At 71.7% G+C, this 230,686-nt stretch carries 198 protein-coding genes, 1 tRNA gene, 3 rRNA genes, 3 pseudogenes and 1 riboswitch (2 of these 206 running past the window's edge); of the genes and pseudogenes, 57 read left to right on the top strand and 148 right to left on the bottom strand.

The window, feature by feature from the left end; genetic code table 11:
* The 4 genes from JOE35_RS10240 to JOE35_RS10255 form a co-directional block, all read right to left on the bottom strand.
* Positions 1–529, bottom strand: partial view of an NUDIX domain-containing protein gene (locus JOE35_RS10240; protein WP_209560986.1) — the 5' portion only. 368 nt of this gene lie to the left of the window's left edge; only the first 529 of its 897 coding nucleotides appear in the window; it begins with the start codon at positions 527–529; the stop codon falls past the left edge of the window.
* On the bottom strand, positions 526–813 hold the full coding sequence (locus JOE35_RS10245) for a hypothetical protein (RefSeq protein ID WP_209560987.1): 288 nt from the start codon (positions 811–813) through the stop codon (positions 526–528). The genes JOE35_RS10240 and JOE35_RS10245 overlap by 4 nt, the downstream gene beginning before the upstream one ends.
* 171 nt (positions 814–984) lie before the next feature.
* Positions 985–1,371: a VOC family protein gene (locus JOE35_RS10250; RefSeq protein ID WP_209560988.1), complete on the bottom strand. Its 387-nt coding sequence runs from the start codon at positions 1,369–1,371 to the stop codon at positions 985–987.
* Between the two features lie 90 nt (positions 1,372–1,461).
* Positions 1,462–2,415, bottom strand: coding sequence for a DnaJ domain-containing protein (locus JOE35_RS10255; protein WP_209560989.1), 954 nt, complete (start codon positions 2,413–2,415; stop codon positions 1,462–1,464).
* 108 nt (positions 2,416–2,523) lie between these two features.
* On the opposite strand from JOE35_RS10255, the gene JOE35_RS10260 reads away from it, so the two are divergent.
* Positions 2,524–3,669 (top strand): glycerol dehydrogenase, encoded by a 1,146-nt coding sequence (locus JOE35_RS10260; protein WP_209560990.1) that lies wholly within the window; start codon positions 2,524–2,526, stop codon positions 3,667–3,669.
* Positions 3,670–3,775: 106 nt separating this feature from the next.
* On the opposite strand, the gene JOE35_RS10265 is transcribed toward JOE35_RS10260, so the two are convergent.
* Positions 3,776–4,198, bottom strand: coding sequence for a PGPGW domain-containing protein (locus tag JOE35_RS10265; RefSeq protein ID WP_209560991.1), 423 nt, complete (start codon positions 4,196–4,198; stop codon positions 3,776–3,778).
* A 176-nt stretch (positions 4,199–4,374) separates the two neighbouring features.
* Between JOE35_RS10265 and JOE35_RS10270 the strand changes: the two genes are divergently transcribed.
* Positions 4,375–5,250, top strand: a complete 876-nt coding sequence (locus JOE35_RS10270; protein ID WP_209560992.1) for an aldo/keto reductase — start codon at positions 4,375–4,377, stop codon at positions 5,248–5,250.
* A 79-nt stretch (positions 5,251–5,329) separates the two neighbouring features.
* On the opposite strand, the gene JOE35_RS10275 is transcribed toward JOE35_RS10270, so the two are convergent.
* The gene (locus JOE35_RS10275; protein ID WP_209560993.1) at positions 5,330–5,836 is read right to left on the bottom strand and encodes a hypothetical protein; all 507 of its coding nucleotides are present in this window, start codon (positions 5,834–5,836) and stop codon (positions 5,330–5,332) included.
* Positions 5,837–5,986: 150 nt separating this feature from the next.
* Here JOE35_RS10275 and JOE35_RS10280 point away from each other — a divergent pair, with 150 nt between their 5' ends.
* From JOE35_RS10280 to manD, 3 genes are read left to right on the top strand one after another with little or no spacing between them, the layout of a single operon-like run.
* Complete coding sequence (locus tag JOE35_RS10280) at positions 5,987–6,841, top strand: aldo/keto reductase (protein WP_209560994.1); 855 nt, start codon at positions 5,987–5,989, stop codon at positions 6,839–6,841.
* A 1-nt stretch (position 6,842) separates the two neighbouring features.
* Positions 6,843–7,709, top strand: coding sequence for an EI24 domain-containing protein (locus JOE35_RS10285; protein ID WP_209560995.1), 867 nt, complete (start codon positions 6,843–6,845; stop codon positions 7,707–7,709).
* Complete coding sequence (manD, locus tag JOE35_RS10290; protein ID WP_209560996.1) at positions 7,669–8,907, top strand: D-mannonate dehydratase ManD; 1,239 nt, start codon at positions 7,669–7,671, stop codon at positions 8,905–8,907. The genes JOE35_RS10285 and manD overlap by 41 nt, the downstream gene beginning before the upstream one ends.
* A gap of 57 nt (positions 8,908–8,964) precedes the next feature.
* On the opposite strand, the gene JOE35_RS10295 is transcribed toward manD, so the two are convergent.
* From JOE35_RS10295 to JOE35_RS10325, 7 genes are all read right to left on the bottom strand, one after another.
* Positions 8,965–9,447, bottom strand: a complete 483-nt coding sequence (locus tag JOE35_RS10295; RefSeq protein ID WP_209560997.1) for a VOC family protein — start codon at positions 9,445–9,447, stop codon at positions 8,965–8,967.
* A 150-nt stretch (positions 9,448–9,597) separates the two neighbouring features.
* Complete coding sequence (locus JOE35_RS10300; protein WP_209560998.1) at positions 9,598–11,064, bottom strand: NCS2 family permease; 1,467 nt, start codon at positions 11,062–11,064, stop codon at positions 9,598–9,600.
* Between the two features lie 59 nt (positions 11,065–11,123).
* The gene (locus JOE35_RS10305) at positions 11,124–12,710 is read right to left on the bottom strand and encodes a biotin carboxylase N-terminal domain-containing protein (protein ID WP_209560999.1); all 1,587 of its coding nucleotides are present in this window, start codon (positions 12,708–12,710) and stop codon (positions 11,124–11,126) included.
* Positions 12,707–14,473, bottom strand: coding sequence for a 5-oxoprolinase subunit PxpB (gene pxpB, locus JOE35_RS10310; protein WP_307803033.1), 1,767 nt, complete (start codon positions 14,471–14,473; stop codon positions 12,707–12,709). The genes JOE35_RS10305 and pxpB overlap by 4 nt, the downstream gene beginning before the upstream one ends.
* Complete coding sequence (locus tag JOE35_RS10315) at positions 14,470–15,309, bottom strand: LamB/YcsF family protein (RefSeq protein ID WP_209561000.1); 840 nt, start codon at positions 15,307–15,309, stop codon at positions 14,470–14,472. Before JOE35_RS10315 ends, pxpB begins: the two co-directional genes overlap by 4 nt.
* A 130-nt stretch (positions 15,310–15,439) precedes the next feature.
* The gene (locus JOE35_RS10320) at positions 15,440–15,871 is read right to left on the bottom strand and encodes a hypothetical protein (RefSeq protein ID WP_245186092.1); all 432 of its coding nucleotides are present in this window, start codon (positions 15,869–15,871) and stop codon (positions 15,440–15,442) included.
* Between the two features lie 194 nt (positions 15,872–16,065).
* Entirely contained in the window at positions 16,066–16,923 is an 858-nt protein-coding gene (locus tag JOE35_RS10325) for a LysR substrate-binding domain-containing protein (RefSeq protein WP_209561001.1), read from the bottom strand.
* Between the two features lie 197 nt (positions 16,924–17,120).
* Between JOE35_RS10325 and JOE35_RS10330 the strand changes: the two genes are divergently transcribed.
* Entirely contained in the window at positions 17,121–18,479 is a 1,359-nt protein-coding gene (locus JOE35_RS10330; protein WP_209561002.1) for an MFS transporter, read from the top strand.
* Between the two features lie 79 nt (positions 18,480–18,558).
* On the opposite strand, the gene JOE35_RS10335 is transcribed toward JOE35_RS10330, so the two are convergent.
* Positions 18,559–18,960: a hypothetical protein gene (locus JOE35_RS10335; RefSeq protein ID WP_209561003.1), complete on the bottom strand. Its 402-nt coding sequence runs from the start codon at positions 18,958–18,960 to the stop codon at positions 18,559–18,561.
* Positions 18,961–19,188: 228 nt separating this feature from the next.
* Between JOE35_RS10335 and JOE35_RS10340 the strand changes: the two genes are divergently transcribed.
* Together JOE35_RS10340 and JOE35_RS10345 are read left to right on the top strand one after the other, a co-directional pair.
* On the top strand, positions 19,189–20,241 hold the full coding sequence (locus JOE35_RS10340) for an LLM class flavin-dependent oxidoreductase (protein WP_209561004.1): 1,053 nt from the start codon (positions 19,189–19,191) through the stop codon (positions 20,239–20,241).
* A gap of 74 nt (positions 20,242–20,315) precedes the next feature.
* Entirely contained in the window at positions 20,316–21,290 is a 975-nt protein-coding gene (locus JOE35_RS10345) for an acetylxylan esterase (protein ID WP_209561005.1), read from the top strand.
* 373 nt (positions 21,291–21,663) lie between these two features.
* On the opposite strand, the gene JOE35_RS10350 is transcribed toward JOE35_RS10345, so the two are convergent.
* The 3 genes from JOE35_RS10350 to JOE35_RS10360 all read right to left on the bottom strand — a co-directional run bounded on the left by JOE35_RS10350 (position 21,664) and on the right by JOE35_RS10360 (position 24,852).
* Positions 21,664–22,536, bottom strand: a complete 873-nt coding sequence (locus tag JOE35_RS10350) for a hypothetical protein (protein ID WP_209561006.1) — start codon at positions 22,534–22,536, stop codon at positions 21,664–21,666.
* A 91-nt stretch (positions 22,537–22,627) separates the two neighbouring features.
* On the bottom strand, positions 22,628–23,287 hold the full coding sequence (locus JOE35_RS16125) for a response regulator transcription factor (protein ID WP_209561007.1): 660 nt from the start codon (positions 23,285–23,287) through the stop codon (positions 22,628–22,630).
* A complete protein-coding gene (locus JOE35_RS10360; RefSeq protein WP_209561008.1) occupies positions 23,284–24,852 on the bottom strand; it encodes a sensor histidine kinase in 1,569 nt (522 codons plus the stop codon). The genes JOE35_RS16125 and JOE35_RS10360 overlap by 4 nt, the downstream gene beginning before the upstream one ends.
* 66 nt (positions 24,853–24,918) lie before the next feature.
* Between JOE35_RS10360 and JOE35_RS10365 the strand changes: the two genes are divergently transcribed.
* Together JOE35_RS10365 and JOE35_RS10370 are read left to right on the top strand one after the other, a co-directional pair.
* On the top strand, positions 24,919–25,947 hold the full coding sequence (locus JOE35_RS10365) for an NADPH:quinone reductase (protein ID WP_209561009.1): 1,029 nt from the start codon (positions 24,919–24,921) through the stop codon (positions 25,945–25,947).
* 44 nt (positions 25,948–25,991) lie between these two features.
* On the top strand, positions 25,992–27,044 hold the full coding sequence (locus JOE35_RS10370) for an MBL fold metallo-hydrolase (RefSeq protein ID WP_209561010.1): 1,053 nt from the start codon (positions 25,992–25,994) through the stop codon (positions 27,042–27,044).
* A 79-nt stretch (positions 27,045–27,123) separates the two neighbouring features.
* Here the strand turns inward: JOE35_RS10370 and JOE35_RS10375 are convergent, their stop codons facing one another.
* Positions 27,124–27,465, bottom strand: coding sequence for a type II toxin-antitoxin system PemK/MazF family toxin (locus JOE35_RS10375; RefSeq protein WP_209561011.1), 342 nt, complete (start codon positions 27,463–27,465; stop codon positions 27,124–27,126).
* Positions 27,466–27,469: 4 nt separating this feature from the next.
* On the bottom strand, positions 27,470–27,724 hold the full coding sequence (locus tag JOE35_RS10380) for a ribbon-helix-helix protein, CopG family (RefSeq protein ID WP_209561012.1): 255 nt from the start codon (positions 27,722–27,724) through the stop codon (positions 27,470–27,472).
* A 60-nt stretch (positions 27,725–27,784) separates the two neighbouring features.
* Here JOE35_RS10380 and JOE35_RS10385 point away from each other — a divergent pair, with 60 nt between their 5' ends.
* Entirely contained in the window at positions 27,785–28,897 is a 1,113-nt protein-coding gene (locus tag JOE35_RS10385) for an ATP-dependent DNA ligase (protein ID WP_280869878.1), read from the top strand.
* Positions 28,898–28,997: 100 nt separating this feature from the next.
* Here the strand turns inward: JOE35_RS10385 and ligD are convergent, their stop codons facing one another.
* A complete protein-coding gene (gene ligD, locus JOE35_RS10390) occupies positions 28,998–30,008 on the bottom strand; it encodes a non-homologous end-joining DNA ligase (protein ID WP_209561013.1) in 1,011 nt (336 codons plus the stop codon).
* Positions 30,009–30,083: 75 nt separating this feature from the next.
* Between ligD and JOE35_RS10395 the strand changes: the two genes are divergently transcribed.
* From JOE35_RS10395 to JOE35_RS10415, 5 genes are all read left to right on the top strand, one after another.
* Positions 30,084–31,304 carry a glycosyltransferase gene (locus JOE35_RS10395; protein ID WP_307803034.1) on the top strand — a complete coding sequence of 407 codons (1,221 nt, stop codon included), beginning with the start codon at positions 30,084–30,086 and terminating at the stop codon, positions 31,302–31,304.
* A gap of 101 nt (positions 31,305–31,405) precedes the next feature.
* Positions 31,406–31,885, top strand: coding sequence for a heme-degrading domain-containing protein (locus JOE35_RS10400; protein ID WP_209561014.1), 480 nt, complete (start codon positions 31,406–31,408; stop codon positions 31,883–31,885).
* A 97-nt stretch (positions 31,886–31,982) separates the two neighbouring features.
* Positions 31,983–32,489 (top strand): hypothetical protein, encoded by a 507-nt coding sequence (locus tag JOE35_RS10405; protein WP_209561015.1) that lies wholly within the window; start codon positions 31,983–31,985, stop codon positions 32,487–32,489.
* Positions 32,490–32,708: 219 nt separating this feature from the next.
* Complete coding sequence (locus tag JOE35_RS10410; protein ID WP_245186591.1) at positions 32,709–34,166, top strand: APC family permease; 1,458 nt, start codon at positions 32,709–32,711, stop codon at positions 34,164–34,166.
* Positions 34,167–34,318: 152 nt separating this feature from the next.
* Positions 34,319–34,924 carry a hypothetical protein gene (locus JOE35_RS10415; protein WP_209561017.1) on the top strand — a complete coding sequence of 202 codons (606 nt, stop codon included), beginning with the start codon at positions 34,319–34,321 and terminating at the stop codon, positions 34,922–34,924.
* A 7-nt stretch (positions 34,925–34,931) separates the two neighbouring features.
* On the opposite strand, the gene JOE35_RS10420 is transcribed toward JOE35_RS10415, so the two are convergent.
* Entirely contained in the window at positions 34,932–35,426 is a 495-nt protein-coding gene (locus JOE35_RS10420) for a DUF427 domain-containing protein (RefSeq protein ID WP_209561018.1), read from the bottom strand.
* A gap of 66 nt (positions 35,427–35,492) precedes the next feature.
* On the opposite strand from JOE35_RS10420, the gene JOE35_RS10425 reads away from it, so the two are divergent.
* Positions 35,493–35,960 (top strand): DIP1984 family protein, encoded by a 468-nt coding sequence (locus tag JOE35_RS10425; protein ID WP_209561019.1) that lies wholly within the window; start codon positions 35,493–35,495, stop codon positions 35,958–35,960.
* Between the two features lie 237 nt (positions 35,961–36,197).
* On the opposite strand, the gene JOE35_RS10430 is transcribed toward JOE35_RS10425, so the two are convergent.
* From JOE35_RS10430 to JOE35_RS10445, 4 genes are all read right to left on the bottom strand, one after another.
* On the bottom strand, positions 36,198–36,830 hold the full coding sequence (locus tag JOE35_RS10430; protein WP_209561020.1) for a YkoF family thiamine/hydroxymethylpyrimidine-binding protein: 633 nt from the start codon (positions 36,828–36,830) through the stop codon (positions 36,198–36,200).
* Between the two features lie 29 nt (positions 36,831–36,859).
* A riboswitch (TPP riboswitch) is annotated at positions 36,860–36,969 on the bottom strand.
* A 137-nt stretch (positions 36,970–37,106) separates the two neighbouring features.
* Complete coding sequence (locus JOE35_RS10435; protein WP_209561021.1) at positions 37,107–38,561, bottom strand: hypothetical protein; 1,455 nt, start codon at positions 38,559–38,561, stop codon at positions 37,107–37,109.
* Positions 38,558–39,772 carry an OmpA family protein gene (locus JOE35_RS10440; RefSeq protein ID WP_209561022.1) on the bottom strand — a complete coding sequence of 405 codons (1,215 nt, stop codon included), beginning with the start codon at positions 39,770–39,772 and terminating at the stop codon, positions 38,558–38,560. Before JOE35_RS10440 ends, JOE35_RS10435 begins: the two co-directional genes overlap by 4 nt.
* 337 nt (positions 39,773–40,109) lie before the next feature.
* Positions 40,110–40,799 (bottom strand): helix-turn-helix domain-containing protein, encoded by a 690-nt coding sequence (locus JOE35_RS10445; protein ID WP_209561023.1) that lies wholly within the window; start codon positions 40,797–40,799, stop codon positions 40,110–40,112.
* 81 nt (positions 40,800–40,880) lie between these two features.
* Between JOE35_RS10445 and JOE35_RS10450 the strand changes: the two genes are divergently transcribed.
* On the top strand, positions 40,881–42,719 hold the full coding sequence (locus JOE35_RS10450; RefSeq protein WP_209561024.1) for an SAM-dependent methyltransferase: 1,839 nt from the start codon (positions 40,881–40,883) through the stop codon (positions 42,717–42,719).
* Positions 42,720–42,863: 144 nt separating this feature from the next.
* On the opposite strand, the gene JOE35_RS10455 is transcribed toward JOE35_RS10450, so the two are convergent.
* From JOE35_RS10455 to JOE35_RS10475, 5 genes are all read right to left on the bottom strand, one after another.
* The gene (locus tag JOE35_RS10455; RefSeq protein WP_209561025.1) at positions 42,864–43,313 is read right to left on the bottom strand and encodes a MauE/DoxX family redox-associated membrane protein; all 450 of its coding nucleotides are present in this window, start codon (positions 43,311–43,313) and stop codon (positions 42,864–42,866) included.
* A gap of 91 nt (positions 43,314–43,404) precedes the next feature.
* Positions 43,405–46,593 carry a glycoside hydrolase family 2 TIM barrel-domain containing protein gene (locus JOE35_RS10460; RefSeq protein ID WP_307803035.1) on the bottom strand — a complete coding sequence of 1,063 codons (3,189 nt, stop codon included), beginning with the start codon at positions 46,591–46,593 and terminating at the stop codon, positions 43,405–43,407.
* Entirely contained in the window at positions 46,590–47,585 is a 996-nt protein-coding gene (locus JOE35_RS10465; RefSeq protein WP_209561026.1) for a carbohydrate ABC transporter permease, read from the bottom strand. Before JOE35_RS10465 ends, JOE35_RS10460 begins: the two co-directional genes overlap by 4 nt.
* Positions 47,582–48,574 (bottom strand): sugar ABC transporter permease, encoded by a 993-nt coding sequence (locus JOE35_RS10470; protein ID WP_307803036.1) that lies wholly within the window; start codon positions 48,572–48,574, stop codon positions 47,582–47,584. The genes JOE35_RS10465 and JOE35_RS10470 overlap by 4 nt, the downstream gene beginning before the upstream one ends.
* The gene (locus JOE35_RS10475; protein ID WP_209561027.1) at positions 48,571–49,911 is read right to left on the bottom strand and encodes an ABC transporter substrate-binding protein; all 1,341 of its coding nucleotides are present in this window, start codon (positions 49,909–49,911) and stop codon (positions 48,571–48,573) included. Before JOE35_RS10475 ends, JOE35_RS10470 begins: the two co-directional genes overlap by 4 nt.
* 120 nt (positions 49,912–50,031) lie before the next feature.
* On the opposite strand from JOE35_RS10475, the gene JOE35_RS10480 reads away from it, so the two are divergent.
* Entirely contained in the window at positions 50,032–50,772 is a 741-nt protein-coding gene (locus JOE35_RS10480; protein WP_209561028.1) for a TetR/AcrR family transcriptional regulator, read from the top strand.
* A gap of 135 nt (positions 50,773–50,907) precedes the next feature.
* On the opposite strand, the gene JOE35_RS10485 is transcribed toward JOE35_RS10480, so the two are convergent.
* The 6 genes from JOE35_RS10485 to gabT form a co-directional block, all read right to left on the bottom strand.
* A complete protein-coding gene (locus JOE35_RS10485) occupies positions 50,908–52,461 on the bottom strand; it encodes an APC family permease (RefSeq protein WP_209561029.1) in 1,554 nt (517 codons plus the stop codon).
* Positions 52,458–53,393, bottom strand: a complete 936-nt coding sequence (locus JOE35_RS16130; protein WP_209561030.1) for a universal stress protein — start codon at positions 53,391–53,393, stop codon at positions 52,458–52,460. Before JOE35_RS16130 ends, JOE35_RS10485 begins: the two co-directional genes overlap by 4 nt.
* A 5-nt stretch (positions 53,394–53,398) precedes the next feature.
* On the bottom strand, positions 53,399–54,814 hold the full coding sequence (locus tag JOE35_RS10495; RefSeq protein ID WP_209561031.1) for an NAD(P)/FAD-dependent oxidoreductase: 1,416 nt from the start codon (positions 54,812–54,814) through the stop codon (positions 53,399–53,401).
* A 107-nt stretch (positions 54,815–54,921) separates the two neighbouring features.
* On the bottom strand, positions 54,922–56,364 hold the full coding sequence (locus JOE35_RS10500) for an aminobutyraldehyde dehydrogenase (protein WP_209561032.1): 1,443 nt from the start codon (positions 56,362–56,364) through the stop codon (positions 54,922–54,924).
* A gap of 90 nt (positions 56,365–56,454) precedes the next feature.
* Positions 56,455–57,972, bottom strand: a complete 1,518-nt coding sequence (locus tag JOE35_RS10505; RefSeq protein ID WP_209561033.1) for an NAD-dependent succinate-semialdehyde dehydrogenase — start codon at positions 57,970–57,972, stop codon at positions 56,455–56,457.
* On the bottom strand, positions 57,972–59,327 hold the full coding sequence (gene gabT / locus JOE35_RS10510) for a 4-aminobutyrate--2-oxoglutarate transaminase (RefSeq protein WP_209561034.1): 1,356 nt from the start codon (positions 59,325–59,327) through the stop codon (positions 57,972–57,974). Before gabT ends, JOE35_RS10505 begins: the two co-directional genes overlap by 1 nt.
* Before the next feature lie 121 nt (positions 59,328–59,448).
* Between gabT and JOE35_RS10515 the strand changes: the two genes are divergently transcribed.
* Together JOE35_RS10515 and JOE35_RS10520 are read left to right on the top strand one after the other, a co-directional pair.
* Positions 59,449–61,044 carry a PucR family transcriptional regulator gene (locus tag JOE35_RS10515; protein ID WP_209561035.1) on the top strand — a complete coding sequence of 532 codons (1,596 nt, stop codon included), beginning with the start codon at positions 59,449–59,451 and terminating at the stop codon, positions 61,042–61,044.
* A gap of 25 nt (positions 61,045–61,069) precedes the next feature.
* Positions 61,070–63,244 (top strand): ATP-dependent DNA helicase RecQ, encoded by a 2,175-nt coding sequence (locus JOE35_RS10520; protein WP_209561036.1) that lies wholly within the window; start codon positions 61,070–61,072, stop codon positions 63,242–63,244.
* Positions 63,245–63,261: 17 nt separating this feature from the next.
* On the opposite strand, the gene JOE35_RS10525 is transcribed toward JOE35_RS10520, so the two are convergent.
* Positions 63,262–64,887 carry a molybdopterin-dependent oxidoreductase gene (locus JOE35_RS10525; RefSeq protein WP_307803038.1) on the bottom strand — a complete coding sequence of 542 codons (1,626 nt, stop codon included), beginning with the start codon at positions 64,885–64,887 and terminating at the stop codon, positions 63,262–63,264.
* A gap of 70 nt (positions 64,888–64,957) precedes the next feature.
* Positions 64,958–65,242: a hypothetical protein gene (locus tag JOE35_RS10530; protein WP_123545431.1), complete on the bottom strand. Its 285-nt coding sequence runs from the start codon at positions 65,240–65,242 to the stop codon at positions 64,958–64,960.
* A gap of 217 nt (positions 65,243–65,459) precedes the next feature.
* On the opposite strand from JOE35_RS10530, the gene JOE35_RS10535 reads away from it, so the two are divergent.
* Positions 65,460–65,816: a hypothetical protein gene (locus JOE35_RS10535; protein ID WP_209561037.1), complete on the top strand. Its 357-nt coding sequence runs from the start codon at positions 65,460–65,462 to the stop codon at positions 65,814–65,816.
* A 94-nt stretch (positions 65,817–65,910) separates the two neighbouring features.
* Here the strand turns inward: JOE35_RS10535 and JOE35_RS10540 are convergent, their stop codons facing one another.
* Both JOE35_RS10540 and JOE35_RS10545 read right to left on the bottom strand, forming a co-directional pair.
* The gene (locus JOE35_RS10540) at positions 65,911–68,418 is read right to left on the bottom strand and encodes a glycoside hydrolase family 65 protein (protein ID WP_209561038.1); all 2,508 of its coding nucleotides are present in this window, start codon (positions 68,416–68,418) and stop codon (positions 65,911–65,913) included.
* The gene (locus tag JOE35_RS10545) at positions 68,415–69,242 is read right to left on the bottom strand and encodes an HAD family phosphatase (protein WP_209561039.1); all 828 of its coding nucleotides are present in this window, start codon (positions 69,240–69,242) and stop codon (positions 68,415–68,417) included. Before JOE35_RS10545 ends, JOE35_RS10540 begins: the two co-directional genes overlap by 4 nt.
* Before the next feature lie 195 nt (positions 69,243–69,437).
* On the opposite strand from JOE35_RS10545, the gene JOE35_RS10550 reads away from it, so the two are divergent.
* On the top strand, positions 69,438–73,034 hold the full coding sequence (locus JOE35_RS10550) for a DEAD/DEAH box helicase (protein ID WP_209561040.1): 3,597 nt from the start codon (positions 69,438–69,440) through the stop codon (positions 73,032–73,034).
* Between the two features lie 254 nt (positions 73,035–73,288).
* Positions 73,289–73,684: a hypothetical protein gene (locus JOE35_RS10555; RefSeq protein ID WP_209561041.1), complete on the top strand. Its 396-nt coding sequence runs from the start codon at positions 73,289–73,291 to the stop codon at positions 73,682–73,684.
* Positions 73,685–73,874: 190 nt separating this feature from the next.
* On the opposite strand, the gene JOE35_RS10560 is transcribed toward JOE35_RS10555, so the two are convergent.
* The gene (locus tag JOE35_RS10560) at positions 73,875–74,996 is read right to left on the bottom strand and encodes an SDR family oxidoreductase (protein ID WP_209561042.1); all 1,122 of its coding nucleotides are present in this window, start codon (positions 74,994–74,996) and stop codon (positions 73,875–73,877) included.
* Between the two features lie 122 nt (positions 74,997–75,118).
* On the opposite strand from JOE35_RS10560, the gene JOE35_RS10565 reads away from it, so the two are divergent.
* From JOE35_RS10565 to JOE35_RS10575, 3 genes are read left to right on the top strand one after another with little or no spacing between them, the layout of a single operon-like run.
* Positions 75,119–75,802 carry a DUF1851 domain-containing protein gene (locus tag JOE35_RS10565; protein ID WP_209561043.1) on the top strand — a complete coding sequence of 228 codons (684 nt, stop codon included), beginning with the start codon at positions 75,119–75,121 and terminating at the stop codon, positions 75,800–75,802.
* 10 nt (positions 75,803–75,812) lie between these two features.
* The gene (locus JOE35_RS10570; RefSeq protein ID WP_245186093.1) at positions 75,813–77,555 is read left to right on the top strand and encodes a threonine/serine exporter ThrE family protein; all 1,743 of its coding nucleotides are present in this window, start codon (positions 75,813–75,815) and stop codon (positions 77,553–77,555) included.
* 31 nt (positions 77,556–77,586) lie between these two features.
* Positions 77,587–79,383: a DEAD/DEAH box helicase gene (locus JOE35_RS10575; RefSeq protein ID WP_209561044.1), complete on the top strand. Its 1,797-nt coding sequence runs from the start codon at positions 77,587–77,589 to the stop codon at positions 79,381–79,383.
* Between the two features lie 167 nt (positions 79,384–79,550).
* On the opposite strand, the gene JOE35_RS10580 is transcribed toward JOE35_RS10575, so the two are convergent.
* Complete coding sequence (locus tag JOE35_RS10580; RefSeq protein ID WP_209561045.1) at positions 79,551–79,904, bottom strand: hypothetical protein; 354 nt, start codon at positions 79,902–79,904, stop codon at positions 79,551–79,553.
* A 190-nt stretch (positions 79,905–80,094) separates the two neighbouring features.
* Here JOE35_RS10580 and JOE35_RS10585 point away from each other — a divergent pair, with 190 nt between their 5' ends.
* From JOE35_RS10585 to JOE35_RS10600, 4 genes are all read left to right on the top strand, one after another.
* Positions 80,095–81,006 carry a hypothetical protein gene (locus tag JOE35_RS10585; RefSeq protein ID WP_209561046.1) on the top strand — a complete coding sequence of 304 codons (912 nt, stop codon included), beginning with the start codon at positions 80,095–80,097 and terminating at the stop codon, positions 81,004–81,006.
* A gap of 111 nt (positions 81,007–81,117) precedes the next feature.
* Positions 81,118–81,474, top strand: coding sequence for a hypothetical protein (locus tag JOE35_RS10590; protein ID WP_209561047.1), 357 nt, complete (start codon positions 81,118–81,120; stop codon positions 81,472–81,474).
* Positions 81,475–81,553: 79 nt separating this feature from the next.
* Complete coding sequence (locus JOE35_RS10595) at positions 81,554–81,901, top strand: hypothetical protein (RefSeq protein ID WP_209561048.1); 348 nt, start codon at positions 81,554–81,556, stop codon at positions 81,899–81,901.
* Between the two features lie 116 nt (positions 81,902–82,017).
* Entirely contained in the window at positions 82,018–82,494 is a 477-nt protein-coding gene (locus JOE35_RS10600; RefSeq protein ID WP_209561049.1) for a very short patch repair endonuclease, read from the top strand.
* 75 nt (positions 82,495–82,569) lie between these two features.
* On the opposite strand, the gene JOE35_RS10605 is transcribed toward JOE35_RS10600, so the two are convergent.
* On the bottom strand, positions 82,570–83,424 hold the full coding sequence (locus JOE35_RS10605; protein ID WP_209561050.1) for a nuclease-related domain-containing protein: 855 nt from the start codon (positions 83,422–83,424) through the stop codon (positions 82,570–82,572).
* A gap of 145 nt (positions 83,425–83,569) precedes the next feature.
* A complete protein-coding gene (locus JOE35_RS10610; protein ID WP_307803039.1) occupies positions 83,570–87,007 on the bottom strand; it encodes a TM0106 family RecB-like putative nuclease in 3,438 nt (1,145 codons plus the stop codon).
* A gap of 458 nt (positions 87,008–87,465) precedes the next feature.
* Here JOE35_RS10610 and JOE35_RS10615 point away from each other — a divergent pair, with 458 nt between their 5' ends.
* Genes JOE35_RS10615 through JOE35_RS10625 form a run of 3 tightly spaced genes read left to right on the top strand, consistent with a single transcriptional unit; the run spans position 87,466 to position 93,580 of the window.
* Positions 87,466–89,070, top strand: a complete 1,605-nt coding sequence (locus tag JOE35_RS10615; protein WP_209561051.1) for a DUF3375 family protein — start codon at positions 87,466–87,468, stop codon at positions 89,068–89,070.
* The gene (locus tag JOE35_RS10620) at positions 89,067–89,918 is read left to right on the top strand and encodes a DUF4194 domain-containing protein (protein ID WP_209561052.1); all 852 of its coding nucleotides are present in this window, start codon (positions 89,067–89,069) and stop codon (positions 89,916–89,918) included. The genes JOE35_RS10615 and JOE35_RS10620 overlap by 4 nt, the downstream gene beginning before the upstream one ends.
* Positions 89,915–93,580, top strand: a complete 3,666-nt coding sequence (locus tag JOE35_RS10625) for an ATP-binding protein (RefSeq protein ID WP_209561053.1) — start codon at positions 89,915–89,917, stop codon at positions 93,578–93,580. The genes JOE35_RS10620 and JOE35_RS10625 overlap by 4 nt, the downstream gene beginning before the upstream one ends.
* A gap of 568 nt (positions 93,581–94,148) precedes the next feature.
* On the opposite strand, the gene JOE35_RS10630 is transcribed toward JOE35_RS10625, so the two are convergent.
* From JOE35_RS10630 to JOE35_RS10650, 5 genes are read right to left on the bottom strand one after another with little or no spacing between them, the layout of a single operon-like run.
* Positions 94,149–95,060 (bottom strand): citryl-CoA lyase, encoded by a 912-nt coding sequence (locus tag JOE35_RS10630; protein WP_307803040.1) that lies wholly within the window; start codon positions 95,058–95,060, stop codon positions 94,149–94,151.
* The gene (locus tag JOE35_RS10635; RefSeq protein WP_307803136.1) at positions 95,057–96,307 is read right to left on the bottom strand and encodes a CoA transferase; all 1,251 of its coding nucleotides are present in this window, start codon (positions 96,305–96,307) and stop codon (positions 95,057–95,059) included. The genes JOE35_RS10630 and JOE35_RS10635 overlap by 4 nt, the downstream gene beginning before the upstream one ends.
* 26 nt (positions 96,308–96,333) lie before the next feature.
* Entirely contained in the window at positions 96,334–97,899 is a 1,566-nt protein-coding gene (locus JOE35_RS10640; RefSeq protein ID WP_209561055.1) for a tripartite tricarboxylate transporter permease, read from the bottom strand.
* Positions 97,899–98,498 carry a tripartite tricarboxylate transporter TctB family protein gene (locus JOE35_RS10645; protein ID WP_209561056.1) on the bottom strand — a complete coding sequence of 200 codons (600 nt, stop codon included), beginning with the start codon at positions 98,496–98,498 and terminating at the stop codon, positions 97,899–97,901. The genes JOE35_RS10640 and JOE35_RS10645 overlap by 1 nt, the downstream gene beginning before the upstream one ends.
* A complete protein-coding gene (locus JOE35_RS10650) occupies positions 98,495–99,496 on the bottom strand; it encodes a tripartite tricarboxylate transporter substrate-binding protein (protein ID WP_307803041.1) in 1,002 nt (333 codons plus the stop codon). The genes JOE35_RS10645 and JOE35_RS10650 overlap by 4 nt, the downstream gene beginning before the upstream one ends.
* A 140-nt stretch (positions 99,497–99,636) precedes the next feature.
* Here JOE35_RS10650 and JOE35_RS10655 point away from each other — a divergent pair, with 140 nt between their 5' ends.
* The 3 genes from JOE35_RS10655 to JOE35_RS10665 are packed head-to-tail and all read left to right on the top strand — an operon-like array spanning position 99,637 to position 102,161.
* Positions 99,637–100,473 carry an IclR family transcriptional regulator gene (locus JOE35_RS10655; RefSeq protein WP_209561058.1) on the top strand — a complete coding sequence of 279 codons (837 nt, stop codon included), beginning with the start codon at positions 99,637–99,639 and terminating at the stop codon, positions 100,471–100,473.
* A 58-nt stretch (positions 100,474–100,531) separates the two neighbouring features.
* Complete coding sequence (locus JOE35_RS10660) at positions 100,532–101,182, top strand: RraA family protein (RefSeq protein ID WP_209561059.1); 651 nt, start codon at positions 100,532–100,534, stop codon at positions 101,180–101,182.
* 4 nt (positions 101,183–101,186) lie between these two features.
* On the top strand, positions 101,187–102,161 hold the full coding sequence (locus tag JOE35_RS10665) for an NAD(P)-dependent oxidoreductase (RefSeq protein ID WP_209561060.1): 975 nt from the start codon (positions 101,187–101,189) through the stop codon (positions 102,159–102,161).
* Positions 102,162–102,233: 72 nt separating this feature from the next.
* On the opposite strand, the gene JOE35_RS10670 is transcribed toward JOE35_RS10665, so the two are convergent.
* From JOE35_RS10670 to JOE35_RS10680, 3 genes are all read right to left on the bottom strand, one after another.
* Positions 102,234–102,953, bottom strand: coding sequence for a small multidrug efflux protein (locus JOE35_RS10670; RefSeq protein WP_209561061.1), 720 nt, complete (start codon positions 102,951–102,953; stop codon positions 102,234–102,236).
* Between the two features lie 76 nt (positions 102,954–103,029).
* Positions 103,030–103,761: a GPP34 family phosphoprotein gene (locus tag JOE35_RS10675; protein ID WP_209561062.1), complete on the bottom strand. Its 732-nt coding sequence runs from the start codon at positions 103,759–103,761 to the stop codon at positions 103,030–103,032.
* Entirely contained in the window at positions 103,758–104,618 is an 861-nt protein-coding gene (locus tag JOE35_RS10680) for a MerR family transcriptional regulator (RefSeq protein WP_209561063.1), read from the bottom strand. The genes JOE35_RS10675 and JOE35_RS10680 overlap by 4 nt, the downstream gene beginning before the upstream one ends.
* A gap of 233 nt (positions 104,619–104,851) precedes the next feature.
* Between JOE35_RS10680 and JOE35_RS10685 the strand changes: the two genes are divergently transcribed.
* The gene (locus JOE35_RS10685) at positions 104,852–107,383 is read left to right on the top strand and encodes an FN3 domain-containing metallophosphoesterase family protein (protein WP_209561064.1); all 2,532 of its coding nucleotides are present in this window, start codon (positions 104,852–104,854) and stop codon (positions 107,381–107,383) included.
* A gap of 157 nt (positions 107,384–107,540) precedes the next feature.
* Here JOE35_RS10685 and JOE35_RS16135 read toward each other — a convergent pair whose 3' ends face one another.
* The 7 genes from JOE35_RS16135 to JOE35_RS10720 all read right to left on the bottom strand — a co-directional run bounded on the left by JOE35_RS16135 (position 107,541) and on the right by JOE35_RS10720 (position 117,529).
* Positions 107,541–108,254 (bottom strand): TetR family transcriptional regulator C-terminal domain-containing protein, encoded by a 714-nt coding sequence (locus JOE35_RS16135; protein ID WP_307803042.1) that lies wholly within the window; start codon positions 108,252–108,254, stop codon positions 107,541–107,543.
* Positions 108,251–110,386 carry a CocE/NonD family hydrolase gene (locus JOE35_RS10695; protein ID WP_307803043.1) on the bottom strand — a complete coding sequence of 712 codons (2,136 nt, stop codon included), beginning with the start codon at positions 110,384–110,386 and terminating at the stop codon, positions 108,251–108,253. The genes JOE35_RS16135 and JOE35_RS10695 overlap by 4 nt, the downstream gene beginning before the upstream one ends.
* 292 nt (positions 110,387–110,678) lie before the next feature.
* Entirely contained in the window at positions 110,679–112,868 is a 2,190-nt protein-coding gene (locus JOE35_RS15650; protein ID WP_245186094.1) for an ABC transporter ATP-binding protein, read from the bottom strand.
* A complete protein-coding gene (locus JOE35_RS10705; protein ID WP_243833307.1) occupies positions 112,868–113,752 on the bottom strand; it encodes an ABC transporter permease in 885 nt (294 codons plus the stop codon). The genes JOE35_RS15650 and JOE35_RS10705 overlap by 1 nt, the downstream gene beginning before the upstream one ends.
* Before the next feature lie 116 nt (positions 113,753–113,868).
* The gene (locus tag JOE35_RS10710) at positions 113,869–114,924 is read right to left on the bottom strand and encodes an ABC transporter permease (RefSeq protein ID WP_209561065.1); all 1,056 of its coding nucleotides are present in this window, start codon (positions 114,922–114,924) and stop codon (positions 113,869–113,871) included.
* Positions 114,921–116,525 (bottom strand): ABC transporter substrate-binding protein, encoded by a 1,605-nt coding sequence (locus JOE35_RS10715; protein WP_209561066.1) that lies wholly within the window; start codon positions 116,523–116,525, stop codon positions 114,921–114,923. The genes JOE35_RS10710 and JOE35_RS10715 overlap by 4 nt, the downstream gene beginning before the upstream one ends.
* A 428-nt stretch (positions 116,526–116,953) precedes the next feature.
* Positions 116,954–117,529, bottom strand: a complete 576-nt coding sequence (locus JOE35_RS10720) for a hypothetical protein (protein ID WP_209561067.1) — start codon at positions 117,527–117,529, stop codon at positions 116,954–116,956.
* Positions 117,530–117,866: 337 nt separating this feature from the next.
* Here JOE35_RS10720 and JOE35_RS10725 point away from each other — a divergent pair, with 337 nt between their 5' ends.
* Complete coding sequence (locus tag JOE35_RS10725) at positions 117,867–118,961, top strand: type I restriction endonuclease (protein ID WP_209561068.1); 1,095 nt, start codon at positions 117,867–117,869, stop codon at positions 118,959–118,961.
* Between the two features lie 81 nt (positions 118,962–119,042).
* Here JOE35_RS10725 and JOE35_RS10730 read toward each other — a convergent pair whose 3' ends face one another.
* The 8 genes and pseudogenes from JOE35_RS10730 to JOE35_RS10765 all read right to left on the bottom strand — a co-directional run bounded on the left by JOE35_RS10730 (position 119,043) and on the right by JOE35_RS10765 (position 129,147).
* Positions 119,043–120,680, bottom strand: coding sequence for a DUF726 domain-containing protein (locus JOE35_RS10730; RefSeq protein WP_209561069.1), 1,638 nt, complete (start codon positions 120,678–120,680; stop codon positions 119,043–119,045).
* 1,261 nt (positions 120,681–121,941) lie between these two features.
* Positions 121,942–122,190: pseudogene (locus JOE35_RS16140) on the bottom strand (restriction endonuclease); the annotation flags it as partial.
* A 332-nt stretch (positions 122,191–122,522) separates the two neighbouring features.
* Positions 122,523–122,663, bottom strand: a pseudogene (locus tag JOE35_RS15660) (winged helix-turn-helix domain-containing protein); the annotation flags it as partial.
* Positions 122,664–123,048: 385 nt separating this feature from the next.
* A complete protein-coding gene (locus JOE35_RS10740) occupies positions 123,049–124,197 on the bottom strand; it encodes a DUF262 domain-containing protein (protein WP_209561070.1) in 1,149 nt (382 codons plus the stop codon).
* Positions 124,194–125,249: an adenine-specific methyltransferase EcoRI family protein gene (locus tag JOE35_RS10745; protein ID WP_209561071.1), complete on the bottom strand. Its 1,056-nt coding sequence runs from the start codon at positions 125,247–125,249 to the stop codon at positions 124,194–124,196. The genes JOE35_RS10740 and JOE35_RS10745 overlap by 4 nt, the downstream gene beginning before the upstream one ends.
* A gap of 779 nt (positions 125,250–126,028) precedes the next feature.
* Entirely contained in the window at positions 126,029–126,247 is a 219-nt protein-coding gene (locus JOE35_RS16225; RefSeq protein WP_209561072.1) for a KTSC domain-containing protein, read from the bottom strand.
* Between the two features lie 250 nt (positions 126,248–126,497).
* Positions 126,498–128,585: an ATP-dependent endonuclease gene (locus JOE35_RS10760; protein ID WP_209561073.1), complete on the bottom strand. Its 2,088-nt coding sequence runs from the start codon at positions 128,583–128,585 to the stop codon at positions 126,498–126,500.
* A gap of 485 nt (positions 128,586–129,070) precedes the next feature.
* Positions 129,071–129,147, bottom strand: a tRNA-Pro gene (locus JOE35_RS10765).
* Positions 129,148–129,355: 208 nt separating this feature from the next.
* Here JOE35_RS10765 and JOE35_RS10770 point away from each other — a divergent pair.
* The 3 genes from JOE35_RS10770 (at position 129,356) to JOE35_RS10780 (ending at position 132,317) form a co-directional block, all read left to right on the top strand.
* The gene (locus JOE35_RS10770) at positions 129,356–130,285 is read left to right on the top strand and encodes an ABC transporter ATP-binding protein (RefSeq protein WP_209561074.1); all 930 of its coding nucleotides are present in this window, start codon (positions 129,356–129,358) and stop codon (positions 130,283–130,285) included.
* A gap of 65 nt (positions 130,286–130,350) precedes the next feature.
* Positions 130,351–131,418: an aliphatic sulfonate ABC transporter substrate-binding protein gene (locus JOE35_RS10775; RefSeq protein WP_209561075.1), complete on the top strand. Its 1,068-nt coding sequence runs from the start codon at positions 130,351–130,353 to the stop codon at positions 131,416–131,418.
* Positions 131,415–132,317: an ABC transporter permease gene (locus JOE35_RS10780; protein ID WP_209561076.1), complete on the top strand. Its 903-nt coding sequence runs from the start codon at positions 131,415–131,417 to the stop codon at positions 132,315–132,317. Before JOE35_RS10775 ends, JOE35_RS10780 begins: the two co-directional genes overlap by 4 nt.
* Positions 132,318–132,490: 173 nt before the next feature.
* Here JOE35_RS10780 and JOE35_RS10785 read toward each other — a convergent pair whose 3' ends face one another.
* From JOE35_RS10785 to JOE35_RS10795, 3 genes are all read right to left on the bottom strand, one after another.
* On the bottom strand, positions 132,491–133,411 hold the full coding sequence (locus tag JOE35_RS10785; protein ID WP_245186095.1) for a glycine betaine ABC transporter substrate-binding protein: 921 nt from the start codon (positions 133,409–133,411) through the stop codon (positions 132,491–132,493).
* A gap of 174 nt (positions 133,412–133,585) precedes the next feature.
* Positions 133,586–133,735, bottom strand: a complete 150-nt coding sequence (locus JOE35_RS10790) for a hypothetical protein (protein ID WP_209561077.1) — start codon at positions 133,733–133,735, stop codon at positions 133,586–133,588.
* A gap of 273 nt (positions 133,736–134,008) precedes the next feature.
* Entirely contained in the window at positions 134,009–135,211 is a 1,203-nt protein-coding gene (locus JOE35_RS10795) for an MFS transporter (RefSeq protein WP_209561078.1), read from the bottom strand.
* Positions 135,212–135,265: 54 nt separating this feature from the next.
* On the opposite strand from JOE35_RS10795, the gene JOE35_RS10800 reads away from it, so the two are divergent.
* A complete protein-coding gene (locus JOE35_RS10800; RefSeq protein ID WP_209561079.1) occupies positions 135,266–135,718 on the top strand; it encodes a helix-turn-helix domain-containing protein in 453 nt (150 codons plus the stop codon).
* A gap of 227 nt (positions 135,719–135,945) precedes the next feature.
* On the opposite strand, the gene JOE35_RS10805 is transcribed toward JOE35_RS10800, so the two are convergent.
* The 43 genes and pseudogenes from JOE35_RS10805 to infC form a co-directional block, all read right to left on the bottom strand.
* Positions 135,946–136,524 (bottom strand): hypothetical protein, encoded by a 579-nt coding sequence (locus tag JOE35_RS10805; protein ID WP_307803044.1) that lies wholly within the window; start codon positions 136,522–136,524, stop codon positions 135,946–135,948.
* A gap of 56 nt (positions 136,525–136,580) precedes the next feature.
* Positions 136,581–137,039: a hypothetical protein gene (locus JOE35_RS10810; protein WP_209561080.1), complete on the bottom strand. Its 459-nt coding sequence runs from the start codon at positions 137,037–137,039 to the stop codon at positions 136,581–136,583.
* A gap of 62 nt (positions 137,040–137,101) precedes the next feature.
* Entirely contained in the window at positions 137,102–138,886 is a 1,785-nt protein-coding gene (locus JOE35_RS10815; protein ID WP_209561081.1) for a hypothetical protein, read from the bottom strand.
* Between the two features lie 41 nt (positions 138,887–138,927).
* Positions 138,928–139,239 (bottom strand): hypothetical protein, encoded by a 312-nt coding sequence (locus JOE35_RS10820; protein WP_209561082.1) that lies wholly within the window; start codon positions 139,237–139,239, stop codon positions 138,928–138,930.
* A gap of 144 nt (positions 139,240–139,383) precedes the next feature.
* On the bottom strand, positions 139,384–140,892 hold the full coding sequence (der, locus tag JOE35_RS10825) for a ribosome biogenesis GTPase Der (RefSeq protein ID WP_209561083.1): 1,509 nt from the start codon (positions 140,890–140,892) through the stop codon (positions 139,384–139,386).
* Between the two features lie 8 nt (positions 140,893–140,900).
* Positions 140,901–141,695, bottom strand: a complete 795-nt coding sequence (gene cmk, locus JOE35_RS10830; protein WP_209561084.1) for a (d)CMP kinase — start codon at positions 141,693–141,695, stop codon at positions 140,901–140,903.
* Positions 141,692–142,804, bottom strand: coding sequence for a prephenate dehydrogenase (locus JOE35_RS10835; protein WP_209562012.1), 1,113 nt, complete (start codon positions 142,802–142,804; stop codon positions 141,692–141,694). Before JOE35_RS10835 ends, cmk begins: the two co-directional genes overlap by 4 nt.
* A 1,547-nt stretch (positions 142,805–144,351) precedes the next feature.
* Positions 144,352–145,134: pseudogene (locus tag JOE35_RS10840) on the bottom strand (pseudouridine synthase); the annotation flags it as partial.
* Complete coding sequence (gene scpB / locus JOE35_RS10845) at positions 145,124–145,729, bottom strand: SMC-Scp complex subunit ScpB (RefSeq protein WP_209561085.1); 606 nt, start codon at positions 145,727–145,729, stop codon at positions 145,124–145,126. The pseudogene JOE35_RS10840 and the gene scpB, both read right to left, overlap by 11 nt.
* Entirely contained in the window at positions 145,719–146,576 is an 858-nt protein-coding gene (locus JOE35_RS10850) for a segregation/condensation protein A (RefSeq protein ID WP_209561086.1), read from the bottom strand. The genes scpB and JOE35_RS10850 overlap by 11 nt, the downstream gene beginning before the upstream one ends.
* Positions 146,560–147,459 (bottom strand): ParA family protein, encoded by a 900-nt coding sequence (locus tag JOE35_RS10855; RefSeq protein WP_123545324.1) that lies wholly within the window; start codon positions 147,457–147,459, stop codon positions 146,560–146,562. Before JOE35_RS10855 ends, JOE35_RS10850 begins: the two co-directional genes overlap by 17 nt.
* Before the next feature lie 94 nt (positions 147,460–147,553).
* Positions 147,554–148,477, bottom strand: coding sequence for a site-specific tyrosine recombinase XerD (xerD, locus tag JOE35_RS10860; protein ID WP_209561087.1), 924 nt, complete (start codon positions 148,475–148,477; stop codon positions 147,554–147,556).
* Between the two features lie 34 nt (positions 148,478–148,511).
* Entirely contained in the window at positions 148,512–149,084 is a 573-nt protein-coding gene (locus JOE35_RS10865; protein ID WP_307803045.1) for an NUDIX hydrolase, read from the bottom strand.
* Positions 149,085–149,087: 3 nt separating this feature from the next.
* A complete protein-coding gene (locus JOE35_RS10870) occupies positions 149,088–150,767 on the bottom strand; it encodes a CTP synthase (protein ID WP_307803139.1) in 1,680 nt (559 codons plus the stop codon).
* Positions 150,768–150,952: 185 nt separating this feature from the next.
* Positions 150,953–152,662 (bottom strand): DNA repair protein RecN, encoded by a 1,710-nt coding sequence (recN, locus tag JOE35_RS10875; RefSeq protein ID WP_209561088.1) that lies wholly within the window; start codon positions 152,660–152,662, stop codon positions 150,953–150,955.
* Positions 152,659–153,624 carry an NAD kinase gene (locus JOE35_RS10880; protein ID WP_209561089.1) on the bottom strand — a complete coding sequence of 322 codons (966 nt, stop codon included), beginning with the start codon at positions 153,622–153,624 and terminating at the stop codon, positions 152,659–152,661. The genes recN and JOE35_RS10880 overlap by 4 nt, the downstream gene beginning before the upstream one ends.
* Complete coding sequence (locus JOE35_RS10885; protein WP_209562015.1) at positions 153,588–154,433, bottom strand: TlyA family RNA methyltransferase; 846 nt, start codon at positions 154,431–154,433, stop codon at positions 153,588–153,590. Before JOE35_RS10885 ends, JOE35_RS10880 begins: the two co-directional genes overlap by 37 nt.
* Before the next feature lie 8 nt (positions 154,434–154,441).
* Complete coding sequence (locus tag JOE35_RS10890) at positions 154,442–154,654, bottom strand: hypothetical protein (protein ID WP_209561090.1); 213 nt, start codon at positions 154,652–154,654, stop codon at positions 154,442–154,444.
* Positions 154,655–154,667: 13 nt separating this feature from the next.
* Positions 154,668–155,723, bottom strand: coding sequence for an HAD-IIA family hydrolase (locus JOE35_RS10895; RefSeq protein ID WP_209562016.1), 1,056 nt, complete (start codon positions 155,721–155,723; stop codon positions 154,668–154,670).
* Positions 155,665–156,486 (bottom strand): hypothetical protein, encoded by an 822-nt coding sequence (locus JOE35_RS10900; RefSeq protein ID WP_307803047.1) that lies wholly within the window; start codon positions 156,484–156,486, stop codon positions 155,665–155,667. The genes JOE35_RS10895 and JOE35_RS10900 overlap by 59 nt, the downstream gene beginning before the upstream one ends.
* A 625-nt stretch (positions 156,487–157,111) precedes the next feature.
* Positions 157,112–157,228: ribosomal RNA gene (gene rrf / locus JOE35_RS10905) — 5S ribosomal RNA — on the bottom strand.
* 227 nt (positions 157,229–157,455) lie between these two features.
* Positions 157,456–160,579, bottom strand: a 23S ribosomal RNA gene (locus JOE35_RS10910).
* A gap of 474 nt (positions 160,580–161,053) precedes the next feature.
* Positions 161,054–162,575, bottom strand: a 16S ribosomal RNA gene (locus JOE35_RS10915).
* The 16S, 23S and 5S rRNA genes sit together here, the layout of an rRNA operon.
* 717 nt (positions 162,576–163,292) lie before the next feature.
* Positions 163,293–164,603, bottom strand: coding sequence for a tyrosine--tRNA ligase (tyrS, locus tag JOE35_RS10920; RefSeq protein WP_209561092.1), 1,311 nt, complete (start codon positions 164,601–164,603; stop codon positions 163,293–163,295).
* 12 nt (positions 164,604–164,615) lie between these two features.
* On the bottom strand, positions 164,616–165,221 hold the full coding sequence (locus JOE35_RS10925) for a DNA-3-methyladenine glycosylase (RefSeq protein WP_209561093.1): 606 nt from the start codon (positions 165,219–165,221) through the stop codon (positions 164,616–164,618).
* 5 nt (positions 165,222–165,226) lie between these two features.
* Entirely contained in the window at positions 165,227–165,361 is a 135-nt protein-coding gene (locus JOE35_RS15885; protein ID WP_280869914.1) for a hypothetical protein, read from the bottom strand.
* Positions 165,358–166,809: an argininosuccinate lyase gene (gene argH, locus JOE35_RS10930; RefSeq protein ID WP_209561094.1), complete on the bottom strand. Its 1,452-nt coding sequence runs from the start codon at positions 166,807–166,809 to the stop codon at positions 165,358–165,360. The genes JOE35_RS15885 and argH overlap by 4 nt, the downstream gene beginning before the upstream one ends.
* Positions 166,809–168,008: an argininosuccinate synthase gene (locus JOE35_RS10935; RefSeq protein ID WP_133738692.1), complete on the bottom strand. Its 1,200-nt coding sequence runs from the start codon at positions 168,006–168,008 to the stop codon at positions 166,809–166,811. Before JOE35_RS10935 ends, argH begins: the two co-directional genes overlap by 1 nt.
* Positions 168,009–168,116: 108 nt before the next feature.
* Positions 168,117–169,037, bottom strand: coding sequence for an ornithine carbamoyltransferase (gene argF / locus JOE35_RS10940; protein ID WP_209561095.1), 921 nt, complete (start codon positions 169,035–169,037; stop codon positions 168,117–168,119).
* Complete coding sequence (locus JOE35_RS10945; protein WP_307803048.1) at positions 169,034–170,251, bottom strand: acetylornithine transaminase; 1,218 nt, start codon at positions 170,249–170,251, stop codon at positions 169,034–169,036. Before JOE35_RS10945 ends, argF begins: the two co-directional genes overlap by 4 nt.
* Complete coding sequence (argB, locus tag JOE35_RS10950) at positions 170,248–171,246, bottom strand: acetylglutamate kinase (protein ID WP_209561096.1); 999 nt, start codon at positions 171,244–171,246, stop codon at positions 170,248–170,250. Before argB ends, JOE35_RS10945 begins: the two co-directional genes overlap by 4 nt.
* Positions 171,246–172,403 (bottom strand): bifunctional glutamate N-acetyltransferase/amino-acid acetyltransferase ArgJ, encoded by a 1,158-nt coding sequence (gene argJ, locus JOE35_RS10955; RefSeq protein ID WP_209561097.1) that lies wholly within the window; start codon positions 172,401–172,403, stop codon positions 171,246–171,248. The genes argB and argJ overlap by 1 nt, the downstream gene beginning before the upstream one ends.
* On the bottom strand, positions 172,400–173,449 hold the full coding sequence (argC, locus tag JOE35_RS10960; protein ID WP_209561098.1) for an N-acetyl-gamma-glutamyl-phosphate reductase: 1,050 nt from the start codon (positions 173,447–173,449) through the stop codon (positions 172,400–172,402). The genes argJ and argC overlap by 4 nt, the downstream gene beginning before the upstream one ends.
* A gap of 57 nt (positions 173,450–173,506) precedes the next feature.
* Positions 173,507–176,011, bottom strand: a complete 2,505-nt coding sequence (gene pheT / locus JOE35_RS10965; RefSeq protein ID WP_209561099.1) for a phenylalanine--tRNA ligase subunit beta — start codon at positions 176,009–176,011, stop codon at positions 173,507–173,509.
* Entirely contained in the window at positions 176,011–177,051 is a 1,041-nt protein-coding gene (pheS, locus tag JOE35_RS10970) for a phenylalanine--tRNA ligase subunit alpha (RefSeq protein ID WP_209561100.1), read from the bottom strand. Before pheS ends, pheT begins: the two co-directional genes overlap by 1 nt.
* A gap of 115 nt (positions 177,052–177,166) precedes the next feature.
* On the bottom strand, positions 177,167–178,111 hold the full coding sequence (locus JOE35_RS10975; RefSeq protein ID WP_209561101.1) for an amino acid ABC transporter permease: 945 nt from the start codon (positions 178,109–178,111) through the stop codon (positions 177,167–177,169).
* Complete coding sequence (locus JOE35_RS10980; protein ID WP_209562018.1) at positions 178,108–178,773, bottom strand: amino acid ABC transporter permease; 666 nt, start codon at positions 178,771–178,773, stop codon at positions 178,108–178,110. Before JOE35_RS10980 ends, JOE35_RS10975 begins: the two co-directional genes overlap by 4 nt.
* A gap of 103 nt (positions 178,774–178,876) precedes the next feature.
* Positions 178,877–179,755, bottom strand: a complete 879-nt coding sequence (locus JOE35_RS10985) for a glutamate ABC transporter substrate-binding protein (RefSeq protein WP_209561102.1) — start codon at positions 179,753–179,755, stop codon at positions 178,877–178,879.
* A gap of 118 nt (positions 179,756–179,873) precedes the next feature.
* Complete coding sequence (locus JOE35_RS10990) at positions 179,874–180,611, bottom strand: amino acid ABC transporter ATP-binding protein (protein WP_209561103.1); 738 nt, start codon at positions 180,609–180,611, stop codon at positions 179,874–179,876.
* Between the two features lie 82 nt (positions 180,612–180,693).
* Positions 180,694–181,506, bottom strand: a complete 813-nt coding sequence (locus tag JOE35_RS10995; RefSeq protein ID WP_209562019.1) for an RNA methyltransferase — start codon at positions 181,504–181,506, stop codon at positions 180,694–180,696.
* A gap of 117 nt (positions 181,507–181,623) precedes the next feature.
* Entirely contained in the window at positions 181,624–182,016 is a 393-nt protein-coding gene (gene rplT / locus JOE35_RS11000) for a 50S ribosomal protein L20 (RefSeq protein WP_209561104.1), read from the bottom strand.
* A 30-nt stretch (positions 182,017–182,046) separates the two neighbouring features.
* A complete protein-coding gene (gene rpmI / locus JOE35_RS11005; protein ID WP_123548715.1) occupies positions 182,047–182,241 on the bottom strand; it encodes a 50S ribosomal protein L35 in 195 nt (64 codons plus the stop codon).
* A 3-nt stretch (positions 182,242–182,244) separates the two neighbouring features.
* A complete protein-coding gene (gene infC / locus JOE35_RS11010; RefSeq protein WP_123548744.1) occupies positions 182,245–182,871 on the bottom strand; it encodes a translation initiation factor IF-3 in 627 nt (208 codons plus the stop codon).
* Between the two features lie 351 nt (positions 182,872–183,222).
* Here infC and JOE35_RS11015 point away from each other — a divergent pair, with 351 nt between their 5' ends.
* Positions 183,223–183,561 carry a DUF1844 domain-containing protein gene (locus JOE35_RS11015; protein WP_123548743.1) on the top strand — a complete coding sequence of 113 codons (339 nt, stop codon included), beginning with the start codon at positions 183,223–183,225 and terminating at the stop codon, positions 183,559–183,561.
* Between the two features lie 40 nt (positions 183,562–183,601).
* Here JOE35_RS11015 and JOE35_RS11020 read toward each other — a convergent pair whose 3' ends face one another.
* The 6 genes from JOE35_RS11020 to JOE35_RS11045 form a co-directional block, all read right to left on the bottom strand.
* Positions 183,602–184,387: an SseB family protein gene (locus JOE35_RS11020; protein ID WP_209561105.1), complete on the bottom strand. Its 786-nt coding sequence runs from the start codon at positions 184,385–184,387 to the stop codon at positions 183,602–183,604.
* Positions 184,384–185,133, bottom strand: a complete 750-nt coding sequence (gene priA, locus JOE35_RS11025) for a bifunctional 1-(5-phosphoribosyl)-5-((5-phosphoribosylamino)methylideneamino)imidazole-4-carboxamide isomerase/phosphoribosylanthranilate isomerase PriA (RefSeq protein WP_123548713.1) — start codon at positions 185,131–185,133, stop codon at positions 184,384–184,386. Before priA ends, JOE35_RS11020 begins: the two co-directional genes overlap by 4 nt.
* Before the next feature lie 75 nt (positions 185,134–185,208).
* Positions 185,209–185,844: an imidazole glycerol phosphate synthase subunit HisH gene (gene hisH / locus JOE35_RS11030; protein ID WP_209561106.1), complete on the bottom strand. Its 636-nt coding sequence runs from the start codon at positions 185,842–185,844 to the stop codon at positions 185,209–185,211.
* The gene (gene hisB / locus JOE35_RS11035) at positions 185,841–186,455 is read right to left on the bottom strand and encodes an imidazoleglycerol-phosphate dehydratase HisB (RefSeq protein WP_209561107.1); all 615 of its coding nucleotides are present in this window, start codon (positions 186,453–186,455) and stop codon (positions 185,841–185,843) included. Before hisB ends, hisH begins: the two co-directional genes overlap by 4 nt.
* Positions 186,452–187,537: a histidinol-phosphate transaminase gene (locus JOE35_RS11040; RefSeq protein WP_209561108.1), complete on the bottom strand. Its 1,086-nt coding sequence runs from the start codon at positions 187,535–187,537 to the stop codon at positions 186,452–186,454. The genes hisB and JOE35_RS11040 overlap by 4 nt, the downstream gene beginning before the upstream one ends.
* 103 nt (positions 187,538–187,640) lie before the next feature.
* On the bottom strand, positions 187,641–188,036 hold the full coding sequence (locus tag JOE35_RS11045) for a LysM peptidoglycan-binding domain-containing protein (RefSeq protein ID WP_245186097.1): 396 nt from the start codon (positions 188,034–188,036) through the stop codon (positions 187,641–187,643).
* Positions 188,037–188,288: 252 nt separating this feature from the next.
* Here JOE35_RS11045 and lexA point away from each other — a divergent pair, with 252 nt between their 5' ends.
* Positions 188,289–188,975: a transcriptional repressor LexA gene (gene lexA, locus JOE35_RS11050; protein WP_209561109.1), complete on the top strand. Its 687-nt coding sequence runs from the start codon at positions 188,289–188,291 to the stop codon at positions 188,973–188,975.
* A 75-nt stretch (positions 188,976–189,050) separates the two neighbouring features.
* Here lexA and hflX read toward each other — a convergent pair whose 3' ends face one another.
* Positions 189,051–190,604, bottom strand: a complete 1,554-nt coding sequence (hflX, locus tag JOE35_RS11055) for a GTPase HflX (protein ID WP_209561110.1) — start codon at positions 190,602–190,604, stop codon at positions 189,051–189,053.
* Between the two features lie 81 nt (positions 190,605–190,685).
* On the opposite strand from hflX, the gene JOE35_RS11060 reads away from it, so the two are divergent.
* Positions 190,686–191,297, top strand: coding sequence for a class I SAM-dependent methyltransferase (locus tag JOE35_RS11060; RefSeq protein WP_209561111.1), 612 nt, complete (start codon positions 190,686–190,688; stop codon positions 191,295–191,297).
* Here JOE35_RS11060 and dapF read toward each other — a convergent pair.
* From dapF to thyX, 15 genes are all read right to left on the bottom strand, one after another.
* Positions 191,294–192,172 (bottom strand): diaminopimelate epimerase, encoded by an 879-nt coding sequence (dapF, locus tag JOE35_RS11065; RefSeq protein WP_209561112.1) that lies wholly within the window; start codon positions 192,170–192,172, stop codon positions 191,294–191,296. The two genes, JOE35_RS11060 and dapF, sit on opposite strands and share 4 nt — an antisense overlap.
* The gene (gene miaA, locus JOE35_RS11070) at positions 192,169–193,110 is read right to left on the bottom strand and encodes a tRNA (adenosine(37)-N6)-dimethylallyltransferase MiaA (protein ID WP_209561113.1); all 942 of its coding nucleotides are present in this window, start codon (positions 193,108–193,110) and stop codon (positions 192,169–192,171) included. The genes dapF and miaA overlap by 4 nt, the downstream gene beginning before the upstream one ends.
* Positions 193,111–193,134: 24 nt before the next feature.
* Positions 193,135–193,953 carry a regulatory protein RecX gene (locus JOE35_RS11075; RefSeq protein ID WP_209561114.1) on the bottom strand — a complete coding sequence of 273 codons (819 nt, stop codon included), beginning with the start codon at positions 193,951–193,953 and terminating at the stop codon, positions 193,135–193,137.
* Positions 193,950–195,011, bottom strand: coding sequence for a recombinase RecA (gene recA, locus JOE35_RS11080; RefSeq protein WP_123548702.1), 1,062 nt, complete (start codon positions 195,009–195,011; stop codon positions 193,950–193,952). Before recA ends, JOE35_RS11075 begins: the two co-directional genes overlap by 4 nt.
* Before the next feature lie 292 nt (positions 195,012–195,303).
* Positions 195,304–195,528, bottom strand: coding sequence for a DUF3046 domain-containing protein (locus JOE35_RS11085; RefSeq protein WP_209561115.1), 225 nt, complete (start codon positions 195,526–195,528; stop codon positions 195,304–195,306).
* Positions 195,529–195,619: 91 nt separating this feature from the next.
* On the bottom strand, positions 195,620–195,928 hold the full coding sequence (locus JOE35_RS11090) for a helix-turn-helix domain-containing protein (protein WP_123548700.1): 309 nt from the start codon (positions 195,926–195,928) through the stop codon (positions 195,620–195,622).
* A gap of 146 nt (positions 195,929–196,074) precedes the next feature.
* Positions 196,075–196,566, bottom strand: coding sequence for a CinA family protein (locus tag JOE35_RS11095; protein ID WP_209561116.1), 492 nt, complete (start codon positions 196,564–196,566; stop codon positions 196,075–196,077).
* The gene (pgsA, locus tag JOE35_RS11100) at positions 196,563–197,204 is read right to left on the bottom strand and encodes a CDP-diacylglycerol--glycerol-3-phosphate 3-phosphatidyltransferase (RefSeq protein WP_209561117.1); all 642 of its coding nucleotides are present in this window, start codon (positions 197,202–197,204) and stop codon (positions 196,563–196,565) included. Before pgsA ends, JOE35_RS11095 begins: the two co-directional genes overlap by 4 nt.
* Before the next feature lies 1 nt (position 197,205).
* Positions 197,206–200,130 carry a DNA translocase FtsK gene (locus JOE35_RS11105; protein ID WP_209561118.1) on the bottom strand — a complete coding sequence of 975 codons (2,925 nt, stop codon included), beginning with the start codon at positions 200,128–200,130 and terminating at the stop codon, positions 197,206–197,208.
* Positions 200,131–200,277: 147 nt separating this feature from the next.
* Entirely contained in the window at positions 200,278–201,507 is a 1,230-nt protein-coding gene (locus JOE35_RS11110) for an ABC transporter permease (RefSeq protein WP_209561119.1), read from the bottom strand.
* A complete protein-coding gene (locus JOE35_RS11115) occupies positions 201,504–202,307 on the bottom strand; it encodes an ABC transporter ATP-binding protein (protein WP_209561120.1) in 804 nt (267 codons plus the stop codon). The genes JOE35_RS11110 and JOE35_RS11115 overlap by 4 nt, the downstream gene beginning before the upstream one ends.
* Positions 202,307–203,329, bottom strand: a complete 1,023-nt coding sequence (locus tag JOE35_RS11120; protein WP_209561121.1) for a biotin/lipoyl-binding protein — start codon at positions 203,327–203,329, stop codon at positions 202,307–202,309. Before JOE35_RS11120 ends, JOE35_RS11115 begins: the two co-directional genes overlap by 1 nt.
* Before the next feature lie 122 nt (positions 203,330–203,451).
* The gene (locus JOE35_RS11125; RefSeq protein ID WP_209562021.1) at positions 203,452–205,128 is read right to left on the bottom strand and encodes a ribonuclease J; all 1,677 of its coding nucleotides are present in this window, start codon (positions 205,126–205,128) and stop codon (positions 203,452–203,454) included.
* A gap of 109 nt (positions 205,129–205,237) precedes the next feature.
* Positions 205,238–206,215, bottom strand: a complete 978-nt coding sequence (dapA, locus tag JOE35_RS11130; RefSeq protein WP_146906286.1) for a 4-hydroxy-tetrahydrodipicolinate synthase — start codon at positions 206,213–206,215, stop codon at positions 205,238–205,240.
* A gap of 71 nt (positions 206,216–206,286) precedes the next feature.
* Entirely contained in the window at positions 206,287–207,069 is a 783-nt protein-coding gene (gene thyX / locus JOE35_RS11135; protein WP_307803049.1) for an FAD-dependent thymidylate synthase, read from the bottom strand.
* 129 nt (positions 207,070–207,198) lie between these two features.
* On the opposite strand from thyX, the gene JOE35_RS11140 reads away from it, so the two are divergent.
* Positions 207,199–208,104, top strand: coding sequence for a TIGR01777 family oxidoreductase (locus JOE35_RS11140; protein WP_209561122.1), 906 nt, complete (start codon positions 207,199–207,201; stop codon positions 208,102–208,104).
* Here the strand turns inward: JOE35_RS11140 and JOE35_RS11145 are convergent.
* Both JOE35_RS11145 and dapB read right to left on the bottom strand, forming a co-directional pair.
* Positions 208,101–208,541: a tetratricopeptide repeat protein gene (locus tag JOE35_RS11145; RefSeq protein WP_209561123.1), complete on the bottom strand. Its 441-nt coding sequence runs from the start codon at positions 208,539–208,541 to the stop codon at positions 208,101–208,103. The two genes, JOE35_RS11140 and JOE35_RS11145, sit on opposite strands and share 4 nt — an antisense overlap.
* The gene (dapB, locus tag JOE35_RS11150) at positions 208,541–209,272 is read right to left on the bottom strand and encodes a 4-hydroxy-tetrahydrodipicolinate reductase (protein WP_209561124.1); all 732 of its coding nucleotides are present in this window, start codon (positions 209,270–209,272) and stop codon (positions 208,541–208,543) included. Before dapB ends, JOE35_RS11145 begins: the two co-directional genes overlap by 1 nt.
* 64 nt (positions 209,273–209,336) lie before the next feature.
* On the opposite strand from dapB, the gene JOE35_RS11155 reads away from it, so the two are divergent.
* Positions 209,337–209,834, top strand: coding sequence for a GNAT family N-acetyltransferase (locus tag JOE35_RS11155; protein WP_209561125.1), 498 nt, complete (start codon positions 209,337–209,339; stop codon positions 209,832–209,834).
* Here the strand turns inward: JOE35_RS11155 and JOE35_RS11160 are convergent.
* Both JOE35_RS11160 and JOE35_RS11165 read right to left on the bottom strand, forming a co-directional pair.
* Positions 209,831–210,433 (bottom strand): histidine phosphatase family protein, encoded by a 603-nt coding sequence (locus tag JOE35_RS11160; protein ID WP_123548739.1) that lies wholly within the window; start codon positions 210,431–210,433, stop codon positions 209,831–209,833. The genes JOE35_RS11155 and JOE35_RS11160 overlap by 4 nt on opposite strands.
* Positions 210,434–210,447: 14 nt before the next feature.
* Complete coding sequence (locus JOE35_RS11165; RefSeq protein WP_209561126.1) at positions 210,448–211,806, bottom strand: pitrilysin family protein; 1,359 nt, start codon at positions 211,804–211,806, stop codon at positions 210,448–210,450.
* Positions 211,807–212,046: 240 nt separating this feature from the next.
* Between JOE35_RS11165 and JOE35_RS11170 the strand changes: the two genes are divergently transcribed.
* Positions 212,047–212,661, top strand: coding sequence for a TetR/AcrR family transcriptional regulator (locus tag JOE35_RS11170; RefSeq protein WP_209561127.1), 615 nt, complete (start codon positions 212,047–212,049; stop codon positions 212,659–212,661).
* Between the two features lie 58 nt (positions 212,662–212,719).
* Here the strand turns inward: JOE35_RS11170 and JOE35_RS11175 are convergent, their stop codons facing one another.
* Entirely contained in the window at positions 212,720–213,763 is a 1,044-nt protein-coding gene (locus tag JOE35_RS11175) for an aldo/keto reductase (protein ID WP_307803050.1), read from the bottom strand.
* A gap of 297 nt (positions 213,764–214,060) precedes the next feature.
* The gene (locus JOE35_RS11180) at positions 214,061–216,334 is read right to left on the bottom strand and encodes a polyribonucleotide nucleotidyltransferase (protein ID WP_209561128.1); all 2,274 of its coding nucleotides are present in this window, start codon (positions 216,332–216,334) and stop codon (positions 214,061–214,063) included.
* Positions 216,335–216,674: 340 nt separating this feature from the next.
* On the opposite strand from JOE35_RS11180, the gene JOE35_RS11185 reads away from it, so the two are divergent.
* Positions 216,675–217,946 (top strand): hypothetical protein, encoded by a 1,272-nt coding sequence (locus JOE35_RS11185; protein WP_209561129.1) that lies wholly within the window; start codon positions 216,675–216,677, stop codon positions 217,944–217,946.
* Positions 217,947–218,064: 118 nt separating this feature from the next.
* Here JOE35_RS11185 and rpsO read toward each other — a convergent pair whose 3' ends face one another.
* A complete protein-coding gene (gene rpsO, locus JOE35_RS11190) occupies positions 218,065–218,334 on the bottom strand; it encodes a 30S ribosomal protein S15 (RefSeq protein WP_209561130.1) in 270 nt (89 codons plus the stop codon).
* Positions 218,335–218,426: 92 nt separating this feature from the next.
* A complete protein-coding gene (locus JOE35_RS11195) occupies positions 218,427–218,882 on the bottom strand; it encodes a VanZ family protein (RefSeq protein WP_209561131.1) in 456 nt (151 codons plus the stop codon).
* 119 nt (positions 218,883–219,001) lie between these two features.
* Here JOE35_RS11195 and JOE35_RS11200 point away from each other — a divergent pair, with 119 nt between their 5' ends.
* The gene (locus JOE35_RS11200; protein WP_209561132.1) at positions 219,002–219,745 is read left to right on the top strand and encodes a M50 family metallopeptidase; all 744 of its coding nucleotides are present in this window, start codon (positions 219,002–219,004) and stop codon (positions 219,743–219,745) included.
* 14 nt (positions 219,746–219,759) lie between these two features.
* On the opposite strand, the gene JOE35_RS11205 is transcribed toward JOE35_RS11200, so the two are convergent.
* Complete coding sequence (locus tag JOE35_RS11205; protein ID WP_209561133.1) at positions 219,760–220,299, bottom strand: adenine phosphoribosyltransferase; 540 nt, start codon at positions 220,297–220,299, stop codon at positions 219,760–219,762.
* A 139-nt stretch (positions 220,300–220,438) separates the two neighbouring features.
* Here JOE35_RS11205 and JOE35_RS11210 point away from each other — a divergent pair, with 139 nt between their 5' ends.
* The 4 genes from JOE35_RS11210 (at position 220,439) to JOE35_RS11225 (ending at position 223,536) form a co-directional block, all read left to right on the top strand.
* A complete protein-coding gene (locus tag JOE35_RS11210) occupies positions 220,439–221,482 on the top strand; it encodes a M4 family metallopeptidase (RefSeq protein WP_209561134.1) in 1,044 nt (347 codons plus the stop codon).
* Positions 221,483–221,581: 99 nt separating this feature from the next.
* The gene (locus JOE35_RS11215) at positions 221,582–221,923 is read left to right on the top strand and encodes a protealysin inhibitor emfourin (RefSeq protein ID WP_209561135.1); all 342 of its coding nucleotides are present in this window, start codon (positions 221,582–221,584) and stop codon (positions 221,921–221,923) included.
* Positions 221,924–221,927: 4 nt separating this feature from the next.
* A complete protein-coding gene (locus tag JOE35_RS11220; RefSeq protein WP_209561136.1) occupies positions 221,928–222,527 on the top strand; it encodes a hypothetical protein in 600 nt (199 codons plus the stop codon).
* A 232-nt stretch (positions 222,528–222,759) separates the two neighbouring features.
* Positions 222,760–223,536: a DinB family protein gene (locus JOE35_RS11225; RefSeq protein ID WP_307803051.1), complete on the top strand. Its 777-nt coding sequence runs from the start codon at positions 222,760–222,762 to the stop codon at positions 223,534–223,536.
* A gap of 75 nt (positions 223,537–223,611) precedes the next feature.
* Here the strand turns inward: JOE35_RS11225 and JOE35_RS11230 are convergent, their stop codons facing one another.
* From JOE35_RS11230 to JOE35_RS11240, 3 genes are all read right to left on the bottom strand, one after another.
* Positions 223,612–225,894, bottom strand: coding sequence for a UvrD-helicase domain-containing protein (locus tag JOE35_RS11230; RefSeq protein WP_209562025.1), 2,283 nt, complete (start codon positions 225,892–225,894; stop codon positions 223,612–223,614).
* A gap of 154 nt (positions 225,895–226,048) precedes the next feature.
* Positions 226,049–226,879: an aldo/keto reductase gene (locus tag JOE35_RS11235; protein WP_209561137.1), complete on the bottom strand. Its 831-nt coding sequence runs from the start codon at positions 226,877–226,879 to the stop codon at positions 226,049–226,051.
* Complete coding sequence (locus JOE35_RS11240) at positions 226,879–227,253, bottom strand: FKBP-type peptidyl-prolyl cis-trans isomerase (protein WP_209561138.1); 375 nt, start codon at positions 227,251–227,253, stop codon at positions 226,879–226,881. The genes JOE35_RS11235 and JOE35_RS11240 overlap by 1 nt, the downstream gene beginning before the upstream one ends.
* Before the next feature lie 99 nt (positions 227,254–227,352).
* Between JOE35_RS11240 and JOE35_RS11245 the strand changes: the two genes are divergently transcribed.
* A complete protein-coding gene (locus JOE35_RS11245) occupies positions 227,353–228,684 on the top strand; it encodes an MFS transporter (RefSeq protein ID WP_209561139.1) in 1,332 nt (443 codons plus the stop codon).
* A 24-nt stretch (positions 228,685–228,708) separates the two neighbouring features.
* Here the strand turns inward: JOE35_RS11245 and JOE35_RS11250 are convergent, their stop codons facing one another.
* Positions 228,709–230,097 carry a PrsW family intramembrane metalloprotease gene (locus JOE35_RS11250; protein WP_209561140.1) on the bottom strand — a complete coding sequence of 463 codons (1,389 nt, stop codon included), beginning with the start codon at positions 230,095–230,097 and terminating at the stop codon, positions 228,709–228,711.
* 133 nt (positions 230,098–230,230) lie between these two features.
* Between JOE35_RS11250 and JOE35_RS11255 the strand changes: the two genes are divergently transcribed.
* A protein-coding gene (locus tag JOE35_RS11255; RefSeq protein ID WP_209561141.1) for a YihY/virulence factor BrkB family protein crosses the window boundary here: on the top strand, positions 230,231–230,686 show its beginning. The gene runs 726 nt beyond the window's last position; the window shows 456 of its 1,182 coding nt (coding positions 1–456); it begins with the start codon at positions 230,231–230,233; its stop codon lies beyond the right edge, outside the window.

Raw genomic sequence — 230,686 nt, forward strand, 5'->3', positions numbered from 1 at the left:
CTGCGCGGTCGCGCCACCAGCCGTCGGGCCGGGACCCCACGACGTTCGCCGCGTCGACGACGAGGTGCACGTCGTCGTCGAGCTGGGCCCGGAGGCCGGGCCACGAAGCCGCCAGGCCCGGGTGCAGCGGCAGGACGTCGAGCTCGGCGCGCGGCACCCAGCGCAGCTCGAGGCTCTCGGCGTCGGAGATGACAGGGTCGAAGGCGCGCGTGACGGCCGCGACGACGGTCGTGTACGACCAGAAGCCGAGGTCGAGGACCGACTGGGAGCGGAGGCGGAGCGCGTCGGCCGGGACGGCGGCCTCCTCGCCGGCCTCGCGAAGCGCGCCCGCGACGGCTGTCTCGTCGAAGTCGCGGGCGCCGCCCGGCAGGCCCCAGGTGCCGCCGAAGTGGCTCCACTCGACGCGGTGCTGCAGGAGGACGCGGTCGTCGGCGTCGACGGCCAGGAGGCCGGCGGCACCGTTCCGGCCCCAGAAACGGCGGCCGTCGGGGCCCTCGACCCAGCCGTCGGCGGGTCCGTGGACGGTCACGACTGCTGGGACAGGACGACGAGGCCCGCCACGGTGCCGAGGACGGCGAAGGCGCCGAGCACCAGGCCGACGATCGCGAGGACGAGACCCGAGCGCAGGGGGCCGCGGGCCCGCAGTGCGCGGCTGCGCCGGATGCCGAGCACGCCGTAGACGAGGGCGCCGAGGGAGAACACCACGTTGAGCGCGGGGATCGGCACCGCGAAGGCGAGCACGCCGGCCGCGACGGACAGGAACGCCGCGATCGGTCGGTCGGAGGCGGGGCGGGGGTCGGCGTCGCGCGTCATCGCTGGTGCTCCTCGGTTCGGTGGCCCCAGGTTACCGGCCCCCGCTCCGAGGACGACCTGACACCCAACCGGCCGGCCGGGGACTCCGAACGAGGACAGGGGGCTGGCCCGGAACCCGATGTCGGGTCAGCCCTCCACTCGTGCTGCCGCCGTCTCGGTTCCCCCCTGCAGTCACTGCTGCTGGACGGAGAAGACGTTTCCTGCGGGGTCGTGGAACCAGGCGATGTCCGGGCCGTGGCCCGAGGCGCGACCCCGGACGACCTGGTCCTCGCCGGCCCAGGGCCCACCGGGGTCGGGGCTCAGCCCGCGCTCGGCCAGGTCGGCGAGGGCGACGTCGAGGTCGTCGACGACGAGGTTCAGGACGGTGAACCCGGCCGGGCGGTGGTCGTCCTTGCCGTACACCAGGACGTTCGCGGCGCTGCCGGGCAGCTGGAGCTGCAGCATGCTGCCGTCCATCAGGGGCGTGACGGCGAGCCCGAGCACCTCGCCCCAGAACTCGGCCGCAGCCGGGACGTCGTCGACGCTGAAGCCGCTGTAGGCACTGACGGGCTCGAACACGGGGCCTCCTCGATCGGGTCACCAGTGTGCTCCACGGGGCGTGCCGCAGGGAAGGGCCCACCGGGCTCCTGCGGCCGTCCGGCGATCGGCTCAGACGAAGCGGACGGTCTGCTGGAGGCGCTCCCGGATCTCGAAGACGTCGGAGAGCGCCGTCCGGTCGCCGAGCTCGGGACCGTGCCGCAGCACCTGGGCGAGCAGCGACCTCCGGAGCACCCAGGTGCTCCCCCGTCGCCCGCGCCCGACCTGCTCGAGCGCCGTGGGCAGGTCGTCGTCGGGGACGACGACCAGCTGGTGGGTGAACGACACCCGGGTCTCCCGCCGGACGGCGCGGGCCTGCCTCGTCACGTCGCGGACCGGCTGCTCGTCGAGGGGGATGCCCGGGCCGACCAGGTCGCCCTTGGACACCGTCACCTCGCTCCCCCAGTCGGACGACTGCACGGCGAACAGGCCGGAGGGGCCGAGCACGATGTGGTCGAGCTTGCCGTCGGCGCCGGCGTCGACGTCGCTCCAGATGGTAAAGCCGATGCCGAGCCCGGTCACGATCGCGACCGTCGCCTCCTCGGCCAGGGCGTCGGCGAGCACGTGCCGGATCTCCGGGGGCGCGCTCCGCACGAGCGCCTCGTCGTAGGGGTCGTCGAGGGGCACGCCGCGGCCGACCCACTCGCGCATCAGCGACAGGTAGCGCTCGCGGTTGGCGCCGCCGGGGTGGCCGTGCACCCGCGCTCTCGGCCGGGAGTCGGTGCGCTGCGGGTCGCGGGGCGGCGGGGCCCAGCTGGGGGCAGGCGTGGCGGACGAGGAGGCGGAGCCCGCGGGGCCGGACGCCGTCGACGACGGGCGGCGACGGTCGTACGCGGCCCGCGCCTCCGGCGTGCCGACCAGCTCCCAGGCGAGCTGCAGGTCGCGGAACGCCGACGCGCTGCCGCCGAGGTCGGGGTGCGTCTCGCGGGCGAGGCGGCGGTAGGCCCGTCGCAGGTCGTCGTCGGAGGCCGTGGAGGGGACGCCGAGCACCTCGTAGGCGGTCGCGGAGGCAGGACTGGGCGTCACCCCGCCACGATATCGGGCCGGGGCTGGGCTTCTCGTCGACGTCCACCGGACGCGGAGGCGCCCCGCCTACCGTGCACGCCACACGTCCCCCACGAGAGGAAGCACCGCATGCCCGTTCCCGTCCGCACCGTCATGAGCCCCGCCCGCTACGTCCAGGGCAAGGACGCGATCATCCGCCTCGCCGAGTTCGTCGCCCCGATCGGCAGCCGGCCCCTCGTCGTCTCCGACGACGTCGTCTGGGGCCTCGTCGAGGAGGCGGTGGGGACGAGCTTCGCCGCCGAGTCGCTGCGGGTCGAACGGGTGCCGTTCGGCAAGTTCGCGACGCCCGCCGCGATCGACGAGCTGGCGGAGTCGATCCGGTCGTCGGACGCCGACGTCGTCGTGGCCATCGGCGGCGGCAGCGCCATCGACGCGGCGAAGGCCGCCGGACACGCCACCGGCATCCGCTGGGTCAGCGTGCCGACCGTCGCCTCGACCGACGCGCCCACCTCGGCCCTGGCCGTCGTCTACACGGACGAGGGCGAGTTCATCGAGTACCGGTTCTTCCCGCGGAACCCCGACCTGGTGCTGATCGACACTCAGCTCGTCGCGAACGCGCCCGTGCAGTTCCTGGTGGCCGGCATCGGCGACGCGCTGGCCACCTGGATCGAGGCGCGCGCCTCGGCGAAGGCCGCCGCCACCACGATGGCCGGCGGACTCGCGACCCAGGCGGGCACCGCCCTGGCAGAGCTGTCGTGGCGAATCATCCACGAGAACGCCCTCTCGGCCCTCGACGCGGTGCGCGACGGCATCGTCACGCCCGCGCTCGAGTCGCTCGTCGAGGCGAACACCCTGCTGTCAGGACTCGGCTTCGAGTCGGGCGGCCTCGCCGCAGCGCACGCGATCCACAACGGGCTCACCGCCGCACCCCAGACGCACGGCCTGACCCACGGCCAGAAGGTCAACATCGGCTCGCTGACCCAGCTCGTGCTCGAGGGTGCGCCCCGGGCCGAGATCGAGGACTTCGTCGAGTTCACCACCCTCGTGGGGCTGCCGAACACGCTCACCGAGATCGGCCTCAGCACCGACGACACCGAGGAGCTCGAGGCGGTGGCCGCGGCCGCCACCGTCGAGTCGGAGACCATCCACTCGATGCCGTTCCCGGTGACCGCCGCCGACGTGGTCGCCGCACTCACCTCGATCGAGCGCCTGTCACGGTCGATCCGGGCCGCCAAGGGGCTCCCCGAGCCGGTGAAGTACGAGGCCTCGCACTAGCCACCACGCCTCGGCGTCGGCGACACGACGGAGGGCCCGTCCACGATCGTGGACGGGCCCTCCGTCGTTCTCGAGCTCTCGTGCCCGAGCTGACGTACCCGAGCTGTCAGGCCCGAGCTGCGGCGCGGCTCACTCGCCAGGCCCTCCACCGCAGCCGGAGGCGGTGGGCGAGTCGACGGACGGCCTGCGTGACGCGGTGGGCCGCCGGGAACTCGGTGCCGAGCACGGCGACCCCGACGAAGACGATGAGCCAGCCGGGGCCGGGCAGCGGCACGAGCACCAGCCCGACCGCGATGACGACGACGCCGGCCAGTGCCACGCCGACCTTGTAGGCCACGCGGAGGCGGGGATGGCCGTCGAGCTTCTCGCGCCCGGCACGCCAGCGGGCGCGAACCCTGGCCGTGCGGCCGAGCCCCCGGTCGGACGCACCCGGAGTCGTCGCGTCGCCACGCGTCTCGTCGCTGCGAGCCACGTCGTCGTGCGGGCCGGCGGCGGACCGGGAAGTGGCCACGGCGGTCTCGGAGGTCATGCCGAGAACGTAGGCCGCCCGCCTGGCAGACCCCGCCGTGGCGCCTGCCAGGCACCTGGACATCGCCCGTTCCTGTGAGACGCGAGGCCGGGCGGGCGTACCCAGGACCGAGGGTCCCCGCGAGCGGGGGCCGACACGAGCACGAGCGCCGCACCGCTGCGGCACGAGGAGGACCCATGAAGACGAGGACCATCGGAGACGTCACCGTGAGCGCGATCGGCCTGGGCGGCATGCCCCTGTCGATCGAGGGCCGGCCCGACGAGAAGCAGGCCGTCGCCACGATCCACGCCGCGCTGGAGCAGGGCATCACCCTGATCGACACCGCCGACGCGTACCACCAGCCCGGCACCCACGAGGTCGGCCACAACGAGTCGTTGATCGCCAGGGCGCTGGACAGCTTCCACGGCGACACCTCGGACGTGCTCGTCGCGACGAAGGGCGGCCACCTCCGACCCGAGGCAGGCGCCTGGGCCCAGAACGGCGACCCGGCCTACCTGAAGGAGGCGGCGCGCGCGTCCGCACAGCGCCTCGGCGTCGAGACCATCGGCCTGTACCAGTTCCACCGGCCCGACCCGGCCGTCCCCTACGCCGACTCGGTGGGCGCCCTGGCGGAGCTGCTCGACGAGGGCGTCATCCGCATGGCCGGCATCTCGAACGCCACCGTCGACCAGATCCGCGAGGCGAACGACGTCCTCGACGGTCGGCTGGTCTCGGTGCAGAACCAGTACTCCCCCGCGTTCCGCTCGAGCGTCGACGAGCTCGTGCTCTGCGACGAGATGGGGATCGCCTTCTTGCCGTGGAGCCCGCTCGGCGGCATCACCAACGCGGCCGACCTCGGCACGAAGCACGCCGTCTTCGCCGAGATCGCGAACGCCCGCCGCATCTCGCCTCAGGTGCTCACGCTCGCGTGGGAGCTGCACGCGTCCGAGCTGGTCATCCCCATCCCCGGGTCGACTCGCCCGCAGACGATCATGAACTCGGCCACCGCGGCGACGATCAAGCTGTCAGCCGACGAGGTGCAGAGGCTCGACGCGGCCGCAGACGCCGCGTGACCTGACTGCCTCACGGGCCTGCGGGCCTGCGGACCTGCGGGCCTGCGGGCCTGCGGGCCTGCGGGCCTGCGGGCGACGGTCAGTGGTACGGATTCCGCATCGGGATCAGCTGCGGTCCGTCGCCCGGCATGTCGAACCCGCCGGGCAGGTCCGTCGCCGTGACCTGTCCCGGCAACCGGGGTGCCGGGTCGAAGCCGCCCGGAGTGCGGCGCACCTGGCCGCGCAGCCTCAGCGGCCCGCGTCGGAGCCTCTCGTCGAGGCCCCTGGCCCACGTCGCGACCGCCAGGTCGTCGAGCGGCGTCTCGCCCTCGCGCTGCCAGACGAGCACGACCGAGCTGGCCCGGACGTCGCTCGCCTGGTCGCGGACGACCCGCTCGAGGGAGGCGACGTCCCGTCCGTACGGCAGCCGGGGCAGGCCCCTCAACCGGATCAGGCTCGCGCAGGGGTACTCGCCCCGGTCGAAGAACGCGACGTAGGCGAGGTCCTCGTCGCAGGGCTCGTCGCAGACGACGCTCGCCCACTGGGCGAGGGCTGACTCGGACGAGCTGACGGGCAGGGGCGGGACGGTGCGGTCTGTGGTGGTCATGGGACCACCGTGCCGGAACGGTCGTCGCGTCTCGACCCGCGCCTCCTCGACTGTGGACCGTGCCTCGAGGCACCGGTCGTGGGGAGGGAACACCCCGTGGGCCCTGGGGAGGACCGGCCGCGGACAGGAGCTCCCGGGCACACTGGGGCCATGGCCGCTCACGACGCCCCGCACGTCACGTTCCCCGACGGACGCACCGTTCCCGCCCTCGGGCTCGGCACCTGGGAGCTCGGCGACGACCCGCGCCGCCGGGACGCCGAGCTGGCAGCCCTCCGCGAGGGGCTCGACCTCGGCATGACCCTGGTCGACACGGCCGAGATGTACGGCCACGGCGCGTCGGAGCAGCTCGTCGGCGAGGCGATCGCCGGTCGTCGCGACGAGGTGTTCCTGGTGAGCAAGGTGCTGCCCTCGAACGCCAGCCGCCGGGGCACGGTCGAGGCATGCCACGCCAGCCTGCAGCGCCTCGGCACCGACAGGCTCGACCTCTACCTGCTGCACTGGCGCGGCGGCCACCCGCTCGAGGACACGGTAGAGGCCATGGAGGCGCTGGTCGCCGAGGGCGCGATCGGCGGCTGGGGCGTCAGCAACTTCGACGTCGACGACCTCGACGACCTCGCCAGGGCGACCGTCGGCTCGTCGTCGCCCCAGACGGACCAGGTGCTCTACAACCTCGCCCGCCGGGGGCCGGAGCACGACCTGCTGCCGCGGCTGCGCGAGACCGGGACGCCGCTGATGGCGTACTCGCCGGTCGACCACGGCGAGCTCCTCGACCACCCGGTCGTCGCCTCCGTCGCTGCAGACCTCGGCGTGACGCCCGCCCAGCTGGCGATCGCGTGGGTGCTGCGGCTCGCGCCCGACGTGCTGCTCGCCGTCAAGGCAGGCAGCGTCGACCACGTGCGCGAGGACGCCGCCGCCCTGGCCGTCGACATCGACGACCAGGCCTTCGTGCAGCTCGAGCGCGCGTTCCCGGCCCCGACGGGTCCCGTGCCGCTCGAGGTCCGCTGACGTGTCGGCGCTGCGCGAGTTCGGCTCGGGCGTGGCGGTGCTCGGCCGCGGGCTCCGCCTCTGGGGCACGTCGCCCCGGCTCATGCTGCTCGGCGCCGTGCCCGCGCTGATCGTCGGCGCCGTCTTCGTGACCCTGCTCGTGGTGGTGAACGGGCAGGCCGACGACCTGGCCGTCCTGGCGACGCCCTTCGCCGACGGCTGGCCCGAGTGGGGCCGCGTGCTCGTCCGGGTCGGCGTCGGCGCGGCGGTCGCGTTGCTGGCCGTCCTGCTCGCCGTGGTCACCTTCACCGCCGTCACGCTGCTCGTCGGCGACCCGTTCTACGAGCGCATCTGGCGCCAGGTCGAGCAGCGCGAGGGCGACGCGCCGGCCGACGTCGACGAGGGGTTCTGGCGCGGCGTGCTGCGGAGCGTCGGCGACTCGGTGCGTCTGCTGCTCGCCACCGCGGCGGTCGGCGTCTGCCTGTTCGTCGGCGGCTTCGTGCCGGTCGTCGGGCAGACCCTCGTGCCCGTGCTCGGGGCCCTCACGGGCGGCTGGTTCCTCGCGGTCGAGCTGACCGGGTTCGCCCTCGACGCCCGTGGTCGGTCGCTGCGGCAGCGACGAGCAGCCCTCGCGGCGAACCGCTGGCGGACGCTCGGCTTCGGCACGGCGACCTGGCTGTCGTTCTTCGTGCCCCTCGGGGCCGTCGTCGTGATGCCCGCCGCGGTCGCGGGCGCCACCCTGCTGGCGCGCGACGCCGCCCGCGAGCAGGACGCGCTGGCGTGCGGCGTCCAGGTGCGACAGGGTGGTGAGGAGGCATCGCCGCCACCATCCAGTCGAAGGAGACCGAATGAAGATCGACAAGGCCGAGGTGATCGTCACCAGCCCTGACCGCAACTTCGTCACGCTGAAGCTCACCACCGACGAGGGGGTCACCGGTCTCGGCGACGCCACCCTGAACGGCCGCGAGCTCGCCGTCGTCGCCTACCTCAGCGAGCACGTGGTGCCGCTGCTGATCGGCCGTGACCCCGGCCGCATCGAGGACACCTGGCAGTTCCTCTACCGCAGCGCCTACTGGCGCCGCGGCCCCGTCACCATGGCCGCGATCGCCGCCGTCGACGTCGCGCTCTGGGACATCAAGGCCAAGGTCGCCGGCATGCCGCTCTACCAGCTGCTCGGCGGCGCCTCCCGCACCGGCCTGCTCACCTACGGGCACGCCTCAGGCAAGGACCTGGACGAGCTCTTCGACAGCGTGCGCGACCACCAGGAGCAGGGCTACGAGGCCATCCGCGTGCAGACCGGCGTGCCAGGGCTGAAGTCGATCTACGGCATCGCCTCGAACGCCACCTTCGACGCCAACACCGGCGTGCGGTACGACCACGAGCCCGCCCAGCGCGGCGCCCTGCCGAACGAGGAGGACTGGGACACCCGCTCGTACCTGCGGCACGTCCCGACCGTCTTCGAGGCCGTCCGCAACGAGTTCGGGCCCGAGATCCCGCTGCTGCACGACGGCCACCACCGCATGACGCCGATCCAGGCGGCCTCGCTCGGCAAGAGCCTCGAGCCCTACGACCTGTTCTGGCTCGAGGACGTCACCCCGGCCGAGAACCCCGAGGCGCTGCGGCTCGTCCGCCAGCACACGACGACGCCGCTGGCGATCGGCGAGATCTTCAACACCGTCTGGGACTACCAGCAGATCATCCAGGAGCAGCTGATCGACTACGTCCGGAGTGCCGTCACCCACACCGGCGGGATCACGCACCTCCGCAAGGTGCTCGACTACGCGGCGCAGTACCAGATCAAGTCGGGCATGCACGGCCCGACCGACATCTCGCCAGTCGGCATGGCGGCCGCGATGCACCTCGGGCTCGCGATCCACAACTTCGGGATCCAGGAGTACATGAAGCACGGCGAGAAGACCGACTCCGTCTTCAGGCAGAGCTTCACCTTCGTCGACGGCATGCTGCACCCCGGCGACCAGCCGGGCATCGGCGTCGAGCTCGACGTCGACGAGGCCGGGAAGTACCCCTACGAGCAGGCGTACCTGCCCTACAACCGCCTAGCGGACGGGACGGTCCACGACTGGTGAGCCATCCCCCGCTGGTGAGCCGTCCCCCGCTGGTGAGCTGAGGAGGCGGCAGTCACGTCAGTCGCCGCGGTAGGCGGCCTCGAGGTCGGCCACGACCAGGCGGCTCATGCCCATCATGGCCTCCATGGCGCGGGAGGCGCCGGCCGGGTCGGGCCCGCCGACCGTCCGCTGCATCGCGCTCGGCACGACCTGCCACCAGAAGCCCCAACGGTCGCGGACCCAGCCGCACCGCCCCTCCTGGCCGCCGTCGGACGCGAGAGCGTCCCAGATCCGGTCGAGCCCCTCCTGGTCGTCGACCGGCACGGAGAGCGAGACGGCCTCGTTGGGGACGAACCCGGGGCCGCCGTTGAGCCCCTGGAAGCTCTGCCCGTCGAGGTCGAACTCGACGACGAGCGCCTGCCCCGCCATGGCGGGGTCGGGGAAGTCGTCGGGGTAGCGGGACACGTGGCTGATGTGGGAGACGGGGAACAGCGAGACGTAGAACGTCGCGGCCGCCTCGGCCTCGCCGTCGAACCACAGGACTGGGGTGATGCGGGGCACGGGGCGCCTCCTCGGCTCGGTCGCGCCGACGACGGTGTCGGTGCGTGCCGCAGACGCTATCGCGCTCCGTGCTCGTCCCGCACCCCGAAGTGGACGATGCACCCCGACGTGTCGGGGTGCATCGTCCACTTCGGGGTGTCGCGGGGCAAGTCAGCCGATCAGGGTCTCGATCGGGCCGCGGACGAAGTACACGAGGAACCCGACCGCGACGATCCAGAGCAGCGGGCTGATCTCGCGCGCCTTGCCCGAGAACGCGCGGACGATCACCCAGGTGACGAAGCCGACGCCGATGCCGTTGGCGATCGAGTAGGACAGCGGCATCACGATGATCGTGAGGAACACGGGCAGGGCGACGCTGAAGTCGGTCCAGTCGATGTCCTTGATCTGGGAGACCATCAGCGCGCCCACGATGACGAGCGCCGCGGCGGCGACCTCGAGCGGAACGACCTGGGTCAGCGGCGTGAAGAACATCGCGAGGATGAAGAGCACGCCGGTGACCACCGAGGCGAAGCCGGTGCGGGCGCCCTCGCCGATGCCCGACGCCGACTCGACGAAGACGGTGTTCGACGACGAGCTCGTCGCGCCGCCGGCCACCGCGCCGATGCCCTCGACGACGAGCGCCGACTTCAGGCGGGGGAACGTGCCGTCGGGCGCGGCGACGTCGGCGGCCTTCGCGAGGCCGGTCATCGTGCCCATGGCGTCGAAGAAGTTGGTGAAGACGAGCGTGAAGACGAGCATGACGGCCGACAGCCAGCCGATGCGGGCGAAGGCGCCGAGGCTGACGTCGCCGATCAGCGACAGGTCGGGCAGCGCGACGATCTGCGTCGGCAGCACGGGCGCGTTGAGGTTCCAGTCGTCGAGGTTCTGGCCGTTCGAGGTCGGCACCTGGAAGATCGCCTGCAGCACGATCGCGATGATCGTCGAGGCGACGATGCCGATGAAGATCGCGCCGCGGACGCGGCGGGCCATCAGCACGCCGATCACGACCAGGCCGATCACGAACGTGATGGTCGGCAGGGTGCTGATCGACCCGCCGTCGCCGAGCTGGACGGGCGGCGAGGCATTGCCGCTCGTGCGGACGAAGCCGGAGTCGACGAGGCCGATGAACGCGATGAACAGGCCGATGCCGACCGTGATCGCGGTCTTGAGGGCCGCGGGCACGGCGCTGAAGATCATGCTGCGGAGGCCCGTCACGGCGAGGATGGTGATGACGAGGCCGTTGATCACGACGAGGCCCATCGCCTCGGGCCAGGTCACGTCCTGCACGACCGTGACCGCCAGGAACGAGTTGATGCCGAGGCCCGCCGCGAAGGCGAACGGGAGGCGCGCGACGGTGCCGAAGAGGATCGTCATGACGCCGGCGGTGAGGGCCGTGACCGCGCCGACCTGGCTGTTCTGCAGCCAGCCGCCGAGCACGTCCTTCGCGGCCTGGTCCTCGCTGAAGCCGCCGAGGATCAGCGGGTTGAGGATCACGATGTAGGCCATCGTCACGAAGGTGACGACGCCGCCGCGGACCTCGCGGGCCCAGCTCGAGCCGCGGCCGCTGATCTCGAAGTAGCGGTCGAGGGCACCGGCCACGCCGGGGCGGCGGGCGTCGGTGGACACGGGGGTGGTCATGAGGGCTCCCGAGGAGTAGGGCGGCGAGGAGGGCGCGCGACTCTGGGCGCACTCTCAGCCTACGACGCCGGGGAGCCCCGGTCGGCCCGTCCGGCGACATCCGACTCGACCGCCGCGGCGGCGATGCCGGCGACGAGGGCGTCCGCGCCGAGCGTGCTGCTGCCGGGCGAGCCGGGAGCCCGGCCGTCGACGTCGGCGAGCGGCAGGACGAGGGGGACGCGGTGCCCGTCGACGACGACCCAGGTGCGGAGGGTCTCCGGGCCGGCCGACGCCTCCGGCGTGGCGGTCGCCAGCTCGTCGAGCCACTCGCACTCGGTCTCGATCCAGCGGGTGTGCACGGACGGCACGTCCTCGTCGGTGAAGGCCGGGTCGTCGACGATGAGGCGGTGGAAGCGCGCCGTCGTCGCGGGCCCCTCGACGACGAGGCCGTCCAGGGCTCGCCGCGCGCGGCTGAGGGCCGAGGCGCGGTCGCGGCCCGTCACGACGACCGTGAGGAGGAGCGAGTCGCGGCCTGCGGGCACGTCCGAGCCCGCGACCACGCCGGAGTCGACCCGCACGCCGGGGCCGCCCGGCAGCTCGAGACGGGTCACGGGGGCAGGCGCGGGCAGGAAGCCGCGACCGGCGTCCTCGGCCGTGACGCGGAACGAGATCGTGTGGCCGCGGCTCTCGGGCACCGCCGCGAGGTCGAGCCCGTGGCCCCCGGCGACCAGCAGCTGCTGCCGCACGAGGTCGACTCCCGTGGCCTGCTCGGTGGCGACGTGCTCGAGCGGCAGGGCGGTGCCCACCTCGAGGAACGAGACCTGTCCGGCCCTCGACACGAGGAACTCGACGGTGCCGGCGCCGCGGTACGAGACGGCCGAGCCGAGCGCGACCGAGGTGGACGTGACGACCTCGAGCTGCTCGTCGGTCAGGTGCGGCGCCGGTGCCTCGCCGACGAGCTTCTGATGACGACGCTGCACCGAGCACTCGCGGGTGCCGACGACGACGACCCGTCCCTCGCCGTCGCCGAGCAGCTGCGCCTCGACGTGCCGCGGCCGGTCGAGGTACTGCTCGACGAAGACCTCGCCTCGGCCGAAGACGGCGGCCGACTCGCGGACGGCGGAGTCGAGGAGGTCGGCGACCTCGTCGAGGCGCCGCGCGACGCGCAGGCCCAGGCCGCCGCCTCCGTGTGCTGCCTTCAGCGCGATCGGCAGGCCGTGCCGCTGCGCGAACGCTACCGCCTCGTCCGCCGACGCGATCGGCTCGGAGGTGCCGACCACCAGGGGCGCGCCGACCGAGTCGGCGAGGGCCCTGGCCGACACCTTGTCGCCGAGCAGCTCCATCGTCTCGGGGTCGGGTCCGACCCAGGTGAGGCCGGCGGCGAGCACCCGACGCGCGAACTCGGCGTTCTCGCTGAGCGGGCCGCAGCCGGGGTGCACCGCGTCGGCGCCGCTCCGCTCGGCGACGTCGAGCAGCGCCTGCATGTCGCGGTACGCGTCGGTGCCGGGCAGCTCGTCGAGGGCCCAGGCCTCGTCGGCGGCCCTGACGTGCAGCGCGTCCACGTCGTCGGGCGCGAAGACCGCGACGGAGGGCAGGTCGAGGTCGGCGGCGGCTCGGGCGACGCGCACCGCGACGAGGCCGCGCTCGGCGATGAGCAGCTTCCTCACTGCTCGACCCCTCGCTCGTCCGCGGCGCGCTCGTCGACCCGCGCGTCGCGACGGCCGCCGCGACGCCCCGCCCCGAGGTCCGGCCCCGGCACGACGCGGAACCGCACGCTCGCCCCGACGGGCACCTGCGCGGCACGGTCGAGCTGGTCGCCGACGACGCACGCGACGACGGGGTAGCCGCCCGTGACCGGGTGGTCGGCCATGAAGAGCACCGGCTGGCCGTCGGGCGGGACCTGCAGGGCACCCGAGACGGTCGCCTCGCTCGGCAGCTCGTGCGCGACGGCCCGCTCGAGCGGGTGCTCGCCCTCGAGGCGGAGCCCGATCCGGTTGGACTGCGCCGTGACCGTGAACCGCTGCCCCGTGAGGCGCTCGAGGGCCTCGGCGGTGAACCAGTCGTCACGTGGGCCGAGCACGACGTCGAGCAGGGTCACCTCGTCCGGCGCGGAGACCGAGCGCTGGGCGTCGTGTGCCGCCGCGGCGACGCTCTCGGACCAGGCCCGGCCGACGCCGAGCTCGTCGCCCGCGACCAGTCGCCCGGGACCGATCCGCGCGAGCACGTCTCCCGACGCGCTGTCGAGCACGCTCTCGGCCTCCCAGCCGCCGCGGACGGCGAGGTACGAGTAGACGCCACGAGGAGGCGCGCCCACGACGAGCACCTCGCCGTCGTCGAGCGCGAACGCGGCCCCCGGGACGGCGTGGCGGACGCCGCCCGGGCCGTGCACCGTCAGCGGCACGGGCGCTCCGGCCACGGCGAGCACGAGATCGCCGCGGGCCGTGGCCTCCAGCCCGCCGTAGGCCAGCTCGAGCGCGGCCGAGCCCGTCGCCGCGCCGACGAGCCGGTTGGCCTCGCGGAGCGCGCGGTGGTCCATCGCACCGGAGCGGGAGACGCCGAGGCCGGAGCGTCCGGGCCGCCCCAGGTCCTCGAGGATGCTGAAGGGCCCGGGGGCCGTGACGACGAGCGCGCGGTCAGGGAGAGGGCGCTCGGCGAGCTCGAGATCGGGCTCGTGCTCGGGCTCGAGCTCGGCGGCCGCGGGTTGCGGGCTCGCCGCCCCCTCGGCTGCGGTGGTCCCGCGCTGCTGGCTCGCCGCCTCCTCGGCTGCGGCCGCACCTGTCGTGACGTCGACGAACCGGACGCGCATGCCCGGCTGCAGCAGGGCCGGGACGCGTTCGGCGAGGTCCCAGAGGGCGACGTCGGTGTGGCCGAGCAGCTGCCAGCCGCCGGGGCTCTCGCGCGGGTAGACCCCCGTGAACTCCCCCGCCATGGCGACCGCGCCGGCAGGGACCGAGGTGCGGGGCGTCGCGCGGCGAGGGACGGCGAGGGCCGGATCGCCGCCGGTGAGGTAGGCGAAGCCGGGCGCGAAGCCGGTGAAGGCGACGGTGTACGTGGCCCCGGCATGGCGATCGACGACCTCGTCGACGCTGAGGCCGCTGAGCCGGGCGACATCGGCCAGGTCCTCGCCGTCGTAGCGGACGGGGATCTCGACGAGCCGGCCCTCGGTCGCGGCGTCGCGCGACGTCGGCAGCGACCTGAGGACGCTCATCAGGGAGGCGATGGGCAGCAGCGTGGGGAGGAACCGCACCGCGACGCTCCGGGCGGCCGGCACGACGTCGAGGATGCCCGCCACGGGCTGTGCGAGCAGGGCGCCGAACAGGGCGAGCGACTCGTCGAGGCCGTCGGTCTCGATCAACACGCCGTCCGTGCCGAGCGGCAGCACCCGCAGGTGCGCCAGCGCGGCGCCGAGATCGACCTCGTGCCCGGTCACCGAGTGGTCGCCCCGGGGGCGTGGGGCGTCGCGGGCGCGGGGACGGTGCTCGCCGCCTGCGGGACGGTGACGAACGGGCGCAGGTCGACCCGCGCCTCCTCGAGGGCGCTGCGCACCCCGACGGCGATCGCGACGGCGTCCGGGCTGTCACCGTGCACGCAGACCGTGTCGGCCCGCAGCTCGACGACGGTGCCGTCGACCGCGCGGACCGTGCCCGTCTCGACGAGCTGGAGGACGCGGTCACGGATCTCGCCTGCGTCGTGCAGCACCGCCCCCGGGCGACTGCGGGGCACGAGCGCGCCGGTCGCGTCGTAGGCGCGGTCGGCGAAGGCCTCGGCGACGACGTGCAGGCCCTCGCGCTCGGCACGCCGCAGGAAGGCGGAGCCGGCGAGGCCGACGACGGGCAGGGACGGGTCGACCCGCAGCACGGCCTCGATCACGGCGCCGGCGTGGACCGTGCCGCGGCCGTCGGCGTCCGCGACGACCGAGTAGAGGGCGCCGTGCGGCTTCAGGTAGCGGACGGAGGCGCCGACCGCCCTGGACAGTCCGGTCAACGCGCCGACCTGCCAGACGACGTCGGCGACGAGCTCGTCGTGCGAGGCCTCGACGTAGCGGCGGCCGAAGCCCACCAGGTCGCGGTACGAGACGTGGGCCCCGACGACGACCCCACGACGGTGCGCCGCGTCGACCACGCGCAGGAGGCCGGCCGGGTCGCCCGCGTGGAACCCGCAGGCGACGTTCGCGCTCGTGACGACGTCGAGCAGGGCGTCGTCGTCGCCGAGCGTCCAGCGGCCGAAGCCCTCTCCGAGGTCGGCGTTGAGGTCGATCGTGGTCATGCGGCGCCTCCCCTCGGCGGTCGTCGTGCGGTGCTCGTGCGGTGCTCGTGCGGTGCTCGGCTCGCGGGCCGATCGTCCACGGTACCGGGCCTGGGCGGGGAGGACGCCGGTCAGGAGGCGCGGACGCCGGTCAGGAGGCGCGACGCACGGCCAGCGCACTCGCCACGAGCGGCACCTGGAGCGGCAGCCGCACGACGGTGACGACCCGGCGGGCAGTCCCGGCGCGGCTGCTGCGGAGCGACCGCCGCGCCATCGACACGTTGGCGGGGAACACCGCGACGAAGAGGGCGGCCGCGAGGGCGCCTCCCGCCCGTCGCGTCGTCGTCGAGAGCAGGGCGCCCGCGACGACGACCTCGGCGACGCCGGAGCTCGTCGTCCAGAGGCGCGCCGGGCCGGGCATGCTGCGCGGCACGACCGCGTCGTAGGCGCTCGGGCGCACGAGGTGCAGGACGCCCGAGACGCCGCAGGCGGCCGCGAGCAGCAGGGCGGTGCGGCGGGCGGAGGCGGTGCGCGTGCGGGTGGTGCCGGTGCGGCGGGCGAGGCGGGTGCGTCGGGTGCTCATGCGGTCCATCCTGCTCGCCCGCGCCTCCTCGACGGGTCTGCCCTGGCCGAGGGCGGGTCAGATCGGTCGAGGGCGGGTCCAGGCCGACCCGCCCTCGGCGCCGTTGACCCGCCCTCGAGGATGTGCCGACGGGCGCGAGGAGTCGAAGGCGACGTGCGCGACCGAGGCGGAGGCGGAGGCGGCGGCGGCGGCGGTCAGACGGCGCGGCGGACGCCCCGGCTCATGATCGCCGAGGTCAGCGCCTCGACCGGCTCGCGCGGCGCGGCCGGGTTCGCGACCAGCACGTAGTCGACGTCGCCGAGGGCCGGCAGAGAGAAGCGGTCGCTGACCTTGACGAGGTCGGTGGGGATCAGCGAGAAGGGGAACACGGCGACGCCCATGCCCGCCCGCACGGCTGCGAGGACTCCGTTCACGTCGCGCGTGTTGCAGGTGATGCGCCAGGTGCGCCCGCTCGCCTCGAGCGCGGCGATGGCGAGCTGCCGGCTGAGGCTCGGCGCCTGGTAGGCGATCAGCGGCACGGGCCGGCCCGGCTCGACCTGCAGCTTCTCCTGGCCGATCCAGACCATCGTGTCGCCGGCGACCCGACGGCCCTCGTCGGACTCGCCCGCCGTCTGCTTCACGAAGATCAGGTCGAGGTGGCCGGAGGCGAGCCGGCGTCGCAGGGGACCGCTCTGGTTCACGGTCAGCTCGAGGTCGACGTCGGGGTGCAGCTGCCGGAAGTGCCGCAGGATGCGGGGCAGCTGCGTGATCGCAAGGTCGTCCGCGGCCCCGAAGCGCAGGCGGCCGCGCATCGCCGAGCCGCTGAACCAGCTCTCGGCTGCCGAGTGCGCGGCGAGGATCGTGCGGGCGAACCCGGCCATCGCGTCGCCGTTGTCGGTCAGGCGCACGTCGCGGGTGTCGCGGACCACGAGGGTGCGACCGGCCGCCTTCTCGAGCCGGCTCACGTGCTGGCTGACGGTCGGCTGGCTGATCCCGAGACGGAGGCCCGCGGCCGTGAAGCTGCGGGTCTCGGCGACGGCCAGGAACGTCGTCAGCAGGGCAGGGTCGAACACGGCGGGCCTCCTCGTGGTGAGTCGTCAGCTGTCATTCGATGATCGCATGGCAGTGATTGACACCATAGGGGGTCCGAATGACGTCGACCGCGTTACCGTCGAGGGACGAGGAGGCGCGGCTCACCACCGCAGGGCCCCTCGGCTCCTCCCCCGGCGGCAGCGACCGCCCCGGGCCGCCCACCAGCGCAGGAACACCGATGTCCTCACCGTCCACCGCCAGCACTCCCGTCGTCGACCCCGCCGCCTCCTTCCCCGCCACCGCACCGCTGCCCGTCGCGACGCAGCGCCCGCCGTGGCGGCACACCTTCATCGCGCTCAGCGTGCCGAACTTCCGGCTCTGGACCGTCGGCAACTTCGTCGCCATGACCGCGGGCTGGATGCAGCGCATCGCGCAGGACTGGCTCGTGCTCGAGCTGACCGGCAGCGCGACGGCCGTCGGCGTCACGGTGGCGATGCAGTTCGCGCCCATGCTCTTCTTCGGCCTGCTCGGAGGAGTGCTCGTCGACCGGTTCTCGAAGCGGGCGCTGATGGTCGTGACGCAGAGCGTCTTCGCGGTGCTGAGCATCGGGCTGGCCGTGCTGACGCTGACCGGCGTCGTCGAGGCCTGGCACGTCTTCGCCATCGCCTTCGCGACCGGCCTGGTGACCGTGATCGACAACCCGGCACGCCAGGTGATCGTGAGCGAGCTCGTCGGACAGCGCCACCTCCGGAACGCCATCAGCGTCAACTCGAGCGTGTTCCAGCTCGGCGGCATGATCGGCCCTGCCGTCAGCGGAGTCCTGCTGCTCGCGGTCGGCGCCGGGTGGGCCTTCGCCGTGAACGGCGTCGCCTGCCTGCTGGTGGTCGGCATGCTCGGCCTGCTCCGCACCTCCCAGATGACCCGCACCGCACCGGCTCCCCGGTCGCGCGGCCAGCTGCGCGAGGGCCTCGCGTACGCCAGGGCGAAGCCGACCATCCTCGTGCCGGTCGTGCTCGTCGCCTCGTACGCGGTGTTCGGCCTGACGATGCCGGTGCTGCTCGCGTCGTACGCCGACGAGGTCTTCGACGTGGGCGCCGGCGGCTACGGGCTGTTCAACTCGATGATCGCGGTCGGTGCGCTGACCGGGGCCCTGCTCTCGACCCGTCGGGCCACGATCAGGCTTCGAACGCTCGTCGTGGGGCTGCTCGTGACCGGCCTGCTGCAGGCCGGCGCCGGAGTCGTCGGCGGCGCCGCCGGGGTCGTGCCCTTCGCGCTCGTGCTCGTCTCGGTCGGGCTCGCGTCGCTGTTGTTCCTCACGTCGGCGAACCAGCTGGTGCAGCTGTCGAGCAACATCGGGATCCGCGGCCGCGTCATGTCGTTGTACGTGCTCGTGCTGCTCGGCGGGCAGGCTGTCGGGGGCCCGCTGATGGGCGTCGTCGTGGAGGCGCTCGGCACGCCGACCGCCATGGTGATCTCGGGCGGGGTGCCGGCGGTCGTCGCGGGCGTCACGGCGCTCGTGCTCGCGCGGCGGGGTCAGCTCACGCTGCAGATGCGCGTGCGGCGGCACCTGCCCGTCGTCGAGATCGCGGCGCGCTAGGCAGTCCCGACGGGCCCGGGGCGGGGCTCGCAGCTGGCTCGCAGCGGCGCCCAGGCGGTGCTCGCGGCGGGCTCGCTGGTCAGACGGCGGCGCTGCGACCGGGTGAGCCGAATCGGATCGACACGTCCACCCGCCAGGCCTTGGGCTCGCCCGCGACGTGGGTCGTGCCGACGAAGCGCAGGCGCTCCCCCGCCGCGAGGCTGAGCTGGCCGTGCACGTCGAGCGACTCGCCGAGCCAGAACGAGATCTCGTGCTCGTCGAGCAGGTCGTCGTCCACCGTGACGCCGAAGGTGGCGCCGTCGAACTTGAGGGGCAGGTCGCGGAACTCGAGCCGCGGGGCGTCGTCCGACCAGTCGACCACCTCGGGCACCCGGGCGGCGACGATCGTCGCGTCGACGACTCCGTCCGCACCCATGGTCACCGAGGAGGCGCGCAGGTCGACCCCGAGGTCGTCGCCGTCGATCCGGAAGCGGTTCTCCACGGGACCCACGCTAGCGGCGCCTCCTCGTCCCGTCACCTGTGATCTCTGCGGCCGCCGCTGCCGCTGCCGTTCGGTCGAGGGCGGGTCGACGTCGTCGAGGGCGGGTCCGCGACGACCCGCCCTCGGTGCAGGCGACCCGCCCTCGACGATCCACGGGTGCGGCGAGAAGCGTGCGCGGTCGGAGCGCAGGGCGGAATGCGGGAGGCGGTGCATGCGTTGGCATCGAACATGACGAAGCGCATCGGGTTCCTCTCGTTCGGCCACTACCAGGACGTGCCCGGCTCCCGCACGCCGACAGCCAGGGAGGCGCTGGTCCAGTCGATCGAGCTGGCGGTCGCCGCCGAGGAGATCGGCATCGACAGCGCCTCCGTGCGCGTGCACCACTTCGCGAAGCAGCTGGCGAGCCCGTTCCCGCTGCTGGCTGCCATGGCCGCGCGCACGAGCCGGATCGAGCTCGGCACCGGCATCATCGACATGCGCTACGAGAACCCGCTCTCGATGGCCGAGCAGGCCGCGGCCGCTGACCTGATCAGCGCCGGCCGACTGCAGCTCGGCGTGAGCCGGGGATCGCCCGAGACGTCGCTCCGCGGGTACGAGGCGTTCGGCCACGTGCCGGAGGACGGCGAGACCGACGCCGACATGGCCCGCCGCCACACCGACCTGTTCCGTCGAGCGATCGACGGCGACGCCGTCGCGCAGAGCGACCCGCGGATGACCGGCTGGTCGAGCCCGCTGTCGATCGAGCCGCGGTCGCCGGGTCTCGGCGAGCGCATCTGGTGGGGCTCCGGCACCCGGGCGACCGCGCAGTGGACGGGCGAGCAGGGCATGAACCTGATGAGCAGCACCCTGCTCACCGAGGACACCGGTGTGCCTTTCGACGAGCTGCAGGCCGAGCAGATCGCGGTGTTCCGCGCGGCGTGGGCCGCCGCCGGCCACGCTCGCGAGCCGCGCGTCGCCGTGAGCCGCAGCGTGATCCCGATCACGACCGACGAGGACGTCCGGTACTTCGGCGTCCGCGCCCAGGCCGACTCGCAGGACCAGGTCGGCATGCTCGACGGCGTCCAGTCGCGCTTCGGCAAGAGCTACGTCGGCGAGCCCGACGTCATCGCCCGCCAGCTCGCCGACGACGCAGCCGTTCAGGCGGCCGACACCGTGCACCTCACGGTGCCGAACCAGCTCGGCGTCGACTACAACGCACGGCTGCTGCGGACCGTGGCCGAGCACGTCGCCCCGGCGATCGGCTGGGTGCCCGCGTTCGGGCGGGCGACCACCGCCTCCTGAGGCAGGCCGCGCCTCCTGAGGCAGGCCGCGCCTCCTCGTCCCGTCGCCGCCCGGCGGCCTGTAGACATGTCTGCATGAACACGGACCTCGACGAGGCGGCCCTCCGCACGTACCGCAGCACCCAGACCGAGCCCGACGACTTCGACGACTTCTGGCGTCGGACCCTCGCCGAGGCACGCGAGCACGACCTCGACGTCCAGGCAGAGCACGTGGACACGGGCCTCACGACGATCGACGTGCTCGACGTGTCGTTCCGCGGGGCCGACGGTCAGCGCGTGCGCGCGTGGCTCCGGATGCCGGCCGGTGCCGCGGCCTCGGGCGAGCTGCTGCCGACCGTGGTCGAGTTCGTGGGCTACGGCGGCGGTCGCGGGCACGCGCAGCAGAACCTGTTCTGGGCCTCGGCCGGCTTCGCGCACCTGCAGATGGACACGCGCGGCCAGGGCTCCCTCTGGAGCACCGGCGACACCGCCGACTCCGCGGGCTCCGGCCCGGCCGCCGACGGAGTCATGACCCGCGGGATCGACAGCCCCGAGAGCTACTACTACCGCCGCGTGTACACGGACGGGGTGCGCGCCGTCGAGGCAGCCAGGTCGCTCGACGTCGTCGACGCCGACCGCGTGGCCGTGCTGGGCACCAGCCAAGGAGGCGGCATCACCCTGGCCGTCGCCGGTCTCGTCGAGGGGCTGGTCGCGGCGGTGCCTCGCGTGCCGTTCCTCTGCGACTTCCGCCGCGCCTCCGTCATCACCGACAGCGACCCGTACAAGCAGATCGGCCGGTACCTCGCGGTGCACCGGCATCGTTCCGAGCAGGTGCACGAGGTGCTGTCGTACTTCGACGGGGTGAACTTCGCCCGGCGCGCGACCGCCCCCGCGCTGTTCTCGACGGCGCTGATGGACGCGACCTGCCCGCCGTCGACGGTGTTCGGCGCGTTCGAGGCGTACGCGGGCGAGAAGCAGATCACCGTGTGGCCGTACAACGGGCACGAGGGCGGCGGGGTCGAGGACGACCTCGAGGCGCTCGCGATGCTGCGCGGGGCGTTCGGGCTGTAGTCGCGGAGTCGGCGGGTCGCAGTCACTCGCGGCGGGTCGTTGCTGCTCACGGCGGGTCGTTGTCGCTCACGGCGGGTCGTTGCTGCGTGCGGCGGGTACCCGTGGCCGACGGCGGGTGGGCGCTGACCCGCCGCGGGCTACAGCAACCCGCCGACACGCCCTGGCACGGCGCGGAGCCGCCGAACAGCGTTGCCAGGTGCGGCGGGTCGTTGTTGCATGCGGCGGGTTCCCGTGCCCGACGGCGGGTGGGCGCTGACCCGCCGCGGGCTACAGCAACCCGCCGAGATGGCCTGAGACAACGCGGAGGGGCCGAGCAGCATCGCGCTGCTCGGCCCCTCTCGGTACGGCGACCCGTCGGTCGCGGCGGCTGGGCTCAGCCGATCGGTGTCGGGTTCGTCGGCAGCGGCGGCACCGGCAGCGAGCCGCGGATCTGGTTCTGGGCCTGGCACTGGCTCGTGCAGTTGGTCGCTCCGGCGCTGAGCTCGATCGCGTCCTCGCCGAGGACGCCGCCGAGTCGGCCGCCCGACTGGACGATCCACTTCGTGACGGTGCCGGTCTGCAGGGTCTTCGTCGCGACCTGGGGGCTGTCCTTGCCGAGCAGCATCTGGTGCGCTCCGGCGCCCGAGGTGACGGGGTCGACGCCGTCGCCGAAGTTGACCTTGCCCGTGTACTGGTTGACGAAGTAGAACAGGCCGGCGCCGAGGGTGTGGGTGAACTCGACGGGGGCGCCGAACTCCGACTCCATCTGGAAGATGCCGCCCTGCGCACCGTCCTTCGCCTGGATCTTGAACTTCCCGCCCGCGGTGCTGAACAGGACGACGAGGGTGTCGTCCTTGACCTCGAGGCTCTTGATCGTCGCTCCGGCGAGCTGGGCCGGCGTGAGGGTCGGCACCTTCGAGGCGAACACGACGGTCGGCTTCGTCACCATCCGCTGCGTGTCCGGCGCGCCGGTCAGCGTGTAGTCGTAGACGCCCAGGGTCGCGACGTCGATGTCGAAGCCGTTGTTCACCCCGCGCACCGCGATGCGGCCGGCGGGGACGATCCCGCCGACCTTGACGCTCTTGCCGGGCGCAGGGTCGTAGGTCGTGCTGCCGATCGTGACGCGGTAGTCGCCGCCCGCGCTGGTCTTGCCGGAGGCGCTGGCCGGGCCGGCCGAGAGGGCCAGCGACCCGGCGACGACCGCCGCGACGAGCACCGCCGCGCGGAGCTGACGGGCCGTGCGGCCGAGAGGTGTGGTGGTGGTCATGGCGGGCTCCTCGTGGAGGGTGGACGGCCCGTCCCCCGGGCCTGCGACCACTCTCGCCGGGGCCGCCGCACGGCACCATCGGACCTTGGTACTAGTACCCGTTGTCCCTCGCCCACAGGGCGGCGCTCGTGCGGTCGGCGACGCCGATCCGGCGGAAGACGCTGCCGACGTGCGCCTTGACCGTGCGCTCGCTGATGCCGAGCGCGGTGCCGATCTGCTTGTTCGCGAGGCCGCGTGCGACGAGGCGGAGCACCTCCGCCTCGCGGCCGGAGACCAGCGGAGCCTGGCCGGGCACCTCGATCGCCGCCGCCCTGTCCGGCCCCGGCGTCTGCGGTGCCGACCTGTCCGGCAGCAGCGCCCTCGCCGCGCGCGGGTCGAGCGGCGCGCCGCCCTCGGCGGCGGCCCGGACCCCGGCCACGACCGTCGCGGGCTCCGCGTCCTTGAGCAGGTACCCGACGGCCCCCGCCGCCAGCGCCTCCCTGACCGAGGAGGCGTCGGGCACGGACGTGAGCACCACCACGTGCACGCTCGGGTCAGCCGCGACGATGCGGCGCGTCGCCTCGACGCCGCCGATGCCGGGCATCGAGAGGTCCATGAGGACGACGTCCGGCCGGTGCAGGGCGGCCGCGGCGACTCCTCGCTCGCCGTCCGCCGCCTCCTCGACCACCACGATCCCCTCGGCCTGGTCGACGAGCGACCGGAGTCCCTGCCGCACCAGCGGGTGGTCGTCGACCACGACGACGCGGATCACGAGGCGTCCCCGCTGCCGCGGACGGCCGACGCCGGCAGGGTGAGGCGCCACCGCGTGCCCTGGCCGGGCGCGGTCTGCAGGTCGAGACCCGCGCCTCCTGCGCTCGCGACGTCGGCGAGCACCCGCAGGCCGAAGTGGTCGGGCTCGGGGCGGGTCAGCAGCTCCGGGTCGAACCCCGCGCCGTCGTCGGCGATCGTCACGACCACGCCGCCCTCGGCAGGACGGACCGCGGCGACCGACACGACGGAGGCGCGGGCGTGGGCCACGACGTTCGCCAGGCACTCCTGAACCACCCGGAACACGAGCCGCTGGCCCGCGTCGTCGAGGGCCGCGAGCGCGTCGGCGGACTCGGACTCGGCGTCGGACTCGGCGTCGAGCACGACGGCGACGCCGCGCGACCGCACGCCCGCCGCGAGGTCGTCGAGGGCCGGGCCGATGCCCGCCCGGGCGAGGTTCGGCGGGTAGATGTCGACGAGCAGCGACCGCAGGCCGCCGATGCTGCCGCGCAGAGCTCCCGCCACCCGGTCGAGCCCGTCGGCCGTGGTGTCGTCGCCTCGCGACCGGGCCGACCCGGACTCGGCCGAGACGGCGAGCGAGGCGCCCACGAGGTCCTGCACCACGCCGTCGTGGAGGGCCCCGGCGATGCGCCGTCGCTCGTCGGCGCTCGCGTCGAGGGCGCGTTCGAGCAGTGCCTCGCGCTGGACCCTTGCCCGGTCGAGGGCCAGCAGCAGCTGCCGCAGCACCGGCAGCAACAGCAGCACGACGAGCACGATGCTGCCGATCGTGATGCCCGCGAACCCGGCGAACAGCTGGCCGCTGCGCTGCAGCACCTCGTCGTAACGGAAGTAGACCTCGAAGAGCAACGTCTGCCCACCCGGCGTCTCGACGGCCCGGTAGGCCTCGAGCAGCTTGCCCTGGTCGCGCTCGAACTCGTTCTCGGGCGCGGTCAGGTCGCTGACCTCGGCCTCGACGCCGCTGCCGCCGTCGCCGCTGCCGCCGTCGCCGCTGCCGCTGCCGCCGTCGCCGCTGCCGCCGTCGCCGCTGCCGCTGCCGCCGTCGCCGCTGCCGCTGCCGGCGCTGCCGCCGTCGCTCGCTGCGTCACCGGCGGCGAGCGCCGCGAGGTCGTCCTCGTCGAGGGTGAAGCGGCGGTCGATCAGCGCGGGCTCGTCCGACCAGACGACGCGGCCCGTGTCGTCCCAGATCTTGACGCGGACGATGCTCGAGCTGAGGACGTGGTCGCGGACCTCGTCGTCCATCGCGCGCCGCGCCTCCTCGTCCCCGTCGACGAGCGCGTCGGTGAGGGCCGGCTCGACGATCGCGTCGGCGATGCGGTCGGCCCGGTCGGCGGCGTCGCGGACCGACTCGGCCTCGGCGAGGCTGCGGGCGGCGATCAGGGCGGCGACCGCGACGGCCACGATGACGAGCACGGAGACGACGGCGACCCACGCGACGACACCGGCAGGGCGAGGGTCTGCGGCGGAGGCGGGCGTGCGGTCGGCGGGACGGGCGACGGCGGTCCAGCGCGGGACGGCGCCGCTGCCGCCCTCCCCCCGAGGTGTGCTCATCTGCACATCTTCGCCGATCTGCGTCGCCGCGGAACACGCGCCGCGGCCGCGTCGTTGACTGGGGGCATGAAGTCGATCACCTACACCGAGACCGGTCCGTCGTCCGTCCTGCACCTCGTCGAGCGCGAGGTGCCCGAGCCGGGGGCAGGCGAGGTGCGCGTGCGCGTCGTCGCCTCGGGCGTCAACCCGACCGACTGGAAGTCGCGCACGGGCGAGACGAGCGGCGGCGACGTGCCGTTCCCCGCCATCGTGCCGAACCAGGACGGCGCGGGCGTCGTGGACGCCGTCGGCGAGGGCGTGGACGACCTCGCGGTCGGCGACCGGGTCTGGTCGTTCATCTCGGCGAACGGGCACGCCACCGGCACCGCGCAGGAGTACACGGTGCTGCCGCGCGGTCGCGTCGTCGCCCTGCCAGAAGGAGCCTCGTTCGACCTGGGCGCGAGCCTCGGCGTGCCGGCCATGACAGCGCACCGGGCGCTGACCGTGCACGAGGACGGCCCCTCGCGGCTCTCCCCCGGCGCGCTCGAGGGCGTGACCGTGCTCGTCTCGGGCGGCGCGGGAGCCGTCGGCCACGCCGCGATCCAGCTCGCCGCCTGGGCTGGCGCCACGGTGATCACGACCATCTCGAGCGACGAGAAGGCCGCACTCGCCCGCGCCGCCGGTGCGCACCACGTCGTCGACTACAAGGAGCAGGACGCCGCCGCCGAGATCCGCCGCATCGCGCCCGACGGCGTGCAGATCGTCGTCGAGGTGTCGATCCGGCAGAACGCGGAGCTGGTCGCGGCGGTCGTCTCGACCCGCGCCTCCGTCGCGATCTACGCCAACGACGGCGGCGACACGGTCGAGCTGCCCCTCCGCGCCAACATGGGCACCAACACCCGGTACCAGTTCGTGCTGCTCTACACCGTGGGCGAGGAGGCGCTGCAGGCGGCCGCCGAGGACGTCACCGCGGCCGTCCGCGACGGCGCCCTGCCGGTCGGCGAGGAGGCGGGGCTGCCGCTGCACCGCTACTCGCTCGAGCAGACCGCCGCGGCCCACGACGCCGTCCAGGGCGGGGTCACGGGCAAGGTGCTGATCGACGTCGCGCAGGGCTGAGGCCGGGTCGGGGCAGGGCTGGAGGGGCGGGCTAGGCTCGGCGGGTGCCTGCCGCCGCTCCCGCTCCGCTCAGTCCCGTGCAGGCCGAGGCATGGCGCACGGGGACGCTGCCGCCGCTCGAGGAGGTCCGCCACGGCGTGTGGTCGCTGACCTCGCCCGCCGCCTCCTCGGTCGCCGACTTCTCGTACGGCTACCTCGTCGAGGGCTCGGACGGGGCGCTCACCCTGATCGATCCGGGCTGGCCGTCGCCCGACGCCGTCGACCGGCTCGAGGCAGCCCTGCACGAGATCGACCACGCGCTGGCCGACGTCTCGCTGATCGTCGCGACGCACCTGCACGTCGACCACCTCGGGGCAGCCGACGCCGTCCGCCGGGCCACGGGCGCCCGCCTCGCGATGCACCCTGCCGAGCAGCGTGCGCTCGCGAGCCGTGCCGACGACGCGGTCGCGGCGGATGCGGACCTCGATCGCTGGGGCGTGCCGGCCGAGGCGAAGGAGGCGTTGGTCGCCTCGTGGGGCTCGGGGCGCCTCCTCGTCGACGTGGCGCCCGACCTGCTGCTCGACGACGGCGACGAGCTGCCGGTCGCGGGGCGGCGCCTGCGGGCGGTGCACACGCCCGGCCACACGTCAGGGCACCTGTGCCTGGTCGAGCCCGAGCAGCGGCTGATCTTCACGGGCGACCACGTGCTGCCGACGATCAACCCGGGGATCGGCCTCGGCGGACGCACCGCCGCGAACCCGCTCGACGACGTGCTCGCGTCGTTGGCCCGGGTCGTCGAACTCGACCGGCCGGGCGCCGACGCGCTCGAGGTCTGCCCGGGTCATGAGTACCGGTTCGTGGGGCTGACCGAGCGGGCGGAGGCGCTGATCGCCCACCGCGAGGAGCGCACCCGCGACGCGGTGTCCGCCCTCGACGAGCTGCTCGGCGCACCCCGCCGCGGCGCCGCGGCTGCGCCGTCGGTGTGGCAGGTGGCCGAGCACATGACGGGCTGGCGCGGAGGACTGCGGTCGATGACCGGCCTGCCGCTCGCCTCGGCCCTGGCGCAGACCGAGTGGCACCTGCGTGCTGCGGGCCGCGCCGACGACCTCGCGAGCTGACCCGCGGCCGCGCAGCCGTCGCGCCGCCCGGCCGCCCCGCGACCGTGCGCGACACTGCACCGGGTGACGACGAGTCGGCTCAGACGGCGAGGACCAGCCGCAGCCCCGCCGAGACTTCGTCGACGAGGTACGACGGCAGCACGCCGAGGGGCTCGCTGAGCGCGGCCTCGTCGACCGTGGCGAGCTGGGTGACGTTCACGATGCTGTCCTTCGTCAGCCCGGAGGCCCGCGCGGGGACGAACACGTTGCCTGGGTACTCGGCGACCGCCGTGTTCGAGGTCAGGGCGACGACCACCACCGTCGCGAGGGCGCTGCGGGTGAAGGCGTCAGCCTGGACGACGACGACGGGCCGTCGCCCCGCAGGTGCACTGCCCTCGGGTGAGCCGAGGTCGATCCAGCAGACGGCACCTCGGGTCAGCACGACCTCACCACTCGTCGTCGGAGAGCGACGCGAGCGAGCGGGCCGCACCCGCGGCGAACTGTGCGGCCTCGGCCCGCGCGGACGGCCCCGCCGCCTCGACCGCGAGGTCGAGCCGCGCGGTGATCTCGACCGAGTCGAGCTCGACGAGCCACCGCTCGGCGGCCATCGTGTAGAACTGCGACCTGTTGACGCCGAGCTCTCGAGCTCGTCGATCGACGCGGTCGAACGTGTCGTCGGGAACGGAGATGGCTGCCTTCATGCCTCGAGTATGACAGGGTATGACCGGTCCGGCCAGGGGGCGCGCGAGCAGACTCGGTCCATGACGCCGCCACCCTCCACGAGCTCGTCCGCCGATGCCGCAGCACCTGCCGCTGCCGTGCCCACCGCCGCCGACCCCGTCGCGCCGATGCTCGCGAAGGCGGTCGCCGCCGTTCCCGACGCGGACAGCGTCGAGGGCGGCCTCTCGTACGAGCCGAAGTGGGACGGCTTCCGCGGCCTCGTCTACTGGGACGGCGACCAGCTCGAGATCGGCAGCCGCGGCTCGAAGCCGCTGACGCGGTACTTCCCCGAGCTCGTCCAGGCCCTCGCCGAGCGGCTGCCCGGACCGTGCGTGCTCGACGGCGAGATCGTCCTGCGCCGGGGCGACCACGGTGGCGAGCGCCTCGACTGGGACGCCCTGTCGCAGCGCATCCACCCGGCCGCCTCGCGTGTGGCGAAGCTCGCGGTCGAGACCCCCGCCTCCTTCGTGGCGTTCGACCTGCTGGCCGAGGGCGACCAGAGCCTGCTCGACCGGCCCTTCGGCGAGCGCCGTGCCGCGCTCGAGCGCCTGCTCGACGGGGCGACGGCTCCCCTGCACCTCAGCCGCACGACCACCGACGCCGACGTGGCGCGCCGGTGGCTCGTCGAGTTCGAGGGCGCAGGGCTCGACGGCGTGGTGGCCAAGCCGCTCGCCGCCTCCTACGCGCCCGGCAAGCGGACCCTGCTGAAGATCAAGCACCACCGCACGGCCGACTGCGTGCTGCTCGGCTACCGGGTGCACAAGAGCGGGCAGGGCGTGGGGTCGCTCCTGCTGGGGCTGTACGACTCCGAGGGCGAGCTGCGGAACGTGGGAGGCGCCTCCGCGTTCTCCGACGCCCGTCGCCTCGAGCTCGTCGACGAGCTCGCCGAGCTGGTGCGGCACGACGACGACGGAGGCGTCACGCACGCCGAGACGGACCGCAGCCGGTTCTCGTCGGGCAAGGACGTCTCGTACGTGCCGCTACGCCCCGAGCGCGTGGTGGAGGTGCGCTACGACCAGATGGAGGGCAAGCGGTTCCGGCACACCGTGCAGGTGCAGCGCTGGCGGGACGACCGCGAGGCCGCGTCGTGCGGCTTCGACCAGCTCGAGGTGCCGGCGGCGTACGACCTCGGCGAGGTGCTCGTCCGCCCCTGAGGGTGCCGAGGGCGGGTCGCCTGCGTCGAGGGCGGGTCGCCGCGGACCCGCCCTCGACGACGGCGACCCGCCCTCGACGGACCGGCCGGCGGCGCGCCTCCTACGGCTGCTTCTTGGCGCGACTCGGCTGGACGCGGGGCGGCTCGCCCGGCATCTTCGGGAAGTCGGGCGGGAACGGCAGCTCGCCGAGCCCTGCCTCGACGTCGCGGTCCCACCACGAGAGCAGCACGTCGACGGTGCCGGGCTCGTCGTGCATGCGCTCCCAGGGGTCGCCCGTCGTCGTCAGGCGGTCGGGCACGGTGAGGACGGTGAAGGCCGAGGGGTCGACCCCGTCGAGCTCGCTCCAGTCGAGGGGCGTCGACACGGAGGCGCCCGCCAGCGCCCGGGGAGACCAGGCACCCGCCATGGTGCGGTCCCGGTTCGCCTGGTTGTAGTCGACGAAGATCCGCTGACCGCGCTCCTCCTTCCACCAGTTCGTGGTGACCGTCTCGGGCAGGCGACGCTCGAGCTCGCGGGCGGCCGCGATCACCGCGTGACGCACGTCGAGGAACTCGCGGGTCGGCTCGATCGGGGCGAAGACGTGGAGGCCGCGGTTGCCGCTCGTCTTGACGAACGCGGTGAGCCCGGCGTCGGCGAGCACCCGCCGGAGCTCGTGCGCGACCGGCACCGCGTCCGACACGTCGGTCCCTGGCTGCGGGTCGAGGTCGATGCGGAGCTGGTCGGGCAGGTCGCTGGCGTCGGCCCGGGACGCCCACGGGTGGAACACCACCGTGTTCATCTGCGCGGCCCAGACGGCGGCGGCCGGCTCGTCGATCACGAGCTGCGGGTGCGACCGACCGCTGGGGTAGGTCACCTCGACGCTGCGGACGTAGTCCGGGGCGCCCTTCGGCGGGTTCTTCGAGAAGTAGTCGTCGCCGTCGACCCCGGCAGGGAACCGCTGCAGCGACACCGGCCGCCCGCCGTTCGCCAGGACGAACGCGTCGCCGACGGCCGTCAAGTATCGGGCGAGGTCGAGCTTCGTGATCCCCAGGTCGGGCCAGAGCACCCGGCCGGGACTCGAGATCCGCACCTCGCGGTCGCCCACCTGCAGCATCGTCGCCTCGCTCGCCATGCCTCACCGTATGCCCGGGGGCGCGCGGTGGGCCGGGGCGCGGAGGCTGCAGGCCACGGCGAGTACGCTCGGGCAGTGACCTCACCCCTCCGCATCGCGCTCGTCTCGCTCCACACCTCGCCGGGGGCCGAGCCGGGCTCGGGCGACGTCGGGGGCATGAACGTCGTCGTGCGCAACCAAGCTGAGGCGCTCGGCGCCGCAGGCCACGAGGTCGAGATCCTGACGCGGCGGTCCTCCGCCGACGAGCCCGACGCCGTCGAGCTCGCGCCAGGCGTCGTGCTGCGGTTCCTCACCGCAGGGCCGGTCGAGGCCGTCCCCAAGGGGCGGCACGAGGAGTTCGTCGACGAGTTCCGCGACCGTCTCTCCGAGCTCGGCCCGTGGGACGTCATCCACTCGCACCACTGGTTCAGCGGCGTCGCCGCCCTGCCGGTCGCACGGCAGCTCGGCATCCCCCACGTGCAGAGCTTCCACTCCATCGCCGCCGCGGACAGCACGCCCCTGTCGCACGGCGAGCGCGCCGAGTCGCCCGGCAGGCTGGCCGGCGAGGCGATGCTCGCCCGCGAGTCCGACTCGGTCGTGGCGATCAGCCACGCCGAGGCCGAGACCGTCACGAGCCGGCTCGGCGGCGACCCGGCCAGGGTCGCGATCGTGCTCCCTGGCGTGGACGCCGAGCTGTTCCGCCCGCTCGCCGCAGATGAGACGGCCCCGCACCCCACCGTCGTCGTCGCCGGCCGGCTGGAGCCGCTCAAGGGGCCCGACCTCGCCATCGAGGCCGTGGCCGCGGTGCCCGCCGAGCTGCGACCCGAGCTGGTCATCGCAGGGGGCGCCTCCACCGAGTTCGTCGGCTACGAGCGCGACCTCGCCGCACTCGCCGGCCGCTCGGGGCTGGACGTGCGGTTCCTCGGACCGCAGACCAGGGCCGGGCTCTCGACCCTGCTCCGCGAGGCGCGGCTCGTGCTCGTCCCGTCGCACTCCGAGACGTACGGGCTGATCGCCCTCGAGGCCGCCGCCAGCGGGGTCCCGGTGGTCGCCGCCTCCTCTGGGGGCCTCCGCGAGTCCGTCGTCGACGGCGTGACCGGCGTGGTGCTCGACTCGCGCGACCCTGCCGTCTGGGGCGAGACGGTGACCCGCCTGCTCGGGGACGGCGAGCTGTGGGGGCGGCTGGCACGCGCCTCCCGCGAGCGTGCCCTCGAGCACCCGTGGTCGCTGTCGGCCGCCGAGCTGTCCGACGTCTACTGCCGGCTCGTGGGCAGCGACCCGTGCCGGGCGCTCTCCGCGGCGGGCGGGCGCCGCTGAGCCTTCCTCTGGTGCGGGGCGTGCTCGTCTCGTCCCCAGCGCCCGCGTCTAGGCTCGACCGGGGCGACGACGCCCGCACGACCTGACCCTCCGGAGGCACCATGACCGACGACACGCTGCTGCGCACCCTCGCCGAGCAGGAGGAGCGCCTCACCTTCCGCAGGTTCACCACGGACACGGCCCTCGACCTCGGCGCCCACGTGCTCGCCGGTGCTCGTGGGCGCGGCCTGCCCGTCACGATCGCCGTGCTCAAGGGCCGTCAGCGGGTGTTCCACGCGGCGCTGCCCGGCACCTCCCTCGACAACGACGAGTGGCTCGACCGCAAGGCGCGCGTCGTCGAGCGCTACGGCAAGAGCTCGTGGCGGGTCGGCGAGCAGTTCCGCGTGGACGGCTCGACGTTCGACGAGAAGTCCCGCCTCGACACCGCCCTCTACGCCGCGCACGGCGGCGTGTTCCCCGTGATCGTCCGCGGCGTCGGCATGGTCGGCTCGGTCGGCGTCTCCGGACTGCCCCAGGCCGACGACCACGCGCTCGTCGTCGAGCTCGTCGAGGACTTCCTCGACCACGGCTACGACAGCTGACCCGCACGACGGCCCAGAGCACGACGGCCCAGAGCACGACCCGCACGACCAGCACGACACGACGCAGCTGCGAGTGAGCCAGCCCCGAGGAGGCGCGGTGACCGACGACGAGGCCGTCACGGCCGCCGCCTCCCTCGCGCAGCTCCTGCGCGACACCGCCGCTGAGCTCGACGCCCGGCACGCTCGCGACGAGGCGCTCGCCACGGTGAAGGCGTCGCGGAAGCTGTTGCTCGTGCACACCGCGGCCTCGATGCAGCCCGCCGGGCGGGCCTGGCGACTCGGGGTCCTGCTGCTCGGCCGCGGCGGAGAGGCCTGGGCCACCGGCCGGATCACCCGCGCCACCGAGCCGAAGAAGGAGCAGGGCCTCTCGGCATCGGTCGAGGAACGACGCGACGCCCGCCGCGCCGCATCCAAGAAGTTCACCGAGGGCGAGGTCGTCAACTTCGAGCACGTCCCGCTGCCGCTCGACGCCGACTCGCTGCGCAGCGGGGCGTCGGACCCGCTCGTGCTGCGCGACGGGGTCGTGCACGTGCGCTGGGGCCGCGGCCCCGACGAGGTGCGCGAGCTGCGCGCCTACCTGGCCGACCGGTCCGAGTTCGTCTAGCCCGCCTCCTCGGCTCGGTCATTGCACGCTCTGCAACTTCTGCACAGGCGCGTGACCCCGGCGGCGCGGCGGAGCAGGATGGGCCGTCAACCGGACCCGTGCAGCACCGATGCGCCCCAGGAGGCCCTCGTGTCGACGACCACCACACCTCCCGACCAGCCCGCCGCCGCCTCCGGGGCCGCCCCGGGCACCGGCCACGACGGGGAGGAGAAGACCGAGCTGAAGCGGGTCATCGGCCCGAAGCTGCTGCTGCTCTTCATCGTCGGCGACATCCTCGGCACGGGCGTCTACGCGCTGACCGGCCAGGTCGCCGCCGAGGTCGGCGGGGCCGCCTGGCTGCCGTTCCTCATCGCGTTCGGCGTGGCGCTCGTGACCGCGTTCTCGTACCTCGAGCTCGTCACGAAGTACCCGCAGACCGCCGGCGCCGCCCTCTACGTGCACAAGGCGTTCGGCGTGCACTTCGTGACGTTCCTCGTCTGCTTCGTGGTGATGTGCTCGGGGATCACCAGCGCCTCCACCGCCTCCCGGGCCTTCGCGGCGAACCTCGCGGTCGGCGTCGGGCTCGAGCTGCCGAACATCGCCGTGATGGGCATCGCGATGGGCTTCATGCTGCTGGTGATGCTCGTCAACTTCCGCGGCGTCAGCGAGAGCGTCAAGGCCAACGTCGTGCTGACGCTGGTCGAGCTGTCCGGCCTCGTGATGGTCATCATGATCGGCTTCTGGGCCATCGCGGGCGGCGACGCCGACCTGTCGCGCGTCACGATCTTCGAGACACCCGGCGACAAGTCGCTGCTGCTCAGCGTGAGCACGGCGACCTCGCTCGCCTTCTTCGCGATGGTCGGCTTCGAGGACAGCGTCAACATGGCCGAGGAGACCAAGGACCCGAGCCGCATCTTCCCGCGCACCATGCTCACGGGCCTCGGCATCACCGCCGTCGTCTACGTGCTCGTCTCGATCTGCGCCGTCGCCGTCGTGCCCATCGGCGAGCTCGCCGACAACGAGACCCCGCTCGTCACGGTGGTGAACACGGCTGCTCCCGGGTTCCCGATCGGGCAGCTGCTGCCGTTCATCTCGATGTTCGCCGTCGCCAACAGTGCGCTGATCAACATGATGATGGCGAGCCGGCTGCTCTACGGCATGAGCAAGCAGGGCGTGCTGCCCGGGTTCCTGTCGAGGGTGCACCGCACCCGCCAGACCCCGTGGGCCTCGATCGTCTTCACCACCGCGCTCTCGCTGCTGCTGATCGGCTACGTGTCGCTCAGCCCTGAGTCGCCCGTCGTCGCCGTGCTCGGCGGCACGACGTCGCTTCTGCTGCTCGTCGTGTTCGCGATCGTCAACGTGACGGTGCTCGTGCTGCGCCGTGACGACGTGGGTCGACACCACTTCAAGGCCGGACGTGTGCTGCCCGTCGTCGGCGTCGTCGCGTGCCTGTGGCTCGTGCTGCCGTTCTCGTCCGGCCGCGGCGGCGAGCAGTACCAGATCGCGGGCATCCTGCTGGCGATCGGCGTCGTGCTGTGGGTCGTCACGATGATCTCGCGGCGCGGGCGCGGGCGCGGGCGCGGCGACCGCGGAGCCGACGGCGCGCGCGGCGGGGCGCACGGCGACCGAGCCGAGGAGGCGCAGGTCGGGTCGATCGGTGGGGCCGACGACGCCGAGGCGGTGCCGCCCGTCCGCTGACGCGAGGGGTCCCGTGTCGCGCCGACCGCCTCCTCGAGGCGTGTCGCCGTCGGCCGGCCGCAGGGGCGGCGTGTCGGGATCGTCCAGGCCGGGGCCCTATCCTCGGTCGGGTCCGTCCCCGTCCGCCCTCGTCACCGCCCCGGGAGCTCGCCGTGCGCCGTCTCGTGATCGCTGCCTCCGTCGTGTTCTGCGGCGGGGTCGTCGCCCTCGTCGTGGCGCTCGTGATGGTCGTGGCGTCGCTGGCCGGCGGCCCCTCCGGGTCGGACGAGCCGTCCGAGCCGGTCGCGGTCGGCGTCACCTGCCCCGACGTCGAGCCCGTCGTGGTCGGCACGATCAGCGTCCCGGCAGGCCCGATCGCGGGCTACTGCCAGGACCGGCTGGTCAACGCCGCCTGGATCATGGAGGCCGCCAAGGCCCAGGGCATCGGCACCCACACCCAGGCGATCGGCGTGATGACCGCGATGGGCGAGTCGAGCCTCCGCAACATCGACCACGGCGACGAGGTCGGCCCGGACAGCCGCGGGCTGTTCCAGCAGCGCGACAACGGCCAGTGGGGCACCTACGAGCAGCGCATGGACCCTTACACGGCCGCGACGAGCTTCTTCACCAAGCTGGTGCGCATCCCCGGCTGGAAGAAGCTCACGCCGACCCAGGCGGCCCACGCCGTCCAGGTCAACGCGGACCCCGACCACTACACGAAGTGGTTCGCCGACGCCGAGACGGTCGTCGCGGCCCTGACGGCGAGCCCGGCGCCGTAGCTCAGCGTCACCAGCCGAGGGTGCCCGGGGCGCCCTTGAACGGACCGACGACGCGCGACGTGATCCAGCCGCCGTAGAAGTCGCCGTCCTGCGCCTGGACGACCTCGCCGTCGACCTCGCACGAGTCGAACCGGCTCGGGTACAGCGCGACGTGGTCGGCGAGCATCTCGTAGCCGGGCCACGGGCTCGGGTAGGTCCAGGCCGCCGAGGAGGCGGTGGTCCCGCCGCCCCGGACGTCCAGGTACCGGGCCGTCCCCTTGAACTCGCACATGCTGCGGCCCTCGCCGGGCGCGAGCGCGCCCTCGACGAAGGCGTCGCGGGGCAGGTACCAGACCGGCGGGTGGCTCGTCTCGAGCACGCGCCAGGCGTTCGTGGTCTCGGCGACGACCTCGCCGCCGAGCCGGACGACGACGCGCTCGGGGCGCGCCTCGACGCGGGGCGGCCTCGGGTAGTCCCAGACGGATTCCTGGCCGGGCCCCGGCTCGATGCGCTTCGCTCTCATGGCGCCATCCTGCTCCCGGCGGCTGAGGGGCGGCACGACGACGGCGGTGCCTGGCAGGATGGCGGCATGAAGCTCGCCGAGGCACTCATGACCCGCGCCGACCTGCAGCGACGGATCGCGCAGGCGCAGGAACGGATCCGCCAGAACGCCCGCTACCAGGAGGGCGAGGAGCCCGCAGAGGACGCCGCCGCCCTCGTCGACGAGGTGTCGCAGTCGCTCGACCGCCTCGAGGAGCTGGTGGTCGCGGTCAACCTGACCAACGCCTCCGTGCTGCTCGCCGACGGACGCACCATGACCGCCGCGCTGGCCAGGCGTGAGACGCTCCGAGCCCGGCACAGCCTGCTGTCGAGCGCGGCCGACGCGGCCCAGGGCGGCGGCGGAGGCGGGTTCCGGCAGCTGCGCAGCGAGCTCCGCCAGTTCGCCGCCCTGCCCGTCGCCGAGCTGCGCCGCCGGGCCGACGACACGGCCCGCGAGCTGCGCGAGCTCGACGTCGAGATCCAGCGCACCAACTGGGAGGCGGACCTCACCACCTGAGACCACGAACCACCGCGCACGGAGAGTCGGTAGACGCCTCCCGGAGCGAGCACGAGCCGTGGCCGGCGGTCATCCCGGCCCCTGTCGGCGCGAGGGCAGCGCCATCGCCGCATGATGCAGCCCTGCACGCCGCACAGGTGACGTCTCACCGACGACGTCTCATCACCGTGTGCTGGCCGGGCGACGTCGAGGGCGGGACTGGGGACCTCTCCGCGCGGGGCGGTCAGCTGCGCCAGGTCATCGCGCCGCCGCCGACGGGCTCGAGATCGACAGCGTCACGTGGCTCGTGACGTGCTGGACGGTGCGTCCGACGAGGACCCACCCCGCGGCCGCGGTCGCGATCACGTCCGCGACGTCGCCCTCGAGGCGGGTGACGAAGTGCTGCGACCCGCGGAAGGTGCCGTTGCGTCGTGCCAGGTCGACGGCGGCCTCGATGTCGCGCATGTGGTCGGGCTCGACGCCGTCGCGGACCGAGTCGACGAGCGGGTAGAGGGCCCACTCGGCCGTGGCGTGGACGCCCGTCGGGTCGGCGGTCGGCAGCTCGGCCCGCCGCGGGCCGGCACCTCCCGGGAGCTCGCAGACGACCTCGCCGGGGCAGCCCCGGGAGAAGTGCAGCACCGCGGCTACGTGGGCGCCGCTGCGTCCGGCCGCGGCGACCAGCTCGGACGACCAGCGGACGAGCGCCTGTTCGTCGCCAGAGACGAAGGTGCTGACGTCGCCCGTCTCGACGACGACGTCGTCCGCGTCTGGTGCAGCGAGGGCCGACGTGATGACGTCGACGTGGTCGTCTCGCATGACGGACAAGGTGATGCGGGCGCCGACTCCGAACTCGGCCGAGCCGAGCGACGGGCGGGGTGTGGTGGATGACATGACGCGCCTTCTGTTCTGTGGACAGGGCACGGGTGTGAGCGATGACTCCCTTCGCGGGCATGATCCCGATCAGGTCGACGGTCGGAGCGTGGAGAAGCTCCCTCTCAGCCCGGCTCACCGGACTCCCGTGTTCGGTCACGAACCTAGCGGACCGTCCTCCGCCTCCTCAGTCCGGATCCGGGCTCGAGGGCGGGTCGTCGATGTCGAGGGCGGGTCCCGTACGACCCGCCCTCGGGCGCGCTGACCTGCCCTCGAGCCGGAAGGACGGGGCTCGCGTCAGTCGGCGAGGTCCGTGACTCGCGGCGCGCGGATCTGGCCGAGTGCCTCGTCGAGGCCGCCGCGGGCCGGGCGGACGGCCGGCAGGGCCGCCCCTACGTGCACCGTGCCGGCGAGCGACCGCGTGTAGCGGAGGGTGCGGGTGCTCGGGCCGCGGTTCGCCCGGCGGTCGCCGGTCTGCTCGATCCGGGCGGCGGCACGCTCGGCCCGCGCTGACAGGACGGCGACGCGGCGCTCGAGCCGGTCGAGCTCGAGGTGCAGCTTCGTGTCGCGTCGGTGCGCCTTCCGCAGGTGCTTCCCGAGGTGAAGGAGGCGGTCGGTCGCGCTCGTGCCGTCCCGCAGCTCCGTGCGGTAGATCAGGTGCCCGATCCCGGCCATGACGACGCCGATGGCGACGCCCAGCAGCAGTGCGAGCGGCAGGGGCGCACCGGAGACGAGAGCGTCGTCGACGATCCGCACGCCGATCAGGACGCCCGGCAGCACGGTCAGCACGTGCACGAAGACGAGCTGCAGCCGCAGCTGGACGGCGCCGTCGGGCACGACGACCTCGCCGGAGTCGTCCTTGTGGGCGCGGTGCGCGTGCCCGAAGTGGTGCAGCGCGTAGGCGACGCCGAGCGTGAAGAGCAGCGCGAAGACGATCGACGTCGTGAACGCGATCGGGTCGGTCGCGGGCATGAACACGTCGACGTTGAGCACACGCGACATGAAGTACGCGAACAGGGCGAAGTCGGCGAGCACGAAGAACAGCAGGAGGCGCTTGCGGGTCCGCGACTCGGTGCGGTGCTTCTCGGAGCCGGAGTCGAGCGACTCCTCGATCGCGATCGACAGCCGGTCGGCGGTCACGCGGGCCTGGTCGCGGGTCACCGTGCGGCCGGTCGTGTCGACGATCGGCTCGTCGCCCGAGCGCTCGAGGCGCCGGAGCACCTCGCGGTGCCGGGAGCTGAGGGCGGTGAGTCGCCGAGCCGCGGGGTCGAGCACCTGCCGCGTGCGGCGGGCCAGCCACCTCTCGGCCGCGACCTCGGTGCGGAGCCGGAGCGCCGCCTCCAGCGGGGTGTGCTCGTCGGTGCCCTCCGGCAGGTCGGCGCGCAGGCGCTCGTCGTGCAGGCGCGGGGCGGTCGCGACGTGCCGTGCCGGGATCGGTCCGACGCCGATCAGCGACAGGGCGAGGTCGCCGCCGGGGAGCTTCTCGACGGCGCGGGGGCGAGGGGCCGTGCCGGCCGGGCGGGGTGCGAGGAGCGCCGTCTCGTCCGGCGTCGGTGCGGCTGCGGCGGGTCGGCGCTCGAGTCGGCCAGTCGTGCCGGCGTCGGACGCCGCGAGGGGCCAGCCGTCGAGGGGCTGCGTGGCCTGCGCGTCGGGCCAGCCGTCGAGGCGCTCGGTGACCTGCGCGTCCCGCCAGCCGTCGAGGCGCTCGGTCACCTGGTCGTCGGGACGGGAGTCGGGGCGGGTGTCGGTCATGACGCGGTGTCCTCACTGCGGAAGGTGATCTCGACGCGGCGGTTCTGCGCCGCGAGCTGGTCGTCGAAGACGCCGCCCGGCAGGTCGTCGACGACGGGGTCGGCGTCTCCCCGACCGACGACGTCGCCGAGCGTGCCGCCCGGGGCGCCGAGGCGCACGAGCGCGTCGTGCACGGCCTGCGCCCGGTCGAGGCTGAGCTGTTCGCCGTCGACGACCCCGGCGCGGGTGTCGGCGGCGTGCCCGACGACGTCGGCCGCGACGCCCGACGGGCAGCGACCGAGCTCGTCGGCCACGCCCTGCAGGGCGGCGTCGGCGGTCGAGCCGAGCTCGGCGGAGTCGCCGCCGAAGAGCACGGCAGCAGACAGCACGAGCGGGGCGGTGCACGGCGTCGCGTCGCTCGTCACGGGCACGACGGGCACCGTCGAGGAGGCGACGGGCGCCTCCTGGGACGCGCCCGCTCCCCCGTCGGTGCAGCTCGTCGCCCCGGCGGCGTCGCAGATCGCGAGCCAGAGCTCGGACAGCCGGCTCGTGGACGAGATCGACGGTGCGGGCTGCGAGCCCGCGGTGCGGCCGAGTCCGACGAAGGTGACGGCGTGCCCGCTCAGGTCGGGCAGGGCGCCCTGGTCGGCGAGCGTCGAGGCGACCGCGGCCGGGTCGAACGACCAGCCGAGCTGGCGCAGGTCGAGGGGGTCGGCGGTCTGCACGCCGCTCGACACGACGACGATCGAGCCGCCGTCGTGCAGGGCGGCCGCGGAGGCGAGCACGGACAGCAGGTCGAGGCCCTCGTCCCCTGCCGTGAGGCCGGACACGTCGGAGCCGAGCTCGTCCAGCGCGTCGGCGACCGCCGCCTCCCGCTTGTCGGGGACCTGCTGCACCCGGTCGGCCGTGAGCATCGGCGTGAGGTCGTGGGCCGAGGCGGAGGACGCGCCCTGGACGACGACGTCGACGCTGCCCTCGGCGGGCTGGTGCGCCGCGAGGGCGTGGGCGGAGACGGCGTCGGCCGCCCCAGCGCCGAGGGAGGGCAGCGGCTCGGCGGAGGTGGCCGTGAAGCCGAGGACGAGCGGCTCCGGCGACTCGAGGGAGCAGCCGGCGAGGGCCGTGAGGGCGACGGCTGCGGCGGCCGTGGCGGCGACTGCGCGGAGGGCGGCGCGGCGCGGGCGGCTCGCGGGCGACGCGGACGCGGACGCGGACGCGGAGGGTCGTGGGGTCATGGAGGGTCCTCTGGATCGCGCGGGGCAGGCCCGCTCGGGGACGACGAGCGTCCGGACCTCGAGCGTAGGAACGGCGTCCGCTCCGCCGCAGCCTGCCCAGGGATGACCGGGACCCTCCTCGGGGATGAACCGCGCTCCTCCTCAGGTCGCGGCCGCCGCCTCCTCGGCTCGCCCCTGCCCGCCGTCGCACTCGAGTTGCCCCGAACGGCTGTCCGCGCGGCCGCCGACCGACATTTCCGGGCAAGCCGTCCGGGAGCCCGCCGTCTCGGCGACGGGCGGGGCGGACGGGCGCGGGCGGCGGGCGGGGCGGCCGGGCGCGGGCGGCGGGCGGGGCAGGTCAGGCGCCGAGGCGGCCGGGCGGCGCGGCACGGACGTGCATGCGCTCGCCCTGGCGGCCGAACAGGCTGAGGAACTCGACGGCTCCGGGACCGACCCGTCCGAACCAGTGCGGCGTGCGCGTGTCGAACTCGGCCGCCTCCCCCGCGGGCAGCACGAGGTCGTGCTCGCCGAGCACGAGCCGGAGCCGTCCGCGCAGCACGTAGAGCCACTCGTAGCCCTCGTGCACCCGAGGGTCCGGCTCGCCGGTCGGCACGTCCGCCTCGATGAGGTGCTTGAACGCCTGCAGGCCTCCCCCGCCCCGCGAGAGCGGCACGATCGTCTGTCCGTACATCGTCACCGGTCGGAGGTGGATGCGCGGGTCGCCGGTCTCGGGCGCCCCGACGAGCTCGTCGAGCGGCACGCCGTGGGCGCGGGCGAGCGGCAGCAGCAGCTCGAGCGCCGGACGCCGCCGGCCCGACTCGAGCCGCGACAGGGTGCTCACCGAGATGCCGGTCGTCTCGGCGAGCTGGGCGAGGGTGCGGCCGCTCGTCGCCCGCAGCGCGCGCAGCCGCGGGCCGACCGCCGCGAGCACGTCGTCGGTCGAGGCGTCCGCGGCGCCCTCGGCGCCGACGCCGGTGCCGGTGCCGGTGCCGGTGCCGGTGCCGGTGCCGGACGACGCACCGTACGGACGGGGATGATCGTGTGCCATGCCGCGATCTTGCCACACCAGCAACAGAGCTTGCAGATCGAGGAGGTGCGGGTCGAGCATGATCTCAGGAGGTCACCCACCATGACGAACGCCCCGCAGTCCCCGCTCGATCCGTCCGCCGCCGCTCTCGCGACCACGCCCACGCCCGTGCCCGTGCCCGCGCCTGCGCCTGCGCCCACAGGCACCTACGACGTGGTCGTCGTCGGGGGCGGCGCCGCCGGCCTCAGCGCCGGCCTCACCCTCGCCCGCGCGCGCCGTCGCGTGCTGGTCGTCGACGCCGGCGAGCCCCGCAACGCTCCCGCGGCCGGCGTGCACGGCTTCCTCACCCGCGACGGAATCGTCCCTCGCGAGCTCACCCGGCTCGGCCGCGCCGAGGTCGAGCAGGTCGGCGGCGAGGTCGTCGACGGGACCGTCACGCGACTCGAGCGGGCGGGCGGCGGGCCTGCCGACGTGTCGGCCGGTGCCGGCACGTCGGCCACGGGGGCGAGCGCAGGAGGCGCCTCCTCGTTCACCGTCTCGCTCACGACGGAGGGCGGTGACGAGCGCGTCGTCCGGGCCCGGCGGGTCGTCGTGACGACCGGTCTCACCGACGAGCTGCCCGAGGTGGACGGCCTCGCCGAGCGCTGGGGCCGTGACGTCGTGCACTGCCCGTACTGCCACGGCTGGGAGATCCGCGACCGCGTGATCGGCGTGCTCGGCACGACCCCGTTCGCGGTGCACCAGGCGCTGATGTTCCGGCAGTGGAGCGACCGCGTGACCCTCTTCGTGCACGAGGCGCCCGAGCCCGCCGACGACGAGTGGGAGCAGCTGGCCGCACGCGGGATCCAGGTCGTGACGGGCCGCGTCCGGTCGCTGCGGCTCGAGGGCGACGCGCTGACCGGCGTCTTGGTCGACGGCGCACCGGTCGTGCCGGTCGACGCGCTCGCCGTCGCCGCCGCGGTCCGCCCGAACGGCGACCTGCTCGAGCCGCTCGGCCTCGTCCACGAGCCGCACCCGATGGGGCTCGGGACCGTCATCGCGTCCGACCCGCTGACCGGGGCGACGACCGCGCCCGGGCTGTACCTGGCCGGCAACGTCGCCGACGCGCGGATGCAGGTGGTCACGGCTGCCGCCTCCGGCGTGGGGGTCGCGGTCGCCGTCAACATGAGCCTCATCACCGAGGACACCGACCTCGCCGTGGCGGAGCGACGCCGCCCGTTCGGCGTCCGAGCCGAGGCGGAGAACACGACCAGGGTGCTCGGCGACCGCCGGCACGGACTCGGGCACGAGCACGGCGACGGACAGTCCACTGCGGAGGAGTGGGGCCGCGACTACTGGGAGGACCGCTACGCGGCCCCCGGCCTGCAGTGGAGCGGTCGGCCGAACCCCGTCCTCGTCGACGAGGTCTCAGCACTCACGCCGGGCCGTGTGCTCGACGTCGGCAGCGGCGAGGGCGGCGACGCCATCTGGCTCGCGGGCCGCGGCTGGCAGGTGACCGCGATCGACATCGCGCAGTCTGCCCTCGACAAGGCGGCGGCACGAGCGGCCGAGGTGGACGAGGAGGCGGCGGCCCGGATCACCTGGGAGCAGCACGACCTCGCCGAGTGGGCTCCCGCACCGAGGTCGGTCGACCTCGTGTCGTCGCAGTTCATGCACCTCGCCGACCCGGTGCGCGCCGCGCTGTTCCGGTCGCTGGCGGAGGCGGTGGCTCCCGGCGGGACCCTGCTCGTCGTCGGGCACGACCTGTCCGACCTGACCGCAGGGGCCGGTCGGCACGGCAAGGAGGTGCTGATGTTCACGATCGACGACGTGCTCGCGGCGATCCCCGATGCCGACTGGACGATCGAGGTGGCCGAGTCGCGTGCGCGGCAGGTCTCCGCGACGTCGGGCGGCACCACCACGGTGCGCGACGTGGTCGTCAAGGCGACCCGCGCCTCCTAGTCCGCTGCCCCGCCGCCTCCGGCCCCGCAAATGCCGACCGCGAGCCCGCTCCGAGCACCACAACACGCGGATTCCCCGGTATTGGAGGCCTCGCGGTCGGCATTTGCTCGGGAGGAGCGGCGGCGGGGCGGGAGACGCTCGGGGTCAGCGGTGGCGGCGCAGGCGGTCGAGCACGACGCGGCGGTCACGCCAGGCGCCCGTCGACCAGAGAGCGACGAAGACCAGCAGCGGCTGGAACGGGAGGCGCAGCCAGCGCTTCGCGTCGGTGTCGAGCCCGAAGGCGCTGGTGCGGGTCACGAGCTGCGAGATGTTGCCCGGGAAGATCGCGACGAAGAACGCGGCCACCACGAGGCCGACGGCGACGCGCCAGCGGCCGAGCGCGATCAGCGAGCTGCCGAGCGCGATCTCGACGACGCCAGAGGCGAGCACGACCGCGTCGTCGTCGAGCGGCAGCCACTCGGGCACCTGCGCCTGGAAGTCGTCCCGCGCGAAGGTGAGGTGGCTGGCACCGGCGAACACCAGGACGGCCCCCAGCAGGAGGCGGGCGACGGTCCGCGGGACGGACGTGGGACGGACTCGGCTGCGCTTCGACATCCGACCAGTCTGCTCCTGCCGCGGGCGCCGAGTGGTCCGTTCCGGTCGTTCCGTGCTGCACGGATGACCAGAACTGACCACTCGGCACGCGCTAGCCGAGCGCGGTGAGCCGCAGCCGCATCGACCGCGTCGACGGCCGCAGCACGTGCGGCGCCGACACGTCGGGCCCGCAGGCCCGCGAGCCGAGCCCGTTCTGCGCCGCGTCGAGCCACAGGTAGGTGCGGTCCGGCTCGGGCAGCTCGTGCGGGTGGCGGGCGGCGTCGACCTGCTGTGCGGTGTGGCGGCGCAGCGTGAAGCCGGGCAGGCGTCCGAGCTCGTCGCCGACGGCGTCGACGCGGAGCCAGTCGCGGCCGTCGGCGCCGGTCAGGTCGAGGCTCCGCAGGTCGCTGCGGTGGCCGCTCTCCTGCGGGCGGGCGTACTCGACGACGAGGTCGTCGACGGACGACGTGTACCGGCCGACGACCGCGGCGTGCCGGCTGTCCGGGTACGACTCGTGCGGGCCAGTGCCGAACCACGACGCCGTCGCGACGTCGGTCGGCAGGTCGAGGCGCACGCCGACCCGCGGCCAGGAGGTGTCCCAGCCGGCGGTCGGCACGAGGTCGAGCGCCAGCCAGAGCTCGCCGCCCTCGAGCGACCAGCGCTCGTCGACGGTCACGGCCTGGCGGGCGTCCGCGGCGGCCCAGCGGGTGCGGACGTGCACCTGCGAGTCCGTCGCCGTGACCTGCTCGACGCGCGGCGTCATCCGGTCGAGCCCGAGCCGCAGCCAGGTCGTCTCGGCGCTCGGCAGCTCCGCCAGCAGGTACTGGTCGGCGCGGTGCCGGTCGCGCATCACGTCGACGTCGCGGTCGCGCGGCACCCAGCCACGCCCCTGGTCGTTGTCGGTCGGCGCACGCCAGAGCTCGAGCCGCGGCCCGTCCACGGGACGACCGGCCAGCGAGACGAGACGGCCGTCGACGAACGTCGCCGGCCCGAGGTCCAGCCGACCCGAGGAGGCGCCCGCCAGCCGGTCGCCGGCCGCACCGGGCACGCCGGGTCGCAGTGTCGACGGCGCGCGCCGCACCGCTGCGGCAGGCGTGAGGTCCAGCTGCGCGGTCGCGACCACGTGTCCGGCGGGCGCCCACTCGGCGTCCGCCGCGGTCACGACCCGCACCGTCGCCCAGGTCTCGCCCGACGACGCGACGGGCAGGCCGGGGACGGCCAGGACGACCGTCTCCCCCGCTGCCAGGGCGTCGTCGCCGACGCCGGCGACGGGGAGGTCGGCGACCAGCGCCTCCTCGCCGTCGTGCTCGACCGTGAGCCGGATCACCACGTCGGAGGCGTCGGCCGAGTGCCGCAGGTTAGCCACGGTCACGAGAGCCTCGGCACCCTCGTCGTCCGTCTCGCCCGCGGCCAGCGACACGCGGATCGGCGCGACGACCTGCGCCCACTCGTGCAGGCCGGGCGACGGGGTGTCGTCGCTGAGGACCATCCCGTCCATCACGAAGTTGGAGTCGTGCACGACCTCGCCGAAGTCGCCCCCGTAGGCGAAGAACTCGGTGCCGTCGGCGGTGCGGTGCCGCAGGCCGTGGTCGCGCCACTCCCAGACGAAGCCGCCGTGCAGCCGCGGGAACTCGTCGACCAGCGCCTCGTACTCGTCGATCGCGCCCGGGCCGTTGCCCATGGCGTGCACGTACTCGCAGAGCAGGAACGGCTTCGAGCGCTGGCGCGCCGCCTCGGCGGGCGTGCAGCCGAGCAGCTGCACCGACGCGTCGCCGCTGCCGATCGCGCGCGTCTCGTCGACGAACGAGTACATCCGCGAGTAGACGTCGGTGTAGGCGCCCGTGTAGTCGCCCTCGTAGTGCACGGGGCGGCCGGTGTCGCGGGCGTGCGTCCACGCGGCCATCGCGGCGAGGTTGCGGCCGGTGCCGGCCTCGTTGCCGAGCGACCACATCACGATCGACGGGTGGTTCTTGTCGCGCTCGACGGTGCGGACCATCCGGTCGACGTAGGCGTCGTGCCAGGCGGCGTCGTCGCTGGGGTTCTCGGTCCAGGCGTCGCGCTCGAAGCCGTGCGTCTCGAGGTCGCACTCGAGCACGACCCAGAAGCCGAGCTCGTCGGCCAGGTCGAGGAGGCGCGGGTGCGGCGGGTAGTGCGACGTGCGGATCGCGTTCACGTTGAACTGCTTCATCTGCAGCAGGTCGCGGCGCGCCCACTCCTCGTCGAAGACGCGGCCGCGGTCGGGGTGGGTCTCGTGCCGGTTGACGCCGTGGAACACCACGCGGCGGCCGTTGACCGTGAACAGGTCGCCGTCGATCCGCACGGTGCGGAAGCCCAGCCGGAGGCTGACGACCTCGGCGCCGAGCGCGCTCGACACCGTGGCGTCGTAGAGCCGGGGCGTCTCGGCCGACCACGGCTCGACGCCCTCGGGCAGCTCGACCGGCGCCACGTCAGCGGCGCTGGCCCAGGTGACGTCGACGCCGAGCTCGGGCACCGCCAGGGTGACCGGGAACGCGTCGGGGCCGGCCGTGACCTCGGGGACGATCGTCGCGCCTCCTTCGGTCTCGCCTGCGGTGCCGTGCCAGGAGGTGCGCAGCCAGACGTCGTCGAGGCCGCCGACCGGGCGGGCCTGCAGGGTGACGCTGCGGAAGATGCCGGGCAGCCACCACTGGTCCTGGTCCTCGACGTAGCTCGAGGCCGACCACTGGTGCACGCGCACGGCGATGACGTTCTCGCCCGGGCGGACGGCGTCGGTGACGTCGAGCTCCTGCGCGAGGCGGCTGCCGACGCCGACGCCGACGTGCACGCCGTTGACCCAGACCGCGTAGCGCGACTCGACGCCGTCGAAGCGCAGCAGCACGCGCTCGGCGCCGTCGAACGAGGCCGGCAGGTCGAAGCGGCGGCGGTGGTCGCCGGTGGGGTTCGCGTCGGGCACGAAGGGCGGCTCGGTCGGGAACGGGAACTGCACGTTCGTGTAGATCGGAGCGCCCCGCTCGCCGTCGCCGGTCAGCACCCAGTGCGACGGCACGGCGATCGACTGCCACGACGAGTCGTCGAGGTCGGGGTCGCCGACGCCGTCGACGGGCTCGCCCGCGGGCAGCACGCCGCGGCCGCCTGGGGTGCCGGGCGCGCCGGGCAGCAGGCGGAACGCCCACTCGCCGTCGAGCGACAGGGTCGGGGCGTCGGTGTGCAGCCACGACCGCGCGGGGCTGCGGCGCCCGGTGCCAGGGCCGGTGTCGGCGAGGTAGTCCACGGGCGCAGGGGCCGTCGAGGAGGCGGTGGAGGAGGAGGCGGGGGTCGTCACTTGACGGATCCTTCCGTGAGGCCGCCGCGCCAGAAGCGCTGGAGGACGACCATGGCGATGACCAGCGGGATGATCGACAGCAGCACGCCGCCGGTCGTCAGCTGGTAGAACTCGGGCAGTCGGTCGGTCTGGCTGAGCCAGTTGTTGAGGCCGAGCGTGACGGGGAACTTGTCGACGTCGCTCAGCATGACCAGCGGCAGGAAGTAGTTGTTCCAGATGCCGACGAGCTGGAACAGGAACACCGTGACGAGCGCGGGCGTCAGGATTCGCAGCCCCAGGGTGTGGAAGATGCGCAGCTCGCTCGCGCCGTCGAGGCGGGCGGCCTCCATCAGCGAGGTGTCGACGGTGGCCTGGGCGTAGATCCGGCAGAGGAACAGGCCGAACGGCGACACCAGCGACGGCAGCAGGACGCTCCAGTAGGTGTTCGCGAGGCCCATCTGGCTGAACAGCAGGAAGAGGGGCAGAGCCGTCGCGGTCCCGGGCACCAGCACGCCGCCGAGGATCGTGCCGAACACCGCGTTGCGCCCGCGGAACTCGTACTTGGCGAGGGCGTAGCCGCCGGCCGCGGCGAAGTACGTCGCGATCAGGGCGCCGACGCCGGCGTAGAGCACCGAGTTGCCGAGCCAGCGCAGGAAGATGCCGTCGCCGTAGGTGAGGACCTGGCCGAGGTTGTCCCAGAGCGCGAAGTTCGGCGCGAACCAGAAGCCGAAGGTGCCGAAGAGGTCGCCGGTGGTCTTCGTCGCGGCCACCACGACCCAGTAGACCGGGATCAGGAAGTACAGCGCGACGACGACCAGCACGGCCGTGACGATGATGGTGGAGGCGCGGCTGCGGCCCGCGGACCGGTCAGGGCCGCTGCTCGCCGAGCGGCGGGCGGCGGCACGGCCCTCGCCGCGCCTCCTGCCCTGACCTGCCGTGACGATGGACTCGGTGTCGGTGGGCTGCTCGGCGATCGAGGCGCTCGTCGCGGCGCCCGAGGCACGGGGGCTCATGCGGACTTCCTGTTCGTGATGGTGAGGAACACGATCGACAGCGTGAACGCGACGAGCGCGATCAGCACGGACTGCGCCGCGGCGACGTTGTAGTCGTTGTAGGCGAACGCCGTCGTGTAGGCGCTGAGGTTCGGCGTGTACTGGCTGTCGATGGCCGGCGCGACGCGCTGCAGCACCTGGGCCTCGGCGAACAGCTGCAGGGTGCCGATGATCGAGAAGACGGCGGTGAGCAGCAGGGCCGGACGGATCAGCGGCAGCTGGATGCTCGTCGCGACCCGCAGGGCGGACGCCCCGTCGACCTTCGCGGCCTCGTACAGCTCGACCGGGATCGACTTCAGCTGGGCGATGATGATCAGCATGTTGTAGCCGGTGTAGCTCCACGTGACGATGTTGGCGATCGACCAGAGCACCGTGTTCGCGCCCAGGAAGTCGGGCGAGACGCCGAACACCTCGGCCACGTCGATGATCGGGCTGAGGCCCGGCACGTAGAGGAACGACCAGAGGATGGTCGCGATGACGCCGGGCACGCCGTACGGCAGGAAGTACGCGGCGCGGAAGACGCCGGGCCACTTGGCCGACGCCGACTCGAGCAGCAGCGCGAGCACGGTGCAGAGGATCAGCATCACCGGCACCTGGACGATGCCGAAGAGGAACATCCGGCCGATCGAGGCGACGAAGTTCGGGTCGCCGATCACCTGCGCGTAGTTGTCGAACCCGGCGAACTGGGTGACGACCCCGGCCTCGCCGAAGAGGCCGCCGCGGGTCACCTTCGTGAAGCTCGAGACGAGCGCCATGAGGATCGGGACGATGAAGGTGAGGAGGAACAGCGCGAGGAACGGGAAGAGCAGCACCCACGGGGCGCGCTTCACGGCGCCGGACGACGCGCCCCTCCTGCGGGAGGCGTCGCCGCCTCCTTCGCGACCTCGGCCGGGCGCCGTGGCGTCCGTCGCGGCGGCCGTCTCGGGGCGGGTCTCCATGCCGGCGCTCACGCGCTCGCCTTGCGGATCGAGAGGCCCTTGTTCTGCATCACCGAGATGATGTCCTTCTCCGCCTGCGCGACGGCGTCGACGAGAGTGCCGCCGGAGGCCTTGCCGCGGAAGCCGTCGCTGAGGATGTTGAACGACTGCTGCGTGACGGGCCACCAGCTCCAGTCCTGGTTCTGGCTGGACTCCTTCGTGGCGGGCACGAACACCTCCTGGTTGTAGTTCTGGCCGCTGAAGAAGGCGCTCGGCTTCTCGCGGAGCGTGCCGACGACGTCCACGGCGGGCGACCAGCCGATGCCGCAGAACTCGATCAGGGCGTTGACGCCCTCGGGGGTGGTGGTCATCCAGACGGCGAACTCGAGCGCCTCCTGCGGGTGCTGGCTGTTGGCGAGGATCGCGGCGGTCGAGCCGCCGAGGAAGCTCGAGGCGTAGCCCGTGCCCTCCCACGTCGGCATGGGCGCGACGCGCCACTTGCCCTCGGCGCCGCTGACGCCCTGGATGAGGGCGTCGCCCCACGAGCCGGTCACGACGGAGGCGATCTTCCCGTCAGCCGCAGCCGAGAACCAGGCCGGGGTGTAGGCGCCGTAGGCGGTGGTGACGATGCCGTCGTCGATGGCCGTGTCGAAGAACGCCGCGACCTTGAGGGTGGCGTCGTCGGTCATGTCGATGACCCAGCCGTCCTCCTCCGCGGTGAACCAGGAGGCGCCGGCCTGCGTGGCGTAGGCGGCGAACAGCGAGGCATCCGCGAGGGGGAACGAGTCCATCAGCACGCCGGCGCCCTTCAGCTCGGTGCCGACGGCGGCCCACTCGTCCCAGGTCGCGGGCACGGCCGCGCCGACCTGGTCGAAGACGGCCGGCTGGTAGAACATGCCCATCGGGCCGCTGTCCTGCGGCACGGCGTAGATGCCGCCCGTGTAGCTGACCTGGTTCCAGAGGGTGGGGTCGTAGAGGTCCTGGTACTGCTCGGCGCCGTAGCGCTTGAGGTCGACGACGCCGTTCGCGAGGAGGAACTCGGGCAGCGAGCGCATCTCGACCTGGGCGATGTCCGGCCCGGCCCCCGCGGCGAGCGCCGAGTAGAGCTTCTGGTATCCGCCCGCGTTGCCGCCGGGGATGAACACGGTCTCGACCTGGACGCGGTCCTGGCTCTTGTTGTACAGGTCGGTGACCTGGTCGAGGCCCTTGAGCCAGGCCCAGTACTCGAGCCGGACCTTGCCTGCGGCCGGCGGGATGGTCGGCAGGGTGTTGACCGAGGTCGTGCCGGGCGTGGCGCAGCCGGCGAGGACGGCGGCGGCGGACGCGCCGAGGCCGAGGCTCAGCAGCTGCCGACGACTGAGAGGACTCATCAGGACTCACTTCGTTGTGGACGGGACGAGATCGACCGTAACACGCGTTTTCGAGTGGTCGCTCGAAATTGACCCCGAGATCGACGCCCAGGAGGCGCGGGTCGTCGTAGGCTCCCGGTCATGACCGAAGGCGCTCCCGTGACGACCCGTGGCCGAGGCGCCCGCGGCGGCCGCGGCGGCCCTCGCGGCCCCTACGCGAAGTCCGCCGAGCGGCGGTCGGCCATCGTCGAGGCCGCGTTCGAGGTGTTCACCGCCCACGGCTACCAGGGCGGGTCGCTGCAGCGCGTGGCCGACAAGGTGGGCATGAGCCAGACGAGCCTGCTGCACTACTTCCCGTCGAAGAGCGACCTGCTGCTCGAGGTGCTGCGGCGTCGCGACCAGATGTCGAGCGGCGAGTTCGTGCGCGGCGAGGGCGTCCAGCTCGCCGGCGACGTCGAGCGGCAGGCCCGGTACAACGAGGGCGTGCCCGGGCTGATCGGCCTCTACACCGTGCTGTCGGGCGAGGCGGTGACCGAGGGGAACCCGGGTCGCGAGTACGTCACCCAGCGGCTCGCCGACCTGCGTCAGGACTACGCGGCGGACTTCCGCGCCCTGGCCGAGGTCGGCCGGCTGCGCGAGGGCGTCGACCCCGACCGGGCGGCCGCCGGGCTGGTCGGCCTGTGGGACGGCGTGCAGCTGCAGTGGCTGCTCGCCCCGGACGAGGTCGACGTGCCGCGGCTGCTGCGCGACTACCTCGACCTCGTGATCCTGCCTGCGACTGCCGACGGGCAGGAGGCGCAGGCCGTCCCCGAGGACTCGCCCGCGCCTCCTTCGGCCGAGCCTGCGACGCCTGCGGCCGAGCCCGCGCCTCCTGCGGCCTGAACGCCTGTCGAGGGCGGGTCAACGCGGTCGAGGGCGGGTCGTGAACCACCCGCCCTCGACGCAGTCGACCCGCCCTCGACCTATCCGAGCCTGCGGGCGGGCGGGGCGGCCGCGCGGGTCACTCGGGGAGTCGAGTCACTCGGGGAGTGCGGCCTGGCCCTCGCGCTCGTCGCCGGCGACTCCGGCTCGGAGGCCCTCCCCGCGGAAGAACGCGGGGCGCAGCCGGGCGTTGACCAGCATCACCACGACGCCGCCCACCAGGATCGTGACGCCGAGCAGGAACACCAGGCCGACCCCGCCGATCTGCGATCCGCTGCCGTAGTCGGGGTCCATGCTGTCGATCAGCGTCGTGACGAAGAGCACGGCGAGGATGAGCCCGCCGACTCCGGGAGCGATGATCTGGAAGAACAGGTTGCGCGCCCCGGTGCGCCACTGGCGCCGGAAGTACCAGACGCAGGCGAAGGCCGTGAGCCCGTAGTAGAAGCAGATCATCATGCCGAGCGTCGTGATCGTGTCCCAGAGCACGTCCTCGCTGATGAAGCGCATCACCGCGTAGAAGACGCTCGCGACGACGGCGGAGGCGAGGGTCGCGTACCCGGGCGTGAAGAAGCGCGGCGAGACGCGGGCGAACTTCGGCGACAGCGCGCCGTAGTGCCCCATGGCGAGCAGGGTGCGGGCGGGCGAGACGAAGGTCGACTGCAGGGAGGCGGCGGAGCTGCTCAGCACCGCCAGCGACATCAGGATGGCGAGCGGCCCGAGCACCGGCCCGGCGAGCGCCGAGAACGCGTTGCCCTGGATGTCGGGGTTGCCGAGCCCGACGCCCTCGTCGCCGAGGCCGGCGAAGGTCATGGAGGCGAGCGAGACGAGCAGGTACACCAGCACGATGATGACGACGGTGAGGGTGGCGGCGCGGCCGGGCGTCGTCCGCGAGCCGCTGGTCTCCTCGGACATCGTCAGCGTGACGTCCCAGCCCCAGAAGATGAAGATCGACAGCGACAGCCCCGCCGCGAAGGCCGAGAAGGTCGGCACGGTCAGCGGGTTGAACCAGTCGAGCGAGATCGCGGTGGCGTCGAACGCCGAGCCGCCGCCGACCCGGACGAAGGCGACGATCGCGAAGCCGACCAGCACGAGCAGCTGGAACCCGACGAGCCAGTACTGCACCTTCTGGGTGGTCTGCATGTCGCGGTACGAGATCACGGTCGCCCCGGCCATGAAGGCCAGACAGGTCACGACGTTGATCAGCGGGTTCGTCGCCAGGTCGGCGATCGACGGATCGGAGAACAGCTGCCCGAGCAGCAGGTAGAAGAAGTCGACCGCGATGCCCGCGAGGTTGCTCAGCACCACGATGGTAGCCACCACCAGCCCCCAGCCGGCCATCCAGCCGACCCACGGGCCGAAGGCGCGGACGCCCCAGGTGAAGGAGGTGCCGCTGTCGGGCATCGCGCTGTTCAGCTCGCGGTAGCCGAACGCGACGAGGAGCATCGGGATGAACCCGACCAGGAAGATGGCGGGCAGGTGCGTGCCGACCTGGGCGATGGTCGGGCCGAGCGCCCCGGTCAGCGTGTAGGCGGGCGCGATGCACGAGATGCCGATGACGACGGCGCCGATCAGGCCGACGCTGCCGGCACTCAGGCCCTTCGACGACAGGGTCTGGTCGGCGGCGACGCCGGACTTCTTGAGGATGCTCACGGGGTGGTCCCTTCGGGGTGGACGCCGCCCGGGGCGACGCCGGTCCAGGTCGTGCGGGCATCGTGGTCACGAGGAACCACCACGAGGGGGACGGGGACGCCGCGCACGATCTTCGCGGCGACGCTCCCGAGGAACAGCCGGCGTGGCTGGGCCAGGCGACTCGACCCGACGAGGGCGAGCTCGTCGTCGCTCCAGGTGAGGGCGTCGATCGCGTCGGCGATCCTCGGGCCGGGGGCGATCTCGACCGTGACGTCGAGGTCGGCGGGCACGCCGTCCAGCGCGATGTCGCGCATCCGCTCGGCGTGCTCGCGGGCCTCGTCGTGCAGCGCCCGCTCGCGCTCGTCGCGGTCGCGGCGCTCGCCGTCGCCGAGGGAGTCGAGGGTGACCAGCGAGACGAGCCGCAGCGGGACGCGGGCGGCGGCGGCCGTGGCGACCGCCGTGTCGACGACGGCACGGGCGCCGGCCCTGGTGCCGACCGCCGCCGTCACGCTGCCGAAGCTGCGGACGCCGCGCTCGGCGAACCCGGCGGGCGCGATCGCGACGGGCACGGGGGCCGAGTGCACCAGCACTCCCCCGACGCTGCCGAGGTGAAGCCGGCCGAACGTGCCCTCCTTGCCCGCGCCGATCACGATCGCGTCGGCCTCGAGGTCGGCGGCGGCCGCCACCAGGCCCTCGGCGAACGTCTCGGCCCTGACCAGGTGCGTCGTGGACGTGACGCCGGCCGGGATCTCGGCCGCCGCCTCCTGCAGCCAGCCCTCGGCGAGGTCGTCGAGGTGCCGCTCGTAGCTGGGGGCGGTGGGGACGAGGGAGGCGCGGCCCTGGTCGTGCAGGACCATCACGAGGTCGAGGCGCACGCCGAGCGTGTGCGCGAGGGCCGTGCCGAGGGCCAGGGCGTCGTGCCCCGCGGGGGTGTCCAGGTACCCGACGACCACGCTCCTCACGAGACGGCCGCTCCGGTGTCGGCGTGCTCGGTGTGCTCGGCGTGCTCGACGCCGGCGTCGCGCTCCGCGAGGATCTCGGCGGCGACGTCGTGGCCGACGCGGATGGCGCCGTCGACGTGCTGGAACCCCTCCGCGGCGATGTCGCTCGACGAGAACCGGATCGGGCCCACCGGCACGCGCTGGTCGTGGCCCCAGCGCGACAGGCCGCCGAGGTCGAAGCTCGTCGCGTAAGCGCCGCCCGTCCACTCGTCGCTGGCCCAGTCGCTCTCGAAGTAGACGACCGGCTCGAGCGCCTGCTCGCCGTAGTACGACGCGAGCGACGCGAGGATCGCCGTGCGCCGCTCGTCGGCGGGCAGGGCGAGGAGGCGGTCGGCCTTCTCGTCGCTCACGAACCCCACGAGGGTGCCGCGCGGGTCGTCGTAGTTCGAGTTGTCGTACGCCTCGTGCACCACCTGGTAGGGGCTGAAGGCCGTGCCGGAGAGGCCGGCGTCGCGCCAGAACGGCGTCTCGTAGACGGCGTGCACCTTGATCACGAGCCCGAGCGAGACGTGCTGGTGCCACTGCTGACGGAGCGCGGGCAGCGCCGGGAGGTACTCGATCCGCGAGTAGAGGTTCGGCGGCACGGCGACCACGGCCCAGCGGGCAGCGACCCTCAGCTCGGGCGTCGACGCGACGACGCCGTCGGCCGACCACTCGAGCGTCTCGACGGGCTGGCCGAGCCGCACGGCGTCGCCGAGCTGCTCCGCGAGCGTCAGCGGCACCCGCTGCAGGCCGCCCACGACGCGCTTGTCGAGGATGAAGTCGGCGTCGACGAGGTTGCTGAAGCTGCCGGCGCTCGACGCCATCTGCAGCGCCTGGAGGAGCGAGAACGAGTGGGCGGGCTTCGTGAGCATCGCGTCGGCGATGAAGAGCGCGATGTTGGCCCGCGCCTCCGCGTCGTCGCTCTGCTGCTCGAGCCAGGCCGAGAACGAGACGTGGTCGAGCTCGGCGGCCCGCGGGTGCTCCCAGGGGGCGGCCACGTCGGTCTCGGCCACGAGCTCGTCCATCACGACGATGAGCCGCTCGATCTCGGCCTGCGTGTGCTCGGACGCGGGGAAGATGTCGCCGGTGAAGCGCGACGCCGTGCCGTCGGCCGAGACGTAGACGCTCTCGCCGTCACGCCAGCGCGAGTAGGTCTCGAGGCCGAGCTCGCCGAGCGTGGCGATCAGGGCCGTCTGGTCGGGCGACACCCACTGGCCGCCGAGCTCGAGCATCGCCCCGTCGATCGTCTCGGTGCGGAGCCGGCCGCCGACGCGGTCGCGGGCCTCGAGCACGATCACGTCGAGGCCCGCCGCGCGCAGGTCGGCGGCCGCGGTCAGGCCGCTGGCCCCCGCGCCGATGACGACGACGTCGCAGGTGGTGGTGTCGGTCATGGGGTGGTCTCCGTCGCTGGTGCGGGCACCGGGTGGGGTGCGTCGAGGGTGGGTGCGGGTCGAGTGGGGTCGGGGCTGTGCTGGTCGAGCAGCGTCGCCGGGGCAGGTCAGGACGAGGCGCGCGGCGAGGCGTGCGCGCTCATGACGTGCTTGACCCTGGTGTAGTCCTCGAGGCCGTAGGCGCTGAGGTCCTTGCCGTAGCCGGAGCGCTTGAAGCCGCCGTGCGGCATCTCGGCGGCGAGCGGGATGTGCGTGTTGATCCAGACGCAGCCGAAGTCGAGGTCGCGGGCGAAGCGCTCTGCCGTGGTGTGGCTGTCGGTCCAGACGCTCGAGGCCAGGGCGTAGGGGACGCCGTTGGCCAGCTCGAGCGCCTCGTCCGCCGTGCGGAACGACTGCACGGTGAGCACCGGGCCGAACACCTCGGCCTGTACGACGTCGTCGTCCTGACGCACGCCCGTGACGATCGTCGGCGCGAAGTGGAAGCCGGTCTCGCCGACCCGGTGCCCGCCGGTCGCCACGGTCGCATGCGCGGGCAGGGAGTCGACGACCGCCTGCACGGCGGCGAAGTGCCGCGCGTTGTTGAGGGGGCCGTAGGAGGCGCCCTCCCCGGCGTCGGGACCGGTCGTCGTCGCCTCCGCGGCACGGACCAGGGCGGCGACCAGGTCGTCGTGGAGCGACTCGTGCACGATGACGCGGGTGACCGCGGTGCAGTCCTGGCCCGCGTTGAAGAAGGCCGCCTCCGCGATCTGCGGCGCCACGACGTCGACGTCGACGTCGGGGAACACGACGGCGGGCGCCTTGCCGCCGAGCTCGAGGTGCACCCGGGCCACGCGGTCGGCGGCCGAGGTCGCGACGGCGACTCCGGCGCGCACCGAGCCCGTGATGGCGACCAGCCCGGGCACGGGGTGCTCGACGAGGGCCTGGCCGGTGCTCGCGTCGCCGAGGACGACGTTGAACACGCCGTCGGGCAGGACGCCCTTCGTCAGCGAGGCGAGCACGAGGGTCGACTCGGGCGTCGTGTCGCTGGGCTTCAGCACGATCGTGTTGCCGGCGGCGAGGGCAGGCGCGATCTTCCAGATCGCCATCATCAGCGGGTAGTTCCACGGCGTGACCTGCGCGACGACGCCGATCGGCTCGCGCCGCACCGACGAGGTGAGCCCGTCGAGGTACTCCCCCGAGGCGATGCCGTCGAGCCGACGGGCGGCGCCGGCGAAGAAGCGCACCTGGTCGGCGCCGACGGCGACCTCCTCCGCGGCGATGATCGCCTTCGGCTGCCCCGTGTCCCGGTGCTGCGCCTCCACCAGCTCGTCGCTGTGCGCGTCGAGGGCGTCGGCGAGCGCGAGCAGCGCGGCCTGGCGCACGGACGGCGTGCTGCGGCTCCAGCCGGGGAAGGCCCTGGCCGCGGCCTGGACCGCAGCGTCGACGTCGGCCGCGTCGCTCACGGGCGAGACCGCGACGACCTGCTCGGTGACCGGCGAGACCACGTCGATCGTCGCGGTGCCGTGTGCGTCGACGGAGCGGCCGTCGACGAAGTTCTGCAGGGTCGCCATGGTGTCCTCTCGGTGGTGCTCGGTGCTGGTGCCGTGGTGCTGGTGCCGTGGTGCTCGGGGCCGTGCGGGTCGCGTCGCGTCGCGTCGCGCTCAGCCGTCGGGCTGCAGCGCGTAGGTGGTGTCGAGGTACTCGTGGATGCCCTCGCTGCCGCCCTCGCGCCCGAGGCCGGAGTGCCCGACCCCGCCGAACGGGGCCGCGGCGTTCGAGACCAAGCCGGTGTTGACGCCCAGCATGCCGGTGCGGAGGCGTCCGAGCATGCGTCGTCCACAGGCCAGGTCGGTCGTGAACAGGTAGGCGACGAGGCCGTAGGGGGTGTCGTTGGCGAGCCGGACGGCGTCGTCCTCGTCGCGGAAGGTGGTGACGGCGGCGACCGGGCCGAAGATCTCCTGGTGCATCAGGTCGGCGTCGCGGGGCACCCCGGCGAGCACGGTCGGGGCGAAGAACGAGCCGGGGCCGTCGACCGCCGAGCCGCCGGTGACGAGGCGGGCGCCCCGGGCCACGGCGTCGGCGACGAGCCGCTCGCAGGTCACGACGGCACGGTCGTCGATCAGCGGGCCGAGCGTCGTCCCGTCGGCGGTGCCGGGCCCGACGACGAGCGCCTCGACGCGCTCGGCGAGCAGGCGCGTGAACTCGGCCGCCACCTCCTCGTGCACCAGGAGGCGGTTCGCCGCCGTGCAGGCCTGCCCGCCGTTGCGGAACTTCGCCAGCATCGCCCCGTCGACGGCGGCGTCGAGATCGGCGTCGGCCATCACGACGAAGGGGGCGTTGCCGCCGAGCTCCATCGAGGTGCGCAGCACGTTCTCCGCCGCCTGCGCGATCAGCACCCGGCCGACGGCGGTCGAGCCGGTGAACGAGAGCTTCCGGAGGCGCGGGTCGGCGAGCAGGGGCCCGGTCACCCCGGCCGCGTCGGTCGTCGTGACCACGGTGACGACGCCGTCGGGGACGCCGACCTCGCGCAGCAGCTCGACGAACGCGATCGTCGTGAGCGGCGTCAGCTCCGCGGGCTTGACGACCACCGTGCAGCCGGCCGCGAGCGCCGGTGCGATCTTGCGGGTGGCCATCGCCAGCGGGAAGTTCCACGGGGTCACGAGGTAGCTCGGCCCCACGGGCCGGTGGGTCACGATCATGGTGCCGGTGCCCTCGGGGACGGGACCGTACCGGCCCTGGACGCGCACCGCCTCCTCGGAGAACCAGCGGAGGAACTCGCCCCCGTAGGCGACCTCGCCCCGCGCCTCGGCGAGCGGCTTGCCCATCTCGAGCGACATGAGCAGGGCGAACGACTCGCGTCGCTCGACGAGCAGGTCGAAGGCCCGGCGCAGCAGCTCGCCGCGGACGCGGGGAGGCGTGGCCGCCCACTCGTCGGCGGCGTCGACCGCGCGGTCGAGGGCCCGGAGCGCGTCCGCGGGGCCCTGGTCGGCGACGACCGCGAGGACCTCGCCCGTGGCCGGGTCGCGCACAGGGAAGGTCGGGACGCCGTCGAGGGCCGACGCCGCGGCGGCGTCGCTGTCGTCTCCTGCGGCGGCGAGCGCCACGACGTGAGAGGGGAACGCAGGCAGCGCTGCGGCGTCAGGCCGCGCCGCCCGCGTGACCGTGGACACGTCGGTCATCAGGCGGACCCGAGCGCGGCCGCGACGACGTCGAGGCCGTCGTGCAGCAGCGCGTCGTCGATGGCGAGCGGCGGGAGGAACCGGATCACGTTGCCGAAGGTGCCGCAGGTGAGCACGATGACGCCCTCGGCGTGGCAGGCGGCGGCGACCCGGCCGGTGAGCGCGGCGTCGGGCTCGCCGGTGATCGGGTCGACGAGCTCGATCGCGATCATCGCGCCACGGCCGCGGACGTCGCCGATGCGAGGGTCGCCCTGCTGCAGCTCGTGCAGGCGGCCGAGCAGCAGGTCGCCGATGGCAGCCGCACGCTCGATCAGCCCGTCGTGCTCGAACGACTCGATGGCGGCGAGCGCGGCGGCGCAGGCGATCGGGTTGCCGCCGTAGGTGCCGCCGAGGCCGCCGACGTGGGGCGCGTCCATGATCTCGGCCCGCCCGGTGACCGCCGAGAGCGGCAGGCCGCCCGCGATGCCCTTGGCGGTGACGACGAGGTCGGGCACGATGCCCTCGTGCTCGCTGGCGAACATGCGGCCGGTCCGGGCGAAGCCCGTCTGCACCTCGTCGGCGATGAACACGACGTCGTTCTCGCGGCACCAGGCGACGATGGCGGGAAGGAACCCGGGCGCCGGCACGATGAAGCCGCCCTCGCCCTGGATCGGCTCGATCACGACGGCGGCGAGGTTCGCGGCGCCGACCTGCTTCTCGATCTGCGAGATGGCGCGCGCCGCGGCCTGCGGCCCGTCGAGCCCGGCGTCCCGGTACGGGTACGACAGCGGGGCTCGGTAGATCTCGGGGGCGAACGGCCCGAAGCCGCTCTTGTACGGCATCGACTTGGCGGTGAGCGCCATCGTCAGGTTGGTGCGGCCGTGGTAGGCGTGGTCGAAGGCCACGACGGCCGACTTGCGCGTGTACGAGCGGGCGATCTTGACGGCGTTCTCGACCGCCTCCGCGCCGGTGTTGAACAGGGCCGAGCGCTTGTCGTGGTCGCCGGGCGTCAGCCGGTTGAGCGCCTCGCAGACCTCGACGTAGCCGTCGTAGGCCGTGATCATGAAGCAGGAGTGCGTGAAGCGCTGGACCTGCTCGACGACCGCCTCCACCACGCCGGGGGCCGAGTTGCCTACGCCCGTCACCGCGATGCCCGAGCCGAGGTCGATCAGGGTGTTGCCGTCGACGTCGACGAGGACGCCCCCGCCGGCCGCCTCCGTGAAGACGGGCAGCGAGACGCCGACGCCCGCGGCGACCGCGCCGCGCTTGCGCTCCATCAGCTCGCGGCTGCGCGGGCCGGGCACCTCGGTGACGAGACGGCGACGCTGCTCGAGGCCGGGGCCTCCGCGCGGGGTGGTGACTGTGGTGCTCGACATGCAGGCGCTCCTTCGACGTTGCGGCGACTCTAGGGAGCCGGGGCGCGCCTCCTCGACCGACGTTTCGTCGCGTCTCTCGTGCTTCTCTGCCAGATCGGCAGGCCGGTGCTAGGTTCGGCGCGTGCGCCCCACAGTCAGAGCCCTCGTCCGCCAGGCGCCCCTCGGCCTGCGCCTCCTCGACCCGACGACTCGCACCGACGAGCCGCTCTCGTGGGTGCACAGCTCGGACCTGGTCGACCCGTCGCCCTTCGTCGCCTCCTCGACCATGCTGCTGACGACCGGCAGCCAGTTCGGCGCCGACGCGTCGCAGGGCGACTACGACGCCTGGGTCGGCCGGGTCGTCGGCGCGGGCGTCGTCGCGCTCGGCTTCGGCGCCGGCGTGCACCGCCCTCAGACTCCCGTCGAGCTCGTGCTCGCCGCCTCCGCCCACGGGGTGCCCGTCGTCGAGGTGCCCTGGCGCACGCCCTTCATCGCCGTCGCCCGGTGGGCGGCCGACCAGCTGGCCGAGGAGGCGCGCGAACGGGACCGCTGGACGCTGCGGGCCCAGCGCGCGGTCTCGGTGGCGGCCATCGGCGACGGCGGGCTCGGCGCCGTGCTGCGGGTGCTCGGCGAGCAGCTCGGCGGGTCGGTCGTGCTGCACGGGACGGAGGTGTCGGTCGGGCAGGAGGCGTCGGTCGGGTCGGGCGTGCCGCTCGGCTCGGACGCGGCGGTCGATCGGGGGCCGGTCGAGGCCGAGGTGGCGCGGCTCGTCCGTCGCGGCGCTCGGGCGGGCAGCACGGTGACCGTGCCCGGCGCCGTCGTGTCCCTGCAGACCCTCGGACGGCGGGACGGGCTCCGCGGCGTCCTCGCGGTCCGCACCCCCGGCGAGCTCGACACGGCCGCCCGTGCCGTCCTCACCAGCGTGGTCGCCCTCGCCGAGGTCACCCTCGAGCGCGACGTCGCCCGGCTGCGTGGGCAGCGCGAGCTCTGGCGACAGGTGTGGTCGCTGCTGGTGGCCGGGCAGGTCGAGGTGGCACGGGCCATCACGCGGTCGGTCGGTGTCGGCATCGCGGCGGGACCGGTGGTCGTCGCCCTCGCCGCGCCTCCTCGTGACTCGCCCGACCGCGCGACCGAGGCGGTCGAGCGGCTCGCCGCGGGCCGGCCCGACGTCTTCGTCGCCCTCGTCGACGGGCGTCTCGCCGTGCTCGCCGGCGACGGCGCCGTCGACCTGGTGGCGCTCGCCGCAGCCCACGGCCTGCGGATCGGCGTCTCCGACGTCACCGACCTCGACCACCTCGCCGGCGCCGCCGCCCAGGCCGGGCGCGCGCTGGCCGTCGCGACCTCGTCAGGCTCCGCGGCGCCACAGGCAGCCGAGGAGGCGGTGGTCACCTGGGCGAGCCTCGCCGCCGGCGGCCTCGTGGCCGCGCTCTGGTCGGAGGGAGCCGCCGAGCTCGCGTCCGCCCGCCTCGGGCCCGTGCTCGCCCTGCCCGACGGCGACGAGCTGCTCGCCTGCTGCCGCCGGTGGCTCGAGCACAACGGAGCCTGGGACCCGGCCGCCCGGAGTCTCGGCCTGCACCGGCACAGCCTCCGCGCCAGGGTCGACAAGGTGGAGGCCGCGCTGGGGCTGCCGCTCGACGGCTTCGCCGGGCGGGCCGAGCTGTGGGCGCTGCTGCAGGCCGCGGGCGCAGGGGCGGGGGCGGGCGGGACCGTCGCAGGAGGCGACTCCGGACCTCGCTGACGGTGGCCCGTGACAGCATGGCCCGATGACGACGAGCAGCAGCACGGCCAGCACCGCGACCGAGACCGACGCCCCCGTCGCCGCTGACGCGACGGACGTCGACGCCGAGGCGCTCGAGCTGCTGCGGGCCCTGACGGGTCGTGACGACGCCGTGTTCCACGACGGCCAGCTCGAGGCGATCCGCGCCCTCGTCGCCGACCGTCGACGTGCCCTCGTCGTGCAGCGCACCGGCTGGGGCAAGTCGGCCGTGTACTTCATCGCGACCCTGCTGCTGCGGCGCAGGGGCGGCGGTCCGACACTGCTGGTCTCGCCGCTCCTCGCCCTGATGCGCGACCAGGTCGCCGCCGCGAGCCGCGCCGGCGTCCGGGCGGTCGCCGTCAACTCCGCGAACGCGCACGAGTGGTCCGACGTGCAGCAGGCCCTCGCCGCCGACGAGGTCGACGTGCTGCTGGTCTCGCCCGAGCGCCTCAACAACCCGCGGTTCCGTGACGAGCAGCTGCCGGTGCTGGTGGCCCGGCTCGGCATGCTCGTCGTCGACGAGGCGCACTGCATCAGCGACTGGGGCCACGACTTCCGGCCCGACTACCGGCGGCTCGCCGACCTCATCCGCACCCTGCCGACGACGGTGCCCGTGCTGGCCACGACGGCGACCGCGAACGAGCGGGTCGTCGCCGACGTCGAGGAGCAGCTGACGGCGGGGCCGGACGACCAGGTGCTGACGATCCGCGGCTCGCTGGCCCGCGCCTCCCTGCGCCTCGGCGTGCTGACGCTGCCGACGTCGCGCGACCGGCTGGGCTGGCTGCTCAGCCACCTCGACGACCTGCCGGGCAGCGGCATCATCTACACGCTCACCGTCTCCGCGGCCGACGACACGGCCCGGCTGCTGCACGAGGCAGGGCACGCGGTGCGCTCGTACTCGGGCCGCACCGACAACGAAGAACGCGAGGCGCTCGAGGGCCAGCTCAAGCGGAACGAGCTCAAGGCGCTCGTCGCCACCAGCGCCCTCGGCATGGGCTTCGACAAGCCCGACCTCGGCTTCGTCGTGCACCTCGGGGCACCGTCGTCGCCCGTCGCCTACTACCAGCAGATCGGCCGTGCGGGGCGAGCGACCGACAACGCCGACGTGCTGCTGCTGCCCGGCACGGAGGACGCCGAGATCTGGCAGTACTTCGCCACCGCCTCCATGCCGTCCGAGGCGCGGGCCTCGGCTGTCCTGGCCGAGCTCGGCGAGACGCCGCTCTCGACGCCGGCGCTCGAGGCCAGGGTCGACGTGAAGCGCTCGCCGCTCGAGCTGATGCTCAAGGTGCTCGACGTCGACGGCGCCGTCTCGCGCGTGCAGGGCGGCTGGGTCAGCACCGGCGAGCCCTGGGTCTACGACGCCGAGCGCTACGGGCGCATCGGCGAGGCTCGGGTCGCCGAGCAGCAGTCGATGATCGCCTACGAGTGGGCGACGACCTGCCGCATGCAGATGCTCCAGCTCGACCTCGACGACCCCGCAGCGGCTCCGTGCGGCCGGTGCGACATCTGTGCCGGCGCCTGGTACCCGAGCGAGATCGGCGGCGAGGCCGCCGCGTCGGCCTCCACCTCGCTCGACCGGGTGGGAGTCGAGATCGAGCCGCGGGCCCAGTGGCCCACGGGCGCCGACCGGGCCGGCGTGCCTGCCAAGGGCAAGATCGCCGAGGGCGAGCGCGTCGAGACCGGCCGCGCCCTGGCCCGCCTCACCGACCTCGGCTGGGGCACGACGCTGCGGCAGGTCTTCGCGGCCGGCGCGGAGGACGCGCCGCTGACCAAGGCGCTGCTCGACGGCGTGGTCCGGGTGCTCAAGGAGTGGCCGTGGGCCGAGCGTCCCGTGGGCGTCGTGGCGATGCCGTCGGCGTCACGCCCCCAGCTCGTCGGCTCGCTCGCCGAGGCCATCAGCACCGTCGGGCGCCTGCCGCTGCTCGGGTCGCTGACGCCGACCCGCCCCTCGGCAGGGCGAGGCAGCGGAGGAGGCGGCAACAGCGTCTACCGGCTCGCCGACGTCTGGCAGGCGGTCGAGGTCGGGCCCGAGCTGGCGGCCGCGCTGGCGCAGGTGTCCGGGCCCGTGCTGCTCGTCGACGACCTGGTCGACAGCCGGTGGACGATGACGACCGCCGGGCGCGAGCTGCGCCGCGCGGGCGCGTCGGCCGTGCTGCCGTTCTCGCTGGGCGTCGTCGGCTGACGAGCCGGCGGGCGGGCTCAGCGCACCGACACCGCGTGCTCGTCCCAGCCCTCGGCGCCGTTGGGTGCGGGCGGCAGCTCGGTCTCCGACTGCACGGTCCCGTCCGCGCTCGTCGCCCGCACGCGCAGGGTGTGCCCACCGGACGATGCCGACCACCGGTAGATCCACTGCACCCAGGTGTCGGGCGAGATCGACTCGGCGAGCTCGGCCTCGTCCCACGCGCCTCCGTCGACCTGCACCTCGACGCGTGCGACGCCGGTGTGCGGGTGCCAGGCGACCCCGGCGACGGCGACCGTCCCAGCGTCGACGGTCGTGCCCGCGGCGGGGACGTCGATGCGCGACTCGAGCTTCACGGGGCCGAGGGCGTCCCAGCCGCGCGGGGTCCAGTAGCCCTCGGCGTCGGCGAAGCGGGTCACCTCGAGCTCGGTCACCCACTTCGTCGCCGAGACGTAGCCGAAGAGGCCCGGCACGACGAGGCGGGCGGGGAACCCGTGCTCCTGGGGCAGGGGCTCGCCGTTCATGCCGATCGCGAGCAGCGCCTCCGTGTCGTCGTCCAGGAGCACGTCCAGGGGCGTGCCCGCGGTGAAGCCGTCGATGCTGCGCGAGAGCACCATGTCGGCGCCGGCCTGCGGTCGCGCCCGCGCCAGCAGGTCACGAAGCGGGTAGCCGAGCCAGAGGGCGGTGCCGATCAGCGTGCCGCCGACCTCGTTCGAGACGCAGCTGAGCGTGGCCGTGTGCTCGACGAGCGGCAGGGCGAGCACGTCCTCGAACGTGAGCACCACCTCCTCGTCGACGAGGCCGTGGATCCGGAGCGACCAGTCGGCCGGGTCGATGCCGGGCACCCGCAGGGCGGTGTCGATTCGGTAGAACTCGTCGTTCGGCGTGATGTACGACGTGAGGCCGTCGACGTCGAGGGAGGCACCGGCGGGCACCGCCTCCTCGGCGGTCGCCGCGGCCGGCAGACGAAGCGCGGCACGCAGCTGCGACACGTTCGCGCGCGTCGCGTTCCAGGCCCGGGCGCCCGTCCCGACGACGACCGAGGCCGCACCGGCGAGGCCCGCGAGGAGCACGAAGCTGCGGCGCTCGAGGCCGGGTCCGCGGAGGGGCGGCGAGGGCACCGAGGCCTCGGACCAGCCGGTGCGGGTCGTCGCCCGCCAGCGGGAGAGCCGACGGATCAGCGTCGTGAGCAGCAGCAGGGCGACGAGGGTGCCGACGGCCGTGGGCACGCCGTTGATGCTCGTCGAGTCGGCGCGGGTCAGCACGGCGATCATCGCGAGCACTCCCCCGAGCCCGAAGACGACCTTGCCGGCCGGGGGCCGACGCAGCTCGGCGATGCCCGCGCCGGCGGTGATGACGGCCAGCAGCACGCCCATCAGGGTGAACAGCGCGATCTTGTCGCCGGTGCCGAAGAGGGCGACCATCGTGTCCTTGGCCACGGGAGGCGCCAGGTCGATCACGGCGGAGCCGACCGCGTAGAGCGGGCTGCCGCCGGGGCCGGTCACGACGGCGGCGAGCTCGGCCGAGGCGAGGAACGCCGCAGCCGACACGACACCGGCGACCGCAGCCCAGCCCGAGGAGGCACGGGTCGTCATGCCCTCGGCCTCTCGGCTCGAGGCTGCGGGTGACTCGAGGCGCACGGACATGCCGTCAGGCTAGGCGGCGCCGCTCGGGATCCGCTGGGGCCGAGCGCGGCAGACCCGCACCGGCCGTCGTCTACTCGTCGTCGTCGACGAGGCTCTCCATCAGCTCGACGATGAACGCGACGGACGACTCGGACCCGGCGGCCGGCTCGACGTCGTCGTCCGCGTCGACGACCAGCAGCGGGATGCCGGGGCCGATCACGAGCTGCGCCATGTGGGCCACGCCGCCGAGCCGCGCCGCGACCGGGACGCGGAAGGTGCGGTCGTCATCGCTGAACTCCATGGCGGCGGCGAGCAGGACCTCGGCCAGCTCGTCAGTCACGATCAGTTCCTGGCCTGCGTAGAACAGCGTCTTCATGCCTGCCACCCTACGGGCGGCCCCCGACGCCGCTCGCGCGCCCAGCGCCTCCTGCGGGCTGTCCGCTTCGAGGGCGGGTCGTTCTCCTCGAGGGCGGGTCCGCGGCTACCCGCCCTCGACCACTTCGACCCGCCCACGAGCAGATGGAGGCGGCGGCGCGGCAGGCAAGCGACCAGGAGGCGGCGGCCCGGCGGGCGCGTGCCGTAGCCTCGGGCGCATGGCAGAGAAGCGAGCACCCCAGGTCGAGACCGGCGACGCGGACGTGACCCGCGCCTCCTTGGAGCTGTCGCTGCCGGTGTCGCTGCTGCCCGGCGTCGTCCGCCGCGCGGTGCAGTCGACGCCGGCGTTCTCGTTCACGTCGGCCGACGAGCAGGGCGCGCGCCTGATCCGCCGCTCGGCGACGGCGAGCGACGCGGACACGGTCCACCTCGTCTTCGAGGAGGCGGGCGCGGGCAGCCGCGTCTCCGGCGAGGTGCACGCGCCGGCCGGCACGATCGGCGTCAGCGTCAAGAAGCGCGACGCGGACACGATCGCCCTGTTCGACGCGATCGCGTCGGCGGCCGGCCCCTTCTAGCCGAGGGCGTCGCGCACCTCCGAGCACGAAGGCGGCCGACGCCTCCGAGGAGGTGCCGACCGCCTTCCGCAGGACGCCGGGTGCAGGGCGCCGGCTAGGCCGACGCCTCGTCCTCCTCGTACCGGTCGATGCTGATCGTCGGGATCGACGCGGTGATGACGGAGCCGTCGGCGCGCACGAGACCACGGAGGTCGCTCGTCGTCGGCACCTTCGTCGTGATGCGGGGCCCCTGGTCATCGAGCGCGACGCGCACGGGGCGATCGCTCGGCACCTTGACGGTCTCGCCGCGGACGCTGACCGTGAGGCCCTCGCCGTCCTCGATCGTGAAGACGATCTCGTCGGCGGCGAGGTCGACACGGAGGCGGCTGCCCTTGACGGTGAGGCGGAACGTGAGCTCCTCCCAGTCGGCGGGCAGGCGCGGGTCGAAGCTGACGCCGCCGAGGTAGTCGCGCATGCCGCCGTAGCCGTTGACCAGGGCGCTCCAGATGCCGCCGGCCGACGCGACGTGCACGCCGTCCGAGGTGTTGCGGTGCAGGTCGGCGAGGTCGACGTAGAGCGACGACAGGAAGTACTGCATCGACAGCTGGTGGTGGCCCACCTCGGCCGCGATGATCGACTGCACGACGCCGGAGAGGGTCGAGTCTCCTGTCGTGAGCGCGTCGTAGTACTCGAAGTCGCGGAGCTTCTGCTCGGCGGTGAACTCGTCGCCCTGGAGGAACAGCGCGAGCACGACGTCGGCCTGCTTCAGCACCTGGAACCGGTAGATCACCAGCGGGTGGTAGTGCAGCAGCAGCGGTCGCTTGTTGGCGGGCGTGGCGTCGAGGTCCCACAGCTCCTTGTCGAGGAACTGCGCATCTTGCGGGTGGATGCCGCGGTGCTCGTCGTAGGGGATCTCCATCGCCTCGGCCGCGAGCCGCCAACCGGTGACCTCCTCCTCGCCGAGCCCCAGACGGGCGACCATCCGCTCGTACGCGACCGGCGACTCGTCCTCGAGCCTCGCGACGTAGCGGACCGCGGCGCGGAGGTTCGCCCGCGCCATGACGTTCGTGTACAGGTTGTCGTCGACGACCGTCGTGTACTCGTCGGGGCCCGTGACGCCGTCGATGTGGAACCGCTGGTCGCCGTTCGAGCGCCAGAAACCGAGGTCGGCCCAGAGCCGCGCCGTCTCGACGAGGATGTCGACGCCGCCGCGCTCCATGAAGTCGAGGTCGCCGGTGGCCTGCACGTACTGGCTGAGGGCGTGGCTGATGTCGGCGTCGATGTGGTACTGCGCCGTGCCGGCCGCGTAGTAGGCGGACGACTCGAGCCCGTTGATGGTGCGCCACGGGAACAGCGCGCCGCGCTGGTTCAGCTCGACGGCCCGGTCGCGGGCCGCGTCGAGCATGCCGAGGCGGAAGCGCAGGGCGTTCCGCGCCACGTTCGGCGCCGTGTAGGTGAGGAACGGGAGCACGTAGATCTCGGTGTCCCAGAAGTAGTGCCCGCCGTAGCCGGACCCCGTGACCCCCTTGGCCGCGATGCCCTGGCCGTCGGTGCGGGCCGTGGCCTGCGCGAGCTGGAAGAGGTTCCAGCGGACGGCCTGCTGGATCTCGGGCTGGCCGCCCACGACGACGTCGGTACGGGCCCAGTAGTCGTCGAGCCAGGCGCGCTGCTTGTCGAACATGGCCTGCGGCGGCTCTTCCGCCGCGCGGTCGAGGGTGCGGTCGCAACGGTCGGCGAGCTCGCGCGGCGGCACGCCGCGGCTCGTGTGGTAGGTCACCGTCTTGATCATCTTCACGGCCACGCCCGCCTTGGCGCGCACCCGGTAGACGTGCTTCGACAGGTCGTCGTCGATCGACGACGACTCGTCCCACTCGTTCTCGGTCTCCATCACGTGGTCGGCGCCGACCGCGATGGTCATGCCCGAGTTGGTCGTGCGGTAGCCGAGCACCGCGCGGGCGCCGCCGTTGCGGGCCAGCACCGGCTGGAGCACCCTGTCCTCGAAGGCCTCGGCGCGGCGCGGGTCGAAGGCGTCGGCCGCCGCGCGCATGCCGGCGTGGTACTCGTCGCCCATGTCCTGCCGGTTGAGGATCTGGCTCGAGATGAGCAGCGACGCGTCGGCGTCGAGCACCGTGACCTCGTACTCGATGATCGCCAGGTGGCGGTCCTCGAGGCTGACGAGGCGACGGCTGGTGACGAGCACGCGCTTGCCCGACGGGGTCCGCCACTCGACCTCGCGGCTGAGCACGCCGTCCTGGAAGTCGAGACGACGGCAGTGCCGCAGGATGTCGGCCTCGAACAGCACGAAGGGCTCGTCGTCGACGTAGAGCCGGATCACCTTCGCGTCGGGCACGTTCACGATCGTCTGGCCGACGCGGGCGAAGCCGAACGCCTCCTCGGCGTGGCGGATCGGCCACGTCTCGTGGAACCCGTTCACGTAGGTGCCGAACGAGTGGCCGCCGCGGCCCTCGTCGGGGTTGCCCCGGAGGCCGAGGTAGCCGTTGCCGAGAGCGAAGATCGTCTCGGTGACGCCCTCGTCGCCCTGGTTGTACTCGTCCTCGACGAGCGCCCACTCGTCGACGGGGAACCGGCTGCGGTCGAGCGGGTCGGAGGTGATGTGGTTCACGGCTGGGCCTCTGCGGTCTCGGTGCTGGTCGTGTCGGTGGTGCTGCTGGCCGGGTCGGGCGTCGAGGAGGCGCGGGCCGAGCCGAGCTCGGCGACCACCTCCTGCAGGTCGTCGACGACCACGTCGGCGCCGGAGCGGAGCAGGGCGTCGCGGCCGGTGCCGCGGTCGACCCCGAGCACGAGGCCGAACGACCCGGCGCGGCCGGCCTCGACCCCGCTCGTCGCGTCCTCGACGACGACGCAGTCGGCGGCCGTGAGGCCGAGTCGGCGCGCGCCCTCGAGGTAGGTGTCGGGTGCGGGCTTGCCGGCGATGCCCTCGGCGGCGGCCACCGCGCCGTCGACGATCACGTCGAAGCGGTCGCGCAGCCCGGCGGCCACGAGCACGGGCACGGCGTTGCGCGAGCTCGACACGACGGCGACCTTCACGCCGAGCGCGATCGCCTGGTCGAGGAACTCGACGCTGCCCGGGTAGGGCTCGACGCCGTTCTCGTCGAGCTCTGCCGCGAAGACGGCGTTCTTGCGGTTGCCGAGGCCGCGCACGGTCTCGGCGTCGGCGCTGTCGTCGTCCGTGCCCTCGGGCAGCTCGACCCCGCGCGCGGCGAGCATCGCGCGGACGCCGTCGTACCGGGGGCGGCCGTCGACGTGCTCGAAGTAGTCGGCGTCCGTGTACGGGTCCAACCCGTGCGCGTCGAAGTAGTCGTTGAACAGTCGGGACCAGGCGCGCATGTGCACCTCGGCCGTCGGCGTCAGGACGCCGTCGAGGTCGAAGAGGAGCGCGTCGAGCTCGCCGAGGCGGGACGCGTCGCGCGGGAGGGTGGAGGCCATGCACTCGTCCTTCGAGAGGGGTGTCGGTCAGAGGCGTTCGGAGCGCCCCGGGGCGTCGACGGCCCGTGGTGCGAGACAAGTGTGGCACCCGCAGGAGGTCGGCGGGAACGAGGTGCACAGCGCGCCGTCGACCCGGCGGAGGACGACGTCCTCGAGCACGGCAGCGATGTCGGCGGCACCTGACAGCATGGGCACATGAACGCGTCCCAGGAGTCCGGTGCACCCGCGCCCCTGGTCGACGCCGTCGACGTCATCCGGCTCGTCGGCCCGCGCGCTTTCTCCCGCGCGAAAGAATACGCACGTGACGACCACGTCCTCTCCTCCTCGTGGGACGGCGAGGGCCAGGTGCTCTCCGCCGAGGTGCAGGGCAGTGTCGCGGCTCCGTACCGGTGCAGCGTCGTCCTCGCGCCGGGCCGTGGCGAGCACGGCCGCCCCACGAGCAGCGAGTGCAGCTGCCCGCTGGGCGGGGACTGCAAGCACGTCGCCGCCGCCTTGCTCGCCAACAACGCACGGGTGCTGTCCCCGGGCGCGGGGCTGGTGCGCACTGCCTCGACCGCAGGAGGCGCGGGCTGGGCGGCCGGGGGCGCCGGCGACGACGAGACGGTCGCCTCCTCCGGTCCCACCTCCGGTGCTGGCGCCGCGGGTGCCGGTGCCTCCGCCGACTGGCGCTCCCGCCTGTCGCAGCTCACCGACCCTCCGCGGCTCGCTGACTCCCGGACGACCCGGATGGGGCTGCTCTTCGAGCGCCGGCCTCGTGCACGGCTGTCGCGCAGCCGCTGGGACGCGCCGTCGCCCGCGCCGCTCGTCGACGCGCGCGACCGCGCCACGGGCGGGCTGAGCACGGGCGGGCTGGGCAACAGCGGGCTGGGCGGGGGCGGGCTGGTGACGGGGGCCTCCCTCGGCGGACCGGCGGGCGCCTCCTGGCGTCTCGGGGTGCGACCGGTCAGCCTCAGCCGCACGGGCAACTGGGTGCGGGGCGACCTCACCTGGACGTCTCTGCCCTACCAGATGAACCGCCTGCAGATCGCGCCTGACGTGCACGCCTGGTTCGGCCAGTTCGCCGCCCTGCACCGCTCCGTGCACGCCGCCTACGTGCCCGGCGAGAGCGACTGGCTGATGCTCGACGACTTCTCCAGCCCGCTTCTCTGGCCCCTGCTCGCGGAGGCCGACCGGCTCGGGATCGCCCTGGTCACCGGCAAGCGGAGCACCGACGTCACGGTCGCCGCCAGCGCGCGGGTGGCCGTCGACGCGCGTCGCGACGACGACGGGGGCCTCGTCCTCGCGGCAGGAGTGACCGTCGACGGCGTGCTGCGCACGGGCGACGAGACCGGCACCGTGGCCGACCACGGCGTGTACCTCGTGGCGCCCGACCCTGTCCTGTCGATCGTCCTCGCGCCGACCACCGCGCCGATCGGGGACGAGCAGCGACGGCTGCTGACGTCCGCGCGCGAGCTCGTCGTGCCCGCGGGCGACGCCGACGAGTTCCTGCGCGACTTCTACCCCACGCTGCAGCAGACGGTCGCCGTGACCAGCAGCGACGACTCGGTCGTCTTCCCCGAGGTGCTGCCGCCGCAGCTCGTGCTGACGGCGACGTTCGGCAGGGGCGACAGCCTGGCGCTCGGCTGGCACTGGGACGTCGCGGGCCGGGTGGTGCCGTTCGGCTCCGCGGCACCGGCACCCGGGGTCGTCGTGCCCGACGTCGAGTCGTGGGGCGTCCCGGCCCGCGGGACGACGCTGCGCGGGGTCGCCGCCGCGGAGTTCACGCACGCCCGCCTGCCCGACCTCGAGGGGCGGCGCGACGTCCGCGTCGACGTCGTCGGCGAGCGTCCCGACTACCGCGAGCTCACCGAGGCGCCGCACCTGACCGTCACGACGATCGAGACCGACAAGCGCGACTGGTTCGACCTCGGCGTCCTGGTCACGATCGAGGGCAGGACCGTGCCGTTCGTCCCGCTCCTCACCGCCCTGGCGAAGCGGCAGCGCAAGATGCTGCTCGTCGACAAGTCGTACCTCTCGCTGACCCACCCGGCCTTCGACGAGCTCAAGCGGCTGATCGACGAGGCGACCTCGCTCGACGAGTGGGAGGTCGAGACTCCCCGCATCAGCCGGTACCAGGCGGGGCTCTGGGCCGAGTTCGACGATCTCGCCGACGCGACCGTGCAGGCCGAGAGCTGGCGACGGACGGTGGGCGGGCTGCTCGCGCTGGCCGACGCGGCCGATGCGGCGGCCGACGCGTCAGGTGGTGAGGAGCACGGCGATCGCGGGGCCGCCGCGGCCGTGGCCGCCGCCGCGTCCTCGGCGCCGGTCCCCGCCTCCTTGACGGCGACCCTGCGGCCGTACCAGCTCGAGGGGTTCCGCTGGCTGGCGTTCCTGTACGAGCACGGCCTCGGAGGAGTCCTCGCCGACGACATGGGGCTCGGCAAGACGCTGCAGACGCTCGCGCTGTTCGCGCACGTCCGCGAACAGCAGGGTCGCGAGGCCCAGGCGGCGGACGCCCGCTCTCGCGACGTCGGATCACCCGAGTCCGATCCTGCCGACGCCGCACCCCCGCGTGCCCCGTTCCTGGTGGTCGCCCCCACCTCCGTGGTCTCGGGCTGGGCGTCCGAGGCTGCTCGTTTCACGCCGGGGCTGCGCGTGCGCACGATCACCGAGACCGAGGCGAAGAGCCGAGGCAGTCTGCAGGAGGCGGTGGCCGAGGCCGACGTGGTGGTCACCTCCTATGCGCTGTTCCGTCTCGACTTCGCGGAGTACTCGGCGCACTCGTGGGCCGCACTGGTGCTCGACGAGGCCCAGTACGTGAAGAACCCGCAGTCGCAGGCGCACCGGTTCGCCGTCGACCTGGACGTGCCGGTCACGATCGCCATCACGGGCACGCCGCTCGAGAACGGCCTGATGGACCTCTGGGCGCTCTTCCGCATCGTCGCGCCCGGCATGCTGTCGACGAGCGTCCGGTTCTCGGACGACTGGCTGAAGCCCATCGCGACGGGTGAGCGACCGGAGCTGCTGCAGGCGCTGCGACGCCGGATCCGGCCGCTGATGCTGAGGCGCACCAAGGAGCTCGTGGCGCCCGAGCTGCCCGAGAAGCAGGAGCAGGTGCTCCGCGTCGACCTGGCGCCGGCGCACCGGGAGCTCTACGACGCGTTCCTGCAGCGGGAGCGCCTCAAGCTGCTCGACCTGATCGACGACCTCGACCGCAACCGGTTCATCGTGTTCCGGTCGCTCACCCTGCTGCGGATGCTCGCGCTCGACGCCGTGCTGATCGACCCGGCGTACGACGACGTGCCCTCGGCGAAGCTCGACCAGCTGCTCGACGAGATCGACGACGTCGTCGCGGGCGGGCATCGCGCGCTCGTGTTCAGCCAGTTCACGTCGTTCCTCTCGCGCGTGGCCGACCGGCTCGCCCAGCGCGGCCTCGCACACGAGTACCTCGACGGGTCGACGAGGCGACGGGCCGAGGTGATCGAGCGGTTCCGCTCGGGTGAGTCGCCGGTGTTCCTCATCAGCCTGAAGGCCGGCGGGGTCGGCCTCAACCTGACCGAGGCCGACTACGTCTTCGTGCTCGACCCGTGGTGGAACCCCGCCGCCGAGTCGCAGGCGGTCGACCGTGCCCACCGCATCGGCCAGACGAAGCGCGTGATGGTCTACCGGATGATCGCGAACGACACCATCGAGGAGAAGGTCCTCGCGCTCAGCCGCAAGAAAGCCGCCCTCTTCGACGCGGTCGTCGACGACGACGCGGTCTTCAGCTCGTCGCTCACCGCGGACGACATCCGCGGCCTGCTCGACGCCTGACGCGGCAGCGGCAGCGGCAGCGGCAGCGGGCTGTGCCTCTCCCTGTCCTGGCCCGTGATTCGAGAGTGATCGGCCCTCGCAGGGCGCCTCTTGCCCGTAGATCGGCCCGGATCCGACAGATCTCTCTCGCTTTGCCGGCGGACCCCCGTGGATCACTCTCGAATGACGGGAGAGGAGAGCGGCAGACCCGGGCGAGGCCGTGCTGCCTCCGAGCTGCCTGACGATCGCTCGCGAGTGCGGCGTACGGTCGCCGCATGGACGAGACGACACCGACCGACCGCACGCCCGAGCGCGACGCCGCTGAGCTGGCGCTCGCGATCGTCTCCCAGGCGGCCGCCATCACGCAGGGCGACGACGAGGCGCTCGACGCCAGCGACGACAACCTGCGCGAGGTCATCGCCGAGCAGGCCGACGAGCCGCTGACCGAGCAGCAGGAGGCGGTCGTCTCGACCCTAGGAGCGGCCGGAGGCAGCCTCGCGGCCGGCCTCAGCGCCGCCCTCGCGGAGGCACGCGGCGTCGACGCCACGGTGGTCCTCGGCGCGACGGCCCAGTCGATCCTCGCCCACGCGGACGACGTGCCCCTCGCGGAGGGCGCCCCCCGCGCCGACGAGGCGGGCGACGGTCCGGCCGACGACCCGCGCCTCCCCTAGCTAGGGACCCGCGCCTCCTCGACTCAGCCCCGCCTTCCGCGGATGCCGACCATCGGGGTCACATCAGCCTCCCAACACCCGCAGAAGCCACTGTTGCGGACCATTCGGTCGGCATCTGCAGTCCCGCAGCACGTCAGCTGGCCTGGGCCGGTGTGACGTCCGGGGAGCTGGCGGGCGGGGCGCGACAGCCCTACGGCACCAGGCGTGCGGCGCGGTACCGGTCGAACAACTCGGTGAACGCCCGCTCCGTGCGGCGGAAGCCGACGAAACCGGCCTCGCGGCTCTTGCCCATGTCGGTGACGACCTCCATCTCGCGGCCGAGGTCGGCGTCGGTGTGCCACCACGAGGCGACGCGGGCGAGATCGGGCTCGACGAGTCCGTGGCGAACGGCGAGCGCGGCCCAGTCGTCCTCGCAGCCGGCCATCTGCTCCTCGAACGGCTGCGGCGCGCCCGACGGCCCGGCGACCAGGGCAGGGTCGACGCCGAGGTGCGCGGCGAGGCGCGGCCACATCCAGCGCCAGCGGAACACGTCGCCGTTGACGACGTTGAACGGCTCGTCCGCGCCGGCGGGGTCGGTCGACGCCCAGACCATGTGGTCCGCGAGCAGGCCCGCGTCGGTCATGTCAGTGAGCGAGTTCCACTGCGTCTCGCTCCCCGGGAACACGAACGGCAGCCCGTGCTCGCGGCTCAGCGCAGCAGCCGCGGCGATGGTGAGGCCCATGTTCATGGCGTTGCCGACGGCGTAGCCGATCACGGTGTGCGAGCGGTGCACCGACCAGGTGAAGCCCTGGCGCTCCGCGGCGGCGAAGACCTCGTCCTCCTGGGCGTAGTAGAAGTTCGGGGTGTCGAGGCGGGGCTCCTCCTCGTGGAAGGGCGTGTCGGGCATCTCCCCCGCGGCGTAGGCCTCGAACGGGCCGAGGTAGTGCTTGAGGCCGGTCACCAGGGCGACGTGCTGCACCGGCGCGTGCGCGAGGGCGGCGAGGAGGTCTCGCACCATGCCCGCGTTGACGGCGATGTTCTCGGCCTCGGTCTCCTGACGCGACCAGGCCGTGAAGAAGACGTGGGTGGGGCGTTCGCCGGCCAGCGCCTCCTGCAGGCTCTCGGCGCTGCGCAGGTCGGCGGCGATGCCGCGGACGCCAGGGGCCGAGGAGGCGCGGCGCGACAACGCGAGGACGTCCCAGCCGTCCGCCGTCAGGCGCTCGACGAGGGCGGTCCCGGTGATGCCGCTCGCGCCGACCACGAGCGCGGTGCGCGGGGCGGCGGAGGTGGCGGTGGTCGAGGGGTCGAGGGTGGTGTTGTCGGCAGAGCTCATCCGTGGTGCAACCGACGCGGCGGCGGAGCATTCCCGAGCTGCGGGCTCGCGCCTCCTCGGCCCGACGAGTGAGTTCTCGTCAGCTCTCGACGGGCGGGCCAGGTCGCCCTAGGCTCACGCGAATGAGGAACCCGTTCCGGCGCTCGACGACGAGCCCGCAGGACACCGTGCTCGCACCCGAGAGCGCGCCCCCCACCCTGCCCGGGCTGGCGTCCGTGCCGGCGCCGGCGCCGGAGTCCCCCGTCGAGCCCGCGGTCGCGCCCCGGCCCGAGCCGGCGACCGAGCCCCAGTCCGGCTCCCCCGGCTACCACCTCCTGCCGTCGCCCCGTCCCGTCGCCGACCTGCCCGGCTGGGTGGGCCTGCACCGCTCGTACACCGACGTCGTCGGCTACTCGCACCTCGGCCACGTGTTCCTCCACGACAGCCGCGAGGGCACCTTCGGGGTGCTGCACCCCTTCCGCGACGCCTTCAAGGACTACGGCCGCTTCGACTCGCTCGAGCACTTCGACGCGATGGTCCTGTCCGACGAGGGCTTCGACGAGTTCGTGCTGCGCCGTCCGCACCTCGACGAGGTCGCCCGGCGCACGGGCCCCCTCGGCCCCGACCAGGTCTACGTGCCCGTGCCGTACCCGTTCCTCGGCGGCGACGAGTCACCAGGGAGCTACGACCGCGGCGACGTGTGGACGTTCCTCCGGATCGTCCCGCAGATGTTCGCCCGACAACGGGCGCAGGAGGCGGAGGCCGAGTCCGCCGGGGACGCGCCGGTCGACGAGGGGCGCAGCGACTCGCAGGGCGCCCCTGCCTAGACTCGTCCCGATGTCCGAACGCCCCGCCTCCGACCGACCTGCCGACGACGACGGGACGCCGACCCGGGCGGGCACGCCCGGCTTCGCCGACGGCCCGCGGGCCTACGATCCCCCGCCGCGCAGGCCGGCTGCCCCCGAGGCGTCCGCCCAGGCACCTGCCACCCCCGAGACCGCGAGGCCGGAGGTGCCGGGCACCTCCCGGAGCGCGTCCGCACCCTGGATCCCCACCTACAAGACGCCGCCGAGGGCACCGGCCAGGGCACCCGCGAAGGGCGCGCCCAAGCCGCCCGCGGCGCAGCGTCCTCCCCGAGTCCGCCGCCGCCGGGTCGACGCACAGGAGATGCGCGACGTCCGTGCCCGCCTGCGCGGCACCATCTACGAGGGCACGACGCCGGCCCACGGCCACCTCGGCGACCTCTACTCCCCGCGCCAGATCGTCGACTTCTGCCTCGACCTGGGCGAGGTGATGCTCGCGTCGGGCGCCGACGTCCGCACCGTCGAGGTCGCGATCGTCGCGGTCGGCACGAAGTGGAACCTCGCGCCGCTCGAGCTCGACATCACGGGCACGGCGATCACGCTGCAGTACACGCCCGTCGAGGGGCCGCCGCTCGTGAAGATGCGCGTCGTCGCGGCCGAGGGCAGCGACCTGCACCGTCTCTCGCTCGTCTACCAGATCGTCGACGAGCTGCTGCACGACGAGCAGGACATGACGAGCGCCGTCGAGGGACTCGTGACCGTGCTGCGCTCTCCCCCGCGCTGGCCGACCTGGGTCACCGACGCGGCCATGGGCCTCTTCGGCGTCTCCGTCTCGCTGCAGGCCGGCGGCTCGCTGGCCGGCGCCGCCGGGGCGTTCGTCCTCATGGTCGGCGCGATGGTGCTCGGCCGCTGGCTCACCCGCAAGGGGATCCCGAACTTCTTCATCGTCGCCCTGCAGTCGGCGAGCGTCGCCGCCGTGGGGTCGCTCGCGATCTGGGCCGGCGCGGTCGGGGCCGGCAGCGCCGCCGCCATGGTGGCCGCCGTGGTGGTGCTGATCCTGCCCCACGTGACGATCGTCACCTGGGCGCAGGACGCCATCTCGGGCTTCCGCGCGATGGCCCTGTCGAGGGCGCTGATCATCGCCCTGATCGTGGCCGGGATCGCGGTGGGCATCCCCGGCGGGCTGGCCCTCACCTCCGGCCTGTCGATCGAGGTCGACCCGACCGACATCACGCTGCGGACCCTGCCCATCTGGCTCCTCCTCGTCACGACGTTCTTCGCCGCGTCGGCCACCGCCGTCACGCAGGGGGCCAACGCCCGCGTCGTGCCCGTCGCGATCGGCGTCGCGCTCGTCGGGACGGTCACGCTGTGGTGCCTAAAGCAGCTCGAGGTGCCGCTGCTCGGCGCGACGTTCCTGGTCGCGACCCTGCTCGGGGCGCTCAGCACCGTCATCGCCGCCCGGCTGCGGGTGTCGGCGACGGCGATCGCCGTGCCCGCGTTCTGCGGCTCGCTGCTGCCGTCGCTGGCCGTCGCCTCGGCCCTGCTGAACGTCATGGCGGGCACGGGCGGCGCCGCCCTCGACGTGGTCGGCTCCGTCTCGACGACGCTCGCGATCGGGGCCGGCCTGGTGCTCGGCAGCCTGCTGGCGACCCCGGGGGCCCGACGCTCGCTGCGACGCCGCGTGAAGCGCGTCGTGGTGCAGTCCGAGCGCCTCGACACGTCGCCGATCAGCATCGTCGGCCCGGCCCCCAGCGACCCGCCCGCGCCGCGCGGCTGACGAAGCCCCCGCAGTCCTCTACCCTGGGAGGATGAGCGACACCACCGAGAACGACACGATCGACGCCGATGCACCCGAGATCGGTCCGACGTTCTCGGACCTGGGCCTGAGCGACCAGGTGCTCAAGGCGATCAAGGAGATCGGCTACGAGACCCCCTCCGCCATCCAGGCGGCCACCATCCCCACCCTGCTCGGCGGTCGCGACGTCGTCGGCCTGGCCCAGACCGGCACCGGCAAGACGGCGGCCTTCGCGCTGCCGATCCTGTCCCGCCTCGACGTCTCGGCCAAGAAGCCGCAGGCCCTCGTCCTCTCGCCGACGCGCGAGCTGGCCCTGCAGGTCTGCGAGGCGTTCGAGCAGTTCGCCAGCGGCATGCGCGGCGTCCACGTCCTGCCCGTCTACGGCGGCCAGGCCTACGGCGTCCAGCTGAGCGCGCTGCGCCGCGGCGTCCACGTCGTCGTCGGCACGCCCGGCCGCATCATGGACCACCTGGCGAAGGGCACCCTCGACCTCAGCGAGCTCAAGTACCTCGTGCTCGACGAGGCCGACGAGATGCTCAAGATGGGCTTCGCCGAAGACGTCGAGACGATCCTCGCCGACACCCCCGACGACAAGCAGGTCGCGCTCTTCTCCGCGACGATGCCGCCCCAGATCCGCCGCATCTCGAAGCAGTACCTGAACGACGCCGAAGAGATCACCGTCAAGGCGAAGACCACCACCTCCGTCAACACCTCGCAGCGCTACCTGATGGTGTCGTACCCGCAGAAGGTCGACGCCCTGACCCGCATCCTCGAGGTCGAGGCCTTCGAGGGCATGATCATCTTCGTCCGCACGAAGAGCGAGACCGAGACGCTCGCCGAGAAGCTGCGCGCCCGCGGCTACACGGCCGCCGCGATCAGCGGCGACGTGGCCCAGGCCCAGCGCGAGCGCACGGTCGGCCAGCTCAAGAGCGGCAAGCTCGACATCCTCGTCGCGACCGACGTCGCCGCCCGCGGCCTCGACGTCGACCGCATCACGCACGTCGTCAACTACGACCTGCCGATCGACACCGAGTCGTACGTGCACCGCATCGGCCGCACGGGTCGTGCCGGCCGCAGCGGCGCGGCGATCAGCTTCGTCACGCCGCGTGAGCGCCGCCTCCTCGGCGCCATCGAGAAGGCGACGCGCCAGCCGCTCACGCAGATGCAGCTGCCCACCCTCGAGGACGTGAACGTCACGCGCCTCGCGCGCTTCGACGACCAGATCACGGAGGCGCTCAACCAGGAGGCGCGGATCAGCGCGTTCCGCGACATCATCGGCCACTACGTCGAGCACCACGACGTGCCGGAGGCCGACGTCGCCGCCGCCCTCGCCGTCGTCGCCCAGGGCGAGACGCCCCTGCTGCTCGACCCTGCCGACGAGCGTCCTGCGCGTCGTGACGACCGTCCTGCTCGCGACGACCGCGGCTCGGGCTCCGGCTCCCGTGACGACCGCGGCGGGCGTTCCGACCGCGGCGATCGTCCCGAGCGCGGACCCCGCACCTCCAAGCCGATGACCGCCTACCGCATCGAGGTCGGCCGCCGTCAGCGCGTCGAGCCCCGTCAGATCGTCGGCGCGCTCGCCAACGAGGGCGGTCTCAGCCGGGACGACTTCGGAGCGATCCAGATCCGCCCCGACTTCTCCATCGTCGAGCTCGCCTCGGACATCAGCCGCGACATGCTCGATCGCCTGTCCGACACGCGCATCAGCGGCACGCTGATCGAGATCAAGCCCGACCGTCGCAGCGGCGGCGCGCCCCGTCGCGACGCCGACCGCGGCGGCGACAAGTTCGACCGCAAGCCCCGCCACTAGGCGCGGGCGCCGCGGCTGCGGCTGCGTGAAACAAGCGTAGAGGGACAGAACACCTTCGGGCCCGAGGGCGTTCTGTCCCTTTCGGTGTACATCTGCCCGCGTCTACGAGCGCAGCAGGCGAGGCGCCCCGTGGGCACGAGCGCAGGAGGCGCGGCGCAGGCCGGGCGCTACGCGGCGCGCTGCCGGCGCGCGCGCACCTGGCGCCGCACGAACTGGATCACGGCGAGCACCACCATCGCCGGCACGAGCACCGACAGCAGCCCGCTGAGGCCGTTCTCGAGCATGCCGAGCGACACCATGTCGTCGGTGACCTGGCGGGCGCCGACGAGCAGCGCGACGCCGAGCAGGGCCGTGACGAGCGAGAGCACGGCGGCGAGCCCGAAGACCCGGAGGCCGTCGCCGCGCACGATCTGGATGAGCCCGTCGAGCAGGAAAGACCCGATCAGCGGCAGGGCGACCGCGAGCAGCAGCACTCCCACGATCATCAGCAGCAGGCCCATGAGGCCGGTGGCGTCGAACACACGACCCCCTCTCGTCGGAGCGACCCTAGCGACGTCGTCTGGGCGACCCCTGCCGTCCAGCCGTGAGCGAGCCCGGCGACCGCGATCCGCACCTCCTCGTGTCGTCGGCCCGAAAGGGGGCTGCCGCCCGGATGCCCGTCATCGATAGGAAAGAGGGGCGCGGGCGCGAACGCCGCGCAGGGGAGCTGACATGCCACTGGGGGGCCCGGGACCACGCGACTGGTCGCCGTCGAGCTCGGACGAGCCGGTCGTCGTGCGCCGCCCGCCGCAGTGGGCATCGACGCCCGCGACGAGCCTGGCCGCGACGACACGAGGAGGCGGCTGGTCGCTGCCGAGGAGGCGCTCGTCAGCCCTCGGGCTGGCGACGATCTCGTTCCTGACGGGCGTCCTCGCGCTGGGCGTCATGCTGCTGCAGCCTGCGAACGACCAGACGACCCACGGGTTCTTCCTGTCGACGGCCGGCGTCACGGCGATCGTGACGGGCGCGCAGGCGCTGCGGCGGGGACGGTACGGCACCGTCCTGCCGCGGTTCCTCGCGCGTGCCGGCATCCTGCTGGGCGGTCTCGGGTCGGCCGCAGTGGCCTGGACGCTCGTCGCGTTCCTGGTGCTGCCCCTCGGCGTGACCCTCCCTGCCCTGCCGACGAGCCTAGCGACGTGGCTCCCGGCGTCGGGGGCGTCGTTCTTCGGCCCTGCTCCGCTCGGCGCGCTCTCGGGCGGCGCGCTGCCGGTCGAGGGAGGAGCGGCCGAGGGCGCCGTCGCACCCGACGGCCTGGAGGTGCTCCCCGCCCAGCCGCTCGCCCCGACGACCGCGGAGGACGAGACCCTTGAGCTGACCCGGGCCGCGGGCACGCTGGCGTACGTCCTCAGCCAGGCCAGGCCCGCCGGCTCCCCGTGGCCGAACCACCTCCTCCTCACGACCTCGCCGGGGCCCGTCGGGGTGTCGTCGCCGGACGGCGCACCGCTCGTGACCCTGCCTGCCGGCACGCAGCTCGTCTACTCGGTCAGCTCGGACCGGACCGTGTTCGCCGTCGACCTGGTCGGGGGCGGCTTCGGGCGCACCGTCCACTACGACTCGGCTGCGGGGGTGGTCACGGCGGGCTGAGGACCGGGCCGACGACGTCGACGAGGTCCGGCAGGAGAGAATGGTGACGCGACGCTCGTCGTGCTCGATCGTTCGACCGCCCCGCCCCGCCCCGATCCCGTGAGGACCGCCGTGACCACCCAGCCCGAGGGCGTGCCTGCCCTGTTCGGCATCGTCCAGCTCGCCCTGACGCTCGGGGCCGTGGTGCCGCTCGCCGTGGCTGTGCTGGCCGTCGTGCTCTTCGTGCCGAGGCAGAGGAGGCGCGCCACGGCGGACGACGCCCGCCGCCTGCACGACCTGGCTCGCGTCGCCCTGCTCGGCTCGGGCCTCGCGACCGCGGCGCTGGTCATCGGCCGGCTCGTGACGTCGGCGTCGGGCGGTGCCTCGTTCGTGTCGGGGGTGTCGTCGCCGCTGCTGGTGGTCGCGGTGCTGACCATGGTCGTCTCCGGGGTGCTCTTCTTCGTGGTGGCGCCCAAGCCGCAGGACTGAGGTCTGCCACTCGGCCCCTGGGCTGAGACCGGGGCCGCCTGCCGTCGGGCGATCCGACCGGTCTGTATCGTTGCACGGCATGGAATCACCGCCGCTGCTGCCGCCGTCCGCGCCGAGGCGCCGTCGTCGGAGGGTCGCCCGGTCCGTCGCCGTGCTCGGCGGCCTGGTGGGCGTGACCGCGGCGATCCTGCTCGTGAGCGTGCCGTGGGCGGGACAGGGCCCGATCGTCGCCGCGTGGGCGCTGGCGGTGACGGTGCCGACGGCAGGCGTGATCGGGGCCGTCGCGGCGGTGACGACGGTGCTCCCCTCCGGCGAGCCGTCCGAGCACGAGGCCGTCGACGTCGCCTTGCTGGTCGTCGACGTCGCGATCGTCGTGCTCCTGCTGCCGGCCGTCTGGCTGGTCGGCGTCCTGCTCGGCGGCCCGTGACTTCCGCGATGCCAGAGACGACGTGAAAGCGACAAGACGACCCGATCTTTCCCCTCGCTTTGTCGGATTCGCGTCGTCGAGCCCTGCCGCGTGACTCGGAGCCGTAGCGTCATCGGATGACGACGCCGCCGCTCCCCCAGCGGCCGGGCTCCGACGAGTTCGACTCGGACGCGGCGACGCGTCTCCGGATGAGCCGCATCCGTCGACGCGACACGAAGCCCGAGTGGCTGCTGCGGAGAGCCCTGCACGCCCGCGGCTGGCGCTACTTCGTCGACCGGCCGGTGCGGGGCGTGAGCCGGTGCCGGCCCGACCTGCTGTTCCCGCGCCTCCTGGTGGCGGTCTTCGTCGACGGCTGCTTCTGGCACTTCTGCCCGACGCACACCCATCTGCCGCGCGCGAACGCGACGTACTGGCACGCGAAGCTGCTCGCGAACCGGCAGCGCGATGCTCGACACGACGGCGACCTGACGCGAGCGGGCTGGCGCGTCGTCCGCGTCTGGGAGCACGACCCTGCCGAGGTCGCCCTGGCGACCGTCGAGGCCGTCCTCGTCGCGGCGTCGGCAGCGGCCGCCGCGAGGCGAACGGCAACGTGAGAGCGACAAGGCGACGCGATCTTCCACGTCGTCTTGTCGCTCTCGCGTCGCCGTGCCCCGCCGAGGAGGCGCGGGTCAGCCGATCGAGGACGTCACGGCTGCGAGAACGCCGCCGAGCAGCGTGATGCCCGCGCCGACCGAGGCGGCGACCGTCCCGACGGCGGCGCCGAGCGCCCACCGTCTACGGCGCCGGCCGGCGAGGGCGATCTCGCGCTGCAGCCGCTGGAACCGCTGCTCGTGACGGAGCGTGTCGTCGAGGACGAGCCCCTGCGTGTGCCAGGTCGCGCGTTCCTCGGCGAGCATCGCGAGGTAGGTGACGGCCTCGTCCGAGTGGACCGCCGGCAGCGACCGGAGCCACCGGCCCACGTGAGCCTCAGGCAGCACGACGACCGGCGGCTGCTTCTCGCCGAACCGGATCGACCGTGCGCCGACGACCACCAGCACCGGGGTGACGTCGACGGGACCGCCCGCACGAGCCGAGAGGAGGCGCGACGCGCGTGCCGCCTCCGACAGGGAGTTGCGGATGTGCCACGTCCGTGACCCGTTGACCATGAAGACGTTGCCGCCGACCCAGACCTTCTTGTCGTCGTGGTGCTTCGTGTTGAGGGTGAAGACGCCGGGCGGGCCGAGGACGACGTGGTCGATGTCGGACTCGCCGCTGCCGACGGGGACCGAGTGCAGGACCGTCCAGTCGGGGCCGAGCTCGTCGAGCACCCGTGCGACGCGGATCTCGCCGAGAGCGCCCTGGTACCAGCTGCGGGCCTCGGGCCGGAGCGGGTGCCTGCCCCAGAACCGGTCCGCCGACGTGCGGGGCGGCGCGGCGGCCTGCAGACGGAGGCACTCCTGCATCACCGAGTAGGCAGGCCGGCGGGCGCGCAGGGTCACGGCGACGCATCCGCGCCCGACGACATCGAGCTGCTCTTCCCCCATGGGGTCGACGCTAGGAGGTGCCGCTCGCGTCGCCCAGCCCCCGAACGGGCCAGCGTGCGCCGCCACGACACGCGAGACGACGTGGCAGCGACAAGACGACGCGATCTTCCACGTCGTCTTGTCGCTCTTGCGTCGCCTAGCCCTGCTAGCGGCTCGGCTGCCCGCCCTCGACGAGCTCGATGAACCGCGACAGCAGCCCGAGCCCCGCGATCGACGTCGGCATCGACGACGCGAGCGCAGGCGAGTGCACGAGCCAGGCCGCCCACTTCGCCCGCGAGATCGCCACGTTCAGCCGGTTCGGCATCAGCAGGAAGTCGAGCCCGCGAGGGATGTCGGCGGCGGACGACGCGGCCAGCGAGACGATCGCGACGACCGCCTCCCTGCCCTGGAACAGGTCGACGGTCCCCACGGTCGTGCCGGCGAAGCCCGCGAGGTCGAGCAACTCGCGGATGACGGCACCCTGCGCGTTGTAGGGCGCCACGACGATGACGTCGTCGTCGGTCAGCGACCGCGTGCCGTGCTCGTCGGTCCAGCGGCGGCCGACGACGTCGCGGACGAGCTCGACGACCCGCTCCGCCTCGTCGACCGACGACGTCGTGTCGCCCGCGTGCACGACCGGCGCTACGTGCAGCCCGGGCTCGATGCCCTCGAGCAGCCGCGACGGAGCCCGCGACTCGAGCTGCCCCGCGTACGAGAGCCGCGACACCGTCGCCGTGACCGCCGGGTGCATCCGGTACGTGCGAGACAGGAAGTACCCGAGCTCGGCGGGCAGCACGTCGTGTCCGTCCGCCACCCAGCCGAGCGCCGACTCGTCCACGGGCTCGGGGTGCGATCCCTGGCTCACCTGCGGCAGCTGCTGAGGGTCGCCGAGCAGCAGGAGGCGCTGGGCGGCCACCGAGGAGGCGATGGTCGGCGCCAGCGAGAACTGTCCGGCCTCGTCGACGACCAGCAGGTCGAGCGACCGGCGCGGGATCGTGTCGGCGTTGGCGAAGGTCCACGCCGTGCCGCCGACGACGCCGCCGGTCTCGCCTGCCCCGCCGAGGAAGCCGGCCACTGTGGCTCCGTCCTTGACCGGGGTCCAGGCCGCCGCCTCCAGCACCTCGGCGTCGGTGCCCTTCTTCGGCACCTTGACGACGCGCGACGGGTCGACTCCCTTCGCCACGACCGCGTCGAGGAAGTTCTCGACGACCGCGTGCGACTGCCCGACGACGCCGACGCGCCAGCCGTGCTCCGTCACGAGACGGGCGACGACAGTCGAGCCGACGTAGGTCTTGCCCGTGCCCGGAGGCCCCTGGACCGCGAGGTACGAGCGGTCGAGGCCGAGCAGGGTCCGGGTCACGGCCGTCACGGTGTCGTCGCCGACCACGGGCACGACTCCCCCGCGCGGCGGCACCCGCCGCAGCAGGTCGAGCGCGGCGTCGGGCCGCATCGACGGCAGCTCGTCGAGCAGGGAACGGCCCCACTCCGAGATGGCCTCGGGCTGCGGTGCCGCACGCGGGGGCGCAGCGGGCGTCAGCGCCAGCGGGAACTGGTGGTGCGGCTCGCCGCCGCTGGCCAGCGACTCCTTGACGAGCAGGACGACGCTGTCGCCGTCCGCGTCGACGTCGAGCACCGTGGCGCGGGCGGACGCACCACGGAGGCCGGGACCGGCCGCCCGGACGGTGGGCGGCAGCGGCGCGTCGTAGACGAGGTGCGGCGACGGCCCGCCCGCGCTGAGGCGGCTGCCCGGCCCGAGCGAGCCGACCAGGCGCAGGTCGCGCGAGAGCGTGCGTGCACGCGGCAGCTTCTCCCAGTCGCGGACGACCTCGGCCCGCTCGACGACGAACACGTCGCGGGTGTCGCCCCACTCGTCGACCGGGCCACGGAGGCGGTCGAAGTGCTCTTGCCAGAACGTCTTGGCCTCGCGCCGGTGGTAGTCGATCGCCGCCGCGGCGAGTGCCAGCGCCGTCTGGTCGGCGTCGCGGTCGAGCGGGTCGACGTCGGCGAGCAGCGCGGCGAGCTCGACGAACACGGGGTCGGGCTCGGCCTTCACCCGTTCGTCGTCGACGAGCGGCAGCAGGTCGTCCGACGCGTCGACGTCGGCGCCCTCGGCGAACCCGAGCAGCCAGTCGCGCAGCCGCAGGGTCGACCGGCAGTCGTACTCGTTGTAGTCGGCGACCTGGTCGAGCCGGGCCTGGCCCGACGGGTCTCCGGCGCGGAGCGCGGTGATCGCCTCGACGTAGGCCGTGATGCTGTCGGCGGCGTTGACGACGCCCTCGCCGTCGCGGAGGTCGGCGCCCATGTAGAGCGGCTCGAGCTTCTTGATCGAGTAGCTGCGCGAGCCGACCAGCAGCGCCTTGCGGACGATCGGGTAGAGGTCGACGAGGACGCCGTCGCGCAGCAGGTCGTCGACCTCCTCCTCGCCGACGCCGTGCCGGGCGGCCAGCGACAGCAGGTGCGTCCGCTCGTAGGAGGCGTAGTGGTAGACGTGCATGCCCGGGTGCGCCGCGCGTCGCTCGCGCACGAACGCGAGGAACTCGACGAGCGCACGCCGTTCTTCTCGGAAGTCGTGCGCCCAGAACGCGGTGAACCGCGCCTCCTGGTCGACGAGGCCGAAGAGGTAGTCGAGGCCCCAGGTGCTGACGTCGCCCGCACTGCTGTCGCCCTCGGTGTAGAGCGGGTCGCCCTCGAAGTCGAAGAACACGTCGCCGGGGTCGGGTGCGGGGATCGCCGCGAGCGCACCCGCGTCGACGAGCCTGACCTCGGGCCGGCCGTGCTCGCTCGCCAGCTGCAGCTGGGCCTGGCCCCGGAGGCGCGCGAGGGCCGCGCCGCCCACTCCCGGCACGCTGCCGGTACTGACCGCCAGCTCGTCGATGCTGTGCATGCCGGCGTCGTTCAGCCGTGAGCGCTGCGACAGCGTCAGCCCGGCGACGAGCACGAGGTCGCGGTGCAGCTCGACCTGGGCAGAGCACTGGGAGCAGCGGCCGCACGCGGTGACGCCGGGGGCGCCCCAGTCGAGCGGCGACGTCGCGCGCACCCGCTCGGAGACGACCGCACGGAGCTGCGCCTGCTGGGCACGGAACACCGGCGCGATGTCGGCGAGGTCGTGGGTCGACCGCGAGCCGTCGCCGAGCACGAGGTGCACCTGAGAGCCCACCGGGATGCCGAGCGCCTCGATCTGCTCGGCGTAGGCGGCGAGCTGCAGCAGCGCGGGGATCTTGGCGTGCCGAGCCAGCTTCGTGTCGTAGACCTCGTACTCGCCGGCGTCGTTCCGCACCAGGAAGTCGCTGAAGCCGATGAACGACCCGTCGAAGAAGGTCGCCTGGTAGAGCACGTCGGCACCGGCCCGCATCGCGTCGGCCGCCGCCCGCGCGGCCGCGGGGTACTCGTCACGAGAGGGCCGCTCGAACTCGACGACGTCGTGCGTCGCCCGCAGCTGCTCGAGGAACCGCACCTCGTGGTCGTCGCCGAGCCGCGCCGTGCGGTCGAGCATCGCGTCGGGCTCGTCGACCACCGTGTCGATCCGGCCGAGCTTCGCGTCGAGCCGTCGCAGGAACGCCCATTCGCACGCTGCCCAGGTCGTGAGGTCGGTCGGGCTCGTCACCACGGTGTCGTCGGCGATGTAGATGAGGGCCTCCTGCGGTCACTAGCTGGTCGCGGGCACTGCCGTGAGGCGGGTCGCGTTCCGACGACGGTAGCGGTCACCGCCGACGTCGAGCCCTGGAGCTGCCCCCTCGACCAGGTGCGGCGGGTTCCCGTAGCTGCCGGCGGGTCAGCGTGGCGATCGGCGGGTTCGCGTGCCCGGCGGCGGGTGGGCGCCCACCCGCCGCCGCCGACAGGAACCCGCCGGACCAGCTCGCACAGCCACGAGTGGGTGCGGCGGGTTCCCGTGGCTGCCGGCGGGTTCCCGTGCCGGTCGGCGGGTCGCCGTGCCCGGCGGCGGGTGGGCGCCCGCCCGCCGCCGCCGACGGGAACCCGCCGAGGCCGGGCGCGCGGCCCGCGCACGGTATCGTCGTCCGTCGACGTCGAGCACGGTCGGCACGGCTCAGGAGGGGACGAACGGTGGACGAGACAGCAGCCCCCGAGACAGCAGCCCCAGCCCTCGAGGCAGCAGCCCACGGCGGCCCCCTCACCCGCGACGACGTGCGCGACGTGTGGGAGGCGGACCCGACCTGGGCGCTCCTCCGCAGCACGAACAGCCGCTGGGTCGTCCCCCTCTTCTCCGAGCACCTCGAACAGGCCGAGGGTCCGGTCTCGGCCGACTGGTTCCACCAGCGAGTCGCCGACGCCCTCGAGCAGAACGCTGCCGAGCAGACCACAGCCGAGGAGGCGCTGCTCACGCCGGCCCCGGACGGCCCCGCACCCGAGACGCGCGCCACCCCGGCGGACTACTGCCGCAGCTGGGTCGACGCCCGCTGGCTGGTCCGCACACGTGCCTCCTCGTCGGACGCGGCCCGTGCGGAGTACCGGCTGTCGCCGCACGCGCTGCGGGCGCTGCGCATCGTGCGCGAGCTGGTCGAGGCCGACAACGCCGTCAGCGAGGCGCGCCTCGGCAGCATCGCGAACGCCGTGCGGCAGCTGGCAGGGCTCGCAGACCCGAGCGTCGAGTCGCAGCTCAGCCGCATCGACGTTCAGCTGGCCGACCTGCAGCGCCGGCGCGACCGGATCGAGCGGCACGGCACCGAGCCGGTCCCGCTCGACGCGCTGAGCCGTCAGCTGCACGAGGTCGTCCGGCTGACGGCCTCGCTGCCCGCGGACTTCCGCCAGCTGAGCGCGATGGTCGAGCAGCGGCACCGCGAGGTCGCCCGCCGTGCCGCCAGCCAGGAGCTCGGCAAGGGCGCGCTCGTCGACCAGTACCTCCGCGAGAACGACCTGCTCGAGCAGACGCCCGAGGGCCGTGCGTACCGCGGCTTCGCGCAGATGCTGTCGTCGAGCGAGATCGACGACATGCGTGCGGACATCGACACGGTCCTCGCCCAGCCGGACGCCGCCTCCCAGATCGGCGAGCGCCAGCGCGCCCAGCTCGAGCAGCTCATCTCGTCGTTGCTCGCCGAGGAGCAGGCGGTGCAGGAGACGTACGGCCGCTGGACGTCGTCGCTCCGCCGGTTCCTCAGCCGGTCGGGCGCCGACAGGCACCAGCGGCTGCTCGCCCTCGCCGACCGTGCGCTCGACGCGGGTGCCGCCTGGGCCGAGCAGCAGCCGGGAGCCGCCGTGCTGCCCGCCGACGTGCTCGGCCTCGGCCCGCTCGACGCCGTCGACCTCACCCAGCTGCAGCTCTGGAGCGAGCGCGGCCGGCCCACCGTCGACGTGCAGGTCACCGAGGGCGACCTCGCCCTGCCCGAGGCCGACCGGGTCGCGCTCCGCCTCACCGCCGGCACGAGCCCCGCCGCCGTCGCGGGCACGCTCGACCGGCTCCTCGCCGAGCGTGACGAGGTGTCGAGCACCGACGTGTGGCTCGCCACCGAGCCCGAGTTCCGCCGCCTCGGCCTCGTGCTGAGCATGCTCGACCTCGCCGTCGACCGGGGTCTCGTCACCGACGACCGCGAGTCCGTCGTGCTCACCGTCGACCAGGGAGGCGTCGGCCGTGAGGTCGTGCTGCCGCGCCTCGTCTTCACGGCACCGTCCGCCGCCCGTTCCCCGAAGCACCTCCAGGGAGACCCCGCATGACCGACGCGACCGCCACCTCGACGCCCGAGGACGAGGGCACCGCGCCCGAGGACGAGGGCACCGCACCGGATGTCGACGTCCTCGCCGCCCCCGGCACGCTCCCCCTCGCCGGCCGTCGCGCGCTCGTCACCCTGCTGACCCACCGCTTCGTCTCGCGGGCGCGGCAGAAGGAGGCGTGGGCCGGACTCCTGGCGCACGAGGCCGACATCCGCGCCCGCCTGTCCGAGCTGTTCCTCGAGCTCGAGGTCGACCACGGGCACGAGGTCGCGTTCAAGCGACAGTCCGGCGGAGATGACGCGCCCGTGCTGCTGCGCCGCGAGAAGCCGCTGTCGCGCGACGCGTCGTTCTTGCTCGTGTTCCTGCGGCGCGAGCACGCCTACACCGACGGCGACGACGAGGCCGTGGTCGTCTCGCGCGACCAGATCGCGGAGTTCCTCGGCCGGTTCCACGACGACACCGGCCGCGACGAGGTGCGGGCCGACCGCCGCGTCGACGCCGCGATCGCCGCCATGGTGTCGCGCGACCTGCTCGAGCCCGAGCCCGACGACCCGCAGCTCTTCACCGTCTCGCCCGCGATCGTCCCCCTGGTCAGGCCGGAGCAGCTGGCGCACCTCGAGCAGGTGTACCTCGACGCCGCAGGAGGCGCGGGTCACGACGCCGAGGTCGGTCCCGACCTCGACGAGGCCGAGCCGGGCGCCGAGGGAGACGCCGACGAGCCCGACGCCGACGCCGACCTCGACGAGCCCGAGCCCGACGCCGACCAGCACGCCCCCGACCCCACGGCGGTCGCGCTCGACCTCGACCTCCCGCTCGACCTCCCCCGCGACACGGAAGCAGACCAGGCATGACCCCCGCCTCCCCCGCCGACGCGACCACCGCCTCCTCGGCTGCCCCGGCCGCCGCGAGCGCACCCGAACCCGCACTCGCACTCGCACTCGGCGAGACGACCGGCACAGCACCCGACGCGACGCTCGAGACCCCCGCGCTCGACGTCGACGTCGCCCCCGACGACGCCCCGGACCTCGGCATGTTCCACTCGGGCCAGTACCGGATCGAGCTCGTGCAGCTGCTCAACTGGGGCAGCTACGCCGGCCTGCACCGCATGCCCGTCGGGCGCGGCGGCATCGCGATCCTCGGCCCGACCGGGCGCGGCAAGTCGACGGTGCTCGACGCGATGAGCGCCGTGATCATGCCGAACCCGCAGGAGTTCAACCGGGCGGCGCGCGACGACTCCCGCCAGCGCTCCGAGCGCACGGTCTACAGCTACGCCCGCGGCAAGACCGACGAGGTGCGCGACGCCGCCTCCGACCAGACGACGACGCGGTTCCTCCGTCCGCTCGGCGAGGCGTTCGCGAGCGGCTCGGCCATCACCTGGAGCACCGAGCTCGGCGAGACCCTCACCGCCGTCCGCCTCGCCTGGATCAGCCCCGAGACGTCCAGCCAGGACGAGGTCACCCAGTCGACCGTCTACCTGCTCGTCCGCGGTCGCTTCGACCTCAGCCGCCTCACCGAGGCGCGCCGCGACCCCACCAGCACCTCCCCGCTGACGAAGAGCTCGCTCAGCCGGCTCGTCGACCCGGCGCACGACCTCGTCACGTACTCGCAGCCCGAGCTCCGCGTCCGGCTCTGCGGCGTGCTCGGCATCGGCGGCAGCGACGAGTCGCAGCTCAAGGCGCTGACGCTGCTGCGACGCGCGCAGGCGTCGAAGGGCGTCTTCTCGATCGACGAGCTGTTCACCCAGTTCGTGCTGACGCAGCCGAAGGCGCTGTCGCGCTGGGAGACGACGCTGGCGACCTACCGCGAGGCCTCGCAGCTCTACGACGTCTTCGAGACGACCCGCAAGAAGCTCGAGGTGCTCGAGCCCGTGCCTGCCCTCGCCGAGCAGTGGCAGACCGCGGGCGACGACGCGACGGCCAAGCGCCGCCTGCTGGCCGAGGGCGACGAGCCCGGTGCCGAGCCGAGCCGCCTGCGGGTCTGGCTGGCCGGCAAGGTCGGCGACTGGGTGGGCGGCGAGGTCGACCGCGTCCAGCTCGCGAAGCGCGAGGCGACCGAGACGAGGAGGCGCGCGGCCGACGACGAGGAGGTCGCGCTCCGTGCCCGTGAGCAGGCCCTCGCGCAGATCGCCGACCTCGGCGGCGATCCCTCGCACTCGCTCCGCGAGCAGGTGCGCTGGGCCGAGGACGCGCTTGCCCGCGTCGAGGCGCAGCACCGGCGCTTCGCGACGCCGCTCGAGGGCGTCGGCGAGGCCGTGCCGACCTCGGCCGACGAGCTCGAGGCCCTGCGCGCTCGCGCAGCCTCGCTCGCCGCCGAGGAGAAGTCCGCCCGCCGCGAGCACGACGAGCTGCGCGGAGAGCTCGCCGCCCGGATCGCCGAGACGCGTCGTGCCGTGGGCGAGCGCCAGCGGCAGAAGGAGTCGTTCGAGCGCCGCCGCAGCAACGTGCCCGACGAGGCCGTCGAGCGTCGCCGCCGCATCGCCGACGGCACGGGCGTGCCCGTCTCCCGCCTGCCGTACGCGGGCGAGCTGATGGAGGTCGCCCCCGAGCACCGCGACTGGAGCACCGCGGTCGAGCGGGTCCTCGGCGAGCTGGCCACGCACCTCCTCGTCGACGCGGACGACTTCGCGGCCGTCCGCCGCTTCGTCGATGCCGAGGACATGCGCGGCCGCGTGACCCTCGTGCCCGCGACGCCCGGTCTCACGCCTCGCCTGACGCCGTTCGCCCGCACCGTGCCGTCGATGCTCGTGCTCGACGAGGCGAGCCCGTTCCGCGGCTGGCTGCACGACGAGCTCGTCGCCGAGCGCAGCGTGCTCTGCGTCGAGGGCGCCGACGACCTCGACGCACCGCTGCCCGACGGCGCGCGCGGGGCCGTCACCCGTGCAGGTCTCCGCACCGGAGGCGGTCGTCGCGTCACGAAGGACGACCGCCGGATCCGCTCCTGGATCGGCCTCGACAACGCCGCCCGCGTCGCCGAGCTCGGCGACGAGATCGACGAGCTGACCCGTTCGCTCGACGCCGCCCGTGCGGAGTGGGACGCCGCCGAGACCGTCGCGGGCGCCCGCCGCCGCGTGGTCGAGACGATCGAGCGCGCCGTGGAGACCAGCTGGTCGGACGTCGACGCCGCCCCGGCTCGCGCCCGCCTCGACGACCTGCGCGGCCAGCTCGAGCGGGTCGCCCTCGAGCGTCCCGAGGTCGCGACGCTGCAGGCCGCCGCCGCCGAGCACGACGAGGCCCGGCTCGAGGCCGTCCGCCGCGGAGCCGAGGTGCAGCAGGTGCTCGACCAGCTCGAGCAGACGCACGCGACCCTCGTCGACATCGAGGACGCGTTCAGCGACGCCCTGCACGCCGCCGACCCGCTCGACAACCACGAGCGCTCCCTGCTCAGCACCCTGCCGTTCACCGCGCCGCGCGAGGCCGCCGACGTCGAGCGCTCGCGCCGTGAGGCCGCCGCCCAGCTGCGGTCGCAGATCGACGCGCACGACCGCGAGCGGGGCCAGCACGAGCTGACCCTCGAGCTCGTCTTCGCGCGCTACCTCGAGCTCGACCGCAACGCCGGGATCGACGCCACGATCGACAGCCTGCCTGCCGTGCTCGCGCTCCACCGCGGGCTCGTCGACGACGACCTGCCGCACGCCAAGGAGAGCTGGCTCGAGAAGGCCGGCAGCGACATGGGCGACAGCCTGCGTGCGCTGCTCGTGCAGATCGAGGAGGACGGCCACGTCATCCGCCGCGGCGTCCGCCCCATCTCGGAGGCGCTCCGCGCGATCGAGTTCCGCGAGGGCTCGACGCTCGACATCGAGCCGCGTCCCGTCTCGAACAGCGACCTTGCCGACTTCCGGCGCACGCTGCGCGAGCACCTGGGCGACGCGCGCGGCGCGGGCTCGGCGTCGGCGACGGGCTCGAGCACGAGCACGAGCACGAGCACGAGCGCAGGAGGCGCGGGCTCGGACGGCGCGTCCGTCCCGTCTCGGGAACCGGCCGAGGTCGAGCGACGGTTCCTCCGCCTCCGGAAGGACCTGGCCCACCTCGAGGAGCGCTCGAAGGTCGGTGACGCCTGGCGCCGTCGGGTGCTCGACGCGCGGGAGCACTTCCAGTTCCGAGCGATCGAGACGCGGGCCGACGGCACGCAGATCGTGCACGAGGGCGTGGCCGGCAAGTCGGGCGGCGAAGGTCAGGAGCTGATCGCGTTCGTGCTCGGTGCCGCCCTGCGGTTCCGGCTCGGCGACGGCACCGACCGGGTGCCGACCTACGCGCCGATCGTGCTCGACGAGGGCTTCGTCAAGGCCGACACGGAGTACACCGGTCGCGCCCTGTCGGCGTTGCGCTCACTCGGGTTCCAGCTCGTCGTGGGAGCCCCGCGCGACAAGGTCGCCGCCTTCGAGCAGCACGTCGAGAGCGTGGCCTACATCTCGAGCGACCCGACCCGCCCCGAGCTCTCGCGCATCTGGCCGCTCACGATCCGCGAGGCGATGGAGGTCGAGCGCCACGGCCTCGACCCGGCCCTCCTCGGCTAGCCGCCCCGCCCCGGCGGCTCCGGCTGATCTGGGCCGCCTCCGCCCGCTCGCCCCTCCGAGTGGTCAGCAACGGTCGTCCCCTCGAGTGCAAGGGACAGTTGCTGACCACTCGGCTGCGCACGCCTCCTCGTCCCCACCTGCGCCCACGGCTACAACCGGAAGTCGGCGGGTTCCCGTCGCCCCCGGCGGGTCAGCCCCCGCCCGCCGTCGGCGACGGGAACCCGCCGCACACCACAGCAACCCGCCCACAGCGACCACGACCCGCCGACATCTGTCCACCACCGACTCGCCGTGTTCTCACATCTCGGCGGGTTCCCGTCGCTCGCGGCGGGTCAGCCCCCGCCCGCCGCCGGCGACGGGAACCCGCCGCACACGACGACTACCCGCCGACGGCGACGGGGACCCGCCGACTTCGAGGAGGCGGTGGTCGGGTCGGCTGCAGCGGCAAAGTGGGACTGGGGCGCGTAGGCGAGAGGCCCCGAATCGACGTGTCGGGGGCGGGGAACGCCGATTCGGGGCCTCTCGTGAGGCGCGCGGGGGGCGGAGGCGAGCGCGAGGGCGAGCCGGGTCAGAGGGCTCGGGTGGGCGGGCCCGTGTAGTCCGCGAGGAAGCCCTTCGGCAGCGGGCCCTTGATGCGCTGGCCGGACTGCGACTCCTCCCAGGCGTGCGCCAGGATGCCGACCGACCGCGACAGCACGAACAGGCCACGCGCGAGCTCCGGCTCGATGCCGAGCTCGCCGTAGACGACGGCCGAGACGCCGTCGATGTTCATCGGGACGTCCTTGGCCGCCAGCTCCTCCTCGATCGCCAGGGCAGCCGCGAGGTGCTTGCCCGCCACGACGCCGTCGTCGCGTGCCCGCTCGATGAGTGCCAGCAACGGGTCGCGACGGGGATCACGCGGGTGCCACCGGTGGCCGAAGCCCGGCACGAAGGCGCCGCGCGCCTTGTACGAGGCCACGAGGGAGGCGGCGAGCTCGTCGAGAAGACGCCCGCCACCCAGCTCACCAGCCGTGCCGATCCCGCCAGCGCTCGAGTCCGAGCCCGAGCCCTCGTGCGCCGCGACCAGCTCGTTCAGCAGCGCGACGCACTGCTGACCCGCGCCTCCGTGGGTGTCGCCCAGCACGTTCACCCCGTTCGCGATCGCCGAGTTGAGGCCGACGCCCGAGGTCGCCGCCATGCGCGCGCTCGCGATCGACGGCGCCTGCGGTCCGTGGTCGACGCTCGCGACGAGGGCGGCCTCGAGCAGGGCGGCCTGCTCGGGCGAGGGCAGCTCGCCGCGCGTCATCAACCACACCGTGCTGATGAAGTCCACGTTCCCGATCAGCTGCTGCACCGGGTAGCCGCGCAGCTCGATGACCCCGGGCTCGATCTTCGTGATCGCGGTCGACCACCACGCCGTCGTCGACGCGAGCCGCGCCTCGAGCCGGGCGTTCTCGGCCCGGGCCGCGGCGAGCTGCTCTTCCAGCGAACTCGCGCTCACACCGCACCTCCCTCGTGCAGCGCGCGGATCTCCGCCGCACCGTATCCGAGCTCGGCCAGCACCTCGTCCGTGTGCTCCCCGAGCAGCGGCGGCGGCACGGTCGGTGCGCCCGGCACGCCGTCGAAGCGGATGCCGTGCCCCATGACGCGCAGCGGCTCGTCGCCGGCGGCTCCCCCGGGGAACGGCAGCGAGTGCACCAGCTCCCGGTCGCGCACCTGCGGGCTGTCGAGCATCTCGGCGACCGTGAGCACGGCGGCGGCGGGCACTCCGGCGTCGCTGAGCAGCGCCTCCCACGCAAGTGCAGACCGCGACGCCAGAGCTGACTCGAGCTCGGCGGTCAGCGCAGCCCGGTGCGTCTTGCGCGCCTCCCGCTCGGCGAACCGCGGGTCGGCGACGAGGTCGGGGCGGCCGACGACGCCGCAGAGCAGCTCGAACTGCTCCTGCTTGTTGGCGGCGATGTTGAGGGCGCCGTCGCCCGTCGCGAAGGTGCCGGAGGGGGCGGCCGTGCCGTTGTCGTTGCCGAGCGGCTGCGGCTCGGTGCCCGCGACGAGGTGGTTCGAGACGACCCAGCCCATCGCGGTCGCGGCGGTCTCGAGCATCGACACGTCGATCACCGAGCCGACGCCGGTGCGCTCCCGGCCGAGCAGCGCCGACGAGATCGCGAAGGCGGCGGCGAGCCCGCCGAGCGTGTCCGCGATCGGGTACCCGGCGCGCAACGGAGCGGTCGAGGGGGTCCCGGTGACGCTCATCATCCCCGAGCTGCCCTGGATGATCTGGTCGTAGGCCGGCTTCGACCGCAGCGGCCCGGTCTGCCCGAAGCCCGAGATCGCCGCATAGACCAGCCGCGGGTTGATCGCGCGGAGCGCGTCCCAGCCGAAGCCGAGCCGCTCGAGCACCCCGGGCCGGAAGTTCTCGAGCAGCACGTCGGACTCCGCGACCGCCCTGCGGAGCACCTCCGCGCCTCCCTCGGTCTTGAGGTCGACCGTCAGCGAGCGCTTCTGGGCGTTCTGTGCCAAGAACGAGATGCCGAGGAGGCGCCCGTTCAGCTCGGCAGACGCACCGAGCTGGCGGGCCAGGTCGCCGCCCCTCGGCGTCTCCACCTTGATGACATCCGCTCCGAGCAGGGCCAGCTGGTAGGCCGCGTACGGCCCGGCCAGCACGTTCGTCATGTCGAGGACTCGGATCCCGTCGAGCGGGCGAGGCGCAGGCGCCGGCGCGGGCCCAGGCCCAGGCGCAGACCCGGGCACGGTCGGGCCTGCGGGTGGGGCGTCGATCACGCGTTCTCCTTCTCTCGGGCGACTGCGGCACCGTCGGCACCGCCACCGCCACCGCCGCCCCGCGCAGCACGCCGACGCGCACGGATCTTCGTGAACGCGGCTCCCGCGACGGCGATCACCAGCACCACGTACAGCGTCACCGTGATCCCGCTCGACACGAGGATCGACGGGTCGCCCTCGCTGACGAGCAGCGCCCGGCGGAACTCCGTCTCGGCGAGCGGCCCGAGGATGATCGCGATCAACATCGGCGCGACGGGCAGCCCGTAGCGGCGCATCAGGAACCCGATCAGCCCGATCACGGTGACGAGCGCCAGGTCGAGGATCTTGCTGCTCGTCGCGTAGACGCCGAGCATCGCGAAGACCGTGATGCCCGCGTAGAGGTAGTGGCGCGGCACCTTGAGCAGCTTGGCCCAGAGCGGTGCGAACGGCAGGTTGAGGATGAGCAGCACGACCATGCCGACGAAGAAGCTCGCGAGCAGGGCCCAGACGAGGTCGGGCGCGCGGTCGAACAGCAGCGGCCCCGGCTGCAGGCCGTACTGGCGGAAGGCCGCCAGCAGGATCGCCGCGGTGGCCGACGTGGGGAGGCCGAGCGCCAGCAGCGCGCCCATCGCGGTGCCGGCAGTGGCGTTGCCTGCCGCCTCCGGTCCGGCGACGCCCTGGATGGCACCGCGACCGAACATCGGCGACTTCCGGCGTGAGTCGAGCCGCTTCTCGGTGCCGTAGGCCAAGAACGTCGGCACCTCGGCGCCGCCGACCGGGATGATGCCGAACGGGATGCCGATCGCGGTCCCGCGCAACCACGCGGGGGCGGCGGCCCGCAGCTCACGACGGGACAGCCAGAGGCGACCGGTCGAGCGCAGCAGCTGGGTCTCGTCGCGCGAGCCGCGGCGGGCGGCGACGCTGAACACCTCGCCGAGGGCGAGCAGGCCGACCGTGATCACGACGATGTCGATGCCGTCGAACAGCTCGGGCACGCCGGCGGTGAAGCGCGAGGCGCCCGAGATGCCGTCGATGCCGACGACCGAGATCGCCAGGCCGATCGCGAGGGCGCCGAGGCCCCGGACGACCGACTCCGTCACGACCGCCGAGATCGCCACGAAGGCGAACACCGCCAGCGCCAGGTACTCGGCCGGCCCGAACAGCGTGGCCAGCTCGGCGAGCCGTGGAGCGAAGAACACCACGAGGATCGACGCGATGATGCCGCCGATGAAAGCGCCGATCGCCGACGTCGCGAGGGCCTGGGCGGCCCGTCCGCTCGTGGCCATCTTGTGGCCCTCGATCGTGCCGGCGATGGCCGTGCTGTTGCCCGGCGTGTTCATCAGGATGCCCGAGATCGAGTCGCCGAACAGGCCGCCGAAGAGCACCCCGGCGAACATGATGAAGGCGCCGATCGGGTCGAGCGAGAAGGTGACCGGCAGGAGGAGCGCGACGGCCATCGCGGAGCCGAGGCCGGGCAGCACGCCCACCGCGGTCCCGAGCACGGCCCCGATGAGCACCCAGAGCATGTTGATCGGCGTGAGGACGGTGGCGAAGCCGTCACCGAGGTTCGCGAGCGACTCCATCAGAGGATCCCTCCCAGGACGCCCGGAGGCAGGTTGAGGCCGAGACCGGCCGAGAAGGCGAGCTGCACGATCGACGAGATCGCGAGCGACAGGGGGATGTCGAAGAGCGGCCGCTGGCTGCCCAGCGCGCGGGCGACGCCCCAGAACAGCAGGGCGCCCGAGAGCAGCCAGCCGAGCGGGGTGAGCGCCGCGATGAACACGACGACGGTGAGCAGCGCGCCGAGCAGGGCGCGGTGGTTGCTCGTCGGGCGGAGTGCCTGCGGCTCGCCCTCCTCGTCGAGCACGAGGTCGTCGTCGGGCTGGCCGGGGGCCGCGGGCTGCGCGACCTCGACGCTCTCCGACTCGGGCTTGCGGAGCACGTCGACCGCGAGCAGCACAGCGAGCACGATGACGAGCGCGGCGATCAGCGAGGGGAAGACCTGCGGGCCGGGCGAGGCCGTGTTGGCGGGCACCTCCATCGTCACGGTGCCGACCACGAGGCCGAGACCGATGACGAGCATCAGCGCCGGCACGATCAGCCCGGTGCGACGGCGCCAGAAGCCGTCGGCGACGACCACGGCGCGACGGGTGACCGAGACGGTCCGGATGACGCCGCTCACAGGCCCAGCTCCTCGATGATCGCGTCGACACGCGCCTGGTCCTCGGCGATGAACTCGACGAAGTCGTCGCCGGTCACCACCGCGGGCTCCCACGAGTTGCGGCGGAGCGTGTCCTGCCACTCGTCGGAGGCCACCATCTCGTCGATGATGGCGACGAGCTCGTCGCGCTCGGCGGTCGTGATGCCGGCCGGGGCGACGATGCCGCGCCAGTTCGGCAGGTTCACATCGATGCCCTGCTCGATGAAGGTGGGGGCGTCGATGCCGTCGACGGGCTCCTCGGCCGAGAGGGCGAGGGCGCGCAGGTTGCCGGCCTCGATCTGGTCGCTGAACTCGTTGTAGCCGCTGACGCCGATCTCGACCGTGCCCGACAGCAGCGCGGTGAGCACCTCGCCGCCGCCCGGGTACGAGACGTAGTTGATCTCGCCGGGGTCGACGCCGACCTCGCGAGCGAACAGGCCCGCGAGGAGGTGGTCGGTGCCGCCCAGCCCGCCGCCGCCGATCGCGTGGCTGGAGGGCGCCTCCTGCCAGGCCTCGACGAAGTCGTCGATGGTCTCGTAGGGCGAGTCCTCGGGCACGATGAACACCTCGTAGTCCTCGGCGAGCTTGGCGATCGGCGTCGTGTCCTCGAGGTCCACGCTCGAGCCCTGCACGGTGATCGCGCCCTCCATGACCGTGCCGGTCATCATCAGGTTAGTCGGGTCCGGGTCGAAGTCGGCGAACTGGGTCAGGCCGATGGTGCCGCCCGCGCCGGGCACGTTGACCACCTGGACGTTGTTCACGATGGAGGCGGCCCGCAGCGCCTGCTGCGCCTCCCGGGCCGCGAGGTCCCACCCGCCGCCGGGCGCGGCCGGGGCCATCACCGTCAGCTTGGCTCTCGGATCGGCTCCCGCGGTGCCGTCCCCGGCGTCCACGGCGGCGAAGCCGACGAGCGCGGCGGTGACGGCGACGCCGACTCCCCCGAGCAGGCGGCGTCGCGTCTTGTCGTTCGGTCTGGCCACGTTCACTCCCTTGTGACGTCGGACGGGCATCCACTAGGTGGATGTCGGTGTCCGCCTGATGGTAGCTTCGCGTCGAGACATCGTGCAAGGCGGACCGCACAGGACGGTCCGGAGGCGCGGGTCGAGAAGTGAGGTCGGCGATGGTCACGGAAGCGAGCGGGGTCCGCGCCGTCAGCCGCGCCCTCGACGTGCTGCAGGCGTTCACGCCCGAGCGCACGACGCTGTCGATCGGCGAGCTCGTCAAGGCCGCCGGGCTGCCCCGCACCACCGTGCTGCGCCTGGTCGAGACGCTCGTCGCCGAGCGGATGCTGCAGCACGTCGCTGACGGCCGCGTCGCCGTCGGCACCCGGCTGATCCGCTGGGGAGCCTTCGCCGCCGCCGCGTGGACCGTGCCCGAGGCGACCGCCGCCCGCATGGCCGAGCTGGCCGCCGAGACGGGCGAGACCGTCAGCCTCTACGTGCGGAGCGGCACGACCCGCGTCGTCGTCGCCCAGTCGCCGAGCCCGCACTCGCTGCGACACGTCGTCCAGGTCGGCGACGAGCTGCCGCTCTGGAAGGGCGCCGCCGGGATGGTGCTGCTGAGCACGGTCGAGCCGGAGGCGCTCGGCGCCGAGGTCGCGGCGCTGGCGGCTGCGGTCGGCGGGTCTGGCTCCGGTACCGCGTCCGGCTTCGGGGCCGCGTCCGGATCCGAAGCCGCTGTCGGGTCCGCTGCCGAGGTCGTCGACGAGGAGGCGCTGGTCGCCCGCGTCGACCAGGCCCGCGCCGCCGGGTGGTCGCTGTCGCACGGAGTCCGCGAGCCGGGCAACAGCGGCATGGCGGTCCCGGTCCCGAGCCGCGACGGAGCGCAGCCCGTGGCGCTGGCGCTCGGGGGCCCGACCAGCCGGTTCACGGACGAGGCGACCGCGTCCTTCCTCGGGACGTTGCAGGCCGCCTCCTCGGACATCGCCCGCACCGGGCTGCCGCCCGCCCTCGACTGACCTCGACCCGGCCCGGGCGACGTCGCCCGGGTCACCACCCCGAACGACAGGAGCGACGATGCCCCAGCCCGACCCGCAGCAGCCCGAGACCGCCGAGTCCTCCGCATCCGGACCCTCTGATGCCGGGCACGCCGCCTGGCCCGCCGCAGGCGAGCTGCCCGTGGCCACGATCTCCGACGCGATGGAGCGGTTCGGCGTCGCCGACGGCATCCGCCCGCTCTGGCGCGGGGCTGCCTTCTCGGGGCGCGCGTTCACCGTCTGGACCCGTCCCGGCGACAACGCCGGCCTGCACGCCGCGTTCGAGCAGATCAGGAGAGGCGAGATCCTCGTCGTCTCCGGCGGCGGCGACGAGACGCGGGCGCTGATCGGCGAGCTGGTCGCCGAGAAGGCGCTCGCGCTGGGCGTCGGCGGCATCGTGCTCGACGCCGCAGCCCGTGACGTGGTCGAGCTGGAGCGCGTCGGCGTCCCCGTGTTCGCCCGGGCCGTGACGCCGGCGGGACCGTGGAAGACCGGCCCGTACCGCCTCGGCGAGACGGTGGCGGTCGGCGGGGTCGCGGTGGCCCAGGGCGACTGGGTCGTGGGCGACGACGACGGAGTGGCGATCGTGCCCGCGGGTCGTGTCGACGACGTGGTCGCAGCGACGCACGAGCTGCTGCGCGGCGAGGGCGAGCGGCGCGAGGCGAACCGACGGCTGGTGCCGCGTGGCTGAGGGTGTGGCTGAGTCCGCCCGGCCCGTCGTCTGGGTGCCGCGGCCGATCGACGGCGCGGTCGTCGAGTCCCTGGCGGAGTGGGCCGACGTGCGTCTCGGCTGGGGCGTGACGGCCGCCTCCTGGGCTGACGTCGCCCCGGAGGTGCAGGGAGTCCTGCTCCGCACCGCCCGCGTCGACGGAGCGATGATGCGCGAGGCCCCGCGACTGCGGATCGTGGCCCGCCACGGAGTCGGCCTCGACACCGTCGACGTGGCGGCCGCTGCGGAGCTCGGGATCGAGGTCACGACGACTCCCGCGGCCAACAGCCGGTCGGTCGCCGAGCTCGCCGTCGCCCTGCTGATGATCACGCGCCGCGGGCTCGGGCCGGCTCTCACGGGCAGCGGTGCTGGTGCGAGTGCGAGTGCTGGTACCGGTACCGGTGCCGCGCCTGGCGATCGCGCGTCGCTGATCGGCCGCGAGCTCTCCGGAGCCACCCTCGGCCTGCTCGGCTACGGCCGCATCGCACAGCTCGTCGCCGGCATCGCCCGCGACGGGCTCGGCATGCACGTCGTCGCGCACGACCCGCACCTCAGCGACGACGCGGTCCGCGAGGCCGGGGCCGAGCCGGCCGGTCTCGACGACCTCCTCCGAGCCTCCGATGCCCTGAGCGTGCACGTGCCCCTGACCGACGCGACCCGTGGCCTTATCGGGCCGCGGCAGCTGGCCCTGCTGCCCGCCGGAGCCGTCGTCGTCAACACCTCGCGCGGCGGCGTCGTCGACGAGGAGGCGCTGGTCGCCGCCCTGGACTCCGGTCACCTCGCCGGCGCCGGTCTCGACGTCACGACGGTGGAGCCCCTGCCCGGCGACCACCCCCTGAGGAACCGTCCCGACGTCGTGCTCACGCCGCACGTCGGCGGGCAGACCCGTGAGGCCATGTCCCGTGTCGGCCACGAGGCCGCCGCCCATCTGAAGCGGTCCCTCCTCTCCCTCCGCGGGTGAACCGGCAGAAAGTGCTCTTCCCCACCTCGGGGAGAGCACTTTCTGCCGGTTCAGCGGCCGGTCGGCGGCGGGCTAGCCGATGGCGGAGAGGATGCCGGTGGCGATCAGGGTCGTGAGCGTGGTCCAGGCGGCGATCGCGACGGCCTGCCAGAGGATCACCCAGCCCTTGGGAACGCCCGACGCCACGAACGACGCCGCCGTGAACATGGTGGGCAGCGCGAGCGGCGCCAGCAGGCTCGCCCCGGGGACGCCGAACTTCACGAGCCAGCGGCGCAGCTTCGCCTTGCCCTTGTTCTCGGGCACGGCCTCGGCCGTGTCCACTGACGCAGACGCAGACGCGGCCGCGGCCGCGACCGGAGCCGGAGTCGACGCGCCCGCCCCGGCGAACCCGGCGAACCGCGTCGACCCGCCGACGTTCGCGGGGACGGTCGTGGCGACCTCGGAGGCGGCAGGCACGGTCGACCCCGAGCGCGACTCCCCCACCGTCTGCAGGCCGCGAGCGGCGCGTCGACGCACCAGCGCCTCCCTGATCCGCGACCCGAGCAGCACGACGAGGACGACGCAGAGCAGGTTGCCCGTGAATGCGGCGAGCGCCGCGACGACCGGGTGCAGCCCGCCGATGATGCCGAGCACCGCTCCCAGCTCGCCCTCGACGAACGGGACGGCCGCGGCGAGCGCGACGACCAGCGGCTGGACGGCCTCGGGCACCTGGCCGACGAGTTCCTGGAACCAGGCGAAGGGCCCGCCGGGGTCGCTGGCAGCCGAGGAGGCGGTGAGGACGATGCGGGACATGGTGGTCTCCAGAGATGGGGTGGTGCCGGGTGGAAGAGCGAAGCGAAGGAGGAGGGGCGCGAGACCGAGCAGCGGCTCAGTCGCGCAGCGACGGCAGCACGACGCTGACGAACAGCGTGTTCGAGAGCACGGAGGCGGCGACCGCGGCGGCCGAGGCGGCGACGGCCTCGCCGGTGGCGGCGGCACCCCATTCGCCGCGCTGCAGCTGCTGCCCCCGCGTGTAGAGCGCGCCCGACCAGGGCAGGTCGCGGTGCAGCGCGGGCAGGGCCCCGCTGGCCGAGAGCAGGGCGGCGAGTGCACCCGACCGCGGAGACGGCTCCTGGTCGTCGAGCAGCACCGGCCGCACGAGGGCGAGCAGCTCGTCCCGTCGCCCCGTGCCGCCGTCGACGAGCGCCGTCGTCGGGATGAACCCGAGCGTCTTCCGGCTCTCGCGGCGCAGCGTGCCGCGCTCGACGACGCGGTCGATCACCGGTCCGCGCAGCCGAGGACCGATCTCGAGCAGCAGCGACCGCAGGTCGGTCGGCTTCTCGGCGAGGCGCTGCCACGTGGTCGCGAGCAGCGGGTCGGCCGGCTCACGCCCCTCGACGGCGTGGACGAGTCGCCCGCGGAGCCCCGACCCGTGCTCGTCGACGGTGACGGCTCCGCCGAGGGCGAGCTCGGTGAGGACGGCGCCCGCCAGGGTGTGCAGCAGAGGCGTGCCCTCCGCGCGGATCGTGCCCGACTCCGGGTCGAACAGCAGCACGAGCACGTCCTCGGCGAGCAGGGGCGCGGTGCTGAAGGAGGTGGTGGTGCTGTCGGTCTCGGTCATGGTCGTGTCCTCGGGTCGAGTCCGGATGCAGGGGCAGGCGCAGATGCAGGGGCGGGTGTAGACGCAGAGGCAGCGGCGGGCGCGGACGCGGCGCCCTCCGCCGCGTCCAGCGCAGAATCGAGCGCCGCCAGGTCGTCGTCCTTGCCTGCCGACACGAGGTACGCGCGGTAGAGCACCTCGAGCTGGGCCTGGTTGTAGAGCTCGGTGACGGCCGCGCCGACTGTGGCGGTTGCCGACTCACCGCCGCGCAGGGCCTGGTCGCCGGGGTCGGCCAGCCACGGGTACTGCTCGAAGAGCCGTCCCATGCCGGGTGCCAGCGCTGCACCCAGTCGGCGGCGGGTCGCCCGATCAGAGTCGGCGGGCAGCGAGTCGAACTCGTCGTCGTCGGAGGTGCGGGGCTCGTCCCGCAGGATCGTCCGGAGGTCGTCCATCGCCGACTCGTCGTAGACCCGCGACCAGATCATGACCAGTGCCCGATCTGCCTCGCTGAGGTGGCTGCCGACCTCGCTGAACCCTGCGGGCAGCTCGGCAGGCGAGCGGTGCTGCATGATCAGGGCGAGCTCGCCGCGGATCCGCTGCAGCCGCTCGATCGTCGCCTCGAGTTCGGAGTCGAGCACGCGCAGAGCCGCGTCGGGGTCGTCACCCGCGCCGCCGACCGCCTGGATCTGCGCCAGCGGCACGCCGAGGTCGGTCAGCCGGGTGATCTGCAGCAGGCGGACGAGGTGCCGCACCTCGTACTGCTTGTAGCCGTTGGTCAGCCGCGACGGCTCCTCGAGCAGCCCGAGCTGGTGGTAGTAGCGGACGCTCTTGACCGTGGTGCCGGCCATCTCGGCCAGCTGGCGGGTGCTCCAGGCCACGGGCGCCTCCTCGTCGGTGTCGTCGTGTCGTCGTGTCGTCGTGCGTCGGCGCTCGTCGCCGACTAAGGACAAGTAGAAACCGTGCCCCTGGGGCAAGGTCAAGCCCTCCGTCGACGAAGCTGTCACCACCACCCGTCACCCCCGCTACACCTGTCGTCCACATCCCCCTGCTCTGATGCCCGAGGCCCGTCCCGATCACGGGGGCGGCGCCTCCGCGATCACGAAGGACCAGGATGACCACCACCCCCACCGACGCACGACGTCCGGGCCGCCGCGCCCGCGTCGCCGCGGCGCTCCTGCTCGTCACGGCCACCGCCGTCGGAGCCACGAGCACCGTCACGTCGGCGGCCGCCGACGACGCCGTCCCGCTGCTGACCACCGAGTCGACCGCGTGGAGCTACCTCGAGACCGGGGTCGACCCGTCGGCCGGCAGCACCGACCCGCTCAGCTGGACCGCCGACGACTTCGACGATTCTGAGTGGAAGAACGCCCAGGGCAGCTTCGGCGCCAAGGGCGGCAAGGCGACCGGCATGGGCCGCGGCCACGCCGTCGACACCCTGCTGCAGCAGTACCTGCCGGGCGGCACCGTCGACGTGCCCACCTACTTCTTCCGCAGCTCCCTCGACCTCACCGCCGACCAGCTCGCCGGCTGGAAGTCGCTGACCGCCGACGTCGTCTACGACGACGCACTCGTCGTGTACGTCAACGGCACGAAGGTCGTCGGCTACGAGGACTCCCGCGTCGCCGAGCACGACGGCAATGTCGGCTACGCGGGCGACGGCGGCGGCGACCCCGACCGCTCGACGTTCACCGTCGACCCGGCCCTGCTGCACGCCGGCGAGAACACCGTCTCGGTCGCGCTCTACCAGGACCGTTCGACCAGCTCGGACATCTACTTCGACTTCCTCTCGCTCACGCCCGTCTCGGCGAGCGCCGAGGCGACCATCAGCGACGTGTTCCTCGCCATCGGGGCCGACGAGTCGCAGCGTGCCGTGTCGTGGTACTCCGACTCGACCAGCGCCGAGGAGGCGCAGCTCGCGCTGACGAAGGACGTGACGGACGGCGCCTTCCCGGCCCGCGCCTCCTCGTTCCCCTCCACCAGCGGAGTGGCGACCGACGGCCAGAACTGGCACCACGCGACGCTGACCGGCCTCGTGCCGAGCACCTCGTACAGCTACCGCGTCGGCAGCGACGCCGACGGCTGGTCGGAGACGTACAGCTTCGAGACGCAGGCGACCGGCGACTACGAGTTCCTGTTCATCGGCGACGCCCAGATCGGCGCCGGCGAGACCGTCGCCGACACGGCCGGCTGGGTCGAGACGATGGGCAAGGCCGCGGCCGCGTTCCCCGACACGAGCTTCGTGCTGAGCGCGGGCGACCAGGTCAACACGGCCTCGAACGAGCTGCAGTACGACGGGTTCCTCGCACCGTCGCAGACGAAGACGCTGCCGTTCGCGACCAACATCGGCAACCACGACGTCGCGAGCAAGGCCTACGAGCAGCACTTCGCGATGCCGAACGTCAGCGAGACGGCAGGCCGTCCCGACGCGAACCGCGCCGGAGGCGACTACTGGTTCCTCTACCAGGACACCCTCTACATCTCGTTCAACTCGAACGACCGTGACGACGCCGGCCACGCCGACTTCGCGCGCAAGGTGATCGCCGAGCACGGCGACGAGGCCCGCTGGAAGGTCGTGACGTTCCACCACTCCGTCTACAGCGTCGCCTCGCACGCGACCGACGGCGACATCGTCACGCGCCGCGCCGAGCTGCCGCCCGTGATGAGCGAGCTCGACGTCGACCTGGTGCTGATGGGCCACGACCACGTCTACGTCCGCAGCTACCTGATGAGCGGCACGACTCCGGTGCACACCGACGAGCCGGTCGACGGCACGGTCACGCCCGAGGGCGACGAGGTGCTCTACGTCACGGCGAACTCGTCGAGCGGCAGCAAGTACTACGACATCCAGTCGCAGGACTTCGACTTCAGCGCCGTGCAGAACCAGGAGTACACGCCGAACTTCACCAACGTCGAGGTCACGGCCGACTCCATCGCGATGACGACGTACCGCACCGCGGACATGACCGTCGTCGACGAGGTGACGCTGTCACGTCCGGCCGACCCGACGGAGCCGACGGTGCCGCCGGTCGACCCGACCGACCCCACCACCCCGCCGGTCGACCCGACGACGCCTCCCGTCGACCCGACGACGCCTCCTGTCGACCCGGGCACCGGCGACGAGGACCCCACGGCGGTGCCGCTCTCCGAGCTGACGGAGGCGACGCACACGCTGGTCGTGACCGCCGTCGACGAGGAGGAGGGCACGCTCACCGCGACCGTCCCGCGTCGACTCGCCGGCGCGGCGCTCGACTGGTTCGTCCACTCGGAGCCGGTCTACCTGGGCGACGACCCCAGTGACGACGACGGGGTGCTCACGCTGCGCCTCCCCGAGGGCCTCGGAGCCGGCACCCACACCCTCGTCGGCCAGACCGACGCCACGGGAGCCGAGACCTGGGGCACCTTCGAGCTGACCGCCGTCTCCGACCCGCTCCCGGGCACGCCGGGTGCCGGCGGTGCCGGCGGTGCCGACTCGGGCGCTGGCGCAGGTGCGGGCACGTCGGCCGGAGGCTCGACCGACACGGCGCAGGCCGACGGCACGCTCGCCTTCACCGGCAGCGACGCCCTCCCCCTCGCCGCGGGAGCCCTGCTGGTGCTCCTCGCCGGCCTCGCGCTGGTCGTGAGGGCCCGCCGCCGCCGCGCGTAGCGTCGGCGCCCCTCACGAGAGGCCCCGAATCGACCTCCGATCCCCTCGGAAGGTCGATCCGGGGCCTCTCACCCGTCCGCGCGGCGGAACCGGCGCGAACGGTCCTCTGGGGTCGCTCAGACAGCTCTTCCTGCCGGTTCAGCACCGGCAGAACGCCTCAGGCGAAGGAGGCGCCCGTCTCGTGCCCGAGGAACGTCCACATCCACGTCAGCGCCAGCTCCGACGTCAGCCCCGGAGCCTTCTGCGCCAGCTGCGTCGCGACTCCGTCGCTGTACGCGGCGAGCTTGAGCGCCACCTCCGAGGCGCGATCGGCGCCGGCCGGACCAGCAGCCCCGGCCCCGTCCGTGCCAGCAGCTCCAGCCCCAGCCCGGGGCACGAGCGCCGGGAACGCGCCCGTCTCGGCCCCGCGCCGGAGCGTCCGCGTGAGGCACGCCTCCCAGACGCGGATCCGCTCGACGTACTCCGCGGCGACCGCGGGCTTCCGCGCGACGGCCGTCCAGTAGTCCGACCAGAGCCGCCAGTGCTCGTCGCTGGCGTCGGTCGCGGCGAAGAGCGGCTCGACGAGCATCCGCACGCCGGCGACCGGGTCCGGCTCGGCGTCGACCGCCTCGATGATCGACGAGTAGAAGCGGGCGGTCTCGAGCACGACGACCTCGTTCAGGATCTCCGCGACGCTCTCGAAGTGGTAGGTCACCGTGCCCACCGAGACGCCCGCCTCCCCCGCGATGTCGCGCAGCCGCGTGCCGCCGAGCCCCTCGCGCAGGATCACCCCGCGCGCCGCCTCCACGATCGACGCCCGCCGCACGGCCGGCTTCTGCCGCGCCCCGCCCGCACCGACTGCTCCCGAGCCAGAACCCCCGACCCCGCTCACGCCGACGTCCTCGGCACCCGGTCCTCGAACTGCCGTTCCGCGACCACGACGACGGGCGCCTCTGGCCCGCCGTCGCGAGCCCACGCCTGCACGGTGTTGACGACGACGAACTCGTCCCGGGTCGCCGTCAGCCGCGACGTCGTCTCGAGCCAGGCCCTCCACGACGGCTTCTCGAGCCCGATGGCCCAGCGCGACTCCGCCGAGGCCGACAGCGGGTCGCCGTCGGTGATGCGGTAGGTCTCGCGGCTGTCCTCAGTGAAGACGAGCCCGTCGGGGTACTCGCGTCCGCCGCCGTAGCCGGGGTCGACGTCGAGCACCCACTCGCCCGTGCCGACGTCGTGCGAGACGCTGCGCTGCGGCAGGTCCGACGCGGCGGGCAGCGGGCGGACGGCGAGAGGCGTCGCGCGGGTCGGCTCCTCGAAGCGCACCCCGTCGTCGCCGCTCCGCGTCCAGACGGGCAGCGTGACCGAGCTGTGCCGCGGGTCGATGGTGAGGGTCGCCTCGTCGGGGTGCGGCCAGATCCAGGGCCAGTAGGCGGACGAGACTGCCACCCGGAGGCGGTGGCCGACCGGGAAGGAGTGCCCGGTCGAGACCAGCGCGACCTGCACCTCCTCCTCGACCCCCGCCTCCATCGGGACGTTCTGGTCACGCCCGTGGCGCGCGTTCAGGTTGAGCACGCCGCGGGTGACGAGCGTCGAGCTGCCGTCGGGGGCGACGTCGCAGAGCCGCACGATCACAGTGGCCTGGGGCCGGTCGCTCGTCAGCGCGAGGTCGACGACGACGTTCCCCAACAGGTCGAGCGGCCGGCCGACTACCAGCAGGTCGAAGCACGCCGATCGACCGTCCTCGCCGCGCTGGTCGGGCGGCAGGTCGGTGGCGTTGCCGAACGGGAAGAAGCGTCCGGCGTCGAGGCCGGTGCTCTGCGGCGAGCGCACCGACACCGGTCCGTGCTCTCCGCCGGTCAGGAGCGACAGGGACTCGACGTGCGCCGAGGTCGCCTCCGACGGCCACGCCTCGGCGGCGACCCAGCGGCCGGTCCGCTCGGCGTAGAACGTCGCGGGAGGCTCGGAGTCGTTGATCCAGGCCCGCAGCGCCGGCTCGTCGTCGACGCCGTTCGGCTCGTCGAGCAGCCAGCGGTCCCACCAGCGGAGCGTCTCCTGCAGGAACCCGATGCCCGGCCCCGGAGCCAGCCCGCGGTCCGGGTACTGGTGCGACCAGGGCCCGACGATGCCCTTGACCGGTGCGTCGAGGTTGGAGACCAGGCGCAGCACGGCGTCGCGGTACGGGTCGGCCCAGCCGCCGACGGCGAGGACGGCGGCGGTGAGCGACGAGTAGTCCTCGCAGACGCTGCCGTGGCGCCAGTAGTCGTCGCGTTCTTGGTGGGCGAGCCAGGTCGGCGTCATCGGCACGTTGTGCTCGAGCCGATCGCGCCACTGCGCGATCCAGTCGGCGCCGACCACCTCGGGCCGCGGCGGGCGGGAGTTGAACGCGAACATCGTCCCTCCCCAGGCCGCCATGTCGATGCCGAGCACCGCGCCGCCCATGTAGTGGACGTCGTTGTCGTACCGGTCGTCGGTCGAGCACACCGTGACGATCGCCTTGAGCGCGTCGGGCGCGCGACCGGCGAGCTGGAGCGCGTTGAACCCGCCCCACGAGATCCCGAACATGCCGACGGCGCCCGTCGACCACGACTGGGCGGCGAGCCACTCGATCAGGGCGATGCCGTCGTCGAGCTCCTGCACCGAGTACTCGTCGTCGAACAGCCCGTCGCTCGATCCCGTGCCCCGGATGTCCACCCGCACCGACGCGTACCCCCGCGCCGCGTACCAGGGGTGCCGCTCGCTGTCACGCGGAGCCGTCCAGTCGTCGAGCCGGTACGGCAGGTACTCGAGCAGCACCGGCACCGGGTGCTCGACCCGCGGCGCCCAGATCCGCGCGTGCAGCCGCGTGCCGTCCGGCAGCGGCACCCACTCGTCGCGCACGAGCACCTCGTGCAGCAGTTCCGGGTCGCGAAGGAGGCGCGGGTCGCGGACGGCGGACCGGTCGCCCTGGTTGCTCTGGGCGCCGTGCGCGTGCTGGTCGCGCTGCGCGCGCTGCGCGCCCTGCTCGGCCTTCTCGCCCTGCTCGCTCACGACGCGCTCCCGTCCCGGCCTCGGGCCTGTTCGCGCTCACGCAGGCGGCGCAGGAGGTGGGCCTCCGCAGCGATGCCGCCCTCCGCCTCCTCGTCGCCGGCCCGGTCGTGCAGGCGTTCCCCGCCGTGGACGCTGGTCCGGACGGCACTCCTCGGGGCCCTGATCCGTTCCGTGCCGGACCGGTGCATGTCGCTCCGTCCCGTACCGGACCGCTCCGTGCTGATCCGTTCCGTACCGGATCGCTCCGCGCCGCGCGCCCCCGCCGCAGCCCTCCTGGTCACGCCGTCGTCCCTCACATCGCCTCCCAGTGCTTGATCCGGTGTCCGTTCCCGTGGTCGTCCCAGCCCGCGGCGTCGCGCCAGCGCGGGCGGCCGTCGCCGACGCTCGGCAGCTCGGTGGTGCCCGGGTCGAGCGTCGCGTCGAGGAGCGTCTGCGTGTACGGGTGGTTCGGGCCGGAGAAGACGGCGTCGGCCGGGCCGACCTCCACGATCTGTCCGCCCGTCATCACGGCCACGCGGTCGGCCACGCCGCGCACGACGGCGAGGTCGTGGCTGATGAAGAGGCAGCTCAGCCCCTTCTCGTCGCGGAGCCCCGTCAGCAGGTCGAGCACCCCCGCCTGCACCCGCACGTCGAGGGCGGTCGTGATCTCGTCGGCGATGATCAGCTCGGGGCCGGCGGCGAGCGCGCGGGCGATGCCGACGCGCTGGCGCTGACCGCCCGAGAGCTGGGCCGGGAGGCGTGCGGCGAAGTCCGGCGACAACCCGACCTCCTCCAGCAGCTCGGCGACCCGATCGGCCCGCGCGGAGCCGGTCAGCCCCGTGAACAGCGTCAGCGGCCGGGCGATCGCGGCTCCGACGGTGCGTCGTGGGTTGAGCGACGTGTCCGCGTTCTGGAACACCAGCTGCACCGACCGCCGCAGCTCGGCGGTGCGGCGGGCGACGGGCTGGGTGAGGTCGCCCTCGACGCCGTCGGAGCCGCGGAACGTGAACGACCCCGACTCCGCCGGGATCAGCCCCGCCATCGCCGTCGCGAGCGTCGACTTGCCGGAGCCCGACTCCCCCACCACGGCCAGCGTCTCCCGCCGGCCGATCTCGAGCGACACGCGGTCGACGGCCGCAGGCAGCCCGCGTCCGTACCGCACGACCAGCTCGCGCGCGACGACGACCGCCTCCGCCGCGTCGCGCTCACCCGACTCGCGCAGCTCCGCGCCGTCACTGCCCGCGCTCTCAGAGACGTGATGGACGCCGTCAACGCGACCCGCACCTCCCGCGAACCCCGTAGTGGACGATGCACCCCGCAACGACGGGGTGTTCGGTCCACTCCGGGGTGCATCGCTGTGCCCGGTCCCGTCAGCGCCACCCGCGCCTCCTTCGAACCGTGTTCCGTTCAAAGAACCACGCTGCAACGAGGTTCTTTGAACGGAACGAGGTTCTTCGGCAGCAGACTCCCCCGCAGGAGGCGCGGCGCCGTCCCCGGCACCGCCCACCACGCGACTCACGCGCGCCAAGAACCGCGTTCCGAACGATGAACCGCGCTTTGTCCCGGTTCTTGGTTCGGAACCCGGTTCATGGTGATCAGCGGCGGCCGCGCCGCCGACGCGCGGGATGCTCGCGAGCAGCTCCCGCGTGTACGCATCGCGCGGGTCCGCGAACAGGTCCGCGGTCGCCCGGTGCTCGACGACGACCCCGTCGCGCATCACGGCGATCTCGTCGGCCATGCTCGACACGACGCCGAGGTCGTGGCTCACGAGCAGGATCGCCATGTCGAGCTCGACGGCGAGGTCGCGGATCAGCTCCAGCACGGCCGACTGCGTGACGACGTCGAGCGCGGTCGTCGGCTCGTCGAGCACCAGCAGCTTGGGACGTGCCGCGACGGCCATCGCGATCGCGATCCGCTGCTGCTGCCCGCCGGAGAGCTGGTGCGGATACCGCCGCACGATCCCCTCGGGGTCGGGCAGCCGCACGTGCCGGACGAGCTCGAGCACGCGCTCGTGTCCGCCGGGCAGTCCGTGGCTCTCGAGCGCCTCGCGCAGCTGTCGGCCGACGCGCATCGACGGAGTCAGCGCCTGGCCGGCGTTCTGCGCGACGAGTGCCGCGGTGCCGCCGCGCAGTGCCCGCCGGGCCCGCTCGTCGAGCGCGAAGACGTCCGAACCGGCCACGGTCACGCTGCCCCCGACGATGCGCGAGCCCCGTCGGAGGTGCGCCAGCAGCGTCCGAGCCACCGTCGACTTGCCGCTGCCGCTCTCGCCGACGAGGCCGAGTGCGCGACCGGCCGCGATGTCGAAGCTGACGCCGCGCACCACGGGCACCTCGCGTCGCCCCGCCGAGTACGAGATCGAGAGGTCGTCGACGCGCACGACGAGGTCGCGGGCGGTCTCGCCGACCGCACCCGCGCCTCCTCGGCTGACATCGCCGCGAGCGCCGGCACCGACACCTGAACCGAAGGAGGCGCCCCCAGGCTGGCCGAGATCACGAGCGCTCATCAGATCGCCCCCTTCTGCGCGCGGTCCACGCCGAGCGTCTTGCTGAGTCCGTCGGCGCTGAGGTTGAGGCCGATCACGAGGGTGGCGAGCGCGACGACGGGGGCGAGGGTCCCGAGCGGCACGACGGTGAGGGCGGTGCGGTTCTCCTGCACCATGAGCCCCCAGTCGGGAGTCGGCGGGTTCGCGCCGAACCCCAGGAACGACAGCGTCGAGATCAGCAGCACGATCCAGGAGGCGCGCATCGCGAACTCGACGAGCACCACGTCGGTGACGTTCGGCAGGATCTCGCGGAACACGATGCTGAGCGCTCCCTCGCCGCGGGCCCGGGCGGCGGTGACGTAGTCCTGGGTGATGACGGTGCGGGCGGCTCCGCGGACGACGCGGGTCACGGCCGGTGCGTAGACGACGGTGACGGCGAGCACGATTACCCACAGCCCCGAGTCGAACACGGTCACGACGACGAGCAGCGCGAGGATCGACGGCACGCTGAGCAGCGCGTCCACGATCCGCATGACGACCTCGTCGAACCAGTTGTCGGCGTAGGCGGTCACGCAGCCGAGCACCGTGCCGATGCCGACGGCGATCGTCGTCGCGAGGAACGTCACGAGCAGCGCGTACTGACCGCCGTGCAGGGTGCGCGAGAGGATGTCGCGGCCGTACTGGTCCGTGCCGAGCCAGTGCGACCAGCTCGCGCCGCTGAGGGCGGCGGTCGAGTCGGTCATGACGGGGTCGTGGCCCGAGATCAGCGGGGCGAGCACGGCGAGCAGCACGTGCAGCGCGATGAGCCCAAGCCCGATTCCGAGGGCCGAGGAGGCGCTGATGCTGCTGCCGAGACCGGTCCAGACCGAGCGCAGCCGCGTCGCGATCGGGGGTGAGGTCGCCACAGAGCCTGATCCGTTCCGTGACGGACGAGCGCTGTGACCCGATCCGTTACGTGACGGATCAGCGCCAGGAGCGACAGGACCACCGGAGCCAGAGGCGGGAGGAGGCGTGATCGTGCTCATGAGCGGGCCTTCCGTCGGGTGCGCAGCCGCGGGTCGAGCGCGAGGGCGATCAGGTCGGCCGCGAGGTTGCAGACGACGTAGACGAGCGCGCTGACGACGGCGATCGCCTGGATGGTGGGCAGGTCGCGGTTGAAGACCGACTCGAGCATGAGCTTGCCCATGCCCGGGTAGTTGAAGACGTTCTCGACGACGACGACTCCCCCGAGCAGCCACGCGACGTTGAGGGCGACGACGTTGAGCGTCGGCAGCAGCGCGCTCGGCACGGCGTGGCGCCAGACGACCTGGCGGGTCGAGAGGCCCTTGAGCTCCGCGGTGGTGACGAACTCCGAGGCCATCACGTCGATGGTCGACGAGCGTGCCGTCCGGACGATGTACGCCGCCATGGCGAGGGTCAGCACGATGGCGGGCAGCCAGACGCTCGGCAGCAGCTCCGTCACGGTGGCGCTGTCGCCGCGCAGCACGACGGCCGGGAAGATCGGGATCGCGACCGCGAACAGCAGCACGAGGATCGTCGCGACCATGAACTCCGGCACGCTCATCACGACCAGGCTGATCAGCGAGATGGCGTGGTCGCTCGGGCGTCCGCGGCGCACGCCCGCGACGACGCCGAGCGTCAGCGACAGCGTGACGCCGACGAGCAGCGCCGGCACGGCGATCAGCATGCTGTTGCGGAACGCGACGAGCAGGTCGGGTCCGACCGGAGCCCCGCTGACCAGCGAGATGCCGAAGTCGCCGTGGCTGGCGCCGACGAGCCACTGGCCGTAGCGGGCCCAGACGTTCTGGTCGAGGCCGAGCGTCTCGCGCAGGGCGCCGACCGCGTCGGGCGTCGCGTCCTGGCCGAGCAGCTGCTGCGCGACGTCGCCGGGCAGCGCCTGCACCGCGAAGAACACGAAGAAGGAGGCGAGCAGCACGGTGAGCAGGGCGGTGCCGACCCGGCGCAGGACGAGCAGAGCGGTGGTGACCGCTGCGCCTCCTGGGCGGGCGCCTCCTGCGGGCTGCTTCGGCGCAGCCGTCGACGACGAGTCGGGCTGGGTGGCGATCTCGGCACTCATGCGCGCAGTCCGATCTGCAGGTAGTCGAACTCGAAGCCGTACTCGCGGTAGTTGACGACGTCGCGGCCGAGGCCGACGAGACGGTCGCCGAACATCGGCGTCATGTCGGCGGAGTCCTCGACGATGACGCGCTGGGCGTCCTGGTAGAGCATCCGGCGACGATCGTCGTTCATCTCGGCGCGGGCGGAGTCGAGCAGCCCGTCGAAGGTGGGGTTCGACCAGGCGCTCTCGTTGTACGACGAGCCGGTGCGGAAGATCTGGTTGAGCAGCTGGTCGATCGGGCGGCCGGTGAACCAGTAGCTGACCATGAGCGGCTTCTGCATCCAGATCTGTGTGTAGTACGAATCCGAGGAGGCGTTGCGCACGACGAGATCGATGCCCGCCTCCTTGACCTGATCGCGGTACGCGACGGCCATCGGGGTGAAGACCGACTCGTAGCTCGACGTGTAGATCTCGGTGCGGAACCCTCCGCGACCGGCCTGCTTGAGCAGTGCCCGGGCCTTGTCGGGGTCGTGCTGGCGCTGCTCGTCGAGCCAGACGGCCTGGGTGGGAGGCACGGGGTTGTCCCACCCCGGCGAGCCGGTGCCCTGCAGGGCGGTGTCGACGATGGCCTGGGGGTCGTAGGCGAGCTTCATGGCCTGGCGGACCAGGGGGTCGCTGAACTCGGCGGAGGTGAACAGCATCGGGATCGTGTACCACTGCGCGTTGGCCGAGCGGGCGACGGTGGCGGTGCTCGAGGCGCTGACGACCTGGGCGGTGGCGAAGTCGAGGTTGGTCTGCGAGATGAGGTCGATCTGGCCGGCGAGCAGGGCGTTGACGCGGGCCGTCGTGTCCTGGATCGAGTAGAAGTCGATGCCGTCGAGCACCGGACGTCCGGCGAAGTGGTCCTCGAACGCCTCGATGCTGCCCGTCCCCGCGGGCTCGAAGCTGCTGAGCTTGAAGGGCCCCGTGCCGATGCCGGTGGTGCCGATGCCGTTCAGGTCGCCGGGCTCGGCGCTGCCCTCGGGGACGATGTAGCACTGGTACGCCGTCAGCAGCGAGGGGAACTCGGCGTTGGCGGTCAACAGCTCGAAGCGGAGGGTGAGCGGGTCGGGGGCGCTCATGCTGCCCGGGCCGATCATGGCGGCGAGCACCTCGCCCTGGGGCGAGCCGGTGTCGGGATCGAGGATGTGCTCGATCGAGTAGATGGCGTCGGCGGCGGTGAAGCGGCGTCCGTCGTGGAACGTCACGCCCTGGCGCAGGCGGAAGGTCCAGGTGACGCCGTCGGGGGTGGCGGACCACTCCTCGGCGAGGTCAGGCACGGTGACGCCCTGTTCGTCGAGCTTGACGAGGCGGTTGTAGAGGGCGCCGAGGTACTCGTAGGCCGAGAGGGAGCTGGCCGAGTCGAGGGTCTCCGCGGCGGAGGCGGCGGGTCGGGCGATGCGGAGCCGTCCGCCGCTCTTCGCTGTGCCGGTGGCGGCGGCCTCGGGGATGGTCGGGTTGCTCCGTGCCGGGGTGCAGCCCGACAGGGTGAGCAGGCCCAGCCCGGCGAGCCCGGCGGCGCCGGCCAGCACGGTGCGCCGGCTCAGGCCGGATCGGTGTTCAGGGACGATCGGTGTCATGCGGGGATGGCCTTCCGTTTATCGTTCCGCTGAACGATAAGGGACACACGCCCCTGCCGCGAGGCCGTCAGACCGTAGGAGGCGGCGCCTGCGTGCGCACTCTGCACCCCGCGATCCCCGCAGCTACGGGCCTCGGGCGGGGCTCGCGCCCTCCCCCTCCCGCCCCCGAAGCTTCACGCACTCGTTACACGGTCGTGCCCCACGCCCCGACCCAAGCGTTTCCGGCACCCCCTCCCCTTGCTCTCGAGTGGTCAAAATGGGTTCTTGCCAGGCCAATGAAGAACAGCATCTGCCCACTCGGTCAGTTTTTGGGTGCTGAAGCGATCGCGCCTGCGATCGCTTGGCTCGGCGTCATCGAACGCCCTCGCGGCAACCTCGGAGGGCGGCGCCCTCACATAAGCCGACATCGCGACTTCGCGACTACGACCTCAGGCTGACGACGACCGTGTCTCTCTGACCCGGGGAGGCAGCACACCGGCGGCATATGCAGCGTCAGTCGCAAGAACCGCCATGGTGTCGCAGAACGACCCGATAGGCCCCTCCCATTGCGAGCCGAACTGCGAGTTCCCGATGAGGCAACCGGCCCTCACATGGATGCGAATGAGAATCTGCTCGACTTCCTCGAGAGTCGGTGGCTCCCCGCTAGCGAGCCGCTCAACAACGCGGTCGACACTTTCGCCGTGCCAATCCTCGGCGTTGATGTGGGCCGGCAACTTCGACTTATCAAACGATGTCGGCTCGTAGCGGAAGGGCCGCCTTTCCCCCTCGTTCTCGCTCATGAGAGCCACGAAACCACTGACGATCTTCCGTTCGTAGTCCAGCGACTTCCAGGTGTCCTCTTCGCGATGGCGCTGGAGTGACGCTGCTTTCCCGACGTAGAGATCGTTTCCCTCGGAATCGATGATCACGTAAAGATTTGCAGAACTCAGAGGCTCATCAACCAGGCGTATCCCGGCACCGCTTGCTATGGATTTCAGGATTGCAACCTTCATCAGCTTGGCCAAACCGCTTCTCCGCCCGATTGCACTAAATTGTTTAGCGTCATGGTCCACCAGCGCCCGCGAAAGTCGACCCATGCAGGAACGCAACCGCGAGGCCAGAAGAGCATCTCTCTCGATGCTTTATCGGTTCTTCGAGAGCCAAGGTAAGCCAGAGCTCCAGGCCCGTTCCTCCGATCTGATGCCAGCTCCTAGATGCCCCATGCACTCGTCGTCAGCTTCGTCCCATCGAACGCGGCGTCAGCACGTCACCCGAACGGGGCGTCTCATGAACACGGATTGCGTCCGTCTAGTCGGACCCTTTCACCTAGTCTCATGAGAAACCGTCACAAAGGGGACAACGATGGAGTTTGCCGAGCGGCTCGCCGCACTTGCACTGAAGGTCAAGAACCAGCGCGAGGCCATTCAGACCGAGGAAGCGACAAAGAACGCGTTCATCATGCCGTTCATCTCGACGATCCTCGGCTACGACGTGTTCAACCCTCTCGAGGTGGTACCTGAGTTCACGGCCGATGTCGGCGTGAAGAAGGGCGAGAAGATCGACTACGCCATCATGCGAGACGGCGAAGTGCAGATCCTCATCGAGTGCAAGAAGTCGACTGAGCCGCTCAAGATCGAGCACGCGTCGCAGCTCTTCCGCTACTTCGCCGTGACCAATGCGCGGATCGCCGTCCTCACCAACGGCGAGAGCTACCACTTCTACACGGACCTCGACAAGCCGAACCGCATGGACGAGAAGCCCTTCCTGGTGCTCGACCTTTCGGACATCGACGAGACCCTCCTCCCCGAGCTCAGCAAGCTGACGAAGGACGTCTTCGACCTCGACTCGGTCATCAGCGCCGCCGAAGAGCTGAAGTACGTGGGCCAGCTCAAGCGTGCCATCGCGGCTCAGTTCCGTGACCCGTCCGACGACTGGGTCAGGTTCGTCACGACCCGTGTCTACGAGGGCTCATTCACGCAGAAGGTGCGCGACCAGTTCACGCCTCTCGTCACCAAGGCGTCGAAGCAGTTCCTGAACGACCAGGTCAACGACCGTCTCAAGACGGCGCTCGGCTCGTCGAGCTTCCCCTCGATCGCTGTCGATGCGCCTGCAGGTGCTGTCACCAGCGAGCCGGCCGTCGAGGCGGACCTCGATCGGGACACAGAGACGGAGACGACCCTGGAGGAGCTCGAGGGCTACCAGATCGTCAAGGCCATCGCGTGCAGCGAGGTCAAGCCCCAGCGCGTCGCTCACCGTGACGCCAAGTCCTACTTCGCGGTCCTGCTCGACGACAACAACCGCAAGCCGATCGCGCGCCTCCACTTCAACGGCAAGAAGCAGAAGTACCTCGGCATCTTCGACGCTGACAAGGTCGAGACCCGGCACGCGATCGAGTCGCTCGACGGCATCTACGAGCACGCGGACGCGATCCGCAGCGTCATCAAGTCCTACGCCTGACGTAGGTCACCCGCCCGACGGCTTCGCATGACGTGAGGCCGTCGGGTAGAAAAAAAGCCCCGGCCATCGGCCGGGGCATCTTCAACGAAGAACCACGTTCTCGTGGTACCCGTGGTGGTTGTCGACCGCGTCCGAGACGTCGATGTTCTGCAGCCTCTCCGGCAACGGGCCCGTCTTCGCCTTGAAGCCGACGAGGCCTGCGGCCGTCTTCCCTGCCTGGGCGACTGCGTAGACGTACTTGAGAATGCCGTCCTCAGCCGAGTGGTAGTTGAAGACGGCCCCATCGACCGCGTCTGCCAGTCCCGACCATTCCCCCTTGGCGCCGATCGCAACGCCGAGCAGGTGGACCGCTTCAACGCGAGGCCCGCCTGGCTTGGTCCCGAGCGCTTGCGCTGCCACGACCATTGCACGAGCACCGAGGCTGTGTCCGACGAGGATGAAGGAGCTCGTCTCGGTCCGAGCGAGAAGGTCGGCCAGTACCACGCCTGTCTTGTCCGCGCGGTTCTTGGCGACGTGCCAGGGGTTCTTGGCGATGTCGGCTGCAGCAAGGAGGGGCCCGAGGGGACCGATCTTCTTGGCCGCCAGGCGAGCCGCCTTGGCCGCCGCTTGCTGCAGCGCTGCCCCGCCCATGACCTTTGCTGCACCCACCCCGCCCAGAAGCCCAAGGTGCTTGAGCTCGCGAGCGCCCCAGTGCACGCGGTAGACCGGGGAGCCGGGGTAGCGAGCAGTCACGATGTCGCGCCACTCGCCCCACCCCTTTCCGGTCTCGCTGAGGAAGCCGTTGCACACGATGACGGGGGTGCCGGTGCCGCCCTGGAGCATCTCGATATGGAAGGACTTGTCCTCCTGCACGTAGGCGTTCGCGACTGAGGCGCTGAGCGCACCGCCGAGCGCTCCTCCGAGGGCGGTGAGGACGGCGGTGCCACCGGCCATTCCCAAGCCACCTGCAGCGATAGCTCCGCCCCCCAGGAAAGCCAAGCCCGAAGCCGTGGCAGCAGCGCCCGAATAACCGGTGATGAGGACGCCAAGGGCACCTCCGATGGCAGGGGCCGCGAGCAGGCTTGCGGGAATGGCCAGGGCCACACCCGCGAGGCTGAACCCCACGATCTTGGTCACACGGCTCAGCTTGACCTTGTCGTAGTCAAGGAACTCCGCGTAGTCGCCGAGAGAGGCCATCTTGCGGTCGATCTTCTCGAATCCCGGAATCTCATGGCGGTGCTCTGCGCAGAAACGCGGCATCGTCAGGGGGCCGCGACCTCGAGAGGCCATGTTGTCGCACGTGGGACCCGCGCAGGGCAGGGTCGGTGAGCCGCAGTTGCCGCAGAGATATGCCGGGACTTGGTTAAAGGGCCTGTCCGTCTTGGCGTGCTCGGCGAGGGTGAAGCAATCGGAGCACCAGGCATGTTCGACCTCACCCGTGAGGTCGTCCGTCAGCTCTGCGATCCACTCAGCCACATCACGGTGCGCCTCAGCCCGCTTGCTCGCTGCTTTCTGCTCTTCCTCAGAGGGCAGTTGCACTTTCATCTTGGTGAACCGGGCATGGGCCCACGCGTTGTCGATGAGAGCGCCGTTGCTAGCGAGCACCTCCGAGCCCTCAACGACTGGTGCGAGATCGTCATCGTTGTTGGTGAGGGTCAGCGACTGACCATTGGGGCTCGTGACGGTACACACGAGAACGTCCCCGTCGAGGAGACGGGCGACGACCTGGGATTTCGACATAGAAGAAATACTCTCAGTTTCAGCAGAGTGGCACCGACAGAAGCAGGGTGAGAACGTGATGAACTGTTGAATCATCTTGCGAGCTAACGCAGGCTCACTCCGAGTCGAACGGCGGTCCTGACGCAGCGGCACTCACGCGTCAGCGCAGACGACTTGTCACTGTCGGGCAGCACCAGCAGACCTACCAGGGAGCCACCATCGACTTCCCCGTTCAGGTCATCGCGTTCGATCTGACACGAGCAAGTATTGAGGATGCCCTGGCGAACCACGGACCGGGTCCAATCTTGACCTACTCGGCGACGGTCGACGGTAGGCGCTTCTCGGTCAAGCAGGCCCTCTCAATCACCACCGGCCTCGGCCACGACGAAATTTCGATTCGGGCCGTGCTGAGACCGTGCTGACGCGCGTCGGCTTCGATCACGTCAGCACCTCTGCCGAAGAACGGCAACGCGTGCCGCAGTCCGACCGCACCTTCGCGGGGGTCGTCTGGGGGCTGGCCCAGTCGGACGCCGGTTAAGAGGAAGCTCCATCCAGCAAGCTGTACCTCCCTGGCTGTGCCCAAGGCGTCGTGGCGCCGCGCCGCATCAGACAGCCAACGAGACGTCTCGAGCGTGGTCCGCCGCACTTGACTCCGACCTGCGCGTCGTCGTCGACCCAGGATGGTGCGCTGACTGGGTCGCCCTTTGCGGCTGCATGGATCAGCACGCGCCCCTAATGTATTCGGCGAGCCCACCGAGGACTGGCCGACTCGAACCACCGGCGATTGAGATTCGGCCCGGGTCATCCTCGAACCTGGCCTGGTCCGACGATCTTCGATCCTCGACGGTCGCACAGTGACGTGGGAGGCCGAGAAAGCTCGAGAGCTCCTGACCGCGATGAGCGCCCCGGCTTGGCTGCCACTTTCGGCGACCGACTCTTGCAGCAGCTGGACGGCCGACCACGAGCACCCGCCCCACGCGGAGAGGTGGGTCCAAGAAAACGCCGTTGGTGCTGAATCCAGGGGTACCGATCACAGTTCCGGCACTACCGAGCGCGACCGCGACAGCACGAACTTGCCTTCTGTCTCGACAACCAATCGGCCTTGGCCGCTCTTATGGCGTTTCGTCGCTGCGCCGTCGGCGAGCGATCAGTCGAAGAAGTCGGCGTCGACCTCGACAGCTGTGTAGGTGTTGCGCACCTGGACACCGACCCGGTACTTGATCATTAGTGCGATGAGTCGGGGCCCATCAATGAGCACGACGCGGGATTGAACGTTGCTGGTATAGCTGACCGCGGCGGGCGTAAAGGCAGACGTCGTCAAGAACACTCCGCGGGTGGCGTCAAAGCCGTGTAGGGCTCCAACGAAGGCTTGGATGGTTTCTCGGCTGATATTGTTACCGGCCTCCTACCTCTTGGCCTGGATGTAGACCCGGTCAAGCCCGAGGGCGTCCTGGTCGATGACCCCATCGATGCCCTCGTCACCAGTCCCACCAATGCGTTTACCGCGCTGCTCAGCACCTCCGTACCCCATCTTGAGGAGAAGGTCGACGAGGGCCTGTTCGAAGAAGTCGGGGTGGCTCTCACGAAGACGGTTGAGGAGCTCTCCTCCCACTTCAGCCTCAATACGGCTGATGCCATCTTCGATCTGCTCGATCTGCTCGATCGGGTCGAGGATGTCGGCAGCTGCCTGGACAAGCTCACCATCCACCAATTCGGCCCGACGTTCTTACGAGCTTCGTTGGGCCAGAAAGGTGCAAAGATCTCGCGCGCTTTGGCGTAGTCAAAGCCACCCGGGTACTCCACCAGCGCGCTGCGTCCGCGGTCGTTGATTGCGTAGTGGCCGCGGCTGGGCCTGTCGATCGCGCTGGCCTTCGTCAGATGACTAAGCGCCCATCCCAGCCGCTGCTCATACCGGTATCCCCCAGAGCGAAGCGTCTCGGCCCGGGCCTCCGACGTGAGTCCGGCTCTCTCGGCCGCTTCATCGAAGACGTCTTTGCGATGCAGGGTCCGACCGTCCTATAGGACTCGCAGTACAGGAATCACGAATGCCGGCTAAATTGGGACGATCGAGACTGGGGCGTCACTAGGAGTGCTCACCAACCCACCATGCCTCAATCTGGACACACGACGGGCCCTGCGGGACTGCTGTCAGTAAAATGACTCAGTCTCTTGGACCTTGCAAGGTACGTGAACTGCCTTGAGGTAGATCATGTCGAAGTCGATCGGAGGGAGTGGGACGAGACTCTGTTGGCGTCGCCAGCCGTGGCAGGTCCGTTCTATGCAGGGCACGCAGGCCCAAAAAGTGCCCGCCCGGGAAGAATTAACGCTGCCTACTACAGGCGTTGACATTCCTCGTAGGCCCCACCTCTATTCAGCAGAGTTCACAGACCTATACCCCGGATTTCTTCCGGTTATCGTCCTTGCATAGCATCTGGCAGTTGGATGCGATGGTTGGGCCACCCTTGCTCCATGGAGTGATGTGGTCAGCCTCCATTTCTTTAATGTCAAACACCTTCTCGCACACAGGGCAGACACCCTTCTGGCGGGTGAATGCCAAGCGTCTTTGTTGAGGGGAAAACGCACGGATGGACAGGCTTCGCTCGTCGCCAGATAACAAATAAAGGTAAATGCCCTTATTGCTCGTAACGTCTTCGTCTTCCAAGAGGCGGACAACCTCGGCCTCGAACTGGCTCGACTGCTTCGCCGTGATGGAGTCGGAATACTTATTGTAAAACAGGCCCCATTCGAGCCCGTCCATCTCGCTCCGATAATCAGGAAAAGTAGCCTTTACCCAGGCCATGACCTTTTTAAAATAGTTCCACAAATGAGTGGCGTCGGCATTGTTCTGGTGGCTAGCCATGTAAACCTTGATATCATCATCCGTGCCTTTGGACGCGACGTTGCCGGCGTGCGCGGCCCAGCGGATGACCGTCTCTAAGTAATCCTGGCGGTCCGGGTCACCCCTGAGGTAGTCCTTGAAACCGAGATGTGCCGGACCAGAGAACCGTGAAAAGTAGCGCTTGGCATCGGCGAGCCAAGGGCCAACATACGCTGCATTGCGTAGTTCCTGGGGCTTCAGCACCATGCCCGCGATATTGATGGTTTCGAACCATTCCAGCTGCTCTTCCGCCGACCCCTCGCAGACGTACACGTCGAGCTCGTAGTCTTCGAAAGCCTTGACCATCTCGGGAGTTGAAGTCAGATTATGCCGGAACCGCGCGTTCCCCTTCCACCGAACGGAGAAGGCATTGGTGGCGTACTGACAAATGGAAAGGATTCGCTGCTGGCCATCGAGCACCTCGAAGCTCGAGGTGCCGTCGGCAGCAACTCTCTTAGACCAGTAAATCGTATTAAGAGGAAAGCCTTTGAGTACGGTCTGGAGTACAGCCTCACGCTGCTTGTCTTTGTAGACAAACTCGCGCTGGAACGGCGGTCGAACATCGAGCCGACCACCAAGGGCGACGATGCCCTTATCCTGGTTGTCGCTGTATCCATCAATCAATTCCTTGATTGTAACGGTAGTCTTGCTGATGATCACTTTATCATCCCCCCTGGATGTCTATTGCGGATCAGGACTCGGAAATAAGGTGTTCTTACTATTCCCTCACGCGTAAATTTCAAGTCTCTTCCATCACTTCCGTGACGGAATTGGACAATTTCGTATGGGCTATCTGGGATCCATTTTTCAAGGAAGGTGATTGGGACACCCATCACCCCGTCATAGTCTGCGGGAATTTCCACTACTCTTGACACTTCGATAGCATCGTAATTGTTGTAGGTTGGGTATAACCCCTTGGCGAGTCCTTCCTCGCGCGTCTGGAATGGGATAGGCATGTCAGCACGCTTGTCGACGACCAGATTTGTAAACCAGCACCCTGACTTGAGCCGGAAGCAGACAGTGCCGTCAACAATCTTATAGGCATCTCCGTGTTTTTTGTTAGCAACGAGCCAGTCCGCATATTCCGCAGTGACATCGAAAAGCATCTCCTTGCTCGACGACCGCTTACCGGTCCAGAGTTTTCCAGCCTTGATCAAGGCGAACGTCTCTTTGTATGTAATAGCGTTAGTGTTTCCAATAATTAGAAACTTTTTATCATATTCGAATAACTGAGCCAGGTATTCCCGAAACAACGAGAACGGTGGATTTGTCACGACGATGTCTGCACGCTTCAGCAACAGAATGGACTCGGGATTGCGGAAATCTCCATTGCCCTCTAACGGGGTTACGAGACGATTTTCAGTGAGGGGCAGGGCACTCTCGTAGGCACTGATGGCATACTCAGCATCGGCGTTGCTGGTGAGCTCAATCTTGTATGTGGCCTCATCCGCATAGAAATGTGTTGCAATGAGGCCGGCAAGGCCGAGATACTCGAAATTCATGGCAAAGTACCGGAAGAAGTTGCTCGAATCTGGGTCGTCACAGTTGCAGTAGACAACCTTGCCCGCGAACTGATTGCCTGCAGGCGTTCCCCCGAGATTCTCATCCCGCGTGTAGTGCGCCAGCTCCAGCTCGACCTCGGAAAGCCTGGTGTAGAACTCGTCGTACTTGACGCTCTTCGCCCTCGTGAGGGTCCTGTTGCCTGTTGCCATCACTGTCCCGTTCTCGCGTCGCCTGTGGCAGCACGCTAATAAGCAGTAGCTTACAGCCCGCATCTGCGCCGTAGAAGCTCTGGAACGTCTAATCAAAGCCGTCCCAAGACACTGTGGGATTTTGAGCACGGCCTCAGCTCCGATTCCGGGATTTCTAGAGTGATAGCGGAACGCAGGTAAGCATAAACATAAAGTATCGGAAAAACTATCTAATATTTGGTCCTGTTTGTTAGTGACCTCTCAATAGTCTTGCTTTCAACTTGTTGAGGAGCTTGGGAGGTTTTCCTCAGCGGCTGAAAGGGGGACTTCCACATTTGCGAGCAAGGGGGTCTCGATGAGATCGACCTGGACCAGACGCACAACGACGAGCTGATTAGGGCTTCCACCCGGTGCCTAGCAGCCGGCCGGAAAATGCAGGGGCTAAAGACAACTCGCGCTTCGGGCGAGAAGTCGGACCCGACGGCGATGCAAAAGATTCGCGAGTGGGCCGGCAAGAGAGTCACACCGTCTCAAGCCGCGGCCGGATCTCGGCTGTCGTGCGAGACGCTCCCAGAGCCGCTCAGTAACTGGTGCCGACAAGCTAGTAGGAAGGGACGCCACTGGTCTATCCCCAACGCGGTCCCAGTACGATCGCGGACATCACTACCCGTCACATCAATGGCGCCCCGACCGAGTACATGACCTCTCGGGTCCACAGCGCAGGAGTCGACCGAATCGAAAGCGGTCCCAAGAGTCGCATCACTAGGGCTGGCGACGCGACCGCCCGCACTTCGCTGTGTCTAGAGCGATATTTTGCGCGCGATGTATCCGGCCCTCTTAATGTAGACATCGAAGTAACGACCGACGCTAGGGGCTGTCATCAAGCTCGCGTGGACGGAACTTGGGACCGACAGGTACTGGTAGACACCGCCCTTCTTGAAAGCGACCTCGAGAGTTTGGGTGGTGGGGTCGTAGCCAACGGCAGATAGGTGGCTACTGACTACAGGCACACGAATCACTTGCTAGCTCCTTCGGTTTCACTTGCAACTGCGAGCTCGGTAAGCTCGGCGTCCTTTGCAGCTGCTGTTTGCTGCTGTGAACAGGAGGCCTTCGCACCCGCGAGCACCGTAGCACTCCTCCTATTTTGTTTCGCTAGCTCGAAGCGTTCGTGACTTGCTTTTCAAACTCGCCGTAACGAACTTGCATAGCGATGTTTGTATACTCGGCCTCATTCACCGTAAATGTTTTCTCGCCATACGGGCACTTAATTTATGCATTTAGCTGTGCCTCAGCTGTCGAGCTCAACACGGAGATTGGGGCCTCTGAGGCGGCTGGTGCTTCGGCGGGCACGTCTTGGCCGCTAAGTGCTGCGATCTCTGTAATCACAGCCCTCAAGATTTTCGGAAGGTCCGCCTCGGCGGCCGCGAATACCGCGTTGCGGTAGGCGAGTAGGTTCTTGTTGTTGCGCAACGCGAGGGTTATTCCTGCCTCTGTGAGCGCCTCATCGAAGCTTGGCCACTCGCCAAGCTCCTCCTCGATGTCGTCTTTCCATACCGTGAAGTCGCCGCACACGAGACTCGGGTTCCCGAATGAGTAGGGTAGTGAACCGTGAGTGGCTTTAGACGTGGCAGGCAGCGCTCCAACTAGGCCGTCCGTTGCTTTCCTATGCGAATCGCGGGCTTGCGTCTTCAGCGCTTGAATCTCGTCGTCTGTCTTGTCCTTGTAAGGCTTGCGGTCAGATGTTCCGAAATCCCCATCCGCCAGCACATAAGTCGGCACCTTAAGCGCCGTCAGAATCGCTCGAGCAACGCGGAGTCCGCCCTTGCCCTCCACCGATAGGACCGTCACCCCCAAACGGTCCAAGTCCTTACCGAGCTTCGTTGCAACCGCTTCGAGGACGATTCGGTCGGTCTGCCCCTCTACAAGGACTACTGCGTCAGCGAAGAAGCCTTCCGAAAACTCTGTTGGCACACTTGACACGATGGCTTTTTGAACTTTTTCCTCATCTAAGCCAGATGTCAGAGCTACGGATCCGACTGAGGCCGTTGCCGCCGAAGTCTCACCGTTCTTATAGGTGAAACGGTGGAGTGCTCCGAACTGCTCCGGCTGAATAAAGTACGGGCTGTGTGTAGCGAGCAGAACCTGCACGCCCGGCTGAGCACTGAGTTCAAGGAGTGTGCGCGCGAAAGAACGAGCACGGACCGGGTGCTGGTATATTTCCGGCTCTTCGACGGCGACAATAATGCTTGGTAGTCCACCGAGAGCGTCCATGAGACGCGCCTCAGCTGCGGCCTCGTCTTCACCATCCTGCACCTTGTGTGTCTTGCGCGTGAGGTCCTCGTCGGGGACCATCGCCTGAAACATCGAAATCATGACGGCGCGCTGTACGCCGTGGCCCTGTCGTGACACGTCGTTCGTAGCGCCCGAGATCGTCACTGCTGTCGTGATCGATGGATCAAGCTTTGGAGCGAAGTCCGGCACCGTCGGCGTAAGTGTGACGCTCGCGTTCGGAATGAGGGAACCAAGGCGTGAATTGACCCGGGCGGCTTGAACGCCAGTGGCCAGTTCAATGCTCTTGCGAATGTCGCCGGTCAGTTCGCTAACGGCTGCCGCATGCTTCAGCAGCCATGCAGCCTGGGCGCGCGCACTGGCTGCTGCCATGAACGTGCCAACAAGTTCGGTCAACGCAGTACCCCGAGACGCGGTACCAACTTCGCCAGAAATGCTTGTGGCCGCCGGTATGAGCACAAATCTTGCGCACTCTCGCAAAACATTCGCTCCATTCCAGCCCATCATCTGGTTGGCGTCATCGTCCGCGACCTCCACGAGTTTCGAAACGTTCACGAGTTCCGCTTCCCAGGCTGCAAGGGCAGCCACAATCGCATCCTTGCTCGCGGAACTTCCGAGTTCTGGCAGTTCACTATGGACTGCTCGCAAGTTCCGGTAGCCCTGCCTGCGCAAGGCGATGCCCTGATCAGCTCGCACCTCGGCGAACCCGGGGCCCTGCTTCGCGTTTCCGACCGTCTTCGTCTGTTTGGTGTCGGCGTACCAGGTTCGACGGACCTCTGCGCGATCGCTTCGCCCGTATTGCTGCAGGCGAGCACGATCCATGGCCGTGAAATCCGTGAAAGTGACCGATACTTCGACGGTCGCTCCTGGATCTAGGGCAACACCCTCCTTCCATCCGTGGACATCTATCTCACTCAGCGGCGTGCCGTTGAAAAACCAGTCCAGGGCGTAAAGCACCGAGGATTTGCCTGCACCGTTTGCGCCGATAAAAGCTCCATAGTTCTCCACTTGTAGCGTGACGTCTTTGAGACTCCGATAGTTGCGAATGGTGATGGCTGCAATACGCATCGCGACCTAACTTCCCCCATGAATTGCCTGGTCTACGGGGCTCGCAAATAGCCGCGAACCTAGCCACAACTTAGCGGCAGGTCTCGGGTTGTCAAGGCAATATGGGAGAAAAAGTATCCCCGCCCCGAAGTCCGACGGGCCCAAGTTGGTCGCTTGCAATAGGCAACAAAAGTCGATTTACCTCGGGTGATCAGCTGCTGATACCCATTCCGTGAACCACGGCGACTCGACGGTTGACATGCACCCGGACCAGGCAAATCTAGGAGAACAAGTAGGCCGGGTACGGACGAATAGTTTTCGGGCGTCTGCTCGAGCGAAAGAAAGAAGCCCCTGCTTCCTTGGATCTCCAAAGATCAACGGGGCCTCTTGGCTGGCTATACCGGCGAAATATGAACTTACGTGGCACTGTCGCCACGAATAGGTAGCCTTGCCGTGCACGCAAAATAAAAACTTTGCTAAGTCTATAGAGTGGCCAGTTAGCTAAATGGTCGGGCTGACAGGATTTGAACCTGCGACCCCTTGACCCCCAGTCAAGTGCGCTACCAAGCTGCGCCACAGCCCGAGAAATTCTCTCCGAAGAGTGAACCTCTTGGTGTTGCCCCGACCGAGGCAACTCGATCAGCATAGCGGATCCGGAGACCCGGGACGAACCATGCCAGCCAGCCGAGCCCGACGGGCGAGCCCCAGACGGGCACAAGCCTGACCGACCACTGTTGCGCCCCGTTACAGCCAGCGCGACAGCACCAGCCACCCCGCCATACCGTCGGGACATGCCCGCCTCCTCGACGACCGCCTCCCGCGCTCTGCCGTTGACCCTGCGCGGTGTGGGCCGGCGGTTCGACCGGCCGGTGCTGCACGAGGTGGACCTCGACGTGGCCGCCGGCGAGATCGTCGCCGTGCTCGGGCCGAGCGGGTGCGGCAAGTCGACTCTGCTTCGCCAGCTCGGCGGACTCGACCAGCCCGACACCGGCACCGTCCGGATCGGCGACGAGCCCGCCCGCCACGCCGACCAGCGCTGCGCCGTGGCCTTCCAGGAGCCGCGCCTCCTCCCCTGGCGCACCCTCCGCGACAACGTCGCCCTCGGCCTCCCGAAGCCGAGCAAGCCGAGCTCCAAGACCGGCACGGCCAGCAGCAGCAGCCGCACCACCGCCGCCGCCCCCAAGCTCACGAAGGCCGAGCGCGACGCCCGCCTCACCGAGCTGCTCGACCTCGTCCACCTCGGGCCGGCCGGCGCCCGCCGCCCCCGCGAGGTCAGCGGCGGCATGGCCCAGCGCGCCAGCCTCGCCCGGGCCCTCGCCCGCCAGCCGGCGGTCCTCCTCCTCGACGAGCCGTTCGGCGCCCTCGACGCACTCACCCGCCTCCGCATGCAGGACCTGCTCCTCGACGTCCACGACGCCCTCCCCACCACGGTCGTCCTCGTCACCCACGACGTCGACGAGGCCCTCTACCTCGCCGATCGCATCGTGCTGCTCGTCGACCTGAGCCAGCAGCCTGCCGACCAGCCCGACCCGGCGAGCGCCGACGCGACGCACACCGACACCGCAGGAGGCGCAACCAGCATCCAGCGCATCGTCACGGTCCCCGGAGCCCGCCGTCGAGACCGCGACGCCCCCGAGCTCGCCGTCCTCCGCCAGGAGCTGCTCGAGGGCCTCGGCGTCCACCGCGTCCCCGCGGCCAGCAGCGGCACCGCACGCTCCTAGCCCTCCCCCCGCACCGCACACCTCGAGCACCACGCCATCCCCGACACAGCACCGGAGACGACACCATGACCACCACCCGCACCTCCCCTGCCCGCCGCAGCCGCGCCTCCTTCGCCGCCCTCGCGCTGGGCGCAGCGGCAGCCCTCGCGCTCACCGGCTGCGTCGCCGGCGAGGACGCCCAGGGCGAGCCCGCCGAGGCCGCGGGCGGCGACGCGAGCGCGTCCAGCGGCGAGTGGAGCACCGACACGCTGAACATCGACTTCGCGACCTACAACCCGCTCAGCCTCATCGTCAAAGATCAGGGCTTCATCGAGGACGCCCTCGGCGACGACGTCGCCGTCACCTGGACCCAGTCCGCCGGCTCGAACAAGGCCAACGAGCTGCTGCGTGCCGGAGCCGTCGACGTCGGCTCCACCGCCGGCTCGGCCGCGCTGCTCGCCCGCTCGAACGGCTCCCCCATCCACACGATCGACATCTACTCGCAGCCCGAGTGGTCGGCGCTCGTCGTCCCCGGTGACAGCGACATCGCCGACGTCGAAGACCTCAAGGGCAAGACGATCGCGGCGACCAAGGGCACCGACCCCTACTTCTTCCTGCTGCAGGCGCTCGACGAGGCCGGCCTCAGCGCCAGCGACGTCACCATCGAGAACCTGCAGCACGCCGACGGCCGCGCCGCCCTCGAGAACGGCAGTGTCGACGCCTGGTCCGGGCTCGACCCGATCATGGCCGCCAGCGAGGCCGAGTCGGGCACGAAGCTGCTCTACCGCAACGTCGACTTCAACACCTACGGGTTCCTCAACGCGACGGAGTCGTTCCTGATGGAGTCGCCCGACGTCGCCCAGGTCGTCGTCGACTCGTACGAGAAGGCCCGCGCCTGGGCCGAGGAGAACCCCGACGAGACCGCGACGATCCTCTCCGGGGTCGCGGGCATCGACCCGGCCGTCGCCAGCACCGTTCTCGACCGCACCCACTTCGACGTCGACCCCGTCCCCGGAGCCGCGCAGCAGGCCGTGCTCGAGACCGTCGGCCCGATCCTCGTCGAGTCCGGCGACGTCGCCTCGCAGGACGCCGTCGACGACGCCCTCGACACCCTCTTCGACGACACCTTCGCCAAGGACGCCGACGCTTCATGACCAGCTTCTACCCGCTGAGCGGCAACGAGAAGGAGGCGGACGCCCGCCAGGTCGTCGAGCGCACCCGCGAGGCGGCCGAGCGCCGCGGTGCAGGCGCGAGCAGCGGATCGCAGGAGGCGCGGGCCGGCTCGACCCGCACCTCCCGCGGTCCGCGTCGCGGCCTGGCACTGCTCGGGGTGATCCTGCCCGCGGCCGTCCTGCTCGCGTGGGTGCTCGCGACCGAGGTCGTCGACGTGCCGAGCTACAACCTCCCCTCGCCGTCGGACGTCTGGCTGGCCGGCGTGCAGCTGGCCCAGGCAGGACTGCTCGGGCAGTACGTCGCGATCTCCGTGCAGCGCGTGCTGATCGGCTTCGCGATCGGGGCCGGCATCGGCATCGTGCTCGGAGCCGTCGTCGGACTCTCCCGGGTCGGCGAGGCCCTGCTCGCCCCGTCGATCGCGGCCGTGCGGGCCGTGCCGTCGCTGGCGTGGGTGCCGCTGCTGATCCTCTACCTCGGCATCGGCGAGGACTCGAAGATCACCCTCATCGCGATCGGGGCCGCTTTCCCCGTCTTCACGACCGTCGCGGGCAGCCTCCGCCACGTCGACCCCCAGCTGGTGGAGGCGGGCCGCGCGTACGGACTCGGCCCCGTCTCCCTCTTCACGACGGTGCAGCTGCCGGCGGTGATCCCGTCGCTCGTCTCGGGCCTGCGCCTCGCGCTCGCCCAGGCGTGGCTGTTCCTGGTCGCGGCCGAGCTGATCGCCTCGTCGATGGGACTCGGCTTCCTGCTCACCGACTCGCAGTACAACGGACGTGTCGACCGCATGTTCCTCGCGATCATCCTGCTGGCGCTGCTCGGGACGCTGACCGACTTCGTCCTCAACGTCGCCCAGCGCGTGCTCCTCCGCCGCTGGCGCTAGCCCGGCCCCGCGCCTCCTCTGCCGCCCAGCCCGCGCCTCCTGCACTGCCGGCCCCGCGCCTCCTGCACCAAAGAACCGCGTTCCGTTCAAAGAACCACCTTGCAACGTGGTGCTTTGAACGGAACGCGGTTCGATGCCAGCGGCACACGTCTCGTGTGCCCGGCCAGCGCCTCCTACGCGGTCAGCTCGTCGACGTAGTCGCCGTGCTCGGCCATCCACTCGCGCACCAGCGGCTCGTAGTCGCTGCCGCTGTTCTCGTTGAAGAGCAGGTTGCAGAGCGAGAGCAGCTCGTCGTCGCTCATCGAGAAGTCGCGCAGCCAGCCGCCGGCCGTCGCGAAGTCGTCGTCGAAGGTGGGGCTGCCGAGCGCGTGGATCTCCTCGGCCGCGCCCATGGCGCCCTCCGGGTCCACCAGGTCGCGCAGCCCGTACGCCTCGTAGGCCCAGTGCGGACGGGCGAGGGTCGCGACGATGTTCTCGCCCGCGGCGTCGGCGGCCTGCAGCTCGGTCAGCAGCGCGGCGGTCGACGACGTGATGAACTCCATGTCCTCGAGGCCGTAGGTCGGGATCGCCTGCTCCTCGGTGATCTTCGTCAGGCCGGCGCCGGGCTCGAGGCCGACGATCCGGCTGCCGAACAGGTCGGCGTTCGCGGCGAGCTCGTCCAGGGAGGTGATCGGCGCGTCGTCGTTGACGACGATCGTGTTGCGGGCGTCGGTGTACCAGGGGCCGAGGTCGGTCAGGTCGGCCCCGAACTCGTCGAGGTAGGCGGCGTGCGTGTCGGGCAGCCACGAGTCGAGCACGAGGTCGTAGTCGCCCGACGCCACGCCCGAGTACCCCGGAGCCACGTCGATGTCGGTCAGCGTCACGTCGTAGCCCTCGTCCTCGAGCACGGCGCTCCACAGCTCGGACGCGGCGATCCCCTCCGGCCAGCCCGCGAACACGGCGATGGTGATCTCGCCCTGGTCGCCGTTGTCGAGGGCGGCGGCGGGAGGCCCTCCCGGTGTGCAGGCCGTCAGCCCGAGCGAGAGGGCGACGGCGGCGGCGCTCAGGGCCGTGGCGAGTCGGGCGTTCTTCTTCATGCGGGTGGTCTTCTTCATGGTGGGCCTTTCGTCTGCTCGGCACACGCCGGCACCGAGACGAGGAGGTGCGGTGCACGCGACACGACGACGTCACGGACCGCAGACGGTCGCGTCGGTCGCGGCCGCCGAGACGAGCCGCACAGCACCGACCTGCGAGCGCGCGTCAGCGCGGCGATCGGGTGCCCTGGCGGCTCAGGAGCGTGGCGAGACCGCGCCGAAGTGCACGGTGCGACGCGACCAGACGGTGCCCGCGCGGCGGACGACGGAGCCGAGGGTGCGGGCGCCGGAGGCGGAGGTGCGGTCGACGGAGGCAGCTGCGGCGCGGGGCGCACACGATGCCATGTCGGGTCCTCCGGGCTGGTCGGGGCAGGGCTGGTCTCGTCACGCTCAGCGACAGCCGTCGCCGAGGTGTGACGCAGCCACGGTAGTCCCGATCCCGCGCGCTGGCGAATGCGCCGCGGCCACCGCCTCCTCGTCTGCCCGGCCCGCGCCTCCTCGGGCACCTCGGCAGTCACGTGCGCACACCGAACCACGTTCCGTTCAAAGAACCACCTTGCAACGAGGTTCTTTGAACGGAACGAGGTTCGATGCGCTCTGTGGGTGGTGCGCTTCCGCCTACGCCGCGACGCGCTCGCGCTCGCGCCGGCGCCGCCCGCCCATCACGACCACCACCGCCACCATCGCGGCGAGCGCCAGCCCCACGATCGCCGGAGCACCGACGTCGACCGCGCTCTCGAGCCCTCCGCGGGTCGCCTGCGCGCCGAGCCACAGCGCCGTCGCCCCCTGCACCAGGTACGCGACGAGGTACACGGCCGACAGCGTCCCGGCGCGGTGGTGCTCGTGAGCGAACCGCGACACGATCCCCAGCCCCGACGCGAAGAAGAGGCTGTAGCCCACCCCCGACAGCACGCAGAACACCAAGAACAGCGCGAGCGACTGCTGTGCCGCGGCCAGCACCAGCGCGGTGAAGCTCGCCGCCGTCGCGACCGCCGCCACGACGACCGCGATCACGACGGGCACCCGCCGCGACGCGAGCGCCACCACCGCGATGACGACCATCGACAACGCGATGATCGCCCCGGTCACGAACGCGTTCGAGCTGCCGATCAGCGTCGTCCCGATCTCCGCACCGAGCGACAGCACCACCGCACCCAGGGCGTAGGAGGCGCTGACGCAGACGGCCGCGGCGCCCACCGCCCCGAGGAGCCCCCGCGGCACGCTCAGCCCCCGTAGCCGCCAGCGCCCGACTGTCGCGTCCCGGTCGCGGGGCAGGCGCCACACGAGCGCGAGAACTCCGAGCTCGACGACGAGCAGCACCCAGTAGGTGAGGTGCAGCGGCTCCGGCGCGTACTGGACGAGCGCGCCGCCGAGCAGGGTCGCGAAGACGAGGCCGACGGCGGTGGAGGCGGTGCTGATCGCTCCTGTGCGGGCGGAGTTGACCGGCCCGGCGATGTCGATCATGGCGGCGGTGGCGGGGCTGAGCGAGAGGCCGACGCCGAGGCCCATGAACGCCCGCCCGACCAGCACCCAGCCCACGTTCGGTGCCAGGGCGAAGAGCAGCACCCCGACGATGGAGGCGGTGACTCCGAGCAGGATGCTCGCCCGGCGGCCGATGGTGTCGCTCAGGCTGCCGAAGACGAGCAGCACGACGACGAGCACGAGCGGATAGACGGCGAAGATCGCGGTCGTGACGAACGGCGTGAGCTGCCAGTCGGTCGCGTAGAGCGGATAGACCGGCGTCGCGGCGCCGCTCGTCCACAGGGCGAGGGCGAGGACGGAGGCGCAGGTCCAGAACGCGAGGCGCTGAGCGTGGGGCATGAGCGCGACGCTAGCACCCTGGATACGAAAAGCCTACTGAGCTAGGCTGGCCCCATGGCAGCTCGTACTCCCCTCGACCCGCGCTGCGGCATCGCCCGCAGCCTCGACGTGCTCGGCGAGCGCTGGGCGCTGCTCGTCGTGCGGGAGGCGCTGCTCGGCCACACGCGCTTCTCGCAGTTCCGTGCGCGGCTCGGCCTGTCGCCCGACGTGCTGACCGCACGCCTCGAGTCGCTCGTCGCGGCCGGCGTGCTGCAGCCCTCGACCTACCGCGAGGACGGAGCCCGCGAACGCGTCGAGTACCTCCTCACCGACGCCGGCCGCGACCTCGCCCCCGTGCTCGCCGCGCTGGCCACCTGGGGCGACGAGCACGACCCCCACCCCGACGGAGCCGCCCGCGAGTTCACCGCCGCCGACTCCGGCGAGCCCGTCCGCGTCGCGTTCGTCACCGCCGCCGGGCACGTCGTCGACCCGGCCGCCGTCGAGATGCTGCCGCGCGTCGGCAGCTGACCCGCGCCTCCTGCGGCGCCTGCCCCAGCCTGTGCCTCCTGCACCCCGTAGTGGACGATGCACCCACATACAACGGGGTGCGTGGTCCATTACGGGGTGCGGCGCAGTTGCTGAGTCGACCCGCACTGCCGTGACCAACCACGTTCGAAGCGGAGCCTGGAGCGTGGACGGGCGAGTTCGTCGCACACGGGCCGTCACGACCGCCCGCAGCCGACGAACTCGCCCGGTCAGGAGCGGTGATCGTCGGCGGACGGCGACGACGCCGCCGCCGCCGCCGCCGGGCGCGGGAACGCCGCTCGCATGTGGTCCGTGGTGAGCAGGTCGCCGATGCCGATCATCAGCAGCGAGAAGACGATCTGCTCGACGACCATCCAGCCGGGGTAGAGCCCGGGGATCGTCGCGACGATCAGCGTCACGATCGGGAAGATCCGGCTGAACAGCCTCAGCCGTGAGTACGCCCACCAGTAGCCGAGCTGGGCCCGCCAGGCGAAGACGTAGAGCGAGGCGGTGATGAAGAGCACCACGGTCGAGCGGAACCACACGGCCCACGGCACGTGCTCGCCCCGGCTCCACAGCACGGCGGCGATGAAGATCGCGGTGAGCCCGACGACGGTCTCGCCGAGCAGCAGCCACCGGATGCCCATGAACGCCCGGACGGTGCGCGGGTGCTCGCGCATGTCCTCGTGGATGACGTGCTCGGCCTGACGACCGCCAGCGAGACTGTCCAGCCGGAGGCGCCTCCACAGCCGGTCGGCGGAGTCGCTGAGGGCGCTGGTCGCCTCCACACCGTCCCGGGGCCCGACCACCCCGCCTCGCACCGTCCGCACCACCCCATCGTGCCCCATCCCGCCGAGCGTTCCCGTCACTCGGCCGCGATCTCCCAGTCGTAGCCGTCGCGCTGCTCGTCGTAGTCGAAGCAGGTCGAGAACGAGGCGACCTGGAGGACGCCCTCCCGCCTCTGCACCCAGTAGTTGCCAAGCTCGGTGCTCCGCAGAATGAGGCGAGGTTCACCGGTGGACCCGCGCGTCAGCTCGAACTCGAAGTCAGGGGCGCGTGACCAGTCGTCGCGGAGACGTACTTCGAGGGCGCGGAGATCAGGCTGCTCGCTCACGTCGACCGCGGTGGAGCTCCCCCAGACGGCACCGCCGGGTGCACACCCGGTGAGGGCTCCCTCAGTCTTCTCGCGGATGCCGAGCCGCACCGAGTCCGGGACATGACCCGCGATCTCGACCTCGATCTCCTTGACCACGATCTTCACCTCGGCCAACGTCTGCTGCGACAGGACCGGGCCGGCGTCACGCTCGTCGCCGTCCTGTCCCACGCCACAGCCTCCCAGCGCCATCACCACCACTCCCGCCGTGACCGGCCATGACCACCACGTCCTCATCGGTCGGCGTCCACGGTCTCGAGCTCTGCCAACACGTCGGAGATGACCTGCTCGTTCTGCGGCGAGTCGCTCGCGATCAGTCCGTGGTTGACGAGCAGCGTCACGACTCGCAGCACGAGCGGCGAGTTCCACTTCGTCGCACGGTCGGCGTCGCTCTCGTACATGTGCTGCTCGAACTCGGCGAGGTACTGCGGGTTGCGGTGCCGGTAGACGTTGCCCGTCGCCTGGGCGACGCCGAGAGCGTCGTCGTAGCGGAACGAGTCGTACTCGGTGTTCGGCGAGCCGGCCCACTCCTGGACGGCGCCCGCTCCGGCGAGCGCGACGACGTGGTCGAACTCCGCGCCCGCCAGCTCGGACGCGAGGATGTTCGCCGTGCCCCAGCTGTGACCGATGCCGACCGAGCGAGGAGGCGGGGAGCCCTCCGCCGCGCCGCCGACGTCGAGACCAGCCCGGAACGCCGCGAGGCGTTCGCCTGACTCACGGGCGAACGCCGAGGAGTTCGCCTTCGCGAGGGCCAGGAGGATGTTCTTCTTCTCGAGGGGGAACTCCCCGTCACCACCCCCGGGGAACCGCCCGTCCTTGTAGACGAACGCCACGCTGTCGACCTCGTCGTCGGCCATCAGCCGGTCGGAGAACGCCCGGAGGCCAGGACCGCCCGCCCAGAAGTCGCTCATCTGCGTCGAGGTGCCCGGCACGTACGTGTAGATCCGCTCCGGGGCTCCCGCCGCGGGCCAGTCGCCGAGCATCTCGACGATGCGGTCGGCCGCACGGTCGTACGTGTACAGCTGCACCGTCGGCGGCACGGCCGTCGCACCTCGCAGGTAGGCGTTCTCCCGCTCGAGCTCGGCGATCAGCTCCCTGGCTCGCGGGTCGTCCAGCGGGTGCCGTGCGATGTCGTCGATCATCCGCTGGTTCTCGATCACCTGCCCCGCCGCCGTCACCGCGTTCGCCCTGATGCGTGCAGGAGGCGGCACCCCGTCGAGGTTGCCGATCAGCCACGGGACCGCGAGCACCAACGCCAGCTGCGCCGAGGACAGACCGTCCGCACCGAGTGGGCGGAGCAGGGCGAGCGAGTCCCACCACTCGCGCACCGCCTCCGGCGAGGCCTCGGCGATCAGGGCCGCGAGCAGCGGGTTCTCGGCGAAGAGCAGTGCGAGGTCGACGGTCGAGAGGCCGTCGAGCAGACGCAGCGCCTGCTCGGGCGTCTTCGCCTCCCTGATGTCGGCGGAGGCGCCCAGGAAGTCGCTCGTCGCCGATTCGCCGTAGAGCCCGGCGATGCAGGCGCCGTCCGCGGCGTCTCGTCGCGCGACCAGCTCGGCCCACTGCCGACCGACCCGGGCCAGTTCGTCGTGGCCGGCCTGCTCGTCGCGCCGGAGGGACTCCCTCTCGGCGTCGCGCAGACCGAGGCCGAGGCCGGCACCGACCCCGAGGCCGAGGCCGCCCGACGGGAACACCGCCTCCTCCGCCTCGAGCAGCACCAGCGACTCGGCCCCTCGCCGGAGAGCCTGGTCGACCTCGACACGGCGCCGCTCGAGGAGCCCCTGCACCGCGGCGATGTCGCCGACCTCGACCCCGTAGGCCTCGAGCACGTCGCCGTGCTGCTCGACGGCGTCCATCAGGGTCGCCAGCTCGGCGACGATCAGCTCGCCCGTCTGGCCGAAGGCGATCCCGGCCTCGGCCCGCCACTCGGCCTCAGACCAGGTAAGGCACGCCTCGAGGCGGTACCTGCCTAGGCTCAGGTCGTCGTGCTTGACACGGCGCGCCCGGGCGAGGCGGGACATCTCAGCAGGGCTGCCCCGGCCTGGGTCGAGCTCGTCGACGCTCACCGTGCGCCGCCAGCGGCCGCCGCGGCCGCAGCCGCAGCCGCAGCGAGCTCGTCGTCGACCGCTCGGACTCCGCGCACGAAGTCCGTCGGCAGCGCCGCGAGCCGCGCCAGCAGCTCGAGTGCGAGGTCGACGCGGCGCGCGAGGTGCACGGAGACCTCGCCCAGCACGCCGGCGACGCCGCCCGAGCCCAGCGCTGCCGAGCAGTCGCCGGTCAGCACGTGCGAGAACGCGAGCCCCTCCCCCGCCGTCCGCGTCGCCCCGGCCATCCCCTCCAGCGCATCCAGGTCCACGTCGATCGTCGCCGTCATGCCTCGCCCTTCGTCAGTGAGAAGATCACCGAGCCGATATGTCAGTACCGGTCGGGTGAGGATCACACTAGCAATGCCGAACGCCCGGCCGAGGACGGATCCACAACCGGGCGTTCACCGCACAGGGGCGGCGGGAGAGACGAGCTACGGGCGCTTGCGCTTCTCGCGCACGCGCATGTTCACCGTGATCGGGGTGCCCTCGAAGCCGAAGATCTCGCGCAGGCGACGCGTGATGAAGCGGCGGTACTGCGGGTCGAGGAACCCGGTCGTGAAGAGCACGAAGGTCGGCGGGCGGTTGGCCGCCTGGGTGCCGAACAGGATGCGCGGCTGCTTGCCCGAGCGCAGCGGGTGCGGGTGCTCGGCGACGAGCTCGGCGAGCAGGGCGTTGAACTTGCCCGTCGGGATGCGGGTGTCCCACGACTCGAGGGCGAGCTCGAGAGCAGGCACGAGCTTCTCGAGGTGACGGCCGGTGCGGGCCGAGATGTTGACGCGCGGCGCCCACGAGACGTGGTCGAGGTCCTGCTCGATCTCACGCTCGAGGTAGCGACGACGGTCGTCGTCGAGCAGGTCCCACTTGTTGAAGGCGAGCACGAGCGCGCGGCCCGACTCGAGCACCAGGTCGATGATCCGCAGATCTTGCGTCGAGATGGGCTCGGTGACGTCGATGACGACGACGGCGACCTCCGCCTTCTCGAGCGCCGCGGAGGTGCGGAGCGAGGCGTAGAAGTCGGCGCCCTGCTGCAGGTGCACGCGCTTGCGGATGCCGGCGGTGTCGACGAAGGTCCAGATGCGACCGGCGATCTCGACCTGCTCGTCGACGGGGTCGCGGGTCGTGCCGGCGAGCTCGTTGACGACGACGCGCTCCTCGCCCGCGGCCTTGTTGAGCAACGAGCTCTTGCCGACGTTCGGGCGGCCGAGGATGGCGACGCGGCGAGGTCCGCCGATCTCCTCCTTCGCGACCGTCGAGACGGCGGGCAGCTTCGTCATGATCACGTCGAGCAGGTCGGCGACGTTGCGGCCGTGCAGGGCCGACGCGGGGAACGGCTCGCCGAGGCCGAGCGACCAGAGCGAGGCCGCCTCCAGGTCTTTCCGGGCGTCGTCGCTCTTGTTGGCGACGAGGATCACGGGCTTGTGCGAGGCGCGCAGCATGCGGACGACGTGTTCGTCGGTGGCCGTGGCCCCGACGTTGACGTCGACGACGAACAGCACGGCGTCGGCCAGGTCGACGGCGATCTCGGCCTGCATCGCGACGGACTTGTCGATGCCGATCGCGTCGGGCTCCCACCCGCCGGTGTCGACGAGGGTGAAGCGGCGTCCGCCCCACTCGGCCTTGTACGAGACGCGGTCGCGGGTGACTCCCGGCTTGTCCTCGACGACGGCCTCGCGGCGGCCGAGGATGCGGTTGACCATGGCGCTCTTGCCGACGTTCGGGCGGCCGACGATGGCGAGCACCGGCAGGGCCGGGGCGTAGGTGAGGGCGTCAGGATCCCACTCGCCGCCCTCGAGGACGTCGACGTCCTCGTCGTCCAGCTCGTAGTCGGCCAGGCCGGCACGCAGGGCGCGGGCGCGCTGCTCCGCATCTTCGTCGGGCATCGCCTGGATGCGGCCGACCATCTGGTCGTCGAGCTCGGGGTACTTGTCGTCGTCTGCCATGGAGGCTCCTAGCGTGTGGGGGTGCTCGCTCGCACGAGCTCGACCACGGCCTGCACCGTCTGGTCGAAGTCGAGATGGGTGGAGTCGACGGTCGACACGCCCTCGGCGGCGGTCATGAAGTCGACGACCTTGCTGTCCAGCCGGTCGCGGGTCGACAGCTGCCGAGCGGTCTCCTCGGCGGACTGCCCGGTGACCTCGGCGGAACGCCTGGCCATCCTAGCCTCTTCGCTCGCCGTCAACAGGATGCGCACCTGGGCGTCCGGCGCCACGACGGTCGTGATGTCCCGACCCTCGGTCACGATGCCGGGGCGGTCGGTCGACGCGATTATGCGACGGAACAGGTCGACCATGAAGCGCCGCACCTCCGGCAGCTTCGCCACGTGGCTGACCGCGCCGGTCACGCGGGGCGTGCGGATCTCGTCCGTGACGTCCGCACCTCCGACGGTCACCGAGGAGGCGCGGGCCGGGTCGATCTCGATCGCGTACGCGAACGAGGGCAGCGCCCCGATGACCGCGTCCGGGTCGTCGAGGTCGACGCCGCTGTCGAGCGCGTGCAGGGCGAAGGCGCGGTAGGCCGCGCCCGTGTCCTGGTAGTCGTAGCCGAGGGCCACGGCGGAGGCGCGGCTCACGCTGGACTTGCCGCTGCCGGCCGGCCCGTCGACGGCCACGACGACGTGCCGGTGCACCGCCTCCGCGGTCCGCTCGCGCAGCTCGGCGGTGTGCGCCTCGCCGGCGGGGCCGCCCACGCCGTGCTCGCCGGGGGTGCGCTCGACGTCGGTCGGAACTGCGTCTCCGGCGCTCATGCGAACGCCCCGGACACGGTCCAGCCGCGCCGCTCGAGCTCGGCGACGAGTCGTTCTTCTTGTTCAGGCACGATGCTGACCTCCGCGAGTCCCACCTGCGCGCCGGGCGAGTGCTCCAGCCGCAGGTCTTCCAGGTTGACGCCGATGTCGCCGATGTCGGCGAGCAGGCGGGCGATCTGGCCCGGGGCGTCGTCGACGATGACGACGACCGAGCTGAACCGTGTCGACTGCCCGTGCTTGCCGGGCAGGCGTGCGACGCCGGTGTTGCCGGCGCCGATGGCCTCGGCGACCGTGCGGCGAGCGCCCGGGGCCGCGGGGTCGGCGAGCGCCGCGATAACGCCGTCGAGGTCGTCGCGCAGCTCGCGCAGCACCTCGACGACACGCGACGCGTTGGCGCCGAGGATCTGCACCCACAGCGCCGGGTCGCTGGCGGCGATGCGAGTGACGTCACGCACTCCCCCGCCTGCGAGCCCCAGGGAGGCGTCGGTCGCGTCGCGCAGACGAGTCGCCATCAGGCTCGACACCACCTGGGGCACGTGGCTGACGAGGGCGACGCCCGCGTCGTGCTCCTCGGGCGTCATCTCGATCGGGGTGGCACCGAGGTCGAGGGCGAGGTCCTCGACGGCCGCGGCGCGGCGGTAGCTGATGTCGTCGTGGCCGGCGATGACCCACGGACGTCCGGCGAACAGGTCGGCGCGGGCCGAGATGGCGCCGCCGCGCTCACGACCCGCCATGGGGTGCGAGCCGATGTAGCGCGAGACGTCGGCGCCGCGGGCGCGCAGCTCGTCGAGGGGCGCGACCTTGACCGAGGCGACGTCGGTGACGAGCGCCTCCGGGTAGGCGTCGAGCTCGCGGTGCACGATCTCGGCGGTCACGTCGGGCGGCACGGCGACCACGACGAGCACGGGGGCGTCGCCCTCGGCGGCCACCCGGCCCGCACCGTAGTCGACGGCGAGGCTTCGGGCCGCGGGCGAGGCGTCGTCGAGGATCACGTCGACGCCGTGCTCGCGCAGCCGCAGCCCGATGCTCGTGCCGAGCAGGCCCGAGCCCACGATGCGCACCTGGCCGTCGAGACGGCGGGTGCCGCCGACGAGGTCGTCGACGGTCACGCCGGGGCGGCCCGAGCCTGTGGTCGTGCTCGGGTCAGTGCTGGTCAGGTCCGTCGAGGAGGCGCGGGTCGGGTCGGTCACGACCGCCCGCCCCCGCGGGGACCACGTCCCCCGTCGTCGGGGCGGCCACGGAACGGACGGTCGCCGCCGCGCTCGGGGCGTCCGCCGCGGTCGTCGCGACCGGAACGGTCGTCGCGACCCTGGTAGCCGCCCCCGGCCGGGCGTCCGCCACGGTCGTCACGGCCCTGGTAGCCACCACCGGCAGGACGCCCTCCACGGTCGTCACGCCCCTGGTAGCCACCGCCAGCAGGACGACCACCACGGTCATCGCGCCCCTGGTAGCCACCGCCAGCAGGACGACCACCACGGTCATCGCGCCCCTGGTAGCCACCGCCAGCAGGACGACCACCACGGTCATCGCGCCCCTGGTAGCCACCGCCAGCAGGACGACCACCACGGTCATCGCGGCCCTGGTAGCCGCCGCGCTCGGGGCGTCCACCGCGGTCGTCACGTGCACCACGGTCGTCACGGCCCTGGTAGCCGCCGCGGTCGTCGCCGTCACGGGCGCTGCGGTCCTCGCGGCCGCCGCGGCCGGATCCGGGTCCGCCGGCACGGACGCCGGAGGGGCGGCCGGTGCGCGGGTCCTTGGGCAGGTCGCGGTTCGGGTAGCCGGCGGCGCGTTCCTCGCCGGGGCTCAGCGGGCGGTCTCCGCCACGGGGAGCGCCGCCACGGTCGTCGCGCGACACGTAGCCGCCGCGGTCCGGGCGTCCGCCGCGGTCGTCGCGCGACACGAAGCCACCGCGCTCGGGACGGGCACCACGGTCGTCGCGACCCTGGTACCCACCGCCAGCGGGGCGTCCACCGCGGTCGTCGCGACCCTGGTAGCCACCACGCTCGGGGCGTCCGCCACGGTCGTCGCGCCGGTCGTCGCGACCCTGGTACCCGCCACCGGCAGGACGCCCACCACGGTCGTCACGACCCTGGTAGCCACCACGCTCGGGGCGTGCGCCACGGTCATCACGCCGGTCGTCGCGACCCTGGTACCCGCCACCGGCAGGACGCCCACCACGGTCGTCGCGAGCAGCGCCTCCTCGAGCACCCGAGCCAGGACGATCGGCGCGGGGGGCGTAGCCCCCACGGTCCTCGCGAGCGGCGTAGCCCCCGCGATCGCCACGGTCGGCACGATCGTCGCGACCCTGGTAGCCACCACGCTCGGGACGGCCGGCACGGTCGTCACGCACCGGGCGCCCGCCGCGCCCGCCGCGATCCGCGCCCTGCTCGCGGCGTCCTGCCTGCTCGCGCCGCACCTCCGCGCGTCGCGACACCGGGGCGTCGCCCTTGCCGACACCGGCACGCGGGCCGGCACCGGGCACGCGGCGACGCGCGTCGCGAGCGTCGGTCTCGGGGTCGTACTCGTCGTCGTCCTCGTCGTAGAACTCCTTCTCGACCTCGTCCGCGTCGAGGGCGACCTCGACCACGTCGGCCTCGTCCACGGGTGCGTCGCCGCTCTCGATCGTGGGGACGGAGTCGACCTTCGGCGACGGCGCGGCGTCGCGCGCGATCGTGAGGATGGCGCCGAGCTCGGTCTTGTTCAGCGAGCGCACGTGCCCCGCCTTGAGGGTGCCGAGGTGCAGCGGGCCGAACGAGCGGCGCACGAGGTCGATGACGGGGTGGCCGACCTCCTCCATCATGCGGCGGACGATGCGGTTGCGCCCCGAGTGCAGGGTGATCTCGACCAGGGACGAGTCGGCGGAGCGCGACAGGCCCGCGCCTCCTGCGACCACGGCCGCGCGGTCGGCCGCGATCGGGCCGTCCTCGAGGTCGACGCCGGCGAGCAGCTGCGCGAGGACGGCGGGCGTGACGACGCCGCGCACCTTGGCGATGTAGGTCTTGGTGACGCCGAACGAGGGGTGCGCCAGCACGTGGGCGAGCTCGCCGTCGTTCGTCAGCAGCAGCAGGCCGCTGGTCTCGACGTCGAGGCGGCCGACGTTGAACAGGCGCTCCTCGAAGTCGGAGGTGAACTGCCGCAGGTCGGGGCGGTCGGCCTCGTCGCTCATCGTGCTGACGACGCCGACGGGCTTGTTCAGCATCACGTAGCGGCGAGTCGTGTCGAGCTGGACGGCCGCGCCGTCCACGACGACCTTGTCCTTCTCGGGGTCGATGCGGCGACCGGCCTCGGTGACGACCTTGCCGTTGACGGTGACGCGGCCCGCGGCGATCAGGTCCTCGGACACGCGGCGCGAGGCGACGCCGGCGGCGGCCATGACCTTCTGCAGGCGCTCGCCCGTGGGCAGGTCGTCGTCGTGGGTGGTGGTGGGGTCAGATGACATCGTCGAATCCTCCGGATCCGTCAGGGAGGAGCGGGGAGATCAGCGGGAGCTCGTCGAGCGAGGCGATGCCGAGGTGGGTCAACAAGAGATCCGTCGTTTCGTAGGTGAGGGCGCCGGTCTCGGGGTCGGTGGACGACTCCGTGACCAAGCCGCGACCCACCAGTGTACGGACGACCGAGTCGACGTTCACCGCGCGGATCTGCGCGATGCTGCTGCGGGTGATGGGCTGCTTGTAGGCGATGACCGCCAGCGTCTCGAGAGCCGCCTGCGACAGTCTGGACGGGTTCTCCGTCAGCACGAAATCGCGCACGACGGGATCGAGCTCTTCCCGGACGTAGAAACGCCAGCCGCCGCCGACCTCGCGCAGCTCGAAGCCGCGCCGGGGCGTGCCGTCGACGCCGTCGAAGTCGGCGACCAGGTCGGCCACCGCACGGCGCACCTCGGCGGTCGGGCGCCCCACGGCGGCGGCCAGCGAGAGCAGCGACTGCGGCTCGTCCGCGACCAGCAGCACGGCCTCGAGCGCTCGGGCGGTCGCGCGGTCGTCGTGCGCCGTAGCCGAACGAGTCGAGGAGGCGGTCGTCGTGTCAGCCGTCATAGTCGGCCCCCAGCGAGTCCAGCGCCTCGTCGGTCCAGTGCTCGGCCACCCAGCGCACGCTGAGCTCGCCGAGCGGCTCCACCTGCTCGAACGCCAGCGACCCGTGCCGGTAGAGCTCGAGCAAGGCGAGGAACCGCGCGACGACGACGCCCTTCTGGTCGACGTCGGCCACGAGCTCGCGGAACGTGGCGACCCCGGCGCGGCGCAGCATCGCGACGACCCAGGCGGCCTGCTCGCGGATGCTCACGAGCGGGGCGTGCAGGTGGTCGAGGCCGACGGTGGGCACGGCCTGCGGGGTGAGGGCGAAGGCGGCGAGCGCCGCGAAGTCGTCGGGCGTGAGCGTCCAGACCAGCTCGGGCGTCGTGACCCGGTACTTCTCCTCCAGGCGCACGGCGCGGGCGTGGCGGCGGGACTCCGTCGCGCCTCGCTCGGCGAACCACTCCGCCGCCTGCTTGAAGGCGCGGTACTGCAGCAGCCGCGCGAAGAGCAGGTCGCGGGCCTCGAGCAGCGCGACGTCTTCTGCGTCGACGAGCTCGCCCTGGGGCAGCAGGCCGGCGACCTTGAGGTCGAGCAGGGTCGCGGCGACGACGATGAACTGGCTGGCCTGGTCGAGGTCCTCGTCGGTGTCGACGGTGCGCAGGTAGGCGATGAACTCGTCGGTGACGGCGCTGAGCGCCACCTCGGTGACGTCCATCTCGCGCTTCCCGATGAGGGTCAGCAGCAGGTCGAACGGCCCGCTGAAGTTGTCGAGCACGACCTCGAACCCCCGCGTCGACGCGTCGACGACGGGATCGGGGCTGCCGCTCGGGTCGGCGACGACGACGGGGGCCTCAGGCTGCGGCACCACGCGCGATCAGCTCTCGGGCCAGCTGGCGATAGGCCTGCGCCGCCGGGTGCTCGGGGGCGAACTGCGTGATGGGGATGCCGGCGACCGACGCGTCGGGGAACTTCACGGTGCGGCCGATGACGGTCTCGAGCACCTCGTCGCCGAACGCGTCGACGACGCGCTCGAGCACCTCGCGGCTGTGCAGGGTGCGCGAGTCGAACATCGTCGGCAGGATGCCGTCGAGCGTGATGGCCGGGTTCAGCCGGTCGCGCACCTTCTCGATCGTCTCGACGAGCAGGGCGACGCCGCGCAGGGCGAAGAACTCGCACTCGAGCGGGATGAGCACGCCGTGCGCCGCAGTGAGGGCGTTGACGGTGAGGAGGCCCAGCGAGGGCTGGCAGTCGATCAGGATGACGTCGTACTCGGCGCTGACCTGCCGGATGATGCGGGCGAGGATCTGCTCGCGGGCGACCTCGTTGACGAGGTGCACCTCGGCGGCGGACAGGTCGATGTTCGCCGGCATGACGTCGAGGTCGTGCACGCGGGTCGGCACGATCACGTCGTGCGCGTCCTTCACGGACCCGATCATGAGGTCGTAGATCGTCGGCTGGTCGTGCGCCTGCACGCCGAGACCCGCGGTGAGGGCGCCCTGGGGGTCGAAGTCGATGGCGAGCACGCGACGGCCGTACTCGGCGAACGCGGCGCCGAGGTTGATCGTGGTCGTGGTCTTGCCGACGCCGCCCTTCTGGTTGCAGAGGGTGATGATGCGCGCGGGGCCGTGGCCGTCGAGCCTCTCGGGGACGGCGAACTCGGTGCGCGGGCGACCGGTCGGACCGTTCGCGGGAACGGTCGCCGGAGCGCTCTCGAAGAGGGCGGGCGTGCTCGAGGTCGACTTGGTGCTCACACGTCGATGGTACCGGCGGCCCCCGTCCGAGCCGGGCTGACGCGCCCGCCCCGCAGGCAGGAAGCCTCATGCGGCGGATGAAGGTAGTGCCTGGTCAGGAGGCAGGTCGGAGCGCCCGGGGGTGGGCCGTCACGTACATGTCGCGCAGCGCGTCCGCCGTCACCAGCGTGTAGATCTGCGTCGTCGCGACGGACGAGTGGCCGAGCAGCTCCTGCACCACCCGCACGTCCGCGCCGCCCTCGAGCAGGTGCGTGGCGAACGAGTGCCGCAGGGTGTGCGGCGAGACCTCGACGTCGAGCTCGGCCCGCTCGGCGGCGGCCTGGATGACGAGCCAGGCGCTCTGCCGCGAGAGGCGCGCGCCCCGCGCGCCGAGGAACAACGCGGGCGTGGCGTCGCCCCGCACCGAGAACTCGGGCCGGCCGCGCACGAGCCAGGCGTCGAGCGCCCGTCTCGCGTAGCTGCCCACCGGCACGATCCGCTGCTTGCCGCCCTTGCCGAACAGCCGCACGACGTCTCCCCCGTCGATGACGTCGTCCACGTTGAGCGACACGGCCTCGCTCACGCGGGCACCCGTCGCGTAGAGCAGCTCGAGCAGCGCCTTGTCGCGCACCCGCGCGGTCTCGTCGCCGTCGGTGGCGGCCAGCAGGGCCTCGACCTGCGCGACCGAGATGGCCTTCGGCAGGCGCGAGGGCAGCTTCGGCGGGCGGACGCCCGCCGCGACGTCGACGGCGACCAGCCCCTCCTCGTGCAGGAAACGGTGCAGCCCCCTGACCGAGGAGAGCACCCTGGCCACGCTGGAGGCGCGCAGAGGGTCCTCCGAACGGGTCGCCAGCGCGGCCGGGAAAGCCGCGACGTCCGCGGGCACGACCTCCTCGACGGAGGCGCGTCCCGCCTCCTCGAGGTGCGCCGCCCAGAGCACGAGGTCGCGCCGGTACGCGGCCGTCGTGTTCGGGGACAGGCCTCGCTCGACAGTGACGTGCCTCAGGTAGCGGGCGACCGCCTCCTCGATCGACGTCATCGCGCGCCCGTCCCGACCGCTGGCAGCTCGGACGTCAGCGGCGGGCGGCCGCGGTCGCGGCCAGCGCCGCGATGCTGAGGATGGAGTTGTGCAGGCGCCCGGCCAGCACGCCGTCGACGATCTCGTCGAGGGCGACCCAGCGCTTCTCGATGTCCGCCTCTTCTGCGGTGCGGTCGAAGGCGGCTGCGGTCGCGCTGACGCCGGTCGCCCGGTAGACGGTGACGAGCTCGTCGTTGCCGCCGGGGGTGGTGTGGAACGAGACGAGCTCGTCCCACTGCGTGGCCTCGAGGTCGGCCTCCTCTGCCAGCTCGCGCTTGGCCGCGTCGAGCTTCGACTCGCCCTCGGCGTCGAGCAGGCCGGCGGGCAGCTCCCAGTCGCGGGTGCGGATCGGGTGCCGGTACTGCTTGATGACGAGCACGCGGTCGTGCTCGTCGACCGCGAGCACCGCGACGGCACCGGTGTGCGCGACGTACTCCCGGGTCATCGGCGAGCCGTTGTAGTCGACGACGTCACGGACGACGTTCCAGACGGCGCCCTCGAAGACGGTCTCGGAGGAGGTGACGGTCGGGTCGGCGGGCTCGTCCCGCAGCAGCTCGGTGTCGGCCACGGCTCAGGACCGCCCGGGAGCGGCGGCCTCTGCCGCACCCTCCGCCTCGTCGGCGAACAGCCGGCTCGAGTTCTGGCGCTCGAGCGACGCCCCGACGAGGCCGCTGAACAGCGGGTGGGCGCGGTTCGGGCGCGACCGCAGCTCGGGGTGCGCCTGGGTGCCGATGTAGAACGGGTGCTCGGCGCGGTCGAGCTCGACGTACTCGACGAGGGTGCCGTCGGGCGAGGTGCCCGAGAAGACGAGGCCCGCGTCGGCGATCTGCTGGCGGTACTGGTTCGAGACCTCGTAACGGTGACGGTGGCGCTCGTCGACGAGCTCGGAGCCGTACAGCTCGGCCGCGAGCGAGCCCGGCTGCAGGGCGGCCGGGTAGAGGCCGAGGCGCATGGTGCCGCCCAGGTCGCCGTCGGCGATGATGTCGACCTGCTCGGCCATCGTCGCGATGACGGGGAACTCGGTGTCGGGGTCGAACTCGGACGAGGAGGCGCCGGCCAGGCCGGCCTTGTCGCGGGCGTACTCGATGACCATGCACTGCAGGCCGAGGCAGAGGCCGAGCGTCGGGATGCCGTTCTCGCGGGCGAACTTCAGCGCGCCGAGCTTGCCCTCGATGCCGCGGATGCCGAAGCCGCCGGGCACGCAGATGCCGTCGACCTGAGACAGCGCCGCGGCGGCGCCCTCGGGCGTCTCGCAGTCGTCCGACGGGATCCAGACGAGCTTCGCCTTGGCCTGGTGCGCGAACGCACCGGCGCGCAGCGCCTCGGTGACCGACAGGTAGGCGTCAGGCAGGTCGATGTACTTGCCGACGAGGCCGATGGTGACCTCGTGCTTCGGCTGGTGCACCGCGTCGAGCACGGTCTGCCAGCCGGACCAGTCGACCTCGCCGGCCTTCTCGGCCAGGCCGAGGTGGCGGATGATGTACGAGTCGAGGCCCTGCTCGTTGAGCATCGAGGGGATGTCGTAGATGCTCGCGACGTCCTTCGCGTTGACGACCGCGTCCTCGTCGACGTCGCACATCAGGGCGATCTTGCGCTTGTTCGCCTCGCTGACGGGGCGGTCGCTGCGGAGCACCAGCGCGTCGGGCTGGATGCCGATCGACCGGAGCGCCGCGACGGAGTGCTGCGTCGGCTTGGTCTTCTGCTCGCCCGAGGCGCCCATGTAGGGCACCAGCGAGACGTGCACGAAGAAGACGTTGTTGCGCCCGAGCTCGTGACGCACCTGACGTGCGGACTCGATGAACGGCTGGCTCTCGATGTCGCCGACGGTGCCGCCGACCTCGGTGATGATCACGTCCGGGGCGACGTCGCCCTCGGCCTGCTGGCGCATGCGGCGCTTGATCTCGTCGGTGATGTGCGGGATGACCTGGACGGTGTCGCCGAGGTACTCGCCCCGGCGCTCCTTGGCGATGACCGTCGAGTAGACCTGGCCCGTCGTGACGTTCGCGGCCTGGTCGAGGTCGATGTCGAGGAACCGCTCGTAGTGCCCGATGTCGAGGTCGGTCTCGGCGCCGTCGTCGGTGACGAACACCTCGCCGTGCTGGAACGGGTTCATCGTGCCCGGGTCGACGTTGAGGTACGGGTCGAGCTTCTGCATGACCACGCGCAGCCCGCGCGCCGTGAGCAGGTTGCCGAGGCTGGCGGCCGTCAGGCCCTTGCCGAGCGACGAGACGACGCCGCCGGTGACGAAGATGTGCTTCGTGACGCTGTTCTTGGTCGTGTGGGAAGCGCTGCGACCAGCTGTCGTGTCCTGATCCGGCGAAGCGGACTCCGAAGGCCCACCTCCGTCGATCGAGGAGGAATCAAGGCCCGAGTTCTCAACGTTCACCACGGGATTCCATCCTATGTCACGCGGGGCCGGTCGGCCACCGCTGCCTGTTACGAGTGTGTGACGGCGCGCCCGGCCGAGGCGAGCTCGAGCAGCTCGCGGGCGTGGTCGAGGCCGCTGGCGCTGTCGGGCAGCCCCGAGAGCAGCCGGGCCATCTCGGCGACCCGCTCGTCGCCCTCGAGCTGCTGCACGCTGCTCGCGGTGACCTCGCCCGACGCGTCCTTGACGACGCGCAGGTGGTTGGTGGCGAACGCCGCGACCTGGGCGAGGTGCGTCACGACGATGACCTGCGCGCGCTCGGACAGCGCGGCGAGCCGGCGGCCGATCTCGATCGCGGCGGATCCGCCGACGCCGGCGTCGACCTCGTCGAAGACGAAGGTCGGCACGTCGCTCGACCCGGCCATCACGACCTCGAGGGCGAGCATGACGCGCGAGAGCTCGCCTCCTGAGGCTCCCTTGCCCAGCGGGCGGGGCTCGCTGCCCGGGTGCGGTCGAAGCAGCAGCGACACGACGTCGGCGCCCGTGCTGCCGAGCTCGTCGCGCGGCGTGACCTCGACGACGATCTCGGCGCCGGCCATCGCGAGCGCGGACAGCTCGGCGCTGACGCGCTCGGACAGGTCGGCCCCGGAGGCGCGGCGCAGGTCGCTGAGGACGCCCGCCCTGGCCTCGGCCTCGGCCCGGAACTGCGCCACCTCGTCGTCGAGCGAGGCGAGCCGGTCGTCGTCGCCGTCGAGCTCGACCAGGCGTCGGCTGCCCTCGTCGAGCAGCCGCAGCACGTCGTCGAGACCAGGACCGTGCTTGCGCATCAGCGAGGTCAGCTCGGCGCGACGGGTCTGCACGGCCTCGAGGTCGCCCGCAGCGTCGGCGTCGAGGCCGCCGAGGTAGCTCGACAGGCGCGACGACGACTCGGACACCTGCACGCTGACCTCGGCCAGCAGGTCGGCGATCGGCGCGAGCTCGGGGTCGTGCGGGGCGACGCGCTCGACCTGGCGGCGCGCCTCCTCGACGAGCGAGAGCACGTCGCGGGTGCCGTCGACGGCGTCGGTGGAGAGGATCTCGTGGGCGAGGCCGGCGGCGAGCCGCAGGTCTTCCGAGTTGCTGAGCCGTTCGGCCGTCGCGTCCAGCTCGTCGAGCTCACCGGCCACGGGCGCGGCTGCCTCGATCTCGTCGATGGCGGCGCGCAGCGCGTCAGCCTCGGCGCGACGCTCGTCGCGGTCGCGGGTGATCTCGGCGAGCTCGTCACGTGCGGCGGTCCACGCCCCGAAGGCGGCCCGGTAGGAGGCGGCGGCCGCGGCCAGGGGTGCGCCTCCGTGCGCGTCCACCGCCGCCCGCTGTGCCTGTGCCGACTTGAGGCGGATCTGCTCGGACTGCCCGTGGACGATGACGAGGTGGTCGGCGAGGTCGCCGAGCACGCCGATCGGGGCAGAGCGGCCGCCCACGACGGCCCGGCTGCGCCCCTCGGCCGAGACGACCCGGCTGAGGAAGAGCTCGCCGTCGTCGACGTCTCCCCCGGCGTCGCGGACGCGATCGACGACGGCACCCTCGACCGGGACGACCCACCGACCGTCGACGACGGCCTGGGCGCTGCCGGAGCGCACGATGCCGCTCTCGGCGCGCTGGCCGAGCAGGAGGCCGAGCGCGGTGACGACCATGGTCTTGCCTGCGCCGGTCTCGCCGGTCACGGCGGTGAAGCCCGGCCCGAGGGGCAGGGTGGCCCGGCCGATGACGCCGAGGTCGCGGATCGCGATCTCCTCGATCACGAGGCGTCTCCCTGCTCGGGGCCGCGCCAGCCGGTCACCGGCAGCTTGAACTTGGCGACGAGGCGATCGGTGAACGGCCCCTGTCGCAGGCGGGCCAGCAGCACGGGCTGGTCGGAGCGGGTGCACTCGACGCGGGCGCCCGGCGGCAGGTCGTGCTCGCGGCGGCCGTCGCACCAGAGGATGCCGCGGCCGTCGGTCCGGCTCATCACCTCGACGGCGAGCGTCGAGTCGGGGCCGACGACGAGGGGCCGCGCGAAGAGCGCGTGCGCGCTGAGCGGCACGAGCAGCAGCGCCTGGACCTCGGGCCAGACGACCGGCCCGCCGGCGGAGAACGAGTACGCGGTCGAGCCGGTCGGCGTCGACATGACGACGCCGTCGCAGCCGAACGACGACAGGGGGCGCCCGTCGACCTCGATGACGACCTCGAGCATCCGCTCGCGCGACGCCTTCTCGACGGTCGCCTCGTTCATCGCCCAGGTGCGCCAGACGACCTCGGTGCCCTCGACGACCCGGACGTCGAGGGCGGTGCGCTCCTCGACGTCGTAGTCGCGCGCGACCACGCGCGACACGGCGTAGGCCATCTCGTCGCGCTCGCTCTCGGCGAGGAACCCGACGTGGCCGAGGTTGACCCCGACGATCGGGGCACGCGTGCCCCGGACGAGCTCGGCGGCCCGGAGGATGGTGCCGTCGCCGCCCAGGACGATGACGCACTCGAGCGTGTCGAGCGCGACGTCCTCGCCGAGGATGTCCACCGGCTCGATGTCGGGGGCCGCCGACTTGATGTCGTCCCACTCGTCACGCGAGAGGACGGGCACGACGCCGGCCGCGACGAGGAGGCCGCAGACCTCGAGGGCCGCGTCGAGCGAGTCGCGTCGCCCGGTGTGGGAGACGACGAGGATGTGCCGTGCCGTCGTGTCGATCTGTCTCACGCTCCCGTCGTGCTCTCGGACCTGCCGAGCCATTCTGTCGGATTCGACCCGTGACGAGCCGAGAACCGCACGACGTACTCCTTGTTGCCTGCCGTGCCGACGATGGGTGAGGGGATGATCCCCGCGGTGCCGAGGCCCAGGTCGTGCGCCGCCCAGAGGACGCCGGTGACGGCCTCGTTCCGCAGCCGGGCGTCGTGCACGACGCCCTCGCGGATGCCCTGCCTGCCGACCTCGAACTGCGGCTTCACGAGCAGGACGAAGTCGCTGTCCACAGGGACGCTGGCCACGAGCGCCGGCAGGACCATCGTGAGCGAGATGAACGAGAGGTCGGCGACGACGAGGTCGATCGAGGAGGCGCGGTCGCTGAGGCCGTGCAGCTGACCGGCCTCGAGGTAGCGCGCGTTCACCCCCTCGACCACCGTGACGCGCGGGTCGCTGCGGATCGACGGCGACAGCTGGCCGTGCCCGACGTCGAGCGCGACGACGTGGTCGGCACCCCGCTCGAGCAGCACCTGCGTGAAGCCCCCGGTCGAGGCGCCCACGTCGAGGGCCGTCCGCCCGCGGGGGTCGACGCCGAAGGAGTCCAGCGCCGCGACGAGCTTGTGCGCGGCGCGACTGACGTAGTGGTCGAGGCCTGCGACCTCGACGGTGTCGGTCTCGACCACCCGGGACGACGCCTTGACGACGCCCGAGCCGTTGACCGTCACCAGGCCGTCGGCGAGGAGGCGGGCGGCGTGCGTGCGAGACCGGGCGAGCCCCCGAGATGCCAGAGCAGCGTCGAGACGCTGTCCGTCCCGCTCCGCCTGGTCGGCGGACGAACCGGCGTCCTCCGGCTCCTCGATGCGGACGGTCACCGACCACCCGAGCTGACGTCGGCCTCGCCTGTGCCCACGCCCTCGAGGGCAGTGCGCAGCTCGTCGTGCACGGCACCGAACGCCGTGGCGCGCTGGTCGAGAGGGAGGCTCTCGATCGACCGGAGGCGCGCTGCCAGCTCGGCTGCCGCCTCCTCGTCCGACGTCGCGTCGACGGTGGTGGTGTCGGCGGAACTCGGCTCTGGCTGCATGGTGTCGCCCACCCTACTCACCGGCGTGCAGGGCAGGGTCGATGTTGAGGCCGTAGATCGCCCGGCCGGTGCCCCAGACGGCGTGCGCCCCGGCTCGCAGCAGGTCGACGGGGTCGTCACCGGCCGAGAGGACGCGGACGACGCCGGCCCGCACGGCGACGCGGGCGCCGCGCACGGTGACCACGTGGACGTCGTCCTCGTCGTGCTCGACGATCTCGGGGTACGGCTGGCTCAGCTCGCGCAGGTCTCCGACGATGAAGTCGGGCCGCGAGCCCTTCTCGGCCGCGAGGACCTGCTTCGCACCGTCGATGCCGGTCAGCACGAGCACGGAGACGAGCCCGGCACGGCGCGCCCCGAGGATGTCCGTGTCGAGGCGGTCGCCGATGAACATGGCTCTGGTCGCGCCGAAGCGCTCGACGGCCGCGGTGAAGATCGGGGTCTCGGGCTTGCCCGCCGTCACGGGCAGGCGCCCGACGGCCGTGTGCACGGCACTGACGAGCGTGCCGTTGCCGGGAGCGGTGCCGCGCTCCTGCGGGATGGTCCAGTCGGTGTTCGTCGCGATCCACGGGATGTCCGCCGCGAGGGCGAAGGAGGCCTCGGCCAGGTCGGACCAGCCGACCTCGGGGCTGAAGCCCTGGACGACCGCCGCGGGCTCGTCGTCCGCCGATCGCGTGACCCGGAACCCCTCGGCCTCGAGCACGGACGTGAGCCCGTCTCCCCCGACGACGAGCACGGTCGAGCCGGCCGGGACCGCGTCGACGAGGAGGCGCACCGCAGCCTGCGGGGAGGTCACCACGTCGTCCGCGGTCACCTGCAGCCCGTAGCCGCTCAGCTGCGCGGCCACCGTGGCCGCGGTGCGCGAGGCGTTGTTCGTGATGTAGCCGACGCGGTGCGTCTCGGCCGCCGCGGTCAGGCTCTCCACGGCGTGGTCGATCGCGACGGACCCGCGGTACACGACCCCGTCGAGGTCGGCCAGGACGGTGTCGACGCCGTCGAGCGGCGTGGGACGGTCAGCCACGGTGCTCGGTCTCCTCGCCAGCAACGGGCTCCTCAGCGGCAGGGTCCACATCCTCAGCGGCAGGCTCCTCATCAGCGGCAGGCTCCTCGTCGTCAGCGGCAGGCCCACCCTCGTCGAGCGGCACGGACTCCTCCTCCGCCTCCCACGACTCGTCGAGCTCGAGCTCCTCCTCCACGACCTCGACGGTCTCCCGGTCGTCGTCGCCGTGGTGCGCCTCGAGCGCGGCGTCGGCGCGCTCGGCCAGCGTGCGCCACTCCTCGGCGTCGCGCTCGCGCCCGAGGTCCTCGAGCACGGTCGCGTAGGCGTCGAACAGCGCCGGGCTGTACTCGAACGCACGCCGACGGTCGAGCTGCGGGATCTCGAGCTCGCCGAGCGCCGCGTCGGGCTGCCCCAGGTCGAGCCGCGCACCGCTCATGGCGATGGCCAGCGAGACCCGGACCGCGGGCGCCAGCGTCGAGACGTCGACCGAGCGCCCGAGCTCGAGCGCGCGCTCGGGGCGACCGAGGCCGCGCTCGCTGTCGACCATCAGCGGCAGCTGGTCGTCGCGACCGGTGATGCGGCGGTAGGTCCGCAGCTCGCGGAGCGTGAGGGCGTAGTCGCCCACCGTGTAGGCCGTGATGGCGATCGTCTCGCGCACGACACCGATGCGACCAGCGCGACGACCAGCGGACAACGCGTGCTTGTGTGCCTCCTCGGGCTCCTCCTCGATGAGGCGCCCCGCCATGACGAGGTGCTTCGCGACCCAGTCGGCGTTCTCCTTGCTCAGCGTCTTCAGCTCGCCGCGGGCGACCTTGTCCAGGTCACGGGGCTCCACGTCGTCGGGAACGTGCGCGACCTCCTGCGCCGGCCGCACCGACTTGAGGCCGTAGGGATCGCGGTCCTCCGGCGTCTCGCGATTCCCCTGGTACCCGGTCGTCGGACGACCGCCCGCTGAAGGACGTCCGCCGCCCGACGAAGGTCGACCGCCGCTGGAGGACGGACGCCCACTGCTCGACGGACGACCTGCACCGCTGGATGGACGACCGCCCGTCGCGCCTGCACGACCACCGGCTGAGGGACCGCCTCGACGGTCTCCCCCACCCTGAGGCCGACCCGAGGAGGCGCGGTCACCGTACGCAGGACGCTCACCCCGCTGGGGCCGGTCGCCCCGAGCCCCGCGGTCGCCGCCCGACGGACGACCCGACGGCCGCTCCCCGCGAGCACCGCCGTCGCGTCCGGAGGACGAGTCTCGTCGGGGTCGGTCGGGTCGGTCGTCGTCGCGGTCGCTCACGGAGGTGCTCCTCGTTGTCCAGTCGTGCAGGCAGCTGTTGTGTTGTGGGGCTCTCGCCCGGAAAGTCCGTCGTCCGTCGCCCCTGAGGTGCGGACGGACCGACGCACGACTCTACCAGCGGTTAAACAAGAAGAGCCCCTCCAGTGGAGGGGCTCTTCTATCAAAAGGAGTCCGGCGGTGTCCTACTCTCCCACAAGGTCCCCCTTGCAGTACCATCGGCGCTGAGAGTCTTAGCTTCCGGGTTCGGAATGGGACCGGGCGTTTCCCTCTCGCTATGGCCGCCGAAACATTTACCACACAACCCCCGAAACTTGAGCCTCGGGTGAGGGTGAAGTCTGTTTCAGACCATGCCCACCAACGCTGTCAGTGGGACTTGTCTGTTCTGTTGTCCCCACACCGCACAGGACGTGGTGGTGTGAGGGGTGTTCCGTAAAGCAGTCGTTGCCGACCGTCTTTCGGGAACCACATAGTGGACGCGTAGCAATCTTTCTTCCTCCTCTACAGGGGAAGAGTGTTGTCAAGTTATCGGCTTATTAGTACCGGTCAGCTCCATGGGTCGTTAGTCCCCACTTCCACATCCGGCCTATCAACCCAGTAGTCTAGCTGGGAGCCTCTCACCCCGAAGGGTATGGAAATCTCATCTCGAAGCCGGCTTCCCGCTTAGATGCTTTCAGCGGTTATCCGTTCCGAACGTAGCTAATCAGCGGTGCTCTTGGCAGAACAACTGACACACCAGAGGTTCGTCCATCCCGGTCCTCTCGTACTAGGGATAGATCTTCTCAAATTTCCTACGCGCGCAGCGGATAGGGACCGAACTGTCTCACGACGTTCTAAACCCAGCTCGCGTACCGCTTTAATGGGCGAACAGCCCAACCCTTGGGACCTACTCCAGCCCCAGGATGCGACGAGCCGACATCGAGGTGCCAAACCATGCCGTCGATATGGACTCTTGGGCAAGATCAGCCTGTTATCCCCGAGGTACCTTTTATCCGTTGAGCGACAGCGCTTCCACAAGCCACTGCCGGATCACTAGTCCCGACTTTCGTCCCTGCTCGACTTGTCAGTCTTACAGTCAAGCTCCCTTGTGCACTTACACTCGACACCTGATTGCCAACCAGGTTGAGGGAACCTTTGGGCGCCTCCGTTACTCTTTAGGAGGCAACCGCCCCAGTTAAACTACCCACCAGGCACTGTCCCAGAACCGGATCACGGTTCGTAGTTAGATATCCAAAGTGACCAGAGTGGTATTTCAACAATGACTCCACCTGAACTAGCGTCCAAGCTTCACAGTCTCCCACCTATCCTACACAAGCCACTCCGAACACCAATACCAAGCTGTAGTAAAGGTCACGGGGTCTTTCCGTCCTGCTGCGCGTAACGAGCATCTTTACTCGTAGTGCAATTTCGCCGAGTTCGCGGTTGAGACAGCTGGGAAGTCGTTACGCCATTCGTGCAGGTCGGAACTTACCCGACAAGGAATTTCGCTACCTTAGGATGGTTATAGTTACCACCGCCGTTTACTGGGGCTTAAATTCTCAGCTTCGCTTGCGCTAACCGTTCCTCTTAACCTTCCAGCACCGGGCAGGCGTCAGTCCGTATACATCGTCTTGCGACTTGGCACGGACCTGTGTTTTTAGTAAACAGTCGCTTCCCACTGGTCTCTGCGGCCTTTCCCGCTCCGGGAGTAAATCCCATCACGGTTCCGGCCCCCCTTCTCCCGAAGTTACGGGGGCATTTTGCCGAGTTCCTTAACCACGATTCTCTCGATCTCCTTGGTATTCTCTACCTGACCACCTGAGTCGGTTTGGGGTACGGGCGGCTTGAACCTCGCGTCGATGCTTTTCTCGGCAGCATAGGATCACTGATTTCCCCCAATCGGGGTACGCATCGGATCTCAGGCGCATTGACGACGGATTTGCCTATCGTCAGCCCTACATCCTTACACCAGGTTCACCTTACGGATACCATCGCCTGGCTCAGCTACCTTCCTGCGTCACACCTGTTAATACGCTAAACGCACCAGCATGGGGTCGAGCGTTAGACCGGCCGGCATCACCCCGAAGGGATCCACTCAGCCGGGTTAGGACTCTTAGCACCACTGGATTATCTTGGGCGGTTCTTCGCCGGTACGGGAATATCAACCCGTTGTCCATCGACTACGCCTGTCGGCCTCGCCTTAGGTCCCGACTTACCCAGGGCGGATTAACCTGGCCCTGGAACCCTTGGTCTTTCGGAGGACGGGTTTCTCACCCGTCTTTCGCTACTCATGCCTGCATTCTCACTCGTGTGGCCTCCACGGCTGGTTTACACCGCCGCTTCACTGGCCACACGACGCTCTCCTACCACTCCGTACGACTGAACCACGAAGGCTTGTCTATAATACGAAATCTACAGCTTCGGTGGTGTGCTTGAGCCCCGTTACATTGTCGGCGCGGAATCACTTGACCAGTGAGCTATTACGCACTCTTTCAAGGGTGGCTGCTTCTAAGCCAACCTCCTGGTTGTCTCTGCAACTCCACATCCTTTCCCACTTAGCACACGCTTAGGGACCTTAGCTGGTAGTCTGGGTTGTTTCCCTCTCGACAATGAAGCTTATCCCCCACTGTCTCACTGCTGCGCTCTCACTTACCGGCATTCGGAGTTTGGCTGACGTCAGTAAGCTTTTGGGCCCCATCGGCCATCCAGTAGCTCTACCTCCGGCAAGAAACACGCAACGCTGCACCTAAATGCATTTCGGAGAGAACCAGCTATCACGAAGTTTGATTGGCCTTTCACCCCTATCCACAGCTCATCCCCTCCATTTTCAACTGAAGTGGGTTCGGTCCTCCACGACGTCTTACCGTCGCTTCAACCTGGCCATGGATAGATCACTTCGCTTCGGGTCTAGGACATGCGACTGTATCGCCCTCTTAAGACTCGCTTTCGCTACGGCTACCCCACACGGGTTAACCTCGCCACATATCGCTAACTCGCAGGCTCATTCTTCAAAAGGCACGCTGTCACCCCTACAAGGAGGCTCCAACGGTTTGTAAGCAAACGGTTTCAGGTACTATTTCACTCCCCTCCCGGGGTACTTTTCACCTTTCCCTCACGGTACTTGTCCGCTATCGGTCATCTGGGAGTATTTAGGCTTATCAGGTGGTCCTGACAGATTCACACGGGATTTCTCGGGCCCCGAGCTACTTGGGATCCCCATTCAGCCAGCGCCAGCATTTCGGCTACGGGGTTCGCACCCTCTATGACCAGCCATTCAAAGCTGTTCGCCTATACTGCGCTGTAACTGCTCCTGTCCGGCAGAACAGGACAACGGGTCCCACAACCCCGACCATGCAACGACCGCCGTCTATCACACATGACCGGTTTAGCCTCTTCCGATTTCGCTCGCCACTACTGACGGAATCACTGTTGTTTTCTCTTCCTGTGGGTACTGAGATGTTTCACTTCCCCACGTTCCCTCTACCCGCCCTATATATTCAGGCGGGAGTCACCAGGTCAAAACGCCTGGCGGGGTTTCCCCATTCGGACATCCTCGGATCAGGGCTCGATTATCAGCTCCCCGAGGCTTATCGCAGATTTCTACGTCCTTCTTCGGCTCCAGATGCCAAGGCATCCACCGTTTGCTCTTAGAAACTTGACCACAAAGTTGCCACCAGCCTTAGCTGGCAGCTCAGTGTTATCTCATTCGCCAACCACACCCCAAAGGGCGGGTTGGTCTAAGAAATTGCACTTAGTATCACAAACTCGCACCCAACCCGAAGGCCGGCACTTGCTTGCGACTAAGATGCTCGCGTCCACTGTGTAGTTCTCAAAATACGGGCGGCACCAGAATCACCCTGCGATTGATGCAGGACTTTCCTGGCCCAGAGGAGTTCAACCCGTTGATCTTCCGACCAACCGGTTTGGTCCCTCAGGACCCAACAGCGTGCACACCAACCAGCTCCCCAGCCCTCCCGTTCCAGACACCTAAAAGGTGACGTACTAAAGCTGACCGGCTCACCGGAAAGTCATTGTCAATGTTCCACCCATGAGCGTCAGCCGAAGACATTCGCTTCGGAACTGACTTGACCAGAAGTTCCCCGTGTATACCGCGGGGCTGGTACATGCTCCTTAGAAAGGAGGTGATCCAGCCGCACCTTCCGGTACGGCTACCTTGTTACGACTTAGTCCTAATCACCGATCCCACCTTCGACAGCTCCATCCCACAAGGGGTTAGGCCACTGGCTTCGGGTGTTACCGACTTTCATGACTTGACGGGCGGTGTGTACAAGGCCCGGGAACGTATTCACCGCAGCGTTGCTGATCTGCGATTACTAGCGACTCCGACTTCATGAGGTCGAGTTGCAGACCTCAATCCGAACTGAGACCGGCTTTTTGGGATTCGCTCCACCTTACGGTATCGCAGCCCTTTGTACCGGCCATTGTAGCATGCGTGAAGCCCAAGACATAAGGGGCATGATGATTTGACGTCATCCCCACCTTCCTCCGAGTTGACCCCGGCAGTCTCCTATGAGTTCCCACCATAACGTGCTGGCAACATAGAACGAGGGTTGCGCTCGTTGCGGGACTTAACCCAACATCTCACGACACGAGCTGACGACAACCATGCACCACCTGTATACCGACCTTGCGGGGCGACCATCTCTGGCCGTTTCCGGTATATGTCAAGCCTTGGTAAGGTTCTTCGCGTTGCATCGAATTAATCCGCATGCTCCGCCGCTTGTGCGGGCCCCCGTCAATTCCTTTGAGTTTTAGCCTTGCGGCCGTACTCCCCAGGCGGGGAACTTAATGCGTTAGCTGCGACACGGAGACCGTGGAATGGTCCCCACATCTAGTTCCCAACGTTTACGGCATGGACTACCAGGGTATCTAATCCTGTTCGCTCCCCATGCTTTCGCTCCTCAGCGTCAGTTACGGCCCAGAGATCTGCCTTCGCCATCGGTGTTCCTCCTGATATCTGCGCATTCCACCGCTACACCAGGAATTCCAATCTCCCCTACCGCACTCTAGTCTGCCCGTACCCACTGCAGGCTGGGGGTTGAGCCCCCAGATTTCACAGCAGACGCGACAAACCGCCTACGAGCTCTTTACGCCCAATAATTCCGGACAACGCTTGCACCCTACGTATTACCGCGGCTGCTGGCACGTAGTTAGCCGGTGCTTTTTCTGCAGGTACCGTCACTTTCGCTTCTTCCCTACTAAAAGAGGTTTACAACCCGAAGGCCGTCGTCCCTCACGCGGCGTTGCTGCATCAGGCTTGCGCCCATTGTGCAATATTCCCCACTGCTGCCTCCCGTAGGAGTCTGGGCCGTGTCTCAGTCCCAGTGTGGCCGGTCACCCTCTCAGGCCGGCTACCCGTCGTCGCCTTGGTGAGCCATTACCTCACCAACTAGCTGATAGGCCGCGAGTCCATCCTTGACCGAAATTCTTTCCAACTCCTAGCCATGCGGCTGAAGCTCGTATCCGGTATTAGACGCCGTTTCCAGCGCTTATCCCAGAGTCAAGGGCAGGTTACTCACGTGTTACTCACCCGTTCGCCACTAATCCCCCCAGCAAGCTGGAGTTCATCGTTCGACTTGCATGTGTTAAGCACGCCGCCAGCGTTCGTCCTGAGCCAGGATCAAACTCTCCGTAAAAGAAAAAACAGAACCACCGGAAAAAGGTGGTAACTGCTGAATTTGATGCTGACTGAAAGAACAAAACAATCTGACGATTGTTGATTGTCCGTCAATCTCAAAGAAACCTAAACACCATCGACGACCGAAGCCTTCGACAATGCCAGGGTATAATTTGGCATTTGACAATGTGCACGCTGTTGAGTTCTCAAGGACCAAACGCATCAGAGACCCGATCTCATATGAGAGCATCGCCCGGAGCGGCTGTGAAACCTTAGCACCGATCTTCCAGTTGCAAGACCATCGCTCTTCGACTCCTGAGAGCCGGTGTCGTTCTCACGACGAGCCATGACGCTACACCATCTGGATCAGTGTTCGCAACCCACTTGGTCCGAGGCCAGCTAGCAGAACCAGCAGCAACTCGAGGACTTGGAGGTCAGTGTCACAAGAAGGCCGGTGAAGCTTCGCTCCGCCGCACCTCCGTGGTGACAAGAGGAAACATTACAGGCACACCAGCCACATCGTCCAAACCCTGCCACATCCCGGGCGTGTCGCACACGCGATCCCCGGAAAATCAAGGGCCAAGGGCACGTTCGGCCGTCACGGGGCCGCACACGGCCCCTGCGGGCATCATGAGCGATGCGGCCGACCTGGCGAAACGGCCCTCCGGTCGAGGGGATGCACGAAGGCCCGCCCCCTGTGCAGGGGCGGGCCTTCGTCGTCTCGGATCAGAGCCGGTCAGCGAACCGTGACGCCGGCGAGCGTCTTCTTGCCGCGACGCAGCACCACGGTGCCGCCGGCCAGGGTCGACTCCCCCACCGGAGCGTCGGCGTCGACCACCCGGACGTTGTTCAGGTAGACCCCGCCCTCGCCGGTGCTCCGGCGGGCGGCACCGAGTGACGGCGAGAGCCCGGTGGCGACCAGTGCCTGCGCCACCGTCGTGGTGGAGTCCGCCTCCGCGGACGGCAACTCGGCGACCGCGCTGCGGAGGATGTCCTCGTCCAGGACACCGAGGTCGCCCTGCCCGAAGAGGGCGGCGGCTGCGTCGATCGCCGACTGCGTGGCGACCTCGCCGTGGACCAGGCGCGTGACCTCCCATGCCAGCGTGCGCTGCGCCTCCCGCCGGAACGGCTCGTCGGCCACCGCGCGCTCGAGCGACTCGATCGCCGCACGGTCGAGGAACGTGAACACGCGCAGCCGAGAGGCCACGTCGGCGTCGTCGGTGTTGAGCCAGAACTGGTACATGGCGTAGGGGCTCGTCAGCTCGGGGTCGAGCCAGACGGCGTTGCCCTCGCTCTTGCCGAACTTGGTGCCGTCGCTGTTGGTGATCAGCGGCGTCCCGATGGCGTGCACCGAGACTCCCTCGGTGCGACGGATCAGCTCGGTGCCGCTCGTCAGGTTGCCCCACTGGTCGCTGCCCCCGGTCTGCAGCACGCACTCGTGCTGGCGGTAGAGCTCACGGAAGTCGAGGCCCTGCAGGATCTGGTAGCTGAACTCGGTGTAGCTGATGCCGGCGTCCGAGTTGAGGCGTGCGCTCACCGCGTCCTTCTTGAGCATGGTGCCCACCCTGAAGTTCTTGCCGATGTCGCGGAGGAACTCGATCGCCGACAGGGGCGCCGTCCAGTCGAGGTTGTTCACCACCCGCAGGCCGTTCTCGCCCTCGGGCGCGAGGAACTTCTCGACGTGCACGCGGATCCGCGTCACCCACTCGGCGGTCTGCTCGGGAGTCTTGAGGGTGCGCTCGGCCGTCGGGCGCGGGTCGCCGATCAGGCCGGTCGACCCCCCGACCAGCCCGAGGGGCCGATGGCCGGCGAGCTGGAGGCGACGCATCAGCAGCAGCTGCACGAGGTTGCCGAGGTGCAGGCTCGGCGCGGTCGGGTCGAAGCCGCAGTAGTACGTGATCGGTGGGCCGGCGAGCACGGACTTCAGCGCGTCGGCGTCGGTCGAGACGTGGACCAGGCCGCGCCACTGCAGCTCGTCCCAGACGTCGTCGAACGTGGGGTCGTTGGCCTGGCCGGCGAGGACCTCGGCCGTGGTTTCGCTGCTCACCCGAGAACGGTATCAGCGCGCGGAGGTGCCGCCGCCGCGACGGACCGCGGGCCGCCAGGCCGAGACCGAGGGCTCCCCCGCCAGCGTGAACCGCCACGGGAACTCGTCCGTCCCCGCTCGCCCCGAGACCCCGACGCGGGGACCCGCGACGACCTCGCCGACGGGACCCGTCGGCAGTGCGAGCGAGAACCGACCGTGGCCCAGGCTGCTGCCGTCGTCGTCGAGACCGATGTCGAGCGCGGACCCGAGCCTCCCTGGTCCCCTGGCCAGCTCGGCGTCGTTCCGGGCGCTGGCCCGACGGGACCGGGCGACGTCGAGCCCGTCGACGACCTCACCGGCGCGGAGCAGGAGACCGGACGCGTACCCCTCGGGGCCGCAGACGATGTTGACGCAGCGGTGGATCCCGTACGACAGGTACACGTAGAGGGTCCCGCCCTCGCGGAACATGCTCGCGTTCCGCGGCGTCGGTCCGCGGTGGGCGTGCGACCCGGGATCCTGCCCCTGGCCGTGGTAGGCCTCGACCTCGGTGAGCCTGACCGTCACCTCCCCGACCCGGAAGACCGATCCGAGGAGGAGCGGTCCCACCTCGAGGGCCGGCCGCGAGAGCAGCCTGGTCACCTCGTTCAGAAGAACCGCTGTCCCGACGCGGTCGCGATCACGACGACCGCGACGAGGACGACGACGCACACGGCCACGACGGCGGGGAGCAGCCAGGCCCGTGGGGCGCGCGGGCCCCGCGGGCGACGCGGCTCGGTCACGCCGAGACCGGGTCGAGGTCGCGGACCAGGTGCGCGACGCGCTCGGTCAGCTCGGCCAGCTGCTCGGCGACGCGCTCGGGAGCAGTGCCCCCGACACCCTGCCGGCTGCCGATCGAGCCGCGCACGGTGAGGACCGGGCGGATCTCGGGGGTGAGGTGCGACGACACCTCGGCGTACTGCGCGTCGGTCGGCTCGTCGAGCTCGAGGTCGTGCTGCTCGCAGAACCGCACCAGCTCGCCGCTGATCTCGTGGGCGTCGCGGAAGGTCACGCCCTGGCGGACGAGCCACTCGGCCACGTCCGTCGCGAGCGAGAAGCCCTGCGGCGCCAGCTCGGCCATCCGGGCCTCGTCGAACTCGAGCGTGGCGATCATGCCCGTGAACGCGGGCAGCAGCACCTCGAGCTGGGTGACCGAGTCGAACACCGGCTCCTTGTCCTCCTGCAGGTCGCGGTTGTACGCCAGCGGGAGGCCCTTGAGCGTCGCCAGCAGGCCGGTGAGGTTGCCGATCAGCCGGCCCGACTTGCCTCGGGCGAGCTCGGCGATGTCCGGGTTCTTCTTCTGGGGCATGATCGACGACCCGGTCGAGAACGAGTCGTGCAGCTTCACGAAGCCGAACTCGCGCGTCGACCAGAGGATCACTTCTTCGGCGAGGCGCGACAGGTCGATGCCGATCGAGGCCGTGACGAACGCGAACTCGGCGACCACGTCGCGACTGGCCGTCGCGTCGATGCTGTTCTCGGTGGTTCGCTCGAAGCCGAGCTCGGTCGCGACGAGCATCGGGTCGAGGCCGAGCGAGCTGCCGGCCAGGGCACCGGCGCCGTAGGGCGACGCCGACGCACGACGCGACCAGTCGCGCAGGCGCTCGAGGTCGCGGACCAGCGGCCAGGCGTGGGCGAGGAGGTGGTGGGCGAGCAGCACGGGCTGGGCGTGCTGCAGGTGCGTGCGTCCGGGCATCACGGCATCGGGGTGCGCCGAGGCCTGCGACGCGATCGCGTCGACCAGCCCGACCACGAGACGGCCGATCGCCGCACCGTGGTCACGCAGGTAGAGACGCACGAGCGTGGCGATCTGGTCGTTGCGGCTGCGGCCCGCGCGGAGCTTGCCGCCGAGCTCGGCGCCCGCGATGCCGATCAGTCCGCGCTCGAGCGCCGAGTGCACGTCCTCGTCGGACTCCGCCGCGACGAACGAGCCGTCGGCGACGTCGGCCTCGAGCTGGTCGAGGGCTGCGATCATGCCGTCGAGCTCGGCCTCGTCGAGGTACCCCGCCGCCGCGAGGGCACGGCCGTGCGCCCGTGACCCCGCGATGTCGTACGGCGCGAGCTGCCAGTCGAACTGCGTCGACTTGCTCAGGGCCGCGAGCTCGGGGGCGGGGCCGGAGGCGAAGCGGCCTCCCCACAGAGCGCCCGCCTCCCCCGCCCGCTGGTTCTGGCCCGGGGTCGCGTCGACCACTACTGCTGCGCCAGGTCGCGACGCGCCGAGATCTTGCTCGGCAGGGACCAGATCTCGATGAAGCCCTTGGACAGCGACTGGTCGAACGTGTCGCCGGTGTCGTAGGTCGCGAGGTCGAAGTCGTACAGGCTCTGGTCGCTCCGCTGGCCGGTGACGACCGCGCGGCCGCCCTGCAGCTTGAGGCGGATCTCTCCCGAGACGTACTTCTGCGTGTCGTCGATGAAGACGTCGAGCGAGCGCTTCAGGCCCGAGAACCACAGGCCGTCGTAGACCAGGTTGGACCACTCGGCCTCGACGCCGCGCTTGTAGCGGCCGAGGTCGCGCTCGATGGTGAGCGCCTCGAGCGCCTCGTGCGCCTGGATCAGCGCCACGGCGCCGGGAGCCTCGTAGACCTCGCGGCTCTTGATGCCCACGAGGCGATCCTCGACGACGTCGATGCGGCCGACGCCGTGCGCACCCGCGAGCTCGTTCATCTTCTGCACGATGCCGAGCGGCGTGTACGAGACGCCGTCGATCGCCGTGGGCACACCGGCCTGGAACGTGATGACGACCTCGTCCGCGTCCTTGATGACCGACGGATCCTGCGTGTACTCGTACAGATCTTCGATCGGCGGGTTCCACGGGTCCTCGAGGAAGCCCGTCTCGACCGCGCGGCCCCAGACGTTCTTGTCGATCGAGTAGGGGTTCGCGGCGCTCTGGCGGATCGGCAGCGAGTGCTGCTCGGCGTAGATGATCGCCTTGTCGCGTGTGAGGGCCAGGTCGCGGACGGGCGCGATGCTCGTCAGGTCGGGCGCGAGCGCGGCCACGGCCGCCTCGAAGCGGACCTGGTCGTTGCCCTTGCCGGTGCAGCCGTGCGCGACGCTGTCGGCGCCGAGCTCCTTCGCGACACGGGCGAGGTGGCGGGCGATCAGCGGGCGGCTGAGGGCCGAGACCAGCGGGTAGGTCTTCTGGTACATCGCGTTGGCCTTGAGGGCGGGCATCAGGTAGTCGCGCCCGAACTCCTCCTTGGCGTCGACGACGACCGACTCGACGGCACCGCAGTCGAGGGCACGCTGACGGATGTCGTCCATGTCCTCGCCGCCCTGTCCGACGTCGACGGCGAGGGCGACCACCTCCTTGCCGGTCGCGTCAGCGAGCCAGCCGATGCCGACGGAGGTGTCGAGACCTCCGGAGTATGCGAGGACGACGCGTTCCGCCATGGTTCTCCTTGAGTGTGTGGTGTGGGTGATCTTATCGGGAGGCCGCCCGGCCTCGTGGCCGGGCGACGGGTGCTGCGAGCTCGGTGCTGCTGGCTCGCCGCTGCTGCCTCAGTGCGAGAGCAGCCAGGTGAGGAGCGCCTTCTGGGCGTGGACGCGGTTCTCCGCCTCGTCCCAGATGACGCTGGTCGGGCCGTCGATGACGTCGGCGTCGACCTCGTACCCGCGGTCGGCGGGGAGGCAGTGCAGGAAGATCGCGTCGTCGGCCGCCTGCGCCATGAGCGCCTGGTCGACCTTGAAGCCGCCGAACACGGCGACGCGCTCGTCCTTCTCGTCCTCCTTGCCCATCGACACCCAGGTGTCGGTGACGACGACGTCGACTCCCGCGACGGCGGCCGCCGCGTCGTCGACCACCTGGACGGAGCCGCCCGTGGTCGCCGCGATCGCGGCCGCGTCGTCGACGACGTGCTGCTCGGGCTGGAAGCCCGCCGGCGAGCCGATGCGGACGTGCATCCCGGCGGTGGCGCCGGCCAGCAGGTACGACTGGCCCATGTTGCTGCGGCCGTCGCCGACGAAGGCGACCGAGAGCCCGGCGAGCGTGCCCCTCGACTCGCGGATCGTCTGCAGGTCGGCGAGCAGCTGGCAGGGGTGGAAGTCGTCGCTGAGGGCGTTGACGACGGGGACGGTGGTGCCCGCCGCCATCTCCTCCAGGCCGGACTGTGCGTAGGTGCGCCAGACGATCGCGGCGACCATGCGCTCGAGGACGCGTGCGGTGTCGGACGGCGTCTCCTTGCCGCCCAGCTGGCTGTTCGCGGTGGCGATCACGAGCGGGCTGCCGCCGAGGTCGGCGATGCCGACCGCGAACGAGACCCGAGTGCGGGTCGACGACTTGTCGAAGATGACGGCGACCGTCTGAGGCCCCTCGAGGGGGCGCTGCGACCAGCGGTCGCGCTTGAGGGCGTCGGCGAGGTCGAGGACCTCGAGCTGCTCAGCGGGGCTGAGGTCGTCGTCGCGGAGGAAGTGGCGGGTCATTCGAGACCTTTCAGGACGCGGGAGAAGAGGGCGGAGAACTCGGCGATCTCGGCGTCGCCCACGATGAGCGGCGGGGCGAGACGGATGCTGGAGTCGTTGGGGGCGTTCACGATCAGGCCGGCCTCGAGGCACCGGGCCGAGATCTCGGCGGCGACCGGCTGGGTCAGCCCGATGCCGATCAGCAGGCCCTGCCCGCGGACGCCGGCGACGAGCGGCGAGTCCATCGCCTCGACGGCGGCACGGATCTGGGCACCCCGGACGACGGCGGACTCGACCAGGCCGGCACGCTCGATCTCGCCGAGGACCGCGTCGGCCGCGGCCGTGGCGAGCGGGTTGCCGCCGAACGTGCTGCCGTGCTGACCGGCCTCGAAGAGGTCGGAGGCGGCACCGAAGGTGACGAGCGCGCCGATGGGCACTCCCCCGGCGATCCCCTTGGCGACCGTGATGGCGTCGGGCACGACGTCGAACTGCTGGAAGGCGAACCAGGAGCCGGTGCGACCGATGCCCGTCTGGATCTCGTCGAGGACGAGCAGCGCGCCGTGCTCGCGGGTCAGCTCGCGGGCCCGCTCGAGGAACCCGACGGGGAGGTCGAGCACGCCGGCCTCGCCCTTGATCGGCTCGACGAAGAGAGCCGCGACGTCGTCGCCCATGGCCGCCTCGAGCGCCTCGATCGTGGTGTCGATGTGCTCGACGCCCGCCACCATCGGCTCGAAGGGGCCGCGGAGCGCGGGCTTGCCGGTGAGGGCGAGAGCGCCCATGGTGCGCCCGTGGAACGAGTTCTGCAGGGCGAGGACGCGTGTGCGTCGCCCGTCGCCGGTGTTCAGGCGGGCGAGCTTGAACGCGGCCTCGTTGGCCTCGGCACCGCTGTTCGCGAAGTAGACGCGACCCTGGTCGCCTGCGCCGCTGATGCGGAGGAGACGCTCGGCGAGCGCCAGCTGCGGCTCGGTCGCGAAGTAGTTCGACACGTGGATCAGCGCGCCGGCCTGCCGGGCGATCGCCCCGACGAGCACGGGGTGCGCGTGGCCGAGTGCGTTGACGGCGATGCCGGCGAGGAAGTCGAGGTAGCGCTTGCCCTCGACGTCCCACACGACGCAGCCCTCGCCGCGCTCGAGCATCACCTTCGGGGTGGCCAGCGAGCGCATGAACGCGTCGCCGAACCGGCTCTGCCAGTCGCGACGGGCGTCGTGTCCGGCTGGGGTCTGGGTGGTGGTCACGACTGTCCTTCCTGCGGGGTGCTGACGTCGCCGACCGGGATGATCGGGAACGAGTCGACGACGGGTGCGCCGTAGGCGGCGGCCCTGTCGTCGGGGACGACCTCGGTGCCCGACCCGCGCTGGGTGAAGACCTCGAGGAGGATCGAGTGCGGGATGCGACCGTCGATGATGGTCGCTCCCCCGACGCCGCCGACGACCGCGTCGAGGCAGGCCGTCATCTTGGGGATCATGCCGGACTCGAGCGTCGGGAGCATGTCGGTGAGCGCCGACACGGTGATGGCGGCGACGAGCGAGTCGCGGTTCGGCCAGTCGGAGTACAGGCCCGAGACGTCGGTGAGGACGACGAGCTTGGTCGCCCGGAGCGCCACGGCGAGAGCTGCGGCCGCCGCGTCGGCGTTCACGTTGAGCAGCGACCCTTCGTCGGCCTCGTCGACGGCGAGCGACGACACCACGGGGATGCGCCCGGCCTCGATCTCGGCGAGCACCGACGACGGGTCGACGTCGACGACGTCGCCCACGTGCCCCAGGTCGACGGCCTCGCCGTCGACGACCGTGCCGCGGCGGCGACCACGGAAGAGCGTCGAGCCCTCGCCGGACACGCTGCGGGCCAGGTCGCCGTGCTCGTTGACGAGCCCGACGATCTGCTGCGCGACGTCCCCGGCCAGGACGTCACGGACAACGGCGATGGCCTCGGTGCTCGTGTACCGGTACCCGCCGCGGAAGTCGCTCGGGATGCCCGCGGTCGCGAGCGCCGCGGAGATCTGCGGACCGCCTCCGTGGACGACCACCGGGTACAGCCCTGCGAGCCGCAGGTAGACCATGTCCTCGGCGAAGGCGCGGCCGAGCGCCTCGTCGACCATGGCGTTGCCGCCGAACTTGACGACCACGACCTTGCCGGAGAAGCGCTTGAGCCAGGGCAGCGACTCGATCAGGGTCGCGGCCTTGACGGCCGCGAGCTCCTGCTCGGCGCTGTGGGTCACCTCGTGTGCGCCCATCAGCTGGAGTACGCGCTGTTCTCGTGCACGTAGTCGTGCGTGAGGTCGTTCGTGAGGATCGTCGCCTCGGCACCGCCGGCGCGGAGGTCGACCAGCACGTGGACGGCCCTCGGGGTGAGGTCGACGGTCTCGCTCGGGACGTCGGGCGCGCCCGCGTGGCAGACCCGGAGGCCGTTCATCGACACGTCGACGTCGTACGGGTCGAAGGTGGCCGACGTGGTGCCGATCGCGGCCAGGACGCGGCCCCAGTTGGGGTCGTTCCCGAACACGGCGGCCTTGAAGAGGCTGTTGCGGGCGATCGAGCGGCCCACCTCGACCGCGTCCTCTTCGTCGACGGCGCCGACGACCTCGATGCGGATGTCGTGGGAGGCGCCCTCGGCGTCCGCCTGGAGCTGCTGCGCCAGATCGGCACAGAGCTCGGTGACGGCCGCGGTGAAGTCGTCGGCCGACGGGGCGACGCCGGACTCGGCGCTCGAGAGCAGCACGACCGTGTCGTTGGTCGACATGCAGCCGTCGGAGTCGAGCCGGTCGAAGGTGACCCGCGTGGCCGCGCGCAGCGAGGCGTCCAGTGTCTCGGCCGGGAGGTCGGCGTCGGTCGTCAGCACGACGAGCATCGTCGCGAGCCCCGGCGCGAGCATGCCGGCGCCCTTGGCCATGCCGCCGACCACCCACCCGTCGCCGGTGACGACGGCCTGCTTCGGCACGCTGTCGGTCGTCATGATCGCGTGCGCGGCGTCCGCGCCGCCGTCGGTGCTCAGCTCGGCCGCCGCGGCCCGCGAGCCGGAGAGCACCTTGTCGCGGAACACCTGGTCGCCGACGCCGATCAGGCCGGTGGAGCACACGACGACGTCGCCCGCCGAGACGCCGAGCGACTCGGCGACGGTCTCCGCCGTGGCGTGCGTCGTCTGGAAGCCGAACGGGCCGGTGAAGCAGTTGGCGCCTCCCGAGTTCAGGACGACCGCCTCCGCGATGCCGTCGCCCAGCACCTGCTGCGACCACAGGACGGGGTGGGCCTTGGCACGGTTGCTGGTGAAGACGGCGGCCGCCGCCTTGCTGCGGCCGGTGTTGACGACCAGCGCGACGTCGCGCGCGCCGGTGCTCTTGAGGCCGGCGACGACGCCGGCGGCGGTGAATCCCTGTGCTGCGGTGACGCTCACGGTGCCACTCCGTCCGTGCTGAGGCCCGTGGTCTCGGGGAGGCCGAGGGCGATGTTGGCGGACTGGACGGCCGCTCCGGCCGTGCCCTTCACGAGGTTGTCGATGGCGCTGACGACGACGACGCGCTCGGCGGCCTCGTCGACGGCGAGGCCGATGAGGGCCGTGTTCGCCCCGACCGTGTCGGCCGTGCGGGGGAAGACGCCCTCGGGCAGGACGTGGACGAACGGCTCGTCCGCGTAGGCCTGCTCCCAGGCTGTGCGCACGTCGTGGGCGCCGACACCGGGGGCGAGCGTGGCCGTCGTGGTCGCGAGGATGCCCCGCGACATCGGCACGAGCACGGGGGTGAACGAGATCCGCACGTCCTGTGCGCCGGCGAGCCGGAGGTTCTGCCGGATCTCGGGAACGTGGCGGTGCGTGCCGCCGACCCCGTAGGCCGAGGCCGACCCCATCAGCTCACTGGCGAGGAGGTGCGGCGCGAGCGCCTTGCCGGCTCCCGACGGGCCGACGGCCAGGACCGAGACGATGTCGGTCGCCTCGACCAGCCCGGCGCGGACGCCGGGGGCGAGGCCGAGGGTGACGGCCGTGACGTTGCAGCCGGGCACGGCGATGCGACGTGCCCCGCGCAGGGCGTCGCGCTGACGCCCGCCGGACGCGCCGAGCAGCAGCTCGGGCAGCCCGTAGGCCCAGGCGCCGTGGTACTCGGTCCCGTAGAACTCGGCCCAGGCGGCCTCGTCGGTGAGACGGTGGTCGGCCCCGCAGTCGACGACGAGGACGTCGTCGGGCAGCTGCGCGGCGATCGCGCCGGACTTGCCGTGCGGGAGGGCCAGGAACACGACATCGTGCCCCGCGAGGGTCTCGGCCGTCGTCTCGACGAGCGTGAGGTGCGCGAGGGAGCGCAGGTGGGGCTGGAGGGCGACGAGGGGCTGCCCGGCGTTCTGGAACGCCGTGACGGTCGTGACCTCGAAGTCGGGGTGCGCCGCGAGGAGCCGGAGGAGCTCGCCGCCGGCGTACCCGCTGGCGCCCGCTACTGCTACGGAGTGAGGCATGTGTCCATCCTGATGGTCGAGTCGGTCGAGGATCGAGGGCGGCGGCGCCTCGCGAGGTCACTCGCGGAGCGTCGCCCCTGATCGCTCTCCGGCGAGGCGGACGGCCCCCTGCTTCGCCTGGGTCGCCTCGGCGGCCGTCAGCGTGCGGTCGGCAGCGCGGAAGCGCAGCGCGAAGGTCAGCGACTTGGTCGCCTCCGGCAGGCCCGTTCCGCGATAGTCGTCGACGAGCCGCACGGACTCGAGCAGGTCGCCGGCGCCCTCGCGGACCGTCTCGAGCAGGTCGCCCGCGGCGACGTCCACGCCCACGACGAGCGACAGGTCCTGCGTCGCGGCCGGGTAGGACGAGATCGCCGTCGGCTGGACGGGGACGTCGGACAGGGCGAGGACACGGTCGAGGTCGATCTCGCCGACCGCGACGACGCGCGGCAGGTCGAGCTCGGCCGACACCGTGGGCAGCAGCTCGCCGGCCACGCCGACGACCTCGCCGGCGACCAGCACCTCAGCGGTGCGACCGGGGTGCAGCGACGGGTGCCGACCTGTGCGGAACACGGCCTCGGCCCCGGCGGCGCGGACGGCGAGCCGGAGGTCGTCGAGCACGTCGGCCAGGCCGGCGGCGACGGCAGGCTGACCTGGCTGGCGGTCGACGACGTCGCCGACGACGGCCACGGCCAGGTGGCGGGGCTGCGCGGGCAGACTGGCGGCGAGCGAGGCGAGGAGCTCCTCACCGGGGCGCTCGGCACCGGCGGGGACCTCGGCCGTGCCGTAGGTCGTGCCCTCGACCGGGAGGAAGACCGTGCCGCTCTCGAACACGGACACGTCGACCAGGCCACGAGAGGTGTTGCGGCGCACGACGTCGAGCAGCCCGGGCAGCAGCGAGCGACGCAGCTGGGGAGCGGCGGAGTCGAGCGGGTTCGCGAGCGTGACGGCAGGCACGGCTGCCCCGCCCGTCGACCCGTCGACCGAGCCGAAGGCCGCGTTCTGGTCAGGACGGACGAAGGGGTAGGCCTGGACCTCGACCGAGCCTGCCGCGGCCAGCGAGGCCGCGACCCGTCGGCGCAGCTTCTGCTCGCGAGAGAGGCCGCGCCCGGGAGGAGCCACCGGCAGGACGGACGGGATGCGGTCGTACCCGGTGATCCGGGCCACTTCTTCGACCAGGTCGGCCGACGTGCGGAGGTCGCTGCGCCAGGTCGGCGGGGTCACCTGCCACCCCTCGCCCGACTCGACGACGGCGGAGCCGACGGCGCGCAGCGCGCCCACGACCTCGTCCGCCGTGTAGTCGACGCCCATGAGGCTGGCGGCGCGGCCGCGCGGCAGCGCGACGGCCCCGGGTGCGACGGACTCGTCCAGCGAGGAGCCGAGCGCATCGGCTGTGCCGCCCGCGAGCTCGACCAGCAGGTCGACGACCCGCTGCGCCGCGGGGGCGGAGACGGCCGGGTCGACGCCGCGCTCGAAGCGACGGGACGCCTCGCTCGGCAGCTTGTGCCGGCGGGCGCTGCGCGCGATGGAGACCGGGTCGAACGTGGCGGCCTCGATGAGGACGTCGGTGGTGCCCGCGCCCATCTCGGTGCGTGCGCCGCCCATGACGCCGGCGATGCCGACGGCACCCTGCTCGTCCGTGATGACCAGGTCTTCGACGTGGAGGGTGCGGACGGTGCCGTCGAGGGTCTGCAGCTGCTCGCCGGACGCGGCCCGGCGCACGGTGAGCCCGCCCTGCACGTTCGCCAGGTCGTAGCCGTGGATCGGCTGGCCGAGCTCGAGCATCACGTAGTTCGTGACGTCGACCGGCAGCGAGATCGAGCGGACGCCCGCGAGGCGCAGCCGCGACGACATCCAGGTCGGCGTGGGCCGCGAGGCGTCGATGCCCCGGACCACCCGGGTGACGAAGGTGGCCACGGCCTGGCGGCCGCGCACCGGGGCGTCGTCGACGACGGTCACGGCGAAGCCGTCGGCCGCCGCGGGCTCGACCGTGCCGGCGGGGTCGGTGAAGGAGGCGCCGGTCGCGTGGGAGTACTCGCGAGCCACGCCGCGCATGCTGAGCGCGTAGCCGCGGTCGGGCGTGACGTTGATCTCGACGGCGGCCTCGTCGAGCCCGAGGAGCGCGATGGCGTCGGTGCCGACCTCGGGGTCGAGACCGAGCGAGCTGAGCAGGAGGATGCCGTCGTGCTCGTCGCCGAGGCCGAGCTCGCGCGTCGACGCGATCATGCCGTCCGAGACGTGCCCGTAGGTCTTGCGCGCGGCGATCGGGAACGGCCCCGGTAGCACCGCGCCCGGCAGCGACACGACGACCTTGTCGCCCACGACGAAGTTGTGGGCGCCGCAGACGATGCCGCGGACGTCGTCGGGGCCGACGGCGACCTGGCACCAGTTGATCGTCTTGCCGTTCTTCTGCGGCTCTGGCTGCAGCTCCAGCACCTGGCCCACGACGAGGGGGCCCGTCACGTCGCCGACGTGGACGTCTTCTTCTTCGAAGCCGACGGACACCAGCGCGGCGTGCACGTGCTCGAGCGAGACGTCGTCGGGGAGGTCGACGTGCTCGCCGAGCCAACTCAGCGGAACCCGCATCAGACCACCATCCCGAACTGCTCGCTGAACCTGACGTCGCCCTCGACCATGTCGCGCATGTCGTTGAGGTCGTTGCGGAACTGGAGGGTCCGCTCGATGCCCATGCCGAACGCGAAGCCCTGGTGCACCTCGGGGTCGATGCCCGCCGCCCGGAGGACGTTCGGGTTGACCATGCCGCAGCCGCCCCACTCGACCCAGCGCGCACCGCCCTTGGCGTTCGGCTGCCACACGTCCATCTCGGCACTCGGCTCGGTGAAGGGGAAGTAGTTCGGCCGGAGCCGGATCTGGGCGCCCTGGCCGAACATCGACCGCGCCAGGTGCTCGAGCGTGCCGCGCAGGTGCGCCATCGTCAGGCCGCGGTCGATCGCGATGCCCTCGATCTGCGTGAAGACCGGGGTGTGCGTCGCGTCGAGCTCGTCGGTGCGGAAGACACGACCGGTGGCGACGTTGTAGACGGGCAGCTCCTTCGCGAGGAGCGTGCGGATCTGCACGGGGGACGTGTGCGTGCGCAGCACGAGGTGCGCGTCGACCGGGTCGACGAAGAACGTGTCCTGCATGGCGCGCGCCGGGTGGTCGGCGTCGAAGTTCAGCGCGTCGAAGTTGAACCACTCGTGCTCGAGCTCTGGCCCCTCGCTGACCTCCCAGCCCATGCCGACGAACAGGTCGAGCATCTCTTCTTGCAGGAGGGCGAGCGGGTGCCGCGCGCCGACCCGGCGACGGGTGGGCAGGGCCGTGACGTCGACCGCCTCGTCGACGAGGCGCTGAGCCTCTTCGAGCTCGGCGAGCTCGCCCTCACGAGCGGCCACCGCCTGGCCGACACGGCCACGTGCGCCGCCGACGAGCTTGCCCGCCGCGGCCTTCTGGTCGTTCGGCAGGTCGCGGAGACCGGCGTTCATGCGTGCCAGGACCGACGCCTCGCCGGCGTGCTGGGCACGGGCCGCCTTGAGCTCGGCGACGGAGGCGGCGGTCGCGACGGCCGCGAGGGCCGCATCGACCGCGGCCGAGACGGCCTCTTCGGAGATGGGGACGGAGTCTGACACGAGAACCAAGCTTAGCGATCGTTGGGGAGACGGCCCGCGCCTCCTCGTGCCCTGGGGACGAGGAGGCGCAGATCACGGATCCGGGGAGGAGCGGGCGGTGCGGTGCGGTGACCTGTCAGCGACCGCCTCCGCCGCCTCCGCTGGCGTCCCCGGTCGTCGCGGGGATGTTCGGACGCCCGGCACGGGCGAGGAGGCCAGGGCCGCCGAGACCGCCCCCGCCGCCCTTCGTCCGGATGACGCCGCGTCGGCCCGTGCGTCGGTCGACGACCCGCACGACGTAGGAGAAGACGAGGTTCGTGATCAGGTAGACGACCAGCACGACCGCGAACAGCGTGAACGTGTAGGTGCTGCCGTAGGAGGTGCCGAGCCGGTTCAGCCCCTGCCTCGTGAGCTCGACGTAGCCGACGATGTAGCCGAGTGAGGTGTCCTTCAGCAGGACGACCAGCTGAGCCAGGATGATCGGCAGCATCTGGCGGAACGCCTGGGGGAACTCGATGGCGAAGCGCGTCTGCACCGGCGAGAGGCCGATGGCGAGCCCCGCCTCGCGCTGGCCCCGCGGAAGGGCCGCGATGCCGGAGCGCAGGGCCTCGCCGATCAACGCGCCGTTGTAGACGGCCAGCGCCGCCACGACGGCCCAGAACGCGCCCGTCGAGAAGACCAGCAGGATGAACAGCATCATCAGCAGCACGGGCATGCCGCGGAAGAACTCGAGGACGATCGTGGTCGGCACCCGGACCCAGGCGGTGCGTGCCGTGCGGAGGAACGAGAACAGCACGCCGATGGCGACCGCGAGCACCGACGCGACGGCGGCGGCCTGCACCGTGGCCAGCCAGCCTCGGCCGATGTTCCGCCACAGGTTGCGGTCGAGCAGGATGTCCCACCGGGAGGGGTCGAGCACGCTGGCGGTGACGGCGCCGTTGGCGCTGACGCGCGGGCGGCCGAGCAGGTACGCGACGTAGGCGACGAGCGCGAGCACGAGGACCACGCCCACCACCGAGATGATGCGCGAGGTACGGCGGGACTTCGGGCCAGGGGCGTCGTAGAGGACGTTCGTGCTCATCGCAGGACCGCGACCTTCTTCTCGACCAGGGCCGCGACGCGGCCCAGGGTGATGGTGACGACCAGGTAGAACACGGCCACCGACAGCAGCGTCGTGATGACCGCGTCGCCGCGGGAGTTCGCGATGAAGCGCCCGGCGGCGAACAGCTCGGCGACGAAGAAGCCGCCCGCGACCGAGGTGTTCTTCGTGAGGGCGATGATCACGTTGATCAGGGGCGGGATCACCATGCGGATCGCCTGCGGCATGATCACGAGCGTCAGCGTCTGGCCGAAGCCCAGTCCGATGCTGCGGGCGGCCTCGGCCTGCCCGACGGGGACGCCGTTGACGCCGGAACGGACTGCCTCTGCCACGAAGGGCGAGGTGTACAGCGTCAGGCCGATCACCGCGAGCGGGAAGTAGCCGATGCCGACGCCGAGGTACGGGAGCACGAAGGCACAGAAGAAGAGGACGAGCGTCAGCGGGACGTTGCGGATCGCCTCGGTGTAGACCGTCGCGAAGACCCGGAACGAGCCCACGGGCGAGATCCGCATGGCCGCGACGACGAAGCCGATCACGATCGCGCCGACGCCCGAGAGAGCCAGGAGCTGCAGCGTCGTGACGAAGCCGCCCCAGAAGCGGGGCCAGTTGTCGGTCACGGCGTCGAAGCCGGGGATGACGTCCAGGGGGTTCACGAGTGTGTCCTCAGATCAGGGCGGTGGCCCGGAGGGGGCAGGAGGCGGTGGCGGGCACCGCGCGCAGGTCGCGACGCGGTGCCCGCCGGTGTCGCTAGTAGCGGTCGATCGCCGGGGGCTCGGGGGTCTCGAGGACCTTGCCGGCCGTCGCCTCCCACAGCTCGTCCCAGGTGCCGTCGTCCTCGGCGTCCTGGAGCGTGTCGTTGACGAACCCGCGGAAGTCGGTGTCGTCGAGCGCCAGGCCGATGCCGTAGGGCTCCTCGGTGAAGGGTGCGCCGACGACCTCGAACTCGCCCTCGTTCTGGTCGGCGAGACCGGCGAGGATGACGTTGTCGGTCGTGACGGCCTGGACCGCGCCCGTGCGGAGCGGCTCGAGGCAGTTCGAGTAGGTGTCGGTCGCGATGATGTCGGTCGGCGCGCTGACGTACTCGGCGATGTTCGCCTCGCTGGTCGAGCCGCTGACGGTGCAGACCTTCTTGCCCGCGAGGTCGTCGACGCTCTCGATGCCGTCGGGGTTGCCCTCGAGCACCAGCAGGTCCTGACCGGCCTGGTAGTAGGGCCCGGCGAACGAGACGACCTCCTTGCGGGCGTCGTTGATCGTGTAGGTGGCGATGACGAGGTCGACGTCGCCGTTCTGGATGAACGGCTCGCGGTTGGCGGAGACCGTCTCGACCCACGTGATGCCGCTGGCGGGGATGCCCAGCTTGGCGGCGACGAGCTTGCCGATCTCGGCGTCGAAGCCCTGCGGCGTGCCCGAGCCGTCGTCCAGGCCGAAGAGCGGCTGGTCGAACTTGGTGCCGATGGTGATCTCGCCGGCCTCGGCCAGGCGCGCCATCGTGGTGCCGTCCTGGAAGTCCGCGACCTCCTCGACGTCGACCGAGCTCTCGGGGGCGGCCGAGTCCGTGCAGGCCGAGAGGCCGAGCACCGTCACGGCCGCTGCGGCTACGGCGACGAATCCCTTGCTGAGTCGCATGTCGTTCTCCTTGCTGGGTGACCCGGCCGACGGTCGACGTCCGGGAGTCTGGGGGCACCTCCTCGGCCTGACCGGCAGAGGGGCACGAGGAGGCGCGTCGCGAGCGAGGCGCCGCGGCTCAGTGCGTGAGGATCTTCGAGAGGAAGTCGCGCGCGCGGTCGGACTTCGGCGCCGTGAAGAACTCCTCCGGCGTCGACTCCTCGACGATCTGGCCGTCGGCCATGAACACGACCCGGTCGGCGGCCTTGCGGGCGAAGCCCATCTCGTGGGTGACGACGACCATGGTCATGCCGTCCTTCGCGAGCTGCACCATGACGTCGAGGACCTCGGTGATCATCTCGGGGTCGAGCGCGCTGGTCGGCTCGTCGAGGAGCATCACCTTCGGGTCCATCGCGAGGGCACGGGCGATGGCCACGCGCTGCTGCTGGCCGCCCGACAGCTGGGACGGCATCTTCGACGCCTGGTTCCCGACGCCGACGCGGTCGAGGAGCTCCATCGCGCGCTTCTCGGCCTCGGCCTTCGAGCGGCCGCGCACCTTGATCTGGCCGAGGGTCACGTTCTCGAGGACCGTCTTGTGGGCGAACAGGTTGAAGCTCTGGAACACCATGCCGACGTCGGCGCGGAGCTTGGCCAGCGCGGCGCCCTCTTCTGGCAGCTTCGTGCCGTCGATCGAGATGACGCCGTCGTCGATCGTCTCGAGGCGGTTGATCGCGCGACAGAGGGTCGACTTGCCCGACCCGCTCGGCCCGATGACCACGACGACCTCGCCCCGCCCGACGGTGGTCGTGACGTCCTTCAGGACGTGCAGCTGACCGAAGTGCTTGTTGACGTGGTCGACCACGACGAGGGGTTCCATGGGTCCACACAAACAGACGCCCGGAAGGGGGTCAAACTCACAGCTCTTTCGTAACGCAACCGAAACGAGCCGTCCGGTCGGGCTACGAGCGCTGGGCGAACGCGCTCTCGTAGAGGCACACGGAGGCGGCGGTCGCCAGGTTCATCGACTCGGCGTGACCGTAGATGGGCACCACCACCGCGCGGTCGGCCCTGGCGAGGTCGTCGTCGGTCAGCCCGCGCGCCTCGTTGCCGAAGAGCCAGGCCGTCGGGGCGTCGAGGACACCGTCCTGCCGCGCCTGGAGCAGATCGTCGCCCTTGACGTCGGCGGCGATGACCTGGATGCCGGCCTCGGCGCACCGCGCCACGACGCTGGCCAGGTCGATGCCGACCGCGACGGGGACATGGAAGAGAGAGCCGGTCGTGGCCCGCACGACCTTGGGGTTGTAGAGGTCGACGCTCCGGCCGGTCATCACGACCGCGTCCGCCCCTGCGGCGTCGGCGGCACGGATGATCGTGCCGGCGTTGCCCGGGTCGCGCACCTCCTCGAGGATGGCGATGAGCTTCGGCCCGCCGTCGTCGCCCTCGGCGAAGATGTCCTTGACGGACGTCGGGAACTGGCGGCAGACCGCGACCACGCCCTGCGGGGTCACGGTGTCGGCCATCGCGTCGAGCACGGCTTCCGTGACGAACTCCGCCTCGAGCCCCGCCTCGCCGGCGGCGTCGGCGAGCCCCGGGTGCCGCTCGAGGGCGGTGGGCGTGACGTAGAGCTCGAGCACCAGCTCGGGACGGAACGCGAGCGCCTCGGACACCGCCTGCGGCCCCTCCAGCAGGAACAGCCCCGTCTCGGTGCGGGCGTCGCGCTTCGAGAGCTTCGCCACCGCCCGGACTCGCGGCGAACGGGGGTTGTCGATCAGAGGGGTGCGCACGCGACCACTATGCCGCACGGGGCCCGGAGAACGACGGAGGGCCCGGACAGCGTGTGCTGTCCGGGCCCTCCGGAGGTGGTGCTGGTGATGCTGACGCAGTGCGTGCTACGCGGCGACCGTGGCCTTGGGGGCCGAGGTGTCGGCGGGCAGCGCGGCCTTCGCCGTCGCGACGATCGACGCGAAGGTGGCGGGCTCGTGCACGGCCAGCTCGGCGAGGATGCGGCGGTCGACCTCGATGCCGGCCAGGGACAGGCCCTGGATGAGGCGGTTGTAGGTCAGGCCGTTCTGACGCGACGCGGCGTTGATGCGCTGGATCCACAGGCGACGGAACTCGCCCTTGCGCGCACGGCGGTCACGGTACGAGTAGACGAGCGAGTGGGTGACCTGCTCCTTGGCCTTGCGGTACAGGCGCGAACGCTGACCGCGGTAGCCCTCGGCGCGCTCGAGGATGACGCGACGCTTCTTGGCGGCGTTGACCGCTCTCTTGACTCTTGCCATTTTCTTGTTCCTCTACGTTCGTGTCAGCGGTCAGTGACCGAGAAGCTTCTTGGCGACCTTGGCGTCGGCCGGGGCCAACAGCTGGTCCTGGTTGAGGCGAGCCTTGCGGCTGGCGCTCTTCACCTCGAGGTTGTGGCGCATGCCGGCCTGCTGCTTCATGATCTTGCCGGAACCGGTGACCTTGAAACGCTTCTTGGCACCGGAGTGGGTCTTCTGCTTGGGCATGTGTTACTTGCTCTCTTCTGTCGGCTCGGCCGGTGCATCGGCCGCCGCCTTGTCGGACGTGGGGTGCTTCGGGGGCTTGTTCGCCGCCTTGCGAGCTTCGGCCTCGGCCTTCGCCTCGGACTTGTTCTTGTGGGGCCCGATCACCATGACCATGTTGCGGCCGTCGATGGTGGGGGTGGACTCGACACTGCCCAGCTCGGACACGTCCTCAGCGAAGCGCTGGAGCAGACGCACGCCCTGGTCGGGACGCGACTGCTCGCGACCGCGGAACAGGATCATGGCCTTGACCTTGTCGCCGCCCTCGAGGAAGCCCTCGGCGCGCTTGCGCTTGGTCTCGTAGTCGTGCTTGTCGATCTTCAGACGGAACCGGACCTCTTTGAGGATGGTGTTCGCCTGGTTGCGTCGGGCCTCTTTCGCCTTCTGCGCAGCCTCGTACTTGAACTTCCCGTGATCCATGATCTTGGCCACGGGAGGCTTCGAGTTGGGGGCCACCTCGACCAGGTCGAGTTCGGCCTCTGCGGCGAGACGCAGCGCCATGGCGATGGGAACGACGCCGATCTGCTCACCTGCAGGCCCCACGAGGCGGACCTCGGGGACGCGGATACGGTCGTTCGTACGGGGATCGCTGATGCGGAACTCCTCTGTCGTTGCTTCGTCACCTGCCGACCCGGAGGGGCGGAAGGGAAAGAGGAGGTTCGCGCACCGGTCGCTCTCGCGGCCCGTGCCGTCTCTCGACGGCCGTGCACTGCACCCTGGCTGCCCGGCCCGCTCCGCCTCGAGGATCGCTCTTCGGGGTGGTGCAGATCGAACGGGGTGCCAACAACCCGGTAACCTCGTGTGACGGTCAAGCGCGGGTGGGAGAATCTCCACTTTCGCACGCAGCAGACGCTGCGAGCCTGGAGAAGCCTAGCAGAGGATCAGCACGTGAGCCACACCCCGCACACCCACCCCGCCGACGGCCATGACGACGCTCCCGTCGGCATCCCGGTCGAGCACCCGTCCGACGCCGTCCGCGACATCGCCGACGTCAACGCCGTCGAGGTCATCAACACCGTCGCGGTGCACCTGATGAGCGCCGCAGCCGTGAAGGTCGGCCTGGCCGACGATCCCGCGGCGCAGACCGACCTCGACGAGGCGCGCAAGCTCATCTCGTCGCTCGCCGGCCTCGTCGTGGCCAGCGCGCCCGAGATCGGCGACCAGCACGCCCGCGCGCTGCGCGACGGCCTCCGTTCACTGCAGCTCGCCTTCCGCGAGGCCAGCTCGATCCCCGACGCCGTCGGCAAGGGCCCCGGCGAGAAGCTCACCGGCCCGGTCACCTGACGCGGGTCGGCGCCTGACGCAGGTCGGCGCCTGACGCAGGTCAGGCCGGGACGACGCTGACGGACATGCTGTCGACCCGGTCCACGATCAGCGGGTCGGCCTGCCAGGACGACTGGAGGCGCTGCAGCAGCCCGCCGAGCTGCTCCTGGTCCAGGCCGGCCCGCACGGCGAGCCGGACGACGATCTCCGGCGTGCCGAGGCGCGCGCCTCGGTAGCCGGGCGAGATGGCCAGGCCGACCAGCGCCTCCTCGTCGGTCGACGCGGCGAGGAACGCCTGCAGGACGGCCTCGTCGGCGTGGGCCGGGACCCAGGGGACGTCCTGGGCGATCGCCCAGAGGGCAGGTCGCCGCACGCCGAACTCGGTGGGAGAGCCCGGGTCGAGCACCAAGTGCTCGGTCGACTCCGCGACGGCAGCCAGTGCGACCCGTCGCGCGTCGACGGGGACGGGGCGCGCCACGGCGTCCCAGCGGCCGAGGGCCTCGACGCTCGTGAACGCCGGCAGCACCGCACGGCCGTCGGGGCCGGCCACGGTCACGATCGACAGTTCCTGCGTCTTGTCGACGCGGCGACCGTGGTCGTCGAGCCCCTCCTCCCCCGCGACCGCGACGAGCGGGATCAGCAGGCGAGCGGGGCGCAGAGCGTCGACGACCTCGTGCTCGGGCAGCCCGCCCGTGCCGAAACGGACCAGGGCCTCGAGGAGGCGCGGGTCGGCCGAGCCGTCGTCGCCCGCGTGGGCCGTGTCGTGGTGGTCGAAGGTGCGGCCCGCGAAGGGCCGGCCGGCACTGTCGGCCGCGGGGGCGGGCTCGTGGTCGTGGTCGTGGCTCACGACACCGACGCGACGTCGAGCGCGGCGGCGAGGGTGAAGGCGCCGGAGTACAGGGCCTTGCCGACGATGGCGCCCTCGAGGCCGAGCGGGACGAGCTCACGGAGGGCCGCGATGTCGTCGAGGCTCGAGATGCCGCCGGAGGCGATGACCGGGCGGTCGGTGCGCTCCATCACCTGACGGAGCAGGTCGGTGTTCGGCCCGGTCAGGGTGCCGTCCTTCGTCACGTCGGTGACGACGTAGCGGGCGCACCCCGCGTCCTCGAGCCGGGCGAGGACGGTCCAGAGGTCGCCGCCGTCCTCCGTCCAGCCGCGTGCGGCGAGGGTCGTGCCCCGCACGTCGAGGCCCACCGCGACGGCCTCGCCGTACTCGGCGATGACGTGGGCGGCCCACTCGGGGTTCTCGAGCGCGGCGGTGCCCAGGTTGATGCGCTTGACGCCCGTGCTCAGGGCGTCGTCGAGCGACCGGTCGTCGCGGATGCCGCCGCTGAGCTCGACGTCGATGCCCTTGACCTGCTTGATGACCTTCTTGATGATCGACCGGTTGTCGCCCCTGCCGAAGGCCGCGTCGAGGTCGACGAGGTGCAGCCACTCGGCGCCCTGCGACTTCCAGTCGTCGGCCGCCGCCACGGGATCGCCGTAGCCGGTCTCGGTGCCCGCCTCGCCCTGCGTCAGGCGGACGGCCTGCCCGCCCGCGACGTCGACGGCAGGGAACAGGGTGAGGCCGGGGGTCGTGCAGAAGTCGCTCATGGTGTCTCTCTCGCGGACGTGCCGCGTGCTGTCGCCGACGTGGGCCGGGATCGCGGTCGGGTCAGGGGGTGCAGGTCACAGGGTGCGGAGCCAGTTCGAGAGCAGCCTGATGCCCGGCTGACCCGACTTCTCCGGGTGGAACTGCGTCGCCCAGAGCGGCCCGTTCTCGACGGCCGCGACGAAGCGACCGCCGTGGTCGGCCCACGTGACGTGGGGCTCGGGGAACGGCCGGATGACGTCGAGCGTCCAGGCCTGCGCCGCGAACGAGTGCACGAAGTAGAAGCGCTCGTCGCGCACGCCGTCGAAGAGCACGCTGCCCTCGGGGGCGTCGACGAGGTTCCAGCCCATGTGCGGCAGGACGTCGGCCTTGAGCTCGTCGACGACGCCGGGCCACTCGCCGAGTCCGCCGGTCGTCGCGCCGCGCTCGACCCCGCCCTCGAAGAAGACCTGCATGCCGACGCAGATGCCCATCACGGGTCGGCCGCCGGCGAGGCGCCGGTCGATCATCTCGCCGCCACGGACGGACTGCAGCTGGCTCATCACGGCGCCGAACGCCCCGACGCCGGGGACGAAGAGACCGTCTGCCGCCTGCACCCTGGCGCGATCGCGGGTGAGCTCGACGTCGGCGCCCGCGAGCTCGAGGGCCTTGACTGCGGAGTGCACGTTGCCGCTGCCGTAGTCGAGGACGGCCACCGTGGGACGGACCGTCACAGTGCGCCCTTCGTGGACGGCACCCCGGTCACCCTGGCGTCGGGCTGGACGGCCTGGCGCAGCGCGCGGGCGAGCGCCTTGAACTCGGCCTCGGCGATGTGGTGCGGGTCCCGGCCGCCGAGCACCCGCACGTGGACGGTGATGCCGGCGTGGAACGTGATCGCCTCGAAGACGTGACGGACCATCGAGCCCGTGAAGTGCCCGCCGATGAGGTGGTACTCGAAGCCCTCCGGCTCACCGGTGTGGACGAGGTAGGGACGACCGGACACGTCGACGACGGCCTGGACCAGCGCCTCGTCGAGGGGCACCAGGGCGTCTCCGTAACGGGAGATGCCGGCCTTGTCGCCCAGCGCCTCCTTCAGGGCACCGCCGAGCACGATGCCGACGTCCTCCACCGTGTGGTGGACGTCGATGTGGGTGTCGCCCGAGGCGGACACGTCGAGGTCGATCAGCGAGTGCTTCGACAGGGCCGTCAGGAGGTGGTCGAAGAACGGCACGGACGTGTCGATCGACGAGCGCCCCGTCCCGTCGAGGTCGAGGGACAGCTGGATGCGCGACTCGCTCGTCTCACGGGACGAGGAGGCGGTGCGGGCGCGAGGCTGATCGGTCACGAGGAGAGCCTAATGTCGCGCAGGGCGTCGAGGAACGCGGTCGTCTCGGCCTCGGTGCCGGCGCTCACCCGGAGGTGGCCCTCGATGCCGAGGTCGCGCACGATGACGCCCCGGGCGAGGAGGCGGCGGAACACGTCGGCCGGGTCGTCCACGCCGCCGAAGAGCACGAAGTTCGACCAGGTCCGCCAGGGGATGTAGCCGAGCTCGGTGAGGACGCGCACGATGCGGTCACGCTGCTCCTTGATGTCGTCGACCATGGCCAGCATCTCGTCGGCGTGCGCGAGCGCCGCCACGGCCGCCGCCTGCGTGAGGGATGACAGGTGGTACGGGAGGCGCACCAGCCGGAGGGCGTCGACCACGGCGGGGTGCGCGGCCATGTAGCCCACCCGCGCCCCGGCGAAGGCGAACGCCTTGCTCATGGTGCGCGACACGATGAGGCGCTCCCGGCCCTCGAGCAGCGTGAGCGCCGTGGGCTGGCCGGCCGGCATGAACTCGGCGTACGCCTCGTCGACGAAGACCATGCCGTCGGTCGCGTCGTAGGCGGCCCGCACCGTCTCGAGGTCGAGCGGCGTGCCGGTCGGGTTGTTGGGCCCGCAGAAGAAGACGACGTCCGGCCGAAGACGCTCGATCTCGGCCACGGCCGTCTCGGGCGAGATGGTGAAGCCCTCGTCCCGGGCGCCCTCGAGCCACGTGCTGCCGGTGCCCGCCGCGATGATCGAGTGCATCGAGTACGTGGGCGGGAAGCCCAGCACGGACCGGCCCGGACCGCCGAATGCCTGCAGGATCTGCTGGATGACCTCGTTCGAGCCGTTGGCGGCCCAGATGTGGTCGCGGCTGAGGCCGTGCCCGAGGTAGCCCGCCAGCGAGTCGCGCAGGATCGAGAACTCGCGGTCGGGGTAACGGTTCACGTCGACCAGGGCCGCACCGACCGCCTCGAGGATGTCTGCGGCGACGTCGGCGGGGACGGGGTGGGTGTTCTCGTTGACGTTGAGGGCTACGGGCACCCGCTCTTGGGGAGCGCCGTAGGGCGACAGACCCTTGAGGTCGTCGCGGATGGGCAGGTCGGCGAGGCTGAAGGACACGACCCCATGGTAGGCGGCGAGCGGAGAGCCGACCTCACCGTGGCCTCTTCGTATGAGGCCAGGCCTGGCCCGGTCAGCCCCCGTCAGGTCAGCCCCGGTCAGGTCAGCGGCTGTACTTCTCGGGCACGGCCAGGGTCTGCCCCGCGGCCACCTCGGCGCTCGGCAGGTTGTTCAGCCGGACCAGGTCGCTGACGACGTCGCGAGGGTCTTTGGTGGGGGCGATCTCGCTCGCGACCTGCCAGAGCGACTCGCCGCCCTCGACGGTGACCTGGGCGAAGGACACGTCGGCGGCCTGGTCGGACGCGACGGCACCCGGGCCGAGGAGGAGGCCGGCGGCGACGATGCCGGTCGCGCCGAGCGCGACCGCAGCGCCGACGACCCGACGGCCTCGACGCGTGATGCGGAGGCGGGTGCGGGTGGCGGCGTTGCCGACGGTGCCGCGGCGGACGGTGCTGCTGCTGCTGACGGTGCTGACGGTGCTGATGCTGGTGGCGCTCATGGGGTGGTTCCTTTCACCGCGAGAGTTGGTCGTACGAGTTCGTGCCCGGCACTCGGCCGGGAATGCCGGACACGAAGACGTGTACCGAACATATCTTCGATCCGGCCCGACGGCAACCACTTTCTTCGAACACCGGGCCGAGGAATGCGCGACACACTCGAACATGTGTTTCGCCAAGGGGCCGTGATCCGATAGGTTCCAGTCGGTGGTGCGAGTACACCAGCGACCACCGACATCGACGGCAGGAGAGACATGACCGACCGGCACAGCGCCACGGCGACCGCCCCGGCGACGCCCCCGCGCAAGGCGCTCACGGCCAAGCAGGAGTCGATCCTGGCCGCCATCCAGGCGAACATCGCCCAGAGCGGCTACCCGCCGAGCATGCGCGAGATCGGCGACGCCGTCGGGCTCAAGTCGTTGTCGAGCGTCACCCACCAGCTGAACCAGCTCGAGCTGGCCGGCCGCATCCGCCGCGACCCGAACCGTCCGCGTGCGCTCGAGGTCCTCGGCGACCCGGCCCCCGTGGCGCCGGTGACGAGCATCCTCTCGACCAGCGACGACGGCGACACGGCCCACGTGCCGATGGTCGGGCGGATCGCGGCCGGCATCCCCATCACCGCCGAGCAGCAGGTCGAGGACGTCATGCCGCTCCCCCGCCAGCTCGTCGGCAAGGGCGAGCTGTTCATGCTCCGCGTGGTCGGCGAGTCGATGATCGACGCGGCGATCTGCGACGGCGACTGGGTGGTCGTCCGCCAGCAGCAGAACGCCGAGAACGGCGACATCGTCGCGGCCATGCTCGACGACGAGGCCACGGTGAAGGTCTTCCGTCAGCGCGACGGCCACACCTGGCTGCTGCCCCGCAACAGCGCCTTCGAGCCGATCGTCGGCGACCACGCGCAGATCCTCGGCAAGGTCGTGGCGGTGCTGCGCTCGGTCTGACGCGGCCTCGGGAACGACGAAGCGCCTCCTGCCCTGACGGGTCGGAGGCGCTTCGTCGTGAGGAGAGCGAACGGCTCAGGAGGCGGCGGTCTCCGCCGTCTCGGCCTGCACGAACGGCGAGAGCGCCGCTACGTCGCTCGGGTACACACGGGCGTGGACCCGGGTGCCCTGCTCGTCGTAGTCGGTCGTCAGGACCCGCCCGGAGTCGTGCAGGTGCGAGACCACGTCGCCGCGGTCGTACGGCACGAGCAGGTCGAGCTCGACCTCGGGCTCCGGCAGCAGCCCCGCGAGCTTCGCGAGGAGCTCGTCGATGCCCTCGCCCGTGCGCGCGGAGACGAAGACGGCCGTCGGCTCGAGGCCCTGCAGCACCAGCCGCTGGTCGGCGTCGACGAGGTCGCTCTTGTTGAAGACGACGACCTCGGGGATGTCGCGCCCGTCGACCTCGCCGATCACGTCGCGCACCGTCGCCAGCTGCGCGGCCGGGTCGGGGTGCGACCCGTCGACCACGTGCACGATGACGTCGGAGCCCGCGACCTCCTCGAGCGTTGAGCGGAACGCCTCGACGAGCTGGTGCGGCAGGTTGCGGACGAAGCCCACGGTGTCGGCGTAGGTGAACGGACGACCGTCGGTCGTGGCGCTCTTGCGGACCGTCGCGTCGAGGGTCGCGAACAGTGCGTTCTCGACCAGGACGCCAGCGCTCGTGAGCCGGTTGAGCAAGCTCGACTTGCCCGCGTTCGTGTAGCCGGCGATGGCCACGGACGGGACCTCGTTGCGGTCGCGGTTCGCGCGCTTGGCGTCCCGCGCCGGCTTCATCTCCTTGATCTGGCGTCGGAGGCGGGCCATGCGCGTGTGGATGCGGCGACGGTCGAGCTCGATCTTCGTCTCGCCGGGGCCCCTGCTGCCCATGCCGGCACCGGCGCCGCCGACCTGGCCACCGGCCTGGCGGGACATCGAGTCGCCCCAGCCGCGGAGGCGCGGCAGCAGGTACTCGAGCTGGGCGAGCTCGACCTGCGCCTTGCCCTCGCGGCTCTTGGCGTGCTGGCTGAAGATGTCCAGGATCACGGCCGTGCGGTCGATCACCTTGACCTTGACCACGTCCTCCAGCGCTCGCCGCTGGCTCGGTGCGAGCTCGGTGTCCGCGATCACCGTGTCCGCGCCGAGGGCGGCCACGGTCTGGCGCAGCTCCTCGGCCTTGCCCTTGCCGAGGTAGGTGCTCGGGTCGGGGTTCGGCCGGCGCTGCAGCAGGCCGTCGAGCACCGAGGCACCTGCGGTCTCGGCCAGCGCGGCCAGCTCGCGCAGCGAGTTCTCGGCGTCGGAGAGCGAACCCTGGGACCAGACGCCGATCAGGACGACGTTCTCGAGGCGGAGCTGTCGGTACTCGACCTCGGTGACGTCCTCCAGCTCGGTCGAGAGACCGGCCACGCGGCGGAGCGCGGCCCGGTCTTCGCGGTCGTACTGGTCGCCGTCGCCGGAGCCGTCGAGGGAACGGGTCTGGATCGCCTGGGCAGGCGAGAAGATCGTGTAGGCGGACGCCCGCGACGCCGCACGCTCGAGGACCCGAGCCACGACGTCGTCGCCGTGCTGTCCGTTGCGCTCGTCGTCGAGCGGGGTCGTGGGGGTGTCTGTCATCGAAGTGATACTAGCCCTCCGGAGGGGGTCGAGCCTGGGCCGTCACGGGCCAGGCAGCTGATGTTCGGTAGGTTGTCGTCCATGGCCAGCGACCACTACTTCTCCCCGAACCCGGAGAGCGAGCTGCGTCGGCGGACGATCACGGCGACCCTCGCGGGGCGAGAGCTGACGCTCACGACGGCGTCGGGTGTCTTCAGCCCCGAACGGGTCGACCCGGGCACGGCCGTCCTGTTGGCCGGTGCACCGCAGCCGCCCGCGACGGGCGACCTGCTGGACGTCGGGTGCGGGTGGGGCCCCATCACACTGAGCCTCGCGTTGTCGTCACCCGACGCGACGGTGTGGGCCGTCGACGTGAACGAGAGGGTCCTCGACCTCGTCCGTGAGAACGCACGGGCCGCGGGCCTCGTCAACGTCAACGCCGTGACGCCCGACGGTGTTCCCGACGACGTCGTGTTCGCGTCGATCTGGTCGAACCCGCCCATCAGGGTCGGAAAGGAGGTGCTGCACGGCCTCCTGGAGACCTGGCTGCCGCGCCTGCAGCCGGGCTCCGACGCGTGGCTCGTCGTCCAGAAGAACCTCGGCGCCGACTCGCTGCAGGCGTGGATGAACGCGACCATGGCGGACGTCGTCCGGGTGGAGCGCTCGTCGACCAGCAAGGGCTACCGCGTGCTGCGGGCCCGGCGCGCCTCCTAGAGGGTCAGCGCTCCGCTGAAGACCAGCTCGGCCGGGCCGCTGAGCGACACGTGGTCGCCGTCGGCCCCCGGGGCCACGTGCACCCCGAGCACGCCGCCCGGGACCTCGACCGCCCAGTCGTCGGGGGCCCCGGCGCCGGCCCAGTGCCTCACGGCGAGGGCTGCGGCTGCGGCTCCCGTTCCGCACGAGAGCGTCTCTCCGCTGCCGCGCTCGTGGACGCGCATGCGGATGTGCCCCGTGCCGTCGATGACGAGGGGGTCGGACGGAACGACGAACTCGACGTTGGCGCCCTCGGCGGGCGCCGGGTCGAGCAGTGGCACCCACGAGAGGTCGAGCCCGTCGAGCTCGTCGTCGGAGGCGAGGGCGACGACCACGTGCGGGTTGCCGACCGAGAGCGAGAGACCCGGGCGTGCCGCGTGCAGCTCTCGGGCACGGACCGTCGGCTCGTCGTCCCCCAGCGTCCAGGTGCCGAGGTCGACCCGGAAGCCCGAGCCGTCACGACGGACCGTGCGCACGCCGGCGCGCGTGCCGATGGTGAGGGCCTCGCCGACGGGGAGGTCGACCAGGCCGCGCTCGACCAGGTAACGCGCGAAGACACGGACACCGTTGCCGCACATCTCGGCCAGGCTGCCGTCGGCGTTGTGGTAATCCATGAACCACTCGGCCGCGGGGTCGCTCGCCAACGCTGCGGCGCCGGCGGGGAGGGCGGACGAGCGGACGGCTCTGATGACCCCGTCGGCGCCCACGCCGAACCGCCGGTCGGTCAGGGCGCGGATGGCGACCCCGTCGAGGTCGGTCTCGCCGTCGGCGTCGGTGAACAACACGAAGTCGTTCCCGGTGCCCTGTCCCTTGGTGAACTGGAGCGTCGTGGTCACGCGAGGAGTCTAGCGAGGGCCCGCTCGACGGCCGCCGGGTCGCCGGTGGTCGACCAGTCGACGTCCGGGTACCGCTTGAACCAGCTCACCTGGCGGCGGGCGTAGCGACGCGTGAGCGCCTGCGTCTCGTCGATCGCCGCCTCCTCGTCCATGTCGCCCCGGAGCTGCGCAGCAGCCTGGGCGTAGCCGATGGCCCGGGAGGCGGTGATCCCGTCGGCGAGGCCGAGCGGCAGCAGGCCCCGCACCTCGTCGACCAGGCCGTCGGCCCACATGCCGCGGACCCTGGCGTCGAGGCGCTCGACGAGGACCGGGCGCTCCTCGGCGATGCCGACGACCGAGGAAGGGCGCCAGCGCTCAGCCTCGTCGGGCAGGGCGGCGGAGAAGGGCTCTCCCGTGATCTCGCCGACCTCGAGGGCGCGCACCAGGCGTCGGGCGTTGTGGGGCCCGATCCGCTCGGCCGCGACCGGGTCGGTCCGGGCGAGCAGCTCGTGCAGCGCACCAGGGCCGCCGCGCTCGGCCAGGCGCTCGAAGCGCTGCCGCACGACGGCGTCCGTGCCGGGGAACCGGAAGTCGAACAGGACGCTCGAGACGTAGAGCCCCGACCCGCCCACGAGCAGGGGGACCGCCCCGCGAGCCGACACGTCGTCGATGACGGCCCGGGCGCGCGACTGGTACCACTCGACGCTGGCCTCGGTCGTGACCTCGAGCTCGTCGAAGAGGTGGTGCGGCACGTCGCGCCGCTCAGACACGGGCACCTTGGCAGTGCCGATGTCCATCCCGCGGTAGAGCTGCATCGCGTCGGCGTTGACGATCTCGGCCGGTCGACCGGCGTCACGGAGGCGCTCGGCCAGGTCGAGGGCGAAGGCGGACTTGCCCGTCCCGGTGGAGCCCACGACGGCGGTCAGGCCGCCGCGCACCGCTTCACCGACCGTCGACATGGTGCCCCAGTGTAGGGCGGCCCGTCACTCGAAGCGGACGCCGCCCCGGCTGCTGCCACCGCGCGGCAGGGCCTTCTCGACAGCACGTCGCACGGTGTCGGATCGGTAGCCACGTCGCATGAGGTAGCCGTTCAAGCGACGCTCGGCCGTGGCCCTGTCGAGCCCACGCAGCGAGCCCGCTCGCTTCTCGGCCCACTCGTCGGCCCGGGCCTGCTCGTCAGCGTCGTCGGTCTCGGCCAGGACCTCTTCGATGACGGACGCGTCGATGCCGCGCGAGCGCAGCTCGGACGTCACGGCGCCACGGCCCAGACCCTTGCGACCCTGCTTCGTCTGGAGGAGGTTCTCGGCGAGCTCTCGATCGTTCAGGAGGCCGACCCCCTCGAGACGCGAGACCTCGTCGGCCACGACCTCGGGGTCGAGGTCGCGCGCCTCGAGCAGGGACGCCATCTCGGACGACGAGACGCCTCGGCGGCTGAGCGCGTGCAGGCTGACGCTCTCCGCCCTGGTGCGCTGTGCGTCCAGGTCCTCGCGAGGCTCTTCGGCATCGGCATCGGCATCGGCATCAGAGTCAGAGGCGGAGCCGGTCGGCGACTCGTCCGACCAGTGCTGGCTGACCGCAGCGAGAGCCACTGCCGTGTCGCGCACCGGATCGCGGCGGGCGCTGTCACCCGTCGCCTCGTCAGGGTCGTCGTCGCTCGACCGAGCGGCGCCCCGGGACGGATGCTCGGACGCGACCGGTGCCGACGCCGCCGCGCCCGCCTGGCCCGACCTCGCCCCGCGGACGCCGAAGAGAGGCGTCACGGGGGCGAGGTCGTCAGCAGACTCGCCGTCGTGCGAGGTCATGCGCCCTTCCGGGCGGCGATCTTGGCCTCGATCGACTCGACGGGCGCCTCGACCGGCTTGGCCCCGCCGACACCGAGCTTGGCGAGGATCTTCTGCTCGATCTCTTGCGCGACTGAGGCGTTCTTGAGCAGGAAGTTGCGCGAGTTCTCCTTGCCCTGCCCGAGCTGGTCGCCCTCGTAGGTGTACCAGGCGCCGGACTTGCGGACGATGCCGTGCTCGACGCCGAAGTCGATCAGGCTGCCCTCGCGGGAGATGCCGACGCCGTAGAGGATGTCGAACTCGGCCTGCTTGAAGGGCGGCGCCATCTTGTTCTTGACGACCTTGACGCGGGTGCGGTTGCCCACCGCGTCCGTCCCGTCTTTCAGGGTCTCGATGCGGCGGATGTCGAGTCGCACCGAGGCGTAGAACTTGAGCGCCTTGCCGCCGGCGGTGGTCTCGGGGCTGCCGAAGAACACGCCGATCTTCTCGCGCAGCTGGTTGATGAAGATCATCGTCGTGCCGGTCTGGCTGAGGCCACCCGTGAGCTTGCGGAGAGCCTGCGACATGAGACGCGCCTGGAGGCCGACGTGGGAGTCGCCCATCTCGCCCTCGATCTCGGCACGGGGCACGAGCGCCGCCACGGAGTCGATGACGACGAGGTCGATGGAGCCGGAGCGGACGAGCATGTCCGCGATCTCGAGCGCCTGCTCGCCCGTGTCGGGCTGCGAGACGAGCAGCGCGTCGATGTCGACGCCCAGCTTCTTCGCGTACTCGGGGTCGAGGGCGTGCTCTGCGTCGATGAAGGCCGCGATGCCGCCGCCGCGCTGGGCGTTGGCGATGGCATGCAGGGTGAGCGTCGTCTTTCCCGAGGACTCGGGGCCGTAGATCTCGACGATGCGGCCGCGAGGGAGGCCGCCGATGCCGAGCGCGACGTCGAGCGCGATGGAGCCCGTGGGGATGACGGCGACCGGAGCCCGCTCGTCACTGCCCAGGCGCATGACCGCGCCCTTGCCGAACTGACGGTCGATCTGCGCGAGCGCCGTCTCGAGCGCCTTCTCGCGGTTCTCTGCTGAGGGCATGGTGACTCCTTCGTGGTTGCTGTCCGTGCGCCTGTAGGCTGTCGCGTCGCGCTCGGCCCGGGGGCGGCGGTCTCGACGACAAGGCATGTGCCCCTGCGGATGCGGGAGCGGTGGAACGTCGATGTGGCAACGCTACGGCCGACCACCGACATCGCAGACACGATCTCGGTCGGAGGTGGAGCACTCGGACGTCGACGCCCTTGTGGAGGAAGCTACCACCGCACCGAACGCACGTTCGAACTGGGCCCCGGTGTGTCGAACACCTGATCGCCGTGCGTCGTCGCGGCGGTGCTCAGCGACGCGGCTCGGGGAGCCCTGCTCCGTGCCGGCGGGCGACGGGCACGCCCTCCGCCTCACAGAGGGCCAGCCACACGTCACGCGGGGGCACTCCCCCGCGGAGCGCCTCGTCCGCCGTCTCGTCGCCCAGAGACGAGAGGACGAGGTCACGGGTGACGACCCGGCCGTACGCCTCGCCGAACTCGTCGTCGACCGCCCTGCGGAACTCGCTCTTGCGCATCAGTCGAGGCTACCCGGACGCGGAGACGCCCCTGACATCAGCCAGGGGCGTCTCGGTGCAGCGTGCACGACGGACCGTGAGGTCAGTGACGTCAGCGCACGACCAGGTCGGTGTCGAACTCGGCGACCATGTCGTCGGGCAGGGTGTCGGGGATCGGGTTCAGGCCCTCGATGACGGCCATCCGGTCGCCCACCTCACGCATGATGACGGAGATCGGCGTCTCGAGCGCGTCGGCGACCGACGCGAGGATCTCGGAGCTCGCCTCTTTCTGCCCACGCTCGACCTCGCTCAGGTAACCGAGTGCGACGCTCGCCTTGCTGGCGACCTGTCGCAGCGTGCGGCCCTTCTGGAGACGGAAATCACGGAGGACGTCGCCGATCTCTTGACGGACCAGAACCATGGGACCCCTCCTTGCGACATAGGACCCACCGTGACGGGATTCAGGGGTGGGTGAGGAACACTGCTGTCGAGCTGGGTGCAACTGTAGCCAGCCAGCTCTGTGTGACACTTGTGAACTCGCGAGATGTAACGAGACCGAAACCCCGGCTATTCCCGAGGCTCCGTGAGCCAGTCGTGCAGCATCGACAGTGATTCGGAGACGGTCGCCGATCGGATGGCCTCGCGATCGCCCTCGAGGTCGAGTCTCGCGACGCGAGACCCGCCTCCTGCGCTCAGCGCGACGTACACCGTGCCGGGCGCCTCGCCGTCCTGCGGGTCGGGGCCGGCCACCCCTGTGGTGGCGAGGCCGACGTCGGCCGCCCGCCCGTCGACTGCCAGCGCACGGCGCACCCCGGACGCCATCGCGACGGCGACGTCAGGGTCGACGGCGCCCCGTGCGGCGAGAAGGTCGGCGGGCACGTCGAGCAGGAGGTGCTTGATCGGCGTCTGGTACGCGACCACTCCCCCGACGACGACCGCGGAGGCTCCGGGGACGGAGATGAGCTCGGCGGCGAGGAGCCCCCCGGTCAACGACTCGGCGACGGCGACCGTCAGGCCCTGGCGGTCGAGTTCGTGCACGACCTCGGCCGCGGTGGTCACGACGTGCGGGAGTGCTTCAGGGCCACCCGGACGTAGTCGGCACCGGACACGAGCGTCGCCACCACGGCAGCCGTCATCACGACGGTGTTGAGGCCGTGCACCCAGTCGCCCAGGGGCACCCACAGCGGGAAGAGCGCCAGCGTCACCGCGACGGCCTGCAGCACGGTCTTGAGCTTGCCGCCTCGTGACGCGGGGATGACGCGGTCACGGATGACGACGAACCGGTACACGGTGATCCCGATCTCGCGCACGAGGATCAGCGCGGTCACCCACCAGGGCAGCTCGCCGAGGATCGAGAGCCCGACCAGTGCGCCGCCGACCAGGACCTTGTCGGCGATGGGGTCGACGATCTTGCCGAAGTCGGTGACGAGGTCGAGGCCTCGCGCGAGCATGCCGTCGAGGCTGTCCGTGAGGATGGCCACGACGAAGAGGACTGCGGCTGCGATGCGCAGCGGGCCGTCGGCACCGTCGTCGATCAGGAGCCAGGCGATGAACAGCGGTGCCATCAGGATGCGGACGACCGTGATCAGGTTGGCGATGTTCGCCGTGCTGGCCGGGCCGGCCCCGCGGCTCGCAAAGCGTCCCCGCCAGGGGAAAGTCGCGGCCCGCGGCGCCTCGGGGGTTCTCTCGTCGGTCACGTCAGTCCCTGCCTGTCAGGCCCCAGGCGTCTTCCGACTCCTCGTCGCCGTCGACCTCGTCGTAGCCTCGTGTCATCTCGGCGACGGGGTCGTCGCCGTAGTCGCCCGCGCCGAGCGCCGCCGGCGCGGAGGAGGCGGACGCCGCCCCGCGGGGCGCGTCGACGCCCTGCCCGCGCAGCTTGGCCAGCACGCCCGGCAGCTGCTCGTTGGTCACGAGCACGTCGCGCGCCTTCGACCCCTCAGAGGGGCCGACGATGTCGCGGGACTCCATCAGGTCCATCAGGCGTCCGGCCTTGGCGAAGCCCACCCGGAGCTTGCGCTGGAGCATCGACGTCGACCCGAACTGGGTGCTGACCACGAGCTCCGCCGCGGCGAGGAGCAGCTCGAGGTCGTCGCCGATGTCGCCGTCGATCTCTTTCTTCTCGACCACGGCGGCCACGTCGGGCCGGTAGTCGGGCCGCGCCTGGCGCGTGACGTGCGCCACGACCTCGGCGATCTCCGTCTCCTGCACCCACGCACCCTGGACACGCATCGCCTTCGACGCGCCCATCGGCAGGAAGAGCCCGTCGCCCTGGCCGATCAGCTTGTCGGCGCCCGGCTGGTCGAGGATGACCCGCGAGTCGGTGACGCTCGACACGGCGAAGGCGAAGCGGGAGGGCACGTTGGCCTTGATGAGGCCCGTCACCACGTCGACCGACGGACGCTGCGTCGCGAGCACCAGGTGGATGCCGGATGCACGCGCCAGCTGGGTGATGCGGACGATGCTGTCCTCGACGTCGCGCGGGGCGACCATCATGAGGTCGGCGAGCTCGTCGACGACCACGAGGAGGTACGGGTAGGGCTTCAAGGAACGCGCGCTGCCGGCCGGCAGCACGATCTCGTTCGCGACGACGGCACGGTTGAAGTCGTCGATGTGCCGGAAGCCGAAGCTGGCGAGGTCGTCGTACCTCATGTCCATCTCCTTCACCACCCACTGCAGCGCCTCGGCTGCCTTCTTGGGGTTGGTGATGATGGGCGTGATCAGGTGCGGGACGCCGGCGTAGATCGAGAGCTCGACCCGCTTCGGGTCGATCAGCACCATGCGCACGTCGGTGGGCTTGGCCCGCATGAGGAGGGACGTGATCATCGAGTTGACGAAGCTCGACTTGCCGGAGCCGGTCGCGCCGGCGACCAGGAGGTGCGGCATCTTGGCGAGGTTCGCCACGACGTAGCCGCCCTCGACGTCCTTCCCGACGCCGATCGTCATCGGGTGCACGCTCTTGGCCGCGGCCCCCGACCGGAGCACGTCGCCGAGCGACACGATCTCGCGGTCGGTGTTGGGGATCTCGACGCCGATGGCGCTCTTGCCCGGGATGGGCGAGAGGATGCGCACCTCGTTCGAGGCCACGGCGTACGACAGGTTCTTGCTGAGGGCGGTCACCTTCTCGACCTTGACGCCCGGGCCCAGCTCGATCTCGTAGCGGGTGACGGTCGGGCCCCGGCTGAAGCCGACGACCCTGGCGTCGACCGAGAACTGGCGGAGCACCTCGGTGATCGAGCGCACGATCTCGTCGTTGGCCTCGCTGCGCGCCTTCGCGGGCGGCCCGACGCTCAGCGTGGTGGCCGCCGGCAGACGGTAGGGCGCGACGGGAGAGTCGTCCTCGACGTCGAGCGACGCCGGGGCGGGCTCGTCGTCGTCGACGGCGAGGAAGTCGGCGGCGACGTCGCTCTCGCCGGGTGCGGCCGCCGAGGTGGTGGCCGGCACTGACGGGAGGACGGTCGTGGCGGCGGTCGCACCCGACGGCACCGGCCCGGCCGGCGAAGTCGTGGAGGCAGGCTCGTCGTCGTGCAGGGGGACGTCGATGCCGAGCGACCGCACGGCGTCCTCGGCCGCGTCGAGGTCGTGCAGCAGGTCGGCCTGGTACACGTCGGTCGGAGCGTCGGCGGCCGCGGCCTCGGCGGTCAGGGACTCCGCCGCCGGGGCGTCGCCCCCGATGGTCGCCCCGTGGTCCACGAACACGGGACCCGCACCGCGACGGGCGGCCCGCCCGCGTCGGCCTGCCCCCGCAGCCTCGTCGTCGGCGCTGCTCTGGGTGACCACGGGGGTGTCGTAGGCCGGGTCTTCTTCGCGCCCGCTCTTGTTGCGCCGCCACCACGGCAGCGCGTCGGGCTCGCCCGGGTCTCCCTCGGCGGCGCCGTCAGCCGCGGCCGTGTCGGAGGTCGTCTCGCCGAAGAGCCAGCGGTACAGGTCGCCGAGACGGTGGCCGATCCGGTTCGGCGGGGTCTTGGTCATGATCAGGAGGGAGAACGCGAGCAGGACGACCACCACGGGCACCGCGACCCACTCGGTCGCGAGCATGACCAGCCAGGAGGCGACGAGCCAGCCGAGCACGCCGCCGCCGGTCGCGAGGGCACGCATGCCCTCGACGGCCTGCGGCTGACCGCCGTAGATGTGGCAGAGGGCGCTGATCGACACGATCATCAGGCCGAGCCCGATGCCGATGCGCGTGTTGTCGTGGACGGAGGCCGGGTGCCGGAAGAGCCAGCCCGCGAAGAGCACCATGATGACCGGCAGGGCGTACGCCACCCGGCCGACCAGGCCGCCGAACGTGTACGCGTCGAAGCCGACGGCGATCGGGCTCGTGGGGTTGAGCCACTCGACCACGGCCCCGGCGATCGCCAGCAGCACGAGGAGGAAGGGGACGCCGTCGCGGCGCTCGGACTTGTCGAGCGACTCGCTGCCGAAGAGCCGGAAGGCGCCTCCGGTCAGGTGGGCCAGGCCCATCCAGGCGGACGCGAGGACGCCGGGGCCCTCGTCGACGGGCGCCGGCGCCTTCGCGGCGGGGAGCTTCTTGGTCGCCGCGGTCGCGCCGCGGGCCGTCGAGGTGCCGGCGGACGCGCCGCGCCCCGAGCGCGAGCGCGCGGTCGACTTGGTGGGCGTGGCCATGCCGTCGAGGCTACCGCCCGCCGCCGACGCCGACCGGAGGCGGGCGGCGCGCCGGGCCCCGCTCCTGGCTCGCGCAGCTGCCGAGTGGTCCCCGGCTGTCCCTCGACGACCCCCGGAGGACAGTTCCCGACCACTCGACCGGGGGGCTCAGTAGCGGATGGCGTCGATGACCTTGACCCGCACGGCGACGAGCGCGGGCAGCACTCCCGCCACGGCGCCGATCAGCGTCGCGGAGCCCAGGCCGATCAGGGCCGCGGTGATCGGGAACGCCGGCATGTCGTCGACCGACCCCTGGGCGATGAAGCCCTGCACCATCGGGTTCTGCACCACCAGCACCGCCACCATGACGCCGACCGCCCCCGCGACCACGGTGCCGGCGACGCTCTCGAGCATGACCGAGAAGAACACCCGCGGCGCGGTGGCGCCGAACGACCGGCGGACCCCGATCTCGCGGATGCGCTGCCGCACCGTGACCAAGGCGATGTTCACCAGGCCGAGCCCGCCGAGCAGCAGCACGAGCACGCCGACGCCCGTGATGATGAGCTTGATGGGCAGGAACGGGTCGGAGTCGCCCGCGTACGCCGCGTAGTCGGAACGGCTGACGTCGACCTGCACCTCGTCGCCGAGAGCCGCCGCGAGGTTGCCCTGCACCATCGTGCTCAGCTCGTCTCCCGACGACGTCGGCAGCCACATCTCGTACTGGGGCGTCTCGGTGAACCCGCCCTGTGACAGGGGCGCGAGGTCGAGGTCCGTCGAGGGCAGCATGAAGAGCCCCGGCCCCTCCCCCTCGTACTGTGCCGCCGTGACTCCCACGACGACGCCCGTGACCGAGTCCGCGCCGCTCAGCAGGAGGGTGGGGTGCGACGCCACCGGCGGTCGGCCGAGCGTGTCCCACAGGGCCTCGTTCACCACGAGGGCCGGAGCCAGCCGCTGCTCGTCGCCCTCGACGAACCACGAGCCGTCCGCCATCGAGACCCGGTGCATTTCGCCGTACTCGGGGTCGACGACCTGCGCCGAGACGTCGGTGAGGCCTCCTGGCAGCTGGACCGACCTCGTCGTGTAGAGGTTCTCCGAGGCCCAGGTGATCTCGTAGCGCGACATCGTCGAGCGGAACTCGTCGTCGAGCAGCACGGGGTCGAGCTCGGTCGCCCCCTGGCTGTAGGCCGACACGGTGTACGTGGCGGGTCGCCCCCCGGACTTCTCGGACGACTCGCGCGTGGACTGCTCGGCGAGGCTGCCGAGCCCGACGACCGCGGTGAGGGCGGCCACGGCCACCGCGACCCCGATCAGGCTGAGGAGCACCCGCAGCTTGTTGACCCGCAGCTCGGACCAGGCCTCGACGAACGCCCCGACGACGCCGGACAGGAGACCGCTCACCACGGGACCTCGGCAGCCGCCGGGGAAGGCACAGCCGCAGGCACAGCCGCAGGCGCAGCGGCGGGCGCGGGCGCGTCCGTCGGCACCAGCGCCGACGGTCCCGCGAGCCCGGTGCCCAGGCGGGCGGCGGACAGCACCCCGGCGTCGAGCGAGTAGTGCCGTGCGGCGAGGCCGGCCACTGCCAGGTCGTGCGTGATGGTGACGAGGGCGGCGCCGGTGTCGGACGAGATGTCGTCGAGGAGGCGCATGACCGTCGCCCCCGTCTCGATGTCGAGCGCTCCCGTCGGCTCGTCGGCCAGGATGACGCGCGGGTCGCGCACCAGCGAGCGCGCGATCGCCACCCGCTGCTGCTCGCCGCCCGACAGGCGGTGCGGCATCGAGTCGACACGGTGGCCCAGCCCGACCTTGTCGAGCATCTCGGCGGCGATGGCCCGCCGCCGCCAGAACCGGCGCCCCCTGGCGTAGAGCAGCGGCGTCATGACGTTCTCGAGCGCCGTGCGCCCCTGCAGCAGGTTGAACTGCTGGAAGATGAACCCCACCTGCTCGCCGCGGAGGCGGTCGCGCGCACCGCTGCGCATGCCGCTGACGTCGACGTCGTCGAACCAGTGGGTACCCGTCGTCGGGGCGTCGATGAGCCCCAGGATGTTGAGCAGGGTCGACTTGCCCGAGCCGGAACGTCCGACGATGCTCACGTGCTCGCCCGCCTCGACCACGAGGTCGACCCCGCGCAGGATGTCGAGGGTCGCGTCGTCGGCGAGGGGCACGGTCTTCGTGACGCCCTCGAGCCGGATCAGCGGCATCAGCAGTAGACCTCTCCGGTCGTCGGGTCGACGCAGCCCTCCTGCGGGGCGACGGCGCCCGGCACGAACTCGAGGACCATGTCGCCCTCGACGAGCCCTCCCGTCACCTCGACGGTCGTGCCGTCGTTGATGCCGAGCGTGATCTCGCGCTCCTCCTCCGTGCCGTCCGCGCCGACGACGGTCACGACGCCCTTGCCCGCGGCGCCCTCCACCGCCGTGAGCGGCACCGTGAGGACGTCCGTCGCGACGCCGGCGGGGATCGTCAGCTCGGTGGCGAGGCCCGCGAAGACCGTGACGTCGCCGGGGACGGCGCACGTCACCGACTGCCCCGAGACGCCCGCGCCGGACGAGTCACCGGTGTCGCCGGCGGTCGTGGTGCCCGTGCCCGCGCCGGCGCCCGCACCGCCGACCGAGAGGCCGGTGCAGGCGAACGGCGCCGGGCCGCCCCGGATCGACGCCGTGCCCTCGGCCGGGCGGCTGACCAGGCGGTAGAGCTGGTCGGCGGCCAGCGAACCGGTGACGTGGAACGTCGGAGGCGCGACCTCCGCCACGGGGTCGCCCACGGCCAGCTCCTGGTCCGCGATGACGGAGAGCTCCGTCACCGTGCCCGCCACGGGCGACGTCACCACCGCGGTCTTGACGATCGGCGCGCGTTCGGTGACCGTGCCGTCGGCCGCGACCAGCGCCTCCTGCGGGGTCTCGGAGCGCAGCGTCGCGATCTCGTCGCCCGCGGCGACGGCCTGCCCCCTCTCGACGAGGACGGTCACGACGGTGCCCGCGAGGGTGGCCGGGGCGGTCGACGCGGCGTCGGCCTCGACGGTGGCGTCGACCGTGACGTCGTTCGTGACCGTGCCGACCGCGACGGCCACCTGCGGCTCGACCGCCTCGCCGGTCGGGACGGCCACGGAGCCGGTCGCCGCGTCGGGCGCCGCGAAGAACGCGAGCTTGACGAGGGCGACGGCGATCGCGAGGAAGATCAGGATGCGGAGGATCGGGAAGATCCAGGTCTTGGCGACGCGCACGGGCGACTCCCCCCTTCGGAGCAACGGACGGAACGTGCTCACCATAGGAGCCGGGCGACGACGGAGGCCTCAGTCGTCGGGATGACATCCCGAGCGAGCTGAGGCCTCCGTGCTCGGCCTGGTCAGGCGCTGATGACCACCGGCACGATCATCGGGCGCCGACGGTGCTGCGTGGCCACCCAGCGACCGACGGTGCGGCGGACCACCTGGCTGAACTGGTGGGTGTCGCGGGTGCCGTTCTCGGCCGCCTCGGCCAGCGCGGCGAGGATCTTGGGCATGACGTCGTCGAAGACCCGCTCGTCTTCTGCGAAGCCGCGCGACTGGATCTCGGGGCCGACGACGACGCGCCCCGTGGTGGCGTCGATGGCGAGGAAGACCGAGATGAAGCCCTCCTCGCTGAGGATCCGCCGGTCTTTGAGGTCGGCGTCGGTGATCTCGCCGACGGTCGAGCCGTCGACGTACACGTACCCGAGGTCGAGCTGGCCGACCACCTCGGCGACGCCGTCGCGGAGGTCGACGACGATGCCGTCCTCGCCGAGGATCGTGTTCTCGCGCGGCACCCCCGTGCGCTCGGCCAGCGCGGCGTTCGCGTAGAGGTGCCGGTGCTCGCCGTGGACCGGCATGACGTTCCTCGGGCGCAGCACGTTGTAGCAGTAGAGCAGCTCGCCGGCGGAGGCGTGGCCCGACACGTGCACCTTCGCGTTGCCCTTGTGCACGACCTTCGCGCCCAGCTTCGTCAGCCCGTCGATGACCCGGTAGACGGCGTTCTCGTTGCCGGGGATGAGGCTCGACGCGAGGATGACCGTGTCGTCCTGGCCGATCTCGATCTGGTGCTCGAGGTTCGCCATGCGGGCGAGGACGGCCATCGGCTCGCCCTGCGAGCCCGTGCTCATGTAGACGATGCGCTCGTCCGGCAGGTCCTTGGCCTTCTTGGCGTCGATCAGGACCCCCTCGGGCACGACCAGGTAGCCGAGGTCGGCCGCGATGCCCATGTTGCGGATCATCGAGCGGCCCATGAAGGCCACCCGGCGACCGTTCGCGTGGGCGGCGTCGAGAACCTGCTGCACGCGGTGCACGTGGCTGGAGAAGCTCGCCACGACGACCCGGCGGGGTGCCCGGCGGATGACGTCGTCGAGGACCGGGCCGATGTCGCGCTCGAGGGCCGTGAAGCCCGGCACGTCGGCGTTCGTCGAGTCGGGGAGGAACAGGTCGACCCCCTCCTCGCCGAGGCGGGCGAAGGCGCGCAGGTCGGTGATGCGGTCGTCGAGCGGCAGCTGGTCCATCTTGAAGTCGCCGGTGTGCAGCACGAGGCCCGCGGAGGTGCGGATCGCGACGGCGAGAGCGTCGGGGATGGAGTGGTTGACCGCGACGAACTCGAGGTCGAACGGGCCGAGCGTCTCGCGCCCGCCCTCCTTCACCGTCAGCGTGTACGGCTTGATGCGATGCTCCTTGAGCTTCGCCTCGATGAGGGCGAGCGTGAGCTGCGAGCCGATCAGCGGGATGTCCGCACGGAGGCGGAGGAGGTAGGGCACCGCGCCGATGTGGTCCTCGTGGCCGTGGGTCAGCACGACGGCGAGGACGTCGTCGAGCCGGTCGCGGAGGGGCGAGAAGTCGGGCAGGATCAGGTCGACGCCAGGCTGGTGTTCTTCGGGGAACAGGACGCCGCAGTCGACGACGAGCAGCTTGCCGTCGATCTCGTAGACGGTCATGTTGCGGCCGATCTCGCCGAGGCCGCCGACGGGGATGACCCGGAGGGTGCCGTCCTCGAGCTCGCGCGGGGTCTTGATGGTCGTGGGCATCATGTCCTTCGGGTCGAGGTGGGGCTCGTGCCCCGGGTGGCGAAGCCTCTGCCGGCCCGCGAGCGCCGCCGCCGGCTCACGAGGGCGCGGGCGCGAGCGCGCGACGGGATCAGCGCGTGGTGCCGTGCACCTTGGGCAGTGCGCCGCCGGCCGCCGCGTTGCGGTCGGGACGGAAGCGGCTGAGGTCGAGCCCGGGGATGTCGCCGACGTGCGAGAGCTCGTCCTCGATGAGGGCCGCCTCGCTGTCCTCCGGGCCGACGAGCGGCAGCCGGACGCGAGGGCTGGAGATGCGGCCGAGGCCGTGCAGGATGTACTTCGCCGCGACCGTGCCGGGCACGTGGGTCATCACGGCGCGCACGAGCGGCTCGAGCATCTTGTGGGCGGCCGTGGCGGTGTGCAGGTCACCGGCGTTCACGGCGTCGATCATGGTGCGGTACGGCGCGGAGACGATGTTCGCCGTCACGCCGATGAGGCCCGAGGCGCCGATCGACAGGTGCGGCAGCACGTTCGCGTCGTCGCCCGAGAAGTAGAGCAGGTCGGTCTGGTTGATGACACGGCTGACCTCGGCGAAGTCGCCCTTCGCGTCCTTGACGGCGACGATGTTGGGGTGCTTGGCCGCGCGCAGCAGTGTCTCGTACTTGATCGGGATGCCGGTGCGGCCGGGGATGTCGTAGAGGATGACGGGCAGGTCGGTCGCGTCGGCGATCATGCGGAAGTGCGTGAGGACGCCGGCCTGCGTGGGCTTGTTGTAGTACGGCGTGACGATCATGACGCCGTCGGCGCCGGCCTTCTCGCTCGCCTTGTACAGCTGGATCGCATGCGCGGTCTCGTTCGAGCCGCCGCCCGTGATGATCTTCGCGCGCCCTGCGGCGACCGACTTGCCGACCTCGACGAGCTTGAGCTTCTCGGGGTCGGTCAGGGTGCTGGTCTCGCCCGTGGTGCCCGTGACGACGATGCCGTCGGCACCCGCGGAGACGCAGTCGTCGATGTGCTTCTCGACCGCCGGCCAGTCGACCTCACCGTCCGCGGTGAAGGGGGTGACGAGAGCGACGAGGACCTGCCCGAAGGGGTTGCTGATGTTCGACACGTCGTCCAGCGTACTGTCTCGCCCCCGTCGAGCGGCTCGCCCCTCGCCGGTCGTCGCGCCCCACGACACGGTCAGGGGGCGACGCGGCCGTTCGTGCCGAAGGCGGCGTACGTGAGCGGCATGAGCTCAGCCCAGATGTCTTCCATCTTCTCGGCGCACATCTCGATCTCGCGCTGCGGGAACGACGGGAAGTGAGTGCCCTCGCGCTTGGTGCGGAGGCTCAGGAAGTTCATCAGCGACCGCGCGTTCACGGTCACGTACATGGACGAGTAGATGTTCAGCGGCAGGACGATGCGGGCGACCTCGCGGGCGACCCCGGCGTCGAGCATCCGCTTGTAGGCCGCGTAGGCCTCGCGGGAGGTGCGCTCGGTCTCGGACCGGACGAGCTCGCTCTGCTCGGGTGTGCCGGGCAGGAAGTCGTACGCGCCGGGCTTGCCGACCTGCTGCAGGTTGCGGTTCGCGGAGGGCACGTAGAAGACGGGGTTGAGCTCGCGGTAGCGACCGCTCTCCTCGTTGTAGCTCGCCATGCGGTGCCGCATGAACTCGCGGAACACGAAGATCGGCGCCTGCACGTAGAACGTCATCGAGTTGTGCTCGAAGGGCGAGCCGTGGCGGTCGCGCATGAGGTAGTTGATCAGGCCGGCGCCCTTGGTCGCCTGGGCGCCGTCGGCCGAGGCCTGGGCGCCCTCGAGCGTCTGCTCGCCCATGGTCGACACGCGTGCCGCGAAGAGCACGTCGGAGTCGTGCGCGCTCGAGCGGACCAGCTCGACGGTGACGTCGCTGCGGAACTCGACGGGGTCGGCGGCGGTGTCGGGAGACGAGGAGGCGGGGGTCACGGCGTCGGCATCAGTCACGGCCACGACTCTACCTCCGACCGCCGACGGGGCAGGGGTCGGCGCCCGGGCGACCGGCAGGAGGCGCGGCTACGCTCCCGAGGAGGCGCAGCTCCCCTGCGCCGCGCCTCCTCGAGAAAGCCAGGGCCCATGACCGCCGACTCCCTCACCGTCCTCGTCTCCGGCGCCTCCGGCCTGGTCGGCACCGAGCTGCGACGCCAGCTGGTGGCCGCCGGCCACACCGTCGTCGCGCTCGTCCGTCGCGAGGCCCGCGACGAGGGCGAGGCCACGTGGGTGCCCGCGGCCGGGATCGTCGACCGGACCCTGCTCGACCGTGCGGACGCGGTCGTCAACCTGAGCGGCGCCTCCTTGGGTCGGCTGCCCTGGACGACGGGCTACAAGCGGGAGATCCGCGACTCGCGCGTGACGGCCACCGCGACGCTGGCGCACGGGATGGCCGGTGCCGAGCGACCGCCGGCCGTGTTCCTCAGCGGCTCGGCCGTCGGCATCTACGGAGACCGGCCCGGCGAGCGCCTGACCGAGCAGAGCGCGCGGGGCAGCGGGTTCCTCAGCGACGTCGTCGCCGACTGGGAGGCGGCCACGGCACCCACGCCGGACGCCACCCGCGTCGTGCACCTTCGCACCGGCGTCGTCGTGGGCCCCGGCGGCGCGATGGCCCCGCTGCTGCCCCTCACGAAGCTCGGCCTCGGCTCGCGCCTCGGCACCGGAGACCAGTTCTGGCCGTGGATCAGCCTGCACGACGAGGCCGCAGCGATCGTGCACCTGCTGACCTCGAGCCTCAGCGGCCCCGTCAACCTCGCCGGGCCCACGCCGGCCACCAGCGACGCCCTCACGCGTCGCCTCGCGAAGGACCTGAGCCGCCCGTACGCCCTCACGGTGCCCGAGGTGGTCATCAGCACGGCGATGCAGGAGGCAGGGCGCGAGATGCTGCTGCCGAGCCAGCAGGTCGTGCCGGAGGCGCTGCTCGCGGACGGCTTCGCCTTCCGTCACCGCACGGTCGACCAGGCGGTCGACGCGCTCACCGCCAGCCTCTAGGCCGCGGCCCGCATCCGGGACGCCTTGCGGACTGCCTGCCGGGCACGGCGGCGGTCACCGCACGCGTCGTAGGCGAGGCCGAGCCTGAACCAGGCGCGCCAGTCGTCGGGGGCGTCCTCGACGGCCTGTGCCCAGCGCGGGAAGGCCGCGTCCGCGGCCGCGCGCTCGTAGCGTCCGGAGGCGCGGCGCGGGACCTCGTCCACCGGCAGCTCGCCCGCCTCCTCGAGCTCACGGACCATCTGCTGCGTGTGCACCCCGAAGCGCAGCTCGGCGACGAGGGCGAAGATGCCGAGCACCGGCAGGACGAGGAGGGCCACGCCGAGCACGACCGCGATCGGCTCGCCCGTCATGACGAACAGGTACGCCCGCTGTGCGACCAGGACGACGTACAGGAGGAGGAACAGCGCCATGACGAGCGCCGCGGTGCGGCCCTTCATCAGTCGAGCGGGAGCACGCTGTCGAGCCCCACGACGACGCCCTCGACGTGAGGCGCCTCGGCCATGGCGACGAGCAGGCCCTGCTCGTACGCCCGCTGCGAGATCGTGTCGTGCGTCAGGGTGAGGGTCTCGCCCTCGCCGCCGAAGACGACCTCCTGCTTGGCGACGACGCCGCGGAGGCGCATGCTGTGCACCGGCACGCTCGCGACCTGCTGGCCGCGGGCGCGCTGGTCGGAGAACGGGGCCGAGACGGGGCCGAGCTCGCGACGCGCCTCGGCGATCAGCTCCGCGGTGCGGACGGCCGTGCCGGAGGGCGAGTCGACCTTGCCCTGGTGGTGCGCCTCCACGATCTCGACGCTCTCGTAGAAGCGGGCCGCCATCGTGGCGAACCGCGTCGCGAGGACGGAGCCGAGCGAGAAGTTGGGGACGACGAGGACGCCGGGGCCGCCGACGTCGGCGACGACCGTGCGGAGCTTCGCCACCCGCTCGGCGTTCCAGCCGGAGGTGCCGACGAGGACGGGGAGGCCGGCCCGGACGACGTGCTCGACGATGCCGGGGCTGACAGCCGGGTGGGTCACGTCGACGACGAGGTCGGCGCCCCGCACGTCGTCGAGGTCGTCACGGGAGGAGAGGCCGGCGTGCAGCTCGAGGCCGGGGGTGCGCTGCACGAGGTCGACGACGAACGAGCCGAGCGTGCCCGTGGCCCCGACGACGGCGATCTGGGAGGTCATGGGGTCCAACCTACCCGTCGGCTCGGCAGCGCCCCGGGGGCCCGCCCGACCTAGCATGGTGCGCATGCCCCGGTTCCGCGCCGTCCCCGTGTCTTCCCCCGCCGCCGCCGACCTGCTCGAGGCGTACTTCGCCGAGCGCCGGGAGACGTTCCCCTCAGGCAAGGGCAGCTACCGCACCGCGTCGCCCGTCGACTCGACCTTCACTCCCCCGGCCGGGGCGTTCCTCCTCGTCGAGGACGACGCCGTGGATGCGCTGGCCTGCGGCGGCGTCCGCCGCATCGAGCCGACGCCGGAGGGGCTCGTGCGGTACGAGGTCAAGCACGTCTTCGTGCGCCCCGAGGCCCGCGGACGAGGGCTCGGGCGTCTGCTGATGGCCGAGCTCGAGGAGGTGGCTGCCGGCCTGGGTGCCGACCTGGTCGTCCTCGACACGAACGAGAGCCTGCTCGCCGCGGGGGCGCTCTACCGCTCGACCGGCTACGCCGAGGTCGAGCCGTACAACGACAACCCGAACGCGACGACCTGGTTCGCGAAGCCCGTGTCGCCCCGCGAGGTCGCCCGCTAGATCGGCTGCTCGACCGGGAGGCCGGTGCGGAGCTCGACGGGGAGGTGCCCCAGGTCGTTGTGCGTCACGAGCTCCGGCGGCTTCGCCGACCGGACGCGGATGATGGTCAGGCCGGCGTTCGCCTGGTTGACGCCCATCCAGCGCCAGTCCGGCGCCCCGAAGACCTCGCGCACGAACCAGCCGATGACGAAGTTGTGCGTGATGAGCAGGTCGTGCCGATCCTCACGGGACGGCGTCAGCCACTCCGACACCGCGTCCGCCATCTGCGCCTGGCCCGCCTCGATCTCGTCCTCGGTGACGCCGCCGAAGAACGGCTTGTAGGCGGAGGGCATGTCGGCCGTCGGGCCGGAGGGCACGCAGTCGAAGAGCAGGGTCGACGGCTGCGACTCGAGGGCGGGGAGGCGCTCGGTCATGATGCGCGCCGTCTCGGCCGCGCGCTCGAGCGGGGAGTGCCAGGCGGCGGAGAACGGGACTCCCCCGAGGCGCTCGGCCAGCAGGCGCGCCTGGCGCTTGCCGCGCTCGGACAGCGGGCCGTCGGGGAGCCCGTGCTCGGCGTCCTGCTGCTCGCCGTGCCGGACCAGGTACAGGTAGTGGGACACCGTCGTCTCCTGACTCAAGGGGTGACCGCCGCCGACGTCGTCGTCGGGGGCGTGAAGGAGGAGCCGTCGACGTCGCCCACGACCACGGTCGAGAGGGGGCCGGAGCGGAGCTCGCGGGCCAGGTCGCGGACGTCGTCGAGGCCGACGCGGCCCAGCCGCGCGAGGGAGGCGTCCAGGTCGACGAACTCGCCGGTCGACAGCTCGGCGCGGCCGAGGCGGTTCATGCGCGTGTCGCTGTCCTCGAGCGCGAGGGCGGCTGCGCCGCCGAGCTGGCCGAGCGCCCGCTGCCGCTCGAGCTCGGTGACGCCCGACTCGGCGACGCGGTCGAGCTCGTCGAGCATGAGCTGCCCGACGATCTCGACGTTGCTCGGCGTGCAGCCGGCGTAGAGGCCGAACAGCCCGGCGTCGGAGTAGCTCGGGGCGAAGGAGTAGACGGAGTACGCCAGGCCGCGCCGTTCGCGGATCTCCTGGAACAAGCGCGACGACATGCCGCCTCCCAGGACCGAGTTGAGGACGGCCAGGGCCGGACGGCGGTCGTCGGACGCGGAGATGCCGGGCATGCCCAGCAGGACGGTGGCCTGCTCGAGGGGCCGCCGGACGACGACGACCTGCTCGCCGGGCGTCGGCACCGCGAGCTCCGACGAACGCCGGGGCACGGGCGAGGCCGCCTCGGTCGACCAGGGCGACCTCGCCAGCGCCTGCTCGAGCCGCTCGACGGCGTGGTCGTGGTCGACGGCGCCGGCGATGGTCACGACGAGGTCGCGGGGCCGGTAGTTCGCCAGGTAGTGGGCGTGCACGTCGTCGCGCCGCGCCTCCCTGATGCTCTCGGGAGATCCCCCGATCGGGCGCCCCAGCGGGTGCTCGCCGAAGACCGACTCGAAGAGGCGCTCGCCTGCCACGTCGGCAGGGTCGTCGTCCGCCATCGCCAGTTCTTCGAGGATCACGCCCCGCTCGGTCTCGAACTCGTCGGGCTCGAGGGCGGACGAGGTGAGCATGTCGGCGAGGACGTCGACCGCGTCGTCGAGGTCGACGTCGCGGACCCGGGCGTAGTAGCAGGTGTACTCCTTGGCCGTGGCCGCGTTGTGCTCGCCCCCGACCGACTCGAAGGCGACCGCGATGTCCAGCGCGGACCGCGTCGCCGTGCCCTTGAAGAGGAGGTGCTCGAGGAAGTGCGTCGAGCCTCGTTCACCCGGCTGCTCGTCGCGGGAGCCCACCGCCACCCAGAACCCCACGGTGGCGCTGCGCGCCCCGGGCATCTGCTCGGTGAGGACGCGGACGCCCGTCGGGAGGACCGTGCGCCGCACGAGTGCGTCGCCCGTCGCGCGGAAGGAGAGCTCGACCGAGTCGAGTGGGAGGGAGACCGGGCCGTTCATCGCGTCGAGCCTACGGGACCGCACCTCGGCACGACCCGACCGCGGGCCGTGACACCCGAACTGGGGCACGGCCGTGAGGACAAACAGACGGTTCAGTCTGTCCTCCTCGATGCTAGAATCAGGGAACCGACGGCGGGACACCCCCCTGCCCCGTCGTCGGCGGCTGGTCGGAGGTCCTCCGGCGGTCCGGAGCGCGTCCCCCGCGCCGCTCCACGCCGATATGCCTCGAGGAGCCACGCTGTGACGGTCGATTCCCCCCCTCCGGCCGTCCAGCGTCTCCCGGGGCGCCCCCGCGCCGACCAGACGACGCCCGGCGCCAGGGACCGCGTCCTGACGACCGCCGACCGCCTCTTCTACGACGAGGGCGTGCGCGTCGTCGGCGTCGACCGGCTCATCGCCGAGGCGTCCGTGACGAAGGCGACGTTCTACAAGCACTTCGGCGCGAAGGACACCCTCGTGCTCGAGTACCTGCGGGTCAGGCACGAGCGCGCGGTCGCCGAGCTCGCCGCCACCGTCTCCTCGTCCCCGGGCGGTGCCGCCACCGTCCTGGCGGTCGTCGACGAGGTCGTCACGCGGCTGCAGTCCCCGCGCTTCCGCGGCTCGGCGTTCGTGAACGCTGCCGCCGAGTTCAGCGACCCGACCCACCCCGTCCGCGCGGCGGTGGCCGAGCACCAGGAATGGCTGACCGACGCTCTCGTCGAGCTGTTCAAGGACGCCGCGCACCCGATGCCGGGCGACGCGGCCGACGACTTCATGCTCGCGCTCGACGGCGCACTCGTGGGCGCCTACTGCGGCGACGCCATCGCGGCCTCAGCGGCCCTGCGTCGGACTGCCGAGCGGCTCCTCCCGGCCTGAACCGCCTGGCGACCTCGGCGACCTCGCGACCTGACGGCCGACGCGGCGCGGTCGCCTGCTAGGCGGAGACGCGGTCGAGCTCGAGCACCTGCGTGCGCGTGAGCTTGACCGTTGCCGCCTGGGCCAGCTCGACGACCTGCTTGGCGTTCGTCGCGCTCGCGACCGGCGCGACGACGTGCGGCTTCGCCAGCAGCCAGGCAAGGGCCACGGCAGCCGTCGACACCTCGTGCGCCGAGGCGACGCTGTCGAGCTCGTGGAGCACTCGCAGCCCCTTCTTGGTCAGGTAGCCGGACACCCCGCGCCCGCGCCTCGTGCCCGCGAAGTCGGAGCGGGACCGGTACTTGCCCGTGAGGAAACCGCCGGCGAGGGCGAACCGAGGCATGACGCCGAGGCGCAGCTGCGCCGCGACGCGCGCCAGGCCCTTCTCGTACTCGGTGCGCTGCATGAGGCTGTACTGGTTCTGCAGGGCCACCATCGGGGCCACGCCGAGCATGCCGGCGGCGATGCGCGCCTCGTAGAGCCGGTTGCCCGAGTGGTGCGACCCGCCGAACCAGCGGACCTTGCCGGCGCGGATGAGGTGGTCGACGGCGAGCAGGGTGCGCTCGAAGGCGACCTCGGTGTCGTCGACGTGCAGGTACAACAGGTCGATGTGGTCGGTGCCCAGGCGCTCGAGGGACGCCTCGACGGCGCGCTCGATCGAACGGGGCGACAAGCCGGGGGCGTCCGCGCCCTTGCCGACCTTCGTCGAGACGACCATGTCGTCGCGTGATCGGCGCGAGCGCATCCACGAGCCGATCATGACCTCGCTGCGGCCGCCGGCGTAGCTGTCCGCCGTGTCGACGAAGTTGCCGCCGTGGTCGTAGTAGGCGTCGAGGACGGACATGGTCTCGGTCTGGTCGGCGGTCCAGCCGAAGACGTTGCCGCCGAGCGCGACGGGGAAGACCCGGAGGTCGGAGACCCCGAGTCGACGTCGAGGCTGGATGATGCCGAGGTCGACGGGGACCGTCGCGTCGCCGACCGTCTCGGGCAGACGAGCGGGAAGGGCGACTGGAGGCGCGGAGGGCGTGGTGGGACCGGGGATGCCCGCCGACGTGTTCGTCACTCCGTGCCCTTCGTGGTCGTGGCGTCGTGCGGTCGAGGTGCCGGCCCCTCGCGGACCGTCCTCGGAGGATCGTCGCGTGGGTACACCGGACGACCACCTCCGTGTGTCGCCTGAGATGGCCGGGGAGCGCCGTGCTTGCTCCTGTGCACAAGCGTACGTGCTGAGGTCGCCGTGCGCCTGCCGCCGCACCCGATCGTTACGAGATCCGTCACCCCGAGTTCGGGGGCGGCCGCCGACGACGGAGCGCCCGCCCCGACGTGGTCGGGACGGGCGCTCCGTCTGACTGCCGATCGAGGACTAGACCTCGACGGACTCGTCGTTCGACTGCTCGGCGGCGCCGCTCGAGTCGGTGTCCGCCTCCTCGGCGACGACGGGCGCGAGGGACAGCTTGCCGCGGTCGTCGATCTTGGTGATCTCGACCAGGATCTTCTGTCCGACCCCGAGGACGTCCTCGACGGCCTCGACGCGCTTGCCGCCGGCCAGCTTGCGGACCTCGCTGATGTGCAGCAGGCCGTCCTTGCCGGGGAGGAGCGAGACGAAGGCGCCGAACGACGCGATCTTGACGACCGTGCCGAGGAACTGCTCGCCGATCTCGGGGTTGGTCGGGTTCGCGATCGCGTTCACCTGAGCGCGAGCGGCCTCGGCCGAGGGGCCGTCGACGGCGCCGATGTAGACCGTGCCGTCCTCCTCGATCGAGATGTCGGCACCGGTGGTGTCCTGGATCGAGTTGATGGTCTTGCCCTTCGGGCCGATCAGCTCGCCGATCTTGTCCTGCGGGATCTGGACCGAGATCACGCGGGGCGCGGTCGGGGCCATCTCGTCGGGCGCGTCGATGGCCGAGTTGAGCACGCTGAGGATGGCGGTGCGCGCCTCCTTGGCCTGCTTCAGGGCGGCGTCGAGGACGGCGGTCGGCAGACCGTCGAGCTTCGTGTCGAGCTGGATGGCCGTGACGAACTCGGACGTGCCGGCGACCTTGAAGTCCATGTCGCCGAGGGCGTCTTCAGCACCGAGGATGTCGGTCAGCGCGGCGTAGCGCGTCTGGCCGTCGACCTCGTCGGACACGAGGCCCATGGCGATGCCCGCGACGGGCGCACGCAGCGGCACGCCGGCGTTCAGCAGCGACAGGGTCGAGGCGCAGACGGAGCCCATCGACGTCGAGCCGTTGGAGCCGAGGGCCTCGGACACCTGACGGATGGCGTAGGGGAACTCCTCGCGCGACGGCAGCACCGGCACGAGGGCGCGCTCGGCGAGGAAGCCGTGCCCGATCTCGCGACGCTTCGGCGAACCGACGCGGCCGGTCTCGCCGGTCGAGTAGGGCGGGAAGTTGTAGTGGTGCAGGTAGCGCTTCTTGGTGACCGGGCTCAGCGAGTCGATCTGCTGCTCCATCTTGAGCATGTTCAGCGTGGTGACGCCCATGATCTGGGTCTCGCCGCGCTGGAAGATGGCGGAGCCGTGCACGCGCGGGATGACCTGCACCTCGGCGTCGAGCGGACGGATGTCGGCGAGGCCGCGGCCGTCCATGCGGACCTGCTCGGTGAGGATGCGGTCGCGGACGACCTTCTTCGTCGCCGACTTGTAGGCGGCGGAGACCTGGCCGGTGGCCTCGGCGGGCAGCTCGCCCGCGTCGACCTTCGCCGAGATCGCGTCCTTGACCTTGCCCTTGAGCACGTCGTCGGCGTCCTGGCGCTCGGTCTTGCCGGCGATCTTGTAGACCTCGGCGAGCTCGGTGCCGGCAGCCTCGGTGACGGCCGCGAGGACCTCGTCCGTGTAGGGCAGGAACACCGGGTAGTCGGCGATCTCCTTGAAGGCCTGCGCGGCCATGGCCGACTGCGCGTCGACGAGCTGCTTGAGGAACGGCTTGGCGGCCTCGAGGCCCTGGGCCACGACGGCCTCGTCGGGCTTCGTGGCGCCGCCCTGGATGAGGCCCCAGGCGTGCTCGGTGGCCTCCGCCTCGACCATCATGATGGCGACGTCCTCGTTGCCCGCGGCGTCGGTGACGACACGGCCGGCGACGGTGAGGTCGAACACGGCCTCCTCGAGCTGCGAGGCCTTGGGGAACGCGACCCACTGGTCGCCGATGAGCGCGAGGCGCACGCCGGCGATCGGGCCGGAGAAGGGCAGGCCCGAGATCTGGGTCGAGGCGCTGGCGGCGTTGATGGCCAGGGCGTCGTAGAACTCGTCGGGCGCGATGCTCAGGACGGTGATGACGACCTGCACCTCGTTGCGGAGGCCCTCGACGAACGAGGGGCGCAGGGGCCGGTCGATGAGGCGGCAGACGAGGATCGCCTCGGTGGAGGGACGGCCCTCACGACGGAAGAACGAGCCGGGGATCTTGCCCGCGGCGTACGAGCGCTCCTCGACGTCGATGGTGAGCGGGAAGAAGTCGAAGTTGTCCTTCGGCTTCTTGCTCGCGCTCGTGGCCGAGAGGAGCATCGTGTCCTCGTCGAGGTACGCAGCGACGGCTCCCTGAGCCTGCTGCGCGAGACGGCCGGTCTCGAATCGGATGGTGCGCTTGCCGAACTTGCCGTTGTCGAGGACGGCTTCGCCGAACTTGATCTCTGGACCCTCCATGTGGGGGCTACTCCTCTTTGTTTTGCATCGAGGCCCCGTGTGGGCATCGATGTGCAGCGGGAGCGGGCGGCGAGGACGGCATGAGGACATGCACGTGCAGCAACGCGACGGAGGCGGCGGCACGTCTGGTCAGCGGAAGAAACGGTCGGATCCGCCCTGCGACCCCGTGCACCCTCGCTGAGTGCACCTGATCGGGGCGTTCCGCCTGTCACCACCGGCGACCAGCAGCCAGACCGGCCTGCTCCGAGGGCGATGCTAGCACCCGGGCCTCCGGCGACGAGGGAGGCGACCCCCCTCTCGGGGCGGCGCCTCGCGCCGGGGCCCCCGATAGCATCGACGGATGCACGCGCCTCGTCTCCCCCGCCGCACCGGGTCGAGCGCCGCCCCTGCCGCCGCCAGGGCCGCTGCGGCCGCGGTCGCCTGCTCGGCCGTGCTCGTGCTGACCACCGGCCTCCAGGCCGTGGCCGTGGAGGCGCCGACCGGGGACGCCGCGTCGGTGCAGCAGCAGATCGACGCGGTCGTCACCTCGCTCGACGAGCTCGAGGCCGGCGCGGCCGACGCGAGCGAGCAGGCCGTGGTCGCGGAGGGCGCGAGCACCCGCGCCGCCGACGCGCTCGCGGCGGCCGCGACGCGCTCCGACCAGCTCGACGCGCGGTCCGCAGAGGCCGAGTCGGCCGAGGAGGCGGCCCACCAGCAGGCGGGACAGCTCGCCGCGCACCTGGCCCGCGCCGGCAGCGGCGCCTCGACGACCAGCGTCCTGCTCGGCTCCGACCACCCCGACCAGGTGCTGCGCCAGCTCGGCACCCTCACCCAGCTCGGCGACCGCTGGCAGGCCGTGCTCGCCGACGCCACGACGAGCAGCAACGAGCTCGCCTCGCTGCGCGACCAGTCGGAGGCAGCACGTGCCGAACGCGAGCGCCTCGCGACCGAGGCGGCGCAGGAGGCGTCGGTCGCCTCCTCGGCACAGGCCGCAGCCGACGGCGCGGTCGCGTCGGCGACGAGCCGTACCGACGCGCTCTACTCGCAGCTCGCCGCGCTGAGGCAGAGCACCGCCGACGCCGAGCGGGTCGCCCGGCGGGACGCGGCTGTGCAGGTGAGCATCGAGCAGGCGGGCGCGGCGGCAGCAGATCGCGGGTCCGCCTCGGGCGGCGGCGGAGCCGGGGCAGCGGCACCTCCGGCCGTGGCGCCGGCACCCGCGCCCGCTGCGCCTGCACCGGCGCCCGCACCGGCACCTGCACCAGTGCCGGCACCCGCGCCCGCCCCGGCCCCCGCGCCTGCACCGGTCCCTGCCCCTGCTCCCCCGGCCGGCGTCGTCAACGACCCGGCCGGCGCGAAGGCCTACGCGGCGTCCAGGATCGGCACGGGCTCCGAGTACAGCTGCCTGGTGCAGCTGTGGAACAAGGAGTCGGGCTGGCGGACCGACGCGCAGAACCCGACGAGCGGCACCTACGGCATCCCGCAGGCGAACCCGGGGAGCCTGATGGCCTCAGCCGGGCTCGACTGGCGCACCAACTACCGGCCTCAGGTCGACTGGGGCCTCAGCTACATCGCGGGCCGGTACGGCACGCCGTGCGGGGCCTGGGGCTTCTTCGTCCGGAACAACTGGTACTGAGCCGATCCGCCGGGGCTGGGCCTGCCGCGGTGGACGACGCCGGGCACGAGAACGGCCCCCGCCCTGCAGAGCAGGACGGGGGCCGGAGTCGAGACCCGGAGGTCGTCGGCGAGGTCGACTAGCGACGCAGGCCGAGACGACCGATCAGCGTGCGGTAGCGCTCGATGTCGACCTTGGACAGGTAGCCCAGGAGACGGCGGCGCTGGCCCACGAGGAGCAGCAGACCACGACGCGAGTGGTGGTCGTGCTTGTGCTCTTTGAGGTGCTCGGTGAGGTCGAGGATGCGCTGGGTCATCACGGCGATCTGGACCTCGGGGGATCCGGTGTCGCCGGGGTGGGTCGCGTAGTCTTCGATGATCCGGGTCTTGACGTCAGGTGCGAGTGCCATTCAGGATCCCCTTCCAGTTCGTTGCGCGGCGCCCGTCACAGGATGTGCGAGCTCTCTTGTTCCGCGGCCGTTCAGACGGCAACCTGGCGAGCTTACCAGACGGGCGACGGGCGGGCGGAGCTGCGCTTGGCGCGCGAACGTCGGCTCCTCGGCAGGACGAGACCGACGAACGCGGCCCCGACGGCGGCGCCGATCGTGTTCATCAGGATGTCCTGCGGGTCGGAGAACCGAGTCGTCGACAGGGCGGTCGCCTGGTAGGTCTCGATGGCGCAGGTCGCGGCGAAGCCGACCACGACGCCGACCCACCAGGCGCGCTTCGGGAGGAGCAGCGCGGGGAACATGCCCATCGGCACGAACATGGCGACGTTGGCCGCCGCCTCGACCCTGGCGAACGTGATCCAGCTCGTCTCCTCGTGCCGGCCGAGGAAGTCGAGCGCACGCCAGAGGAGCTCGGACGTCCCGTCGCCGTAGACGGACGGGCGCAGCGTCATCCAGGCCACCCCGGCGAGGTAGACGAGGCTGAAGAGGAGGAGGACGGCGCGGCGCATCCGACCATGGTGCGGCATGACGGCTCTGAAGTCGCTGCCCGGAGCCGAGGACCATCCTCCCGACGGAGACGATCGACCCCGGGGAGGGAGGACCGGGGGGCGCCTCCTAGGCTGACGGGATGGACGAGACCACCGCCTCCCTGGCCGCGCTCTGGGCCCGGGTCGCGGAGCGCGCCGATCCGCTCCCCCTGTCGTGGATGCTGCTGGCCGTCGCGGCCGGGGCCGCGCTCGTGCTGCTGCCGGGCACCTGGCACACGGTGCGGCACGCGGTCACCGTCGTGCACGAGGGCGGGCACGGCCTGGCCGCGGTGCTGACCGGGCGGCGCCTGACCGGGATCCGGCTGCACTCGGACACGTCGGGGCTGACGGTCTCGCGCGGGCCGCGGTCCGGGCCGGGCATGGTGCTCACCCTCCTCGCGGGCTACACGGCCCCGGCGCTGGCCTCGCTCGGCGCCTCCTGGCTGCTCGGCGCGGGCTTCGCCGCCGGGCTGCTCTGGGCGCTGCTGCTGCTGCTCGCGCTGATGCTCGTGCAGATCCGGAACTGGTTCGGGCTGTGGGTCGTGCTCGTCGGCGGGGCCGTCGTCGCGAGTGTCACGTGGCTCGCCCCGGTCGAGTGGCAGCAGGTGTTCGGGCTCGTGCTGGTGAGCGTGCTGGGGCTCGGCGCCCTGCGCGCCTCCGTCGAGCTGCAGTCGAGCCGACGACGAGCGGCACGGCACGGCGCCCGCACCGAGTCGGACGCCGACCAGCTGGCCGGGCTCACCCGGGTGCCCGGCATCCTGTGGGTCGGCGTGTTCGTCGGGGTCTCGGCGGCGTGCCTCGTGGGCGCGTCGCTGCTGTTGTTCCCGGGGTGGCTCGCGCCCTAGGCGTGGCTCGCGCCTCAGGCGGGAGCGCTGCCGAGGGCGTGCACGGGGATGCGCGACGCGAGGCGCTCGCGGCCGGGCAGGCCGTCGAGCTCGAGCAGCACGGCGATGCCCACGACCTCGTAGCCCGCGCGCTCGAGCAGGGTGACGGTCGCGTCGGCCGTGCCGCCCGTCGCGAGGACGTCGTCGACCACCAGCACCCGCGTGCCCGGCGGCAGCTGGCTCGGCCGCAGCTCGAGCGTCGCCTCGCCGTACTCGAGCGCGTAGCTCTCGCTCAGGACCTCGCCGGGCAGCTTGCCGGCCTTCCGCACGGTGAGGACGCCGACGCCCTGCTCGATCGCGATGCCGCCGGCGAGCGCGAAGCCCCGGGCCTCGATGCCGGCCACGGCCGTGAAGGCCCCGTCGAACGGCTCGGAGAGGGCGGCGGTCACGGTCGCGAAGGCGTCCGCGTCGGAGAAGAGCGGCGTCACGTCGCGGAACAGGATCCCGGGGACGGGGAAGTCGGGCACGACGGCGATCATGCGGTCGACGAGGGCGGAGGCGTCGGAGGCGGTCATCCGGTCGACGCTACCGGCTCGCGGAGGTCGCCCCGCACCTCCTGCGGTCTGCCACCCCTCGCGACTGCGCACCTGCTCGCTCGTGACGATCGTGTGAACGGACGCGCCCGATGTCGGAGGCAGGTGCCAGAGTCTGGACATGACCCGCTTCATCGTTCCCCCGTACCTGCTCGCCCACCTCGCCGCGGCCGACACGGACCGCTTCGTGCGCGCTCCCGAGGCGGCCCGCCAGGGGCTGCTGCAGATCGACGAGGTGCGCGCGGCGCGCAGCGAGGCACCGCCGGTGAGACGGGGCGCCGTCGCCAGGGGGCCCGAGGTCGAGCGGACCATCTCGGATGCGCAGGGCACCGAGCACCTGCCAGGGGTCCTGGTCCGCGGCGAGGGCGAGCCCGCGGGCGACGACGTCGCGGTGACCGAGGCGTACGACGCGCTCGGCGCGACGCACGCGCTGTTCCTCGAGGCCTACGGGCGGTCGAGCATCGACGGTGCCGGCCTGCCCCTCGACGCGACCGTGCACTACGGCCAGGACTACGACAACGCGTTCTGGAACGGCGAGCGGATGGTCTTCGGCGACGGCGACGGCGAGGTGTTCCGCCGGTTCACCGCCTCGGTCAGCGTCATCGGCCACGAGCTCGCCCACGGCGTGACGCAGTACACGGCGAACCTCGAGTACCAGGGGCAGTCTGGTGCGCTGAACGAGTCGGTCAGCGACGTCTTCGGCGCGCTGGTCGAGCAGCACCTGTTCGACCAGACGGCCGAGCAGGCGACGTGGCTGATCGGCGAGGGTCTCTTCACCGAGGCCGTCGAGGGCCGCGCGCTCCGCTCGATGTCGGCGCCCGGCACGGCGTACGACGACGACGTGCTCGGCAAGGACCCCCAGCCGGCGCACATGGACGACTACGTCGAGACGACCGACGACAACGGGGGCGTGCACCTCAACTCGGGCATCCCGAACCGGGCGTTCTTCCTCGTCGCCGACGCCCTCGGCGGCCGCGCGTGGGAGCGTGCGGGGCAGGTCTGGTACGACACGCTCGTCGGCGGGCTCGTGTCGACGACCGCCTCCTTCGCGGAGTTCGCCGCGGCGACCGTCTCGGCCGCCGCCGCCCGGTACGGGGAGGACTCGGAGGAGGCGCGGGCCACGACCGCGGGCTGGCAGGGCGTGGGCGTCGAGCCGGCGGCCTGAGCGCTCGGCGGTTCGGCCGGCAGCTCGGACGCTCGGCGCTGCGGCCGCCCGTGCGCCGGGCCCCTCGGCCGCTCGGCGCCGCGGAGTAGCATCGCGGCCATGATGGTGACCGTCCAGAGGTCCGGCGGCTTCGCCGGGCTCACCCGCACCTGGCAGGTCGACGTCGACGCCGAGCCCGACACCGAGTCCTGGCTCGTGCTGCTCGACCTGGTGCCCTGGCAGGAGGCCCCCGCCCCGACCCAGCCGGTGCAGCCCGATCGCTTCGTGTGGGTGATCTCGGCGGAGACGTCGCCGGCCAAGAAGGCGAAGCTGCCCGAGCAGCAGGTGACCGGGCCCTGGCGAGAGCTCGTCGACCGGGTGCGCGAGGTGAGTGACGCCGAGCGGGCTGCCGACGGACACGGCACCCGACCGGACTCCGCCGCGCCAGGACGCGAGGGCTAGCCGCGTGCCCTCTCGAGACACCGTCTTCGCGTCGATCGCCGCGCTCGTCGTCGTCGGGGGCGCTGTCGGGATCGGGCTCGTCGGGTCGGCGCAGCCGTCCCGGGTCTTCGGCGCCGAGACCGCTCCCCCGTGGCCGGTGCCCGCAGTCGGCGATCGGCTCGACCGTGCCGAGCTCGCCGGCATGCAGAACGTCTGGGGCGAGGACCTCGCGATGCACGTCCACACGCACCTCTCGATCACCGTCGACGGGGCGGCCGTGACGATCCCCGGAGACATCGGGCACGACGCCGACACGAAGCTCGCCGCTCCGCTGCACACCCACGACACGTCCGGCATCGTGCACGTCGAGTCGCCTCGTCGGGAGTCCTTCGTGCTCGGCCAGCTCTTCACCGAGTGGGACGTGCACCTCGACGCCGTGAGCATCGGCTCGCTCGGACCGGACGACGGCCTCGAGCTGACGACGTTCGTGGACGGGAGCCGCTGGTCGGGCGACCCGGCCGGCATCCGGCTGAGCGACTTCGAGGACGTCGCGCTCGTGCTCGCGCCCCGGGGCGAGTCCGTGACCGCGCCTCCTTCGTTCGCCTGGCCGCCCGACTACCGCTAGCGCGTCGGCGTCGGCGTCGGCGTCCGCACCCGCAGGACCCGCGCGCACCCTCCCGCGCGCCGAAGGGTGCGCGCGGCTTCGGCGGGTGCCGACGATCCAGCGCGGGCGGCGTTGCTCGAGGGCGGGTCAACGTCGTCGAGGGCGGGTCCGCGATGACCCGCCCTCGACGACGGCGACCCGCCCTCGAGCATCAGGAGGCGGAGACGGGCACGCACGGGAGCAGGTGCTCGCGGTGGCGGCAGCGCAGGAGGTGGCGGCAGCGCAGGTGACGGCGGCAGCGCAGGAGGCGGCGGCAGCGCAGGTGACGGCGGCAGCGCAGGAGGCGGCGGAAGAAGTGCAGGAGGCGGCGGCGCACGGGGCAGCGGCGGCGCGGGAGGCGGTGGCGGCGGGGGCAAGGAGGCGGCACGCTGGGGGCATGGACGAGAAAGAGACCCTGCAGCGCTACCTCACGAAGCAGCGCGCCGACCTGCTGACGAAGCTCGACGGGCTCGACGAGTACGACGTGCGACGGCCGCTCGTGTCCAGCGGCACGAACCTGCTCGGTCTCGTCAAGCACGTCGCGAGCGTCCAGCTCGGCTATCTCGGCGAGGTGTTCGACCGGCCGTCGCCCCTCGAGATGCCGTGGCTGACGGACACGAGCGAGCCGGAGGCGGACCTCTGGGCGACCGAGGACGAGACCCGGGAGGCGATCGTCGCGTTCGCGGGACACTCCGCCGAGCACGCCGACGCGACCGTCGCAGCGCTCGACCTGGACTCCCCCGGCGTGGTGCCCTGGTGGCCGGCGGACCGTCGCGACGTGACCCTGCACTCGATCCTCGTGCACCTGTGCGTCGAGACGGCGCGTCACGCGGGCCACGCCGACCTCGTCCGCGAGCTGGTCGACGGTCGACTCGGCAACGGAGCGACCGACCAGAACGTCCCCGATCGGGACGTCGAGGGCTGGCGGGCTCACCACGACCGGGTGGAGGCGGCGGCCCGGGCCGCCGGGCGCCCGGAAGCGACGCGATAGCGACAAGACGACGCGGAACATCGCGTCGTCTTGTCGCTATCGCGTTGCTTCGCAGCGCAAGCGCGCGGCGCGCGGCTAGCCGACGACCGTGAGGCGCTGCGTCGGCCGGGTCATCGCCACGTAGAGGCTCGCCGCGCCGCGGGCAGCGCCCGTGCGGATGCCCTCGGGGTCGACGATCACGACGCTGTCGAACTCGAGCCCCTTCGACGTCGCGGGGCTGAGCACGGAGATCGGTCGGGTCAGCGACGCCGTGCCCGGCGCCACCAGCCCGGGGAACAGCGGGTCGAGCCCCGAGACCAGGTCGGCCACGAGGTGCTGGGGGGCGATGACGGCGAGGGTGCCCTCGGAGTCGATGCCGCGGTCGGCGGCGACCGCCTCGACGACCGCGGCGACGAGGGCGTCGTGCGCCGCGCCTCCTCGGCTGTCGCCCGTGGCGGCGAGGGCAGGCACCGCGATCTCGCGGACCGGCCACTCGCTCGAGCGGACCGACCGGCTCGCCGTGATCGTCAGCCCGTTCTCGACCGCGAGGCGCTCGGCGTGCTCGACGATCTGGCTGGGCGTCCGGTAGTTGACCGTCAGTTCTTCGAGGCGCCAGGGCGCCGTGGTGCCGGCGACGCTCGACCCGCGACGACGGCCGAGCAGGGCCTGGAGCGCCCTGTCCCACGAGGAGGCGGCGGCCGGGCTGGACGCCTGGGCGATGTCCCCGACGACGGTGAACGAGCGCAGCGGGCAGCGGCGCGACAGCAGGCGCCACTGCATGGGCGACAGCTCCTGCGCCTCGTCGACGACCACGTGTCCGAAGGCCCAGGTGCGGTCGCCGGCTGCGCGCTCGGAGGTGGTCATGGACGCGGCCCGCTCGGCGAAGCCGCCCGCGATCTGCTCGGCCGACACCATGCCCTCGACGCCCATGTTCTCGATCGCGCGCTCGGCGTTCTCGATGTCGCGCTTGCGCTGCTGCTTGCGGGCCAGCTTGTCGGGGTCGACCCCGGCCTGGAACTCGCCGAGCAGCTCGGCGGCCTCGTCGAGCAGCGGCACGTCGGAGATCGTGAACTGCGACCCGCGGGGGCGCTGGAGCAGGGCGCGCTGAGCCGGGGTCCAGCGCTGCGTGATGGTCGCGAGCCAGTTCGGGCGCGCGAACAGATCTTCGATCAGCTTCTCGGCCGACAGCGGCATCCACGCCGTGTTGAGCAGCACGCGCACGTCGTGCGACTGCCGGATGTCCTCGCGGAGCACCGCCTCGTCCGACTCGTCGACCGTCGTGCCGTGCTCGCGCATCTGCGACACGAGCAGGCGGGTCAGCGCCGAGAGCGCGGCCTTGTTGAACGTGACCCTGCCGAGGTTGTGCTGCTTGCCGCGCTCTTGCGCACGCCGCATCGCGTCGCCGATCAGCTCGGGCTGCACGACGAGCCGCTCGCCGTTGATGTCGATCGTCGTCGCCTGCGTGGGCCGGACCTGCCGCGAGCGCACCGCGCGCTTGATCAGCTCGGCCATCTCGGCCGAGCCCTTGAGGGCTGCCACGTCGGGGGCGTCGTCGACCTGGGTCTCGAGGTCGGGGTAGAGCCCGCCGAGGCTCGACAGCACGACGCCGCTCTCGCCGAGCGACGGCAGGACCTGCTCGATGTACCGCAGGAACGAGCGGGACGGGCCGACGATGAGGACGCCAGAGCCGCGCAGGCGGTCCCGGTGCGAGTAGAGCAGGTACGCGGCGCGGTGGAGGGCCACGGCCGTCTTGCCGGTGCCGGGCCCGCCCTGGACGACGAGGACGCCGTCGAGCTCCGACCGGATGATCCGGTCCTGCTCGGCCTGGATCGTGGCCACGATGTCGGTCATGCGACCTGTGCGCTGCGCCGTGAGGGCCGCCATCAGCGCGCCCTCGCCCTGCAGCTGCACGTCGTCGCGGTCGAGCAGGTCGGGGTCGAAGACCTCGTCCTCGAGGCGGGTGACGGCGCGGCCGGCGAGCGTCAGGTGACGGCGGGCGCGGACGCCCATCGGCGTCGCCGCGGTGGCCTGGTAGAAGGCGCTGGCGCCGGGCACGCGCCAGTCGAGCAGGATCGGGTGGTGCTGCCGGTCGCGCAGGCCGACGCGGCCGATGTAGCGGAGGGCGCTGCCCGTCTCGTCGGGACGCTCGAGCTCGAGCCGGCCGAAGGCCAGCCGCTCGTCGACGGCGCCCAGCTGGGTGATCGTGTCCTCGTAGAGCTTCGCGAAGGCGTCTCGCTCGCTGCGGCTCTGGTGGTTGCCGCCCACGGCCTCTCGCCGGGTGCTCTCGAGACGCACGCGGGCGTCGGCCTTCAGCTCGTCCAGACGCGCGTACAGCGTGGCCACGTAGGCGCGTTCGCGCTCCAGCTCAGATGACACCAGGTTTGCTCCACCCCTCGGGAAAGACGGCACGCCAGTCTACCTGTGCGGGGCCGAGCCCCCGCCCCACCCACGACGGCGCCCGCGCCCTCCGGAGAGGACGCGGGCGTGTCGGGCCGACAGGCGGGCGCGGGCGAGCGCGTGCCGGCTGGCGGAGCTAGAACTCCTCGTGCGTCTCGGGGTCGCCGTCCCAGAGCCGGCCGCGCTCGAGGCCGCTGATGCGCGCCACCTCGTCGTCGGACAGCTCGAAGTCGAAGACGTCGAGGTTCTCGCGCTGGCGGCCGGGGTCGGCCGACTTGGGCACGGGCACGGCGCCGAGCTGGACGTGCCAGCGCAGGACGACCTGCGTGGGCGTCTTGCCGTGGGCACGCGCGATCTCGGTGACCACCGCCTCCTGCAGCAGCTCGCTCTGCTTGGCGAGCGGGCTCCAGCTCTCGGTGACGATGCCCATGCGCTCGTGCACGGCGCGCATCCCCGCCTGGGGGAAGTACGGGTGCAGCTCGATCTGGTTCACCACGGGCACGACGCCGGTCTCGTCGGCGACGCGCTGCAGGTGCTCCTCGGTGAAGTTGGAGACGCCGACGCTGCCGACGAGGCCGTCCTCCTGCAGCTTCACGAACGCGCGGAACGAGTCGACGTACTTGTCGACCCGCGGCAGCGGCCAGTGGATCAGGTACAGGTCGACGAAGTCGAGACCCAGGTTCTTCCGGGTCTCCTCGAAGCTCGCGAGCGTCTCGTCGTAGCCGTGGTGGCGGCCCGGCAGCTTCGACGTGACGACGAGCTCGTCGCGAGGCACGTCGACGCGGCGGACGGCCTCGCCGACCGCCGCCTCGTTGCCGTAGTTCAGGGCCGTGTCGAGGAGGCGGTAGCCGGACTCGATCGCCGTGGCGACCTGGCCCGCGCCCTCGTCGCCGTCCATCCCGTACGTGCCGAGGCCGAGGGCCGGGATGGTCCGGCCGTCGGCGAGGCCGATCGAGGGGGCCGTCATCAGCTGACGCCGAGGAGGTCGATGACGAAGATCAGGGTCTTGCCGGACAGCGGGTGGCCGCCGCCCGCGGGGCCGTAGGCCAGGTGCGGCGGCACGACGAGCTGGCGGCGGCCGCCGACCTTCATGCCGGGGATGCCCTCCTGCCAGCCGCGGACGAGCGCCGCGAGGGGGAAGTTGATGGGCTCGCCGCGGCTCCACGACGCGTCGAACTCTTCTCCGGAGTCGAACTCGACGCCGAGGTAGTGGACGTTGACGGTCGAGCCGGACTGGGCCTCGTCGCCGTCGCCGACCGTGATGTCGGTGATCTCGAGCTCGGAGGGAGCAGGAGCGGTGGGGGCGTCGATCTCGGGCTTGGTGCTGGGGTCGTGAGTCATGCGTCCATCCAACCACCGCCTCCTCGTGTCGTCGGGGGACGCCCGACCGGCCCGCCGCCCGACCGCGCCAGAAGAGTGCAGATCGCGCATGATGGAGACTTGTCCACTCCCGCGCCTCCGCCCGCCCCCGCCAAGCCCCGCCGCCCCGTGCTCGTCGACGTCACCCCGCTGCGGCAGAGCCCGGCCTTCGCGCGCCTCTTCGTCGGCAACACCGTCAGCGGCATCGGGACGCAGCTCACCCTCGTCGCCGTCGGGCTCGAGGTCTACGACATCACCCGCTCGACCTTCGCCGTCGCGCTCGTCGGGGTCGTGTCGCTCGTGCCGATGATCGTCGCGGGGCTCTGGGGCGGCATGCTCGCCGACGCCTTCGACCGCCGGAAGGTCGCGCTCGTCGCCGCCGTCTTCGCCTGGCTCTCGACCGCCGCGATCGCCCTGCACGCCTGGCTCGGCCTGCACGAGGTGGGCCTGCTCTACGTGCTGACCTGCGTCAACGCGGTGGCCGGGACGATGATCGCGACCTCGCGTGCCTCGATCGTGCCGCGCCTCCTGCCGGCCTCGCTGCTGCCCGCCGCCGCGGCGCTCGGCGGGATCGGCACCGGCCTGATGCTCACGGTCGGGCCGGCACTCGCCGGAGTGCTCGTCGCGGGCATCGGCTTCGCACCGACGTACACGGTCGACGTCGTGCTCTTCTCGTTCGCGTTCCTCGGGATCGTGACGCTGCCGCCGATCCGCCCCGAGGGCAACGCTCAGCGGCCGGGCCTGGCGTCGCTGGTCGAGGGGATGCGGTTCCTGCGGCGGGCGCCGACGGTGCGCACGACCTTCGTCGTCGACATCGTCGCGATGACCTTCGGGCAGCCGCGGGTGCTCTACCCCGTGGTCGGGGCCGTGGTGATCGGAGGAGGTGCGGTGACGGTGGGCGTGCTCACCGCCTCCTACGCGGTGGGGGCGCTGCTGAGCAGCGTCTTCTCGGGACGGCTCGGGCACGTGCGCCTGCAGGGCAGGGCCGTCGACCGCGCCATCACCGTCTACGGGATCTGCATCGCGGCGTTCGGGCTCGTGCTGGCGCTCACCTCGCCGCGCGGCGACGGCGGGCTGACGGAGGGGCTCGGCCAGGCCGACCTCGTCGCGCTCGGCGCTGCCGCGCTCGCCCTCGCGGGGGCCGGGGCCGCCGACAACGTCAGCTCGATCTTCCGCTCGACCATCCTGCAGACCGCGGCTCCCGACCACATGCGGGGCCGCCTCCAGGGCGTGTTCATCGTCGTCGTCACCGGCGGCCCGCGGGTCGGCGACCTGTTCGTCGGGCTCGTCGCGGCAGCGGGCGTCGCGTGGCCGCCGCTCCTCGGAGGGGCGCTGATCGTCGTGCTGATCGCGGTGGTGGCGCGCCTCACGCCGGCGTTCCGGACGTACGACGCGCTGCACCCGACGCCGTAGCGGTGGCTGCCCTCGGCCGTCCGCTCACCAGCCGGGCGGCGGGAGGGGGCGACCCCAGGGATCGTGCGTGGGCGGGCCGGACTGCCAGTGCTGCTGCTCCGGAGCGACCTGCTGCGACTGCTGCACCTGCTGCACCTGCACGGGCTGCTGCTGCCAGGCGAGCGCGGGCTGCTGCGGCCAGCCGACGAACGCCCCGGGCGGCGCCTGCAGCGCGGCCCGGCTCGCGGCGAGCGCCGCCAGCAGGTCGGCCTCGTCGCGGCGCGCGCCCTCGTCGTGCCCCCGCTTGCTCTTGACGAGCCGCTGGCGGGTGAAGGCGAGCCGCGTGGCGTCGGAGACGAAGCGCCCCATGGCGGGCCCCGTCCCGTTCGCGGCGGCCCAGCGTCGGGCACGGCGACGACCGGCGGCCGTCGAGAGCATCGCGACCTCGTCGGCGCTGAACCAGCCGACCGCGGCGTACTCGGCGAGCCGTGCGTGGGTCACCCGGCGCTCGTTGCGGCGCAGGAAGACGACCAGCAGCACCATCGCGACGAAGATCGGCACCTGCACCAGCAGGTAGTAGACGAAGAAGCCGTCGCCGACGACGACGAGGGCGCCGTTCCAGAGGGCGTGCAGGGCGGCGGCGGGCACGACGCCGAGGGCGAACCAGCCGATCGCGCCGAGGCGGCCCGTGCGGCGGGCCGCCCAGCCGAGCGCGATGCCGGTGCAGGCCGTGTACATCACATGGGCGAACGGCGACATCAGCGCCCGCACGACGAAGACGAACACGAGGCCGTCGCTGCCGAGGGTCAGGTCGTCGACGACCTGCAGCGCGAAGTACTGGATGTTCTCGACGAAGGCGAAGCCGGCCGCCACCGTCGCGGCGTAGACGACGCCGTCGACGGGCCCGTCGAAGTGCCTCCGGAAGATCCAGAGCACCAGCAGCACGCCGAAGCCCTTCGCGACCTCCTCGACGATCGGGGCCTGGACGACCGCGCCGAAGACCTCCGCGCCTCCTTCGGTCCCGATGCCGACGAGACCCTGCACCGAGCCGACGACGAGGTCCACGATCAGGGCGGTGCCGACCGAGACGGCAGCGCCCCAGAGGAACGCGAAGAGCAGCGCCACGCGGGGCTCCGGCTCCCAGCGGTCGACGAGCCAGATGCCGACCATGACGATCGCGAGCGGCACGAAGGCGAGCAGGCTCGCGGCGAGGATCACGCCCGGCGACAGGAAGATCAGGAAGTACACGACGAGCGCCAGCACGAAGACGCCGATGACGGTGAACCCGACCGCCAGCGCCACGCCGCTCGCGACGGGTCGACGCCGAGGCGCCGGCTGGGCGAACACCGGCTGCGCAGGCCACCAGACGGGCTCGGGCGCCCGCGCGGGCTGCCCGGCGACCTGGTGCTGCTGTCCGGAGTCGTCCCACGTCATGCCCATGACCCTACGGGCCTGCAGGAGGCGGTGGCCGGGTGCGGAGGAGAGGCCGGCCGGGGCACCGGCCGCGGCGCTGGCCGCGGCGCGCACGGCACGCGCTCCGCCCCCTTCCCCGCTGTACCCTCGGGGGATGCCTGCGACGCGGTCCCTCCCCGAGAACCCGTCGCCGACCCGGTACGTGGTGATGCGCGTCTGGCACGACTTCCTGAGGCACCGCACGATCGACGCCGCCGCCTCCTTGACGTTCTTCTCGACCCTGGCGATCCTGCCGACCGCGCTCGCCCTCGTGTCGGGCGTCGCGTTGTTCCAGGACGGCGAGTCGGCCGTGAACGACATCCTCGAGGTTGCCCGCTTCGTGCTCAGCGCCGACGCGATCGACACCCTGCGCCGACCGCTCGAGCAGATGCTCAGCCTCTCGAACCCTGGCGTCGCGTTCGGCGTCGGCCTGTGGCTGACGCTCTGGTCGCTGTCGTCGTACACGACCGCCTTCGGCCGGGCGATGAACACCGCCTACGAGGTCGAGGAGGGGCGCCGGATCTGGAAGTTCCGCGGCCACATGATGATCGTCACCGTCGTGCTGATGGTG

Origin of the sequence: Frigoribacterium sp. PvP032 (assembly GCF_017833035.1) — a bacterium.
Classification (GTDB): domain Bacteria; phylum Actinomycetota; class Actinomycetes; order Actinomycetales; family Microbacteriaceae; genus Frigoribacterium.

What these genes read in the sequence shown, in the direction of transcription:
- JOE35_RS10760 (WP_209561073.1), bottom strand. Translation starts at nt 128,585, where the DNA reads ATGCGTATTGCAGCCATCACCATTCGCAACTATCGGAGTCTCAAAGAC.
- JOE35_RS10315 (WP_209561000.1), bottom strand. Translation starts at nt 15,309, where the DNA reads ATGACCACGATCGACCTCAACGCCGACCTCGGAGAGGGCTTCGGCCGC.
- JOE35_RS10245 (WP_209560987.1), bottom strand. Translation starts at nt 813, where the DNA reads ATGACGCGCGACGCCGACCCCCGCCCCGCCTCCGACCGACCGATCGCG.
- JOE35_RS10505 (WP_209561033.1), bottom strand. Translation starts at nt 57,972, where the DNA reads ATGACCGACGTGTCCACGGTCACGCGGGCGGCGCGGCCTGACGCCGCA.
- JOE35_RS11185 (WP_209561129.1), top strand. Translation starts at nt 216,675, where the DNA reads ATGCACGCGCCTCGTCTCCCCCGCCGCACCGGGTCGAGCGCCGCCCCT.
- manD (WP_209560996.1), top strand. Translation starts at nt 7,669, where the DNA reads ATGAAGATCGACAAGGCCGAGGTGATCGTCACCAGCCCTGACCGCAAC.
- priA (WP_123548713.1), bottom strand. Translation starts at nt 185,133, where the DNA reads ATGAGCGACTTCTGCACGACCCCCGGCCTCACCCTGTTCCCTGCCGTC.
- JOE35_RS10380 (WP_209561012.1), bottom strand. Translation starts at nt 27,724, where the DNA reads ATGAAGGCAGCCATCTCCGTTCCCGACGACACGTTCGACCGCGTCGAT.
- JOE35_RS10270 (WP_209560992.1), top strand. Translation starts at nt 4,375, where the DNA reads ATGAAGACGAGGACCATCGGAGACGTCACCGTGAGCGCGATCGGCCTG.
- gabT (WP_209561034.1), bottom strand. Translation starts at nt 59,327, where the DNA reads ATGTCGAGCACCACAGTCACCACCCCGCGCGGAGGCCCCGGCCTCGAG.
- JOE35_RS11210 (WP_209561134.1), top strand. Translation starts at nt 220,439, where the DNA reads ATGACCCGCTTCATCGTTCCCCCGTACCTGCTCGCCCACCTCGCCGCG.
- JOE35_RS11215 (WP_209561135.1), top strand. Translation starts at nt 221,582, where the DNA reads ATGATGGTGACCGTCCAGAGGTCCGGCGGCTTCGCCGGGCTCACCCGC.
- JOE35_RS11075 (WP_209561114.1), bottom strand. Translation starts at nt 193,953, where the DNA reads ATGACCTCGCACGACGGCGAGTCTGCTGACGACCTCGCCCCCGTGACG.
- JOE35_RS10365 (WP_209561009.1), top strand. Translation starts at nt 24,919, where the DNA reads ATGAAGTCGATCACCTACACCGAGACCGGTCCGTCGTCCGTCCTGCAC.
- xerD (WP_209561087.1), bottom strand. Translation starts at nt 148,477, where the DNA reads ATGACGTCGATCGAGGAGGCGGTCGCCCGCTACCTGAGGCACGTCACT.
- JOE35_RS10320 (WP_245186092.1), bottom strand. Translation starts at nt 15,871, where the DNA reads ATGAGCACCCGACGCACCCGCCTCGCCCGCCGCACCGGCACCACCCGC.
- JOE35_RS10555 (WP_209561041.1), top strand. Translation starts at nt 73,289, where the DNA reads ATGGACGAGACGACACCGACCGACCGCACGCCCGAGCGCGACGCCGCT.
- JOE35_RS10455 (WP_209561025.1), bottom strand. Translation starts at nt 43,313, where the DNA reads ATGTCGAAGCGCAGCCGAGTCCGTCCCACGTCCGTCCCGCGGACCGTC.
- JOE35_RS11125 (WP_209562021.1), bottom strand. Translation starts at nt 205,128, where the DNA reads ATGCCCACGACCATCAAGACCCCGCGCGAGCTCGAGGACGGCACCCTC.
- JOE35_RS10585 (WP_209561046.1), top strand. Translation starts at nt 80,095, where the DNA reads ATGCCACTGGGGGGCCCGGGACCACGCGACTGGTCGCCGTCGAGCTCG.
- dapB (WP_209561124.1), bottom strand. Translation starts at nt 209,272, where the DNA reads ATGACCTCCCAGATCGCCGTCGTCGGGGCCACGGGCACGCTCGGCTCG.
- JOE35_RS10730 (WP_209561069.1), bottom strand. Translation starts at nt 120,680, where the DNA reads ATGTCGAAATCCCAGGTCGTCGCCCGTCTCCTCGACGGGGACGTTCTC.
- JOE35_RS10385 (WP_280869878.1), top strand. Translation starts at nt 27,785, where the DNA reads ATGACGCCGCCACCCTCCACGAGCTCGTCCGCCGATGCCGCAGCACCT.
- JOE35_RS10675 (WP_209561062.1), bottom strand. Translation starts at nt 103,761, where the DNA reads ATGACCGAGACCGACAGCACCACCACCTCCTTCAGCACCGCGCCCCTG.
- lexA (WP_209561109.1), top strand. Translation starts at nt 188,289, where the DNA reads ATGACCGACCGGCACAGCGCCACGGCGACCGCCCCGGCGACGCCCCCG.
- JOE35_RS11205 (WP_209561133.1), bottom strand. Translation starts at nt 220,299, where the DNA reads ATGACCGCCTCCGACGCCTCCGCCCTCGTCGACCGCATGATCGCCGTC.
- JOE35_RS10560 (WP_209561042.1), bottom strand. Translation starts at nt 74,996, where the DNA reads ATGAGCTCTGCCGACAACACCACCCTCGACCCCTCGACCACCGCCACC.
- JOE35_RS10400 (WP_209561014.1), top strand. Translation starts at nt 31,406, where the DNA reads ATGACCGACGACACGCTGCTGCGCACCCTCGCCGAGCAGGAGGAGCGC.
- JOE35_RS11195 (WP_209561131.1), bottom strand. Translation starts at nt 218,882, where the DNA reads ATGCGCCGCGCCGTCCTCCTCCTCTTCAGCCTCGTCTACCTCGCCGGG.
- JOE35_RS10790 (WP_209561077.1), bottom strand. Translation starts at nt 133,735, where the DNA reads ATGGCATCGTGTGCGCCCCGCGCCGCAGCTGCCTCCGTCGACCGCACC.
- rplT (WP_209561104.1), bottom strand. Translation starts at nt 182,016, where the DNA reads ATGGCAAGAGTCAAGAGAGCGGTCAACGCCGCCAAGAAGCGTCGCGTC.
- ligD (WP_209561013.1), bottom strand. Translation starts at nt 30,008, where the DNA reads ATGGCGAGCGAGGCGACGATGCTGCAGGTGGGCGACCGCGAGGTGCGG.
- JOE35_RS10300 (WP_209560998.1), bottom strand. Translation starts at nt 11,064, where the DNA reads ATGACCACCCCCGTGTCCACCGACGCCCGCCGCCCCGGCGTGGCCGGT.
- JOE35_RS10605 (WP_209561050.1), bottom strand. Translation starts at nt 83,424, where the DNA reads ATGGGGGAAGAGCAGCTCGATGTCGTCGGGCGCGGATGCGTCGCCGTG.
- JOE35_RS10655 (WP_209561058.1), top strand. Translation starts at nt 99,637, where the DNA reads ATGGTCACGGAAGCGAGCGGGGTCCGCGCCGTCAGCCGCGCCCTCGAC.
- scpB (WP_209561085.1), bottom strand. Translation starts at nt 145,729, where the DNA reads ATGACGGCTGACACGACGACCGCCTCCTCGACTCGTTCGGCTACGGCG.
- JOE35_RS10430 (WP_209561020.1), bottom strand. Translation starts at nt 36,830, where the DNA reads ATGTCATCCACCACACCCCGCCCGTCGCTCGGCTCGGCCGAGTTCGGA.
- JOE35_RS10725 (WP_209561068.1), top strand. Translation starts at nt 117,867, where the DNA reads ATGGAGTTTGCCGAGCGGCTCGCCGCACTTGCACTGAAGGTCAAGAAC.
- recA (WP_123548702.1), bottom strand. Translation starts at nt 195,011, where the DNA reads ATGCCCTCAGCAGAGAACCGCGAGAAGGCGCTCGAGACGGCGCTCGCG.
- JOE35_RS10275 (WP_209560993.1), bottom strand. Translation starts at nt 5,836, where the DNA reads ATGACCACCACAGACCGCACCGTCCCGCCCCTGCCCGTCAGCTCGTCC.
- JOE35_RS10345 (WP_209561005.1), top strand. Translation starts at nt 20,316, where the DNA reads ATGAACACGGACCTCGACGAGGCGGCCCTCCGCACGTACCGCAGCACC.
- JOE35_RS10260 (WP_209560990.1), top strand. Translation starts at nt 2,524, where the DNA reads ATGCCCGTTCCCGTCCGCACCGTCATGAGCCCCGCCCGCTACGTCCAG.
- JOE35_RS11090 (WP_123548700.1), bottom strand. Translation starts at nt 195,928, where the DNA reads ATGGTTCTGGTCCGTCAAGAGATCGGCGACGTCCTCCGTGATTTCCGT.
- JOE35_RS10265 (WP_209560991.1), bottom strand. Translation starts at nt 4,198, where the DNA reads ATGACCTCCGAGACCGCCGTGGCCACTTCCCGGTCCGCCGCCGGCCCG.
- JOE35_RS11145 (WP_209561123.1), bottom strand. Translation starts at nt 208,541, where the DNA reads ATGAAGGGCCGCACCGCGGCGCTCGTCATGGCGCTGTTCCTCCTCCTG.
- JOE35_RS10360 (WP_209561008.1), bottom strand. Translation starts at nt 24,852, where the DNA reads ATGAGCACACCTCGGGGGGAGGGCGGCAGCGGCGCCGTCCCGCGCTGG.
- JOE35_RS10530 (WP_123545431.1), bottom strand. Translation starts at nt 65,242, where the DNA reads ATGAAGACGCTGTTCTACGCAGGCCAGGAACTGATCGTGACTGACGAG.
- JOE35_RS10640 (WP_209561055.1), bottom strand. Translation starts at nt 97,899, where the DNA reads ATGGAGTCGCTCGCGAACCTCGGTGACGGCTTCGCCACCGTCCTCACG.
- JOE35_RS10770 (WP_209561074.1), top strand. Translation starts at nt 129,356, where the DNA reads ATGCCCGCCTCCTCGACGACCGCCTCCCGCGCTCTGCCGTTGACCCTG.
- JOE35_RS10445 (WP_209561023.1), bottom strand. Translation starts at nt 40,799, where the DNA reads ATGGCACACGATCATCCCCGTCCGTACGGTGCGTCGTCCGGCACCGGC.
- rpmI (WP_123548715.1), bottom strand. Translation starts at nt 182,241, where the DNA reads ATGCCCAAGCAGAAGACCCACTCCGGTGCCAAGAAGCGTTTCAAGGTC.
- JOE35_RS10715 (WP_209561066.1), bottom strand. Translation starts at nt 116,525, where the DNA reads ATGACACCGATCGTCCCTGAACACCGATCCGGCCTGAGCCGGCGCACC.
- JOE35_RS10495 (WP_209561031.1), bottom strand. Translation starts at nt 54,814, where the DNA reads ATGACCGACACCACCACCTGCGACGTCGTCGTCATCGGCGCGGGGGCC.
- JOE35_RS10550 (WP_209561040.1), top strand. Translation starts at nt 69,438, where the DNA reads ATGAACGCGTCCCAGGAGTCCGGTGCACCCGCGCCCCTGGTCGACGCC.
- JOE35_RS10330 (WP_209561002.1), top strand. Translation starts at nt 17,121, where the DNA reads ATGTCCTCACCGTCCACCGCCAGCACTCCCGTCGTCGACCCCGCCGCC.
- pheT (WP_209561099.1), bottom strand. Translation starts at nt 176,011, where the DNA reads ATGCGGGTTCCGCTGAGTTGGCTCGGCGAGCACGTCGACCTCCCCGAC.
- JOE35_RS10985 (WP_209561102.1), bottom strand. Translation starts at nt 179,755, where the DNA reads ATGCGACTCAGCAAGGGATTCGTCGCCGTAGCCGCAGCGGCCGTGACG.
- JOE35_RS10575 (WP_209561044.1), top strand. Translation starts at nt 77,587, where the DNA reads ATGAGCGACACCACCGAGAACGACACGATCGACGCCGATGCACCCGAG.
- JOE35_RS10795 (WP_209561078.1), bottom strand. Translation starts at nt 135,211, where the DNA reads ATGCCCCACGCTCAGCGCCTCGCGTTCTGGACCTGCGCCTCCGTCCTC.
- JOE35_RS10895 (WP_209562016.1), bottom strand. Translation starts at nt 155,723, where the DNA reads ATGTGGACCCTGCCGCTGAGGAGCCCGTTGCTGGCGAGGAGACCGAGC.
- JOE35_RS10780 (WP_209561076.1), top strand. Translation starts at nt 131,415, where the DNA reads ATGACCAGCTTCTACCCGCTGAGCGGCAACGAGAAGGAGGCGGACGCC.
- JOE35_RS11060 (WP_209561111.1), top strand. Translation starts at nt 190,686, where the DNA reads ATGGCCAGCGACCACTACTTCTCCCCGAACCCGGAGAGCGAGCTGCGT.
- miaA (WP_209561113.1), bottom strand. Translation starts at nt 193,110, where the DNA reads ATGTCGACGGTCGGTGAAGCGGTGCGCGGCGGCCTGACCGCCGTCGTG.
- JOE35_RS10565 (WP_209561043.1), top strand. Translation starts at nt 75,119, where the DNA reads ATGAGGAACCCGTTCCGGCGCTCGACGACGAGCCCGCAGGACACCGTG.
- JOE35_RS10420 (WP_209561018.1), bottom strand. Translation starts at nt 35,426, where the DNA reads ATGAGAGCGAAGCGCATCGAGCCGGGGCCCGGCCAGGAATCCGTCTGG.
- JOE35_RS11155 (WP_209561125.1), top strand. Translation starts at nt 209,337, where the DNA reads ATGCCCCGGTTCCGCGCCGTCCCCGTGTCTTCCCCCGCCGCCGCCGAC.
- JOE35_RS10520 (WP_209561036.1), top strand. Translation starts at nt 61,070, where the DNA reads ATGACGACGAGCAGCAGCACGGCCAGCACCGCGACCGAGACCGACGCC.
- JOE35_RS10815 (WP_209561081.1), bottom strand. Translation starts at nt 138,886, where the DNA reads ATGTCCCGCCTCGCCCGGGCGCGCCGTGTCAAGCACGACGACCTGAGC.
- argB (WP_209561096.1), bottom strand. Translation starts at nt 171,246, where the DNA reads ATGGGCGCACACGAGGTGACCCACAGCGCCGAGCAGGAGCTCGCGGCC.
- JOE35_RS10975 (WP_209561101.1), bottom strand. Translation starts at nt 178,111, where the DNA reads ATGAGCACGAACGTCCTCTACGACGCCCCTGGCCCGAAGTCCCGCCGT.
- JOE35_RS10435 (WP_209561021.1), bottom strand. Translation starts at nt 38,561, where the DNA reads ATGACCGACACCCGCCCCGACTCCCGTCCCGACGACCAGGTGACCGAG.
- cmk (WP_209561084.1), bottom strand. Translation starts at nt 141,695, where the DNA reads ATGAGCGCCGGAGACGCAGTTCCGACCGACGTCGAGCGCACCCCCGGC.
- JOE35_RS11235 (WP_209561137.1), bottom strand. Translation starts at nt 226,879, where the DNA reads ATGACGGCCCCCTCGATCGGCCTCGCCGACGGCCGGACCATCCCGGCC.
- JOE35_RS10340 (WP_209561004.1), top strand. Translation starts at nt 19,189, where the DNA reads ATGACGAAGCGCATCGGGTTCCTCTCGTTCGGCCACTACCAGGACGTG.
- JOE35_RS10660 (WP_209561059.1), top strand. Translation starts at nt 100,532, where the DNA reads ATGCCCCAGCCCGACCCGCAGCAGCCCGAGACCGCCGAGTCCTCCGCA.
- JOE35_RS11180 (WP_209561128.1), bottom strand. Translation starts at nt 216,334, where the DNA reads ATGGAGGGTCCAGAGATCAAGTTCGGCGAAGCCGTCCTCGACAACGGC.
- JOE35_RS10990 (WP_209561103.1), bottom strand. Translation starts at nt 180,611, where the DNA reads ATGGAACCCCTCGTCGTGGTCGACCACGTCAACAAGCACTTCGGTCAG.
- JOE35_RS10525 (WP_307803038.1), bottom strand. Translation starts at nt 64,887, where the DNA reads ATGTCCGTGCGCCTCGAGTCACCCGCAGCCTCGAGCCGAGAGGCCGAG.
- JOE35_RS10595 (WP_209561048.1), top strand. Translation starts at nt 81,554, where the DNA reads ATGGAATCACCGCCGCTGCTGCCGCCGTCCGCGCCGAGGCGCCGTCGT.
- JOE35_RS10820 (WP_209561082.1), bottom strand. Translation starts at nt 139,239, where the DNA reads ATGACGGCGACGATCGACGTGGACCTGGATGCGCTGGAGGGGATGGCC.
- JOE35_RS10625 (WP_209561053.1), top strand. Translation starts at nt 89,915, where the DNA reads ATGACCCCCGCCTCCCCCGCCGACGCGACCACCGCCTCCTCGGCTGCC.
- JOE35_RS10600 (WP_209561049.1), top strand. Translation starts at nt 82,018, where the DNA reads ATGACGACGCCGCCGCTCCCCCAGCGGCCGGGCTCCGACGAGTTCGAC.
- JOE35_RS10745 (WP_209561071.1), bottom strand. Translation starts at nt 125,249, where the DNA reads ATGGCAACAGGCAACAGGACCCTCACGAGGGCGAAGAGCGTCAAGTAC.
- JOE35_RS10280 (WP_209560994.1), top strand. Translation starts at nt 5,987, where the DNA reads ATGGCCGCTCACGACGCCCCGCACGTCACGTTCCCCGACGGACGCACC.
- JOE35_RS10465 (WP_209561026.1), bottom strand. Translation starts at nt 47,585, where the DNA reads ATGAGCCCCCGTGCCTCGGGCGCCGCGACGAGCGCCTCGATCGCCGAG.
- JOE35_RS10710 (WP_209561065.1), bottom strand. Translation starts at nt 114,924, where the DNA reads ATGAGTGCCGAGATCGCCACCCAGCCCGACTCGTCGTCGACGGCTGCG.
- JOE35_RS10350 (WP_209561006.1), bottom strand. Translation starts at nt 22,536, where the DNA reads ATGACCACCACCACACCTCTCGGCCGCACGGCCCGTCAGCTCCGCGCG.
- JOE35_RS10475 (WP_209561027.1), bottom strand. Translation starts at nt 49,911, where the DNA reads ATGAGTCCTCTCAGTCGTCGGCAGCTGCTGAGCCTCGGCCTCGGCGCG.
- JOE35_RS10935 (WP_133738692.1), bottom strand. Translation starts at nt 168,008, where the DNA reads ATGGCGGAACGCGTCGTCCTCGCATACTCCGGAGGTCTCGACACCTCC.
- JOE35_RS10570 (WP_245186093.1), top strand. Translation starts at nt 75,813, where the DNA reads ATGTCCGAACGCCCCGCCTCCGACCGACCTGCCGACGACGACGGGACG.
- JOE35_RS10425 (WP_209561019.1), top strand. Translation starts at nt 35,493, where the DNA reads ATGAAGCTCGCCGAGGCACTCATGACCCGCGCCGACCTGCAGCGACGG.
- JOE35_RS11165 (WP_209561126.1), bottom strand. Translation starts at nt 211,806, where the DNA reads ATGAACGGCCCGGTCTCCCTCCCACTCGACTCGGTCGAGCTCTCCTTC.
- argC (WP_209561098.1), bottom strand. Translation starts at nt 173,449, where the DNA reads ATGCCTCACTCCGTAGCAGTAGCGGGCGCCAGCGGGTACGCCGGCGGC.
- JOE35_RS10670 (WP_209561061.1), bottom strand. Translation starts at nt 102,953, where the DNA reads ATGTCCCGCATCGTCCTCACCGCCTCCTCGGCTGCCAGCGACCCCGGC.
- argF (WP_209561095.1), bottom strand. Translation starts at nt 169,037, where the DNA reads ATGACCCGCCACTTCCTCCGCGACGACGACCTCAGCCCCGCTGAGCAG.
- JOE35_RS10545 (WP_209561039.1), bottom strand. Translation starts at nt 69,242, where the DNA reads ATGGCCTCCACCCTCCCGCGCGACGCGTCCCGCCTCGGCGAGCTCGAC.
- JOE35_RS10480 (WP_209561028.1), top strand. Translation starts at nt 50,032, where the DNA reads ATGACCGAAGGCGCTCCCGTGACGACCCGTGGCCGAGGCGCCCGCGGC.
- JOE35_RS10880 (WP_209561089.1), bottom strand. Translation starts at nt 153,624, where the DNA reads ATGGCTCGGCAGGTCCGAGAGCACGACGGGAGCGTGAGACAGATCGAC.
- JOE35_RS10620 (WP_209561052.1), top strand. Translation starts at nt 89,067, where the DNA reads ATGACCGACGCGACCGCCACCTCGACGCCCGAGGACGAGGGCACCGCG.
- JOE35_RS11085 (WP_209561115.1), bottom strand. Translation starts at nt 195,528, where the DNA reads ATGCGCAAGAGCGAGTTCCGCAGGGCGGTCGACGACGAGTTCGGCGAG.
- JOE35_RS10785 (WP_245186095.1), bottom strand. Translation starts at nt 133,411, where the DNA reads ATGAAGAAGACCACCCGCATGAAGAAGAACGCCCGACTCGCCACGGCC.
- JOE35_RS10685 (WP_209561064.1), top strand. Translation starts at nt 104,852, where the DNA reads ATGACCACCACCCCCACCGACGCACGACGTCCGGGCCGCCGCGCCCGC.
- JOE35_RS11250 (WP_209561140.1), bottom strand. Translation starts at nt 230,097, where the DNA reads ATGACGTGGGACGACTCCGGACAGCAGCACCAGGTCGCCGGGCAGCCC.
- der (WP_209561083.1), bottom strand. Translation starts at nt 140,892, where the DNA reads ATGGCAGACGACGACAAGTACCCCGAGCTCGACGACCAGATGGTCGGC.
- JOE35_RS11140 (WP_209561122.1), top strand. Translation starts at nt 207,199, where the DNA reads ATGACCGCCGACTCCCTCACCGTCCTCGTCTCCGGCGCCTCCGGCCTG.
- JOE35_RS15650 (WP_245186094.1), bottom strand. Translation starts at nt 112,868, where the DNA reads ATGAGCGCTCGTGATCTCGGCCAGCCTGGGGGCGCCTCCTTCGGTTCA.
- JOE35_RS10440 (WP_209561022.1), bottom strand. Translation starts at nt 39,772, where the DNA reads ATGACCCCACGACCCTCCGCGTCCGCGTCCGCGTCCGCGTCGCCCGCG.
- JOE35_RS11105 (WP_209561118.1), bottom strand. Translation starts at nt 200,130, where the DNA reads ATGGCCACGCCCACCAAGTCGACCGCGCGCTCGCGCTCGGGGCGCGGC.
- rpsO (WP_209561130.1), bottom strand. Translation starts at nt 218,334, where the DNA reads ATGGCACTCGCACCTGACGTCAAGACCCGGATCATCGAAGACTACGCG.
- JOE35_RS10800 (WP_209561079.1), top strand. Translation starts at nt 135,266, where the DNA reads ATGGCAGCTCGTACTCCCCTCGACCCGCGCTGCGGCATCGCCCGCAGC.
- JOE35_RS10450 (WP_209561024.1), top strand. Translation starts at nt 40,881, where the DNA reads ATGACGAACGCCCCGCAGTCCCCGCTCGATCCGTCCGCCGCCGCTCTC.
- JOE35_RS11115 (WP_209561120.1), bottom strand. Translation starts at nt 202,307, where the DNA reads ATGCCGCTGATCCGGCTCGAGGGCGTCACGAAGACCGTGCCCCTCGCC.
- JOE35_RS10775 (WP_209561075.1), top strand. Translation starts at nt 130,351, where the DNA reads ATGACCACCACCCGCACCTCCCCTGCCCGCCGCAGCCGCGCCTCCTTC.
- JOE35_RS11045 (WP_245186097.1), bottom strand. Translation starts at nt 188,036, where the DNA reads ATGAGCGCCACCAGCATCAGCACCGTCAGCACCGTCAGCAGCAGCAGC.
- JOE35_RS11240 (WP_209561138.1), bottom strand. Translation starts at nt 227,253, where the DNA reads ATGACTCACGACCCCAGCACCAAGCCCGAGATCGACGCCCCCACCGCT.
- hflX (WP_209561110.1), bottom strand. Translation starts at nt 190,604, where the DNA reads ATGACAGACACCCCCACGACCCCGCTCGACGACGAGCGCAACGGACAG.
- JOE35_RS10535 (WP_209561037.1), top strand. Translation starts at nt 65,460, where the DNA reads ATGGCAGAGAAGCGAGCACCCCAGGTCGAGACCGGCGACGCGGACGTG.
- JOE35_RS11200 (WP_209561132.1), top strand. Translation starts at nt 219,002, where the DNA reads ATGGACGAGACCACCGCCTCCCTGGCCGCGCTCTGGGCCCGGGTCGCG.
- JOE35_RS10890 (WP_209561090.1), bottom strand. Translation starts at nt 154,654, where the DNA reads ATGCAGCCAGAGCCGAGTTCCGCCGACACCACCACCGTCGACGCGACG.
- JOE35_RS10500 (WP_209561032.1), bottom strand. Translation starts at nt 56,364, where the DNA reads ATGGCGACCCTGCAGAACTTCGTCGACGGCCGCTCCGTCGACGCACAC.